General features: G+C 50.9%; 190 protein-coding genes, 2 tRNA genes, 8 pseudogenes and 1 riboswitch (2 of these 201 cut by a window edge). Of the genes and pseudogenes, 57 read left to right on the top strand and 143 right to left on the bottom strand.

The genetic code is table 11. The annotated features are described in order from the left end of the window. The 3 genes in view from EHV15_RS20325 to EHV15_RS20315 are tightly spaced (at most 26 nt apart) and all read right to left on the bottom strand, a layout consistent with a single transcriptional unit that may run on beyond the window. On the bottom strand, window positions 1–608 hold the start of the coding sequence (locus EHV15_RS20325) for a cellobiose phosphorylase (protein WP_128632804.1). It extends 2,620 nt beyond the left edge of the window; only the first 608 of its 3,228 coding nucleotides appear in the window; the start codon lies at window positions 606–608; its stop codon lies off the left edge, out of view. Between the two features lie 26 nt (window positions 609–634). Beyond that, window positions 635–874, bottom strand: coding sequence for a glycoside hydrolase family 30 beta sandwich domain-containing protein (locus tag EHV15_RS37915; protein WP_281281651.1), 240 nt, complete (start codon window positions 872–874; stop codon window positions 635–637). After that, window positions 826–1,869, bottom strand: a complete 1,044-nt coding sequence (locus EHV15_RS20315; RefSeq protein ID WP_281281650.1) for a LacI family DNA-binding transcriptional regulator — start codon at window positions 1,867–1,869, stop codon at window positions 826–828. The genes EHV15_RS37915 and EHV15_RS20315 overlap by 49 nt, the downstream gene beginning before the upstream one ends. Window positions 1,870–1,984: 115 nt before the next feature. Here EHV15_RS20315 and EHV15_RS20310 point away from each other — a divergent pair, with 115 nt between their 5' ends. Then, on the top strand, window positions 1,985–2,446 hold the full coding sequence (locus EHV15_RS20310; protein WP_128632801.1) for a hypothetical protein: 462 nt from the start codon (window positions 1,985–1,987) through the stop codon (window positions 2,444–2,446). 28 nt (window positions 2,447–2,474) lie between these two features. Here the strand turns inward: EHV15_RS20310 and EHV15_RS20305 are convergent, their stop codons facing one another. The 5 genes from EHV15_RS20305 to EHV15_RS20285 all read right to left on the bottom strand — a co-directional run bounded on the left by EHV15_RS20305 (window position 2,475) and on the right by EHV15_RS20285 (window position 10,077). Continuing rightward, window positions 2,475–5,606 carry a X2-like carbohydrate binding domain-containing protein gene (locus EHV15_RS20305; protein WP_128632800.1) on the bottom strand — a complete coding sequence of 1,044 codons (3,132 nt, stop codon included), beginning with the start codon at window positions 5,604–5,606 and terminating at the stop codon, window positions 2,475–2,477. Between the two features lie 302 nt (window positions 5,607–5,908). Continuing rightward, entirely contained in the window at window positions 5,909–6,895 is a 987-nt protein-coding gene (locus EHV15_RS20300) for a DUF5643 domain-containing protein (protein WP_128632799.1), read from the bottom strand. Between the two features lie 162 nt (window positions 6,896–7,057). Beyond that, window positions 7,058–8,053, bottom strand: coding sequence for a DUF4179 domain-containing protein (locus EHV15_RS20295; RefSeq protein ID WP_128632798.1), 996 nt, complete (start codon window positions 8,051–8,053; stop codon window positions 7,058–7,060). Between the two features lie 253 nt (window positions 8,054–8,306). Next, window positions 8,307–9,533, bottom strand: coding sequence for a DUF4179 domain-containing protein (locus tag EHV15_RS20290; protein ID WP_128632797.1), 1,227 nt, complete (start codon window positions 9,531–9,533; stop codon window positions 8,307–8,309). After that, window positions 9,520–10,077, bottom strand: coding sequence for a sigma-70 family RNA polymerase sigma factor (locus EHV15_RS20285; protein ID WP_371860998.1), 558 nt, complete (start codon window positions 10,075–10,077; stop codon window positions 9,520–9,522). Before EHV15_RS20285 ends, EHV15_RS20290 begins: the two co-directional genes overlap by 14 nt. 198 nt (window positions 10,078–10,275) lie before the next feature. Between EHV15_RS20285 and hcp the strand changes: the two genes are divergently transcribed. Then, a complete protein-coding gene (gene hcp / locus EHV15_RS20280) occupies window positions 10,276–11,961 on the top strand; it encodes a hydroxylamine reductase (RefSeq protein ID WP_246061702.1) in 1,686 nt (561 codons plus the stop codon). A gap of 420 nt (window positions 11,962–12,381) precedes the next feature. Here the strand turns inward: hcp and EHV15_RS20275 are convergent, their stop codons facing one another. Then, window positions 12,382–13,908, bottom strand: a complete 1,527-nt coding sequence (locus EHV15_RS20275; RefSeq protein WP_128632796.1) for an ABC-F family ATP-binding cassette domain-containing protein — start codon at window positions 13,906–13,908, stop codon at window positions 12,382–12,384. 442 nt (window positions 13,909–14,350) lie between these two features. Then, window positions 14,351–15,223 (bottom strand): AraC family transcriptional regulator, encoded by an 873-nt coding sequence (locus tag EHV15_RS20270; protein ID WP_246061701.1) that lies wholly within the window; start codon window positions 15,221–15,223, stop codon window positions 14,351–14,353. 210 nt (window positions 15,224–15,433) lie between these two features. Between EHV15_RS20270 and melA the strand changes: the two genes are divergently transcribed. Then, the gene (gene melA / locus EHV15_RS20265) at window positions 15,434–16,732 is read left to right on the top strand and encodes an alpha-glucosidase/alpha-galactosidase (RefSeq protein ID WP_128632795.1); all 1,299 of its coding nucleotides are present in this window, start codon (window positions 15,434–15,436) and stop codon (window positions 16,730–16,732) included. Window positions 16,733–16,902: 170 nt separating this feature from the next. Then, window positions 16,903–17,283 (top strand): ArsR/SmtB family transcription factor, encoded by a 381-nt coding sequence (locus tag EHV15_RS20260; protein WP_128632794.1) that lies wholly within the window; start codon window positions 16,903–16,905, stop codon window positions 17,281–17,283. A gap of 72 nt (window positions 17,284–17,355) precedes the next feature. On the opposite strand, the gene EHV15_RS20255 is transcribed toward EHV15_RS20260, so the two are convergent. Next, the gene (locus EHV15_RS20255; RefSeq protein ID WP_128632793.1) at window positions 17,356–19,566 is read right to left on the bottom strand and encodes a heavy metal translocating P-type ATPase; all 2,211 of its coding nucleotides are present in this window, start codon (window positions 19,564–19,566) and stop codon (window positions 17,356–17,358) included. A 184-nt stretch (window positions 19,567–19,750) separates the two neighbouring features. Here EHV15_RS20255 and EHV15_RS20250 point away from each other — a divergent pair, with 184 nt between their 5' ends. The 5 genes from EHV15_RS20250 (at window position 19,751) to EHV15_RS20240 (ending at window position 22,412) form a co-directional block, all read left to right on the top strand. Further along, window positions 19,751–19,927 carry a helix-turn-helix domain-containing protein gene (locus tag EHV15_RS20250; RefSeq protein ID WP_246061700.1) on the top strand — a complete coding sequence of 59 codons (177 nt, stop codon included), beginning with the start codon at window positions 19,751–19,753 and terminating at the stop codon, window positions 19,925–19,927. Between the two features lie 574 nt (window positions 19,928–20,501). Then, window positions 20,502–20,657, top strand: coding sequence for a hypothetical protein (locus tag EHV15_RS37450; RefSeq protein WP_246061699.1), 156 nt, complete (start codon window positions 20,502–20,504; stop codon window positions 20,655–20,657). Further along, entirely contained in the window at window positions 20,654–20,983 is a 330-nt protein-coding gene (locus EHV15_RS37445) for a M20/M25/M40 family metallo-hydrolase (protein ID WP_246061698.1), read from the top strand. The genes EHV15_RS37450 and EHV15_RS37445 overlap by 4 nt, the downstream gene beginning before the upstream one ends. Before the next feature lie 9 nt (window positions 20,984–20,992). Then, the gene (locus EHV15_RS37440) at window positions 20,993–21,739 is read left to right on the top strand and encodes a peptidase dimerization domain-containing protein (RefSeq protein WP_246061697.1); all 747 of its coding nucleotides are present in this window, start codon (window positions 20,993–20,995) and stop codon (window positions 21,737–21,739) included. A 214-nt stretch (window positions 21,740–21,953) separates the two neighbouring features. After that, on the top strand, window positions 21,954–22,412 hold the full coding sequence (locus EHV15_RS20240; RefSeq protein ID WP_128632792.1) for a hypothetical protein: 459 nt from the start codon (window positions 21,954–21,956) through the stop codon (window positions 22,410–22,412). 90 nt (window positions 22,413–22,502) lie between these two features. Here the strand turns inward: EHV15_RS20240 and EHV15_RS20235 are convergent, their stop codons facing one another. Continuing rightward, the gene (locus EHV15_RS20235) at window positions 22,503–24,320 is read right to left on the bottom strand and encodes a S8 family serine peptidase (RefSeq protein WP_128632791.1); all 1,818 of its coding nucleotides are present in this window, start codon (window positions 24,318–24,320) and stop codon (window positions 22,503–22,505) included. 428 nt (window positions 24,321–24,748) lie between these two features. Between EHV15_RS20235 and EHV15_RS20230 the strand changes: the two genes are divergently transcribed. Further along, window positions 24,749–25,309 carry an RNA polymerase sigma factor gene (locus EHV15_RS20230; RefSeq protein ID WP_128632790.1) on the top strand — a complete coding sequence of 187 codons (561 nt, stop codon included), beginning with the start codon at window positions 24,749–24,751 and terminating at the stop codon, window positions 25,307–25,309. Window positions 25,310–25,859: 550 nt separating this feature from the next. On the opposite strand, the gene EHV15_RS20225 is transcribed toward EHV15_RS20230, so the two are convergent. Beyond that, window positions 25,860–26,189 carry a cupin domain-containing protein gene (locus tag EHV15_RS20225; RefSeq protein ID WP_246061696.1) on the bottom strand — a complete coding sequence of 110 codons (330 nt, stop codon included), beginning with the start codon at window positions 26,187–26,189 and terminating at the stop codon, window positions 25,860–25,862. A gap of 38 nt (window positions 26,190–26,227) precedes the next feature. Next, entirely contained in the window at window positions 26,228–26,554 is a 327-nt protein-coding gene (locus EHV15_RS20220) for a cupin domain-containing protein (protein ID WP_128632788.1), read from the bottom strand. Window positions 26,555–26,723: 169 nt separating this feature from the next. Between EHV15_RS20220 and EHV15_RS20215 the strand changes: the two genes are divergently transcribed. The 3 genes from EHV15_RS20215 to rd are packed head-to-tail and all read left to right on the top strand — an operon-like array spanning window position 26,724 to window position 29,364. Then, the gene (locus tag EHV15_RS20215) at window positions 26,724–27,959 is read left to right on the top strand and encodes an FprA family A-type flavoprotein (RefSeq protein ID WP_128632787.1); all 1,236 of its coding nucleotides are present in this window, start codon (window positions 26,724–26,726) and stop codon (window positions 27,957–27,959) included. Window positions 27,960–27,983: 24 nt separating this feature from the next. After that, on the top strand, window positions 27,984–29,171 hold the full coding sequence (locus EHV15_RS20210) for an NAD(P)/FAD-dependent oxidoreductase (protein ID WP_128632786.1): 1,188 nt from the start codon (window positions 27,984–27,986) through the stop codon (window positions 29,169–29,171). Between the two features lie 28 nt (window positions 29,172–29,199). Then, window positions 29,200–29,364, top strand: coding sequence for a rubredoxin (rd, locus tag EHV15_RS20205; protein WP_128632785.1), 165 nt, complete (start codon window positions 29,200–29,202; stop codon window positions 29,362–29,364). 63 nt (window positions 29,365–29,427) lie between these two features. Here the strand turns inward: rd and EHV15_RS20200 are convergent, their stop codons facing one another. The 33 genes and pseudogenes from EHV15_RS20200 to EHV15_RS20040 form a co-directional block, all read right to left on the bottom strand. Beyond that, window positions 29,428–30,138, bottom strand: coding sequence for a Crp/Fnr family transcriptional regulator (locus tag EHV15_RS20200; RefSeq protein ID WP_128632784.1), 711 nt, complete (start codon window positions 30,136–30,138; stop codon window positions 29,428–29,430). 131 nt (window positions 30,139–30,269) lie between these two features. Next, a complete protein-coding gene (locus EHV15_RS20195; RefSeq protein WP_128632783.1) occupies window positions 30,270–31,472 on the bottom strand; it encodes an MFS transporter in 1,203 nt (400 codons plus the stop codon). A gap of 61 nt (window positions 31,473–31,533) precedes the next feature. After that, window positions 31,534–32,766, bottom strand: coding sequence for a M24 family metallopeptidase (locus EHV15_RS20190; RefSeq protein WP_128632782.1), 1,233 nt, complete (start codon window positions 32,764–32,766; stop codon window positions 31,534–31,536). Window positions 32,767–32,806: 40 nt separating this feature from the next. Further along, entirely contained in the window at window positions 32,807–33,628 is an 822-nt protein-coding gene (locus EHV15_RS20185) for an ABC transporter permease (RefSeq protein WP_128632781.1), read from the bottom strand. Beyond that, entirely contained in the window at window positions 33,618–34,535 is a 918-nt protein-coding gene (locus EHV15_RS20180) for an ABC transporter permease (RefSeq protein ID WP_128632780.1), read from the bottom strand. The genes EHV15_RS20185 and EHV15_RS20180 overlap by 11 nt, the downstream gene beginning before the upstream one ends. Continuing rightward, window positions 34,532–35,647 carry an ABC transporter ATP-binding protein gene (locus EHV15_RS20175; RefSeq protein WP_128632779.1) on the bottom strand — a complete coding sequence of 372 codons (1,116 nt, stop codon included), beginning with the start codon at window positions 35,645–35,647 and terminating at the stop codon, window positions 34,532–34,534. Before EHV15_RS20175 ends, EHV15_RS20180 begins: the two co-directional genes overlap by 4 nt. A 30-nt stretch (window positions 35,648–35,677) precedes the next feature. Then, on the bottom strand, window positions 35,678–36,859 hold the full coding sequence (locus tag EHV15_RS20170; RefSeq protein WP_128632778.1) for an ABC transporter substrate-binding protein: 1,182 nt from the start codon (window positions 36,857–36,859) through the stop codon (window positions 35,678–35,680). A gap of 41 nt (window positions 36,860–36,900) precedes the next feature. Next, the gene (locus EHV15_RS20165; RefSeq protein ID WP_128632777.1) at window positions 36,901–38,874 is read right to left on the bottom strand and encodes a hydantoinase B/oxoprolinase family protein; all 1,974 of its coding nucleotides are present in this window, start codon (window positions 38,872–38,874) and stop codon (window positions 36,901–36,903) included. Next, window positions 38,871–40,925 carry a hydantoinase/oxoprolinase family protein gene (locus EHV15_RS20160; RefSeq protein ID WP_128632776.1) on the bottom strand — a complete coding sequence of 685 codons (2,055 nt, stop codon included), beginning with the start codon at window positions 40,923–40,925 and terminating at the stop codon, window positions 38,871–38,873. Before EHV15_RS20160 ends, EHV15_RS20165 begins: the two co-directional genes overlap by 4 nt. Window positions 40,926–41,018: 93 nt before the next feature. Next, window positions 41,019–41,750 (bottom strand): FadR/GntR family transcriptional regulator, encoded by a 732-nt coding sequence (locus EHV15_RS20155; RefSeq protein WP_128632775.1) that lies wholly within the window; start codon window positions 41,748–41,750, stop codon window positions 41,019–41,021. Between the two features lie 888 nt (window positions 41,751–42,638). Beyond that, entirely contained in the window at window positions 42,639–44,789 is a 2,151-nt protein-coding gene (locus EHV15_RS20150) for a 3-keto-alpha-glucoside-1,2-lyase-like domain-containing protein (protein ID WP_246061695.1), read from the bottom strand. A 258-nt stretch (window positions 44,790–45,047) separates the two neighbouring features. Next, the gene (locus EHV15_RS20145) at window positions 45,048–46,139 is read right to left on the bottom strand and encodes a GerAB/ArcD/ProY family transporter (RefSeq protein ID WP_128632774.1); all 1,092 of its coding nucleotides are present in this window, start codon (window positions 46,137–46,139) and stop codon (window positions 45,048–45,050) included. A gap of 52 nt (window positions 46,140–46,191) precedes the next feature. Further along, window positions 46,192–46,413, bottom strand: coding sequence for a hypothetical protein (locus EHV15_RS20140; RefSeq protein WP_128632773.1), 222 nt, complete (start codon window positions 46,411–46,413; stop codon window positions 46,192–46,194). After that, a pseudogene (locus EHV15_RS20135) lies at window positions 46,410–47,614 on the bottom strand (Ger(x)C family spore germination protein). Before EHV15_RS20135 ends, EHV15_RS20140 begins: the two are co-directional and overlap by 4 nt. A gap of 41 nt (window positions 47,615–47,655) precedes the next feature. Further along, window positions 47,656–49,242 (bottom strand): spore germination protein, encoded by a 1,587-nt coding sequence (locus EHV15_RS20130; RefSeq protein ID WP_128632772.1) that lies wholly within the window; start codon window positions 49,240–49,242, stop codon window positions 47,656–47,658. A 355-nt stretch (window positions 49,243–49,597) separates the two neighbouring features. Next, window positions 49,598–51,043 (bottom strand): DHA2 family efflux MFS transporter permease subunit, encoded by a 1,446-nt coding sequence (locus tag EHV15_RS20125; protein ID WP_128632771.1) that lies wholly within the window; start codon window positions 51,041–51,043, stop codon window positions 49,598–49,600. Window positions 51,044–51,045: 2 nt separating this feature from the next. Continuing rightward, window positions 51,046–51,270: an MbtH family protein gene (locus EHV15_RS20120; protein WP_128632770.1), complete on the bottom strand. Its 225-nt coding sequence runs from the start codon at window positions 51,268–51,270 to the stop codon at window positions 51,046–51,048. Next, window positions 51,263–58,471, bottom strand: a complete 7,209-nt coding sequence (locus EHV15_RS20115; protein ID WP_128632769.1) for an amino acid adenylation domain-containing protein — start codon at window positions 58,469–58,471, stop codon at window positions 51,263–51,265. Before EHV15_RS20115 ends, EHV15_RS20120 begins: the two co-directional genes overlap by 8 nt. Before the next feature lie 15 nt (window positions 58,472–58,486). After that, window positions 58,487–59,467 (bottom strand): isochorismatase, encoded by a 981-nt coding sequence (locus EHV15_RS20110; RefSeq protein WP_128632768.1) that lies wholly within the window; start codon window positions 59,465–59,467, stop codon window positions 58,487–58,489. 27 nt (window positions 59,468–59,494) lie between these two features. Further along, window positions 59,495–61,129, bottom strand: coding sequence for a (2,3-dihydroxybenzoyl)adenylate synthase (locus tag EHV15_RS20105; RefSeq protein ID WP_178075907.1), 1,635 nt, complete (start codon window positions 61,127–61,129; stop codon window positions 59,495–59,497). 2 nt (window positions 61,130–61,131) lie between these two features. Continuing rightward, window positions 61,132–62,376, bottom strand: coding sequence for an isochorismate synthase DhbC (gene dhbC, locus EHV15_RS20100; RefSeq protein WP_128632767.1), 1,245 nt, complete (start codon window positions 62,374–62,376; stop codon window positions 61,132–61,134). Window positions 62,377–62,401: 25 nt separating this feature from the next. Next, window positions 62,402–63,190 carry a 2,3-dihydro-2,3-dihydroxybenzoate dehydrogenase gene (locus EHV15_RS20095; protein ID WP_128632766.1) on the bottom strand — a complete coding sequence of 263 codons (789 nt, stop codon included), beginning with the start codon at window positions 63,188–63,190 and terminating at the stop codon, window positions 62,402–62,404. A 14-nt stretch (window positions 63,191–63,204) separates the two neighbouring features. Continuing rightward, window positions 63,205–64,053: an alpha/beta hydrolase gene (locus EHV15_RS20090; protein ID WP_128632765.1), complete on the bottom strand. Its 849-nt coding sequence runs from the start codon at window positions 64,051–64,053 to the stop codon at window positions 63,205–63,207. Between the two features lie 16 nt (window positions 64,054–64,069). Continuing rightward, window positions 64,070–65,095, bottom strand: coding sequence for an ABC transporter substrate-binding protein (locus tag EHV15_RS20085; RefSeq protein ID WP_128632764.1), 1,026 nt, complete (start codon window positions 65,093–65,095; stop codon window positions 64,070–64,072). A 46-nt stretch (window positions 65,096–65,141) separates the two neighbouring features. Then, window positions 65,142–66,359, bottom strand: coding sequence for an ABC transporter substrate-binding protein (locus tag EHV15_RS20080; protein WP_128632763.1), 1,218 nt, complete (start codon window positions 66,357–66,359; stop codon window positions 65,142–65,144). 113 nt (window positions 66,360–66,472) lie between these two features. Beyond that, the gene (locus EHV15_RS20075) at window positions 66,473–66,688 is read right to left on the bottom strand and encodes a hypothetical protein (RefSeq protein WP_128632762.1); all 216 of its coding nucleotides are present in this window, start codon (window positions 66,686–66,688) and stop codon (window positions 66,473–66,475) included. Window positions 66,689–66,714: 26 nt separating this feature from the next. Then, window positions 66,715–68,430 (bottom strand): phosphoenolpyruvate--protein phosphotransferase, encoded by a 1,716-nt coding sequence (ptsP, locus tag EHV15_RS20070; RefSeq protein WP_128632761.1) that lies wholly within the window; start codon window positions 68,428–68,430, stop codon window positions 66,715–66,717. Next, entirely contained in the window at window positions 68,415–68,696 is a 282-nt protein-coding gene (locus tag EHV15_RS20065; protein ID WP_128632760.1) for a phosphocarrier protein HPr, read from the bottom strand. The genes ptsP and EHV15_RS20065 overlap by 16 nt, the downstream gene beginning before the upstream one ends. 41 nt (window positions 68,697–68,737) lie before the next feature. After that, window positions 68,738–69,361 (bottom strand): YczE/YyaS/YitT family protein, encoded by a 624-nt coding sequence (locus tag EHV15_RS38530; RefSeq protein WP_128632759.1) that lies wholly within the window; start codon window positions 69,359–69,361, stop codon window positions 68,738–68,740. Window positions 69,362–69,374: 13 nt separating this feature from the next. Continuing rightward, a complete protein-coding gene (locus tag EHV15_RS20055) occupies window positions 69,375–70,814 on the bottom strand; it encodes a glycoside hydrolase family 1 protein (protein ID WP_128632758.1) in 1,440 nt (479 codons plus the stop codon). Window positions 70,815–70,832: 18 nt separating this feature from the next. After that, a complete protein-coding gene (locus tag EHV15_RS20050; protein ID WP_128632757.1) occupies window positions 70,833–71,180 on the bottom strand; it encodes a PTS lactose/cellobiose transporter subunit IIA in 348 nt (115 codons plus the stop codon). Window positions 71,181–71,241: 61 nt separating this feature from the next. Then, window positions 71,242–72,471, bottom strand: a complete 1,230-nt coding sequence (locus tag EHV15_RS20045; protein WP_128632756.1) for a PTS sugar transporter subunit IIC — start codon at window positions 72,469–72,471, stop codon at window positions 71,242–71,244. A gap of 16 nt (window positions 72,472–72,487) precedes the next feature. Next, window positions 72,488–72,814, bottom strand: coding sequence for a PTS sugar transporter subunit IIB (locus tag EHV15_RS20040; protein ID WP_128632755.1), 327 nt, complete (start codon window positions 72,812–72,814; stop codon window positions 72,488–72,490). A gap of 141 nt (window positions 72,815–72,955) precedes the next feature. On the opposite strand from EHV15_RS20040, the gene EHV15_RS20035 reads away from it, so the two are divergent. The 4 genes from EHV15_RS20035 (at window position 72,956) to EHV15_RS20020 (ending at window position 76,290) form a co-directional block, all read left to right on the top strand. Continuing rightward, on the top strand, window positions 72,956–74,860 hold the full coding sequence (locus EHV15_RS20035) for a BglG family transcription antiterminator (protein ID WP_128632754.1): 1,905 nt from the start codon (window positions 72,956–72,958) through the stop codon (window positions 74,858–74,860). 74 nt (window positions 74,861–74,934) lie between these two features. Then, window positions 74,935–75,519 (top strand): TetR/AcrR family transcriptional regulator, encoded by a 585-nt coding sequence (locus tag EHV15_RS20030; protein WP_128632753.1) that lies wholly within the window; start codon window positions 74,935–74,937, stop codon window positions 75,517–75,519. A gap of 107 nt (window positions 75,520–75,626) precedes the next feature. Continuing rightward, a complete protein-coding gene (locus EHV15_RS20025; RefSeq protein WP_128632752.1) occupies window positions 75,627–75,974 on the top strand; it encodes a DMT family transporter in 348 nt (115 codons plus the stop codon). 1 nt (window position 75,975) lies between these two features. Then, the gene (locus tag EHV15_RS20020; protein ID WP_128632751.1) at window positions 75,976–76,290 is read left to right on the top strand and encodes a DMT family transporter; all 315 of its coding nucleotides are present in this window, start codon (window positions 75,976–75,978) and stop codon (window positions 76,288–76,290) included. 141 nt (window positions 76,291–76,431) lie between these two features. Here EHV15_RS20020 and metE read toward each other — a convergent pair whose 3' ends face one another. The 5 genes and pseudogenes from metE to EHV15_RS19995 all read right to left on the bottom strand — a co-directional run bounded on the left by metE (window position 76,432) and on the right by EHV15_RS19995 (window position 82,695). Further along, a complete protein-coding gene (gene metE / locus EHV15_RS20015) occupies window positions 76,432–78,720 on the bottom strand; it encodes a 5-methyltetrahydropteroyltriglutamate--homocysteine S-methyltransferase (RefSeq protein ID WP_281281649.1) in 2,289 nt (762 codons plus the stop codon). A 114-nt stretch (window positions 78,721–78,834) separates the two neighbouring features. After that, entirely contained in the window at window positions 78,835–79,746 is a 912-nt protein-coding gene (locus EHV15_RS20010; RefSeq protein WP_128635439.1) for a LysR family transcriptional regulator, read from the bottom strand. A 336-nt stretch (window positions 79,747–80,082) separates the two neighbouring features. Next, window positions 80,083–81,191 (bottom strand): annotated as a pseudogene (locus EHV15_RS20005) (metal ABC transporter solute-binding protein, Zn/Mn family). After that, complete coding sequence (locus EHV15_RS20000) at window positions 81,172–82,044, bottom strand: metal ABC transporter permease (protein WP_128632749.1); 873 nt, start codon at window positions 82,042–82,044, stop codon at window positions 81,172–81,174. Before EHV15_RS20000 ends, EHV15_RS20005 begins: the two are co-directional and overlap by 20 nt. Then, window positions 81,990–82,695, bottom strand: a pseudogene (locus EHV15_RS19995) (metal ABC transporter ATP-binding protein). Before EHV15_RS19995 ends, EHV15_RS20000 begins: the two are co-directional and overlap by 55 nt. 169 nt (window positions 82,696–82,864) lie before the next feature. On the opposite strand from EHV15_RS19995, the gene EHV15_RS19990 reads away from it, so the two are divergent. The 3 genes from EHV15_RS19990 to EHV15_RS19980 all read left to right on the top strand — a co-directional run bounded on the left by EHV15_RS19990 (window position 82,865) and on the right by EHV15_RS19980 (window position 85,843). Beyond that, window positions 82,865–83,674 (top strand): lipase family protein, encoded by an 810-nt coding sequence (locus tag EHV15_RS19990; protein WP_128632748.1) that lies wholly within the window; start codon window positions 82,865–82,867, stop codon window positions 83,672–83,674. Between the two features lie 338 nt (window positions 83,675–84,012). After that, on the top strand, window positions 84,013–85,218 hold the full coding sequence (locus tag EHV15_RS19985) for an MFS transporter (protein ID WP_128632747.1): 1,206 nt from the start codon (window positions 84,013–84,015) through the stop codon (window positions 85,216–85,218). After that, window positions 85,211–85,843, top strand: a complete 633-nt coding sequence (locus EHV15_RS19980; RefSeq protein WP_128632746.1) for a TetR/AcrR family transcriptional regulator — start codon at window positions 85,211–85,213, stop codon at window positions 85,841–85,843. The genes EHV15_RS19985 and EHV15_RS19980 overlap by 8 nt, the downstream gene beginning before the upstream one ends. 68 nt (window positions 85,844–85,911) lie before the next feature. On the opposite strand, the gene EHV15_RS19975 is transcribed toward EHV15_RS19980, so the two are convergent. Continuing rightward, a complete protein-coding gene (locus EHV15_RS19975) occupies window positions 85,912–86,382 on the bottom strand; it encodes a tautomerase family protein (RefSeq protein WP_128632745.1) in 471 nt (156 codons plus the stop codon). A 141-nt stretch (window positions 86,383–86,523) separates the two neighbouring features. Between EHV15_RS19975 and EHV15_RS19970 the strand changes: the two genes are divergently transcribed. Further along, window positions 86,524–87,168: a PadR family transcriptional regulator gene (locus tag EHV15_RS19970; protein WP_246061690.1), complete on the top strand. Its 645-nt coding sequence runs from the start codon at window positions 86,524–86,526 to the stop codon at window positions 87,166–87,168. A gap of 120 nt (window positions 87,169–87,288) precedes the next feature. Continuing rightward, the gene (locus tag EHV15_RS19965) at window positions 87,289–87,849 is read left to right on the top strand and encodes a GNAT family N-acetyltransferase (RefSeq protein ID WP_128632744.1); all 561 of its coding nucleotides are present in this window, start codon (window positions 87,289–87,291) and stop codon (window positions 87,847–87,849) included. 285 nt (window positions 87,850–88,134) lie between these two features. On the opposite strand, the gene EHV15_RS19960 is transcribed toward EHV15_RS19965, so the two are convergent. From EHV15_RS19960 to EHV15_RS19910, 12 genes are all read right to left on the bottom strand, one after another. Further along, window positions 88,135–89,196 carry an NAD(P)/FAD-dependent oxidoreductase gene (locus EHV15_RS19960; protein ID WP_128632743.1) on the bottom strand — a complete coding sequence of 354 codons (1,062 nt, stop codon included), beginning with the start codon at window positions 89,194–89,196 and terminating at the stop codon, window positions 88,135–88,137. An 18-nt stretch (window positions 89,197–89,214) separates the two neighbouring features. Further along, complete coding sequence (locus EHV15_RS19955) at window positions 89,215–90,930, bottom strand: ABC transporter ATP-binding protein (protein ID WP_128632742.1); 1,716 nt, start codon at window positions 90,928–90,930, stop codon at window positions 89,215–89,217. Between the two features lie 46 nt (window positions 90,931–90,976). Further along, entirely contained in the window at window positions 90,977–92,017 is a 1,041-nt protein-coding gene (locus tag EHV15_RS19950) for an ABC transporter substrate-binding protein (protein WP_128632741.1), read from the bottom strand. Window positions 92,018–92,033: 16 nt separating this feature from the next. Beyond that, window positions 92,034–92,795 (bottom strand): ABC transporter ATP-binding protein, encoded by a 762-nt coding sequence (locus tag EHV15_RS19945; RefSeq protein WP_128632740.1) that lies wholly within the window; start codon window positions 92,793–92,795, stop codon window positions 92,034–92,036. Window positions 92,796–92,799: 4 nt separating this feature from the next. Further along, entirely contained in the window at window positions 92,800–93,879 is a 1,080-nt protein-coding gene (locus EHV15_RS19940) for a FecCD family ABC transporter permease (protein WP_128632739.1), read from the bottom strand. Window positions 93,880–94,083: 204 nt separating this feature from the next. Continuing rightward, window positions 94,084–94,323 carry a hypothetical protein gene (locus EHV15_RS19935; RefSeq protein ID WP_178075906.1) on the bottom strand — a complete coding sequence of 80 codons (240 nt, stop codon included), beginning with the start codon at window positions 94,321–94,323 and terminating at the stop codon, window positions 94,084–94,086. A 78-nt stretch (window positions 94,324–94,401) separates the two neighbouring features. Beyond that, the gene (locus EHV15_RS19930) at window positions 94,402–94,782 is read right to left on the bottom strand and encodes a response regulator (RefSeq protein WP_128632737.1); all 381 of its coding nucleotides are present in this window, start codon (window positions 94,780–94,782) and stop codon (window positions 94,402–94,404) included. Between the two features lie 105 nt (window positions 94,783–94,887). Beyond that, complete coding sequence (locus EHV15_RS19925) at window positions 94,888–95,508, bottom strand: sugar O-acetyltransferase (RefSeq protein WP_128632736.1); 621 nt, start codon at window positions 95,506–95,508, stop codon at window positions 94,888–94,890. Continuing rightward, window positions 95,508–96,323: a Cof-type HAD-IIB family hydrolase gene (locus tag EHV15_RS19920; protein ID WP_128632735.1), complete on the bottom strand. Its 816-nt coding sequence runs from the start codon at window positions 96,321–96,323 to the stop codon at window positions 95,508–95,510. The genes EHV15_RS19925 and EHV15_RS19920 overlap by 1 nt, the downstream gene beginning before the upstream one ends. 13 nt (window positions 96,324–96,336) lie before the next feature. Then, a complete protein-coding gene (locus EHV15_RS36595; RefSeq protein WP_178075905.1) occupies window positions 96,337–96,513 on the bottom strand; it encodes a hypothetical protein in 177 nt (58 codons plus the stop codon). Between the two features lie 448 nt (window positions 96,514–96,961). Beyond that, the gene (locus EHV15_RS19915; RefSeq protein ID WP_128632734.1) at window positions 96,962–97,969 is read right to left on the bottom strand and encodes an ROK family protein; all 1,008 of its coding nucleotides are present in this window, start codon (window positions 97,967–97,969) and stop codon (window positions 96,962–96,964) included. Between the two features lie 61 nt (window positions 97,970–98,030). Next, window positions 98,031–98,927, bottom strand: a complete 897-nt coding sequence (locus EHV15_RS19910; RefSeq protein ID WP_128632733.1) for an SDR family NAD(P)-dependent oxidoreductase — start codon at window positions 98,925–98,927, stop codon at window positions 98,031–98,033. 152 nt (window positions 98,928–99,079) lie between these two features. On the opposite strand from EHV15_RS19910, the gene EHV15_RS19905 reads away from it, so the two are divergent. Together EHV15_RS19905 and EHV15_RS19900 are read left to right on the top strand one after the other, a co-directional pair. Beyond that, a complete protein-coding gene (locus EHV15_RS19905; protein ID WP_128632732.1) occupies window positions 99,080–99,556 on the top strand; it encodes a MarR family winged helix-turn-helix transcriptional regulator in 477 nt (158 codons plus the stop codon). 70 nt (window positions 99,557–99,626) lie between these two features. After that, the gene (locus EHV15_RS19900; RefSeq protein WP_128632731.1) at window positions 99,627–100,559 is read left to right on the top strand and encodes a VOC family protein; all 933 of its coding nucleotides are present in this window, start codon (window positions 99,627–99,629) and stop codon (window positions 100,557–100,559) included. An 81-nt stretch (window positions 100,560–100,640) separates the two neighbouring features. Here the strand turns inward: EHV15_RS19900 and EHV15_RS19895 are convergent, their stop codons facing one another. The 3 genes from EHV15_RS19895 to EHV15_RS19885 form a co-directional block, all read right to left on the bottom strand. After that, window positions 100,641–101,840, bottom strand: coding sequence for a macrolide family glycosyltransferase (locus EHV15_RS19895; protein WP_128632730.1), 1,200 nt, complete (start codon window positions 101,838–101,840; stop codon window positions 100,641–100,643). A gap of 24 nt (window positions 101,841–101,864) precedes the next feature. Beyond that, the gene (locus tag EHV15_RS19890) at window positions 101,865–103,133 is read right to left on the bottom strand and encodes a hypothetical protein (protein WP_128632729.1); all 1,269 of its coding nucleotides are present in this window, start codon (window positions 103,131–103,133) and stop codon (window positions 101,865–101,867) included. 518 nt (window positions 103,134–103,651) lie between these two features. Further along, the gene (locus EHV15_RS19885) at window positions 103,652–104,533 is read right to left on the bottom strand and encodes a helix-turn-helix transcriptional regulator (protein ID WP_128632728.1); all 882 of its coding nucleotides are present in this window, start codon (window positions 104,531–104,533) and stop codon (window positions 103,652–103,654) included. A gap of 147 nt (window positions 104,534–104,680) precedes the next feature. Beyond that, window positions 104,681–104,781: riboswitch (guanidine-I (ykkC/yxkD leader) on the top strand. Between the two features lie 302 nt (window positions 104,782–105,083). Between EHV15_RS19885 and EHV15_RS19880 the strand changes: the two genes are divergently transcribed. From EHV15_RS19880 to EHV15_RS19860, 4 genes are all read left to right on the top strand, one after another. Next, complete coding sequence (locus EHV15_RS19880; protein ID WP_128632727.1) at window positions 105,084–105,425, top strand: DMT family transporter; 342 nt, start codon at window positions 105,084–105,086, stop codon at window positions 105,423–105,425. After that, a complete protein-coding gene (locus tag EHV15_RS19875; protein ID WP_128632726.1) occupies window positions 105,422–105,736 on the top strand; it encodes a DMT family transporter in 315 nt (104 codons plus the stop codon). The genes EHV15_RS19880 and EHV15_RS19875 overlap by 4 nt, the downstream gene beginning before the upstream one ends. 166 nt (window positions 105,737–105,902) lie before the next feature. Beyond that, a complete protein-coding gene (paiA, locus tag EHV15_RS19865) occupies window positions 105,903–106,421 on the top strand; it encodes a spermidine/spermine N(1)-acetyltransferase (RefSeq protein ID WP_128632725.1) in 519 nt (172 codons plus the stop codon). A 105-nt stretch (window positions 106,422–106,526) separates the two neighbouring features. Then, a complete protein-coding gene (locus EHV15_RS19860; protein ID WP_342774021.1) occupies window positions 106,527–107,039 on the top strand; it encodes an MFS transporter in 513 nt (170 codons plus the stop codon). A 771-nt stretch (window positions 107,040–107,810) separates the two neighbouring features. On the opposite strand, the gene pgmB is transcribed toward EHV15_RS19860, so the two are convergent. Genes pgmB through EHV15_RS19825 form a run of 7 tightly spaced genes read right to left on the bottom strand, consistent with a single transcriptional unit; the run spans window position 107,811 to window position 115,872 of the window. Beyond that, entirely contained in the window at window positions 107,811–108,482 is a 672-nt protein-coding gene (gene pgmB, locus EHV15_RS19855) for a beta-phosphoglucomutase (RefSeq protein ID WP_128632723.1), read from the bottom strand. A 7-nt stretch (window positions 108,483–108,489) separates the two neighbouring features. Then, entirely contained in the window at window positions 108,490–109,368 is an 879-nt protein-coding gene (locus tag EHV15_RS19850; protein ID WP_128632722.1) for an alpha/beta hydrolase, read from the bottom strand. Between the two features lie 15 nt (window positions 109,369–109,383). Further along, on the bottom strand, window positions 109,384–111,087 hold the full coding sequence (locus tag EHV15_RS19845; protein WP_128632721.1) for a glycoside hydrolase family 3 protein: 1,704 nt from the start codon (window positions 111,085–111,087) through the stop codon (window positions 109,384–109,386). 33 nt (window positions 111,088–111,120) lie between these two features. After that, window positions 111,121–112,113, bottom strand: a complete 993-nt coding sequence (locus tag EHV15_RS19840) for an ABC transporter permease (protein WP_128632720.1) — start codon at window positions 112,111–112,113, stop codon at window positions 111,121–111,123. A gap of 52 nt (window positions 112,114–112,165) precedes the next feature. Next, entirely contained in the window at window positions 112,166–113,299 is a 1,134-nt protein-coding gene (locus EHV15_RS19835; protein WP_128632719.1) for a sugar ABC transporter substrate-binding protein, read from the bottom strand. A 32-nt stretch (window positions 113,300–113,331) separates the two neighbouring features. Then, the gene (locus EHV15_RS19830; protein ID WP_128632718.1) at window positions 113,332–114,285 is read right to left on the bottom strand and encodes an ABC transporter permease; all 954 of its coding nucleotides are present in this window, start codon (window positions 114,283–114,285) and stop codon (window positions 113,332–113,334) included. A gap of 21 nt (window positions 114,286–114,306) precedes the next feature. After that, window positions 114,307–115,872 (bottom strand): sugar ABC transporter ATP-binding protein, encoded by a 1,566-nt coding sequence (locus tag EHV15_RS19825; RefSeq protein ID WP_128632717.1) that lies wholly within the window; start codon window positions 115,870–115,872, stop codon window positions 114,307–114,309. A 442-nt stretch (window positions 115,873–116,314) separates the two neighbouring features. Between EHV15_RS19825 and EHV15_RS19820 the strand changes: the two genes are divergently transcribed. Beyond that, complete coding sequence (locus EHV15_RS19820) at window positions 116,315–118,834, top strand: GH39 family glycosyl hydrolase (protein WP_128632716.1); 2,520 nt, start codon at window positions 116,315–116,317, stop codon at window positions 118,832–118,834. A 39-nt stretch (window positions 118,835–118,873) separates the two neighbouring features. Further along, complete coding sequence (locus tag EHV15_RS19815) at window positions 118,874–120,973, top strand: methyl-accepting chemotaxis protein (protein ID WP_128632715.1); 2,100 nt, start codon at window positions 118,874–118,876, stop codon at window positions 120,971–120,973. Between the two features lie 349 nt (window positions 120,974–121,322). Here EHV15_RS19815 and EHV15_RS19810 read toward each other — a convergent pair whose 3' ends face one another. From EHV15_RS19810 to bglX, 3 genes are read right to left on the bottom strand one after another with little or no spacing between them, the layout of a single operon-like run. Then, complete coding sequence (locus EHV15_RS19810; RefSeq protein ID WP_128632714.1) at window positions 121,323–122,288, bottom strand: LacI family DNA-binding transcriptional regulator; 966 nt, start codon at window positions 122,286–122,288, stop codon at window positions 121,323–121,325. 18 nt (window positions 122,289–122,306) lie between these two features. Continuing rightward, on the bottom strand, window positions 122,307–125,663 hold the full coding sequence (locus EHV15_RS19805) for a GH36-type glycosyl hydrolase domain-containing protein (protein WP_128632713.1): 3,357 nt from the start codon (window positions 125,661–125,663) through the stop codon (window positions 122,307–122,309). Window positions 125,664–125,694: 31 nt separating this feature from the next. Beyond that, window positions 125,695–127,860, bottom strand: a complete 2,166-nt coding sequence (bglX, locus tag EHV15_RS19800; protein WP_128632712.1) for a beta-glucosidase BglX — start codon at window positions 127,858–127,860, stop codon at window positions 125,695–125,697. 487 nt (window positions 127,861–128,347) lie between these two features. Here bglX and EHV15_RS19795 point away from each other — a divergent pair, with 487 nt between their 5' ends. Genes EHV15_RS19795 through EHV15_RS19785 form a run of 3 tightly spaced genes read left to right on the top strand, consistent with a single transcriptional unit; the run spans window position 128,348 to window position 131,381 of the window. Continuing rightward, on the top strand, window positions 128,348–129,598 hold the full coding sequence (locus EHV15_RS19795; protein WP_128632711.1) for a sugar ABC transporter substrate-binding protein: 1,251 nt from the start codon (window positions 128,348–128,350) through the stop codon (window positions 129,596–129,598). A 40-nt stretch (window positions 129,599–129,638) separates the two neighbouring features. Beyond that, entirely contained in the window at window positions 129,639–130,526 is an 888-nt protein-coding gene (locus tag EHV15_RS19790) for a carbohydrate ABC transporter permease (protein WP_128632710.1), read from the top strand. A 24-nt stretch (window positions 130,527–130,550) separates the two neighbouring features. Beyond that, entirely contained in the window at window positions 130,551–131,381 is an 831-nt protein-coding gene (locus EHV15_RS19785; RefSeq protein ID WP_128632709.1) for a carbohydrate ABC transporter permease, read from the top strand. A gap of 84 nt (window positions 131,382–131,465) precedes the next feature. Here EHV15_RS19785 and EHV15_RS19780 read toward each other — a convergent pair whose 3' ends face one another. From EHV15_RS19780 to EHV15_RS19765, 4 genes are all read right to left on the bottom strand, one after another. Next, window positions 131,466–132,332, bottom strand: coding sequence for a DegV family protein (locus tag EHV15_RS19780; protein WP_128632708.1), 867 nt, complete (start codon window positions 132,330–132,332; stop codon window positions 131,466–131,468). Window positions 132,333–132,541: 209 nt separating this feature from the next. Then, a tRNA-Leu gene (locus EHV15_RS19775) sits at window positions 132,542–132,626 on the bottom strand. Window positions 132,627–132,701: 75 nt separating this feature from the next. Further along, on the bottom strand, window positions 132,702–133,748 hold the full coding sequence (locus tag EHV15_RS19770) for a sensor histidine kinase (RefSeq protein ID WP_246061688.1): 1,047 nt from the start codon (window positions 133,746–133,748) through the stop codon (window positions 132,702–132,704). After that, entirely contained in the window at window positions 133,745–134,461 is a 717-nt protein-coding gene (locus EHV15_RS19765) for a response regulator transcription factor (protein ID WP_128632707.1), read from the bottom strand. The genes EHV15_RS19770 and EHV15_RS19765 overlap by 4 nt, the downstream gene beginning before the upstream one ends. Window positions 134,462–134,634: 173 nt before the next feature. Between EHV15_RS19765 and EHV15_RS19760 the strand changes: the two genes are divergently transcribed. Beyond that, window positions 134,635–136,539: a serine hydrolase domain-containing protein gene (locus EHV15_RS19760; protein ID WP_128632706.1), complete on the top strand. Its 1,905-nt coding sequence runs from the start codon at window positions 134,635–134,637 to the stop codon at window positions 136,537–136,539. A 55-nt stretch (window positions 136,540–136,594) separates the two neighbouring features. On the opposite strand, the gene EHV15_RS19755 is transcribed toward EHV15_RS19760, so the two are convergent. Next, on the bottom strand, window positions 136,595–137,194 hold the full coding sequence (locus EHV15_RS19755) for a TetR/AcrR family transcriptional regulator (protein WP_342774020.1): 600 nt from the start codon (window positions 137,192–137,194) through the stop codon (window positions 136,595–136,597). A 90-nt stretch (window positions 137,195–137,284) separates the two neighbouring features. Between EHV15_RS19755 and EHV15_RS19750 the strand changes: the two genes are divergently transcribed. The 3 genes from EHV15_RS19750 (at window position 137,285) to EHV15_RS19740 (ending at window position 140,961) form a co-directional block, all read left to right on the top strand. Further along, window positions 137,285–138,298, top strand: coding sequence for an alpha/beta fold hydrolase (locus EHV15_RS19750; protein WP_128632705.1), 1,014 nt, complete (start codon window positions 137,285–137,287; stop codon window positions 138,296–138,298). 248 nt (window positions 138,299–138,546) lie between these two features. Then, entirely contained in the window at window positions 138,547–139,971 is a 1,425-nt protein-coding gene (locus EHV15_RS19745; RefSeq protein WP_128632704.1) for a hypothetical protein, read from the top strand. A gap of 90 nt (window positions 139,972–140,061) precedes the next feature. Continuing rightward, window positions 140,062–140,961 (top strand): hypothetical protein, encoded by a 900-nt coding sequence (locus EHV15_RS19740; protein WP_128632703.1) that lies wholly within the window; start codon window positions 140,062–140,064, stop codon window positions 140,959–140,961. A 590-nt stretch (window positions 140,962–141,551) separates the two neighbouring features. On the opposite strand, the pseudogene EHV15_RS19735 reads toward EHV15_RS19740, so the two are convergent. The 5 genes and pseudogenes from EHV15_RS19735 to EHV15_RS19715 form a co-directional block, all read right to left on the bottom strand. Then, window positions 141,552–142,175: pseudogene (locus EHV15_RS19735) on the bottom strand (transposase); the annotation flags it as partial. A 528-nt stretch (window positions 142,176–142,703) separates the two neighbouring features. Continuing rightward, window positions 142,704–144,506, bottom strand: coding sequence for a beta-glucuronidase (gene uidA / locus EHV15_RS19730; RefSeq protein WP_128632701.1), 1,803 nt, complete (start codon window positions 144,504–144,506; stop codon window positions 142,704–142,706). Between the two features lie 12 nt (window positions 144,507–144,518). Continuing rightward, window positions 144,519–145,871, bottom strand: a complete 1,353-nt coding sequence (locus EHV15_RS19725) for an ABC transporter substrate-binding protein (protein ID WP_128632700.1) — start codon at window positions 145,869–145,871, stop codon at window positions 144,519–144,521. 57 nt (window positions 145,872–145,928) lie between these two features. Continuing rightward, the gene (locus EHV15_RS19720; RefSeq protein WP_128632699.1) at window positions 145,929–146,759 is read right to left on the bottom strand and encodes a carbohydrate ABC transporter permease; all 831 of its coding nucleotides are present in this window, start codon (window positions 146,757–146,759) and stop codon (window positions 145,929–145,931) included. A 13-nt stretch (window positions 146,760–146,772) separates the two neighbouring features. Further along, window positions 146,773–147,666, bottom strand: a complete 894-nt coding sequence (locus EHV15_RS19715; RefSeq protein ID WP_128632698.1) for a carbohydrate ABC transporter permease — start codon at window positions 147,664–147,666, stop codon at window positions 146,773–146,775. A gap of 190 nt (window positions 147,667–147,856) precedes the next feature. Here EHV15_RS19715 and EHV15_RS19710 point away from each other — a divergent pair, with 190 nt between their 5' ends. Then, entirely contained in the window at window positions 147,857–149,653 is a 1,797-nt protein-coding gene (locus EHV15_RS19710) for a sensor histidine kinase (protein ID WP_128632697.1), read from the top strand. Beyond that, window positions 149,646–151,250 carry a response regulator transcription factor gene (locus EHV15_RS19705; RefSeq protein ID WP_128632696.1) on the top strand — a complete coding sequence of 535 codons (1,605 nt, stop codon included), beginning with the start codon at window positions 149,646–149,648 and terminating at the stop codon, window positions 151,248–151,250. The genes EHV15_RS19710 and EHV15_RS19705 overlap by 8 nt, the downstream gene beginning before the upstream one ends. Before the next feature lie 270 nt (window positions 151,251–151,520). On the opposite strand, the gene EHV15_RS36590 is transcribed toward EHV15_RS19705, so the two are convergent. The 19 genes from EHV15_RS36590 to EHV15_RS19605 form a co-directional block, all read right to left on the bottom strand. Next, a complete protein-coding gene (locus EHV15_RS36590; RefSeq protein ID WP_178075904.1) occupies window positions 151,521–151,670 on the bottom strand; it encodes a hypothetical protein in 150 nt (49 codons plus the stop codon). Between the two features lie 112 nt (window positions 151,671–151,782). Next, the gene (locus EHV15_RS19695) at window positions 151,783–152,811 is read right to left on the bottom strand and encodes a LacI family DNA-binding transcriptional regulator (protein WP_128632695.1); all 1,029 of its coding nucleotides are present in this window, start codon (window positions 152,809–152,811) and stop codon (window positions 151,783–151,785) included. A 191-nt stretch (window positions 152,812–153,002) separates the two neighbouring features. Next, on the bottom strand, window positions 153,003–153,875 hold the full coding sequence (citG, locus tag EHV15_RS19690) for a triphosphoribosyl-dephospho-CoA synthase CitG (RefSeq protein WP_246061687.1): 873 nt from the start codon (window positions 153,873–153,875) through the stop codon (window positions 153,003–153,005). Next, on the bottom strand, window positions 153,850–154,485 hold the full coding sequence (gene citX / locus EHV15_RS19685; RefSeq protein WP_128632694.1) for a citrate lyase holo-[acyl-carrier protein] synthase: 636 nt from the start codon (window positions 154,483–154,485) through the stop codon (window positions 153,850–153,852). Before citX ends, citG begins: the two co-directional genes overlap by 26 nt. Continuing rightward, the gene (gene citC / locus EHV15_RS19680) at window positions 154,482–155,543 is read right to left on the bottom strand and encodes a [citrate (pro-3S)-lyase] ligase (protein WP_128632693.1); all 1,062 of its coding nucleotides are present in this window, start codon (window positions 155,541–155,543) and stop codon (window positions 154,482–154,484) included. Before citC ends, citX begins: the two co-directional genes overlap by 4 nt. 92 nt (window positions 155,544–155,635) lie before the next feature. Continuing rightward, window positions 155,636–156,808 carry an NAD(P)-dependent malic enzyme gene (locus tag EHV15_RS19675; RefSeq protein WP_128632692.1) on the bottom strand — a complete coding sequence of 391 codons (1,173 nt, stop codon included), beginning with the start codon at window positions 156,806–156,808 and terminating at the stop codon, window positions 155,636–155,638. 65 nt (window positions 156,809–156,873) lie between these two features. Then, window positions 156,874–158,424 (bottom strand): citrate lyase subunit alpha, encoded by a 1,551-nt coding sequence (gene citF / locus EHV15_RS19670; protein WP_128632691.1) that lies wholly within the window; start codon window positions 158,422–158,424, stop codon window positions 156,874–156,876. A 19-nt stretch (window positions 158,425–158,443) separates the two neighbouring features. Next, entirely contained in the window at window positions 158,444–159,316 is an 873-nt protein-coding gene (gene citE, locus EHV15_RS19665; RefSeq protein ID WP_128632690.1) for a citrate (pro-3S)-lyase subunit beta, read from the bottom strand. Further along, window positions 159,317–159,610: a citrate lyase acyl carrier protein gene (gene citD, locus EHV15_RS19660; RefSeq protein ID WP_128632689.1), complete on the bottom strand. Its 294-nt coding sequence runs from the start codon at window positions 159,608–159,610 to the stop codon at window positions 159,317–159,319. 42 nt (window positions 159,611–159,652) lie between these two features. Next, window positions 159,653–161,899, bottom strand: coding sequence for an ATP-binding protein (locus EHV15_RS19655; protein ID WP_128632688.1), 2,247 nt, complete (start codon window positions 161,897–161,899; stop codon window positions 159,653–159,655). A 44-nt stretch (window positions 161,900–161,943) separates the two neighbouring features. After that, window positions 161,944–163,275 (bottom strand): 2-hydroxycarboxylate transporter family protein, encoded by a 1,332-nt coding sequence (locus EHV15_RS19650; RefSeq protein ID WP_128632687.1) that lies wholly within the window; start codon window positions 163,273–163,275, stop codon window positions 161,944–161,946. Window positions 163,276–163,500: 225 nt separating this feature from the next. Then, window positions 163,501–164,196: a response regulator transcription factor gene (locus EHV15_RS19645; RefSeq protein WP_128632686.1), complete on the bottom strand. Its 696-nt coding sequence runs from the start codon at window positions 164,194–164,196 to the stop codon at window positions 163,501–163,503. A gap of 667 nt (window positions 164,197–164,863) precedes the next feature. Next, on the bottom strand, window positions 164,864–165,775 hold the full coding sequence (locus EHV15_RS19635; protein WP_281281724.1) for a Gfo/Idh/MocA family protein: 912 nt from the start codon (window positions 165,773–165,775) through the stop codon (window positions 164,864–164,866). 925 nt (window positions 165,776–166,700) lie between these two features. Then, the gene (locus EHV15_RS19630; RefSeq protein WP_128632685.1) at window positions 166,701–167,966 is read right to left on the bottom strand and encodes a HipA domain-containing protein; all 1,266 of its coding nucleotides are present in this window, start codon (window positions 167,964–167,966) and stop codon (window positions 166,701–166,703) included. 145 nt (window positions 167,967–168,111) lie between these two features. Then, a complete protein-coding gene (locus EHV15_RS19625) occupies window positions 168,112–172,896 on the bottom strand; it encodes a polysaccharide lyase family 8 super-sandwich domain-containing protein (protein WP_178075903.1) in 4,785 nt (1,594 codons plus the stop codon). A 234-nt stretch (window positions 172,897–173,130) separates the two neighbouring features. Further along, window positions 173,131–174,177: a glycoside hydrolase family 130 protein gene (locus EHV15_RS19620; protein WP_128632683.1), complete on the bottom strand. Its 1,047-nt coding sequence runs from the start codon at window positions 174,175–174,177 to the stop codon at window positions 173,131–173,133. A 32-nt stretch (window positions 174,178–174,209) separates the two neighbouring features. Continuing rightward, window positions 174,210–175,742 (bottom strand): ABC transporter substrate-binding protein, encoded by a 1,533-nt coding sequence (locus EHV15_RS19615; protein WP_128632682.1) that lies wholly within the window; start codon window positions 175,740–175,742, stop codon window positions 174,210–174,212. Between the two features lie 82 nt (window positions 175,743–175,824). Continuing rightward, on the bottom strand, window positions 175,825–176,709 hold the full coding sequence (locus EHV15_RS19610) for a carbohydrate ABC transporter permease (RefSeq protein ID WP_128632681.1): 885 nt from the start codon (window positions 176,707–176,709) through the stop codon (window positions 175,825–175,827). 9 nt (window positions 176,710–176,718) lie between these two features. Then, the gene (locus EHV15_RS19605; RefSeq protein WP_128632680.1) at window positions 176,719–177,657 is read right to left on the bottom strand and encodes an ABC transporter permease; all 939 of its coding nucleotides are present in this window, start codon (window positions 177,655–177,657) and stop codon (window positions 176,719–176,721) included. 444 nt (window positions 177,658–178,101) lie between these two features. Between EHV15_RS19605 and EHV15_RS19600 the strand changes: the two genes are divergently transcribed. Then, a complete protein-coding gene (locus EHV15_RS19600; protein WP_178075902.1) occupies window positions 178,102–180,420 on the top strand; it encodes a helix-turn-helix transcriptional regulator in 2,319 nt (772 codons plus the stop codon). A gap of 96 nt (window positions 180,421–180,516) precedes the next feature. Here the strand turns inward: EHV15_RS19600 and EHV15_RS19595 are convergent, their stop codons facing one another. Then, window positions 180,517–181,839: a 6-phospho-beta-glucosidase gene (locus EHV15_RS19595; RefSeq protein ID WP_128632678.1), complete on the bottom strand. Its 1,323-nt coding sequence runs from the start codon at window positions 181,837–181,839 to the stop codon at window positions 180,517–180,519. A 162-nt stretch (window positions 181,840–182,001) separates the two neighbouring features. On the opposite strand from EHV15_RS19595, the gene EHV15_RS19590 reads away from it, so the two are divergent. Continuing rightward, window positions 182,002–182,967 (top strand): LacI family DNA-binding transcriptional regulator, encoded by a 966-nt coding sequence (locus tag EHV15_RS19590; protein ID WP_128632677.1) that lies wholly within the window; start codon window positions 182,002–182,004, stop codon window positions 182,965–182,967. 2 nt (window positions 182,968–182,969) lie between these two features. Here EHV15_RS19590 and EHV15_RS19585 read toward each other — a convergent pair whose 3' ends face one another. The 5 genes from EHV15_RS19585 to EHV15_RS19565 are packed head-to-tail and all read right to left on the bottom strand — an operon-like array spanning window position 182,970 to window position 187,902. Next, a complete protein-coding gene (locus tag EHV15_RS19585; RefSeq protein ID WP_178075901.1) occupies window positions 182,970–183,758 on the bottom strand; it encodes an ABC transporter ATP-binding protein in 789 nt (262 codons plus the stop codon). Beyond that, window positions 183,751–184,554, bottom strand: a complete 804-nt coding sequence (locus tag EHV15_RS19580) for an ABC transporter ATP-binding protein (protein ID WP_178075900.1) — start codon at window positions 184,552–184,554, stop codon at window positions 183,751–183,753. The genes EHV15_RS19585 and EHV15_RS19580 overlap by 8 nt, the downstream gene beginning before the upstream one ends. After that, entirely contained in the window at window positions 184,554–185,357 is an 804-nt protein-coding gene (locus tag EHV15_RS19575) for an ABC transporter permease (RefSeq protein ID WP_128632674.1), read from the bottom strand. The genes EHV15_RS19580 and EHV15_RS19575 overlap by 1 nt, the downstream gene beginning before the upstream one ends. After that, window positions 185,354–186,301, bottom strand: coding sequence for an ABC transporter permease (locus EHV15_RS19570; RefSeq protein ID WP_128632673.1), 948 nt, complete (start codon window positions 186,299–186,301; stop codon window positions 185,354–185,356). Before EHV15_RS19570 ends, EHV15_RS19575 begins: the two co-directional genes overlap by 4 nt. After that, window positions 186,301–187,902 (bottom strand): ABC transporter substrate-binding protein, encoded by a 1,602-nt coding sequence (locus EHV15_RS19565; protein WP_128632672.1) that lies wholly within the window; start codon window positions 187,900–187,902, stop codon window positions 186,301–186,303. The genes EHV15_RS19570 and EHV15_RS19565 overlap by 1 nt, the downstream gene beginning before the upstream one ends. Before the next feature lie 149 nt (window positions 187,903–188,051). On the opposite strand from EHV15_RS19565, the gene EHV15_RS19560 reads away from it, so the two are divergent. Further along, window positions 188,052–188,807 (top strand): class I SAM-dependent methyltransferase, encoded by a 756-nt coding sequence (locus EHV15_RS19560; RefSeq protein ID WP_128632671.1) that lies wholly within the window; start codon window positions 188,052–188,054, stop codon window positions 188,805–188,807. A 56-nt stretch (window positions 188,808–188,863) separates the two neighbouring features. Here EHV15_RS19560 and EHV15_RS19555 read toward each other — a convergent pair. From EHV15_RS19555 to EHV15_RS19545, 4 genes and pseudogenes are all read right to left on the bottom strand, one after another. Then, window positions 188,864–189,046 (bottom strand): annotated as a pseudogene (locus EHV15_RS19555) (beta-xylosidase family glycoside hydrolase); the annotation flags it as partial. A 412-nt stretch (window positions 189,047–189,458) separates the two neighbouring features. Continuing rightward, complete coding sequence (locus EHV15_RS19550) at window positions 189,459–190,418, bottom strand: glycosylhydrolase-like jelly roll fold domain-containing protein (RefSeq protein ID WP_246061685.1); 960 nt, start codon at window positions 190,416–190,418, stop codon at window positions 189,459–189,461. Next, complete coding sequence (locus EHV15_RS37425) at window positions 190,415–190,852, bottom strand: hypothetical protein (protein WP_246061684.1); 438 nt, start codon at window positions 190,850–190,852, stop codon at window positions 190,415–190,417. Before EHV15_RS37425 ends, EHV15_RS19550 begins: the two co-directional genes overlap by 4 nt. Window positions 190,853–190,928: 76 nt before the next feature. Further along, complete coding sequence (locus EHV15_RS19545) at window positions 190,929–191,390, bottom strand: sensor histidine kinase (RefSeq protein ID WP_342774019.1); 462 nt, start codon at window positions 191,388–191,390, stop codon at window positions 190,929–190,931. A gap of 427 nt (window positions 191,391–191,817) precedes the next feature. On the opposite strand from EHV15_RS19545, the gene EHV15_RS19540 reads away from it, so the two are divergent. Further along, window positions 191,818–193,038: a multidrug effflux MFS transporter gene (locus EHV15_RS19540; RefSeq protein ID WP_246061950.1), complete on the top strand. Its 1,221-nt coding sequence runs from the start codon at window positions 191,818–191,820 to the stop codon at window positions 193,036–193,038. A gap of 184 nt (window positions 193,039–193,222) precedes the next feature. Here the strand turns inward: EHV15_RS19540 and EHV15_RS19535 are convergent, their stop codons facing one another. After that, window positions 193,223–193,861 carry a bifunctional 2-keto-4-hydroxyglutarate aldolase/2-keto-3-deoxy-6-phosphogluconate aldolase gene (locus EHV15_RS19535; protein ID WP_128632669.1) on the bottom strand — a complete coding sequence of 213 codons (639 nt, stop codon included), beginning with the start codon at window positions 193,859–193,861 and terminating at the stop codon, window positions 193,223–193,225. A gap of 267 nt (window positions 193,862–194,128) precedes the next feature. Between EHV15_RS19535 and EHV15_RS19530 the strand changes: the two genes are divergently transcribed. After that, complete coding sequence (locus tag EHV15_RS19530; RefSeq protein ID WP_128632668.1) at window positions 194,129–195,088, top strand: sugar kinase; 960 nt, start codon at window positions 194,129–194,131, stop codon at window positions 195,086–195,088. A gap of 70 nt (window positions 195,089–195,158) precedes the next feature. On the opposite strand, the gene EHV15_RS19525 is transcribed toward EHV15_RS19530, so the two are convergent. The 3 genes from EHV15_RS19525 to uxuA all read right to left on the bottom strand — a co-directional run bounded on the left by EHV15_RS19525 (window position 195,159) and on the right by uxuA (window position 199,059). Continuing rightward, window positions 195,159–196,181 (bottom strand): LacI family DNA-binding transcriptional regulator, encoded by a 1,023-nt coding sequence (locus EHV15_RS19525; RefSeq protein ID WP_128635433.1) that lies wholly within the window; start codon window positions 196,179–196,181, stop codon window positions 195,159–195,161. Window positions 196,182–196,366: 185 nt separating this feature from the next. Continuing rightward, window positions 196,367–197,983 carry a mannitol dehydrogenase family protein gene (locus EHV15_RS19520; protein WP_128632667.1) on the bottom strand — a complete coding sequence of 539 codons (1,617 nt, stop codon included), beginning with the start codon at window positions 197,981–197,983 and terminating at the stop codon, window positions 196,367–196,369. Beyond that, window positions 197,983–199,059, bottom strand: coding sequence for a mannonate dehydratase (gene uxuA / locus EHV15_RS19515; protein ID WP_128632666.1), 1,077 nt, complete (start codon window positions 199,057–199,059; stop codon window positions 197,983–197,985). Before uxuA ends, EHV15_RS19520 begins: the two co-directional genes overlap by 1 nt. A 157-nt stretch (window positions 199,060–199,216) precedes the next feature. On the opposite strand from uxuA, the gene EHV15_RS19510 reads away from it, so the two are divergent. Together EHV15_RS19510 and EHV15_RS19505 are read left to right on the top strand one after the other, a co-directional pair. Then, window positions 199,217–199,870, top strand: a complete 654-nt coding sequence (locus tag EHV15_RS19510; protein ID WP_128632665.1) for a GntR family transcriptional regulator — start codon at window positions 199,217–199,219, stop codon at window positions 199,868–199,870. Between the two features lie 265 nt (window positions 199,871–200,135). After that, entirely contained in the window at window positions 200,136–200,483 is a 348-nt protein-coding gene (locus EHV15_RS19505; RefSeq protein ID WP_128632664.1) for a winged helix-turn-helix transcriptional regulator, read from the top strand. A gap of 25 nt (window positions 200,484–200,508) precedes the next feature. On the opposite strand, the gene EHV15_RS19500 is transcribed toward EHV15_RS19505, so the two are convergent. The 5 genes from EHV15_RS19500 to EHV15_RS19480 form a co-directional block, all read right to left on the bottom strand. Continuing rightward, window positions 200,509–201,285, bottom strand: coding sequence for an NAD-dependent epimerase/dehydratase family protein (locus EHV15_RS19500; RefSeq protein ID WP_128632663.1), 777 nt, complete (start codon window positions 201,283–201,285; stop codon window positions 200,509–200,511). A gap of 829 nt (window positions 201,286–202,114) precedes the next feature. Next, window positions 202,115–203,398, bottom strand: a complete 1,284-nt coding sequence (locus tag EHV15_RS19495; RefSeq protein ID WP_128632662.1) for an MFS transporter — start codon at window positions 203,396–203,398, stop codon at window positions 202,115–202,117. 403 nt (window positions 203,399–203,801) lie between these two features. Then, complete coding sequence (locus EHV15_RS19490) at window positions 203,802–204,299, bottom strand: PTS sugar transporter subunit IIA (RefSeq protein ID WP_128632661.1); 498 nt, start codon at window positions 204,297–204,299, stop codon at window positions 203,802–203,804. A gap of 5 nt (window positions 204,300–204,304) precedes the next feature. Next, the gene (locus EHV15_RS19485) at window positions 204,305–205,849 is read right to left on the bottom strand and encodes a sulfatase family protein (protein WP_246061682.1); all 1,545 of its coding nucleotides are present in this window, start codon (window positions 205,847–205,849) and stop codon (window positions 204,305–204,307) included. Continuing rightward, window positions 205,836–207,287, bottom strand: coding sequence for a PTS transporter subunit EIIC (locus EHV15_RS19480; protein WP_128632659.1), 1,452 nt, complete (start codon window positions 207,285–207,287; stop codon window positions 205,836–205,838). Before EHV15_RS19480 ends, EHV15_RS19485 begins: the two co-directional genes overlap by 14 nt. A gap of 180 nt (window positions 207,288–207,467) precedes the next feature. Here EHV15_RS19480 and EHV15_RS19475 point away from each other — a divergent pair, with 180 nt between their 5' ends. Beyond that, complete coding sequence (locus EHV15_RS19475) at window positions 207,468–208,235, top strand: MurR/RpiR family transcriptional regulator (protein ID WP_128632658.1); 768 nt, start codon at window positions 207,468–207,470, stop codon at window positions 208,233–208,235. Window positions 208,236–208,287: 52 nt separating this feature from the next. On the opposite strand, the gene EHV15_RS19470 is transcribed toward EHV15_RS19475, so the two are convergent. The 9 genes from EHV15_RS19470 to EHV15_RS19430 form a co-directional block, all read right to left on the bottom strand. After that, window positions 208,288–208,668 carry a hypothetical protein gene (locus tag EHV15_RS19470; RefSeq protein ID WP_128632657.1) on the bottom strand — a complete coding sequence of 127 codons (381 nt, stop codon included), beginning with the start codon at window positions 208,666–208,668 and terminating at the stop codon, window positions 208,288–208,290. Between the two features lie 24 nt (window positions 208,669–208,692). Then, window positions 208,693–209,742 (bottom strand): HAMP domain-containing sensor histidine kinase, encoded by a 1,050-nt coding sequence (locus EHV15_RS19465; protein WP_218571243.1) that lies wholly within the window; start codon window positions 209,740–209,742, stop codon window positions 208,693–208,695. A gap of 23 nt (window positions 209,743–209,765) precedes the next feature. Continuing rightward, window positions 209,766–210,437: a response regulator transcription factor gene (locus tag EHV15_RS19460; RefSeq protein ID WP_128632655.1), complete on the bottom strand. Its 672-nt coding sequence runs from the start codon at window positions 210,435–210,437 to the stop codon at window positions 209,766–209,768. A 209-nt stretch (window positions 210,438–210,646) separates the two neighbouring features. Continuing rightward, complete coding sequence (locus EHV15_RS19455) at window positions 210,647–211,273, bottom strand: hypothetical protein (RefSeq protein ID WP_128632654.1); 627 nt, start codon at window positions 211,271–211,273, stop codon at window positions 210,647–210,649. Between the two features lie 18 nt (window positions 211,274–211,291). Continuing rightward, entirely contained in the window at window positions 211,292–212,326 is a 1,035-nt protein-coding gene (locus EHV15_RS19450; RefSeq protein WP_178075899.1) for an amidohydrolase family protein, read from the bottom strand. 60 nt (window positions 212,327–212,386) lie between these two features. Further along, window positions 212,387–212,797, bottom strand: a complete 411-nt coding sequence (locus EHV15_RS19445; RefSeq protein WP_128632652.1) for a hypothetical protein — start codon at window positions 212,795–212,797, stop codon at window positions 212,387–212,389. A gap of 208 nt (window positions 212,798–213,005) precedes the next feature. Continuing rightward, complete coding sequence (locus EHV15_RS19440) at window positions 213,006–213,713, bottom strand: B3/B4 domain-containing protein (protein ID WP_128632651.1); 708 nt, start codon at window positions 213,711–213,713, stop codon at window positions 213,006–213,008. A 13-nt stretch (window positions 213,714–213,726) separates the two neighbouring features. After that, window positions 213,727–213,879: a DUF554 family protein gene (locus EHV15_RS19435; protein WP_128632650.1), complete on the bottom strand. Its 153-nt coding sequence runs from the start codon at window positions 213,877–213,879 to the stop codon at window positions 213,727–213,729. 50 nt (window positions 213,880–213,929) lie between these two features. After that, window positions 213,930–214,748 (bottom strand): MerR family transcriptional regulator, encoded by an 819-nt coding sequence (locus EHV15_RS19430; RefSeq protein WP_128632649.1) that lies wholly within the window; start codon window positions 214,746–214,748, stop codon window positions 213,930–213,932. A 231-nt stretch (window positions 214,749–214,979) separates the two neighbouring features. On the opposite strand from EHV15_RS19430, the gene EHV15_RS37420 reads away from it, so the two are divergent. After that, window positions 214,980–215,066, top strand: a complete 87-nt coding sequence (locus tag EHV15_RS37420; protein ID WP_425464481.1) for an AraC family transcriptional regulator — start codon at window positions 214,980–214,982, stop codon at window positions 215,064–215,066. 113 nt (window positions 215,067–215,179) lie between these two features. Next, a pseudogene (locus EHV15_RS37415) lies at window positions 215,180–215,466 on the top strand (hypothetical protein); the annotation flags it as partial. Window positions 215,467–216,044: 578 nt separating this feature from the next. On the opposite strand, the gene EHV15_RS19420 reads toward EHV15_RS37415, so the two are convergent. Continuing rightward, entirely contained in the window at window positions 216,045–216,902 is an 858-nt protein-coding gene (locus EHV15_RS19420; RefSeq protein WP_128632648.1) for a helix-turn-helix domain-containing protein, read from the bottom strand. Between the two features lie 133 nt (window positions 216,903–217,035). Here EHV15_RS19420 and EHV15_RS19415 point away from each other — a divergent pair, with 133 nt between their 5' ends. Continuing rightward, on the top strand, window positions 217,036–219,354 hold the full coding sequence (locus EHV15_RS19415; RefSeq protein ID WP_128632647.1) for a beta-galactosidase: 2,319 nt from the start codon (window positions 217,036–217,038) through the stop codon (window positions 219,352–219,354). 79 nt (window positions 219,355–219,433) lie between these two features. Here EHV15_RS19415 and EHV15_RS38365 read toward each other — a convergent pair whose 3' ends face one another. The 4 genes and pseudogenes from EHV15_RS38365 to EHV15_RS19395 form a co-directional block, all read right to left on the bottom strand. Beyond that, window positions 219,434–219,595: an AraC family transcriptional regulator gene (locus EHV15_RS38365; RefSeq protein ID WP_128632646.1), complete on the bottom strand. Its 162-nt coding sequence runs from the start codon at window positions 219,593–219,595 to the stop codon at window positions 219,434–219,436. 6 nt (window positions 219,596–219,601) lie between these two features. Further along, window positions 219,602–220,855, bottom strand: coding sequence for a glycoside hydrolase family 43 protein (locus EHV15_RS19405; RefSeq protein WP_246061681.1), 1,254 nt, complete (start codon window positions 220,853–220,855; stop codon window positions 219,602–219,604). A gap of 52 nt (window positions 220,856–220,907) precedes the next feature. Next, window positions 220,908–221,291 (bottom strand): annotated as a pseudogene (locus EHV15_RS19400) (ABC transporter permease family protein); the annotation flags it as partial. A gap of 81 nt (window positions 221,292–221,372) precedes the next feature. Then, entirely contained in the window at window positions 221,373–222,173 is an 801-nt protein-coding gene (locus EHV15_RS19395; protein ID WP_128635431.1) for an ABC transporter permease, read from the bottom strand. A 293-nt stretch (window positions 222,174–222,466) separates the two neighbouring features. On the opposite strand from EHV15_RS19395, the gene EHV15_RS19390 reads away from it, so the two are divergent. Further along, the gene (locus tag EHV15_RS19390; RefSeq protein WP_178075897.1) at window positions 222,467–224,149 is read left to right on the top strand and encodes a cellulase family glycosylhydrolase; all 1,683 of its coding nucleotides are present in this window, start codon (window positions 222,467–222,469) and stop codon (window positions 224,147–224,149) included. 48 nt (window positions 224,150–224,197) lie between these two features. Here the strand turns inward: EHV15_RS19390 and EHV15_RS19385 are convergent, their stop codons facing one another. Beyond that, window positions 224,198–226,324, bottom strand: coding sequence for a glycoside hydrolase family 3 protein (locus EHV15_RS19385; protein ID WP_128632644.1), 2,127 nt, complete (start codon window positions 226,322–226,324; stop codon window positions 224,198–224,200). A 47-nt stretch (window positions 226,325–226,371) separates the two neighbouring features. Here EHV15_RS19385 and EHV15_RS36585 point away from each other — a divergent pair, with 47 nt between their 5' ends. From EHV15_RS36585 to EHV15_RS19365, 5 genes and pseudogenes are all read left to right on the top strand, one after another. Continuing rightward, a complete protein-coding gene (locus tag EHV15_RS36585; protein ID WP_178075896.1) occupies window positions 226,372–226,929 on the top strand; it encodes a type 2 periplasmic-binding domain-containing protein in 558 nt (185 codons plus the stop codon). 186 nt (window positions 226,930–227,115) lie between these two features. Beyond that, window positions 227,116–227,568, top strand: a complete 453-nt coding sequence (locus tag EHV15_RS36580) for a type 2 periplasmic-binding domain-containing protein (protein ID WP_178075895.1) — start codon at window positions 227,116–227,118, stop codon at window positions 227,566–227,568. Window positions 227,569–227,639: 71 nt separating this feature from the next. After that, complete coding sequence (locus EHV15_RS19375; protein ID WP_218571242.1) at window positions 227,640–227,822, top strand: hypothetical protein; 183 nt, start codon at window positions 227,640–227,642, stop codon at window positions 227,820–227,822. Continuing rightward, window positions 227,798–227,908 (top strand): annotated as a pseudogene (locus EHV15_RS37410) (sugar ABC transporter permease); the annotation flags it as partial. The gene EHV15_RS19375 and the pseudogene EHV15_RS37410, both read left to right, overlap by 25 nt. Window positions 227,909–227,924: 16 nt before the next feature. Further along, window positions 227,925–228,806 carry a carbohydrate ABC transporter permease gene (locus EHV15_RS19365; protein WP_128632643.1) on the top strand — a complete coding sequence of 294 codons (882 nt, stop codon included), beginning with the start codon at window positions 227,925–227,927 and terminating at the stop codon, window positions 228,804–228,806. Window positions 228,807–228,937: 131 nt separating this feature from the next. On the opposite strand, the gene EHV15_RS19360 is transcribed toward EHV15_RS19365, so the two are convergent. After that, window positions 228,938–229,022, bottom strand: a tRNA-Leu gene (locus EHV15_RS19360). Between the two features lie 182 nt (window positions 229,023–229,204). Between EHV15_RS19360 and EHV15_RS19355 the strand changes: the two genes are divergently transcribed. Next, window positions 229,205–229,672 (top strand): YhjD family protein, encoded by a 468-nt coding sequence (locus EHV15_RS19355; protein WP_246061680.1) that lies wholly within the window; start codon window positions 229,205–229,207, stop codon window positions 229,670–229,672. A 199-nt stretch (window positions 229,673–229,871) separates the two neighbouring features. Here the strand turns inward: EHV15_RS19355 and arcC are convergent, their stop codons facing one another. After that, window positions 229,872–230,686, bottom strand: partial view of a carbamate kinase gene (gene arcC / locus EHV15_RS19350; RefSeq protein WP_128632642.1) — the 3' portion only. 127 nt of this gene lie beyond the right edge of the window; the window shows 815 of its 942 coding nt (coding positions 128–942); the start codon falls outside the window, past its right edge; it ends in the stop codon at window positions 229,872–229,874.

The raw sequence follows: 230,686 nt of genomic DNA, 5'->3' as shown, positions 1-230,686 counted from the left end.
CGGACGCGGTAATAAGGGATGCCCCGGTCCAGGTTGCCGACCTCCATCCAGCTGCGCAGCAGATTGCCGACCTCCTTGTAGCCCGCGTTCTCCACGCCGTACGGCAGCACCTCCGGCATCCCGTCCAGCAGCTCCAGCTTCAGCGGCGAGCCGGATATATTCGTAATTTCCACCTTGCGCGCCAGTGCGGCGTAATCGTCATTCGGAATGTGAAAATAAGTTGCTTTTACCTTGAGCCCCTGCGCTTCATGCGCTTCTTCGATTACAAGCTCGTTGGGCAGGATCCGCATGCTCCGTTTGGCCGCCGTATCGGGGAACGCGCTTTGAAACGGCTCGTAAACTCCCTTTTTTCCCGCGATTTTCACAAAGGTCCGGAACCCCTTCATCGCTACTGACTGATACGTAATGCTCGCCGGGGAAAACTCCATGATCGGGCTGTTTTTGTCCCGGATGCCGAAGCTGCACACCCCCTGACCGCGGTTAACGTAAAACGTCCACATCGGAATCCCCTTCAGACCGGCCAGGCCGGGCAGAAAGCTGGAAAACGGCTTGGCCTGATCAAACTGTTCAATCACAAACGCATTTTGCTCAAAAGAATAATTAGACATGCAGATATCCCTCCGTGTTGACCGATTTAACCTTTAATAATGTAAGTGGCGATCGAGTGCGCCGGCAAAGTTTCCGTAACGTTTTCCCCGCCCAGCTCCAGGACGAAGGACTGCGCCGCTTCGCTTTCGTTCTGCACAACTACGGCCATACCGTCATCCGGATTGCGAAAAGGAACGAAACCGGTTTCGATTTTTTCGAAAAAAAATGGAGCTGGCTTTAAAGCGCACGGCAGGAATCGCGAACGACCAGCCCCACCGGAACACAATCGCTTTGGATACCGGCCCCGCCTTCTATCGTATAGATTAACATGTCGGCGGCCCTGCTGCCAAGCAAATATGTATTTTGCCTTACCGTGGTCAAAGCGGGCGTTAAGTATTTCGCCATTTGGATATCGTCGAAGCCAACGATGGAAATATGCTCCGGTACGCTAAGCCCATGCGCCTTGATCGCGATCATGGCGCCTACGGCCAAATTGTCGCCGGCAGCAAACACCGCGGTCGGCAGTTCCTCGGCCTGAAGCAGTTCCTCCATCGCTTTTTTGCCGCTTTCGACCGTAAAATCGTAGCTTCCTTGCACGACATACCCGGGATGAACCGGCAGCCCCAGCCGTTCCATCGCCTGCAGATAGCCCGCCAGCCGCTGCTCCCCGGCAAACGTCGGCCCGCCGCCGATATGCGCGATCTTCCGGTGTCCCAGTGAATGCAAGTATTCCACCGCCAGCCGGGTTCCCTCCGCGTTATCGGAGCAGATCGTGCTTTTTTGGGCGGTTTCCTGATCCAGCAGAAGGCACGGAAGGCTCGAATCCAGCAGCTCCTGGTAATAGGGATCAGCCGCGTCCGGCAAAATCACGACAACCCCGTCGATGCCGCGAATCTTGCAATGCTCCAGGTACCCGTTTTTTTTGCCGCCGATGTCCTTGGAAATAAACATCAAATCGTAGCCCCTTGAAGTCGCCACTTGCTTAAAGCTCTCGATCACCCCGCCAAAATACGGATGCAGAATCCCCGCACCGGAAGGCTCGATAAACAGCATGCCGATCGTCCATGAGCGTTTGGTCGTGAGGGAGCGCGCATGCGCATTCGGCACATAACCAAGCTGCTCGGCCGTATCCAGAATTTTGCGGCGTGTCTTCTCGCTAACATCGGAATACCCATTAAACACCTTCGATACGGTCGTAGGCGACAACCCGGTTTTCCGGGCAATATCATATATCGTGATCATGGCTTCGCCCCTCCTTGTCGAAATGCTTGCAAGACTCATGGAAATTGTAGCCGTCCTGTCCCCGGAAAGTCAACCTTGGATCATGTCGTAACTTTATGAAAGAAGCCGATCATAATAGTCCCGAGTAACGACAAAACCGCAGCTTCTCACGCCGATGAACAACCGGTTCGCAAAAATAACGGTAATTTATGGCGCTATTATTGTAGTTTTACCCCTCGCCCAAAAAATAGCGGAACTTTTAGTACCTATTTGGGAACCATACTTGGAAAAAGCGTCTCTTTCCCCTCATATGCCAACAATAGCGGTAAAAAATTCCTTTATTTTGGCGGTACCCCTTATTTTTGGAGAAAATAACGCCCTTTTTTCCGTTATTCCACGGCTTTGGGAAGCCTTGACCATCTGTGGGCTCCACAACTTAACCGGGTCAACTCCTCTTCTCAAAAAACAGGCCGGCAAGTGGGCGTTTTTTTCCCATGCCGGCCTGCCTCTATATGACTGCAACCATTGGTTGTGGAGTAAAAAGCGGATCGGCTGCTGCCCATACTCCATTTTTCAGGCATCAACTTCTTGCCTCATACTCCACTTTTCACGTTTCACTCAATATGCTTCATACTGATTATCCCTTGCATTTTACCTCTTGCCGCTTAAGGCTCAAGCCCCCATTGCAGGGCCCCGCCAACGTATCCGGTAATTTTGAGCGTTTCCGCATAAGACGTGGAATCAGGGTTGAAGGAATAGTCGTCGCTTTGGTTGTAATTGCTCCAATCTTCCTTGGAGATGCGAATATGCAGGTCGATGGTCTGGCCTGGAGCCAGCGTGCCGGATGCCTCGGCAAAACCGATCTCCGCATAATTGTCAGCCCCGATGGCGGGTTCCGGCAATTTGACGAAGTTTCCGGTCACATTACTGCTGCCAACTTGAGTCCAGTCGCAGAACAAGTTTTGCCCCTTTTCTCCGTCAACCGTGTAATAATAACGCAAAGTAACGTCTTTCAGCGCGAGCTCCTCCGTCCCAGTGTTGGTTAGCCTGATGCGCGGATTCAGCGTGTTGGCCGTAGACTGCAGCGTTCCGTTGACCGCTTCAATCCGCAGGCTGCCGTTAGGTGCCTTGGTCGAATCCACGATCGCAATGTTCAGCAGGGCATCGGCCCCGGCGCTGAAGCGGAAGGTCAGCTTCAATGCGCCTGTCGGCTGCGCAGCCAAAAATTCTTGAAGAATCGTCACCTTCGAATCGGTGACGGTGTAGTCTTCGCCTTCCTTCAACTGAGTCGTCCCGTTATAAATGCCGGAAAACGTCTTCTCGTTGAGCGTCAGGGCCACAGAGATATCGGCCTGGTTGCCTTGCTTAAGATCGAAAGTGGCCGAGGTTGGCGAAATCGTAGCATTTTGCCCCGGTTCTTCCGGTTCTTCCGGTTCTTCCGGCTCCTGCGGTTCTTCTGGTTCCTCCGGTTCCTGCGGCGTCACCGTCGAATCGCCATAGACGATACCGTAGCCATTGGTTCCGACATAAACGCGCCCGAAAATGCGCGGATCGCCGGTAATGGCCGAATTGGTGGTGCCGTACTGGTGCTGGTCGTCGTTGATGCGCACCCAGCTATCGCCGCCGTCATCGGACCGGAAAAAGCCGCGTTCACCGCCGATTTTCCCGCTTGTGTACAACGCCATTACATTCCGTCCCGGGGCAGCCTTGCCAAACCCGATAACGCTCGCCTCCTCCACGCTCGTCAGCTTTGTGAAGGTAGCGCCGGCATCGCTGGAATGCCAGAGACCCGAGTTGCCGTCGAACGCTCTGCCGCCGGCCACCCAAACATCCCCTTCCCGGCCAGGCATCGCTTTCAGATCGAGATCGCCGGATGCAGGAAGTCCTGTGGCACTTGTTTTCGCAAAGGTGGCTCCGCCGTCACGGCTGACGTATAAGCTTCCGCCGGACAAAGCGTAAAACAGACTGGAATTGGCGCGGTCGGAGGCGACGAGCGCTCCGGCAGGCACGCCGCTGCTGGCGGTCCAGGAATTGCCGCCCTTCGAATAGTGTACGCCGACATCGGAGGTGCTCCAGACGAGGCTCTCGCCGCGAGCGGCCAGGGCTATCGTGCCTCCGCCGGAAGTACCGGACGGCTCACCGCCGGTGTACCAGTTCCCGCCGCCATCGCGGGAGAAGCCGATCGCTTTATCGTTCGGTTTTTCCGCCCGGTTCACCGTAGCAACGCGGACGATGAAGCCCGGGTCAAGTTCGGCGTAATCCATATCTACGGTCCCGTTCGGATTCGTAAACATTTTCGCCGGAGCTTGGGTAAGGTCGTCATGCCGGAACCCGGTCACGTCAAGCATTCCGCTGAGCAGATGAGCGCCCGATGGCGGACTGATCAGATCGGTCACCGAGGTTTCTTCAATCCCCACGGCCTTCACTTCCAGGTCGATTTTGCCGCCTTTATCCCATTCCGTTAAATTGTCGGTCCCGTAAATGGTCGCCCCGGTTCCGTACATCATGCGGTCGGAATTAAACGGATCGATCTCCAGATCGCCGATCATCCAGCCGAGTTTCGGTGAAACTTCCTCCGGAGCCGGAATGTTCTCAAAATCAAGCCACGGAGCGGCGGAAATATCGTGGGTATAACGGAAGGTACGGCTCGGATAACCGTTCCAGTCCCAAATGCGGGTCCAGTTTGCCCCGCCGTCGGTGCTGCGGAAAATAATCGCGTCCGGCCACCAGGAATTGAGCGTAGCTACCATGACGGTACCAGGGTTCTGCGCATCGACGGCGAGACCGCCGTATCCATAATAGTTATCGTCGCTGCTGCTCGGCACCGGGCTGATATTGGTCCATTCGCCGGTGGACGTATTCAGCTTCCATACCTCGCCCTTGGTGCCGTCGTATGGTCCGGCGCCGTTGCTATAGGTAATATACAAGAAGCCTTCAGACGACAGGACGCCGTGATGCGGCAAATACCCGCTCGGCTGCCCCGGAACCGCCTCCCAGGTCTCGCCTCCGTCCGTGGAGCGGTACACGCTTTCATTCTTATCCGCCACCCCGACGTAAATCGTCTGCGTCGCTTGTTCGCGCGAACCTGTTGCAGGATCAAAGGTGATCCAGGCCAACCCGGTGATATCGCTTTGATATTCGTAGTCGGGATTTTCCACATAAGTGCCGGGATTCGGGAACTGGCTTACTTTGCTCCAGGTCTCCCCGTAGTCGGTGCTCTTCCATAAACCGTTTCCGCTGCGGGCGCCAAAATACAGAACGTTGTTCTGGTTCGGATCAATGACTAGCCGCTCTCCCAACGTCCGGCCCGGCATATTGCCGCCGACCTTAAACGGCAGCTCCGTCTCTTCCCACGTTTCGCCGCGGTCGGTGGAGCGCAGGATCCGTCCGTTATCGGGATCCCAACTGTTCGTATACGAGCCGACCGCCAAATAGAGCCGGTCCGGATCGACCGGGTCTGTAGCGAGCGCGTCGACGCCGCTCTTGCTCCAATCATCCATGCCAACCCAGCCTAGGAGCTGCTTCCAAGTCCCGGTGCCTTCATCCCAGCGATAGGCGCCCCCGATGTCCGTACGGGCATAGATAAGGTTGGGTTCGCTGGCATTGAATATGATGCCTGGTATAAAGCCGCCTCCGCCTCCGGTCACAACGTTTTTCCACACGTATGCTTCGCTGGCTGCAGGCTCATCAGCTGCCGCCTGCGCCGGGGACGTAAATCCCGAATAAGAGGTTCCGGCGATCATAAACGCAACCGCCAGCACGGACAGTTTTTTAAACCGTTTTTTGCTCTTTCCCATAAAATATCCCTCCCAAGTGAGTTATTTTGCTATCTCCCGTAGTCTCGTTAATATTCGGTAGGCAGCAAGCACGCAATCTTTGTTTTTTCGGCATCCCTCCTTTGGCGATTACCGTCGGGTTTTGTCATACCCGATCTGATAGAGTCTAGTATTGTTTAAATCTTCCAGTTATAGATTACCTTATTATGACATATAATTCAATGTAATATATTACTTTAAAAATATTACTATTTTTAAGTATAACTAAAAAAGGTTTGCTCGGGCCATAATACTCGGCGCACAGAGCAAACCAATAAAGACGATTATTTTACTTTTACGGTCATTTCCAGCTCTTTGATATAGTTCTTAATCAGTTCGCCGTTGCTGTCCGTTTTAAATATGCCGGGAGATGACGGATCGTTCGGATCATCGGGTACGAAACCGGGCTCGAAAGCTTTGATTGTAATCGACTTGGCGTCTTTCCCCGAAGCACTGAACACAAAGTCATTATACGTATCGCCATTTTTGTTATTCTCGTCACTTCCATGACCTGAAATCATCGCCATCTCGTTCCCTTGATCATCCACAGCTTCATACATGATATGCGAAGACTTGTTTTTGTCCAACCCTTTCTCAATCAACTGAACTCGGGTAGAGGTCGATGTCACATTAAGTTTACTTAAGGTAACGCTATAATCCCCACGTTTTTTCGTTAGATTCGGTTTCAAGGCCTTTCCCTTGGTTTTTTGCAACGTCATAGTAAGCGTATACGGTTTGTCCACACCCTCCAAAGTCACTTTGGCGGTAAGCTTGAACTTATTTGGAAACGCTTTGAGATTGCCGCCAAGCCAGGATGGATCGACCATTGAAATTTTCATCGTGTCCGGTGTAGCGCCCGGTCCCCGTACGATGCTTGGTCTTTGGGACATAGACTTTCCACCTCCATACTCGTAGGCGGATTTACCGTCTATAAAGAGCTTGAGGTCTTTAATTGCGCCCTTCTCATAAATAATATCCTGGATCTTTTCATCGTATTTTCCATTTATTTCGCCGGTAAGCCCTTCACCACTCCGCTTCAGGGTAATGCCAACATAGTTGCCGTCATAGATCGCTTGGGAAACCTCCAGCGTAATGCCTTGCTGGGTCACGCTTGGAGTTTTGGCCTTGGCCGCACTCAGCGTCCCGCTGCTTTTCGCTGCTAAAGCCGCTGCCGCCGTCGGCCCGGCCGCTTCCGCAGCCCCCCAGGCCGTACCGAGCAACAGCGCGCCGACCAGCGCCGCGGAAGACATCACCTTATATGCTTTTTTCATTCGAAAAACCCCTCCATGAAATTTGATTTTCGAGAATCTTCTCTTCATTGAGCACTCTATTGGATTAGATGAATAAGTACATCAAAACGTTATATTTTGAGCGTGAAAATTTTAAAGCCCGCAGCAATTCGCTGCGGGCCCACCCACTGCCGAATATGACTTTTACTTAATATTAACTGTCATTTCCAGCTCTTTGATATAGTTCTTAATCGTTTCGCCGTTGCTGTCCGTTTTATAGATGCCGGGAGATGATGGATCGCCTGGATTATCGGGTACGAAATCGGGCTCGAAAGCTCTGATCGTAATCGACTTAGCTTCTTTCGCCGGAGGACTGAACACATAGTCAGTATACATATCGCCATTTTTGTTATTCTCGTCGGTTCCGAAACCGGACTTTAGGTCCAGCAGGTTACCTTGATCATCTACAACTTCATACAAGATGTGCGAATGCTCGCCTTTTTTCAACCCTTTCTCGATCAACTGAAATCGAGTGGAGGTCGATGTCACATTAAGTTTGCTTAGAGTGGCGCTATAATCGCCGCGTTTTTTTGTCAGATTCGGCTTCAGGGCTTGCAGATTGTCCGCGTTTTTTTGCAGTGAAAAATCAAATGTATACGGCTTATCCACGCCTTCCAGGGTAACCTTCGCGGTTAACTTGAACTTGTCCGGGAAAGCCGGGGAAGCCATGCCATCGCTGCCAAGCCATGACGGATCGACCAGTTGAATTTCCGCTGTGTCCGGTGCGGAAGCCGGTCCCCAGCCGAGAGCTGGTCTTTTGCCAAGGCCTCCCCCGCCGAACTCATAGATGGATTTGCCGTCGATAAACATTTCAATGTTTTTAATCGCGCCCTTGGGCCGTTCGTATTCCTTGGTCGCTTCATTAAACTTCCCATCGGTGATGCCGCCGGTATACCCTTTGCCGCTCCGCTGCAGCGTAAGGCTGACGTAGTTGCCGTCATACAGCGCTTTGCTGACGGTCAGCGTAATGCCGTTCTGGGTTACGCTGTCGGCTTTGGCCGTAGAAGCTTGCGCCGCGCTGCTCACTGTCGGAGCTTTGGCCTCCGCCGAACCGGCTACTGCCGCAGTTCCCCAAGCCGTTCCGCCGAGCAGCATTCCCATTAAAGCTGCGGTAGTCATCACTTTATATGTTTTTTTCATTGAAAGCCCTCCATAAAAATTGATTTTCGAGAATTCCCTTTTTATGTCCTGGACAAATTTCTTTTCTTGAGCGCTCTGTAGATTAGATGGATTAGTAAAACAAAACGTTATATTTTGAGCGTAAAAAATGTAAAAGCCTGCAACGATTTGCTGCAGGCCCGCCATTACCGATTTTGCTTTTACTTGACCGCAACGGTCAGTTCGAACTCTTTGATATAGTTCTTAATCATTTTGCCCTTGCCTTTTCCCCGGGTTAATTCTGATTTCCATACAGTTTTTCCAAACCCGCCCGGTTTACCGGAACGGTAATCTCCAGTTCCTTCACGTAGTTCCTAACCACTTCTCCGTTGCTGTCGACTTTATATTGTCCCGATTCCCCCGGCTTGGTCGACGGGTCGGCATATTCAGGCTGAAACGGTTTAAGCGTAATCGTATCCGGAACCTCCTCCAGCCGGTCAAACAGCATTTCATTCCGCATGTGCATCTGTCCATTATCGTAGAAGATTCCTACGCCACCTAGCAATTCCAAATTCCTGCCTTGATCGTCACACAGGTCGAACAGTAAATTATTCCTAAGCGGTCTACTTGCTTTATCGTCTACATTGATGTCGAAAACCACCTTCGTCGTAATCGGCGTATATTGGATTTGCTGAAGCGTAAGCGTAATCCCGTTCCACTCTCTCGTTTCTCCAAAGGTTTCAACGAGACGATCCGTGTTTTTGCGAACGGGCAGTTCGAAAACGAACGGCTCCTCAACGCCTTCCAGCCAAAATTTGGCCGTCAGCACAAAACGATCGGGAAGAATCTGTGACGAATCGCCCGTTTCCGAAATGGCCGACAACTCGTACAGCGCCGCATTGGGATCGGCTGTCGGAGACCCTTTCGAAGAAAATTTATAACTTTTAGAATTATAAGTTGGTTGGCCATCGATCAGCATCTCCCAATCGCGTACAGCCCCTCTTGGGTAAATCGCATCCCTCTCCCGGCCTTCACCTACGAACTTATGGTCCAGAATTCCCCCGGTAAACCCTTCCCCTTCGCGCTTGACCGCCAAAGTTAGGCGAATGCCATCATAAACAACCTGGGGGATACGAAGGGTAATTCCATCATGGGTGACGCTTGCGTCCGTTTCCTCGGCCAGTCCGTGCTCCTCTGCCGTCTGCAGCCCCAGATCGCCGGCCAATTTGAAGATGCCGCCAAGGATAGGGACATTTTTGAGCGATTCGGCCAGCGCCGGCGACACCATGGCACTGCCCAGCCCGATCGTCAAAACGGCGATTGCTGCGGCGGCGGCCACTCCCACTTTAAAGGTCCTAGAGAATCGGGATTTCCGGCCGCTTCGGGTCTGCATCGGAAGATCGGCCAAGGAAGCGTAAACCTCATCCTGGCGGCGGCGAATGATATCGGGAACCTCCCTGACCTCAGTCAACCGTTCCTTGCCGATGTCGCGAAGCGTTTTTTCAAGATCACGCTTTTTCATAAGCCAACTCCTCCCTTCCCATTCGCTTAACCTTGTCGGCCAATATTCCTCTGGCCCTATGCAGGCGCCCCCGGACAGCTCCCTCCGAAATTTCCAGCACGCTCGCGACCTCTTTGATCGGCAAATCCTGATAATAAAAAAGATGGATAACGATTCTTAAAGTTTCGTCCAGGTTTTCCACCGCCTCGCGGAGATCCTGCTTGCGGTTCTCTTCATACTCCCCGGTAAACCGCGCCGCTCCCGCCGGTTCCGGCAGCTCCGCCATCACGACGGTTCTACTGCGCATGCGCAGCAATTGATTGCATTCATTGATTAAAATCCGAATTACCCAGGTTTTAAAATATTTCGGCTGCCGCAATGTCGACAATGATTTATACGCTTTAAGCGTTGTTTCCTGAAATGCGTCCGCACAATCTTCGTCACGTCTCACAATGGACTTCGCCAAGCCGTACAGTTCGGGTTCCAGCCTCCGGAAGAGCCGGATAAACGCCTCACGATCCCCCCGCTGCGCGCGCTTGACTTCCAGTACCATATCTTGTTGCACGAATTTCAACTCCTTTTGAGGGCCCTCTGCAAGATTAGATGGGTCAGCCTCTGAAAATGTTATATCTACTTCAAAAAAAGTTCAACGTTCGTTTAGACCCTAGCCCCAATTAGAGTGATTACAATCACCCGGCCGCGGCCGATCCGGCGGTATTCTTCTGTATATCCGTTAAATTCTCCCAAAGGAGGTTATTTTGAAATGAACCAAACAGCTTCGAATCCGGACATTTCGCAGCCGTCCATGTTTTGTTTTCAATGCCAGGAGTCGGCCGGCGGGACCGGCTGCACGATCAAGGGCGTCTGCGGCAAACCGCATGACGTGGCCAACCTGCAGGATTTGCTCATCTATGTGCTGAAAGGCATTTCCTTTTTCTCCGTGGGGACCGAGCTCCCCGAAGCTTTAGACCGGCGTGCATCGGTCTTTATTATGGATTCACTGTTCGCCACGATTACGAACGCCAACTTTGACCGCAACGTGTTCGTCGCCAAAATCCGCGAAGCGCTTGCTCTGCGCGACGAAGTAAGACGCCACTGGGAGGAACAGCGTATAGGCGCTGCGGCGGAGCTTCCCGACGCGGCGGTTTGGCAGGCGGACGACGAAGCGTCGTTTGACGCCAAAGCTACGTTTGTCGGCGTGCTCGCTACCGCTGATCCGGACATCCGCTCCTTGCGCGAGCTACTCACCTACGGTCTCAAAGGGATGGCCGCCTATACGTATCACGCCCTTCAGTTGGACCATTCCAACCCGCAAATCGACTTGTTTATGCGCCGGGCGCTGGCCGCTACTTTGGACGATTCCTTAACGGCGGATGACCTCGTAGGTTTGGTGATGGAGGCGGGCAAATATGGCGTGGAGGCGATGTCCCTGCTTGATGAGGCCAATACCGGCACCTACGGCCACCCCGAAGTGACCAAAGTCAATATCGGCGTGCGGAACCGGCCGGGTATTCTGATCAGCGGCCACGATTTGAAAGACCTGGAGGAACTGCTGCAGCAAACCGAAGGCACCGGCGTGGACGTGTACACCCACAGCGAAATGCTGCCGGCCCATTACTATCCGGCCTTTAAGAAATACGATCATTTTGTCGGCAACTACGGCAATGCTTGGTGGCTGCAAACGACGGAATTCGCCGCGTTCAATGGGCCGATTCTGATGACCACCAACTGTATTGTACCGCCGAAGGCAAGCTACAAGGACCGCATGTATACGACCGGCAATACCGGCTTCTCCGGCGTGCGGCATATCCCGGAAGGTCCGGACGGCCAGCCGAAGGATTTTTCGGAAATCATCGCGCACGCCAAACGCTGTGAAGCTCCGACCGAACTGGAAAGCGGCGAAATTGTCGGTGGTTTTGCCCACCATACCGTGACCAGCATCGCCGACCAAGTGGTGGAAGCCGTCAAAACCGGCGCGATCAAAAGATTTTTCGTGATGGCCGGCTGCGACGGACGGATGAAATCGCGTACTTATTACACGGACTTTGCCCGGGAACTTCCCCGCGATACGGTCATCCTGACCGCAGGCTGCGCCAAATATAAATACAACAAGCTCGATTTGGGCGATATCGGCGGCATTCCGCGCGTACTGGACGCCGGGCAATGCAACGACTCCTATTCACTGGCCGTCATCGCGCTGAAATTAAAGGAAATTTTCGGCTTGGAAGATATCAACGACCTGCCGATTTCCTACAATATCGCCTGGTATGAACAGAAGGCGGTCATCGTGCTGCTGGCCCTGCTGTACCTTGGGGTCAAAAACATTCACCTGGGGCCAACGCTGCCCGCGTTCCTGTCGCCAAACGTCGCCAAAGTATTGATCGAAAAGTTCGGCATCGGCGGCATCACGACCGTGGAAGAAGACATGAAGATGTTCCTTGGGGCGTAAGGTATTACGAGAAAGACCTGACCGGCGGTCAGGTCTTTTGTTTATACAACTTGGGGTGCCAACTCCCGCGAAATGCAAAAGTGCAGGCGATTTTCGTCGAAATCCCTCGAAACAGGTGGCTCAAATGCATAAGTGCAGTTCATTTCCGGTCAAAAGATACTTTTTTATCGAATAGCCCCAAATCAGATGTACTTTTGCATTTCAGCCGCTCCAAAACGGCATATGCAGAAAAATCAAATGTACTTTTGCAGTTGATCCCACGTGGCCGTCGGGTCAGGACGCATAATCCAGAAAAAACGCGAGCCCTGGAGCTTATGCCCCCCGCTGCTCGCGTTTTTGGGCTGAACTTTCTGATGGCGGCATCCGCACATACCTCGTCCTTACCCTGACTGTTTTACGGTTCCATCGCTTTAATGCGTTTCATCCCAAACTAATGACCTTGTCCGCCCACCCCCGATAAAACCGCTCCTCATGAGACACGAGGATGACGCTACCTTGAAATTGCCGCAAAGCATCCTGCAAAGCCGCTTTCGTTTCCGCATCCAGATGGTTCGTCGGTTCGTCCAGGATTAGAAAATTGCAAGGCGAAAGCATCAGACCGCACAATTTGACTTTGGATTGCTCGCCTCCGCTCAAAGCGCGGATTTCCTGGGTAACCAGATCGTCCTTCACACCGCACAACGCCAGATAACGGCGGATTTCTTTCGTCCCAAGGCCCGGGAACCGTTCCGAAATGATTTGCAGCGGGGTAAGCCCGGCGTTGTCCCATTTCAAATCTTGTTCGAAATATCCGACTTTGGCCTGTTCCGAAAAGCGGAATCGCCCGGAGACCGCGGCAATCCGCCCGACCAACGTATTCAGCAGCGTCGATTTTCCGATCCCGTTGAAGCCGGTAATCACGAGCTTTTGTCCCCCCATTACGGAAAAATGGATTTTCGGCAAAAGCGGAGCGCCATACCCGACTTCAAGATCGCTGACTTTAAGCGAGGTTTGCGCGGACAGCGGCAGCTCGCGGAAACGGATCGACGGCTTATGGGTAAACGCGGGCGGAGCCAGCTTTTCCATCCGTTCGAGCTGCTTCCTGCGCCCTTGGGCGATTTTGGAATTGACGCCGGCGATATTCCGGCGGATATACTCTTCCGTCCTTTCGATCTTTTTCTGCTGGGCGTGATACCGGCGCACGTAATCCTGCCGCAGATGCTCCTTTTGCCGCAGGAAGTCGGAGTATTTGCCGTAATATTTTTTGATCGTCCCGAACTCGATGTCGCCGATGCAAGTGGTCACCTTCTCCAAAAACTCGTAGTCATGGGACACGACGATAAAGGCTTCGGCAAAATCCGCCAGATAACCTGCCAGCCACGCAACATGCTCCTTATCCAGAAAATTGGTCGGTTCATCCAGCAGCAAGACGTCCGGCTCTTCAATCAAAAGTTTGGCCAATATCACCTTCGCCCGCTGCCCTCCGCTTAACTCCCCGATTTGGCGCTGCATGCCGATGGCATCGATGCCTAGTCCCGAAGCGACCTTTAGAATCTGGCTGTCGATCAAGTAAAAATCCCGGGCTTCCAGCTTCTCCTGATATTCCGCAGCCTGGAGCAGCATGGCGGGATCGCCGGTCGCCGCGCTTTCCTCGTATAACCGGTTCATGCGGCGCTCCATTTCGAACAAATCGGCATACGCCGTCTTCAGATATTCGGCAATCGTATCGTTTCCATCGATTTCGGCATACTGATCCAAATGTCCGATCCCAATCTGGGATTGCCACTTGACGCTGCCATGATCCGGAATGATTTCGCCTAACAAGACGCGGATCAGCGTGCTTTTTCCGGCCCCGTTTTGGCCGACGATTCCCATGTGTTCACCTTTATATAATTCAAAAGAAGCATTGTCGTACAACTTTTTATCTCCAAAGCTATGCGATAGTTTTTCAACTTGAAGTAAGCTCATTTCGGTTCCTCTTTTCTTTTAGCAAAAATAAAAAAAGCAGAGAGCGGCGTTTGTGGACGCCGGCCCTCTGCTTGATGTTTAAGGCGCAAGTCAGTCGAACGGTATTAACGTACGGCGAACTCGCTGCCAAATGCAAAAGGCCATCGACAAGCGTTGTCGACGGCCCTTACTCTCGGCCAATGGTCACACTTAAAAAAGCATAGTAAATCTACGCTTTTAAAAAAAGACCATTCAGCCGATGAATATAGGAAGCTTTACGCTCCCTGATTAAGCTCCGTACAACGCTTCATCGTGTTCATTTGTACGGAGCGGCTTGTTCTGACGAGTTTGACTAACTTGATATACATTCCAGACCCCCACCTTATAGAGGTTGCTCAAAAAAGTTACTTATGAAATATTATCATATGCCGGTTACGGGGGTCAATTCGGACAATTCAGTGTGTTACATCTTCCGGTATTCGCTTGGCGGCAGGCCGGTCGCTTTTTTGAACTGGCGTGAAAAATAAAGGGCGTCGTTAAAGCCGACCGAGGCGGCAATCTGGTCCACGGTGAGCGGGCCCGTCAATAGTTCCTTCGCCTTCTCGATCCGTACTTTCATTAAATACTGTTTAGGCGAAAGCCCTGTTCGCGCCTTAAAAGCATGAAACAGATGGGCCCGGTGGTAGCCGAGCTTGCGGGACAGCTCGCCAATGCTGATCTGCTGATGGTATTGCAGCGAAATCCAGCGGACCGCCTGCTCCACCTGCCGGTCGATCATCGCGGGCTCCATCGTTTCGGGAGCATGCAGCGTCTCCCGGTTCGCGAGTCCGAACTGATGGAACAACAGCGCCAGCCATCCCGATGCCTCCAGGCTCTCCAGCCTCGGGTCATCCGCGTGCCGGAACGCTGACCGAATCCGGGTATAGAGACGATGTAATGCCGCGATGTCCCCGGAATGGCAAACAGGGTAACCTGGCGTAATGCCGACGTCGGCCAGTTGCCTGGAGACGCCTGCTCCTTTTAGAGCGACCCATGCATAATGCCAAGGGTTTTGCGTATCCGCCTCATATGAAAACAATACGCCCGGAAAGATGACAAAAGTATCGCCGGGACAGCAGCGGCGGCATTGATCTTTCCAACAGAACTCCCCTTCCCCCTCCAGAACGCTGTGGATGAGATAATAGTCATGCACGGACGGCCCGATTTTATGAGCGGGAATAGGGCGGCCTTCCCCGCTGAACAGCAAGGTGACGTCTTTTTCCCGGAAATCGGGATTGATGTTGTCTTCAAACATGTAATGGTCGGGAATCATCACAAACCTCCGGTTCGTCAACATTTTCGGATTCCTTACCAGTCTACCGCATTCAAAATCCTAAATACAACATTCATCCATATCTATCTTCGATTCCTCCATACTTTTCCCCTTCCGCCTAAGCTATATTGAAGACATGAATATAAGCCGGAACAACGTGGAAATTCAAGGGGTATCAAGCGATACCAACGGTCATCTTCCGCTCGGCTGTACACTCAAAAGGAGGATTTTTTTATGTCGAAAATTACATTTATCGGGGCCGGAAGCACGGTTTTTGCCAAAAATGTGCTGGGCGACTGCATGCAAACGCCCGCTCTGCAGGGATTTGAACTGGCGTTGTACGATATCGACCTTGAGCGGCTGCGGGATTCGGAGAACATGCTGAACAATCTGAAGCGCAGCAGCGGCAGCACCTGCACCGTCAAGGCCTACAGTGACCGCAAGGAAGCCTTGCGGGGCGCAAAATACGTGATTAACGCCATCCAGGTCGGCGGCTATGATCCTTGCACCATTACGGATTTCGAAATTCCCAAAAAATACGGGCTGCGCCAGACGATCGCCGACACGGTCGGGATCGGCGGCATCTTCCGCAACCTCAGGACGATCCCGGTCATGCTGGAATTTGCCGCCGATATCCGTGAAGTCTGCCCTGACGCCCTGTTTTTGAATTACACGAATCCGATGGCCGTGCTGACGAACGTGATGAACACGTACGGCCAAGTGCGTACCGTCGGGCTTTGCCACAGCGTGCAGGCCTGCATCCCCGACTTGTTCAAGAGCCTGGAAATGGACACAACCGGAGTGCAAGCGAAGATCGCCGGGATCAACCATATGGCCTGGCTGCTGGAGGTTACCCAAGGCGGCGTGGATTTGTATCCGGAAATCAAACGGCGGGCGGCGGAGAAACAAAAACAGCCTCACAAGGACATGGTGCGCTTTGAGATGATGTTGAAATTCGGGTTTTACATCACGGAATCGTCGGAGTATAACGCCGAATATCATCCATATTTCATCAAACGCAATTATCCCGAGCTGATCGACCGCTTCCAAATCCCCCTTGACGAATACCCGCGGCGCTGTGTGAGCCAGATCGCAAATTGGGAAAAGATGCGGGAAGAGCTCGTCAACAACAAGGAATTGAAACATGATCGTTCACATGAATACGCCTCCTATATCATGGAAGCGATTGAAACCGATGTGCCGTTCAAAATTGGCGGCAACGTGATGAATACCGGGCTGATTCCCAACCTTCCGAAGGAAGCTTGCGTCGAAGTGCCTTGCCTGGTGGACGCCAGCGGCGTCACTCCGACTTATGTCGGCGATCTTCCGCCGCAGTGTGCGGCTTTGAACCGGACGAACATCAACACCCAACTGTTAACGATCGAAGCGGCCATCACCGGCAAAAAAGAGCATATTTACCACGCGGCGATGCTGGATCCCCATACTTCGGCGGAGTTGTCCATGGACGATATCATCGCGCTGTGCGACGACTTGATCGAAGCGCACGGCGACTGGCTGCCGGCTTACCGCTAAACGCCAAAGCGCGCGGGAGAAAAAAATCTCCCGCGCGCTTTTTTTTTGCAATACTCGGCATCTTGCTCGAAGACGGACTTCTATGTTACTGTGATGACAGCAATCTTTTAATAGTAATGATTTCGTTTAAGTATAATATATGTAAACGCCTAGACGAAGGGTGATAGTTAATGACACGTTCAATAAATACGGCAAATACGGCAGAAGAATGCGATACGAGCTGCTCGGGATCCACGATGGATTTGGCTGCGGCCAAAGCGGAGCTCATCGATGACCAAGCGGCGGTTCAGTTTGCCGACTGGTTTAAAGCTTTCAGCGATCCGACACGCGTCAAAATCATCAGCGCCCTGCTAAAAAGAGAACTGTGCGTGCATGATTTGACGGTTCTGCTCGAAATGGGGCAATCGGCCGTTTCCCACCAGCTGCGGTACCTGCGCAACCTGAGAATCGTCAAACGGCGCAAGGTCGGCAAGACGGTCTATTATTCGCTTGACGACGCTCACATTGAGCAGATTTTTCTCCAAACCCTCCAGCACACCAACCACGCATAATGCGAAAAAACGAGATCAGCCCGTACCAGCCCCGGGCGAGCAGCACGCTCCGGCCCGGTACGGGATCATCCCTTAACTCAAATTGGGCTTGATCTTCATGACGCGCATCGCGTTCAAAACGGCAAGCAGGGTGACGCCCACATCCGAGAACACCGCTTCCCACATCGTCGCAATCCCGAACGCGCCCAGGAGCAGGAAAACCGCTTTGACGAGCAGCGCAAAAAGGATGTTCTGCCATACGATGCGCCGGGTTCTTTTCGCAATATGAATCGCCGAAGCCAGCTTGGAAGGCTCGTCGGTCATGATGACGATATCAGCCGCTTCGATGGCCGCGTCGGACCCGAGACCGCCCATGGCCACGCCGACATCCGCTCTGGCCAACACCGGCGTGTCGTTGATGCCGTCGCCGACGAACACGATTTTTTCTTTGCTCGATTTCTCGCGGTCTATTTTTTCCAGCTCTTCCACCTTATGCTGCGGCAGCAGTTCGGCCCGCACCTCGTCGACGCCCAGCTTTTTGCCGATCGCTTCGCCCACCGCCTTGATGTCGCCCGTCAGCATCACAATCTTCTTCACGCCGAGATTTTTCAGGGAACGAATCGCCTGCGCCGAATCCTCCTTAACCTCGTCGGCAATGACCAAGTAACCGGCATATTGTTTGTTGATCGCGACAAACACGATGGTGCCCAGCTCGGCAGGCGCGGCGAAATCGATATTTTCCCGCTTCATCAGCTTCGCGTTCCCGGCCAGCACCTCCCTGCCTTCGAACACGACCTGGATGCCGTAGCCCGATATTTCGTTGTAACCCGAAAGCAGCTCTTCATTTAGTTCCCGTCCGTAAGCTTCCCTGATCGACTGGGCGATCGGATGGGTGGAGTGCATCTCGGCAAAAGCGGCCTGACGCAGCAGCTCCTGTTCGGTCCATCCGTTTTGCGGATAAATGCCGTTCACTTTAAACGCGCCTTTGGTCAGCGTTCCCGTTTTATCGAACACCACATATTTGACGTCATTCAGCGCTTCCAGGTAATTGCTGCCCTTGACCAGCACGCCGTTTTTGGAAGAAGCGCCGATACCGCCGAAAAAGCCGAGCGGAATCGAAACCACTAGAGCGCAAGGACAGGAAATAACCAAAAAGATAAGCGCCCGGTATACCCAATCCGAGAAGGTCGCGCCGCTAATGATCAGCGGAGGCAGGACGGCCAGCAAAGCGGCAACAATAACGACAAACGGCGTATAGTAACGGGCAAACTTCGTAATGAAGTTTTCCGTTGGCGCCTTTTTGCTGCTTGCGTTCTCTACCAGATCCAAAATCTTGGCCACGGTCGACTCGCCGAACACCTTCGTGACCTCGATCGTCAGAACCCCGTTTTTGTTGATGAACCCGCTCAGCACATCATCGCCGGCAGCCACCTCGCGCGGTACGGACTCGCCGGTCAGCGCCGAGGTATCCATAGCCGAGTTCCCTTCCGCGACTTTGCCGTCAAGAGGCACCTTTTCGCCGGGACGAACGACGATCAGATCTCCGATCCGGACTTCCTCCGGACTCACGCGTTTGATTTCGTCGCCCGCTTTCAAATGGGCAAAATCCGGTCTGATATCCATCAGCGCGCTGATCGATTTCCGCGACCGGTTGACGGCAATGCTCTGGAACAGTTCGCCAACCTGGTAGAAGAGCATAACGGCCACGCCTTCGGGGTACTCCCCGATCACAAAAGCGCCGACGGTCGCGATCGACATGAGGAAGTTTTCATCGAACACCCGGCCTCTTACGATATTTTTCAGCGCCTTGTAGACGACATCCCCGCCCACAATTAAATAGGAGGCAAGATATAGAATCAGCTCAAGCTCCCGGCCCAAGGGTACCGTTAGCGCCACCACTCCGGCGGCAAGACCTGCAATCAGGCGGGCGACCATGATTTTGAGGCTTTGCGCCCCGTGGTCATGGGAATGTCCGTGCCCATCCTCCGCCGCTTCGGCGCCGTGATCGTGAGCATGATCATGGGCGTGATCATGGTTATGGGCTCGTTTAACTCCCGCCGCTCCATGCTCCAATACTTTGACGTCGGGCTCCAGCGTGCGGATTTTTTTCTTTGCCTGCTCCAAGATCTCTTCGCTGCGGTCCACCGCCATTTCCATGGTTAACGTTTTGTTGACAAAATTCACCGAACAAGCCGAAACCCCGTCAATGTTCTGAACGCCGCTTTCGATTTTCATAGCGCAGTTTGCGCAATCCAAGCCTTCCAAAACAAATTTACGTTTAACTATACCGGCAGTCGTCTCCATCCGATTGCTCACTCCTCAATAAAAAACGATATATGAGTAAATGTTCATATATAGTATATTCTTGTTGATGACCCGGTGTCAACGAAAACCAACACATTATTTGGAATCATTTTTTCCACGGTTCCGCCGATCCTATATAATATGATAGTACTTGTAATGACGTGGATAAAAAGGACCCGGTTACGTGGATGACAAAGACGCCGCGATACTTCAATACGTTGCCCTGGAGCAAAGCCTGACCAAAGCCGCGGAACGGCTGTATATGACGCAGCCGGCATTGACTTACCGGATTCAGCAGATGGAACGCGAATTTGGCGTGCCGCTGAGCTGGCGATCGCTGAACGGTTTATCGATTTTATGAAGAGGGAACATCCTTCCGGAGATGCCGAGTAAAACGATCCGTTTATAACGTGGTCAGGCTACGGCCCAAGGAACTCCAGCGAAAAACATAAGGGCAAAAAAGGGCGTTATTCCGGCGCTATCCGTCCATTTGAGAGAAATAGAGGCAATTGATGTCGCTATTTTCCCCGGTCGCAAGGAAATCCCCTCGTTCTGGATCATTCATAGGAAAATAAGGACAAAAAATACCGCTAATGGATACGAACATGCCTGACTCCGGATAATAAGAACATAAAATTCCGCTATTTTGAAGGCCGTCGGTTGGTTGTTCCGGCAGCCGGCTGTCAAGCGCCAATTTCTACGTTAAGCCCATTATTTCTCCTCATATTTTCTCCCGAGTTCTCCAACGTTATTTATTTACCTGGGAGTCCCGCCGGCGGCGCGAGGCTTTATTTGCCCTTACACATCCATAAATATTTTTTGGGCTTAGCACAAAAATATCTTAATTGTACATCTACCTGCTGGAGCATAAATATACGATTTTATGTTTGCGGTCAGCCGCAGGGCACTTAGAATAAAGAACAGGTGGGATAAGCATGAACATGCAACTTGGGAAAGAACATAAACAACAAATTATCCAGGCGGTTGACGAGCGCGATGCACTACTGCGGGAAATTTCGCTGCGGATTCACACCAATCCGGAGCTTAGCTTTCATGAGCACAAAGCCCAAGCTGGCTTACCGAGCCGTTGATCGAAGCCGGGTTTCAGGTGGAAAAAGGCATCTCCGGGCTGCCGACCTCCTTCCGGGCAACCTGGGAAGGCGCGACGGGCGAGCCGATGATCGCGCTGTTGGCCGAATACGATGCGCTGCCGGGCATCGGCCACGCCTGCGGCCATAACCTGATCGGCACGGCGACGATCGGCGCCGCGCTGGCCCTGAAGGACGCCTACCCACAGCTGCCCGGCAAAATCGTCGTGCTCGGCACCCCGGCCGAAGAGGAATGCGGCGGCAAAATCATCATGTGCCAAAACGGCGTGTTCGACGAGGTGGACGCGGCCATGATGGTCCATTCGTAGAACAAAACGATGGTGCTGCGCGGCGCTCTCGCCTGCGTGGATGCGACTTTTACTTTCCACGGGAAGCAGGCGCTCGCCTCCTCCGCGCCCGAAAAAGGCATCAGCGCGCTTGATGCGCTCGTCAACGCGTATGTGGCGATCAATTCGCTGCGGCAATTTATGAAAGAAGATGTGCGGATTCACGGCATTATTACCAAAGGCCGGGACGCGCCAAACGTCGTACCGGAGCTTGCGGAAATGGTGTTTATCCTGAGAGCGTCAACGGTTAAGGAGCTCGAAGAGGTAAGGACCAAGATGTATCTGGCCGTCCGGGCCGCCGCCGAAGGGGTTGGCGCCACCGTCGATATCGCCGAGGGGCTGATCTATGCCGAGCGCAACAACAAGGCTTTGGCGAAATTGTTCGCCCAAAACCTGGAGGCCCTTGGCATCGAGGTCAATGATCCGCCGCAAAAAGGCGGCGTCGGATCGTCGGACATCGGCAACGTCAGCCAAATCACCGCCGCGATCCATCCTTATATCCGGCTTGGCGACGCGACTACGCATACCCCGGAGTTCGCCGCGCTTGCCGGTTTCGAGGAAGGAATGATCGAGCTGAGTCGGGCCGCAAAATCACTGGCCCTGACGGCTTATGATTTATGTTATGACCAAGAAGCGATACGACAAGTAAGAAACGAATTCGAAACATGGAAAGCGCAAAGAAACGGAGGACAAGGCTCATGGACAGCACGATTAAACAAACGTCCGCAACTGGTTTAAACTGCCTCATACGTATGTCATTTTGAATTTTCTGGTGCTGGTCGCCGCCTTGCTGACGTATATCATCCCGGCCGGCGAAAAGATGTTCGTTGGCCTTTTCTTTTTGGTTATTCCATAAATTGCAACATTTACCTGTTAGAGAACGTCTGGATATAAAAGCATTTCTTATTGATTTAGGTAAGCTCAAATAACTTAAGGAGGTATAGTTAAAAAGATGAGAAAGTTGAATTACATCAATTTTTGCTTATTGATGGTTTTTTTTACATTTCCTTTGAACGTTCATGCAGAAGCAGTGAAAGGAGATGACTCGTTGAAAAATGCAGAAGTAATTCTGAATTTTTCTCAATCCAAGAATCAGAATTTGATGCCCTGCTCCTCTAAAGAATCCAAAATACTCTCCCCTTTGCAAGCAGAGATTGATCAGTTAAAATTAAATAGTCAGACCCAGAAGAAATTTGAAGTTAGCATCATGCTGAAATACGATTCCAAAATTTCAAAAGAGACTTTTATAAAGCAAACGGATGTTTTTCCTAATGATTCAATTACTGATATGAACGGATTTGGAGTTTACAGTTTTTTTGCCGAATTAACTATTGAACAGATCAATGAGCTCGCTAAGCTCGATGAAATATCCTCAATTTCTACAACTAATGATGTAGTTTCAGTTTTTTAAAAAGTAAGAGGCCGTCTCAGTGTATTTAATTAAAACTACTGAGATGGCCTCTTTTATAATTCATTTGTAACAATCCTATGGTTAAAAAAACTAGGAAGAAATTTGACCTGACCAGTCAATTGCATAAGTTGCCTTATCGTAAGCTAGTATCCCTACTTTGTAGGTCCCCTTTTCCGTTGGTTTAAAACTGATTGTTTCTTGGGGAAGGCTACCCGTACTACTTTTCATTGCTAAGTCTAATCTTAACTGCCCATTTTGAACAGGCTCAATACCGGGTTCCCAAATATATAAGTCAAGGTCTGCACCGTTTTCATCATCAATAATAAGTGTACTGGCAAAATATGCATCGGTACTATTGACTTTTATGCTATACATATCCATAGTCGAAGCATCAATGCCAGATTGTGCTCTAATATGATCACGATAATCATCATAAGAACCTGATGAGGAACCTTTTGCAGCTTTGATAGTATCATGACCAAGTATTAATCCATTTCCATATACTTTATCATATCCCGACATACCAAAACCTTCGGTAGAAAAATCATAGGAAAGATCTCCATTACTAGCATGAAGCATTAAAGCAGCAAGTCCAGCAATCATAGGGGATGCCATTGATGTGCCGCTATAAGCAATATATTCATTAGTAGAATTGGCCTTTGCCGCCCTGATTAAGGTTCCCGGTGCAGTCAATGACGGGCCCTGTGATCCGGTGCCACGATTAGAAGTAAAATTAAGATACCAACCTCCTTCATATGGATCGGCCATATTCCCAACTGAAACGACATTCGAGCATTTCGCTATATGATTTAATGAACCATAATCTGCCCCACTCGGTGTATTGCCTGCTGCAACAACAGTTAAAATACCTTTAGCGATCGCACTGTTTACTCTATTGCAAATATTTGTATTTACATTACCTGCACTACCTAAACTGATGTTGATAACATCAATCCCATAATTTGATTTATTTGCTATTATCCAATCAAGAGCATTTAATACATTTTGCGTTGAACAATTTGTATCGGTTACACAAACCTTAACACCTACTAAAGCAGCCCCTGGGGCTACCCCTGTTTGAATTCCCGGATCTCCTGCACCAATTCCAGCTGCAATACTTGCAACATGTGTTCCGTGTCCTAAATCATCATACGGGGTCGTTCTCCCGTTTACAAAATCCATCCATCCGAGAATCTTCCCACCATTTAAATCGACATGATCACCATCAATTCCAGTATCAATGATTGCAATAACCGAATCATTTTTTGAATACGAGGCTTTTCCGTCACGATTTCCCGTTACTCCATAATCGGATCTTGCTTTTTTAATCCCCGTCATTTCAGTAGATCCATTTAGATATACTCCCTCTTGATCTTCAACTGGTTCTCCGTAAACTGAAACAACATCATCAGGTGTAGAGACCGATGAAACCTCATCAAGTTGGATTACTGTTTCAATTTGTTCAGGAGTTAATGCTGCAAAAAAACTGAAGACTCCAAAACCATCGGGGTTAGTAATCGCGCCCTCGAATAATTCTTCATGATTTTTTATAAATTCGTCTTTCGTAATACTTGCGTCGTACTTCAGCATGATGCTTACTTCAATTTTATCTTGCGCACTGCTTAACTTATGTTGGTTAATTTTTTGTTGAAGAGCTTCTAGGACTTTAGAAGCTCCACTCAACTTCTCCTGACCAACGCTACTTAAATCTATGGATAGATGCTGTATAGAATTATTATCTTCAACTTGACGATCAATTATTTTAATTTTTGAATTAGCCATTGGCTTAACCACACTATTACCATTATCAACAGAAGCCCAAATGTCCTCTTGTGCACTAGCTGTTACAGGTAGAGCAATTAAAAGTATTGCCAAGAGATTTATACTAAAAAATTTTACGATCTTCATAAGATCAACTCCATTCTTCGAACATTAAAAAATAATTATTAATGCTCAACCAAAGAGACGTCATACGAACACATAACTAAAAATTCCTGGTAGATATACAATACGACTCCTATACTGGTAACTGTTCAACACCATCTGTTGAATTCTACTATATCTTCCCCTCCCCTCGCTTAATTGTCATATAAACTCTTCTAACCTGACTCTTCCTGATGTAACGTTCGAAGTCTAGTTGTTTAGCCTTGCTGTCTTACTTATATAACGCCCAAAACCAGAAATATCTGACGTTTTTTTGAAAATTTATTATAAAACAAAACTTTTATTATCATATTGTATAAAATATAACTATAATACAAAATTTGTTATATTGTTCCTCTTCCATGTTTTGAAAAGCATAGGACAAATCAAAATAGCCTTGGGAGGGAAATCATATGGAAGAATGGTATTTTTTAATACGAAGACCTTTTCACGATCTGGATACTACAGTTCAAAAGTTAGTGTACGATTCATATTACCAGTTTGTTTATCGAGACATAAACTTGATACTTCACGACCACGCTTTGGTTGAGGATGTAATTCAGAACGCATTTATTAAATTAATATCAAAAGGTCCGACACTCTGTTCAGATAACAACCTTCCTGCTTGGATCAAGTTGGTTACTCGCAATACTGCCTTGGATTATTTAAAAAAAATCAAAAAAGAACGCATTCTTATAAGGAAATCATTAATAAAAATAAGAAATGATGAGTTTTCAGAAATTAGCGTTACTAGTGAGGTTGAAAGCAAGTGGCGAAATGAAATGCTTCATGAAGCTATAACTGAACTGAAAATCAGCTACCAAATTTTAATTTATTTGTATTATTTGGAATATAAATCCTATAAGGAGATATGCCAAGAATTGCACATTACTGAGGGAGCTCTGGCTAAGCGAATGGCAAGAGCTCGTAAAAAGTTGCTCCAGATATTTTTAGATAAATGCGGAAAGCAATAATAAACTCAAAAAAGTTTTATCGTAATGCGCCTCAGTTTTTCACTGATCAACACCATGCAGGGTACCGTGGAAAGGTATCATCAATCATTTGGTGAACATGTAATAAATGAGTTGGAGCAGATTGTCGATAAAGCTCTGTGGTTGGATTCTCCAAACCAATCGCTTGAGAATATCTATATTGGGCCAGCATACATATTCCCTGACGTGAGAAGCAGTTCTATCCAAGCCATAAGAATTACGCACGCTAATATCGAACTTTAATCCCCCAATTCTTTAGTTGATGTATGGAGCTTGCTGCTCATTATTTGTTTTGCACAAGGTGTTATCGTCGTATTTGGAATAGGGTCGCATCCTAATCATATTAAGAAGTAAAGAAGCCAGCGATAACCTTCAAGATTCCTCGCTGGCTTATAGATTTTGTTACATCATTAAAATAATGGTTCCCGCCGTTTTTCCCCAACCTTCACGATCTGGCCGATTCCGCTCCCCATCAGCACACCAGCGAAGAACCGCATCTGCGGTCGGCTCGCCCGAGTCGATCCGTCCCTTGTCACTTTACAACAATCAGCAGCATTTTAAAGGCTGCCTCCACCGCCTTCAAGCCATGGGGAATGTTTGCCGGCATTATAATAGTTTCACCCGCTTTAACGGTGTGCACTTCATCGCCGATCGTAATCTCGGCTATGCCTTCGATAACATTCACCATCGCATCCCCGGAAGAAGAGTGCTTTTTGATCTCTTCTCCTTGATCAAGCGCAAATAAGGTCATTCCAAGGTCCGGGCGCTGCACTAGCGTTTTGCTGGAACTCTGGTGTTGTTCAACCGTTATTTCATCCGCCAATTTTAATACTTTTGACTGCGGTAATTTATTAATGTTCATGTTCATTCCTCCAAATAAATAAAATAATGTTGTTCCTTTTAACCAATTTGCACAAATTTACATCTGCCCATCGCTTGGAGGGCGTGTTTTTTTTGCGCCGAAATCACGACGGAATCCCCTTCGTTTAATACCAGCTTCTTCCCGTCAACCGCAACTTCAAGCTGACCCTCAAAAATATATAACAATTTGGGCACTTCGGAAGATTCGGAGCTTATGCTTTCACCATTGTCAAAGGCAAAAAGCACCGCGTCCACGCCAAGATATGAAAAAAAACGGCTGTTAATTTGCTGGCTGCGGTATTGCACCAGTTCCTTTACGGCAAACGTTTTTTCCGGCTCAAGGTTCATAACTGTCTCCTTTCCCATCGTAATTTACCTCATTCTAAATCCGATCACCCGCAAAAAGAAGGATTCAAATCAAATTTTCAAGGTGGTTCAAGTATTTTTTTGGTTTGATTTCAATCCTCTGTTCATGAAGCCGCTAGGCATACAATCGAGTTGTTCTTAAAATTTATTCCACAGGAGGTTTTCAAACATGAAACCCGGATTCGAAATAAGCAAGGACGTATATTGGATCGGAAAAATAGACAACCGCGAGGTTCCCTTCCATCGGCTGCTTCTGACCAAAGGCACCACCTACAATTCCTATTTGCTGAAAACCGGCAAACCCACGGTGATTGACACCGTCGATATGGAATTCGGCAGAGAGTTCGCCGACCATGTCACCGAATTGATCAACCCGCTGGATATCCAATACATTGTCATCAACCATACCGAACCCGATCATTCGGGCGGACTTGCGGCGCTGGCCGCCAGGGCAACCAATGCCACGATTGTGTGTACGGAAGTAGCCGTTCCGGAAATCCAGCAAATGTACAAGCTGCAGCACCGGCAATATCTGGCGGTCAAGGACGGCGATACGCTGGATATCGGCGGCAAAACGCTTCTATTTAAAGAAACTCCTTATTTGCACACCGAGGAAACGATGATCACTTACTGTGTGGAAGATAAAATCTTGTTTCCTTGCGACATTTTCAGTACCCATGTGGCCGTGAACAGCCTGTTTGCGGATGAAGCCGGGTTTGATGTCACCGAGGATTTCACCGGGTATTACCGGGCCATCATCCATCCGCACAGAAGATATGTGCGAACCTTAATCGAAGCCGTCAAAGACTTGGACATCCAAATGATCGCCCCGTCGCATGGATTTATTCTCCGCAGCGATATCGGCAAATATATCCGTTTGTATGCCGAACTCAGCACGGAAACCAAGCAAGACAAAAAGGTGGCCATCGTTTATGCAACGCTTAAAAACAACACCAAAAAAATGGCCCAAATCCTAAAAGACAGCTTCGAGGAAAACCGTATCGGCGTTGAGCTATGGGACGTGGATAAAGCGGATGAAGCCGATGTGCTGAACAGCATCGCCGCTGCCGATGCCGTTTTTATCGGCAGCTCCACCAAATATGCGGATATGACCGGCAAGCTGGAAAGCCTGCTCAAGAAACTTCCGGACATGAATCTGGAAGGCAAGCTTGGCGCGGCTTTCGGTTCGTACGGATGGAGCGGCGAAGCGATCGAAGTCGTGCAGGATTACTTGAATGCCACAAATATGCAGGTGCAAAGCACCTCCAACGTGATCAAAACGACCGGCATGACCCACGTTGAATTCCCGGTGCGCATCCGGTTCACCCCTAATGACGAAGACAAAGTCAGAAAAATCAAAAACGCCGCCGAGTTCGTCGCGGATCTGCTGCTTAGCGTGATCTAGGGTCCGGCAAAAGGAGAGAAAACCATGTCTGAACATCGTCATTACGTTATTGTTGGCGGCGGCGTGGCCGCCATCAGCGCGGCCAAAGCGATCCGCGAACGGCAGGAAGCGGCGGAAATTTCCATTTTCGGCGACGAATCCGGCCTTCCTTATAATCGAGTGAAATTGTCCAAAGGATTATTCACCGATTTGCACAGCGACAATGTGTTGATTAAGAAGGAAAAATGGTACCACGAGCATAAAATTGCTTATCATGCCGGGACACCAGTTGTTTCCATTGATCCGGACTCCAGGACGGTCATGACCGGAGACGGCCAAGCAGTGCAGTACGACAAGCTGCTGCTCTGCACGGGAGCCGTGAACCGCAAGCTGAATCTTGAAGGCGCGTCTTTGCCTCATGTGCACAATATCCGCAGCAGAAACGACGCGGACAAGCTGAAACAAGCTTTGCAGGGCGGAGACCGAATCTGCGTCATCGGCGGCGGCATTCAAGGGGTGGAAACCGCCTGGTCCCTGAACCGGGCCGGATATTCCGTCACGATAGTCGAAGCGTCGCCGCGGCTGATGGCCCGCCAACTGGATGAACGGGCTGCGGCCATTCTAACAGAAAAAATCGCCGAACAGGGAACTGAGATAAGGTTGGGACAAGGCGTCCGCAGAATTGCCGGCATTAGCGGCGTCGAAGGCGTGGAGCTTGAAGACGGTTCATTTTTGCCCTGCGAGCATGTCGTATATTCGATCGGGGTGATTCCCAATGCTGAGTTAGCCCGCCAAAGCGGACTTGAAGTCGGAGCGGGGATTGTCGTTAACGAGCACATGCAAACCAGCGCCGAACACATTTATGCCGCCGGCGATGTTGCCGAATTTCACGGCAAGGCGGAAGGCCTGTGGAACAGCGCCATGGAACAAGGAAAAATCGCCGGAGCCAACATGGCAAGCGATGTTGCCGTTTACCGCCGGCCGGTGCCGATGACCGTATCCGCCGCCTTTGATACTCCCTTGTTCTCCATCGGCCTGACGGATGAACAGCAATGCGACAACAGCCTAAGCGGTCCGGCTTCAGGGCCTTACAAACGGATTTTTATCAAAAACGGGGTGATTTGCGGAGCGGTTGTCTTTGACAATGTCAGCGCTGCTCTGCCTTACAAAGCGGCCATTGAGCAATCCCTTGAGATCACGGAAACAGAGCTTGTCCATCGTTTAATCCATTAAAAATTCAAACCAGAGGAGATGTCGAAAAATGAAAAAATATATATGCCAGCCTTGCGGTTATATTTACGATCCGGCCGTTGGAGATCCCGATGAAGGTATTTCGCCGGGGACTGCTTTTGAGGACCTTCCCGAAGATTGGGTATGCCCGGTATGCGGCGAAGACAAAAGCCAGTTTCTGCCTATTGAAGATTAGCCGTTAACCCTAACAATGCCCCGCTTCTCCGCAAAACGACGGGGGGAGAACGGGGCGTTGTCCTTAATCAACATAGTCATTCAGTTTTTGGATATCGCAAATCGTAAGCTCCCGTGTTCCGTTGAGTTCAATAATTCCCGCCTGCTCGAATTTGCTGAACTTGCGGCTGATGGTTTCTCTTGTAACGCCCACATAGTTGGCCATCTCTTCACGCGATAGCGGAAGTCTGATCTTAATGCGCTCTTGATCCTGATCCGCTTTGCCGTATTTGCGGCCAAGCTCCAAAATCATATAGGCGATGCGGATTTCGGGATCGTTTGTCGCCAAGCTTTGCGCCAGGTTCTCTGTAGCCGCCAAGCGCTTGGTAATGCTCTGCAGCAGCTTTAACGAAATATCCGGATTTTCCTGAATGATAAGTTCCATATCCCTTTTGGTCAACAGGCAAACATCGGTGTCCTCCAGCGCATAAGCGCTAAAGTTGCTGGTCTCGCCGCTATTGAAGATACTCAATTCGCCGAAAAACTCACCCGTTGAAAGAACTCGCAAAATTTGCTCTTTGCCTTGCGCCGTAATTTTCAACAGCTTCACATAACCCTCGCGGACAATAAACAATGTTTCCGAAGGTTGTTCTTCCAAAATCAACGCTTGTCCCTTTCGATATTTCCGATGTTTGATCATCGTGCTGATCTTGGCCAGATCCTCTTCGGACAACGAAGCAAATATAGGAACTTTGCGGGTGCACAGCGCCTCGCTGCAATGGTGGCAGCTTTCCATCGTACTTTCCCCTTTTTTTCCAACGTCAAGCTCTTAGGACATTAAATTTTTACTTAAAAATAGCATAAACAGGCTGTCCAGCTTGTGATTGGAGTCACGAACCATTGCTTTCACTTTTTGAATCCGCTTTCTCAAATCATATGATCGGTTTGCTCCGCACCCCGTTGACGCAGTACGAAGCTCAACAAAAGACCGGCGAGCAGAAAACAGGCCAGCATGGCGATGAGGCCATTCCAGCCGTAACTGGAATAGAAAAGCCCTCCGATGGTGCCGCTTACGCCGGAACCTACATAATAAAAGAACAAATACAGCGATGAAGCCTGGGATTTGTGCTCGGTGGCGATAATGCCGATCCAGCTGCTGGCAATGGAATGTCCTCCAAAGAAACCAAAGGTAAACACTGAGATGCCGGCGATGATCATGCCCAAACTTCCCGCGAGCGTCAGCAGGGCGCCGGCCAGCATCATGCCCAGCGCCAGACCCATCACGGCATACCGGCCGTATTGGTCGGCCAGCTTGCCCATCCATGTGGAGCTGATCGTTCCCATCACATAAACGATGAAAATCCACCCCACCAGCGTCTGGCTCAATTCGTACGGCGGAGCCGTCAGCCGGTAGCCGATATAATTGAACAAGGTGACAAAGCTGCCCATCAGGACAAAACCGAGCCCGTACAAACAAAGCAGGCGCACATCCTTGCATTGGCCAAGCAGTGTGGACAAAATGTCCCCAAAGGCAAACGTCTGGCGTTTAAAATGGCGGGAAGCGGGCAGCCAACGCCAAAAGAGCAGCACCGCCGCCAGACTAAACAAAGCGATTGCCCCTACCGCCACCCGCCAGTCAAAAGCATCCGTCAGCATGCCGGTGATCACGCGGCCGCCCATACCGCCCACCGAATTGCCGCTGATGTACAGCCCCATGGCATAGCCAAGGCTGGCCGGATCGATCTCCTCGCTCAGGTAGGTCATGGCGATCGCCGGCAGGCCGGCAAGTACGATGCCCTGCACGACGCGAAGCGCGAGCAGGGCACCAAATCCCGGACTGAAGGCAATGAGCAGGGCGACGAGCGCCGCCCCAAACAGCGAGCAGCCCATGACCACCTTGCGGCCCAGACTGTCCGAAACCGCCCCGACAAACAGCATCGTGACCGCCATCGTCAGCGTTGAAATCGACAGCGACAAGCTGGCAACCGCCGGCGAAACGCCAAACTCCCGGGAAAATTCGGGCATCAGCGGCTGCAGGCAATACAAAATCGCAAAGGTGCAGAACCCCCCGGCGAACATCGCCAGGGCGGTGTTCCGAAATGACCGCGTGCCTTTCAGGATATATTCCATGGAGTGATCAAGACCTCTTTTCAAAGTTACACTCTCACCGCTACTTACAACTACTGTGCAACTACTGCACAAAAAGTTTGCGGTCCAGATGCGTCAAAAATTCATATCCATCCTTCGTAACTACGACGGTATCCTCGATTTGGAAGCCTCCGGCGCCAAGCTCGTAATACGGCACCTCCACGCAGAACACCATCCCTTCCTGCAGCTCCCGGTGGTCTCCCGGGGCAAGCACGATGTCGTCATAAAGCTCCAGGCCGATGGCGTGGCCCACATGCTGGCGGCGATAATGCGGAATCCCGCCGCGCCGCACCGTTTCGACGGCGGCCGCAAACACCGCCGAAGCCTTGACTCCCGGGCGCACCAGCTCCAGCGCCCGCTCCCAGCCGCCGCGGACAGCCGCGAAATGCCGCTGCTGCCACTCGAACGGCTGTCCCAGCACCACGGTGCGTCCGGTATCCGCCCAGTAGCTGTCGAGTTGACAGCACAGGTCGAACCGCACCTGTTCACCCGGCCCAACCCGGTGGAAATAGTGCTCGATCAGCGGCAAGGCGCTGCGCGGTCCCGCCCCGACCGCGATCATCGCCGGCGTTCCGCCGGCGCGGATGATCCGGTCCCGGTAATGGGCTGCCAGCTCTTCCTCGTGAACCCCGTCCGCGATCAGATGGATCAGTTCCTCCTCGATCCGTTCATTGAGCTCGGCGGACCGCCGCAAACGGGCGACCTCTGCCGGCGTTTTCACTTGGCGGACCTCCCGGAACAAGCCGTAAGCCGGGCGGACATGGCCCGCCGGCAGCGATTCGCCGAGTTTGGCGTAGAGCGCCGGATTGATGCGCATTTCATCCACCCCAAGCGGCCCTTGCGGGATATCCAGATCTTTCAGCGCCGCGGCGAGCGCTTCAAGCGGACCCGGGTAAACCGCCGTCCGCCCCAATAGGTCATAAAACAAATCGATGTCAGGCGTCGAGGGCTGTCCTACGGGCGACCCTTCGACAAAAAAGTCGCTGAACAAATACAGCTCCGCGTCCGGTACGCCCATCTGCGCGATCACGCCCAGCCGGTTTGTCGGTAAAACAAGGCGCGGACGCGCCCCCGGATCCCTCGGCAATACGGCGTAAATCTGCATCGACCAGTTGGTCGTCCGCAGCGCCGCCCCGATCACGTAAGCGATGTTCTCCGGCGTGGTGGCGATCAGCGCCTGCAGCCCTTCCCGCTCCATCACGCTTGCGGCGCGCTCCCGGTTGGCGATCCCGCCCCGGGCGGCCTCCGGCCGTACTCGCACTTCCTCTGCACTCATTGATGGTTCCTCCTTCGCTTTCCATAGTTTGCATTTGCAGCTATTCATCCTTTTTTCCCAGCACCTGCTGTACCTGCGGCGCCGAGCGCAGCAAAAATCCAAAGCCCAGGAACAGCACCAGCGCCAATAGCAGCATCAGCGTCGATACAACCGCGATCGTCGGGTCCTGCCATTTTTCCATGTACAGGAACAGCTCGATCGGCAGCGTATTGTTCTGTGGGCGCAGGATCAACAAAGCCGTCTCCACCTGATCAAACGTAAAGATAAAGGACAGCGCTCCACTCAGCAGCAAACCCATGCGCATCTGGGGCAACGTGACCGTGAAGAAGGTCCGGACCGGACCCGCGCCCAAATCGGCCGCCGCCTCTTCGTACTCTTTTTTCAAATTGGCCAGCGTGCTTCCGATAATGGACAGCACAAACGGCAAAATCGTGACCGCCTCCCCAAGGATCAGGGCAAACAGGCCGCCGGCGATCTTCAGCCGGGAGAACAAAATCAGATAGGCGACGCCCAGCGCGATCTTGGGCACGACCATCGGGGACATAAAAATCGCGCGCAGCAGATTACGTCCGGGAAAACGGTACCGCTGAATCGCCAGCGCGGCCAGCGTGCCCGCCGTAAGCGCCAGCAGCGTAGCGCAGCCGGAGGCGATCACACTGTTGCGGAAAGCCCGCAGAAACTGCGGCTGCGAAGCCAGGTTTTCATACCATCTGAGCGACAGCCCCTGCGGCGGAAACACGCTGTAAGAGGCCGGGTTCAGGGAGGTGATCACGACGATGATGAGCGGTGCAATCAAAAAGAGGCAAACCGCCAGCGCGATGACCGTCAGCGTTACCCCGATCCATTTGGGTCTAAGCCGCATGCCGTTTCCCTCCTTTGGACCGCTGAAAAGCAAGCAGATCCGCAAGCCGGTTCAGCACCCAGACCGCCAGGGTGGAGGCCAGAATCAGAAACAGGCTGGCCACGGCGGCCATCGGCCAGTTGGTGTCCAGGGTCCGCTGATAAATAAACGTCGGCAGCGTCATCACTCTGCCCCCGCCGATCAAGGCGGGCGTTGTAAACGCGGTCAAACATAAAGTGAACACGATCTGAATGCCGGATACGATGCCCCGTACCGACAGCGGCAAAGTAATCGTCAGGAACGCCCGTACGCTTCCGGCCCCGAGGTCGTGGGCCGCCGCCTTCAATTGGCTGTCCTGCTGCACCAGCACGCTCAAAATCGGAATCACCATAAAGGGCAAAAAAATATGCACGAGCGCGATGATCACCCCGGTCTCGTTGAACGTCATTTCAAAGCCGTTCTCCGTGAGCCCGAGCTTGATAAACAGCCAGTTCAGCAGGCCTTGTCTGGACAGCAGCACCATCCAGGCGTAGGATTTGACGACCGCGCTGACGAGCAGCGGCATAAACGTAATCAGCAGCAGGGTTTGCCGCCATGCCGGCTTGCGGATGCCGGCCAGATAATAAGCCAGCGGATACGCGAGCAGCAGCGTAATTCCGGTCACCTTCAGCGCCAGCGAAAAGGTGTCCCCGATCAGTTTCCAATAATACGGATCGCCGAGAAACGCGGTGTAGGCGTCCCATTGGAAGGCCGAAACCAGACGTCCTCCCGCAAACGAATCGAAGCTGTAGCGGCCGAAAATAAGCAGGGAGCCGATATAAATGATGCCCATGAGCAATAGGGACGGCAGCAGGAGCAGCAGCGCCGTGCCCCAGGACCTGTCCGGCGGCGACCAGCGCCGATGCCGGCGATTTGCCGCGGCCTTCACGCTTCTCCCTCCCCGTCCCCGGGCAGCAGGATCGCGTCCTTCGGCTCCCACCCGATCAGGACGGATTCGCCGGGCTCATAGCGCCGGTTCCCCGGATAATGCGGCACGCTCGCGGTCAGCCGGTGCTCGCCGTCAAGCCGCAGCTCGTATTGCAGAAACGTGCCGCCGTAACGCACGTCCTCCACGATCGCGTTCAGCGTGTTGCCGAGCTGCGCCGCGTCCTCCCCAACCCGGACGTATTCGTAGCGGATGGAGATATAACCCTGCCCGCCTGCGGCTATCGCGGTGCCGCCGGGGCCGACATGGACGCGGGAGAGCGCGCCGGCCGCCCGGACGGAAGCCGCGTCACCGCCTAGCGAAACAAGCGTGGCCGGCAGCAGATTCGTGTCGCCGATGAATTTGGCGACAAAGCTGTCCGCCGGGCGCTCGTAAATATCGTCGGGCGTGCCGTACTGCAGCAGCCTGCCGCCGCGCATCACGCCGATCCGGTCCGAGACGTTCAGCGCTTCTTTTTGATCATGGGTCACAAAAATAAACGTTGTCCCGGATTCCCGCTGAATCCGCTTCAGCTCGCGCTGCATGTCCAGTCTGAGCTGGGCGTCGAGCGCGGACAACGGCTCGTCCAGCAGCAGCACCTTCGGCTCGTTGACGAGCGCCCGGGCGATCGCCACCCGCTGCGCCTGGCCGCCGGAAAGCTGGGCGACGGAGCGGCCGCCGTAGCCAGGCAGCTGAACCAGCTCCAGCGCCCGTTCGACTTTGGCGCGAATATCGGCCTTGGCGCGCCCCTTCATACGCAAGCCGTAGGCGATATTTTTGTACACATCCATATGCGGGAACAATGCGAGCTGTTGAAAAATCATGTTGGTGTCTCTGCCGTACGCGGGAATTTTCGTCACATCCCGGCCGGCGAGCAGGATCGCGCCTTCGTCGGGCCGATCGAGCCCCCCGAGCATGCGCAGCAGCGTTGTTTTTCCGCAGCCGCTGGGGCCAAGCAGGGAGACAAACTCTCCCTGCTTCACTTCAAAAGAGACGGATTTCACCGCATACTGCCCGCCGAATTTTCTGACGACGTTTTGCGCTTCAATCGCCGTTTGTTTCTCTGTCTCGGGCATCCCAAGCCGCCCCCTCCCTTGCCGTTTTGGTTAATTCAGCTTCGTTTTGACCAGACGGTCCCAAAAATCCTTCCACACCGAGGCGTCTTTCGCCATCGTCGCCCAGTCCGGGTTCAGACCTTTGTTTTGCTCCTCGACGGAGAAGGAAGGATCATCCTTGTATTTGTCGGGGATGGCTGCGGCGGTGCTCGTCACCGGCGTTCCCGTGACTTCCGCGTAGCGGGTCAGGTTTTCCGGAGCCAGCAATTCGTTGATAATCTCATTGGCCACCCGGGTCTGCTCCGGAGTCGAGCCCTTGACCACCTGCAGGGAATAAGGGAATGAAATAAAGCCTTCCTTCGGAATGGCGACGCCCAGCGGCAGCCCTTCATCATCAATCCAGGTTTGCGCGGTTTGCGAACTGAACGGAGCGATCAGCGCTTCGCCGGACACCAGCATATTTTTCAACTGGTCGTTGGAGGTTACCAGAGAGCGGACCTGATCCGTATGCTCCGCCCAGAACTTAAACGCCGCTTCCGGATTTTCATAGGAGGCGCCAAGCTCCTGGCCTTTCAGCTCGATGACAGGCGCAATGTAGGCGTAAAACATATAATCCCAAAGCGCTACCTTGTCCTTGAATTCACTGTTTTCCCACAGATCGCTCCAACTGGCCGGCGCTGTTTTCACCAGGTCCTTGTTATACACAAGCGCAAAATTGCTCACGCCCCATACGATCCCCCGGTTGTCCGCAGTGTGGTACTGTTCGGGAATATCCTGCATATGCGTCACAATCGCCGGGTCCAGCGGCTCCCACATATCATCGCTGATGCCCTTGGCGGAAGCGTCGGCGTTGAAATAACCGAAATTCACTACCGGATTGTTGGGGTCGGCGTTTTTGGCCGCCAGCATTTTCGGATACATCACGGAGTTGGAGGATTCCACAAATTCAACCTCCACGTTGGGATGCTCCTTGATGTAGTTGGCGACAATCTCCTTCGGAACGACATCCTGATTGGCGCCGGCCCAAATGAACATGCTCAGCTTGATTTTTTCCCCGGAACCGCCGTTGCCGGATGGAGCGGCCGGCGAATTTGCCGCGTTGCCATTGCCGTTGCTGTTACTGCCTTCGGCGGCGCCGCCATTTCCCCCGCCATTGCCGCAAGCCGCAAGGAACACCAGGGAAAAGACCAGCAGGATGGATAAAGATACGATCGATTTCGCTTTATGCTTCATAGCAATCAAACCTCCTGATTTAAGTATGAATTGGCCTTACATTATCCCAACAGCAAATTACGGTGAATTTCGCTCATGATGTCCCCGGCATCGCTTGGCCGCACCTGCTCCCCGGCCGCGATTCTCCGGTCCACTTCCGTCATCGTCCGGCGCTTGAGATAATCGCGCAGGGCAAGCGGATAAGCCGCCAGGGCCGTGCCGACGGCAAGCTGCAGCTCATCGCTCCAGACCGCCTCGAAGCTTTCCCGCGCTTCCCCGTAGTGGAAGGAAGCCGTTAGCTGAGGCGCCTCCGCTCGCGTGAGCCGGGTCGCCTCGGCATCCACTTTGCCGCCGTACAGGACAACGCCGTATTGCTCCCGCGCGGCCGCCTCGGATATCAAACCGCTGCGCACATCGTTTTGCACGGCTGCGGGGTCCCGCTCGTACGGACTGCCGTATCCGCCGCCGCCCTGCGACAGAAACGTCACCGTGTCGCCCGGTTGCAAGAGCAGCTCATCGATGCGTCCGAGATCCTCTTCCGCAGCTTGCCCCGCGTTTTTCAGCGCCACCCCGTGCGCGCCGGCCCGGCCGCCGAGTCTCCCCCAGGGTTGAAAGCGGATTCGCTCCATGTTCCGCGCCGTCAGCACCGTATCGGGACTCAGCACCTTGAGCCGGAGATCGATTCCGCTGCCGCCCCGGTATTTGCCGGCTCCGGCGGAGTCGGCCCGCAGACCGTAACGCTCGATCAGCACGGGCATGTCCGCCTCCACCGTCTCGACCGGAATATTGCGCAGATGGCCGACGGCAAAATCCATGCCATCGATCCCGTCCTTCATCGGTCTCGCTCCGGAGCCGCCGCAGATCGGCTGAATGACGCCCACCTTTCTCCCGCCGGAGACAGGATCGGTCATCGCCAGCATCACGATCGCGGCTTGTCCCGCGCCGGCTGCCGGCAGCTTGTTTTCCTGGGCCCGGCTGAGCGCTCCGGTCAGCACATCCATCAGCCTGATGAAGGTGGATGCCCTCGCGCCGACCGCGGCCGGAAACTCCGGATTCAGAATGCTGGCCGGCGGCGCCTCGTTGCCGATCATCCGCACCATCCCCGAGTTCCAGGGAATCGACGGGTCCAGTGTGCGGAAGTAGCGGGTTAACGCGGGAACCAGGTAATAATGCCCCTGCTTGTTCAGAGTCGGGATATTAAACGAAGCTCTCACCTGGGTATCGGTCCCCCGAAAATCAAGGAAAATCTCGTCCCCCCTGACGATCAGACCGCACCGCAGCCGCACCGGGTATTCCCCGGGCCCGCCCTCGATGTAGTCCCAGAACTCGTACGTCCCGTCCGGGATGTCCGCGATGATCTGCCGCACCCGCGTCTCCGCGTAGGCCAGCAGATCCTCGATCCCCCGCTCGATCTGCTCCGGTCCGTACCGCGCGATCAATTCCGTGAGTCTCCGCTCCCCGCGGTTCAGCGCGGCCATCAGCGCCCGCAGGTCCCCCCAGTTCTGATCGGGGATGCGGCAATTGCGGAGGAACAGGTTCAGCACCTGCTCATTCAGCACGCCGGCTTCATACAGCTTGACCGGAGCGATCCGGATGCCCTCCTGATGAATATCGTAAGAGCTTGGCGAGACGCTGCCCGGCACCTTGCCGCCGACATCCGAGGAATGGATAAAGCAAAGCCCAAAGGCGATAATCCGTCCGTCATGAAAAAAAGGCTTCAACAGATAGACATCCGGCAAATGCGTCGCCATGGCGCCGGTGGTGTAGGGATCGTTGCAGATCACGATGTCCCCTTCCCGCCACGGCTCGCCCGCGGCGAGCACCTCCGCGGCCGGAATTCCCAGCGACAGGCTGTATCCGGTCTCCAGCGGGGAGCCGAAGGTTTCGCCCTTTGGCGAAAGCAGATAGGTGCCGAAATCGCCCGTCTCTTTGACAAACGCCGTAAACCCGGTGCGGAGAACGACATTGGCCATTTCCTCCACGATCGCCTGCACCCGGTTTTTGAAAATTTCCAGAAACACACGGTCGGTACTCATGCTTCCGCCTCCCCGATAATATTGCCCAGCTTGTCCCGGCTGACCCGATAGCCCGGCGGAACAAACACCGTCGTATCGTACTCTTCGATGATGACCGGACCGGATAGCGCCGACTCCGACGGCAGCTCGGACCGCTTCAGCACGCTGGCCGTCCATGACTGGCCGTCAAAGAACAACTGGCGCCGCTCCGGAGCGCCGGATGCGGAACGCTCCGCCGCCCGTTCCGGCGGGCGGATCGCTCCCGCCTTGCGGGTAACCCCGACCACCGACGCCCGGAGATTGACGAACGTGACGGGCGCGCCGGGCTGGCTGATGCCAAAAATGTCATGGTACCGCTGATGAAATCGCCGGATCGCTTCGGCCTCCGCCTCCGCTCCTTCCACGGGAAGCGATACTTCAATATCGAAGGCTTGCCCTTCATAGCGCATATCGGCGCTGCATTGCACATAGCTCGTGTCCAGCGCGATCCCCCGGCTGCTCTCCTCGTTCAGCCAGCATTGCCCTTGCTCCTTCAAAGCTTGAAACGTCTCGCCGATCTCGCCGGGCTGCAGCTGCTGCTCCGTCTTATAGACCGTGCGGACAAAATCGTTGCGCAGGTCGGCGACCACGCAACCGGTCGCGCACAGTGTTCCGGGGGAAGGCGGAACGAGCACCCGCCGGATGCCCACCTCGCGGGCCAGCAAAAACGCGTGGGTCGGACCGGCTCCCCCGTAGGCCAGGAGCGTAAAATCCCGGGGATCAACCCCTTTGCGGGCCATTAGCGGCGTAAACTGGGCGTACATATTGGCGGTGGCCACATCGATGATCGCTTGGGCGGCCGCGCGGGAATCGAGGCCGATCCGCTCTCCGAGCCGGGTCAGAACCGCGGCGGCGAGCCGTTCATCCAGCGCCATGCCGCCGCCGAGAAACCGCTCGGGGTGGATGATGCCGAGATGCACGTAAGCGTCGGTTGTCGTCGCCTCCTGTCCGCCCCGTCCGTAGCAGGCCGGGCCGGGATCGGCGCCCGCGCTGCGCGGCCCCGCCTTCAGCACGCCCGCCGAATCCACCCAGGCGACCGAGCCGCCGCCGGCGCCAATCGCCGTCACATCAACCGCCGGAATGATGACCGGAAAATCTCCGACCTGGTTCTCGCTGGAGTAGGCCGGCTCTCCATCGATTAGCGCCACGTCGACACTTGTGCCCCCCATGTCGAAAGTGATCACCTTGTCGATGCCGGCCAGACGGGCGACATGCGTGGCGCCGATGACGCCGGACGCCGGACCGGAGAGCAGTGTTTTGACCGGCTCCTGCGCCGCGCGCCGGGCGGTCATAATCCCGCCGTTGGACATCGTGGACAACACCTGCGCCCGCAGCCCCTGCTCCGCGGCCCCGGCCTCCAGCCGCTGGAAATATTCGCTCATACGCGAACCCACATAAGCGTTCATAACGGTCGCCAGCGTTCGCTCGTATTCCCGCTGCTGCGGCCAAACCTCGCTGCTCGCCGAGACGAACACGCCGGGAAATTCACGGCGGATCAGCTCGGCCGCCTGGCGCTCATGCTCCGGATTATGATACGCATGCAGGAACGAGACGGCGATTGCGGTAACCCCTTCGTCCAGCAATTCCGCCACTGCGCTGCGCAGCTCATCCGGACGCAGCGGACGATAGATCCGTCCATCCGCCAGGCAACGTTCATCGATCTCCTTGACGAGATGACGGGGAATCAGCGGCAAGGCCTTGTCCCCGTATAAATCCGTCGTGTTCTCCAAACGCAGCCGGCGAATTTCAAGCACATCGCGAAAGCCGCTGGTTACAAGGAGACCCGTCTTCGCCCCATTGCGTTCGATCAAGGTGTTGACTCCCAGCGTTGTACCGTGGACAAACAGCTCAATCGCCCCGATATCGATGCCGGTTTCCTTTAACTGCCGCAGCGTATGAAAGATCGCCTGCTCCGGAGCGGAGGGTACGGATGGCGTCTTGAGCACCGCCGCTACTTCGCCCGCATGGCCGGTCAGCATCACATCGGTGAAGGTTCCGCCAATGTCGATGCCAAGACGGTATTTTTGAGTCATGTTGACCGCCCCTTTGTAATTTTTGGTGAGAGTTCAAAAAATAAGGTAACTACCTCTTTTATCGTTTTTTTGTTGCCTTGGCTTTACTCCGTTTTAGGAGCGGGTCCCGCCAAAGTAAGTGCGGACATCCTCGATCATCTGATTGATGTGGTTCACCATGGCGGATGCCGCCTCATAGGGGGAATGACTTACGATACAGCCGATAATTCTGCGATGATCGACAACCAGTTCACTGCCGACCTCTTTACGGATGATAGCCGTTGCCGGCAGATTGGCTCCTTCGCCCCAAACGAGCTGCAAAGCATGAAGCAGGATCGGGTTGCCGGCGATCCTGGCGATGCGCTCATGAAATTCCCGGTCCTCCGCGATCGGAATTCGGCCCTCGGACAGAGCGGTCTCCTGCAGCGCGATCGATTCCCATAAAAGAACGATGTCCTGTTCGCTGGCGTTAGTGGCCGCGAGCCATGCGGTCTCCCGCTCCAAAGCGCGTCTTGCCACCAATATATTGAGCAGCGATTGCTCGTCGGATATTTTCAAAGCGTCAAGCAGCCTGGAGCTGTCGCGCAGTTGAGTAAGCTGCCGGCTCAGCTCCGCTAGCCGCTCCTTGCCTGCGGCCGTAAGCAAACGGCCCTTCCGGCCGACGCTTTCGGTGTACCCCAGCGTATCGAATTCCATCAGCTTCCGGCCGATCGACGCCTGGCTGAGTCCGAACTTCTTGTCCAGTACAAGCACCAGCGTCGTGGCGCCAACCGGGGTTTCCTGCTTGTCCAAATAAGAGAGCAGCTCATACTCCAGTTTCATCTGGTCGTATTCTTTGGCAATCATACGTTCCTCCTGCTAGAAGACGTTAATAATCAGTGATGATTAACAAAAAATTTAAATAAATAATCGGCTCGGATTCCGATCTGGATTTTATCTACAGTTATGGAATCTTCAACGATTTAAAGTGATTATATAGCCGTTTTTGAATCTTGTCAATTAATCTCATGGGATAAGTAAGGATTTAAATATTCAATATTTTTCCATTCTCTTTTTCGTAGTGGGGCGGCGCTGAACATATCTGGCTTTACATTAGGCTACTCTTAGAAACTCCGGCGAAAAACATAAGGACAAAAAAGGGCGTTATTCCGGCGATATTCATCCATGTGAAAGAAATAGGGGAAATTTATGTCGCTATTTTCTTGAGTAGTAAGGAAATGCTAACATTCCGGGGCATTCGTGGGAAAATAAGTACAAAAAATGCCGCTAATGGGGATGAACAGGCCTGACCCCGGATAATAAGTACATCAAGTTCCGCTATTTTGAAGGCCAAAGGTTGATCGTTCCGGCAGCCGGGTGTCAAGAACCGATTTACTACATCTGTCAATTCAATCATAACAGAAATACTCCGACCACAACCGTAAAGGGGATGACCGGAGCCATTTTAATGAACAAACTAATCTTATTTGTGCAGAGTTTACTTAGTGCTGGTGAAACAAGGTTTAGAGTAAAGTATGTCCGTTACTGAAAATAACTTTGGAATTCGGGATAATGGATATACTTGAGGCCGCCAAAGCTGCTAACCGCGCCGGTATATGTCGTAGCAATCCCTTGGTTGATGGAATATTTATTTTTGTATCAATTTATTATGATTGAACCATAACAAGAGACCTTTGATCCAACAAAACAGCGCCGCATACCTTTGTAATTAGGCCGCGGCGCTTTGCTTTTTCATTAATACATTCTTATATTATCAAAGCTGACATTGTTGTTATATCCGGCTCGCACTCCCAATGAGCCGTTATTGTAAGTATGATCCGTTTTGTCGATCAGCGGCGTATTGTTCACGTACACTTGCATACGCGGACCGGTTACGACTACTTTCAACGTATACCATGTACCAGGGTTAATTTGGAAAGAAGCACTGCCAAGGTTTGTGTAATTGTTGTTGAATTTCCCCAGCCATACGGAACCATCCGTTTTGATTCCCGCACCATACCCTTTAAAGCTATCCGTCCCGACTGCCGAATTGCTTGTATTCCAAATCAGGCTGCCTTCTCCGCTATTATTGATTCGTATATCGCCTTCGATCGTATAATTCGCACCGGTCGTACGCTGGTTGAGCACGGATTTGGCAAATTCGGCCGGAGAAGCTACTGTATACACCCCATCCTTGAACGACCACGTACCTCCATAACGTGTCCACCCGGTATCCGAATGGCTGTCGAAGTTATTCGAATACGTGTGCGGTGTTACCGTCACGTTATCGAATTTCGCGCTGTTTCCGAAGCCTCCGCGTACGCCTACCGTACCTCTGCTGTACGTTGTATCGGTGTAGTCCAGTTTCAGCACATTATCCAGGAACACTTGAATTCTGCCGAAATTTTTGACGACCTTCAATTTATAGGCAACTCCCGTGGATATGGAAACAGGCGCACTGGCCAGCTCGGTATAATTGTTGTTGAATTTACCTAGCCATAACGTTCCATTCGTGTCGATCCCCGCGCTGTATCCCCTAAAACTGTCCGTGCCATTGGCAGGACTCGTGACATCAAAGATTAAACTGGCTTGACCGGCGTTGTTCAGGGTAATCTCTGCCTCGGCCGAGTAATTAACCAAAGAAACATAAGGATTAATCACCGATTTCGCCGCATTTACCGAGCTCACGTTATACGCCCCGTTAGAGACGGTCCAGGTACCTTCGAATTTCGTCCAGCCCGTATCGTTCCCGTCGGAGAACTGATCCGAAAAACTTGTCGGGAGCGTGAGGAATTTAATTTTGACGTTGTGTCCGCCCTCCGTACGGAGCGCGGAGGTCATGGCGGCAATCTCATTCGTTCCGGTTTGATACAGACTTGCCCAGATGTAATCCGGAAAACCGCCCGGCCATAACGCCTGGTCATTGGTATACCAAGTCGCCCCATAATCGTTGCTGAACGACAGCTTGCTGTTATTGCTGGTAACGGCCAATCGCCCATCTCTCAGCGAGAGAACATATGGAGCGCCGTTCTGATCCGGAATCGGATTCCCCAAGCCGCTGGACCAAGTGACCCCGTCATCGGATATTTTATAATAAATATTGCAGCTTGCCGTTCCGCAAACCTCGAAGGTTAAGATATACTTTCCGTTGTTCATTTTTGTCCAGACCGGCATGCCCGGCCTGGATGCGGAATTCCCCGGATCCCAGGCGGCGAATATTTCATTGCCCCAGGAACCCCCGTTATCCGTCGATACTTTCAGCGAGATGACTTGACTATACGCCGGTGAGCTGCCCGCATATTTCTCGCTGGAATAATAGACGGCCAAACGCCCATCCGCCAGAAACCCGAAATGCGGCTCGTAGACTCCTCTTCCCCCAAGCGTTCCGGGCGCTCCGGCATTGCTGTCGATATTGCTTAAATAAGTCCACGTCACACCGCCATCCGTACTTTTGTATACGGGGAGATAAAAGGATTCCCCCCACCGCACGGACCGGGCTGCCAGGAGAATGTCCCCGCCAGGCAATTGAATCATTTGACCGTTATCGAGGTCACTGCCCGGATCGCTAATCGTACTCAAAACGCTCCAGTTCCGGGCATTATCGGTACTCCTCGCCACTTGAAGCCTAGTTCCGCCGTTCGTATCACGGGTGTACCCATTATTGTCATAGATCGTATAAACGGCAAGCCATTGACCATTTGACAGTTTAAGCATTCGCCCGTATTCCGAACCGAAGGTGCCGGGGCGAATCCCTCTTGCATCCGTCCCTGCATCCGTGAAGACGGGGGCGTTGTTTACCGTAATTTCACTCTGAACGGCCGCCGGTCCGCCTTCTGCAAAAACCTGCGGTGCGATTAGAAGCATAATCAACCATGCAATGCCTATACTCGTCAATCTTCTCAGCATACCATCTCCTCCCTGCAATTTGAACTGAACCCGCATTCCTTGAAAGCGCTATCTATACGAAGCGCAGTTGTATCCCCCCTGAATGATCCTATGGTAAAGAAACACGTATTATGATTTAATACATAATTCATGTAAATTTCAATGTATATTATTCCTTATTTTCCATTTTGAGTGCTGTAAATTATTTTGTCCAACCTCTAGTAAGCCCCGATTTCTGTTTTAAACCAAAAAAATAAAGCTTAATATTCTTTATCAACTTCATTCCTCTGTCGTTTTCCGCTTGCGCAAGACGGCGACGGCCAGCAAAATCAGGGGGATCACCAGGTATGTCGTTAAGATATGGAAGGGAACCGCCGTCCTTACCATCAATCCGAACACCGGGAAATTGGGCACGTCCCAAATGCCGATGGCCAAACTGAGCAGGGCGAGCGGAAACACGATCGGCCGGTAGTCCGAAAGCTCAAAACATTGTGCCAGGGAAAGCGAGGCCGCGTAGAGAAAGACGCCGACTTGCAGGAAATTTCCGATGACCCACATCGCCAGCAGCAAGGATTCCAAATTTTCCAGGAAAGAGCCAACCTCGATATAGCGGAAGGCGACGAGCAGCGGGTAGACTTTATTTTGCAGACCCGGTCCCAGCAGAAATAAGGTGATCAGGTTGGAATAAGTCAAAAACAAAATGATCACGGCCGCCGAAATGTATCCCCATCTTCTCCCCTTCTCCGGATCGGTCAGACTGGGCAGAAAAAAAGTCATCAAGAACATTTCATTGAGCCAGCCCATCATCGAAAAGGACCCTTTTAGGACCGGGGCCACCCCATGGCTTAAAATCGGAAATATCGTTTTGGCATCCAGATCGGGGATCAGCAGCAATAAAAAAAGAACAGGGAGAATAAACAGCGGCAAAAAAATGACGGTGCTCCGGGCCAGCATCTCCACCCCGCCGCGCACGGCGATCGCGCTCAGCAAAATCAGGGACCCCATCACGATCAGGAGCGGAGTTTTAAACAAAAAATTGCCCGTGACAAATTCCGCGTATTGCCGGGTAACTCCCCCGGACGCATGCAAATTGTAGGTGATATAGACGAGGCCGATGATTTTTCCGGGGATTTTGCCGAGAATCTGCCCGCTGTACTGGACGATCGTTTGCCCCGGAAAAAGCTCATGCAAGCGGGTTGCGGTATATACGGCGATCAGACCTACCAGGGCGGCCGGTACACAGGTAAGCCAAAGATCGTTTTGGGCGTACTGGCCCGTTATGGTCGGCAAAACCAAAAACCCGGAAGCCAGCACGGCCGGATACATCAGGAGCCCCATTTGAAAAGCCGATATTTTTCCCTTTTCCAACATGATCGTTCACCTCTCCTCGGGTCAATCCTGCGCTAACTGTAATAAAGATCGTTCACGGCTCCACCAGTCCGCGGAACGGCTTGAAAATAAACATAAGCGCCGTAGTGGGCCCAGGCGTATTGGGCAGATCAAGCATGGACAGGACCCACACCAGGAGCAGCAGCGACACGAATACGACCTTATCCCTTACCGGTTTTTCTTTTAGTTTCCGCCATTCTAGACGGGCAATCAGCAGCGCGGAGATCGTGACGGCGCAGAAAAAAAGCCATCTCATTTCTTTTTCACCTCTTCCCTCGGCAGCCCTTCCGGAGAGCTAATGAGCCCCGGCTTTGTAATGTTTGCTTTAACCTTCGGTATTACTTGAACTTTGAAAAATTGCATATCCCAGTGGTCCTGAACTTTTTCCCATTGTTTGGGATATTTGCGGTGGAATGCTTTCCCGAACTCAAAAATGTCCGCTTTATACCGGAGCTGAACCTCGTTGAATGCCGACATGATTCGTTCTTGTACATCCTCCTCGAATCCCTTGCTCATCTCTTTAAGCAATTTCGGGTTCATAGGGTCCATCGAAGTGCCGTTTTGGATGATGTCTCCATGCGTGTTCACCCGGACGATCATCTTCCATTTGTCGCCTTCAATTTTGGGAATCAGCTTGATGGTTGCCTTCACCGGTTTTAACGACACCAGTCCTTCCGCTCCCTTCGCCTCAAACACCAACGTATATTCTCCAATTTCATTTCTAAGCCACATGACGCCCCGGGTGACTTTTTCGGAAATTACCCCCACCATTTTGTCATCCTTGAACACGGCGCCTCCAAGCAAGTAAGGAATCGTTTGAAACGGCTCGGCGGATTTGGTTTTCGGCAAGATATGAATCATCGGCAGCACGGCCGCCCGCGAATCCCCGGATATCATTAGGCTCAATTGATGCATCGTGACGCGCATTCCGATCCCCAGATCGGTCAGCCGCCGCAGCACCTCGGCCGAAGAACTTTCGATCGGCGGAAACAACTCGAGCGTATTTCTCGCCTCTCCTTTGCTGACGAACATATAGGCCCGCTCCCGCGACGAAGGAAAACGGATCAAAAAATCGAGATGTTCCCGGATTCCCGCTTTGGCCACGGATTCACCGAAAATAAACACTTTGCACTGCCCCAGAACATCCTTCTGGGGATTTCCCGCTGCAGCTTGGATAAAGCATCGCTGATATCCCGGCCCATTTCCGAGCGGACGGACGTCCGTTTTGCCGCGCCGGCCCCCGCGGCGCCGCCTCCCATCGTCCCCCCTCCCGCCTGATTCTGCGGCAGGATAAACTGTACGGTCGCCCGAACCTGATTATTCTCCGCCTGGTCGAAAGCGAGCGCGGTAATCAGCGCCAGATCGTTTAGCTCCGTACGGTCCCAGCAGCCTCCCAAACAAAGCAGCAGCGGAAGAAAAGCCGCTGTCTTTATCCATGTTGTGCTCCATGTTCTCATCCATCCGAATCTCCTTTGTCAGACGCATGTTTCCGCTACTCTCATTCATCACCGCGAACGGGGCCGGGCTTTTGACCGGAGGACTGCCGGTGTTTGTCATAATTTCCCGTAAAGCGCGGGCGGGTATTCATCTTCCAATGGGGCGCCCTAACCAGAACATCCTTCCATTCATTCATCTGGGGAGCGGATATTTCGGACAGATAGGGGACGCCGAAGGAACGCAAGCTGAGCATGTGCAGCATAATCGCGATAACTCCCATCACAACGCCGACAAGCCCCAAACTTCCGGCCAGAAAAATCAAGGGAAACCGCAGCATCCGTACGGAAATTCCGGCGATATAACGCGGTACCATAAATGAAGAAATCCCCGTAATCGCAACCACGATTACCATCGGCGCGGACACGAGCCCTGCTTGGACCGCCGCCTGGCCGATGACCAGTGCTCCGACGATGCTGACGGCGGCGCCAACCTGCTTGGGAAGCCGTACCCCCGCTTCGCGCAGCGCTTCAAAGGTGACCTCCATCAGCAAAGCTTCGATCAACGCCGGAAAAGGCACCTGTTCCCGGGAACTGGCCATACTGATCAGAAGGGAACCGGGGACCATCTCTTGGTGAAAGGTAAGCACCGCCACATATACTGATGGAAGTACGAGCGAGATGACGATAAAAATATAACGCAGCCAACGGATGACTGTAGAGATCAAATAGCGCTGATAATAGTCTTCCTGCGATTGAATCAACGAGAAAAACGTGGCCGGGGCGACCAGGGCAAACGGCGTTCCATCTGTTAAGATCGCCACCTTCCCTTCCAGCAAGCCGCTGCAAACCACATCGGGACGCTCCGTGCTGAGCAACTGAGGAAATGGAGAGTACGGCTGATCTTCAATCATCTCCTCTATATAGCCGCTTTCCAGAATCCCGTCGATTTCTATGCGCTGCAGCCGGGTTCGCGCTTCTTTGATCAACGTTTCATCGGCAAGTCCTTCAATATAAGCCAGGATGATATTGGTTTGGGTGTATTCGCCGATTTTCGTCTCTTCCATTTTCAACAGAGGGGTCTTGATAATGCGCCGCAATTGGGAGGTATTGGTGCGCAAGGTTTCCGTAAAACCTTGGCGCGGCCCGCGAATCCCCACTTCCGCCGAAGGCTCTTCAATCGAACGCTTATCCCATTTCGCCAACCCTATGCCAATGCCGGCATCCTGGTTGTCACTTAGCAGGATCGCGTTTCCGCTCGCAAGAAGTTCAACGGCTTTCTCGAACGTCGTAAATTCTTTCGCTTGCGAAGCCGATATTTTCCGCTCGATAAGCTGCCTTAAATCCTTGTTTTCATCGGCTTCCTCCTGCATGAGCGGGGCAATGACAAACTGCTCGATCCCTTCGGAATCGGCTAACCCATCTATGTATATAACCAGAGCCTGGGTCTTGCCGCCGATCAGAAAGGAACGGTAAATGACGTCCGCACAATTGTCATAAAGCAAGCGAATCCGGTCTTCGTTTTGCCGGAGACCCGGATAAAGCCGCTGCGGCTGTGGATTCCGGCTGCTTTCTTGGGGGTCGGGACGACTCCGGTCCCGGTTTATTTTCGTCCGTTTGATCAAGCCTTTGAGCATGCGGCGTCCTCTCATGAGACGAATTCCTTTCGTAGGATATGGTTTATTTAGATAAATTCACCAATTGGATTTAAAATTATTCCCATCACATTGGACAAATTGTACGATATTTTCGAATCGACCGAACATCAGGTCTTGGCTCACCTTGGCGGATACACGATCGCGGATGTGCTGAAACGGATAGAAAAACGGGCTTACAGCTAGCCGTTTTTTTCACCATAAACCTGGTTCCCGAGGAGACAACAAAAGATAATTCCTATTAATCTTCAGTGCCGTCTATATATAAAAAAATACCGCAGCGAATTCTATGGATTCGATGCGGTATTCCTTTAAAAGTATAACAGATGTTATTACTTTTATTTACCGCCCTTCACGCTTGAACGGATTTTTCCCCGTCCGGCTTCGCCGGGGCTTGCTTCGCAACGGTGGCAGAGGCATCGCTGTCGCAAAGCCGCAGCGCAAAGCAAAGGCCCATGAGCAAGAAGCCTGCGGCCCCGAGCAGAGCGGCACGGTACGCCATGATGTTAGGCTCTATATCTCCGGCGGCATTGATCGTGCGGGTTCCCGCCACGGCAAGAATACCGGACAGAACCGCCAAGCCTATAGCCGGCCCCAGTCTGTTCTGCACGGTGAACCAGGTCGAGGCCCGGCCCATCAATGCAGGCGGAATGTTGGCAAATGCCGCAATCTGAACGGCTCCGACCGTATGGCCCAAAAAGACGCCGACACCGAACAGCAGACTCCGAATCAGCCATGGATGGGTATGAGGGCCGACCGTGCTCAGCATGACGAAGAGAATCGCCGTGCCCAATAACCCCATAACCATGACGCGCTTCGGGCCAAGCCTCGGATAGGTCCAGGGCACAAGTTGAGAGGCAAGCATAAGGCCAAGCGCCTCCGGGAAGGTCGTCAACCCGGTATCGAGCGCCGAAGCATGCAGCGCATTCTGGTACATTAACGGGAACACGTACAGCATCCCCAGTAAGCCTGATGCGGAGAACATAGCGACGAGGCCTGCCGTGCGGAACAGGCGGTCGCCCAACAGCCGCAGATCCAGGAGCGGCTGCTTCACCCGCAGTTCGACGGCGACAAGAGCGGTTATCAGGATGAGACCCATCCCTCCCGTTACCCAGCTTGCGGGAGAATCCCAGCCCCGCACAGGACCTTGGCTAAGCGCATACATCAGTAGAGCCAGACCCGGCGCCGACAAGAGGAGGCCCCAAACATCGAGGCGACCCGCCTTTTGCTCCTGATGCTCCTTCAAAAAGACGATTCCGAACAGCAAAGCGGGAATCCCTATCGGCAAATGCACATAAAATATCCAGCGCCACGAAAGATGCTCGATCAGCAGCCCGCTAATAATCGGCCCTACGGCAGGAGCAACCGCGATCGGAAGAACGAGGGCCCGGGAGACCTTGGCCCGCTCCTGCGGGGGGAACATGCGAAACAGCATCGCCATTCCTATCGGAGTAAGCAGGCCGCCGCCGATGCCTTGCACGACCCGAAAAACGGTCAAAGCCGCCAAACTGTCAGCGAAGCCGCATAGTGCCGAGGCTCCCGTGAACAAAGCGAGCGCGAGCAAAAAGGCGCGTTTGGTCCCCCATTTGTCGCCTAACCAGCCCGCCGCCGGCAGGACGACAGCGAGGCTTACCAGGTAGCCGACATTAAGTACTCCCGATGCGGCCGGAGGCACTTGCAGTTCCAGGCTGATCGTCTGCAGCGCAACGTTTAGAACGGTAGCGTCCATGGCCACCGTGAACATGGCCGCGACATATACGACAATTACGGCCGTTTTCGGGTTCAACCCTTCCTTCATCACTATGCTCCATGAACAAGATCCGAAGAAGACTCGGATAAGCTGCGGGGCCGCAAATCTGCCCAATGCAGGTTAATATAGTCAAGGCACCCCTGGCGCGTCTCCGGGCCCAGGACAGTACTCCATCCATCCGGCACCGCGGCAAAGGCAGGCCACAGCGAATACTGCTCCTCCTCATTCATCAGCACCAGATAAGCGCTGTCCGCTTGCTCAAAAGGATTACTCATGGATTAGCTCCCTCCCATCTTGTCCGGCAGCCGCGCCGTTCGCCGCATTCAGCTTGGTCAAAAGAGTCGCGCCGATCTCGGCAAGCGGTCCCGGCTGACACAGATCCTTATGCCGGCAGGCGATATCATGCCGATCGATCCGTCCGCCTATAAAGGGAATCCACATCTCCGGTTCAATCGGATCGAACCAATCCGGTATGATCGTCGAGCGGAAGAACAGAAGATCCCCCTCGAATCGCCGCGGAGTATAGGCTCCCAGAAGGCGGACCGAGTTTTCATAAGTTTTTTTCAAATTCAGAATGGTTGCCTCGTCAAGCGTAGCCAAAGCGCTGCTGTCGCTGCGAAGAATCTCGATCGCGTTAGCGACAGTAAGCGGAACATCGCCAATGCTGTCCTTGTCATAGCCGCCCAAAGCAAGCAGCGCAGTCAACGCCTCCTCTTCATCCGGTTCTCCCCGAATCGGGAGGTAGTGGCTCGGATAAGCGTCAAGCATAGCCAAAAACGAGACTTTTTCCCCTTCTTCTTGGAGCTTCACAGCCATCGCATGCGCCACATTTCCGCCAAGTGACCAGCCCAAAAGGCGATAAGGACCGTGTGGCTGAATCGTGCGAATGGCTTCTATATAATCCGAGGTCATCTCCTCAAGCGTCTTCGGCAACTCTTCCGCTTGCGCGATGCCGCGGGCTTGCAGCCCGTAGATCGGATAGTCCATGCCGAGATGCTTCATCAGGCCCGCATAACACCAACTCAGCCCGCCCGCAGGATGCACGCAGAATAGCGGCAGTTGCGCGCCATAGGTTCGGAGCGGCAGCAGAACCTGGAGGGCGCTGTCCCCCCCGTCCATATCGAGCCGCTCCGCAAGCCCGGCCACTGTTGGCGTTTCGAAGAGGCTGCCAATGCCAATCTCCCGGCCCAGCGCCTCACGGATGCGGCTGATGAGGCGAACCACCAGCAGCGAATGGCCGCCAAGCTCGAAGAAGCTGTCGTCGATCCCTACGCGCCGCACCCCGAGCACTTCGGCGAACAGATCGCACAGCACCTCCTCCTGCGGTGTTCTCGGATTGCGGCCGTCCAGCTCCAGGGAGAGCTCAGGCGCCGGCAGCGCCTTCCGATCCAGCTTGCCGTTCGGGGTGAGCGGCAGTGCGCCTAGGCCGATAATCGCGGATGGAACCATGTAGTCGGGCAGTATGGAAGCTGCATAGCGGCGCAATTCGGACGGCTCCGTGTTTGCGCCCGCAGCGAACACCACATAAGAGACCAGCCGCTTGTCTCCCGGCCGATCCTCGCGCACCACAACCGCCGCTTGGGCGACCTCGGGATGACGGGCCAGCACGGCTTCAATCTCGCCCGGTTCGATGCGGAAGCCCCGAATCTTCACCTGATGATCAGCGCGGCCCAAATAATCCAGCGTTCCATCAACTAGCCATTTCGCCACGTCCCCGGTGCGGTACATTCTGCTGCCCGGCGGGCCGAACGGATCGGCGACGAACCGCTCTGCCGTCAATCCCGGACGGCCCCAGTAACCGCGGGCCAGGCCAGCTCCGGCCACATACATTTCCCCGGCCGTTCCGGGCGGAGCCGGCTGCAGCGCCTCGTCCAGCACATACACTCGCAGATCCGGTATCGGCCCGCCGATTACGCTGTTGGCTCCCGAGGCGCCACTATACCGATCCAGCTCATTGTAGCTGACATGCACGGTCGTCTCCGTAATGCCGTACATGTTAATCAGTCTCGGAGCGTGATCCGGATGGCGGCGGTACCAGTCCTCCAGACGGCCCGTCTCCAACGCTTCGCCCCCGAAAATGACATAACGCAGCGAAAGCGTCTGCCCCAGCTCGGGTTGTTCCCGATCGGCCTGCATCAATTGATAGAAGGCAGACGGCGTCTGATTCAGGACGGTCACGCCCTCTTGCGCGAGCAAGCGCAGGAACTCGCCCGGCGATCGGCTTACCGCATGAGGCACTACGACGAGACGCCCACCGTGCAGCAGCGCACCCCAGATCTCCCACACGGAAAAATCAAACGCGTACGAATGAAACAGGGTCCATACATCCTCTGCTCCAAAGCGGAACCAGTGCCGGGTAGACGCGAACAAGCGCACGACATTTTGATGCGGGATAACCACCCCTTTGGGCTTGCCCGTAGACCCTGACGTATAGATGATATAGGCCGGACTGTGCGGAGACAGTCGCGCACTGCGTTCCTGAGCGCTTGGATTGGCAGAGGATTGCTGCCGCAGCCGCTCCTGAACAGTGGCCTCATCCAAGGCGATCCGCGGAACACCTCCGGTCTCTGGCAGCCTGGAGGACACTTGGGCGATCGTCACCATATAGACAGGCGCCCCGTCCTCCAGCATATAAGCGATCCGATCGGCAGGATAATCCGGATCGAGCGGAAGGTAGGCGGCGCCCGCCTTCAGCACGGCCAATACGCCGACAACCATCTCGATAGACCGCGGCAAGGCCAACGCCACGATTTGCTCGGGGCCTACCCCCTCTGCCATAAGTAAATGCGCGAGCTGGTTTGCCCGCAGGTTCAATTCCTCATAGCTCAAGGCGTTACCTTCATGAACGACGGCTGCCGCCTCCGGCGAACGGAGGGCCTGCGCCTCGAACAGCTCCGGAATGGTAGCCGGCGGCGGCACTGCGGCTTCCGAAGCGCTCCATTCCGTCAGGATGCGGCGCCGCTCTTCCGGCATCAAAATATCAAGCCGCCCCATCGGCTTGTCCGGTGCAGCAGCAGCCGACTCCAGCACACGCACATAGCGGGCCGCCAACGTATCGGCTGTGCCGCGCTTAAACAAATCCGCGCTGTATTCGACCATTCCGACCAACCCGGCCGGTTCGCCCTTCGCATCGCGGCATTCCTGAAGCTCCACGGTCAGGTCGAACTTCGCCGTGCCTGCGCTTTCCAATTGAACGCCGGCTTCTACACCCGGCAAATCGAGCGCGGGAGCCGGTGTATTTTGCAGCACCAGCATGATCTGAAAGAGCGGATGCCGGGAACGGGAGCGAACCGGGTTCACCGCTTCGACGAGACGCTCGAACGGCAAATCCTGATTCGCGTACGCGTCCAGATTCACTTGGCGGACCCTGGCAAGCAATTCGCGGAAGCTGGGGGCCCCTGACGTGTTGGTCCGAAGCACCAGCGTGTTGATGAACAAACCGACAAGACCGTCAAGCGCATCGTCGTTCCGCCCGGTTATCGGGCTGCCGATCGGTATATCATTGCCCGCGCCAAGCCGCGTCAGAAGCACGGCCAGCGCGGCCTGCAATACCATGAACAGGCTCGCCTTGCCGTCGCGGGCGAGCTCCAAGAGCCGGCCGTGAAGCTCCTCATTGATACGGAACCGGACGGAGCCGCCTTGATAGCTGGCCGCTGCCGGACGCGGATAATCGGCCGGCAGCTCCAACTGCTCCGGCAACCCTGCAAGCGTCCGTGTCCAGAACTCAAGCTGGCGGGCCATCAGGCTGCCGGGATCGCCGCCGCTTCCCAGCAAGCGCTCCTGCCAGATCGCGTAGTCCGCATATTGAACCGGCAGCGGCGGCCAGGCGGGATGCTCGCCCCGGCAGCGCGCCGCATAGGCGGCGGACAGATCGCGCGTCAGCGGTGACAGCGACCATCCGTCCCCGGCGATATGATGCAGGAGCAGCAGCAGGACGTATTCATTCGGCCCAAGCTCGAACAATTCTGCCCGAAGGGAAGGCTCTTCCGCTAGCCGGAAGCGGTAGCGAACGGCTTCCTTAAGCCGTTCAGGCAGCTCCGCTTCGCTGGTCTTGGTCAAAATCAGTCTAGGGCGCGCCTCGCCGGCATCCAGAATCAACTGGCGAGAGGCGCCGGACGACGCATCGGGGAACACGGTGCGCAGCGTCTCATGCCGGCCCGCCACATCGGCAAGGGCGTCCTCCAGCGCCCGGATGTCCAGTTCACCGGACAGGCGGGCGACAAGAGGGATATTATAAGTCGGGGACGGTCCTTCCAGACAATACAGGAACCATAACCGCCGTTGGGCGAAGGACAACGGAATATCGTCGGGCCGCCCACCCGGCCGGATAGCCGGCCGGGCTTCCCGCGAATCATCCAGCCGCTGGACAAGCCCCGCCACCGTAGGCTCTTCAAAGAGGCTGCCAATACTCAATTCGGCGCCCAACGACTCGCGTATGCGGAGGATGACTCGTCCGGCAAGCAAGGAATGGCCGCCCAGCGCGAAAAAGTCATCATCGATACCGACGCGGGGCTGTCCGAGCACTTCGGCGAACAGGGCGCAGAGCATCTCCTCCTGCGGGGTCCGGGGTTCTCGCCCTACAGCCGCTTGTCCGGAATCGGGCACAGGCAGAGCCTTGCGGTCAATCTTCTTGTTCGGTGTTAAAGGCATGGCATCCAGCGTGGCGATCGCGGCAGGTACCATATAGTCAGGCAGTTGGCCGGCAGCATAGCGGCGCAGTGCGTCCGGATCGACTCCGGAAGGCGAAGCCGGAACGACATAAGCAACCAAGCGCCGCTCCCCCGGCCGATCCTCCCGGACAATCACCGCGGCTTGCGCGACATCGGCATGCCGGGTGAGCAGAGCCTCAATCTCGCCCGTCTCGATGCGGAAACCGCGCAGCTTAATCTGATGATCGGCCCGCCCCAAATAATCGATGGAGCCGTCAGCCAGCCATCGCACGAGATCGCCCGTGCGATACATCCGGGTGCCCGGAGGCCCGAACGGATCGGCCACGAACCGCTCCGCCGTCAGATCCGGCCGCCCCAGATAGCCGCGCGCCAGCCCTGCGCCCGCAATGTACAGCTCCCCCGCCACCCCCGGAGGAACTGGCTGCAGCGCCGCATCGAGCACGTAGAGCCGGGTATTCCAAATCGGCCCCCCAATGGACGGCTTCCCCGTACGCTCCGGTCCCAACAAGGCAGCGGTCGAATAAATAGTCGTCTCCGTCGGGCCGTATTGATTGTTCACCTGACAATCCAAATCCTGCAGGGCGAGCTTGAGCCCGACCGGCAAGGCCTCGCCCCCGGTTATCACCGTCAGCCCGTCGAAGCTGCCGGGCTGGCTGGCGGCAAGCGCCTGCCATAACGTCGGGGTCGCCTGCATCATGGTCGCCCCGCTGCCTTTGATTTTCCGGGCCAGCGCATGCGGGTCCAGAAGCGTCTCCTTCGAGGCGATATCGACGGCGGCTCCCGTCGTGAGCGGCAACAGCACCTCCATGACGGCGATATCGAAGGAGATCGTCGTCACGGACAGCAGCTTATCCCGGCCATCCGGCGCAAACCGCTCACGCATGCACAGCAGCAGGTTGGCCAGCCCTTCAAATGTAAGCAAGACGCCCTTCGGTCTGCCCGTCGATCCGGAGGTGTAAATGACATAAGACGGGTGAAGCGGCGACAAACGGCATAACCGGTCGGCGTCGCTCGGGTTGCGCTCCACTTGCCGCTCGAGGCGCTTCATGGCCGCAGGCTCATCAAGCAAGATTTTCGGAATCGCGCCGGAACCGGGCAGCCTGGAGTCCACCTCCCGAACCGTGATCAGGCACATCGGAGCGGCATCATTCAGCATATAGGCAATCCGGGCGGACGGATAATCCGGATCGATCGGCAAATAAGCCGCTCCCGCCTTATGTACCGCCAGGATGGCGATGACTATCTCAATCGATCGCGGGAGCGCCAGAGCCACGATCCGCTCCGGGCCGGCACCATGCGCAATGAGCAGATGCGCCAGCTGGTTGGCGCGCGCGTTCAATTCCGCATAACGGAGTACCGTGTCCTCGAAGACCACAGCCACTGCATCGGGCGTGCTCGCCGCCTGCTCCTCGAACAACGCCGGGACGCTCCATTGCATCAGCGCGTGGGCGGTGTCATTCCATTCGTCCAACACCTGAAGGCGTTCTTCAGGCAGCAGCAGCTCCAAACGGCCAAGCGGTTGGCGGGGATCGGACGCAGCCAGCTTGTCCAGCACATGCAGGAAGCGGCGCCGATGCGCGCTCAGTTCGCCGGCATCGTAAACGGCAGGGTTGGCATCGAAGTCAATACGCGGTCCGCTGCCGCCGGAGCCGCAGTAAACATGAATCGTCAGATCATCGACAGGCCCGGCCGCCAGATTGCGTATCTTGCCGCGACATCCGGCAAAATTCAGCTCCTCGATAAACGGCATAATATTCATGAGAGGTCCGAACAGCCTCCGGTTGTCTCCCACTAATTTCAGGTCGCGCCGCAGATCCTGGTGCCTGTAGTCCTGATGCTTTCCTATCTCGCGCATATTCCCGAAGATCTGCCGCACCAGCTCGCTCACGCTCATGTCCGGCCGGACGGCGACGCGCAGCGGCAACAGGTTCATCACCATGCCGGGAACGCGCATCGCCGCGGAGCCGAGACGGCACATCATCGGCACGCCGAGAATGACGTCGTCCGTGCCGGTTAGCCGATGCACATAGATCGCGGCGGCGGCCATCACAACATCGGGCCAGCTTGCCCCCATTCCGCCCGCGGCCGTCCGCCAAGCGTCCATGATGCTTGACGGCAGCTCCGCGGACTCGCGCAAAAAGCTTCTCGACGTGAACTGAGCCCGATCGCCAAGGCTAACCGCTTCCGGATGATCGGCGAAGCGGGCCTGCCAAAATTGCCGATCCCGCTCCAGCCGTTCCGATGCGCGGTAAGCCGCATCTTCCTCCAGGACGGAGCGCCATGAACCGAACGCCCCCTCGCCTAGCGGCAGATCACGAGCGAGCGCCGTATAAATTTGCGCTACCCTTCGCGTCAACAGCGAAAAGCCGTAACCATCGATCACAATATGATGAATACGTTGGTACCAATAGAATCGATCGGGCGCCAGCTTCAATAACGCTTCGGTAAACAGCGGACCACGGCGCAGATCGACCGGCCGGGCCAGATCCTGCTTCATCCATGCTTTCGCCGCTGCATGCGGATCCTCCTCGCCGCACACATCGACCCTATGCATCGTCCAAGCGGATGACGGGGCGATCGTCTGCCAAGGACCGTCCCGATCCTCGCCAAAGCGTGCGTGCAGCGCTTCCGCCTCCATTACGGCCTGGCGTACCGCGGTCTCGAAGCGATCCGGGTCGACAGGTCCGAGGATATCGATGTACTCTCCGGCATTGAATATCGGATTGTCCGGATCAAGCTGCTGCGCGAACCAAATGCCCGACTGCGCACCCGACAAAGGCCAGCGGCCCTGATCAAGATCATGCATGAGCATCTCCACCTCCTATACGAAAAAATAATCGCCGTTCGGCAAAGAGCAGCTCATCCGGGAAGATATAAGCTGCCACCAGTCGGCCAATGTAGGGCGTTCGGCCAACTCCGCGAAGCTTACTTCGGCTCCGCCGCGGTGCCACCGCTCCATCAAGCTCATAATCCGGATCGAATCGAGTCCCCAGGTGGTAATCAGGTTGTCATGATCCGCAATTTTGGACGGATGCTCCTGCAGCAGTCCTGCCACTTCAGCGCGCAGCGCTTGCCGCGTCAATGGCAGGGGCCATCCTTCAGGCAGCGCTTGCAGGCTCGAATCAGACACCGATACGGATTCAGATTCAGACGCCGAATCCCCCTGCCGGGCCAGTTCCTCAATGAGACGCCGGGTCGTTATCGTGACTGCGCAGCGTTCAGCCGCGTAAGCGAGAGCCGACCGATGCTTCTCTGCCGAGAAATCCGCGACAGCGTCGGCGACGAAGAAAGGCTGCACATCTTGCATGAATGCTTCGCATGCGGTCATGAGGCAGCCGATATGCGCATAAATGCCGCACACGATTAGTTGATCCCGGCCGCGCTGGCGCAATAAATCGAGCAGCTCTGTTTTTTGAAACGCGCTGTATCGCCATTTCGTTATCACGATATCATGCTCGCCGGGAGCCAGCGCTTCCACGATTTTTTTCTGATAAGGCCCGTCATTCATGCCCGGCCCCCAGAAATCACACAGCAATCCGCGCCGTTCAGGGCTCTGTCCGCCGGGCTGCGCCGAGTACACGACAGGGATGCCTAGAGCGGAGCATTGCGTGCGAAGCTTCCGGATGTTCGCCAATAATTCCGGGACAGGCGATTCGTCCGCATTGAAGGCGTCAACGAAGTATTGTTGCATATCATGAATCAGAAGAACGGCCCGCTTCGGATCGCGCGTCCAGGCCACCTTGTTCGCCGGCAGGTCCGACTCCGCAGGCATCGGATAAGGCAATATGGAAGGAAGAGCCATAATAACATCCCCTCTCTCTTTTCATCGTTATTTGGACGGATCGGCGAGTTCGTTCCGCTTATTGACAATGAGCTCGCGCAGCGTCTTTTTGCTTACCTTGCCAACCCCTGTTTTGGGAAAAGAATCCGTAAACTCCACCCGATCGGGGATTTTGTAAGCCGCCAGCCCCCGCTCCCTGAGGAAGGCTTTCAGTTCAGCAGCCGTCAGCGGTGAGGATGGATAAGGAATAACGAATGCGCATGTGCGCTCCCCAAGGAACTCGTCCGGCATCGCCACCACCGCCGCATCGTGCACGCCGGGATGGGCCAGAAGATGATTCTCTACCTCTTCTGCCGCCACCTTGTCTCCGCCGCGATTAATTTGGTCCTTGGCGCGGCCTTCAATGACCAGATAACCGGACGGGGTCAATCGGGCCAGGTCGCCCGTACGGTAAAATCCGTCGGCTGTGAACGCTTTGGCGTTATGCTTCTCGGCTTTGTAATAGCCGCGGATGGTATAAGGTCCGCGCGTCAGCAGATGACCCGTCCCGCCCGGCTCGACTTCGCGGTCATCGTCATCGACCAGCCGGATTTCATCATATGGCGACATCGGCCGGCCTTGCGTGTTCACGACGATGTCTTCCGGATCATCCAGCCTCGTATAATTCACCAGCCCTTCCGCCATTCCATAGACCTGCTGCAGTGTGCAGCCCATAACGTTCCGTACCCGCTTGGCCGCCTCCGCGCTGAGCTTGGCTCCGCCTGCCTGCAGCACTCGAAGAGGTGATAGGTCGCAGCGGCGGGATGCCGCCGCATCAAGCCAGATCAAGACCAGCGGCGGTACGACGGCCGTGATCGTGACGCCTTCCTGCGCGATAAGGGGGAAGGCGATGTCTGGACTCGCTCCGCGCGCCAGCACGACCTTGCCGCCGGCATAGAGCGTTCCCAGCGTGCCCGGCGAGCTGAGCGGATAGTTGTGAGCGACGGGCAGCACCGCCAAATAGACGCTGTGCTCATTCAGGGCGCAGATCTCGGCGCTCATCCGGAGACTGTAGATATAATCATCATGCGTACGGGGAATCAGTTTAGGAAGCCCGGTCGTCCCGCCGGAAAGCTGGAAAAAAGCAATGTCCTCGGGCCGTGGTCCATCGATGTCGTCCACAAGCTCGGCATACAGATCGTCCAGTGCCACGTACTTTCCCGCATCCCCGGCCACAATCACCTGGCGCAAGCCTGGAGCCGCTTCCCGCACCTGGTCGGCAAGCTCCCGGTAATCAAAGCCCATGTCGATATCAGGGATAATATATGCCGCCGCTTCGGCGAATTCGCATAAATAAACGATCTCGCTCTTGCGGTGGGCCGGCAAGGAAAAGACGGGCAGCGCGCCCAACCGGAACAGGGCAAAAATAACTTCAAAAAATTGCGGAATATTGGGGAGTTGAACGATAACCCGATCCCGCGGCCGCAAACCCAAGTTGCGGAATCCGGCGGCAAGGCGGTCTGCGCTGGCGTCAAGCTCCGCATAGCTTATCCGCCGATCGCCGCTGACGATGGCAACGCGATCCCCGTGAGCCGCGGCGTGCTGCCGCAGCATTTCGCCGAACGTCTCTCCGCGCCAGCATCCCAGCTGGCGGTAGCGTTCGGCCCATTCTTCCGGCCATGCGTGACATCCCTCCATCAGCATGCTCATCCCTCCTTCACCCTTGAACATTGTTCTTGATCCAACCCCATGGCAAGCAGCAGCGTACGGAACTTGGCCGAAGTCTCCGCAAGCTCCGAAGCCGCGTTCGAGCCGGCGACGATTCCCGCTCCGGCAAACAGGCGCAGTGTACGTCCTTCCGCCTCCGCGCAGCGGATCGTGACCGCCCACTCCCCGTCTCCATTCGCGTCGCACCAACCGACCGCCCCCGTGTAGTACGCACGATCGAAGGGCTCGATGTCCGCAATCACGGCGCGGGCCAGCTCCGTGGGCGTTCCGCAAATGGCAGGCGTTGGATGAAGCGCCATGGCCAACTCCAGCGAGGAGACCGCAGGATTGGCAAGCTCCCCGGTGATGTTGGTCGAGAGATGCCACATCGTTTTCGTCCGCGCGAGCGACGGCCCGGCGGGAACATGCAATTCCCGGCAATAGGGACGCAGCGCAGCGACCACCGCATCAATCACAACTTTATGCTCATGCCTGTCCTTGTCGGAGGCCAGCAGCGCGGTCGCCCTGCGCTTGTCCTCGTTCGGATCATCGCTGCGGGCCGCGGAGCCTGCCAACGGATTGGCCGTAACTTGTAAACCCTTCTTCGTGATGAGCAGCTCCGGACTGGCCCCTATCAGCGTGCGGGGACCCCTGCGCGCTTCCGCCGCTTTGCCATCTTCCGCCGCCAAATCGGCCGCAAAAGTATAGCCATGGGCATTGTGACAAGCCAAATTGTGCAGGATTTGCTGGACATCGACAGCTTCCGGCGCCGTCATCAGCAAAGTTCTGGACAGCACCACCTTCTGAAGTTCGCCTTCACTCAGGCGGGCCAGCGCTTCGTTCACACCATCCATATATGCTTCCGGCTCCGGAATCGGCTGTACCTCCCATACGGATGCCACGGGCCGTTCCTTCAGCATGCCGGCATCGAAACGCAAAGGGCCTGCCCATTGCACATCGTCCGGCACGATAAGCTGCGCGGGTCTTGCAGGAGCGTAGGGAATCGCGCCGACGACAAGCGGCATCGCATGCCCCTTCTGTCTGGCAACGGCCAGAAGCTCCGCCGCGCGCTCGGGCAGGCGACGGCAGTCGTCCAGCCCCTCCTGATCGGACACCCGTCCCCATTCTCCCCGCGTCAACAAGGTTCGTTCCAGCGAAGAAAAATAGAAGGACGTTCCCGTCCGGTATTGCTCCAACAGCTTTACGGCAGACGCCGCAAGAGCCGCATCATCATATTTCGGCATTTCAACCGTCTCCCTCCTATCTATCTCAGCACCCCAAAGTCGCACCGCCGTCGACGTACAATTCATGCATCGTAATATGCCGCGCCCGGTCGGATACGAGAAAACTCACCGCATCGGCAATGTCGGAGGGCATGGCCAGCTTGTGCAGCGGAATACCCAAGCGGAACGACTCCGGCGAGCCGGCAATAACTGCCTCCGCACCGTCCTCGCCGCTCCAAAGCACCCGCTGCATGGCCGTATCCGTGGATCCGGGTGCTACGATGTTGCAGCGAATATTATTCCTGGCATACTCCAGCCCAAGACATTTGGTAAACATGGCTGCGGCTGCCTTCGAAGCCGCATAGGCCGACATATGCATCCGCGGCACCCCGGCCGCGTTCGACCCCACGGTAACGATGGAGCCGGAACCGCGGAGCGCCATCCGTCCGACGGCGGCCCGAGACACATAAAATACACCGTTGACATTGACCCTGAAGGTTTCCTGCCAATCCTCATCGCTAAGCGATTCGATGCGCCCTGCCCGCAGCACACCGGCCACATTGACGACGATCTCAATCGGCCCCAGTTCCTGTTCGATTCGCTCCACCGCTTCTTCCACGGCCGCCCGGTCACCCACGTCCGCCGGGTATGGCGCGGCACGGAGATTCCCGGTGCCGTTCAACTCGGCGGCAAGCTTCTCGACGCCCGCGGCATTCCGATCTATGGCCGCGACGATCGCCCCGAGTCCGGCAAGCGCGCGAGCCACCGCTTCCCCGATGCCTTGGGCAGCGCCTGTAACCAATGCGACTTTCCCCTTAATTCCTTCATATTCCACCTTTAATCAACTCCTCATTGCTGCTCCGGATTCAGGGCAAACCGCAAGGCCCGGCTGATCAGAATCGGCAGCACCGAGACATGCCCTTCATCTTCAAATTCTTTGTATACGGCGCTCACTCCCAAATCGGAGAGAGAAGATAGACGTTCTGCAAGCTCCCTGGCGCTCTCGCAATTGCGGGAGACATGGCTTTTCTCCAATTCCCCGACTCCGAGCAACAGCCGGGCGTTGACCGGCTCCTCCCGTATACGGGCCGTGAATGTCCGCTCCTGTTCAAGCAAAAATTCCTTGCTCCAATGGATGGACGGACTGCCTGCAATATAGTGCCGGAACGCGTCCGGCTTCGTAAACAACGCGTACAGCACGAACAAACCACCGAGAGAGTGTCCGAAAATAGTCTGCCGGTTCAGGTCAATCCGGAACTCGCTGGCGATCTGCGGCTTCAGTTCCTCCTCGATGAATTGCAGGAACGCCGCTGCCCCGCCTTGTTCGGGCAGCTCTGCTCCGTCGGATCCGTGCGTGTACACCGTACTGCGAACTGGCGTGTAATCGTAATAGCGGTCCGGCGGATAGGGAGCCTCCGTCTCATAGCCAATTCCTACAATGATCGCCGGAGCCACTCCCGTCTTGTCGGGACAGTGGCCCTGCAGGCGCACCGCCTCGACCATCGTTCCGAATACCGCGTTGCCATCCAGTAAATAGATGACCGGATATCCCGAAGGAGGGGGCTCCCCCTCCGGCTGCGCCACGATAATCCGGTAGGTGCGATTCTCGGCCCGCGAACGCAGTGACCATTGCTCCGAGCGAGGAATGCCGACTTGGCTGCGCGAAAAATGATCAAGCGTAATGATGTTCCGTTTCATGTCATCCTCCTTTCGCTCATTGCGTCAGCAGCCGAACCGTGTCGTCTACAATTTTTTCGTAAGCGATAAGCCCGCTGCCAAGCCAATATTCATTGCTTACTTCGTACACATGACCCTGCTTGACGGCAGTCATGCTCTTCCAGATTGGACTTTCCATCATTTCTTTCATGCGCTCCGTCCCTTGGCCATAGGCATTAATGACAAAAATATAGTCCGCGTCCAATTCGGGAAGAATCTCCATGGATATGCTGGCGCTATTCTCATTCCCTACGAGATCGGATATGCCAAGCCCCAGATCGCGGTGGACGACATAACCGCACAAGTATTGCCCGCCCATCAGGCTGACGCCTTTGTGGGCAAAGCGAATAATCGCCACCTTCTTCTCTCCGACCGCTTCTTTCAGCTTTTCCTGGGCTTCCTTCACTTTTTGGCGGTAAGCCTGCAGCGCTTTATTGGCCTCGTCGGTTTTGCCGAGCAGCTCTCCAATGGTAGTGAGGGAGTTCTCGATATTTCCGGAAGCATTTGTGAATACATAGGTTGGCGCAATTTTGGAGTAGATTTCATAGTTCCCATTCTGGGCATAGGTCTGCGTATGTAAGATAATCAGATCGGGATTGTAAGACAGTAACGCCTCCGGCGATGGCTGCCCTTCCGAGAAATCAAGCTTCGGCACGCCTTTCAATTCCTCTTGCAGGTAATCATGTCCCCGTTTCCCGTTGGACCACTGCGCTACCGGCTTGACGCCCAGCCTGAGCAAGGAGTCTTCCAAGTTGGGAGCGAAAATGTTCTTGGGCTCCGCAGGAATGGTGATTTCATGGCCAAGCTCGTCCGTGATCGTCCGCTCGCCGGAAGACTTCGCACTGTTTTCATCCGCTGCGGCAGACCCTTCCGCGACGTTTGCGGAGCTTGGTTGGCCGATCGGCTCGGCTTCGCCCTCTTTCATAGAACAGGCCGTCAGCACACTTCCCAAAAGCACGCAGCACAGCAACGCCGACATGCGAGCCATAAAGCCGGACTTGGCGTGAACTAGAAATTTTGACATGGTATCCCCCCTAAGTGATAATGATTCTCATTCACCTAAGTATAGATCAGGGGCCGAAGGATTCTCCATAGCCGTTATCCAGAAAAGCATTTGGACAATTTCCGGTAAACAGCAGCAAGATTTCATCTAGCATTCGCGTGATGGCGACTGCCGAGTATTCGCACCACGGATCGGAGGCAATGGGATAGACATACCGGTTCTTTACCGCTGTCAGCTTCCGCCATTCGGGTGAATGCTGCAGCGCCAGCCAGAAAGCACGGGACGACGCTTCAGGGCATACCAGGACGAGAATTCGGTCGGGGGCTAGCTTAGCCAATTGCTCCAATGTCAACGGCGGACTGCTGGACGCACAGCGCAGGGCCACGGATTCCAGCTTGAGGTCGTGATAAAGCAGCTCTTCCAGTCCGCGGTTCCCATATATATGGATGCTGTGCCCATAAATACGCAGGACTAATAACTGGTCCTGTCCCAACACTTCGCCAATTTTCGTCCGGGCGGACTGAACCCGCTGTTCGTATCGGCGTATCCATTGCGCCGCCTTGTCTTCTCTATTCAAAAAACGGCCAATCTTCTGCAGTTGATCCCGCCAACCGTCTTGCGCCGATACAATGAGAGAGGGAGCGATTTCCTTTACTTTCGTCTTCTCCATGGAAGTAAGATGTTCAGTGCCAATGATCGCATCGGGACGAGCCTGCACCAGTTTGTTCAGATTCACTTCGAACGAACGAGGAGAATATGGAGCGGTAAGATTTAATTGGAAGGGAATCTTCGTTCGCAAGGTGTGGTAATAATGAGGCGTCCACTTCGAGTCGAGCGGCGCCGCCACCGGCATGACATCCAGCGCAATCAGTTGCCCGATCACCGAAGAGGAACAGGCGGCGATGTGCTGCTTCGCGTTCTTGGCGAAGTCGGACGGAGAAACGCCAACTTCTTTCTTGAATTTGCGGCTAAAATAGAATTCATCCTTATACCCAACTTTCAAGGCAATATCCCGCAGACGCTCTCCGGATTCCGCCAAGTATCGCTTCGCGTGGTTTATACGCACAGCCGTTAAGTAATCCATAGCGCTTAGGCCATAGGTTTTCTTGAAGAGGTCGACAAAATATTTGGGGCTGATATTGGCCATCCGTGCCAGTTGCCCAATCGATAGAGATTCGTCATAATGCTGATCCATAAATTCTTTGATCTCATTCAAGTTGGTTTTCCGGCTCCGGTCCGGCGTCCGCAAGTTTCTGCATCTCGGCAGCTCTTTTTTTGAAACCACGGGGAACCTCCTTTTGCTAACGTATGATGAGCATGAAGCAACGAGCGAAAGTTGCATCTCTTAATTGATAATGATTATCATTATCATAAAATAAATTACCATAAGTGCCCATATTAGTCAATCAATTTAGGAGAGAAACTAAGTGAGTCGATACGATCGGCCAAATTGCTCGGATTTATGGGGCCGAACGAATCGGTTTCCTCCCGGCGATTCTGATTTATTCGGGGCTTGTCGTTATCGCCGCCATTGCGCTGGCCGAAATCGTTCAGCTCCGCTGTAACATAAAAAAGGGCGGTCCTGCCGAAATATCCGGCAAGATCGCCTTTCAAGTTTTAACCCAAAGCTGCAATCGTTATCAATTAAAGGTCCTTTTTACAAACTCAATCACTTCTTCTGACGTTTTCATGGATAGAACGGCCCCTTTCACGCTTATTGCATGTTCACTTGACAGCTCTTTGATTTGCGCGCGTGCCGGAAGAATGGATGTTGCGCTCATGGAGAACTCATCAAGTCCCAGACTAAGCAATAAAGGAATGGCAATCGGATCGCCGGCCATTTCTCCGCACATCCCCGCCCATTTTCCTTCTTTGTGCGCCGCATCAATGACCATTGAAATCAGACGTAAAATCGCGGGATTGTAGGGTTGATACAGGTAAGCTACGCGTTCATTCATGCGATCGGCGGCCAGAGTATATTGGATCAAATCATTGGTGCCGATGCTGAAGAAGTCGACTTCTTTGGCAAATTGATCCGCCATTACAGCGGTGGACGGTATTTCCACCATCATGCCGATTTCAATTTGATCCGATACTCTTACACCGCTTGCAAGAAGCTTTTCTTTTTCTTCCAAAAGAATGGATTTGGCTTCCCTGAACTCAGAAACGGTTGCAATCATAGGAAACATGATTTTCAAATTTCCATAGCTGCTTGCACGTAATAAGGCACGTAATTGGGTACGGAAAATAGCCTGTTCTTCCAAGCATAAACGAATCGCTCTAAAGCCTAAAAACGGGTTCATTTCTTTGGGCAGATTTAAGTAAGGCAGCTCTTTATCGCCGCCGATGTCCAAAGTACGGACCACCACCGGCTTCCCGTTCATTTTTTCCAGAACGGTTTTATAAGCGGTAAACTGCTCTTCCTCTGTTGGAAGCCGGTCTTTTCCCATATAAAGGAACTCCGTGCGGTAAAGCCCGACCGATTCCCCTCCGTTTTCCAGCACGCTTTTCACGTCAGCCGGCGTACCGATGTTCGCGGCCAGCTCGACGTGCACGCCGTCTTTCGTTACCGTCGGCTCATGAACCAGTTTGGCCCACTCTGCTTTTTGCGTTTCGTATTGTACCTTTTTCGCTTCATATTGGGCAATCGTTTCCGGTGACGGGTCGATGATGACCTCGCCCTCCAACCCGTCGACAATTACTACGGCGCCGTATTCAATGCTGGATGTGGCTTGTTTTGTGCCAACGACGGCCGGGATTTCCAGCGTGCGGGCCATGATTGCCGAATGGGAAGTGCGGCCGCCGATATCCGTTGCAAACCCTTTTACATAACGGCGATTTAACTGCGCGGTATCGGAAGGTGTCAAATCCTCGGCGATGATGACGACTTCTTCGGAAATCAAGCTGGGATCGGGAATTTGCACGCCTAATAAATGCGCGGTCACCCGATTCGTTACATCGCGGATGTCTTTGGCGCGTTCCCGCATATATTCGTTATCCATCGATTCCAGCATGGAAACAAATCTGTCGGCTGATTCTTTTAAGGCAAATTCCGCGTTCACGCCTTCCGTGCTTATCCGATCGAAAACCGGATTTATTAGTTCCGGGTCGTTTAATACTAATAAATGAGCGGCGAGAATTTCCGCTTTATCAGCACCCAACTCACGGTTTACGTATTCTTTAATTTTTTCAAGCTCCGCCTTAGACTGGCTGATGGCCTGCTCCAATCGGCGTTTTTCGGCGTCCCTGTCTCCGATGTTCTTTTTTACGATTTTAAGCTCCGGCTCCTCCAGGCGGTAGGCTTTGGCGATCGCTATACCGGCTGAAGCGCCGATTCCTTTCAGATGACTTCGCATGATTCGCCAAGCCCTTCGTTTTTCAAAGCTTCTTCAATCCCTTGGATCGCCTGATCCGCATCGGAACCAGCCGCAGCAATTTGAATTTGCGCTCCGTGCGGAATACCCAAAGACATCACGCCCACAATCGATTTCAGGTTCACGGATCGGCCGTTATATTCGATGTTAACCTCCGCATTATACTGGCTTGCGGCTTGAACCAAGGTTGAAGCCGGACGTGTGTGTATTCCTAGCTCGTCAATGACTGTAAATATTTTTGTTACCATAGTTTCTATCTCCTCTCCTCCATCTATATAGGTTGACTTCATCAGTTCAACTTATATAGCCCTCCAAATTTATATAGCATCTTTTCGAGCAATACGGTTCCCGGCCCGGTTATAGCAAACGCTATAACCGTTCCGATCCCCACGATCCCGCCGAACAAGAAGCCGGTGCTTAAAAAGATCGCGTCCACACCGATTCTGCCGAGGTCATACCTGATTCCGAATTTGGATTCGGTATATCGCAAAATCGCGTCTAAGGCGTACATGCCGTTACCGAAATTCATCAACAGCACATAAGTCATGGAGAAACAAAAGTTAGCCAGGATAACGATGACGATTTTAATGAATAGCGATAAATCCGCCAGCTCCAGATCGGCAATAAACGGATGAATCCAATTAATCAAGGGCCCGACCAAAAAGGAGTACAAGACGGAAGAAAAACCGATTGATTTTCGATTTAGCAATAAACCCACGGCAAGAAAAACAATACTTAAGCAAGAGCTTGCGAGACCGACACTAATTCCGAGACTTATATGCAATCCATCCAACAAAACCGTTAAAGTGTCGGACCCGATATTACACTCGATAAATAAATTTACGGCTAGAGCGCTTAACGCCGTGGCAACGACCACAATCACCAATCGCCCGCCAAATTTCACAAGAGCCATATTTACGCAACCTTTAGTCCAAGTCTTCTCCATTTGAAGCGATCACTTTTTGCATCCAGTAAAAGCTGTCTTTCCGGAGGCGCTTTTTGCTGCCCTTGCCGTAATCATCCTGATCCACGTAAATGAATCCGTAGCGTTTGCTCATTTCCGAAGAGGAACAACTCACGATATCAATCGGTCCCCATGCGTAGTAGCCTCTTAGATCCACTCCATCCTTAATGGCTTCTTTCATTTGCTCGATATGAGCCCGGTAATAGTCCACCCGATAAGGATCATGGATGGTATCGTCTTCTTCCAATTGGTCATGGTAGCCGATCCCGTTCTCCGTGATATAAATAGGGCACTGATAGCGGTCATAGAACAGGTTGAGAAAAGTGCGCAGACCGATCGGATCAATCGTCCATCCCCAAGGGTTGGCCGGAAGTTCGGTATTGCGGTAAGGGCCTGTTTTGTTCTTCATGCTCTCTTCATCGACAATACGAGTGTAGTAATAGGAGAAGGACATAAAGTCGGCCGTATGCTTCAATGCTTCTTCGTCGCCCTCCGCAAATTCGACGGTAATCCCGTTGTCATGGAAATAGCGGAACGCGTAACCGGGATAATATCCGCGCAGCAGCACGTCGGAGAAGAAGTACTCCATTTGATTATTGCGAACGGTGGCGAAGACGTCTTCCGGTTTGCAAGTCGCCGGATAGGCCGGTCCCCCGCAGAGCATCATTCCGATTTGCAGATTCGGATCGAGGCTTTTGGCATATTTCGTGACCAGACCGCAAGCCACAAATTCATGATGTACGCCTTGATATTTGGCGGAGGTTAAATCATCCACTACATCTTCCGCAATGCCCAGATGGTTAAAGGATTCGTGAACGATTAAATTGATTTGATTAACAATAATCCAGTATTTTACCTTTTTGTGGTAACGATCCAAAATGACTTGGCTAAAGCGGACGAAGAAATCGATCATCTCCCTGGAGTACCACCCTTTATAGTTCAGGGTCAAATGCAGCGGCATTTCGTAATGGGACAAGGTGATCATCGGCTCCATGCCGTTCGCGATAATTTCATCGATCAGATTATCGTAAAATTTCAACCCTTCTTCATTTGGCTCCGCCTCGTCTCCGTTCGGGAAAATTCTGGTCCAGTTGATTGAGGTGCGGAAGGTTTTAAGTCCGAGTTCACTGAGCAATTTCAAGTCTTCTTTATAAGTGTGATAGAAATCGATTCCCCAACGTTTCGGAAAAACGCGATCCTCGCTTTGCATCGCTTCCTTAACATAGTCCGTAGTCAGTTCCAAATTGTATTTTTTCTCTAAAGGAACCTTATCCGTAAATTCATTAATATCCGCTACACTTAATCCTTTTCCATTAATATCGTAAGCACCTTCCGCTTGATTGGCGGCGATGGCTCCGCCCCATAAAAAATCGGCCGGAAATCCTGATGGAATGTTCTTCATTTTGCTTACTTCCCCTCTTTATTTATTGGTCATTTCTAATTGGGCCAGCCTCTGATTAAAGCTCTCGAAAATGTCGATTAGACGCTTGGACATATTAATTTCACTATAAATCGTCATGAGCGTGTCTTGCGCATGGGCAAATAAAACCGAATACTCGCCTTGTTCGCCTTCCGTTTCTTTTTGGATGCAGTTCGTTTGCACGCGATGGGCAATCACAATTTCGTCGTTGGCTAATTTCATCTTCTCCTTAGCTCCGGCGAAGTCGTTTTTTTCAATATCTTTTAACGCTTCCGTACAATGCTTTCTTGCTTCCCCGGCGTGCAAAATGATTTGCATCGCCTCTTGAGCTACTTGTTCCGAAGTCATAATAAAAATCTCCTTTGCAGAGGTTGTTCAAAGAGTCATCTTTTGAACTCACATTAATAGTTTAATTGGTTTGCGGCATTTCTTTTTCAAGTTCTTGTTTTTCGTAGGTTTTGAAAAACGGGTACCAAATCAGCGTAGCTACCCCGACGCAGATGAGCATCAAAATCATGCCTGTGATCGTCCCTGTCGTAATCCACGTGGCGATCGGAAAAGGAACGTACCACAGATCGAAAATCACTTTCGGGATGGTGCCGAAAGGAATAACTTTGGTTCCGATCCAAACGAGCGCCGGCAAGATGATCCCTATGATCCACATCGGCAGCATCAACAAGGGATTCCATACGATCGAACCGAATACCAAAGGCTCGTTGATATTAAAGACGGCGGGGATAAAGCTTGCCCGGCCCAGCGCTTTGAGCTTGGTGCTTTTCGAGAACGCGTGCATAATAACCAGGGGTAACGTACAGCCCACGCCGCCTACAAACAAGTAGGCCGAAAAAATCGTTTCGGACGTGACGAGATTATGCGCTCCCAGGGTCGCGTTTGCGGTAATGGCCGCCAGAAAAATCGGTTTGGTGACCGGGGTTAACACCCAACTGGAGATCCCCATGGAATAAAGGAAGCAGTAAATGAAAATAATCAGTATGAATCCCCAAGGCGTCTCAACCACACCCGCCAACGGCATAAAAATATTTAAAATGATATTGTAGATATCAACATGAACGATATCGACCAATACCCAAGCCGCAACCAAAGTGATCCCGATGGGGAGCATGGAGTCGAACCAGGCTTTGACAAAGTCCGGGATGACGGACTCTTCTTTGAAAAAAGAGAACTTTCCGAACAGGCTCATGATATATCCGGTAAAAAGGGCGGCGATGATGGCAACGAACATGCCGCCGGTTCCCAAAGAGCTATGGGAAAAACCAACCGTACCGTCTTTGACGACCTGAGGAGTGATGATGATCAAGAAAACAATCAGACTGGTGCATCCGGCGATAAAGCGCTGCTTTCTTAACTTCTTCTTCTCCATCAAATTAAACGGAATCAGGAAAGAAACCAGCAGCGAAAGCATGCCCATCGTCCATCCGAACGGAACCCAAAAATTCGGGTAGTTTTTGATTTGATAGACATCTCCGGGGATGGTGAGCAGGCAAAAGACCGATCCCAGAAGAATGAATGGCAACAGCTGCATGACGGAATCCTTGAGCGTGACGATCCACACATTGTTATTGACTTTATTCATCTTCGGAGCAAAGTCGTTTTTCAGCCATTCCATTAATTTATTCATTGTTCTTATCCCCTTATTAGCCGTTTAGCTCATTCAATAAATCATCCAAAGCCGCTTCCCCGTCCAGTGTGGAATAATAAGAAGGCTTCATTAAGAGCACTTTGACATCGGTATCTTGGGTAAGCTCGTTGATGTCATCCATGATATAAGCCAAGTGGGGGCCGACCAATAATGCGTCGATTTCCTGAATATAATTTTCAATTTCCGCTTCCCCTCTGGCTTTGATGTCCATATTCAAGTTTCTTTTTTTTGCGGCCTTGCGTAGATTGGCGGCCATAAAACCGGAGCTAGCTCCCGACCCGCAGATTAATAACACGTTTAGCGCTTCGCCTGCTTTTGCCATGGTAATCCTCCTCGCTTTTCTATATAATCGTGATGTGACAGCGCTGTCATTGCTACAACCAAACTATAGTACAAATCCAAAACCGGTCTCAAATAAAAAACTGCACTTCTACGGTGCAACTTTTTAAAGTGAGGAAACGCCATGAAAACACAGTATGTCGATTTAATTCAATATTTAAGCTCCTGCAACCAGTGGGTTTCGTCGCAAAGTTTAGCGGATAAGTACGGCGTGTCCAAACGCACCATCAAATCTTATATCAGCGAAATCAATGCTATTCACCACGGGTTAATCCTATCGTCGAATAAAGGTTATAAAGTCGAAACGGATCAGGTAAACTCTTTTCTAGACAACGAACAAAAAGCGATCCCGCAAACGCAATCCGAACGAATCGCTTATATTCTTAAAAAACTGGTGCACACAGGTCAGCCTATTTCCATTTATGATTTAAGCGACGCCCTGTTTATCAGCGAGTCCACGCTAAGGCTGGATTTAAAGCTAATTAAGGAGAAGCTGGCCAAAAACAACCTGGAATTGAATTTGGTTAAAGATCATCTAAGCTTGCGCGGCAAAGAAAAGGACAAGCGCAAACTCATGAGCAGCATTTTGTACGAAGAGGCCGACGGAAGCTTTATCGACATCGATAAAATCAAAAGGTTTTACCATGAATTAAATGTGGATTACATCCGGGAAGTCGTTGTCGAAACCTTTTCTTCCCATCACTTTTTCACCAATGATTTCTATTTGACCAATGTGGTCATCCATATCACCATCGCCTTGGACCGAATGAAACGTGATTTCCAGTTCTTAAACAATACCGTGAAATATATTGCCGACAAAACCGCGTACATCATTGCCAAGGAAATCGCCCTTAAATTGGAATCTTATTTTCACGTCCAATATTCAGAAGAGGAAATCGCCGATTTGGCGCTCTTGATTTCGTGCAACGGAACAAACGTCAACTTTACGCAAATTGAAGTCAGCGACCTGGAACGGATTGCCGGGAAAGACTGTATTGAGTTGGTCAGCGAAATCGCCTCCGACTTGGATAAGTATTACTATATCAGTATTGCCGATGCCGATTTTATTACTCGTTTTACGCTGCATGTTAAAAACCTGTTGATGCGCTTAAAAAACAACCATTCAACGAAAAATCCGCTAACCAACACGATCAAGAGGGAATGCCCGCTTATTTACGATTGCGCCGTGCACGCTTCCCATGTGATTAAAGAAAAAACGGGCTATCGGATCAGCGACGATGAAATCGCCTATTTGGCTTTTCATCTGGGGTATGCCATTGAATTGCAGCGGCAGACGAACGTAAAAATTTCGTGCACGGTGCTGTTTCCGCTCTACTACAACATGAACGTACAAATGATTAATAAATTACAGCAGTATTTTGGCGACGATATATCGATTCATTCGATTGTCACGGATGAAAGCGATTTGAACTATGCATCCAGCGATTTTATTATTTCTTCCGCCCAATTGCACAAAATTCCGGAAGTCCCGTATGTCGTGATTACTCCGTTTTTTATCGAAAGCGACCGGGAAAAAGTGTCGGACAAAATCTTTGAGTTAAAAGAGCAAAAAAAGAAAAATCAATTTAAGTACCATCTAAAATCTTTTTTGGACGAAAGGCATTTCTGCAGCTCCACGGCTAGGTCCGGGAAAGAGGAAGTTTTACGGTTTATCTGTCAAACGATGAACCGAGACGGCTATACGGACGAGGATTTTTTCGCCAAAATCATGGAACGGGAAGCGATGTCCTCTACCGCATTCGGACAAGTGGCCCTTCCGCATGCGATCAAAATGGAATCCCGCAAAACGGGGATGTTCATTTATTTGAACCCGAATGGGATCAAGTGGGATCACTCCACCGTGAAAATCGTTTTATTAATCACCGTCAGCGGGGAGGATCGAAAAATATTCCGCGACGTATTCGATGCGCTCGCCACCATATTGACGGACGACAAAAATGTGAATCTGTTGTCATCCCTGGATCACTTCGATGATTTTATCAATCAACTGATCGCCTGCTGGGAGTAAGGTTTTGACAATGTTTCCGTACCTCCGTATAATGAATGAAAGTCATTCATAATCAAGAGGAGGGAGATGAATATTTGGCAAACCTCACTGACGGGAAATACAATCTTATTTTAAACGCGGCCATGGAAGTCATCACGGAAAAAGGATATGACAAAACGGTGATTTCCGATATCGTAAAAAAAGCGGGCGTCGCCCAGGGAACGTTTTATTTATATTTCCCATCCAAAAAGGCGCTAATTCCCGCGATCGCCGATCATCTTCTAACCATTACTTTTGGTAACATCAAAGAAAAAGCGCAGGATCAAGAAAGCTTCCGGGACGTTTTGCAGGTTATCATCAACGAAACCTTCAGCATCACCGATTCGTACAAAGAAATTCTTATCCTGTGTTACTCCGGTCTAGCGATCGATCATTCCATGGAGAAATGGGAAGCCATCTATTCTCCTTATTATGATTGGCTTGAGGATAAATTATTGAAAGCTATGAACAATAAGGAGATTATCGGTGATCTTCATGCCAAATGGACAGCCAGACTTATCATCAATCTAATTGAAAACGCGGCTGAACGATATTATATCGGCCATGAGCAAGAAGAATCCCTGGACGTATATAAGAAGCGGGTATTTCATTTCATCGAAAGATCGTTGCGGAGAACATAAAGAAGAGCACCGGAAAATCTGAATTTATTTTTTTACAGTAATATGACTGACGTTCATTCATTAATCGTGTGGTGACTTATTTGAATTTTCGGAAAGGAAAATGTTCTATGAACAAGGGTTGGATTTTCGTCATATTAACTTCTCTATTCGAATTATTTTGGGTCTTTGGATTTAATGTTGCCGATACTTGGTGGCACTGGGTTATCATCCTTGCCGTTATTCTCATTGATATGCAGTTTCTTGCAAAAGCCTGCGAGTCGTTGCCGACCGGCACCGTTTACGCCGTTTTTGCAGCGGCAGGTACAGTGGGCACAGCCCTAATGGACATCCTTATTTTTGATGCGGAATTCAGCATTGCAAAAGGCCTGTTTATGGGGATTCTGGTTATCGGGGTTATCGCATTGAAACTATTCGACAATAAGCCGGCATCCGGATCGGCAAAAGGAGTTCGTTAATATGGGTTGGCTATTCGTGTTGATTGCTGCTCTATTGGAGCTGGTTGGGGTCATTGGTTTAAAAAAATTCAGCTTAAGGAAATCCATTTTGAATTTGCTGATGTTCTTTGGGGGATTTGGAGGTTCTTTTGCCTTTCTTTACGCTTCCTTTAACTATCTTCAAGTCAGCATCGCCTATGCGGTCTGGATTGGAATAGGAACTTCGGCGGCAGTTCTCGTAAACATGATCTTTTTTGGTGAATCCAAAAGCATTGGGCGCATTATAAGTCTCATGATCATTGTCGTTGGTGTTGTTGGACTAAAAGCAGTTTCATAACCCGTTAACTTCATTTACGGAGCTGTAAGCAAAATGTGAATCTGCCTGCTCGGGAATCATCGAAATCCAAAAAAGCATGCGGTCCCCCCTCGGGGAGCGCATGCTTTTGGATTTTTGGGCAAATCCGCCGCCGGCCGGAACCTACGCCTTGATGGCGTATTTTTCGCGCGCCTGCTTGGTGGCTTCGACCATATTGCGCAGAGAGGCGACGGTTTCCTCGTATTTACGGGTTTTCAGACCGCAATCCGGATTGATCCAGAATTGGGCCGGATCGAGAACGCGCAGGGCCCGCTCGATCATCAAGCCCATTTCGGCGGCCGAAGGCACGCGCGGGCTGTGAATATCGTATACTCCGAGGCCGATCTCTTTGTCGTAAGTGTTCTTCTCAAAGCTTTCGATGAGCTCCCCGTGGCTGCGGGAGGTTTCGATCGAGATGACATCGGCGTCCAGCGCGTTGATCGAATCGATGATATCATGAAACTCGCTGTAGCACATATGCGTATGGATCAGCGTCTCGTTTTTGACCGTGGAGGTCGACAGCCGGAACGCCCGCACCGCCCAGTTCAAATAAGCCGGCCATTGTGCCTGTTTCAGCGGCAAGCCTTCGCGCAGCGCCGGTTCGTCGACCTGGATCATCCCGATGCCCGCGGCTTCCAGCGCCTCCACTTCTTCCCGCAGCGCAAGCGCGATCTGATAAGCCACGTCTTCGCGGGATTTATCGTCGCGCACAAACGACCAGTTCAAAATCGTCACCGGACCGGTCAACATTCCCTTCACCGGCTTATCCGTTAGGGACTGGGCGTACACCGTTTCGGCCACGGTCATCGGCCCTGTCCATTCCACATCGCCATAGATGACCGGAGGTTTTACGCAGCGCGAGCCGTAGGATTGCACCCATCCGTTCGCCGTAAAGGCGAAGCCGGCCAATTTCTCCCCGAAAAATTCCACCATATCGTTCCGTTCAAACTCGCCGTGCACGAACACGTCCAGTCCAAGCTCGGCCTGCAGCTCGATCCAAATTCCGATCTGCTCTTTGATAAACGCCTCGTAACGCTCGCCCGTCCATTCGCCCTTGCGCCATTTTTGCCGGGCGCTGCGGACTTCCGGCGTCTGCGGGAAGCTGCCGATCGTCGTCGTCGGCAGCAGCGGCAGGTTCCAGCGTTTCCGCTGGAGCTTGCTCCGCACTTCATAGCTGTCCGGGCGGGAAGTCGGCTGCGCGGCCAAGTCGGCCATCCGCTGCTGGACCGGCCGGCTGTTGCGGGACGGCGACTGCTGCAGCGCGCGGCGCGCATGGTTTACGCCTTCCGCTGCGGAGCGGACGGCTTCGTAGCCGAGCCGGCCGGCCTTGGCCAGCAGCGCGATCTCCTCCAGCTTCTCGTCGGCAAAAGCGAGCGCCCCGCGCAAAACAGGCTCCAGCGTCCGCTCGTTTTCGGCGCTGATCGGGACGTGCAGCAAGCTGCAGGAAGGCTGGATCACAAGTTGGTCCGCCGGCACCGCTTCGGCCAGCGTCTGCAGCGTCTCCAGCTTGTTGTCCAGGTCCGCCCGCCAGATGGCGCGGCCGTCGATCAGGCCCGCGCCCAGCAGCTTGCCTGCGGGAAAACCAAACTCGCGGATCGCCTGCAAATTACGCCCTTTGTCATGTACGAAATCCAAACCGATACCTTGAACGGGAAGCGCCGTGACGGCTTGGTAGTGATCAACCGCTTCGAAGTATGTTTGCAGGAACAGCTTGATGCCCGGGGCTTCTTGCGCCAGCTTGTCATAAATACGTGTGATGTGCTGAATTTCTTCTTCGGCCAGCGAGGTGGCAAGAATCGGCTCGTCGATCTGCACCCATTCGGCGCCTTCCGCCGCCAGTTCCTTCAAGATCTGCCCATACAGCGGAAGCAGCTTGTCAATCCAGCTGTCAAGCTGATCCGCGGCGTATCCCTTGGACAGCTTCAAGAACGTATACGGCCCGACGATAACCGGTCTGCCTTCGATCCCCAGCTCCGCTTTGGCCTCACGGTAGGCTTCAAGCGGGCGGTTGCGGGTCAGCTTGGGCTCGAGGTTTTCCTCCAGCTCCGGCACGATATAGTGGTAGTTCGTATTGAACCACTTCGTCATTTCACAGGCCGCGGCTTCCCGGCTGCCTCGGGCCATGGCGTAATAAACGGACAAGTCCGGCGCTCCTCCTTCGTAACCAAATCTTTGCGGAATCAGCCCGAACATAACGGCCGTGTCCAGCACATGGTCATAGTAAGTGAAGTCGCCGACCGGAATCACTTCGATTCCTTTTTCCTGCTGCAGCTTCAAATTGCTAAGCCGTATGTTTTTGAGTTCTTCGTGAAGTTCTTTTTCCTCCAGCTTGCCGGACCAGTAGGCTTCCAAAGCCTTTTTCCACTCCCGGTTCCGTCCGATGCGGGGATAACCCAAATTAGCGCTTTTCATATGCATCTCACTCCTCGTTTCATCCTTCTCAAAATGATTAGGAATAAGATAGCATACTTTAAAGTTTATAGAGTAAATCTAATTACCTATTGCCCGTTATAGCCAAAAGCTATATCAACGGCCTTCGTTTGCCACCGTTTGCTCCAGCGCCTCGATATAGGCCGTGCCCAGCTTGGTCAGCTTGGCGTTGCGATGGCAAATCCACCCCACATTGATCGTTTCGTCGCTGGCGAGCGGAACCGGAATAATCTCATTTCCGTTCAGGTCCGAGCTAAGCACGCCGGTGGAGATCGTATACCCGTTTAAGCCGATCAGCAAATTAAACAGCGTGGCCCGGTCGTTCACCTTGATGCTTTTCCGATGGGAGAGCGTGCTCAAAATTTCCTCGGCAAAATGAAACGAATTGAACTCCCCCTGCTCGAAATATAAATACGGGTAGTCCTGAAGCTGATCCAGCGTGACCACGGCATGCTGGGCCAAAGGATTGCGGATGCTGACAAAGATATGCGCCTTCGCCTTAAACAGGCTGTTAAAAATCAAATTCCCGTCCTTCAGCAGCCGGTTGATCACCTTCGAATTGAATTCATTGATATATAAAATGCCGATTTCGCTGCGCTGGCTTTTGACGTCCTGGATGATTTCGTGGGTTTTGGTCTCCCGCAAGGCCAATTCGTATTCGTCCTGCCCGTACTCCTGAACCAGCTTCACAAACGCGTTAACCGCGAACGCGTAATGCTGGGTGGAAACCGAGAAATGCTGGGGCGACGGCTTGGCGTTCAGGTAGCGGTTTTCCAAAAGTTCCGCCTGCTCCATCACCTGTCTCGCGTACGCGAGGAACTCGGCGCCTTCTTTGGAGAGCGTAATGCCTTTGTTCGTCCGCTCGAAAATCGTCATTTGGATGTTCTCCTCGAGCTCCCGGATGGCGTTGGAAAGGCTGGGCTGGGAAATAAACAATCTTCTCGCCGCCTCGTTCATCGAACCGCGGTTGGCCACCTCGACAACGTATCGAAGCTGCTGTAAAGTTATTTTCATTGATCTATTCACCCTTCGGCTTCATGGATTCTTGCAGGTTTCTCCTAACGTAACACCGAACCCGTTTTTGGGCAAGCACCCGGGGAATTTATTTACCGAGCAAATTCCCGCCTCTCATTGGATAAAATCCAATAGATTGGCGGAATCGAACGTGATTTGTAGCTCCAATTGGAAAAAATCCAATAGATTAAGCTCAGGTCGGGCGTTTTACTCCCTGCCGAGCCTAATCTATTGGATATTTCCAATGATACTGCTGTAATTACCATTAAATTTCCAATTCTATTGGAGTATATCCAATCAGAACGTTATGTCGGGCCGTATATACTATTTCTATTCGTTCAGCGCATTCCTCAGGGCTTGCAGATTTTGACGCATCACGCCAATGTAATCTAGCCCCTTAGCCGAGTCCTCTTCGGTCAAACCTTCGATCGGATTCAACACCGCCGATTTTGCCCCGATTTCGGAAGCGATCGTATCGGCCACCTTGGAGGACACCAGGGTTTCAAAAAAGATCGTCTTCACGTTGTGCTCTTTCGCAAACTGGACGATTTCGGCCATCTGGGAAGCCGACGGCTCCTGTTCCGGCGACAGGCCGGCGATCGGCACCTGAGTCAGCCCGTATTGTTTGGCCAGATAACCGAAGGCGGCATGCTGGGTAATAAAGTCCTTGCGCTTGCTGTCCCTGAGCGTTTCGGCAAATTCCTTGTCGAGCGCCTCCAGCTCGGCTACATAAGCATCGGCATTGGCTTTAAACTGGTTCGCGTATTGCGGAGCCGCTTCGGACAATCCTTTTTCAATGTTGCGTACCTCTTGAATCCCAGCGCCGGCGACAGCCATACGTGCGGGTCCAGGCCGCCATGATCATGGTGGTGCCCGCTTTCATCGTGACTATGTACGTCTGTTTCATGAGCATGTTCCCCCTCCTCATGCACATGCTCGCCGTCTTCATGCACATGGTCACCTTCCTCATGCGCATGTTCGCCGTCTTCATGCACTTGGTCACCTTCCTCATGCGCATGTTCGCCATCTTCATGGGCTTCATCGCCATGTTCATGCTCATGCCCTTCCGCGCCTTCCACGATTTCAAGCCCTTGACTGGCTTCAATCGCCTTTAGCCCTTTCCCCGTGGCGCTGTCCAGCACCTGGTCCACCCAGCCTTCCATACCGGCCCCATTGTACACGAGTACGTCAGCCTCGGTAATCGCGGCCATGTCCTGGGGCGTCGGCTCCCAATCATGCGGCTCCATGCCCGCGGGAACGAGGTTTTCCACGTTGGCCAGATCCCCCGCTACTTGGCGCGTAAATTCGTACATCGGATAAAAACTCGTTTTAATTTCCAATTTTCCCGTGGCCGGTGTATTGGCGTTTGATCCGCAACCGGCCGCAACCAGCATCATGGATAACGATAAAGCAACAAAACTACAATTCCAAAATTTCATTTTTTATAAACTCCTTCTTTTTAATTTGTTGTTTGGCAACCCGCCGGCCGCGAACCCGCACCAGCTTTTGCATCAGGATCGTAACAAGCAGGAAAACGAGCAGAATCAAGGCGATTGTTCCCCCGGGCGGGGTATTGATGTAATACGAAACGCTTAAGCCGGAAAAAACGCCGATCAACCCGGTACCGACGGAGATGGCGATCGCCGCCGCAAAACCGGACGCAACGCGCAAAGCCAGCGAGGCCGGCAGCACGATTAACGCCGACACCAGCAGCACGCCCACGACAGGCATAGCAGCGGCCACGGTCATCCCGGTCAACACCGCAAAGGAGAAGGACAGCAGCTTGACCCGGACGCCGGAAATCGCGGCGGTCTCCTCATCAAACGTCAGATGATAAAGCGGGCGGCGCAATACGATAAAATAAAACAAACCGGCCAAAGCGACGACGGCGATCAGGATTAATTGAGTATCGCTGACCGCAACGATGGAACCAAACAGATAAGAGCTGAAGCTTTGGCTCAAGTTCTGCTTTACGCTCATAAGCACTACGGCAAGCGCCAGCCCCGAATTCATAATGATCGCTACCGGCAGTTCGCTGTATGTACGGTAGGAACGGCGAAGCTGCTCGATGACGACTCCTCCGGCAATGGCCACCGCAAAACCGCTGAGCGCGGGATTCAGATGCAGCACCGAGCCTAAAGCCACCCCGGCCAGGGATACATGGGACAGCGTATCCGCCATCAACGCCTGGCGGCGAAGCATAAGGTAAACCCCGAGCAGCGGAGCGATGATGCCGATCAAGCCTCCTGCCCAAAAGGCGCGCTGCATGAATTCGTAACCGAACATCGCCATCCCTCATCCTCCTCCCGCACCAACCTAATCAATGTGTCGAGATACGGCGCCGTTTCCTCAAGCCCGTGGGTGACCATAATCACCGTCCGGCCTTGGTTCGTTACGTCCTCCCTTAACAGCTCGTAAAGCGCGGTCCGGCTCGCCGCATCCATGCCCGTAGCGGGCTCATCCAATATGAGCACCTGAGGCTCCTGGGCCAGCGCCCGGGCAATGCAGACACGTTGTTTTTGACCTCCCGACAACGCCGATTTTACGATCGCGGAACTCCCACATGCCTACCTGCTTCAAGCTTCGCTCCACAACCTGCCGCTGCTCCTCTTTGAACCGGCCGAACAACCCCAAGCGGGAATAACAACCTGAACGGACCAGCTCAATAACTTTGCTGGGGAATCCTGCATTAAAAGAAGACACTTGCTACGGCACATAGCCGACAACCACCTTTGAGCCGTCTTCCTGAAACCGGTTGAACCTCACTGAACCGCTCCAAGGCTTGAGCAGTCCCAGCATCAGCTTCAGCAAAGTCGACTTGGCTGTTCCGTTGGCCCCGGCGATCCCGATAAATTGTCCGGTATGGATGTCGAGAGACAAGTTTTCGATGACAGGCTCGTTCCCATACCCAAAAACAACCTCGCGCATGGACGATAAAATCATGCCAACCTCTCCCCTTAATCGTAATCATTACGCATTAACGTCAAACGTAATATCGTAATCATTACGATTTGTAAACCCCCTTTGCGGATCTGCTTCTTCATTAGTTGTGGCGGAATAGGCACTTTTCCCTGGATTTTCAAATATATTGAGGAAAAAGGGGGGATTAAAGATGGAATTGGATGCGGCTCAAGTTCAGCGGGCGATATTTCTGGCCGCGGTCTGCAGTCAGACCTATGCGCAATTTTCGAACGAAGACGGATCGTTTGCCCTCCCGCCCGGTTATTCGCTGTTTGATACGATCGAAGCCAAATCCTTCATCGGCGTTTGGGAACGATTCGGATTTATTCTCCATTCCCCGGAGGAAATCGTGATCGCTTTTCGCGGCACCAGTTCGACGACCAACTGGATCGCCGACGCCATCGCCTCGCAAAAAAGCTGCGGATATATCAAAGAAGCCGCCCTCACTCACCGCGGCTTCACCGGCATTTACGCTTCGGCCCGGAAGCAGATCTTGTCCGCCCTGCGCCGCTTGCCGCAAGAAAAACCCCTTTACGTTGCCGGCCATAGTCTAGGCGGGGCCCTTGCCACCTTATGCGCCGTCGATATTGCGGCAAACGCCGCGTGTACTCCGGTTCTGTTTACGTTCGGTTCGCCCCGCGTCGGCGATCCCGATTTTGCCAAAGCTTTCGCCAAATACGTCCCCAACAGCTACCGGATCGCCAACCTGTTCGATGTCGTAACCCATGCGCCGCCTTATATCTACAAACTGCCGAAACGGGAAAAAACATACTATTACCGCCACGTCCCTACTACCTGTCCGCTGAATTTCCAAAACGGTTCCGTACCCGCCAATCACGTCATCGATAGTTATTTTGCCGAACTGGCCAAGCTGGATGCGGATTACGCCGAGCAGTTGTCCGCGGCAAGCCCGGGGTTCTGCCCGGTATCCTCACGGCTGCCGTCAAATTCCTTGGCTTAAGCAGCCCTGAGAATCTCCTCCGAAAAACATAAGGGCATAAAATGGCGCTATTCCGGCGATATCCGTCCGTTTGGGAGCAATAGGGGAATTTTATGTCGCTATTTTCTCGGATCGTAGGGGGATGACCGCGTTATGGGCCATTCAATAGGAAATAAGTACAAAAAAATCCTCTAATGGGGATCAACTAGCCTGGCTCCGGATAATAAGTACATAAAGTGCCGCTATTTGAAGGCTAACGATTGGTCGTTCCTGCAGCCGGATGTCAAGGACCATCTCGAGGTACGCCATGGTTTACATAATGCAATTGATTACAACGTGTAAACCAAGGAGAGACTATAATGAGCCGCCAATTATCCAAATCGGGTAAGTTTCCGCTCTACATTCTGATGCTGAATTTGTTTATCGCCCTGTTGGGTCAAGGCATGGTCATCCCCATCCTGCCTGACTATCTCAAACAATTTCATGCGGCAGGGACGGCGGCCGGTTACCTTGTGGCCGCTTTTGGAGCGGCGCAGTTTCTTTTCTCGCCGATCGGCGGGCAACTGTCCGATAAATGGGGCCGCAAAAAATTGATCATGTCCGGCCTTTTCCTAACCGTTCTGTCCCATCTGATGTTCGCCGCTTCAACTTCTCTGCAGCTGCTGTATGTCGCCCGGTTTATCGGAGGCATAGGTCTCGGTTTGATGGTTCCTTCCAACATGGCTTATGTCGCGGATATCACAACACCCGAAACGCGGGCGAAAGGGATGGGTTACTTGGGCGCCGCCATGAATCTGGGCATGGTGCTGGGCCCCGGACTAGGCGGCATCATTGCTGAATTCGGCATACGGGTCCCCTATTATTTTGCGGCCGGGCTGGGTCTTATAGCGACGCTGCTGACGATCTTCTTGCCGGAGACTTTGACGCGTGAACAAAGGCAATCGCACAGCAAACAGGCCACTCGTGATCCGATCGTCCGGCAAATTTTGAATTCGTTTCGAACGCCCTATTTCCGCTATCTTCTGCTTATCCTGGTCATGACGTTTGGCTTGGTGAACTATGAAACGGTCTACGCCCTTTTTGTGGAACAGAAGTATGGCTTAAACGCCGGCAAAATCTCCATCATCATTACGGTAGGCGCCGTTATAGGCATTATTGTGCAGGTCTGGCTGCTGGATTGGATCATCAAGCGGCTGGGGGAGATGAAGCTTATTCGGTTATCTTTGATCATGACAGGCATAGCCCTCCTGCTGATGCTGATCAAGATCAATTTAGGATATCTTTTGGCCGTGTCCGCCCTGTTCTTTGCCTTTAATGCTTTCTTAAGACCGACGGTCAGTTCGCTGATCGCCAATGCGGCCGGGGATCGGCAGGGCTACGCTTCCGGACTGAGCACCACTTATACGAGCATAGGAAATATCCTCGGCCCGATGATCGCCGGAGGGCTGTTTGACAAACATATCGATTTGCCCTATATTTTGGGTGCAATCGTTCTGCTGGCTACCCTGTTCTTAACGGGGGACAGCCAAAAATCGGAGAAAGAGCGGATCGCTGTCCATGACTGAGAACTGGCACCAAAACCTGAAAAACAAAAACCGGGAAGAGCTGATCGCGGCCGGCAAGGAGCTTTTTATGAAGCAAAGCTTCCTCAATGTTAACATTAAAGACGTGTGCGGCAGGGCCGGGGTCAGCCGAGTCACCTTCTATAAACATTTTCAATCCATGGACGAACTGATCTTTGAAGTGCAGATGAAACTGCTGGAGAGCATGACCGCATTTGTGGAAAGAACAGCAGCGCACGCAACAAATGGCAAAGAACAGCTTCGCTTCATGCTGGACGCCTGGATTGATTTTGCCGGGCAGCATCCCGAATATATCAAGTTTATCCTGCTGTTCGACCTGCACTATGAAGCTTATGAATCAAACCAGGAGCTTAAGGAACGTTACGAACGCTTTATTCATGAGAGGAAGGAACAGCACTTTCTCAGTGAGGCTCTTGAAGCCGGAAAAAAAGACGGATCGCTAAACCCCAATCTTGAGGCTTTGGCAACCGCTCAGTTCATCTTCACCTCCATGATGGGACTCCTGCAAAAACTGAGTCTGGCTCCCATGAGTCAATGGGGCCTTATTCCCAAGCGGTTTGCGGAAATGCTGATCCAACATGTAAGTGCCGCCCCCGCCTCCGAGTAGAGAGGCCACCCAAACTGGTGGCCCGCCCCCCGCAGAATCCGACTAAATCGCCGTTCTCCATTAAGCGTTTATCCAAGCTTCTGCCGAATTGCCTTTATTTTTTCCTCTGTAAAAACTCCCGAGTCCAACAAATCCAAAATCGACAGGACCCCTCCGCGCGAGCCCCAGCTTCCTTCTTCAATGACCTGAAAGGATACCCACCATGTTGGGGGAGGTTCCGGCACTTCAAGTACTTTGCCTAAACAGTCAAGTATATTCTCAAGGACCTCTTTTCGAACTTCATTAGGCCAATCGCCATCCATCACCAATATATTGACTGTAATAATATCCCGCTCGGGCCCATCCGCCAACAATTTACCTCCAATCGCCATATGTTCCGCAGAGTACTCCGCAAAGCGGACTTGAAACCCGTCGCGTGCCGGGGGACAAAATTGACCTACCTCCGGAATAAGCACAGCATCGGTTAAGCTTTCCGCCAAAAGACGGCGTTGCTCCAATGTAATACGGCCTTCCGGATAATGGACTGCAATCATTGTCATCGTTTTCTACACTCCTTTTTCTAATATGAGGTTGAGCAACCAGCTCGTAAATAAACACTAAACCCACAACAAATCCCTGTCAATACAAATTATTAAAATAATATATATTATAAAAATATATAGGATGTGTCCAGAACCGAAATGCTTTATAATGAAAACAATCTGATTTTTCAAAAGCGCTGGGGTAATAAGCTAGGAGGTAATGAAATGGCGCCATCGTCCGGAAAAATGAACACCATGTTCGCCGTTCTAGGTATACTTACGCTCGGTCCGCATACGGGTTACGATATTAAGCAGCATATGGAGAAGAGCACCCGTTACTTTTGGAATGAAAATTATGGGCAGATTTATCCTGTGCTTGCCGAACTCCTGGAACGCCAGGATGTCACCGTGCATGTGAAACGCCAAAGAGGTAAGCCGGATAAAAAAGTGTACAGTATTACGGAGCAAGGGAAACAGACGTTAGCCGATTGGCTGTCCGAACCTATGGAACATATGGTGATGCTCAAAAAAAACGAGCTGCTGCTAAGGGTGTTCTTTGGCAGCAATGCCCGGCCTGAAACAATCATTCAACATATAAAGGACCACAAAAAAAAGTTGGAAGAAGCGCTGCAGATGTTTCTGGGGCTTGAAGAGTGGCTTAAAAAACAAGAGTCGGACGACCCCAATATCAAATACTGGCTGATTACAAATAATTATGGAAAAAACCAGTTCAGCAGCCTGATTCGCTGGTGTGACGAGAGTATTCGAGAATTGGAAAACTCATCATTAGAATCCAAGCTTTAAAAGCCACTCATAGGCCTTAACCGGAGCCGCCTTTTTTTGTAAATTATATCGCCAAAATGTGATGTCCAAGTTAAAATAAGGTAATTCGAAAATAAGGCTTAAAACCAGGGAGGTATGGGAATGGTGCAGGATCATTTAATCCGGATCGAAGGAAAGGCCATTGAACTGCGTTACGTACGCGTCACGGATCTGGACGCCTATTTCGACTTTTTGCAAGATGCCGAGATGCTGCGGCTGACGGGAAGCCGGGGAGATTATACCCGGGAAAGCACGGAAATGTGGCTGCAAAAGATCAGCCAGGCGAATGAGGACCGGCTCGACTTGATTATCGTGACGAAGGATTCGGGCGAATTGATCGGCGAAGTCGTCTTAAACGAGATCGATCCCGTTAACCGGAGCGCAAACATTCGGATCGGGATCAAAGGAACCGAGCATCGCGGCAAGGGGTACGGAACGGAAGCGATGATGCATATGCTGCGTTACGGCTTCGAGGTTTTTCGGCTGCACCGGATTCATTTGGGGGTCTACTCGTTTAATCCGCGTGCGATTCATGTGTATGAGAAAATCGGCTTCCGCCGGGAAGGAGTGCTGCGCGACGAACTGTATATGAACGGCAAATTCCATGATTTAATCCTGATGTCGATGCTTGAAGACGAATATCGCGCTTTACATGGAGCTTAACGAGTTTCAGCTTCGGTACTGGCTGGCCCGGGGTTCTGTCCAATCTGAAACGTCGCTTGAAACCGGAACCCCGCGCTGTAACTGACGCGAACAAATAAATACCATAACGATGAAATATACAATGGTTATGTAAAATGACGATTAGACGCAAGTAAATTTTGTCCCCTTTCTTAAAAAATCTTGTTCAATAGCACATTAAAAAAAGGCTGCCAACCGGCAGCCCTTGAAAGAGGGTACGTTTGAAATAAGGTGATCCGTTTAATCTTCTTCAACAATTTCGCCCGCTCATGCGTCTTCCTCGGCGACGCCAAGCGCCATATTTTTCTCTTTGAAAATGGCATTATGGGAAGAAACGTATGCCGCCGCTGGCGCATCCGGCTCCAAGTACAGCTTGGCGCCGTTCACCGCCAACGCCGCGTCGGTGAAAGCGCCGGCGATCAAATGCAGCTTACTGGCGTAATGCGCCACATCGCCGGCTACAAATACCCCCGGGAGGTTGGTCGCGAGTTTTTCGTCCGCGCGGATGTCCCATTGCCCCATCTCCAGCCCCCAGTTGACGATGTTGCCGAAATCGCCGCGCAATCCGTGATTTACGATCACGGCATCCACTTCAAGCCATTCCGCCTCTTCCGACAAACAGCCATCCGAATCGACGCTAACGATCGATACCGCCTCAATCGCTTTGCCGTCGGCGCTTCCGCGAAGCTGTTTCAGGGCATATGGAGTGAGGACGCGAACCGAAGATTCCAGCATGCGCTTCACGTTACGTTCATGTCCTCCAAAACGTTCACGCCGATGTACGACGGTGACGCTTGCGGCTAACGGTTCCAATTCGTTCGCCCAATCCACCGCGGAATCGCCGCCGCCGGAAATGAGCACCCGTTTGTTACGGAATATCTCCAGTTCCTGCACTGTGTAATGAAGATTGCCGACCTCGTAGCGCTCGGCCCCTTCGATGTCCAGCTTGGCGAGTTTCAGAACCCCCCGCCCCAAAGCGAGGATCACCGTTTTAGTCCAGTGGCGCTCGCCCGTTACCGACGTGAGCAGTATCGTGCCGTCGGCCCGCCGCTCCAGCCCGCTGATTTGCTGTCCCAATACGATCGTAGGATCAAACGTCATCGCCTGCCCGATCATTTGCTGCGTCAACCGCTCGCAGCGAACCGGCGTTACGCCGCCGACATCCCAAATCATCTTCTCCGGATAGATCAGCGTACGTCCGCCGAGTTCCTCTTTCGCCTCGATCAGTTTCGTTTTCATATCGCGCATTCCGCTGTAGAAAGCCGCGTACAATCCGGCCGGTCCGCCTCCGATAATCGTCACGTCATATAGTTCCATATCCTCAGTCATCTATTTCCCTCCTGCCTTTTAAGCGCCAAATTGCGCCCTGTGCAAGCGGCTGTAAACCCCGCCCGCAGCCACCAGCTCCTGGTGACGGCCTTGCTCGGCGATCCCTTGATCGGTCACGACCACGATGCGGTCCGCTTCTTTGATCGTCGCCAGCCGATGGGCGATGACCAGTGTCGTCCGTCCATGCGACAGCTCCGCCAGCGACTGCTGAATCGCCAGCTCCGTCTCCGTGTCGAGCGCCGAAGTCGCCTCGTCGAGGATCAGGATCGGCGGATTTTTCAGAAACATACGGGCGATCGCAAGACGCTGCTTCTGGCCGCCGGACAGCTTCACGCCCCGCTCGCCGATAACGGTATCCATGCCCAGTTCCTGGGCGCGGATAAATTCATCCAACTTCGCCCGCCGCGCCGCTTCCCATACCTCTTCTTCGCTCGCACCAAGCTTGCCGTACAGGATATTTTCCCGAATCGTCCCGGCAAACAGGAATACATCCTGCTGCACGATACCGATCTGACTGCGCAGCGAATCCTGCGTCACCTTGCGGATATCCACACCGTCGATGCGAATCGAACCGCTCTCCACTTCATAGAAACGCGGCAGAAGGCTGCACAGCGTCGTTTTGCCCGCGCCGGACGGACCGACGAAAGCGATCGTTTCGCCTTTGCGGATGACCAAATCCACCTGATTAAGCACCTTTTTCTCCCCATCGTATCCAAAAGTGACGTTTTGATAGCGAATTTCCCGCTCGAACGGTTTCATCATCACCGCATCCGGCGCATCTTCCACATCCGGTTCCGTATCCAACAGTTCCGTATAACGTTTGAAACCGGCGAAGCCTTGCGGATAACTTTCCACGATCGCGTTGATCTTTTCGATCGGCCGGAAGAAGACGTTGGTCAGCAGCAGGAAGCCGATGAACTCACCGTATGAAATCCGGCCGCGAATAACAAACCAGGTGCCGCATACCATAACAAACACCGTGACGAGGCGCATCATCACGTAGCTGATCGAACCGTTTCTGGCGATCAGTTTGTAGGAGGCGAGCTTCGTCAGGCGGAAGCGCCCGTTGCTGACAGCAAACTGCGCTTCCTCGTGCGCTTCGTTGGAGAAAGCCTTTACGACCCGAATACCTCCCACGCTGTCCTCGATACGGGCGTTAAAATCGCCGATATCCTGGAACAGCTGGTGAATGGCCTTCGTCATCTTTTGATTGAAATAGACGACCACCCACAAAATGGCCGGGACGATAACGAAGGTCAGCAGCGCCAGTTGCCAATTGATCGCCAGCATCAGCCCGAAGGAGCCGGCTAGCGTCATCACGGCAATGAATAAATCCTCCGGCCCATGGTGCGCCATTTCGCCGATCATGTTCATATCGTTCGTCAGCCGGCCGATCAGGTGGCCGGTTTTCGTATTGTCGAAAAAGCGAAACGACAGCTTTTGAATATGCGCAAACAGCTTGTGGCGCATGTCTGTCTCAATGTTGATGCCAAGCATGTGACCCCAATAGTTGACGATGTACGTCAGCACCGCGCTCAGCACGTATAAAACGACGAGGCCGAGCGAAGCCCAAACGACCAGATTCCACTTGCCGCCGGGCAGCAAGTCGTCGACAAACACGTTAACGGCGATCGGAAAAGCGAGCTCCAGCAAGCCGGCAATAATGGCGCAGCCGAAGTCGAGCAGAAACAATCGCCGGTAAGGCCGATAATAGGCGAAAAATCGTCGGATCAATGGAATCGGCAACTCCTTCCTGGTTCTTACTCCCCTTCAATCTTTTCTATTTAAACAAGTCCGGGTACATCTCTTTGGCCAATATTTCCATCCCATCGATCGTATTGTAGCTGTATCCGAACATATAGTTATAATCCACCGCGTAAATTTGCTTGTTTTTGATCGCTTTCATGCTGGATAATTTGGGATTGGCGTAAAGTGCTTCTTTGAGCTTGTCCGCACTAACGCCGCCGGTTGTGGCCCAATCCGGAATGATTAACACGTCCGGGTTAGCCTCAATCAGCGTTTCTACACTAACCTCTCCGGTTTCTTCCTTGAAAATATTGTCCAGTTTAATCATCTGGAAGGCATCGTTAAAGAAGGTCTCATCATGAGCCGCGTAAACGTTCACCTCTTTGGGATCGCTTATATGCAAGTAAGCGAACGTTTTTTCCTCCGTAATGCTTGATAGTTTCGAGGCGATGGCTGCTTGTCTGTCCTTTAACTCCTGAATAAAGCTCTTGGCTTGATCCTGCACGCTAAAGATCTCGCCTAAATTCTCTAGATCTTTATAGATCGAGTCATACGTTCCCCCGGCGACCGAAGATTCCAGGACGTACGTTTTAATGCCCATGTCGTTAAGCACGTCTACGGTTCCCACTCCCCAGTCGGCATTATCGAACAAACCGCCGCGGCCGATTACCAGGTCGGGATTCGTTCCCAACGTCACCTCTTTGCCGACGTAATCGTCGCTTAAAATATTCAATTTGGCGTATTCCGCTTCCACCGCTTTATCCGGTGCTCCGAAATTTGCCCCTACCCCGGCGATTCTATCGGCCAATCCCAAATGCAGCAGCAATTCTGCCGCCGGCCTGGTATTAGCCATAACACGTTCAGGCGCTTTATCGAACACTTGTTCTTTCTTTTCCCAAGTCGTTCCGCCTTCCGCCTTCGTAAAGTTTTGAATCGTTACAGGATAATGGCTTTGCGCCTCGGTTTGCGCTTCGGTTTGCGCTTCGTCCGGGCCGCTTGTCGCCGCCTTCCCTCCGCAAGCGCTTAATGTCAGCATCACGGCTAAAGCGATGCCTGTTAACACATGCTTTTTCACTGGTCATTCTCCCCCTTTATATTCCAAAAGCGAACCCCAACCCGTTCGTAACGGGATTAATATAAGTCTGGCATTTAACTTGATATAACGACTCGATGGTTTCCGGCGTCAGCACCTGCTCCGGTGTACCGTGCGCATACACCTCGCCATTTTTGATCGCATACAGATAATCGCAATAATACGCGGCCATCTCCAAATCGTGAAGAGCCGCCAGCACGCCGATGTTCAAACCTTTCACGCATGATAAAATTTCCAGCTGATAGCGGATATCCAGGTGGTTCGTCGGTTCATCCAAAATCATGAACTTGGGCTGCTGCGCGATGGTTCGCGCCAAAATCACCCGCTGTTTTTCCCCGCCGGACAGCGATAAAAAACTGCGGTCTTTATAATCCAGCAAATTCGTTCGCGCCAGCGCTTCCTCCACGATCGCATAATCTTCCCGTTTATCCGACTCCAGCAATTTTTTATGCGGCGTCCGGCCCAACATCACCATTTGCCCCACGGTTAAATCAAAATTCATTTCATTAAATTGGCCGACCACGCCGAGGCGCTGGGAAACTTTTTTTTCGGAGGTTTTCAGCACGTCCATGTCATCCAAAAAAACGGTGCCTTTTTGGGGCACTAAACTTTTGTATATGCTTTTTAACAGCGTCGATTTTCCGCAGCCATTAGGCCCGATCAGGCCGACGAATTGCTGGTTCTTCACCAGAAGCGAAACATTTTTGACGATTTCCTTTTTGCCGATTCGGACTTCCATTCCTTTCGCGGTCAATTCCATTTTGTCACCCTCCGAAATTGTAGCCTTTTTTTACGATCATGTAGATGAATAACGGCGAACCGATCACCGAAGTAATGATCCCGATGGGTAATTCGACATTGTGTATGAGCGTTCTGGATAAGATGTCCGACCATATCAAAAACAGCCCCCCGAGCAAAAGCGTTCCCGGCATCAACCGCTTGTGGTCCGCGCCGAACAGGCCCCTGGAAATATGCGGGACAATCAGCCCCACGAAACCGATCATTCCGGCATAAGCAACCATGGTTCCCGTGATAAGAGCGGCGGTGATCATATAAAATTTACGGTAGGCGCTTAAATTGATGCCGAGGGTAATGGCGGATTCGTCGCCAACCAGCATCGTATTGAGCACCCGGTGTTGAAACAGAAACAAGGCGCATCCCAACAAAACGACAACCGCCATGATCGGTGCTTTTTCCCAACTGGACGAGGCCAAGCTCCCCATGGACCAAAAAGTGACCGTCTTAATGCCTTCGGCATTGTTGGCAAAATAGATGATCAAACTTGAAAAGGAGCTGCACAACGCGCCGATGACGACCCCCGACAAAACGAGCTTCACCGAGGTCGCTTTGCCGCCAATGCTGGACAAAACAAGCACCGCGACCGAAGTGATCATAGCGCCGACGAAGGCTCCAAAAGCAACGCCGAACTGGGACAACAGGGCACCGCTGCCAAACCCGACCAGAATAGCGAATGTCGCCCCTAGCGACGCCCCCGACGAAATGCCGAGAATATAAGGATCGGCGAGCGGATTTTGCACGACAGCCTGCATCACGGCTCCGCACAAAGAAAGCCCCATGCCAATGAGCAAGGCAAAAATGACGCGGGGCATTCGAACCTGCAAAATGATATTCAAGTAAGATTCGCTTTCGACTTGATCCAATGACCTCCATTGGCCGTTTGTCAATGTATGTACCATGATCTCCATAGCTTGCCGGAACGGAATATGAACCTGACCGATGGATACGGAAAAAACGGCGGATATGAGGATCAAGCATATTAAGAAAAATATAAAAACATAGTAGATGCTGCCTAACTTTTGTTTCTGAACGTCTACGCTGTTCAAAAATTCACCTCCTCAGCCATTGCGCTAGTAATATATGATAATGAGAATCATTATCATATATTACGTTATAATTTGCCAAATTTCAATCGCTATTGAGAAAATCGCAAAAATAAACAGCAGTAACTGAGAATCACCTCTCAATTACTGCTGTTGTAATAGTACATTAGTTATGCTGATTTTCCGGTTTTGGTTTTTCCTCAGTTATCAACTTTCTTCTTTCAGTTTTACCACCTGCTCTTCAGACAACCCCGTCACTTTGGCAACCAGTGATATCTCCATTCCCTCACGAAGCATATTGAGGGCAGTTTTCTCAATCCCTTTCTCGATGCCTTGCTCTATGCCTTGCTCAATCCCTTTCTCCATACCTTCCTCCATACCTTCCTCCATACCTTCCTTCAAACCTTCCTCGTACCCCAAACGACTCCACGCGGGCATCAGTTTCATAATAGACTCACCTACCTCCGGGTATTGTTCTTTCAACTCTTCCAGCAACCGCTTGTCTTGCTCGGGATCGGCATTGAATTAGTCTGGTCTAATTAGGGTATCTAGTATTTCTCGTAGTTCTGATTTACCGAATGGTTTTAATAAACAGTCCGTAACTCTGAGCCTCATTGCTTTTCTCAAATGACTAAGGCGGTAATTATCTTTAGCTGTCATCGCAACCCATTTAGTGTCCGGAAACCTGTAAGCATAATTCTCAATGAATGTAAGTCCATCCATTCTTGGCAAAGTGATATCTATAAATACTATATCCATATGATCCCATTCCATCATAATAAGAGCCTCCTCGGTTGAAGCGGCCTCAAACACATTATGCTCTGAAAAGGTATTTGCAACTATGCGCTTGATGCCTTTCCTCATAACGGCCTCAACATCAATAATTAGAATATTCATTGTCATCATCTTACCTTTCACCCCCTATTAAAAAAAACGACAGCCAAGACGGTGTAATCGTTACAGTCTCAGACTATCGTTTTTCATGAAGTGGATTATTCCGAATTTTGCGGTCTATCCATTTGGAAGATAGTCCTCAACATCAAATTCTCTATCTTTAAAATAATATTTCCGATCCTCTTCCGTGATTTCCCGGACCACTTTGCATGGACTTCCTACCGCAATCACATTATCCGGAATATCTTTCGTCACCACACTGCCTGCACCGATCACGACATTGTTTCCAATGGTAACGCCGGGGTTGACGACAACATTGCCGCCGATCCATACATTGTCCCCGATGGTGATGGAGATTCCATATTCATAGCCTGAATTTCTGGAGTCCGGATGAACCGGATGTCCGGCAGTGTACAGCGATACATTGGGAGCAAACATCACATTATCGCCAATGACCACCTTGCCCACATCGAGAATAATACAATTGAAATTGGCAAAAAAATTGTTGCCCACCTCGGTATTTTTTCCATAATCACAATGAAAAGGCGGTTCAATATGCACGTTTGCGCCTGCTTTTCCAAGAATACTCCGGATCATTTCATCCATTTTTGCCTCTTCGTCCGGGCGCAATAAATTATAGGCATGAACCTTTACCTTGTTCTTTATCCTTTCTTCAGGCAATCCATCCAACCAAGCTTTATAAGGCAGTCCGGCAAGCATTCTTTCTTTTTGGTTCATCACTTATTCAATCCTTTCGTTATATCCATTAGCTTCTGTATCGTCAATAACACGCCATTTTCTTCATTGGATTTTGTAATAAAGCTGGCCGCTTTTTTGGTATTCTCGCAAGCATTGCCGACCGCAAAGCTGTACTTCGCAATGCTCATCAATTCCACATCATTTTCACCGTCTCCAAAGGACATTGTTTCCTCGAACGTCACTCCAAGCATTTCCTGAAGTTTTTTGACCGTTTCCCCCTTATGGGTGTGGAGTGCGGTAATGTCCAGCCATTTGGGTTCAGAATCGACGATGTAGATTTGCCCCAACAGCGTATTTTCCACATGTTTTCTTAACGCAGAGCTCCGGCCTTCGGGATCGTAAACCGTAATTTTAATAAAATGACCGTCAATTTGCTTAAACGAGTCAAGTTTAACCACTTTTTCATAAGAGCCTTTAACCACGCTGAACAATTCGTCTTTTATCGTGGATTGCACATAAGCCGCTTCGCCGGTACAGGCAATAATCGTCATTTTCGGATCAAAACTTTGAATCTCTTCAATGGATTTGAGGGCTAGATCATAATCAATCGTAAACTCCTTGACAACCTCCCCATCCTTTTTGATTCTTGTTGCGCTATCTCCCAGGATCCAGATGCCTTTGCCATGCTCTCCAAACAATTTTTCCACTCTCTCGCATTGCTTCCCGGTGCAGGCTGCGAAAGCAATACCTTTTTTTTGCATTTCAGCATATACCCGTTTAAATAAGTCAATATCAAATAACCCCTTATTATTTAAAAAGGTTCCATCCAGATCGGTCACGACAAGTTTAATCATGTCAGTCCTCCTTTTAGTTCACGTACTTATCTTCATCCTCATACCCATTACCATTAATATTGCGACTAAACTTCTCATGTAAACGTCGGGCGTAAATTGGTGTCCGGGGAGATTCAGCCACACCTCTAACCGCAAAATACACGCCAATCAGTATGCACACACCTAAAACGGCTTGAACGATGATTGACATCGTGCGCTCTACCCCTCTGAAAAGTTAATACACTCCCTTTATAATGTTATTTTATAAAGTATTCGCACCAATCACGTGATAACTTGTCTAATACAATAAAAGCATAAACGTTGTAACGCGTTACATGTCAAGGTTTAATTCTATTCAAATAGATCCTCAATGGAACGAATCGGCTTCACTTCAATGGGCTGTTTTGACATCGCTAGACAGACATAGGTTCCAGCCCATATGACAGCGCATAATATAATGTATGATAGCATCCTAATTCCTCGCTTTCTCTTGTTTGCTTTTGAGTGATTATTATCGCAGTATTTTCTAATTAAACAACCCTTAATTAAATTACTTTATAAAGTTCATTCATTAATATGCATCAGCAGTTCTCTTTTGTCAAGGCGTGGAATTGAGCAAAAAAAAGAGAACCCCATGATTCGAATCAAGGGGTTCCAAGTTAATTAAAATGGCTAAGGACCGGCTCCAATTCTTTGAGTGTCAGCCAGCGCATGCCTGCCTCAAAATCCTGTTGAAATGTCTCCTGCAGAATCACTTCCGGATATGACGGCATGGGTTTCCTATTCCGATAAGCTTCCCATGCGGGGTTCCAGAGATCTGCTCCCACCCTGTCCTGATATAGCACAATTTTGTCCGGAGCAAGGACGGCGTTGACGCTTTGAATGATTTGACATACCGAGCCAACAAACGTTTCCTTGTCCATCTTCTCATGGTACCAATCCAAATCCATAGGAAGAAACTTGATCTCTCCGGCCATGCCTTTTTTTCCTTTGAACACTTTTCCATCGAGATAAATACCCATGCCTGGAGGGTACCTCGCGGGGAAATAAATTCCCAGCACACATTGCGTATCATCCATATCGCGCTTCGCACAATACCCGCTGATCGCGGCGTTAACATCATTCTCCACCATAACGGGCAGTCCAAATTGCGTTTCAATTTCTTCAATCATGCGAACACCCATCAGTGCCTGATGAGCGCTTACCGTAATCTCGCCATTGACGGCCTGTCCGGGAATGCCTATGCCAATCACTTTGATGGAAGGATATAACGTAAGGAAGTGTTCAATCATGTCATAGAGCTGTTGCCGGTCAAAAACAGGCATTAAATACTCTTCTTTTTGCAAAATATGATCTTCCAGATTCACAACCGCCACGGAAATAAGCTCCTGTCCTTGTTTCTCCTTCATGTAAATGACGAGCGCGAGACTAAAATCATAATTGTAACGATAGGTTAGCGCCGGTCTTCCTCCGTTGGATGGAACGGTTTCGTCTTCAAATATTTCTCCAAGGTCATGCAGTTCCTTCACAAGGGAATTCACCGTAACTACGCTCAGCTTGGTAAGTGAGGCCAACTGCGGTTTGGTTGCCGTTTCCACACGTTTCATCACCTGGCGCACATTGTTTAAATTGATTTCTTTTATTAAATTAGTGTTTGCTTTTTTCATCAGCATCCCTCTTTAATTATCACGTTTCCAATCCACAACCTGTTCGCACATATAGACAATTTTACACGGATATCCCCCGGTTTTCATCTTTTTCTATCCATCGTCCTAACAATTCCTCGGTGGCACTCCACAACCTGCTTTGCATTTTCGGATCCCCGCCGGGATATACCGGAACAATAGACTGTCCACTGCCCACGTTAAAATATCCCCCAGTTACTCCCTGATATTGCGGTGCTGTAACTAATTGGAGGATAATGCCCGCTCCTCTTTGCGGATTTCCAATCCTTAAAAATCGTAATACGGATGCAAGTACCGAAGAGAACCCTAACTCACGCCCAAGGCCTGTCACATTAAACCCGGGATTAAGAGCATTCACGGTAACCCCGGTTCCCTCCAGCCGCCGTGCCAGTTCACCCGTAAACATAATATTGAGAAGCTTTGTTTTTCCATAAATGCGGGAGGAGCCCGCCCTTGAAAATTTCGCTGTATCCGTTAAATCCTCAGGCAGTTTAAGTTCGCCATGGTTGCGAGAGGCTTCTGAAGCAACATTTACAATTCTGGCCTGCTGCGAATCCAACAATGATGGAAGTAAGATATCCGTCAACAGCCAGGGCGCAAGATAGTTCACCGCGATCATTTCCGGAAGTCCCTCTGCTGTTATTCGCTGTTCGAAGCCATGCAAGCCTGCATTGTTTACCAATACATCCAGCTTCGGATAAACAGCTTTAATCTCGTTTCCAATACGCCAGACATTTTTCATGAGGGAAAGATCACCGAAGAAAAAGTCTACTTTAACATTAGGCGCAGCATGCTCCAATTTATTTCTCGTTATCTCAGCCCGCTCCTCACTTCTGGCGGTTAATACAAGATGCGCCCCCTGTTTAGCCAATTCCATTGCCGCCAGCTGTCCAATACCGCTCGTCGCTCCCGTCATTACAATTATCGGGGATGTCTGCATATATAATCCTCCTGATTCCTATGCTTATTTGTGATTCAACCTTTTCTTTCAGCTTGATGTATGCCAGGGCCTCCAATATAATTGACATATATCAATCATATAGATTTATTTGACATATATCAAGTAATTAAATTGAATGGGAGAAACCACCGATGAAGAATAGAAATTTGAACGCTGACAGAATGCAGCTGGAATTCAATCTTGGTGAACAGCTCAATGCCCTACTCAGTGCGTCGCACGCCATCAATGTGAAAACAGCGGAGATTTTCGATCCTGCCTTACAGCCTGCTGCCTTTGTGCTGGTGCGCTGGCTGCTGTCGTATGGACCGGCAAGCGCAACCCAGTTAGCGGAATCCACAGCTATGGATCGAAGCTCCGTGAGCCGCCTTGTCGCTCAATTGAAAAAATCAGGGTATGTGAAAAGTGAAGAGGACTCTAACGACCGCCGTGGAGTGCTGCTGTCTCTGACAGAGGCGGGGCGTGAAAAAGCCATCCTGGCTTTAAAAGAAAAAGAGGTGGAGTTTTATAAACGGATTGAGAACTGGGATAATGACAAGCTTGAATCGTTTGTTCATATGTTGAGAAGCTTTAACGGACTCGAGAATCACCAACAGGACAGCAATCGATAAGAAACGTAAACTCAATTTTTCGGGTAAAATAAAAACGATTGTCCACCCTATAATTTAGGAGGAAAATGTGATGAGTGATGCCAAGAACAGCTCGCCGACCAATCCCATCATCCCGCACCTGTGGTTCGACAAAGAGGCCAAGGAAGCCGCGGAGTTCTATTGCACCGTCTTCCCGGATTCTAAAATCACGAGCGCGGCGACTTTGCGCGATACGCCCTCGGGCGATTCCGATCTCGTTTCGTTTACCGTCTGGGGACACCCGTTTATGGCTATCTCTGCGGGGCCGTACTTTAAGATCAATCCATCCATCTCGTTTATCGTAAATTTCGACCCATCTCGGGAGGGGAACGCAAGAGAGCTGCTCGACGAGGCGTGGAGCAAGCTGTCCAAAGACGGCACCGCGCTTATGCCGCTGGATAAGTACCCGTTCAGCGAACGGTACGGCTGGATTCAGGACAAGTACGGCGTCTCGTGGCAGCTCATGCTGACGAATCCGGACGGGGAGCCGCGGCCGGCGATCATTCCCTCCATGATGTTCGTGGGTGAAAATTACAACAAGGCGGAAGATGCGCGCGAGTTCTATCTTTCGGTCTTCCGCAATGCCAAGCCTGGCAGCCTGTTTCGGTATGGCCCCGGCCATGAGCCGGACCGGGAGGAAGCGGTGATGTTTACCGATTTTATGCTGGAGAACACCTGGTTTGCGGCCATGGACAGCGCGTATGAACACCATTTCAACTTCAATGAGGCGGTTTCCCTGTTGGTTAATTGTGAAACGCAGGAGGATATCGACTACTACTGGGAAAAACTTTCCGCCGTCCCCGAAGCCGAGCAATGCGGCTGGCTCAAAGACAAATATGGCGTCTCATGGCAAATTTCCCCCGCCGCGATGGACGAAATGATGACCAAGGGTACGCCGGAGCAAATTGATCGCGTCACGCAGGCGTTCTTGAAAATGAAAAAGTTTAACCTTGCGGAACTGCAAAAAGCATTTCAAGGGGAATGACTTTGAAAAAGATCTCACCCGCAAAAACGGGAGGATGCCATGGCCCGCGGCCGGCATTCCTCCCGTTTTGCAACTCGATGATTAGTTTATGCCCAAGCTTCGTTTATACGCAAAAATCTCATCAACGGCTTGCTGATATCCGCCCGCGGCCCGGAACGAATCGCCGAGTTCAACGCATGCCTTGCGAAATGACGGATCGCCCAGCACCCGTTCCGCCGCCTCTCTAAGTTCTCCCGCGGTTAAGCCTGCTTGATTTAACTGGGCGCCCGCGCCCAGTTCAGCAATACGCCGGGCTATTACAGGCTGGTCGGCGCTTTGGGGCAGCACGATCAGCGGCACGCCATAATACAGGCCCTCGCTGGTGCTGTTCATCCCGCCGTGGGTGATAAACAATTTGGCGCGCTGAAGCACTTCGAGCTGCGGTACGTAGCCCGCCACGATAAAATTCGCAGGAATGTCCCCCAATTCCTCCATCCGGGTTCGGCTGCCAATGGATAAAATGACGGTGTACTTTGTTTCGGCGAACGCCGCAAAACATAGCTTGTAAAAATCCGCCGCTTGGTTGAACACCGTGCCGAGCGATATGTAAATCAGGTGTTCCGTGTCCACATGGGAGAAATCAAATGGATCATTGGAGCGCGGTACGACAGACGGCCCAACAAACTTGTACGTCTCGTCGAAGCTTTCTCCATCGGGTTGGAAGCGTTTCGACGTGTAGACGATGGTCAATGGCGCCGGATTGCAAAAAACTTCGTAGGCGGAGCCTGCTTGCACATGGTATTTCGCTTGCACACCGCTGACCAGCTGCTGAAACTCCTGCTTGGCCTGTTCATTCACATCAGCCGGAAAATGGCGCGACAGGTGATCCTGCATATTGTCAAAGCCGCCTTGCCCCATGGCAAAACTCGAGCATGAGTTGACGGCCGGCAAGCCGAGGATTTGCGCAAGCAAACGCCCGCAGCCGAACATCGAGTCATGGATGATGTAATCAAAACGCTCTCCCTTGGTTTGCTCCAGGACGCTGGGAATGACGATATCGGCAGTGCGTAATAGTCCGCCTACCCGCGCCCAAGGAGTTCTTCCGCCCGCAAGGAACGCCTCCAGAAATTTCCCGACGTCGAAGGTGATCGCTTTTGCGCCCGTCCGCTCGACGCGATCGCGAAATTGCTCGGCAACAAAGTACACCACCTCTTCGCCGCGGCGGACAAGTTCCTGCACCACACCGAGGGTTGGATTGATATGTCCCTCGGAGCCTCCGTTGATAAATAAAACACGTGCCATAGCCATCACCTTTCTATCGTTCTTCTATTCATATTGTCCGTCGGATAGCTTCAACTCATCCAATGGAACAAGCGATGCAGCGGCGAACAGCAATTGCTCCTTGCTGACCGACTTGGCCGTACTGATGGAAATATGCGTCGATCCGCGCGTGATGTACCAAGTCCCGCCTGCTTCGCTGTCCGGAAGCCCGATCCATTCCGCCGTAAAATCGGGAAAATACCATTTCTCTCCGGACGCACCGTTTCCTTCTTCCCTCTGCCGTAAATCCGTGCTCGACTGCCAGACGGCAAAATGAGGGTATGTCAGCTTCAATACCCCAGCTTTCTCTTGCTCCGCTGTCATTCCGTAGTCCGTAGCAACGCCTTTGCGCGGTACGTAAGGATCAAAAACGCCGGCGCCGTCGGCTTGCTCCCGGATGTGTTGTACTTCTTCGCTCGTATATGGAATGGTAACGAAACGGTCGGAGTAGTATTCGTCGCTTGCGTACTGACTGAATTCTTGCAGTCCGTCCTTTTTCAGCCAATACAGCTTGACGAGGGATTGATCCTTCCCGAACGCGGCCAAAACCGCCCCCTCCTCGGTGATGGAAACAGCTTCCGCCCGCAACGCTTCGTTAAGGTTGCTCCGCTCGATATGCCCGTCTTGCCACCGGTAAACCGAGGTATGCGGAATCGTCCCCGAGCTCACGATCACCTCAGGCAAGCCGTCGTGGTCCACATCCATTTCCGAGGCATAACCTTCATCGATCACCATAAGCTGCACCGGTTCCCCGTCTTGCAACTTAATGTAATGGGTCATGGAAGCGGCCGCGCCGACGGCGCCCTGGATTTTGACGACTTTTTTACCGAATAACATGATGTTGCCGACGGTCACAGCGTCGTCCTGATCGTAATGATATCCGGCTGCTTTCCCCAAATCGTACACGAGATGATCTTGGACTAAGGCTGTGTAGAGAAAATCGGTATCATTCTTGCGGGTATAGATTACGATCTTGTTTTCCCGGGAGCCGTCCCCCCTGCGCAAAGCCTTTTCTTTCACGATACGCTCCGTCTGCTTCAACCCGTCTTCCAACACCCGGACTTTCTCGGAACCATCATATTTTTTCCACGATAGCGGCAGCAAACCGCCTTCAGCGGCGTCTTCGAAGGTTGCCGAAGCGCTGGCCATATTAGATATTTGCGGTGATGCCGGGCTGTCCTGTGCCCCGGAAGCTTGCCCGGGATCCGCAACGTTCCCGAATGCTGCGCTCAACAACAAGAAGATGACGCCGATTACCAAGATTTTATCTTTCACTAAAGATCACTCCAAACGACTATTTTACTCTTTTAGACGCTCGCATATGGTAAAAAGTTGGTATTACTCCTCGATTTCTTTGAGTGAAGGGTTATAGTCTTATTATACACATTAAGGAAAAGGGGCACCCATGGACTGGATACCATAGTCGTAAGTCAACAAACGAATTAGATTTCGATCCACATCCTGCAGTTGGGCGTCGATCTAACAAATTTCTCATTTCCACACTACCGTTTTGCCGACAATTCACTGTGCATCTCACGACATAAGGTTAATTCCAAAATTTTTCTTATATAACATAAAACGACTCATAATGCCTAAGCAACTACGAGCCGTTTTGTTAAGCTGATCCATCTAAAATCCGTTTTATATACTAAGGATAGCAACTGTCTCTAAAAGGATTCTAAATGAAGTTCAAAAAAAGTATAAAAATTAACAACCAACGATCCAAAAAAGTTCCATGAACAAGAGTCTCTATTTGACAGCATAAGTGTCCATCAAATACCAGCAATCAGAAATTACACTTCTTCAAATAATGGATTTAAAAGATGGTCTGAAAAAACTTCTTCAGGAACGAATTCCGTTGTTGGCGTATTCGCCCCAACTTCTTGAAGGCTTACGTTATCAAGCCATACTTGCCCTTTTCCGGACAACAACATACCAATATTAATTATGGCTCCATTTTTAGGTATATCCAATACACAAGAATAATGATTCCATTCGGTTGTTCCTTTAATTGACCTGCTTTGCATATTATCCAACTTTAAAGTATCTCCCAAGGCGTCGTCTATCCTAAACCATAATCCGCACCAGCCCTCCACATCTTGAGTTTTTACAAAGCCGGAAAAACGCATCCGCTTACCGATGAAATTTTTAGCACTAATTTGCTGCATGATGGTACCAAATTCACCGTTGGAAAATTCGTCTGCAAGGGAGCGAATTGTTGCCGATTTTGAGCCCATATGGTATATATTAGGGTCAAGGCTGACCAGGTATTTCTCGGGGGCGGTTCCTGTGATAATCCAGTCTTTTATTTCATTTTGTTTATTCATACTTATTCCTCCTATAATTAAATCTTTGATGGCTGACCTATATCTTCCTGGGGGTAATTGATAGATACTTTTGAAAGCTCTTGTAAAAGATTCCTGAGATTCGAAGTGATATGTTAGGGCTATATCTAGTATGGAAACATCCGTATTTAATAGGGCGGACGCGGCGCTGGCAAGCCTTCGTTTTCTAATATAATCATATAAAGGTATCCCGACTTCTTTTTGAAAAGCTCTATGAAAATAGAATTTCGAAAATCCTGCAACTTCGGAAACTTTATCTAAAGTCAGTTCCTCGCATAAATTCATTTCAATATAGCCCAAAACCGTCTGAATTTCTTTGCTGCGTGTCATTTATTTCACCTCCCGGCAATTATCATAGCATGAGATCTAAATATAATTTTTGATGCTTCTTGCCCTTTTCTTATACGTTAGCGGGGGAAATCGCAAATTGACTTACGTTACATCGTGTGTTAGCATGGTTCTAGCCAATAACCGAATACAAAAGTTTTCTAGGGTTCCGCAGCCGCAAGACTGGTCTGGTCCGAGAGAAAACGCACAGCCAAGCGGCTGTGACACGGAGGGATAAAAGCCTGGGAGATAAACGCATGATGCGGTTTATTTCCCAGGCTATTTTTTTGTGGCTAAATTTAGGTTCAACCTAATCATCAGTGCTTGACAGTCAAGCCGGAAACAGACCGTGGCCTGGAGCGAGACTCGCTATCCGGAGGCTTTGCACGATTATCCCGTTTGATCATGTGACTTGGCTTTCTGAACCAAAGGGATAATCGTGCAAAGTGGTTTGGAGAGACAACACCTCCCATCTCCGTCATCATTTATTTTGTTAAGCACTTATTTTGGTCTTGAGCCCAAATTAAAAAAAGAGTTTAAGGAGGAACGGGTTATGAACAAAACGTGGATTTCCGTCATTGTTGCGGCTATATTCGAGGTTGCTTGGGTTATTGGGATGAAGCACGCAGATAACTTTTGGGAATGGGGTGGCACACTGATCGCTATTTACATCAGCTTTTATTTGATGATTAAGGCGGCGCGTTCATTACCGGTTGGAACGGTATACGCTGTATTTGTTGGGCTGGGGACGACAGGAACTGTGGTAGCCGAAATCCTATTGTTTAATGCAGACTTAAGTGTTGCGAAAATAGTTTTGATCGGACTGCTGCTCATTGGCGTGATTGGACTGAAAGTGCTTAGTAAGGACAAGAAAGAGGAGGCAAGCGGAATATGAATTGGGTGTATTTGATTCTGGCGGGCCTTTTTGAAATGACCGGGGTACTGCTTATAAACAAGTTTAATCAATCCCGCAATTGGCAATCATTGAGTCTTTTGATTATTGGTTTCGGGCTTAGTTTTTTATTTTTGTCATTGGCCATGAAAACACTCCCGATGGGAACAGCTTACGCCGTATGGACTGGAATCGGCGCTTCTGGCGGAGCGATCCTCGGAATGATCTTCTATAATGAGCCACGCAGCTTAATGCGCATTTTGTGCATAGGGTTGGTCCTTGGCTCTGCTGTGGGACTGAAACTGGTCAGTTAAAATTTGGGCTCAGCTTAAGGAGTTAATGATGAAGGACATCCTACGTGAAATTGGAATCATCGCCAGGGCATTGAATTCTATCAGCAATATCGAAAGCGACTGGGAATATGTAAAAAAGGGAAACAAGAGAAACTATTAATTTTTATATAAGGAGCTAACCATTAAAATGACCGTAAAAATAAAAAAGTGCAGCCGTGAAGATTTACAAGTACTCCAAGAAATAAGCATAGAGACCTTCAACGATACATTTAAAGAGCAGAATTCGCCTGAGAATATGCAAGCCTATATGGAAAGAGCATTTAACGCTGAACAGTTGGAAAAGGAATTGGCCAATAGCTCTTCGGAATTCTTTTTCATCTGTTTTCATGAAGAACCTGCCGGATATTTAAAGGTAAATATGAATGATGCCCAATCCGAAAAAATGAGCGATGAGTCCCTCGAAATTGAGCGGATTTATATAAGAAATAAATTTCAAAGAAAAGGGCTGGGAAAATATCTAATCAACCAAGCGATGGGAATCGCCATAAGCCACAACAAAAAGATGATCTGGCTGGGAGTTTGGGAAAAGAATGAGAACGCCATTGACTTCTATAAAAAAATGGGTTTTATTCAAACCGGAGCCCACTCCTTTTATATGGGGGATGAAGAACAAATTGATTTAATAATGAGCAGAACACTGGAATAACCTCAGGCACATGGGAGCCCTCAGTGGAGAACGGTTGAATTATGTTGAACACTTTCCTCGCTCAAGAACGTCAAAATTGTCAGCGGCCAACTCATCTCGTTTCTGTTGTTGATGGGACATTTGACCTTGTACGCTTACTTGGCACCTTACGTGCAATCGCTCTTTCCGGTTAGTCCCGGAATCCTGAGTCTCGTCTACTTCCTGTTCGGTATCGCGGCCGTAGCTGGCGGCGGTTTGGGCGGCTGGATTTCCGACCGTTGGGGCACAAAGCGGTCGCTTATCGTCATTACAGCATGCTTCGCCTGCTCCATGTTCATGCTTCCCTTGGCGGCAAAAATCTCATTTTATCAGTTTCTGGCTGCCGTTATGGTCTGGAGTGCGCTCAGTTGGGCCATCTCTCCGGCTCAGCAAATGTACCTGATCCAGAACGCGCCAGAGGAGGCTGATATTCAGCTTAGTATAAGCTCGTCCATCATGCACCTTGGTATCGCGTGCGGATCGTTGATTGGCGGCGCCGTCATCGAAACGAGTTCGGTGGCCAACAATTACTGGGTCGGCGGTCTTCTGGCTCTGGCCGCACTCGGCTGCGCAGTCTTTTCGCTTACCCGCAGCGCGTAGCGCCCGTCAACTGCGGCGGAGCAAGCGAAGCCAAACGTAACCCCACTATATATGGTAACATTAATGGGTACCAGCACATGTTAAAGCAAGTTAAAAGTTGGGAGGAAGGCTTCAAGAAATGTCTAAACAATACCTTCGCGTTCTCAAAGAATGTGTCATCGAGACAGGAAAAAATAGTTTGCGGCATTTAGAAGGACATATTGATGCTGATTCAAAGCATCGCATAATGAATTAGTTACATTTGTGGACCGCCAAAATGAGCAACTGGCAGTACAACGAATCATGGAAGACTTTCCTCATCACAAAATTATGGCTATCAGGCAGTAGTATTCTTTCGGCCGGTAAGGACCTTCATCAGGAGATATTAAATATTTCTAAGACAATTTTGTACGCGTAACGTTTATATAAGTCCATTCCCTCTCGGTACTTCATCGTTGCTTAAGGTTTCTTCTAAATAGCGGTCATTGGGGGCGCTATTTTCGCGATTTTCCCACTCACCCGCAAAATAGAGGAACTTTTGGGCGTTATTTTCTCGCCAAGCCGTGAAAAAGGACCTGCTTGTCCTCATTCTTCAAAAATAGCGGTAAAAAGTTCCTCTATTTCTGTAATCTTGGCTTCCCGACAGAAATAAGGACCTTTTTTACCGCTATTTCTCCGATCTCCGGCGAACTCGTGCGATCTTCAGGGATCACCGGGCGATTTCCTTTAATGCAGCCGCCCGCTCCTCTTCACCTTCCTACTCTTTCAACCGGAAACAAAGCAGGCCATCGTTCATACCGCATCCCTGCGGTAAGCTTCCATGATCCCGTCAAGCGTAAGCCGCGAGGTATCGGATACCAAATACTTCGCTTGGCGCAAGGATTCCGGCGATCCGATGCCGACCGAAAACATGCCGGCGCCATTGATCGCTTCGATGCCGGCTTCGGAGTCCTCCACGCCAACACAGGCTTCGCAAGGAATACCGAAGTGCTCGGCGGCGTTGACAAAGGTTTCGGGGTGCGGTTTGCCGAAGCGGATTTGGCCGGCGTCGACGATATAGTCGAACGCCGCGGTAAGCCCAAGCCTCTCCAGAACAACCTTCGCGTTCCGGCTTGCCGACCCCAGGGCCAGCAGCATATTCGCGTTTCGGATATCCTTCAGCAGCCCTTCAATTCCCGGCAACACATCGCTGGGACGAATCGTTTCGATCAGATGCCCGTAAACTGCATTTTTTTGGGCCGCCCACTGTTCCTTTTCGCCGGCAGTCAGGCTTAAAGGCCGCGGGGCGGCCGCGAGAATCCGCTCCAGCGATTCCATGCGGCTTACGCCTTTTAACCGCTCGTTCAGTTCGCGGTCCACCTCGATGCCAAGCTCCTCGCCGATTTGCTTCCAGGCCAGGTAATGATATTCCGCCGTATCCGTGATGACGCCGTCCAGATCAAAAATGAACGCTTTCGGCTGCATGGTGTCCTTAACGTCCCCTTCCTTGCTCGAGCCATTTGGCGCTGAGTTCCACCCACGCCCCGAGGCTTAATGCTTTTACCTGCTCCTCCGGTTTCACGGAAGCATCGCCCAGCGACATGCCGTGCGGCCCTTTTTCGAACATGTGGAGCTCGCAGGGCACCTGATGCTCAAACAGCTTGCCGGCCAGCCCCAGGAGGTCGGTCGGGAGAATGACGCTGTCTTCGTAAGTCCCCCAAATAAACGTGCGGGGTGTATCCTCGTTTACGTACTGCAGAAGATTAAGCGATCGTTCTTCCTCTTCCGTCAAATTTTCTTTGCCCAGCAAGATTTCCCTTATGCTCGGACCGCGAAAATCCGGCATCAGCCCCTTTTCCATCAGTTCTATGACAAAGGCCGGAGTTTCCGTCGAACGAGGCTCCAGAGTTACGGCCGGATAACCGAGGACCAATTGGTTCGGTTTGATCTGTTCCGAGGTAAGCCCGATCTCTCCGGTAATCAACGTTTCCTTGTAATATACCCCAAGGCTTAAGGCCAAATTGCCTCCGGCGGAAAAACCGGCGACAGTGATGTCGCCCGCATCCACCAGCCACTCATCGGCCCGCTCCCGAATGATCGCCATCGCTTGGGCCAGTTCGCGCAGCGCCGTCGGAAACGGATTATCGATCTTGACGGAATAATTCAGCACGAACGCATGGTAGCCCATTCTGGCAAACGCCAGCGCCACGGGCTCGCCTTCATTTTGCGAAATCATGGCGTAACCGCCCCCCGGACAGATCAAAATAGCGGGACGGATCAAATTTTTCCGGTCGTATTCCCCGTCTTCCTGTACGTAGGTCGTCAAGGTTGCCGAAGAGTGTTCGAATAGCTTTATCGTTTCATGAATCACATGAGTTCCGCCTTTCTATAATCGTGTATCCCATTTGCCGCAGAATGGGTCCGCGGGGCTTATGCCTTTGAATTCCGATTGCCCCGTCAGCTTCCTCACCAGCATAGGCAAGGTGAAATCGTTGACCCCGTACGTGTTGATGTAGGTTTTGACCCGCGGTACATCCAGCAAATGATACGGATTTTCCGTCGAAATAAAAATGGTCGGAATGGACTGCATGTAAATGGGCACGTTCACCCCCATCGGATTGATCCATTCGATCCGTACGGTGGTCTGATTCGATTTGGTCGCCAGGTTGCAAAGATAGATGATCAGGTCGTATCGATCCTTCATCTCCGTAAACGAACCCTGCAGCCCTTCGTAAATGCCGCTCGGCTCAAAACGGGTCACCTCAAAACCTTCGGCTTCCAGGAGCGGAATAAACGAAGCCGCCAGCCCGCTCGTTTTCTGGTAACCTAGCGCGTTCGCCTCGCTTTCGATATCGTAAATTAGCACCCGTTTGTAACGGTCGCTGCTAATGGGAAGCACGCCTTGTTCTTCCTTTACGAGCGTAATGGACCGGTCGGCTACCTGTTCGGCGATGTTCAAGTGCCGTTCGTTTTTCAACACCGTTTCCGCCACATCCGGGGAAGGAATGTTATTCGTCTTGTGCAGGGATAAAGATGCCTTAAGCCCAAGGATGCGCAAAACGGCCTCGTCCAGTCTTTTTTCCGAAAGCAGCCCCTGTTCAAGGCCTAGCTTCATGAATGCGACGTCCTCATCCAGGTTTTTCGTAAACAGGAACATGTCGCAGCCGTTTTCGATCGATTTGGGAACCAATTCATTTCTCGGCATCGGTATATTCATGCCCGCCATCGTAGTCGCATCGGTCAGAATCAAACCGTTGAAGCCAAGCCGCTCTCGAAGCAAACCGTTTAAAAGCTCTGTGGCCAGCGAAGCCGGCAGAATCTCTTCATCCTTGAGGGACGGGTCCAGCTTCTTCGAATATTCAGGCAGCGCGATATGCCCGACCATCACCGTTTTGGCTCCTTCGTCGATCAGATGGCGGTGCACGTCCCCAAAGGTACGGTCCCACTCGTCCGGCGAAAACGTGTTGACGGAGGTAACCAGATGCTGATCCCTTTCGTCCACGCCGTCCCCGGGAAAATGCTTGACGGAGGCGGCCATGCCCTGTTCCTGCGCCCCTCGCACATAAGCCGCGCCCATGCGCTTCACCCGCTCCGGATCGCTGCCGAAGGTTCGCGTATTGGTGATCGGATTGCGAAAGTTGTAATCGATGTCGACGACGGGCGCAAACGCATAGTTGGCCCCAACGCTTTTCCCTTCAAGCGCGCATACCCGCCCCAATTGATAAGCGAGCTCCGGATCGTCCGTAGCGGCGATCGCCATATTCGAACCGATTTTCGTCCCGTCTTTCGTAATTCCTTGGCCGCCGGCTTCCAGATTGGCGGCGATGAGCAGCGGGATTCGGGCGGACGACTGCAAGGCGGAAACCGTGGCCATCACACTCTCTTTATCCATCGAACGGCACATCAGTCCCCCCACGCCGAGTTCCCGGGCCAGCCTTGTTAAGAACGGCTCGTCCTGCTTATAGCCGACCATAAAAAACAATTGGCCTATTTTTTCGTCCGTCGTTAGATTGTCAAAGGTAGATCTTACCCACTCCAAATCCTCATCCTGCAAATAAAACGGTTTTTCCCGCAACAGATTGATATCCATTGGTTTCTTTCTCTCCTCTCCGCATGCTTGTTTCTAGGCCTGCGCCTTGTTTCCCGCTCTCGCCCGGTTTAGAAAGCTCCGGATCCGCTCCTGATTGGAGGTATAGCCCATGAATCCGACGATAAACACCCCGACGATCACGGTTTGCAGGGAACTGTCGATCCCCAGCACGACCATACCGTAGGATAAAGCGTTCATGCCGAGCGCTCCCGCAAAAATACCCAAAGGCAGGTTCGTAAACTGCGCCAGATACAGTCCGAACAGAACAGGACCCATGGAGGAGAACATCAAAGCGGTGGAACTTAAATTGCCCGCCGGAGATACCAACACGTTGGAAGCGTTGATGACGGCGGCAACTCCCAGCAGCGCGCCAACTACCAGATAGGTCAGCAAGATGTTCTTTTTCTCCTTGACGCCCATATTGACCGCCAGCCGCGGGTTAGCCGCCAGCGACCTTGTATCGTAGCCGAATTTAGTGTGGCTCAGCAAATAGTAAAACAGCACCATAATCAGCGCGAGCACGATATAGATCCAGGGGGATCTTGTGAATACGGTCAGGCCAGCATGCATATATAGCTGCGTTCCCGAACCGCCGTACACGACGCCGGATAAAGCCTCGTACATCATAACCACGCCAAGCGAAACGATAATGGTCGGTACCCGAATCCATAAATACAAAAGGCCTTCAATCAGACTGAGGAGAATCGCAACGGCGACGGTAACCGCCAGCAGTATGACCGGCCCCAACCCCAGATCAATCGTCAAATTGCTGCCGATAATGCCGGCAAGGATGATGATGATTCCGGGGGCGAAATCCCATCTTCCCCCGGATAGAGGCAACGCGATGGCATAAGCCGTAATCGTCGTCAGTACGCTGCCCCGGATGATCCGGTCAAAAGCGCCGGAAGAGACATACCCGGTCTTGCTCATCAAAAGCGTCACAATAAGGATGATGAGATAAACCGCGATCGGAAACAGGAACGTTTTCAGCAGGTTTACTGCCTGTTTCAACATCAAGACTTGCATATTTTCACTCCATTACGGCTCGCCCTTCAGTTTTTCTCAAGGCAAGCATGGTTTAATTTCTGGCCGCCTTGATTTCGGCAAGCGTCCGGTTCGTCAGTTTTTGCAGCGATTCCCAAGTCGCGCCATCATTGTAGGACAGCATAACTTCTTTCAGTTCCTCGGCCGTAACCGCACCTTTCGATTTATCCTCCGGAATGACAAAGTTTTTGAAATCCTGAACTTCCGCCGGCGTGGTGAAGGTAACGTAATTGACGTAGCCGTTCGGTTTCCGGTCGGGGTACGTTTTCCCGTTCAAGCGGTCGTAAATTTGCGCAAACGAGTTGGCGAGAATTTCGCCGTAATTATTCGTTCCGGCCATCACGATTTTGCCGTTTTCAAGCCCTGCTTCCGTCGAGTCGTTATAACCGAGCGCCAGCAGGCGGAGATCGGGTTTCGTGCTGTTGAGAATCGCCGGATAGACAAAATCCATGCCGGAGCCAAGTCCAAAAATAGCGTCCACCTCAGGGTGATCGGAAATAATCTTGGTTACGGCATCCGCCGCGTTTTCCGGAGCAAACGAGTGGAATTCAGCCTTATAAACCGTGACCTCGCCCTTAGTGTCAAGCTCCTTCATTTTGTCCGTAAAACCCTTGATAATGGCCGGAGCATCCTCAAAAGCGAATTCCGGGAACGACGTAACCCCGATATGTCTTACCCCGGAAGCATAGGCCTGTTCGGCATACTTGGCGCCCAGTTCCTCCGGGTTTTCGCCGAATTGCTTGATGCCGCCCACAAAATAATCGCTTGAGACATTTTCGTCGGTCTCGCCAAGGGCAACCGCATAATATACGCCGGCTTCTTCAGCCAGGCTGACGCTTTGCTCCAGGGCGGTGTCATAACCGCTGATCACGGCGTCGACGCCGGACGCCAGCAGGTTTTCCAACCCGGTGATATGATCCTCTTCACTGGAACCAACCGTGGCGAAATTAAATTTGACGTTAAAATTCTTTTCCAGATAAGAACAGTAGGCTTTGATTTGCTGGCCTTGAATATCCGTGTAGTTGTAAAGCATGACCCCGATGGTGAAACCGCCTTTTGCATTGCCGCCCGCATTGCCCGCTCCGCCGCCATTCCCGCCGCAACCCGCCAGAACTCCGACAAGCAAAATGAACGCGGTCAAAGAAAATAGCCACTTTTTGCTTTTCATTCGTTTTACCCCTTTTCTCTGCTTTATTTGTTTTACCTTGGCATGACCTCGCCGCCGGGCCTGCGAAGCAGCAGAAACACGACGATCAGGAAAATCATCCCTTTAATCAAGGACACCACTTCGGGCGCAACGCCCACCATAACCAAGCCGTTGTTCAGCACCACGAACGTAATGCTGCCGACAAACGCGGAGCTCATTCTGGAGCGGCTGCCTCCATTAAGCGCCATCCCCCCGAGGATAAGCGCAACGATTACGTCCATTTCCAGGCCCATCCCCGTGTTCTCGCTGATGGCGGCCGATCGGGACAAGGAAAGGATCGATGCGCATCCGACCAAAATGCCGGCCAGAAGATAGGCCGCCACTTTCATCCTTTTCACCCGTACGCCGCTCTGTGAAGCCGCCAGCGGATTGTCGCCGATGGCCTTGTTTTGTTTGCCGATCTTGGTCAAATGAAACAGCACGAAGCCGGCCGTTCCCACCAGAACGATGATCGCGACGATCAGCGGCATATTCCGCCCCAATTCTCTAAGCGCTCCGGCATCGTCCAGGGCGATTTTGGAAGCCGAGGTCGATACCCGGTAGGTCACGATGCCCCTGGCCACAAACATCACCGCAAGCGAGGAAATCACGGCCATAAGGTTAAATTGATTGGCTATCAGTACATTGACCAAATAACAGGCCACGGATACCGCGATCGCCACAAGAATTCCAACCGCCAAAGGCGCTCCCGCGTTCATCGTGTAAATGGCGGCCATCGAGCTTAATGCGAGTACCGCCCCCACCGAAATATCCATCCCGCCATGCGAAAAAACAAACGCCATGCCGACCGAAATCGTGAACAGCACGACGAGTTGTTTGAGAATTGTCCGGATATTGAAGTCGGACAATAGCGCTCCGTCCGTCATGAACGTAAACAACAGCAGTACGAGCACTAGGCCGGCATATTGGATCAGCGCATTTTGATGCCTTTTAATAAATAATTTCATGATTCGTTCTCACCGCCTTGCCTATATCATGTAATCGATCAGCATGGATTCGTTTAGATTTTCGTCACGCCGGAATTCTTTGTTGATTTTCCCGTTCTTCATGACCAAAATCCGGTCGCTCATTCCGATCAATTCCGGAAGCTCCTCCGAGATGATCAGAATGGCGTATCCTTGCTGTTTCAGCGAATAGAGCAACTGGTACATCGTCGTCTTCACGCCGACGTCGACGCCGCGTGTCGGGCTGTCGAGTATAAGAATTTTGGAGTCGTTTCCGATCCATTTGCCAAAGGAGACCTTTTGCTTGTTGCCCCCCGACAATTCCCCTACACGTTGATTCATCCCGCTTGCCTTGATGTTCAGCTCCTCCATTTGCCGCCGGGCGAATTTCTTTTCCGCTCCGGGCAGAATGAGGCCGAACTTGGCCAGCTTCCCCAGCGCGGAAAGCACAAGGTTCTCCTTAATCGAAGCTTCCATGATCAAGGTTTCCCGGTCGCGGTCCTTGGATACGTAACCAACACAGTTAGCGATCGCGGTTTGCACGTTTTTCACCTTGTGCGGAAATAACGGGCCGCCATTCTCCGCGTTTACCCGATTTTTACCGCCCGAGGCGCGTCCCGGCGTTTTTTCACCGTAGACAATCACTTCTCCGCGATCCGGCTTTAATTCGCCGTAAATGATCTTGCCCACTTCGTGCATCCCGCTGCCCGACAAGCCGCCGATGCCTAAAATCTCACCCTGGTAAAGCTCGAAACGAATATCACGCAGCAAAGAGGCATGAACGCCGTTTACGCGGATCATCACCTGCTCCCCGCGCGAAGCGCGGATATCGCTTCTATAATAGTCCCCTTCAATGACCCTGCCGACCATCGATTGCTTGATATGATTTTCTTCGAACTCGGAGCGGTCGATCGTCGTAATCAAATCGCCGTCCCGCATCACGGTCAGCGCGTCGCAAACGTCCATAAGCTCAGGAAGATCATGGGAGATGAACAGGACCGCTTTGTTTTGGTCGCGCAGCTTGCGCATCAGCCGGTGAATCAGCAGCCTCCCGTCATGCGACAATGCGGTGGTCGTCTCGTCCACAATGAACAATTCCGGCTCGTAATACAAAGCTCTGGCGATTTCGATCAGCTTGCGCTGCTCAAAATTCAGCGTCAGGGCGGGCAGCGATACGTCCACCTCGCCGAAATCGACAAGAGCGAGCGCTTTTTTCGCTTCCTGATGCATTTGCTTGCGATCGATGATACCGTTCCGGGCAAACCGGCCTTCGTCCCCCAGAAAAATATTTTCAGCAATGGATAACTGACCGATGGTTCCGGTCTCTTGCACGATCATGGCGATTTTCTTGGCTCGGGCGTCAAGCGGATCTTTGGGAGCATACGGATCACCTTCGACAAGCATGTCCCCTTCCGTTTTCGGAAGCAAACCGCTGATCATGGCGGATATCGTCGACTTCCCGGAGCCGTTTTCTCCGATCAGCCCCCGGATTTCGCCGCGGTAAATCTTCATGCTGATATTGTTCACGGCCGTCACTTCATTGAATCTCTTCACGATGCTTCTGGTTTCCAAAAATACGGGTTTGTCCATGTCAACCTTCCTTCAATCCTTGATATCGCTTTCTTCCCGCTGACCCAGTGTAACATGATTAAGAATCGGCTATAACTGTTTCTTTTATCTTCATTAGGGCAAATATTTAACCAATAATTATCGCCAACGGCTTGAAAAAGGGGCGAGAAATTAAAAAATCCACCTTGCAGCAGCCTGATAAAACAAAAAAACGCTCTTCACCAAGAACGTTCTTTAGCCATTATCCTACGTCCGTCCGCAGGTTCGGAAATAAATCATTTTAACATAACGAAGGTTAAAAAATAACTATGATAATTATCCTGATTAGAGCAAATTTTTAACCCAAATCGTCATTTTCCAACATTTCACTCTTTAGTATTGTGGACTACATTAATATTTAGTACACTCTGAAATTAGAATCGAATTAAAAAACCACCCATCAAGGATCAAGGAGTGCTTAATCTTGGAGTTTCGTCATGAAATCATCAACTTTCCCAAGAAGCTTCCCATCAAATTTTTCCTGCACCGGATCGGCAGCGTCAGCCGTCACTGGCATCAGTCGTTAGAGCTTATCGTGGTCATGAAAGGCGAAGCGGACATTAACGTGAGCAACGTTTCCTACCGGCTTGGCGCGGGAGACCTCATTCTCATCAATTCCAACGAAGTGCATGAACTGCACTCCGAAAACGCTACGATGGTCGCCCTGCAAATCAAACTCGAACTGCTGAAGGAAGTAGTCGTCGACATCAAAAAAATGTACTTTGACTGCAACACCGTCAAAACGAACGATCCCGGGACGTTCAGAAACATCAAGCGAATCGTCGCCCAAATCCTGCAGCATAACATCAACGCCTCCGAATTCGTTGATTTGAAGAACGCATCCCTTGTGTACGAGCTAATCTATGAACTTTGCACCCATTTCAGCAGTGAAGAACCGGAAACAGCCGCCCGGCAGCCGAAGGAAGGATTGGACCGGCTGCGGCGGATACTGGATTATGTCAACAGCCATTACAGCGACCCGATTTCCCTGCAGGAAGTCGCGAAGCAGGAGTTTTTGTCCGTACCGTACCTGTCGAAATATTTCAAGAAAAAATTACGCCTGTCCTTTAGCGAATATTTAAAAGATCTGCGGCTGCATTATGCCGTTAACGATCTGCTGAACGAGTCTTTGACGATCGATAAAATCGCCGCCAAAAACGGGTTTCCCAACGTGCGTTCCTTCGTGACGGCTTTCGGCGAGAAATACGGGGAGCTCCCCAGCATTTGGCGCAAGAAGCACGCGGAGGAGGTTTCCGGGAGCATCGAGGCGACCAAGGAAAAATCGGTGAACTACTACCAGGACGAGCCGCACTCCTATCATGAGGAAATTTCCCGTTTTATCGAAAACAATCTGGGGCAACCTTCCTTGGCTCCGCCGGAAAAGATACTTCAGCGCTTCTCAACGGCGCATCGGATCGACGTGACCAGACAAATCGGGAAGCTGAACCATCATTTCAAAAATTTCATCGGGGTCGGCCGCGTTAAAGAAGTTTTGTATGCCGATGTTCAGGAAGCCCTGCGCATCGCGCAGCGGGAGATCGGCTTTAAATACATCAAAATGCACGGCCTGCTGGACGATGACCTGATGGTATACGGCGAGGATGGCGAAGGAAGGCCCATGTACAATTTCGGGCTGATCGATAAGGCTTTTGATTTTCTGCTATCGGTCGGTCTGAAGCCGCTCGTGCAGTTTTCGTTTATGCCGGCGAAGCTGGCCAGCGACTTGTCCAAAACCGTATTCTACGCCAATATGAACACCAGCCCTCCCAAGGACATGGATAAATGGAACCGGCTGGTCGAGGCGTTGACGCTGCATCTGATCGGACGATACGGCATTGAAGAAGTCCGCAGCTGGCTGTTTTGCGTATGGAACGAGCCAAGCTCGTCCAACCTGCTGTTCGGCTTCAAGCAGGACGAAACGTTTTTTTCGCTGTACAAAAACACGTACGAAACCGTAAAGAACATCGATCCTTCCCTTTCATTCGGGGGACCTGCCGCTTTCTCGACGTACAACAAAAGCGAGGATTGGCTGTTTTCGTTTCTGGCGTTCAGCAAAGACAATAACTGCCTGCCCGAATTTATCACGATTCACTATTACGATATCGATCTCGTTGCCCAGAACGATCAGCTCAGCATGGACAAGCAGCTTAATCTTAGTCCGGTCACGGATTCTTTCAAGCAATTCATCGACCGGCTGCAGCTCCGTCTCCGGGAAGCGGAATTGGCGGCTTTGCCGGTATACTTGACCGAATGGAATTCGACGGTTTCCCATAAAGACCTGATGAGCGACACCTGCTTCAAATCATCGTACGTCATCAAGAACATTGCGGAAAATTACGACCGCCTCGATTCGTTCGGGTACTGGCTCCTGACCGATTTGCATGAAGAAAACCGGCTTCCAAGCCAAGTTTTTCATGGCGGCCTGGGATTGTTTACTTATAACAATATCAAGAAACCCGCCTATCACGCCTTTTGCTTTTTGAACAAGCTGGGAGATTTCCTGATCGACCGGGGGGACGGCTACTTCATTACCAAACAAGAAAACCGTTACCAGATTTTGCTGTACAACTACCATCACTACGATGACATTTACGCAAACGGCATTTCGATCAGCATTTCGCACAAGGAACGCTATTCGCATTTTCCCGGCAAAGCCAAACGCGAATTCCGGCTAGAGCTGGCTCCTCTTGCCGGCAGCTTTGAAATCAGGCATTCCATCGTGAACCGCGACTACGGCAGCGCCTATGACAACGCGCTCAATCTGGGCCAAACCGCAGAGCTTTCCCTGGGCGATATCGAATACCTAAAGCGGATTTCGATTCCGAAGATCGAAAAGGAACTCAGCGCCTCATCCGAAGTGTTGACCATTCATGCGGTTTTGGAACCCTTTGAAATCCGGTTGATCGAAGTGTCGGAAAGACTTGTGAGTACGTTGGAAACGTAAGCCTGAGCTGCTAAATCCATAAACACTGGAGGGACTATCGTGATTAAATGGTTTATGAATCAAAAAGTCATCGTTAAATTCATCGCCCTATCTTCCATTATTCTAATCGCCGCTTTTTTCGTGCTGATCCGCTGGAATTTGGATGTGTTGAAGAAAGTGAGCATGGACCGGGGCATGCTGGAAGCCCAAAACACAGGACAAAATTATGCCGACGAGAACGCGAAAATCGTTCAGAACACGGTGGCTTCGCTTGCTTCCATGCGCTCTATCTTTATGGATGAGGTGTCCCAAGGAGATACAGACCGTCAGCGGATGATCCGCCGTCTCGGAAATCTGCTCAAAGAAAACGATTCCGTCAGCTCCATATTTACGGTCTGGGAACCCGACACCTACGGGCGGGACGCCGATTTTACCGGAGATTCGCTTTTCGCCGTCAATGGAGGGCGGATGGCAACCATGGTGATCCGCTTCAATGATGGTCAAATTATGCCGGTTCCGTTTGGCGATCTGGATACTTTTACCGCGTACGATCAGGCGAAATCAACCAAGCAAGCCGTCGTCATGGAACCTTATAACGCCCCGACCGAGAATGGGGAATCGGAGCTGGTGACCTTGATCGCACTGCCTGTTCTGGATCAAAACGAACGCTTTCTCGGGATCGTCGGCGGCGCCTTCCTGCTCGATACCTTCCAGCAAGCCGCGGAAAAAGAACATCCGCTTGGCGGACACGTCTCCTTGCTTTCGGGCGGCGGTTTATACATAGCGAACGGCGAAAATCCCGAAGAAATCGGCAAATCCTTTATTTCTGCGGATGACAACAAACGGCTGTTCGAAGAAGTGCGGAAGGGCAAGCTCACGCATGAAAGCGCAGGCTCGGATGGAGCCGCCGTCATCCGCGCGTTTAAACCTATCCCGATTATCGACGATCAGGTTTGGTACGTGCAAACGGCGATTCCAAAAGCCGAAATTTTAACAACGTATACGAATAACCGCAACGAATCGATCGTCATCGGATGTCTGTCCCTGCTGCTTCTCGGCCTCGGCATTTGGTTCTTGGCGCGTCTGATGGTGACCAACAATATCAACCGGATGGTGAAGGCACTGCGGTTTATGGCGGACGGCGATTTAACCCAAACGGTGCCCGTTCAATCCAGGGACGAATTTGGAGAAATGGCGGGGCATCTGAATGAAGCTACAGCCCATCTGCGGAAAATGCTGAACCAAACATCTGAAATCGCCCTTACCGTCAGCGCCACTTCCGAAGAGCTCACCGGGGGCGCAGAGCAAACTTCGCTGGCGGCGCAATCGATCTCCGCATCCACGGAAAGCGTGGCGGATGGCATGAACGAGCAGAACGAGGAGGCGGCCAAGGCGGCCGGGATGATGCGGGAGATGACCGAAAGCGTCCGGAGAGTCCAGGCTTCGGCCGAAGCGGTGTCGGAATCGGCCGAAGATGTCACCGGCCAAACCGAGCAAGGGGACCGGGTCGTCCAACGCGCGGCCATGGAAATGAACGCGATTTCCATTTCCATGGCTGAGTCGAACGAGGCGATGAAGCGGCTTAGCCAGCGTTCCGAAGAGATCGGAAAGCTGATCGGGCTGATCTCGGGCATTTCGAGCCAGACCAACATTCTGTCATTGAACGCCTCAGTCGAGGCGGCCCGCGCCGGTGAACATGGCAAAGGATTTGCCGTCGTTGCTGCGGAAATCCGCAAACTGGCGGAGCAAACGAAGCTTGCCGTGGGCCAGGTGCAAGCCGGCATCGCCGAAATTACCGCGGATACCGACCATGCCGCAGCGCTGATCGGCAACACCGCGCTTGAGGTTGAAAAGGGCTTGTTAAGCGTCACCGAAAGCGGACAGCTATTCGCATCGATTATGGAGGAAATGAAACAGGTTGGGGTCCGGGCGCAGGAAGTTTCGGCCGAGGTTCAGGAAATGTCGGCAGGAACCGCGCGCGTCGCGGAAGCGGTCCGCCTCGTAGCGGACATTACAATGAAGTCGACGGACGAAACCGCACAGGTAGCGGCGGCGTCCGAACAGCAGCTGGCCACGATGCAGGAGATCTCGTCGGCGGCCGTGCATTTAAGCCGTCTCGTTCAAGAGCTCACGGATCGGATGGCACATTTTAAAATATGAACGTTGCGAATAGAATCGCCCGCTCATTTAAAAAGAACAACCCGCCTTCTTGTAAAGGCGGGTTGCGCTTTTTTTATTTGTGGACCAAGGTTTATTATGCCATCCGAATTCCTCAAGGCCCTCTTTGGCTTTCCGGGCTTCCAGCTTGCCGCGGATCTTTTATTGAATGGAGAATACTTCTTTTTTCAATAATTCCTCCGAACCCGTATTTGCCGTACATTTTGAATTTTTTTAAAGTTTTGATATTTTTCCGCACAGCATCAGATTAAACTAAAAAACGCCAAGCGGTCCGTCTAGAGCAGGCTCTCCTTTGAAACCGCTTGGCGCTTATATGCGTTGACGTGCCGGCTTATGCTTTTCCCGCCGAATCCCCTTTGACCAGCGTTACGTATACCCGCTCATGCTCGACCGGTTCCCCGGCCAGCACCTTCAGCAACTGCTCGGAGGCCAGCGCACCCCACTTGCGTTTGGAGTAATCGATCGTGGCCAGCCGGGGCACCGTGTATTCGGACAATTCGATGTTATCGAAGCCGATCACGTGAATATCCCTGCCGATCACATAGTCGGTATGCTTCACCGCATTATAGAGTCCGATCGCCATCTCATCGTTCAAGCAAAAGACGGCTACAGGAGATGTATATTCCCGCAGGATCCGCTCTGCGGCTTGTTCCCCGTCGGATTTGTTGAAATTCCCTTCGATTTCCATCAACTCCACCCCGTCGAAACGGGCCGCCGTCTGCCTAGCCGCCTTCAACCGCTGCTTCGAGTCGTACGAGCCCTTCGGGCCCGTCACGACGTAGAGCTTGCGGTGCCCCTGCTCGATCAGGTGTTCGACGGCCAAAGCGGCGCCCGCCTTGTTGTCGAGCAATACTTGATTGATGTTCGGGTGATTCAGCTCGCGGTCGAGCACCACGATTTTATGCCCGAGATCGGCGTATTTGAGCAACTCCTCGCTGGAAAACGTCTCATCCAAAATGATCGCCCCGTCGACCATCCGCTCCGGAAGCAGACGATGGGATTGCTTGCCGCTGCACACGACCATGTCGTATTCCTTCCGGTTCAGCACCTCTTTGACGCCCTGCAGCAAGTCGCCGTAAAACGCGCCGTTAAAGTCGGTCAAATATACGCCGATAATTTTGGACTCCCGGGTTTTTAAGGAGCGTGCGGCAGCATTGGGTACATAATTCAGTTGGTCGGCGATGGCGAGGATTTTCGCGCTCGTCTCGTCCGTAACTTTCGGGCTGCCGTTTAACGCGAGGGATACCGTGGAGATGGAGACTCCGGCTTGTTTGGCAATGTCCTTAATGCTAACCACAAAATTTTCTCTCCTCAATTACATAAAGATTTCAACGACGTTATGTTCATTCGACCCCGCCGCCGCAAAATCCTGTCGGCTAAGGCGAACGCCGCCGCTGCGGTAATATCCGGGATTCTCCCGGACCGGCACGTCCCGGCCGTTGATCCGCACCCGGCGCCCCTGGCCGTCCATGCGGTAAACGAAGCGGGTCGGGACATCCATCCAGACGAAGTCGAACCGCAGTCCGTCCAGATGCGGCGGCAGCACGGGATCGATCACAAGATCCTCTTCATGGCGGCGAATGCCTAAACAGTTGGAAATCAGCTGATTCATGTAGATCCCCGGGCCGCTGGAGTAAATCCGCCAGCCGCCTTTCACCGGCACGGTGCCGCGCCGCAGCTCGTCAAACCGCTCGTCCGCTTCGTAACGGGTGGCGAATTTGCCGTCCGAGCTGCTGAAGTAGGCGTTGCTTTGCCGCAGTTCGGCGTTCGGCACGACGTCCTTCAGGCCGACCGGGTTGATCATGTGCAGCCCTTTCCAGGCCTCCTCGGCTTTCCCCAGCTTGGCCATCGCTTCGATGAAGCGGATGTGGGCATGTACGTACTGCAGCCCAATCTCCCGGCCGAAGTTGGACGCCTGTTCCGCCCGTTTGAAATGCTTGCTGACCCCGCCCCGGTATTTCGCCGGACGGTCCATCAGGCGCACCCCGTCCTGATAATACAGTTTTTCTTTGATCAGGGCGTAATGGGCTTCCGCCTGCTCGGCGGTCAGCAGCTCGGCGATCATACTGCGCGTCATCGGCAGCAATCGGTAACGGATGCCCGTTTTCGTATCCGCCGGATGCAGCATCAGTTCGGCTTGCCCCGGCTCTTCCATATACACGAACCCCGGAATTACTTCGTGGTCCAGCATGTATTTGTTAAAATCGCGTTTGATGCCCGCCGCCAGGTCCGCGAGCTCGCCGGCCCAAGCCTGCTCCTCATCCGGGAGCGCATCCGCCAGCTGGCGGAACGTTTGGTATGTCAGCGCCACCGTCCAACTGCTGATCATGTACCGCTTGAGCTGGGCGTTGGCTGGCTGAAGCGTATCGTCCCAGTCGCCGTCCCCGTAGGACGACAAAAACGTGTCGTGCAGGAAGCGGCTGCGGATGTAGCCGATTTCCTTTTTCGCATGTTCGCGGATCGCCGCTGTTTCCGCAGACGGTTCAAAACTTCCTTTTACCGTGTACGGCACCTCTTCATCGAGAAGCCCGTAATCCCCGGTAGCCGCCAAATAATCGCCCAGCACCTTCAGCGGCCATACGATGATGTCGCCGTGGCTTTCCTCCTGCTGGATCCGGGAATAACGATCGAACATGAACCACTGCGGCCAATTGCCGTCCTCTTCGTATTGGTGCGCATACACCGTTTTGATAATGTCCTTGACCACCCCGTATTTTTGCGTGGCCAAAAAATATTCCGCCGGTCCCTGACAAACGTCGCGCGTTCCCCAGGCCGCCCCGCCGTATTGCTCCAGCCCGTGGGGCACGGAGAAGTGCACCAGCATGTTGTGCGTGTACCACCAGGCGAGGGCGTTCAGCTTATTCAGTTCATCCGCGGCTTCGCCTTCCGCCGTCAAACGGAACCCGTTCATGACCCGTCCCAAAAAATCGCGGTAACGCGCGCTCTCCTCCCGCCCGGTGCGGCTGGACAACGGCGGTTCGCCGCCGCTCAGCAATCCTTGCACGGTCAGCGTCCATTCCGCGCTCGGCCCCGTTTCCAGCACCACCAGCGAGGAGCTGCCCGGCGCCGCGCCGGGAGCCAGCTTGCTTTCATCAAATACTTGGAAGTCGGTGCCCGCAATGTGCATCCGGTAGGTCAAATCCGGATAAACCGAGGAAGAGAGCGCTGCGCCGTCGGCCCGGAACGTCAGCGTTCCTTCCCCTTGCTCCATCCGGTACGGCAGCAAGAATTCATGATCGTTCATGACGATCTGGTTCGTCACCAGGTACCGGTACGCCCGCCCCTTGGCGGAAGCGACATGCAGCGTCAATTCCGGCGCGTCCGCCGCCGTGCAGTTCGTCACGACGATCGTGTCGTCCGGCGTTTTATACGTCCAGCGCGCATAGTTGAAGCCCATCTCGAACATCGAAGGCATCGTCAGCAGCCGGTAAACCCCGTCCATTTCCACGTAAATCCGCTGCCCCGACGCCTTGGACACGTTCAGCGCGTTCCGGACGTTTGAAACGAGCTTGTGAAACGATGTATTGCCGACTACGATTTGCGAATTAAAAACCCCGTACATATAAGAAGTCGTCGTGATGACTTCCGCGTTCACCCGGTCATTGCCGCCGGACATCAGGATAATGCCGTGCGGGCGCTCCACCCGGAGTTCTTTTTCCTTCAGTACGACATGCTCATGCGTATCCGTGAAAAAAGACAGCAGCTTCCCATCCTCGCGCTCCTCGTGATGACGGTGCGGGAACGCTGTTTCGAGTTCGGCTTCATTCATAGATTCGGTACGCAGCGGCTCGCCGATCGTCGCAGCCCGTGATACCGTCACCGCCGCAGCCGCGGTATCCGCCGCCGGAACCGAAACCGCGCCAGCTTCAATCTTACTCCAAGCATCTTCTACCAGTTCCTCGTACTCCAGCGCCTCTATCGCCGCGGGGTGGTCATCCTGAATCAATCCGTAAAACACGAACCGCGCCTCACCGGACAAGATTTCCCGCTCCGACTGCAAGGCCGTATACGCAAATTCGTATTGATAGATGCCGCCAGCCAGGTCCGCCCGCTCCAGCGCTTCTGGCCGGTCGGTTTCTTTGTAAGTCAGCCCGAAAAACTGAAATCCGTCGGTCGAATACCCGCTCGCCCCCGTCAGCGAACCTTGCTGCAAATACGGGAATTTTCCGCGTTGCGGCTGGTTTTGCCGGGAACAGACAACCGTTCCCCGGCGCGCGTGCCGGAAGACGGCGTGGTCGATGTATTGCGATAAGTACGCTTCATTGCTGCGGACGGCCCCTTGTTCGGCGATACTGACATCCTGGCCGTACACGACGTCGATCTCGCACGAGGTCTGCCCCTCCAGCCGGACATCCCAAAACCAAAGACCCCGCGGGTCCAGGGACAAAACGACCTCATAGCGGATACCCTCGGCCTCGCCGTCCCAAACAGCCGCCGCCGCGCCGGTTTTCACCCGGCCGTTCGAGCGAACGCCAAGCAGGGGAATCGCTTGAATGCCTTCCGGACGGTGCAGCCGCAAATAAAGATTGTTCAGCGAGCCTTCCACCGGCCCGGACAACAGCTGATTGATCATCGTTTCCCGGTATTTCATTTCGTACATATCGCCGCTATTCCATAACGTAAAGGCCAAATCCCCCGCTTGAAGGACCTTTTTCGCCTCAGTTGCTGCCATAAGTATCCACTCCCTCATTTATTTCTATAAGCTATAGTCGCAGGCTGAACCGCATACCCGCAGCGTCTCTGCTGTTGGGACCGATGTAAACGAGAAAGTCGCCCGCATCGCTGGCAAAAGTCAAATCGGCATGATGGTAACGCAGCTGCGGCTCCGTCAGCTCAAATGCCACTTCCCGGGTTTCCCCCGGCTGCAGCAGGATTTTGCGGAAATCCTTCAGCTCTTTGACCGGACGCACCACATCTCCCGCCAAATCGCGAACGTACAGCTGTACCGTTTCTTCTGCGGCCGCAACGCCGGTATTGGCCACCTTCACCTTAACCGTCAGCGGCCGGTCCGGCGTCATTTCAGGCGACGACAGCCCGGGTTCGCCGTAAGCGAACGAGGTATAGCTCAGGCCGTATCCGAACGGATACAATGGTTCGTTGGGCATGTCCAAATACTGCGACACGTAACGCACCTGGGCGTCGGGCGCATCCTTCGGGCGGCCCGTGTTGAAGTGGTTATAGTAAACCGGGATTTGTCCCGCCGCATAGGGAAAAGACATCGTCAGCCGGCCCGAAGGCTGCGCGTCGCCGAACAGCAGATCGGCGATCGCGTGGCCGCCTTCGCTGCCGGGGAACCAGGCCTCGAGCACGGCGCCGGCGCGGTCCGCCACGCCGTGCAGGTCGAGCGGCCGGCCGTTGAACAGCACGGCCGCCATCGGCTTGCCCAGCTCGGCGAGACGTTCGATCAACGCCAGCTGCGCCTGCGGCAGCCGGATATCCCCCCGGCAGCCCGCTTCGCCGCTCATTTCGGAGCTTTCGCCCAGCGCCAGCACGATCACGTCGGCGCCTTCCGCCGCCCGGAGCGCAGCCTCGAGCTGCCGGTCGCTCGCCTCCTCGAAGCCGCAGCCTTCGGCGACGGCGATTCGGCCCATGCCGGTTTTCGCGGCGATGCCGTCAACCAAACGCACCGCGGCTTCGGTTGACCCTTGCCAGGACCACGGGCCGAGGATGTCCCCGCTTTGGGCGAACGGCCCGATCAGCGCGATGGACTGATCGCGCCGCAGCGGCAGCACCCCTTCGTTTTTCAGCAAAACGCAGGATTTCGCCGCCAGCTCGCGGGAAACGGCCCGATGCTCGCCGCAGAACACGATTTCCGCTTCCCGTGCCGGGTCGGCCCCGCGATACGGATTGTCGAACAACCCCAGCTTTTGCTTCAGCCGCAAAATCCGCAACACGGCTTCGTCGATCAGCTTTTCATCGATGACGCCGCTTTCCGCCAGCTCCGCCAGATGCTTCATATAGCAGGTCGTCATCATTTCGATGTCGATGCCCGCTTCGATGGAGCGCAAGGCGGCTTCCTTCTCGTCGGCGGCGGCGCCGTGCGGAATCAATTCCTTGACGGCGCCCCAATCCGAGATAATTACGCCGCCGAACCCCCACTCCTCGCGAAGCAGCCGGCGCAGCAGGCGTTTGTTGCCGGTCGAAGGGATGCCATCCACCGTGTTGAACGAGGCCATGACCATTTCGCAGCCTTCATCCAACGCGGCTTTGTAAGCCGGCAAATAGTATTCGCGGAGCTGCCGTTCCGACAGGTCGACCGTATTGTAGTCCCTGCCTCCCTCCGCCGCGCCGTATGCGGCGAAATGCTTAACGCAAGCGGCAACGCGGCTCGTGTCGTTTTGCAAGTCCTTGCCTTGGAAACCCCGGACAAAAGCCCGCGCAAATTCGCCGTTCAAAAACGGATCCTCCCCCGCCGATTCCATGACCCTCCCCCAGCGCGGATCGCGGACCAGATCGGCCATCGGAGCGAACGTGACGTGAACGCCCGAAACCGCCGCTTCCAAGGCGGCGATCTCGGCGCTCCGCTCCGCCAGCTTCAAGTCCCAAGAACAACCGATGGCCAGCGGAACGGGAAAAATCGTTTTGTAGCCATGGATGATATCGGCCATGATCAGCAGCGGAATGCCTAAACGGTTTTTACGCAAATGAGCCTGTTGGATATTGATGGCTTCCTGCGCCCCCGACAATCCGAGCACCGATCCCGTATTTCGCACGTTCTCCTCGGAGACGCCCAGGACCTCCATCGGGCCGGTGATTTCACCTTCCGTTTCCGCCCCTTCAAAAAACGACACCGCCAATTGCAGCAGTTGGCCGATTTTTTCCGCAAGCGTCATTTGCTCCACATAAGCCTCCAGTGGTTGCGGCTTCATTTTATCCCCCACCCTTGTCAATCATTAATTGGTATTGCTATATCGTTATTATTTCGAATCGAAACGTTTCAACAATCGGAATAAATGGATTATATATCGAATCCTTAAATACGTCAATTTTATTTGAATACGATTTCAAGAAATATAAAAACGTTCTAATAAGGTCGATTGAACACTTTCGAAAAATTTCGTTGCCAAAAAAAAATCTATTGAATACGATTACATTCTGTTTTATAATGAATCGAAACGTTTCAACAGGTTTTCTTTCAAGCGGGAAGAAACCTCTTTTTACCGAAATCGAAACGTTTCAATGAAAAGCTTGTGCTGCTTACGTCAGGCACTATTTGTTTATTCCAAGGGGACGATTTTCACTCGAAAGGCAAGGAGGTGCTTTCTCCGTCAAGAGGTCTGCAAGGTTTTATTGTATAGATTCACTTCAAAAAGCCCTATATTACTTACAGCAATCATTTAAGAAAGGACGATTCTTATGTGGAAAAAAACAGCAACGACTCTTTTGGCAAGCTCGCTGGTTCTCGCCGGCATTCTTACCGGATGCGGTTCAAACAATAACGCGGCTTCCGGCGGCAACAAGCAGGTGGAAATCAACGTGTGGGCGATGGGCGATGAAGCCAAATCGCTGCCGCAAATCGCCGGCGATTTCATGAAGGAAAACCCGGACATCAAGGTTAACGTTCAGGCGCTGCCATGGGCCAATGCGCACGACAAACTGCTGACTGCCGTCGCTTCGAAGAAAGGACCGGACGTCATTCAGATGGGGACGACCTGGATTCCGGAGTTTGCGGGCGCCGGAGCGCTGCTTGACCTGACTTCCCTGGTGGATCAATATCCCGAGTTCAAAGAAGACCAATTTTTTGCGGGTGCCGTGAACACAACGAAATACGACGGCAAGGTCGTAGGGGTTCCGTGGTATACCGAAACCCGCGTGTTGTTCTACCGCACCGACCTGCTTAAAGAAGCGGGTTACGATCAAGCCCCGAGAACCTGGGAAGAACTGCGCGCCGCCGCCAAAAAGCTGGCTGAACGCGGCCAAGGCAAATACGGCATCAGCATCGACATGAAAGAGCAATCGCTGGCGTTTATGTTCGCCCGTCAAAACGGCTCCAGGCTGCTGGACGACCAAAACAAACCGCTGTTCAACCAGCCGGAGTTCGTGGAGGCCGTCGAGTATTTAAATGGATTTTTCAAAGACGGTTCGGCCCCGGTCGACCTGGGTTTGGACGCGGTGCAAGGACTTAGCGGCGAAGGCATCGTCCCGATGTTCATCAGCGGCCCTTGGATGATCAACTTGATCAAGACGGGGGCCCCGGACCTGGAAGGAAAATGGGCGGTCGCTCCGTTGCCGGCCAAGGAAAACAACATCTCGGCGTTGGGCGGCTCCGACTTGTCGGTATTCCAATATACCAAACATCAGGACGAGGCACTGAAGTTCATTCAGTACATGAGCAAACCGGAGACGCAAATCAAGTGGATGCAGTTGACCAAATCGCTCCCGACCAATGTGAAAGCGTGGGAAGACCCATCGTTGAAAGACGATCCGAACTACCAGGCCCTTCAAGCGCAGTTGGAGCATTCCGAACCGATGCCGCTGCTCACAAGCTGGGAACAAATTGCCCAAACGTATTTGAAGAGCTTTGAACGGATCGTTCGCGGCGGCGCCGGCGTGCAAAGCGAAATGGACGCTTTCAACGCCGAAGCGGAGAAAATCCTCAGCAAATAACAGCAGATCCGAAGCGCATATACAAAGGAAGTGATCCTAAATGAAAGGCCTGTCGCAAAAAAACGCGCCTTATCTGTTCGTCGCGCCGACTCTGATCCTGCTGGCGCTCTTCTCGCTGCTTCCGATCGCCATAGCGCTGGTCATCAGCTTTACCGATATGGATATGGCCGGACTTGCCGATTATTCGAGCATCAGCTTCATCGGCTTCGATAATTACAAAGAGGTCCTGCTGGACCCTTCTTTTCAAAAAGCGATTTTTAATACCTTATTCTACGTCATTATCGGCGTTCCGCTCGTCATCGTCATTTCCCTTACGGTCGCCCTGTTGATCAACTTTGGCAAAGCCCGCATTTTTAAAGCATTCCGGGTGATTTTCTATATGCCGTCGGTCACCAACGTCGTGGCGGTCGCCGTCGTCTGGAGCTATCTGTACAACCCGTCGCTGGGGCTGCTCAACTATATTTTGACCTCGCTCGGTCTGGGGCCCGTGCCTTGGCTGCAGGATCCGGTCATGGCGAAAATCTCGTTGATCATCCTGGCCGTCTGGCGGGCGATCGGCCTCAATATGATCATTTTCATTGCCGCGATCAAGGGCATCTCGAAGACGTATTACGAAGCGGCGCAAATCGACGGAGCCAGCGCCTGGCGGCAAACCTGGTCGATCACGATCCCTCTGCTGCGCTTTGCCATCTTCTTCGTGTCGATGACGACGATGATCGGCTGGCTGCAGTTCTTCGAAGAGCCGTTCGTCATGACCAATGGCGGCCCGCTCGACGGGACGTTGTCCGTGGCTTTGTTCATTTACAATAACGGTTTCCAGTTCAGCAAATTCGGATATGCCGCGGCAGGCTCCTTTATTTTGTTTTTCGCGATTATCTTGGTTACGTTGGTCCAATTCAAACTTCAAAACAAGGAAGCGGATGTCTAATGCCATCCCGGGAGGTGTATACGTATGCAAACCAGAACCTCGGGCGATAGAACGCTGCAATGGCTGGTTGGAATCCTTTTGGGCGCGCTCGGCCTGCTGATGCTGCTGCCGTTCGTTTGGATGATCTTGTCCTCGTTCAAACCGGAAAGCGAAGTTGCGCAAATTCCGCCGACGCTGTGGCCTCGGCAGTTTACACTGGACAATTTCCGCGAACTGTTTGAAAATATGCAATTCGGCGTTTATTTGCGCAATACGTTGATCATCGTCGTTTTCTCCTTTGTCGGTCTGTTCCTGAACGCGTTGGCCGGCTTCGCTTTTGCCAAATACAAGTTCAAGGGCAGGGATGGGCTCTTCTATCTCGTGCTGGCCACCATGATGATTCCCGGTCAGGTCACGATGATTCCCGTTTATTTGATCCTGAACATGATGAACCTGACCAATACAATGGTCGGGATCGTGCTTCCGGGCCTGGTCGGCGCCTTCGGCATTTTCCTGTTCCGCCAGTTTATGTCGACGATTCCCGACGAACTGCTGGAAGCGACGCGATTGGACGGCGCCGGAGAGTTCCGAATCTTCCTGCAAATCGCCCTGCCGATCTCCAAATCGATCCTGGCGGTGCAGGGTATCTTGACCTTTATCGGCGGCTGGAATAGCTTCCTCTGGCCGCTCATCATCGCCAATGACGAGAAGCTGTACACGCTGTCGGTCGGTTTGCAGCTGCTAAAAGGCCAATACGGCGGAGATTACGCGCTGCAAATGGCGGGTTCGGCGTTTATGGTCGTGCCGATCATTATCATTTTCATCATTTTCCAGAAACACATCATCGAAAACTATTCGATATCAGGGATGAAATAACCCGCATTGGCATGAGAAAAACCGCCGGAGAGATCCTCTGGCGGTTTTTTTGATGTACAGACCTATTATTAATTCCAAACCACGCTAAACGGAACCATTCAGCAAATAGCTGACCGCGATCGTATTCGGACCGGTATGCGAACCTATCGCACATCCCCCCTCAATGACGGCCACTTCCTTGAAATGAATATGGTCGAGCAAATGGGAGCGAACCCTTTCTGCCATTTTCTCCGCCAGCGTCTGACCGACGATCACCAGGTTCGGACAGATCCGGTTTTTTTGGCTGACGATTTTTTGCAAAATCGGCTCCAGCGCCTTCTCCATTTTACCACGGTATTTTTGAACGGAACGAATCTCGCCCTTAACGATGTTTAAGACTGGACGCACTTTCAGCACATTGCCGATAAGATGTTGTAAACTGGTAACGCGGCCTCCCTTATGCAGATAATCCAGCCTATCCACCAGGATTTCGATCTTGACCTTCTCTCTCACATTCTCTATATCCGCGATTACTTCATCGAGGGGCTGCCCGGCTTCAAGCGCACGTGCGGCACGAATAACCAACAGGGCATAACTGGCCGATAAGTGCATGGAATCCACGATGTGTACCCGTCCGGCCGGGAATTCTCCAGCAGCCATATGTGCGTTTTGATTGGTGGAAGATACCTTGGAAGACATGCTAATATATAAAATATTTTTTCCGGCACTGATCTCCGGCTCGAAGGTCCGGTAAAAATCCGCCGGAGACGGAGCAGAAGTTTTGGGAATGGTTCCTTCTTCCTCAACGCAACGGTATAATTCAGCCGTTGTTATCTCCAGAGTATCTTTATAGGTTTGGCCTCCCAGCGTCACATAAAGCGGAACGATCCCGATATCGTATTGATTGATCCAATGATTCGGAAGATCCGAAGTACTGTCGGCTATTAATTTTATAGCATGCTTTGCGCTCATTACGTTCTCCCCTTTCGATACTCGGTCCATACCACCCTCGACCCATGTATGCTCATTATACTCTCGGACGGATAATGATAAATCGTCCAAAAGGGTAGGCTCATTCCGTACTTTCGGGCAATAATCCCCCATATCCCCCCTTCATAATATACAAAAAGCTCCTGAACCGTCATAAGGACAATCCAGGAGCTTATTCATTAATAAAGCGATGCGGTCGAGAGGACTCGAACCTCCACGGGGGGTTAGCCCACACGGACCTGAACCGTGCGCGTCTGCCAATTCCGCCACGACCGCGTATTTCGTCGATGCATTGTTTTGCAGCAACGAAATTTATAATATCACGCTTCTCTATAAGAGTCAATCAAAAAATTAAATTCGCAGCATCAGTTCGAAAGTGGTTAAGCCTGGGGTGTTGTACAGATGGAGTTCGCCGCCGTGCAGCTCGGCGATTTGTCTGGCGATGGCGAGTCCCAGTCCGGAACTGCCTTCTTCCCGCCGAGCGGCGTCCCCGCGGACAAAGGGATCAAAGATGGTTTTTTTCAACTCATCAGAGATACCGACACCATTATCCGCAACAGCAAGGGAGAGGCACCGCTCCGATTCCGTGAGTTGAACGGTGACCTGTGTGCCTGGAGGATTATGCTGCAAGGCGTTGGACAGCAGATTGGATACAGCCCTTCGTATCAGATTCGGGTCACATTTCGCCATCACTTCCTCCGCCGGAATTTCCACCTCCAACTGAAAGCTTTTAGCTTCTAACGGCTCATAAAAATCAGCGGCGATCTCGCGCAGCAATTCGGCGACATCCACCAGTTCCATGGCCATAGGATAACCAGGCCGATCCAGCTTAGCCAGATTAAAAATCTGATCGATCAGCGCCGTGACATGAGTCGCTTTGTTGGAGATCAGCTGCAGAAAGCGTTTCTTTTCCCCCTCATTCTCGAGTATTCCCAGCTCCAGAGCCTTGGCATAGCCCTGAATCGTCGTAATGGGGGTCTTCAGATCATGGGACAGATCGGCCAGCATCCGCCGCTTGCTCTCCTGAAGCCGCCGATTCTCCGCTTCCGACCGCTCCAGCGATTCCGCCATATCATTAAAGCGCTGCTGAATGACGGAAAACTCATATCCTGCGGCAATGTTCAACCGTTCGCTGTACTTCCCCTCCTCCATCCTTCGAATGGCAGAGGCAATCTGTTCCAGCGGTCCGGTGATCCGCTTGGCCGTCCACAAGCTGTATAAGAGACTGCTTGCGGTGAACACTCCCAGGAACAGAAGCAGCTGCAGCAAATTCACTTCGATAGTCCGGTTATCCATATCCAGAACAAAAGCAAGGAAGGTCAGAATGACGGCTCCCAACGAAACAGCAAACAGAACATAGGTCTTGAACATAGCATAAAAAAGCTTGCCCTGGTTCACCGCAAATCCCCCTTTTTGGCGAATTTGTACCCCAGTCCGCGGATGGTTTGAATATAGAACGGCTGCTTTGGCGAGTCCTCGATCTTGTCTCTCAGCCTGGAGATATGGACCATGACCGTATTGGCATCCTCATAATAATGATCCGACCATACTTGTTCAAACAGCTGTTTTTTGGTAAAAACACGTCCTGGAGATTGCATCAATGTGGAGAGAAGCTTGTATTCAATCGCCGTCAAAGGAATCTCCCGTCCGTTTTTGTGCAAGGTGCAATCCCGATGGCTGAGCCTCAATTCCCCATTGACCGTGTCCTCCGGTTGGACTAACTCCGGCGGAGCAGATGCATTAAAATCGTAGCTCCTGCGCAGCATGGCCTGAATTCGGGCCACCACCTCCAGCGGATTAAACGGCTTAGAAATAAAGTCATCCGCGCCCATTTGCAAGCCCATGATTTTATCGTCATCCTGATTTTTGGCGGACAACAAAATGACGGGCAGCTTATATTCCGTACGCAGCAGCTGCAATAACCGCACCCCATCCATTTCCGGCATCATGATATCCAGCACGGCAAGATCGATTTTTTCCCGCTGTATACATTCCCACGCCTCCACCCCATTATAGGCTTCCACAATGCGGATGCCTTCCTTCACAAGAAACAACCGCAGCAATTCCACGATCTCCCGGTTATCATCCACAAGCAACACCGTTCTTTGCACAAACCGGCCTCCTGTCCCAGCTTTTTAGCGTATACCCCAGTTTACCACGCCTTTTCCCCGTTTCACGTCCATTTAAGATGAATTTAAGATTGGCGACAAGTTGATGAAAGCTAGATCCGTTATCCTATTGCATATTGAATTCTATCAATATCAAATTAGGAGGTGTAGCGGGGATGAAACGCCATTGTGCATTAATTGCCCTGCTGGTTCTTGTCATGGATGCATGGGGAGCTTCATTCCCCGGAGTGGCGGCTGCGGATGAACGGCTCTCTGCGGCCCGGTTGGAGCAAACCCTGGACGCCGTTATAAACGAGGCCATGGCCAAAGATCATATCCCCGGGGTCGCCATCGTGGTTACGATGGAGGAGCGGATTATTTACAAGAAAGGATACGGCTATGCGGACATCAAGCGGAAAATTCCGGTTGATCCGGACCAAACCGTGATGCCGGTTGGCTCACTGACCAAGTCCTTAACAGCCACGGCGATCATGCAATTGAAGGAACAGAATAAACTGTCATTGGAAGAGGATGTAAACTCGTACCTCACTTCAGTCAAGATCCCTTTATACCGGCAGCAGCCCATTACATTGCAGCATTTGCTGACCCACACCGCCGGGCTGGATGAAGCCTTGTACGGGACCACCGCCGTTTCCCCGGCCAAGACGATTCCTTTGGGTGAGTTCCTGGAACGGTACTTCGGTCAACAGCCGCCTGTTCGCCCGCCCGGTAAGGAATATGCATACAGTAACGCCGGACTCGGACTTGCCGCCTATGTCTTGGAGGAGGTCACCGGCAGTACGTTAAATGATTATCTGTCCCGCAACTTGTTCGAACCCTTGGATATGCCAAGCGCCGCCCTGAATGCGGCGGAATCACCCGATATGGCTCGTTCATATTTGTATCGGAACGGCGAATACAAGCAGCTTCCCTATTCCTGCGTAAATCTGCCCGGGGCGGGCGGCCTGAGTGTCGTACCCACGGAATGGGCGCACTACATGATCGCCCATTTGAACGAAGGCAAATACCAAAACAAACGCATGCTCAGCCCCGGCTCCGTCGCAGAAATGCACGCACGCCACTTCACGGAGCATCCGGATCTGGAGGGAGTGGGCTATGGATTTTTTCGCACCCGGCTGAAAAACGGGCTGTTGACCCTGTCGCATACAGGCGATGTTGACGGATTTTCCGCAAAAATGGAATTGATTCCGGCCCATAAAATCGGCATTCTTGTGATCAGCAATGCAAGCTCGCCAGGCATCCCCCTGCGCGATAAGGTAACGAGCGCCGTTACCGGCCTGTTGCCTGAAACGGGCAACCCAGCGGCGCAGCCCGGTGTTACTTCCGCAGACCATTTGCGGCAATACGAGCGAACGTATACGATGAATCTTGGCCCGCAGCACGGTTCGGGAAAATGGTTCAGATGGCTTGGGGCCAAAGATTATCAAGTCCAAAGCTCCGGCAAGGCGCTGGTCATTAAGGGGGTATTTCCCGAAGGCTCCGGGGAAATCGAGAGCAGAACCTACATTCCTCTAAGCCGTGGCTTGTTCCAGGATCAAAGCAGCGGGGATACCCTTTCGTTCCATCAGGAAAACGGCAGCTGGAAATTAGCCTTTACACAAGGGGTGACCATTGCTGAGAAACCTGCATGGTGGCGGCATCCATCTACCGCCTTTGCCGTCTATGCCGCTGTAGGCCTGTTCTGGATTTTCCTGTTCATCACCGGCAGTTTTCGTTGCTTGCTGCGATTCATCCTGCGAAAGAAACAAGCCCTTCCCGGACCCGTGGCGTGGATAGCAACCCTGTTCACCGTGTATCTGATCGGGCAATTGCTATATGGCAATTCGGAGGTTTTCACCCAAGGTTACCCGGTATGGTATGCCTGGGGATTCTCTTCTCTTCCTTTGCTTGCACTGGCCGGGGCAATCGTCCTGGGCGTCCGCACCTTCAGTGCTCAAAAATCCAGCACGGGACAAAAGCGGCGGCTTCAAACCTTCTTCTCTGCAGCAACGTGTTTGATATGCCTGTTTTACACGATCTTTTTGTTCTATTGGAACATGCTCTCGATCCATTACTCGTAAAAAATAACAACCGCAGATTCATATTGGCGTCACCAGCACAATGTGAACCTGCGGTTCATCCGGAACATAAAGCCGCCAGATATGATTCCAGGAGGCTTTCCAGCCTTTCCGCCGGCAGCCGGTCCGGCTGCATGATTTTATGCACGGCTAATCCGTCGATGAGCGCATACAATTTCTCTGTCTCCAGTTCGATATCCAAGTTGGGCCGGGCCAACCGGTTTCGTATGATCTCTTCCAGCACGAAACGGGAGGCTTTATACAACCCATCCTGAATATTCGCGCTTAACCTCCTCAATTCGGGATAAACCAAGGACTTCGCATGAAAAGCAAACCATACCTCCATTTCCAGCGTTCTCTCCTCATCGACAGGCAAAAACTGCATCAGCAATCTTTTTAAGTCCGTCAGCAGAGGCCCTTTTAGCTCAAAAGCCTCCAATCTTTTCTCAACCCGTTCGACGAAAATATTCATGCAAAAGGCAAACAGTTCAACCTGCGATGAAAAATAATGGCGCATTGACCCGACCGACAGCCCCGCCTCTTCGGCGATTTTGCGCACGGTAGCCTGTTCCAGGCCGGATTGCCGGATCACTCTTAACGCGGCTTCTGCGACTAAACGTCTTTGCGTTTCATGGTTCACGATTTTTGGCATAGTCATATTATACCCTCTTCCCCTTTTTAGTACAACGTGCTAAAATCCTTTTTAGTACATTGTACTAAATAAACAGAATGAGAGAGGAACCTTTACATGGGCAAAAGTGAAAAAAAGAAAACATCGGCATGGAGAAAATTGATATACGGTTTTGGGGCTACATTAGCCGTTGGGATCACTCTGATCAGCGTTGCTTTTATTTATGAAGCCATCGCTTCGAAACAAGCCGCGAAAGCCTATCCTCCTCCCGGCCAAATGGTCGATGTGGGCGGATATGATCTTCATTTGGTGAAATCGGGCAGCGGGTCCCCTACGATTGTGCTCGAGGCGGGAAGCGGAGAAACAAGCTTGTCCTGGCGGGATATCCCGGACAAGCTCGCTCCATATGCGACGGTCGTCACCTACGACCGGGCGGGGTACGCATGGAGCGAGAAGGCCGCGCATGAACGCACCGGGGACCAGATCGTCCGCGAGCTTTACAGCGCATTGAAGCAGGAAAATATCCCAGGGCCTTACCTCATGGTTGGACACTCTTTGGGCGGGATGTATGCCCGCCTGTTTGCCCAAACCTATCCGGACGAGGTCATGGGCTTGGTCCTTATCGACGCCAGACCCGAAGATGATGCCCGGGATACCCAAGCGATTCTGGAAGCGGAGAATTTTGCCGGAAACCCGCCGGCGGCCACCCTTAAGCTGCTCAAGCAGTCGGGCATCCTGCGTCTGTTTCAAGACGCTTTGCTGGAAGGCTTGGTGGCGGAGGAAGACCGGGGGCAATTTATCAATGTGATTGCGACCCCAAGCTATTTTGAAGCAAAGGAAGAAGAAGCGGAACTCGCCTACACCACCGAAGATGCCATTCGGGGACAACGTTTAGGCGCTTTGCCGGTGCGGGTGATTGCCCGCGGTCTCCCGCAGGATTATGCCCAAGTGGGCATTTCGGAAACCGCCGGCCGGAAGCTTGAGGCGATCTGGCAGGCCGGACAGCGAAAAATGCTGGATATCTCGACGGACAGCCGTTTAATCGTCGCGGAAAAAAGCGGCCATATGGTCATTCATGACCAGCCGGAGCTGGTCGTGAATACAATTCTCGATGTATTGCCTGGGCGGTAAAACCTGATTCTCACATTATCCTAAATTTTGCTATTAATTTCCTTGATTTTCTAGTAAAAAAAGCGCTTTAATAGATAGTAGCACCTGTGAAAACAGTAGATTAAACAACCGCGAACTTCATCGGCTACGGGCAGGCAGTTCAATGGATGAAGCACAAACGGACAGGTTAGGAGGCCCTGATGCAGAAAGCCGTCAGTTGCTTTAGATTTTGAACTCCTCCACATTTCCTTATTACGAAAGGAGTTATAATGATGAAGGCTAAGATGTCTATGGTCATGATTTTCAGCCTCGTGTTGTTGCTTGCATTCAATCTCACTGCATTTGCCGCCGAACCCGAAACCGAGACCGTGAATCCGCCTGATGTTATTGACCATCTCGTTAAGGCCGAACCAGGGGTTGACGTCAGCGAAGCCAATCAGCATAAAATAACGGGTGATTTGAATAGCATTGAAAGTTCCCAACGCATAGAATCACATCCCGCCCGTACACTTGCTAAAACAAACGCCGTTTCCGCCACAACGGCCACTTATGCCACTTACTCGGGGGTATTGGCCCGGGAAGGAGAGTCTGCATACTTATACCCCATTTATGTACAAGCCGGCGAGATATTGCAGGCCCAGCTCGACCTTCCCCGCTCGGAGCAGCTGGACTATGATCTGTATTTATATGAACTCGATATGTCTACGAATACCCCGGTAGCTCTAATCGACTACTCCATTTACGGCACCTACTTTAACAATTATAGTTACGGGAGATCCACCATTTCGGAAAATGTCGGAGTAAACAACAGTTCCTCTTCGGAAAAAGCTTATTTGCTTGAAGTCCACGCCAAAAAGGGCGGCAGCATCAATGATCCGTTTTATCTAACCGTTGCTATAAGTAGGGCGTATGACAGCTTCGAAACGGACGAAAATGCTTTTCATGCTTATGGTATCACGGTAAGTACAGGCGGCTCTTATCTTTCCAGCCGTTCGCTTAACTCCATCATCGATAATGACTGGTATGTGCTGACCGTGCCAAGCAGCCGAAATTATGATGCCATGAATATTGCTTTAGACAGCGCTTCTGCCGCGAAAGGTTATAAAGCGGAGGTCTATGCGGTGCAGAGCGACAACCGGCTGCAATTAATCACGCCAACCAACAATAACGTGCCGCTTGGTACAGGCTCATATTATCTCCGCGTTTATACCACGGGGACATACTCTGAAACTACCAATTATACTTTGGCCCTGACGCCCGTATTGCGAGCCGAAAAAATCCAAATTACCGGATTCAGCTCGGATGGCGGACCAAATGATTATCCATCTTACTATTACGGAAAAAAATATCGGATTACCGGACGAACATTTGTCGTAAACGGCAAGGTTACTACTGCGGATAATGTTCCGGTGGCCAACACGAGCGTCATAGTCCTTTGGGAGAATCCGTATTGGTCCGAATCCAGCGGCAACCGGACAAGAATCGGCTACGCGAATACCAATAGTGCCGGAGATTTTTCCGTAACCCTGAGTTTACCGCCCTCAACGGGAAGTATCAGCAATTATTTGCCCGGTCCGATCAGCTTCACCCATTATTACGATATATGCGGAGTAATAGCAGCGGTAGCCGACAATGTCGACGTTAATGCTCAGCAAGAAGTGTATCATTTTGCGTACAGCATCTACGGAGGATAAATGAGATTAAGTTAAAAATATGGGAGAATATGCCGATATATATGTATATCGGCATATATTTTTTTATGGGGTTGTACGAGGAGGAATAACATGAAAATCGAAAGTAATGTTATCTCATCGCTTCCAAGAATCGACATTCAAAATCGGGATAACAACCAAGTGAAAATGGTGACAGGACCCGCCCTTCCGGGGCACGACAGCGTGGAAATCAGCGAAGCGGCCAGGGACTTGGCCGCCGGGACTGGCGGCCGGGAATTGCCAGTAGGCGCGATTAAGCACCTTTCGGTAAGGAAGTTTTTTACTGCCGAAATAGATGCTTCCTTAGATCAATTGCTTAAGGGAAAATCGCCTGAAGTGGAAGAAGCCGTAAATTACTTAATTAGCTCCAACTTTGTTCCGGGTAGCTCCGTCTCGGATGAAAGCGAACGGGCCGCGCTGCTTGAGAGCGGGCTGTCTCAGGCGAAATTTATTGCGGACAATTACATGACAAAGGGCGAAGCGGCTGAGTTTCTTGCCACCATGAATAAGATCGCGGCGTATGCCAAAACCAGAACGGTCGATCCTGAGACAGGTGACGCAAGCTATATCGATATCCCTCACAAACCTGAAGGCGCGCCCGATGATTATGTCGATATCGACTCTTTGATGAAAAAATATGATCCGGAATCCGCTGATAAATTAGTCGAGATTGTCACAGATATGTCGAATGGCGGCAGCGGCGAAGGCTTTATGGAAATTATGCTGGAGTTTAAGCAGAAGCTCGCTAAGAATCCGCAATGGTCGAGGAATTACCGCACTGAAATCAACGATCTGAATTCGGTTTTGAACAACACGAAAATCGACAACCGGTTTGCAGGCGCCGACACCTCAAATATGGCCGCGTTCTTGGAAGATATGAACAGCAAGTTCCAGAATACATCCTTTGAAAATAAAAACTTTTTAACAAGGAATATAGAGTATTTCGCACTTGTTCTCGGAAAGAAGATATAAATACGGAGCCGGCCCGCAAATGCTGTATAAGCCATTTGCGGGCCGGTTTTCATATGCTCGTCCGCGGGCGAAATCATACTCTTATTTACTATATGCCTTTAGTTTAGCAGCCTCGCTAACAGCAGCATCGATGTCTTTATGGATATCTCTACCTGCAAAAGACCCGCCCTGACCGGGCCATAGAAAAAATTCCATCGTCCCTTCGATACTTTCTGTAAAATTAACAAGATCTTCGAGAATTTGTCGATATATTCTTGGATTGTCTATTATCCCTGTTCTACGGATTTGCGGACCGCCAATTGACCCTACCCAGCATTGATCCTCACCATCAGTATTTATAACTCAACCTTTCACAGAGCAAAAGGAAGTGGGGTGGACGGCAGATCAACACTCGCTGTCGGAAGCCTTTGCACGGTTATCCCGTTTAATCAGGTAGCAGAGAGAAAGACAAGCTCGGGAGAAGAAAATATTTGGTGGAGAAGCAGATCGGTTCGAGATAATTTAGACGAGCTTAGGAGAAGAAATCAGGTTTAGAGGAGGTGAAACAGACTGGACAGGAGATCAAGGACCCATTAAGTCAACTGTAACGCCGATGTACGGACATCCACATGCCCGTTGATGAACGCGGTTAGATCGTGACGGTTTGCCCTTTTTTCGTTTCCCCGTTTATGCGGTACTAGGCGGATTTTGACCTGCTCCGGCTCGCCCGACTCCGTGACCGTGCAGCCAGCTACGACCGCCGAGGCATACGGATGCGAAAACTGACACCGGGACGGATTACGCCCATATACATCGCTGTTCACCTTCACATCTCCGCAGAGCAACTCTCGGGCATCGAACTCTCCCACGGCATGGCGTATTTTGTGCAGCATCAACCAGGCGGTTTTGTAGGTGACCCGGATCACCTTGCTCAGCCGCAGCGCCGAAATGCCGCCCTCAAGCAGGAACAACTCCAGCGCCTTGAACCACTTGAGCAGGGGCAGATGCGTTCCTTCAAAAATCGTACCGACCAAAGGCGAGGTTTGATGCTTGCACTTTCCGCACTCGAACAAGGGGATATGCCGGGAAGTCAGACGGCTGCACCGAGTGTGAGCGCAGCGCGGGCAGACGAAACCGCTTGGCCACTTCATCGCGATCAGCGCCTCCATGCAGGTCTGCTCGCTGTTATAACGGCTGGTGAATGGTTGAAGTTCCGTTCCCGTACTGACCTCCATGTTCGCTCGCCCCCGAATCAAGAATTTACGAACACGCGCTCGTTTTATCCCATTATACCAAACATATGTTCCCTTTTCAACCCTAACATCTCACCTGAACCGTCTCATTTTTTCCTTTTTTCCTCCATCTCTTTTTCTTCTCTCTTTTTTTGGAACCTTTACTCTAGCCCCCACTCCCTGCTCACTGAACGAGAGGGATAATCGTGCAAAGGCTGCAGGTAGGGACACCAAGACACCAGACACCAAGACACGCCTCCTTTAGACAACCCCTCACCTGGCGTCGACTTGTGACACTGCTCGAAACGGCTACGGTGCAAAAGGCAGATGCGCTGACCTCGGCGGAAGTTGCTTGCCCAATTTAGAGGTCATGCCACCGGCACGTTTTACAAGGGATCTCCTATGCTCACGATGGGCGAGTCGAACGGTTATTAAATGCGAAAAAAGAGGAAGAAATTATTCTTGGGAATTCAAATCGTTATGAACTGAAATAATGTCGATATAAAGATATTGATAAACGCCCTTATAAAATTAAGGTTTATAATCAAAATCGGGAATGGAATGCCATCTCTTTCTCAATTCGTGTGCAGCGGATTTCGGTTTGCGGTCGCGGGTAAAGACCCCTTTCTTGTTGCCCTGAACCCGAATAATATTCTGACTGGTATGGAAGTCGGCGAAATTCCAGACATGTTCTCCCGCGAAATTGCCGCACTCGTCGAAAACCTCATGATTTGCCCGCAAAAACTCGACCTGGAATTCTTCGGTGAACATGACGGGATCGACATCGTGGAACCCGGCGATCGTATCCGCGCCGTACTCCGTCATGATGATCGGTTTATCCGGGCAGCGCCTGTGCCAACCAGCGAATTCCTGGCGGAGCTTGGCTTTGGCCAGCTCCCACTCCCCGCCTTCCACATACCAGCCGTAATAGCGGTTTAAGCACAGGACATCCGCCAAATCCGATACTTTGCAGTGCTCGGGGCTTCCTTCCTGCAAAGTCACGACGGTGACGGGCCGCTGCTGGGGGTCGCATTCCTTCGCCAGCCGGAACAGCGGTTCAAAATATTCGTACGCCCCGCCCTCCGCCGTCGCCGGTTCGTTGGCGATCGACCACATAACGACGCATGCGTGGTTTTTATCCCGCGCGATCAATTCGCGAATCGCCTGCCGGTGCGCCTCGTGGGTTTTGATTTCTTTCCATGTATCCCGTTTCGGTCCGCCCGATTGAATCGCCATAAAGTTCAAATGCAAGCCGACAGCCGCCACCTCATCGATGACGACGAGCCCTTCCCGGTCGGCCAAGCGCATAAGCTCCTCCGAATACGGATAGTGGGACGTACGGAACGAATTGGCGCCGATCCATTTCATCAAGCGAAAATCCATCACATTGGCCGCTTCGTTGAACCCTCTGCCGTGAATCGGGGAGTCCTCGTGCTTGCCGAATCCTTTAAAATAAAACGGTTTTCCGTTGATGAGGAATTTGCCTTCTTTCACCTCCACGGTCCGGATTCCGAAGGGCTGCTCGTATTCGTCGATCGTCTCGCCGTTTTGCCGCAGCTCGATTTTCAGCGTGTACAAGTAAGCGTGGAGCGGCTCCCAGAGCTTCGCTTCCGCGACAATTAGGCTGCCGTGCGCCCCTTCCCCCGTCGCGACAACGGCTCCGTCCTCATCCAGGATACTGACCTTTGTTTCGGCCGTCCCGCCACCGATGTCCGCCTTATAATGCACCGCGGCGGAACCGTCAGGCCGCAAGTCGGATACGATTTCAACATCCCGAACGTAAACCCAAGGCGTCGTATAGATTTTGACCGGCCGGTGAAGCCCCGCGTAATTAAAGAAATCGAAATTCGGACGATTGCGGACGATTTTGTTGAGACCTTCCACCTCTTGCTCCGTATAGTTGCCGACGGGCAGCGTCGATTCATCCAGCACATTATGGACCGCAACGGTAAGCCGGTTTTTCCCCGCGATTAAAAGTTCGTTGATTTCCGCCTCGAACGGCGTAAACCCGCCGGCGTGCCGGGCTGCCAAGCGGCCGTTGACGTACACCTTCGCTTCATGCGTGGCCGAACCGAAACGGAGAACGATCCGCTCGGAGGAAAGCGTGCTCGGAACGGCGAATTCCCGCTCGTACCAAACCCAGCCGACATGATGGCGAATCTCGGCGCTAACGCCCGCATCGTTGTATGAAGAAGGAACCGCCATCGGAATCGTATCGGAGAGCGGCTGTTCATGCCATTTCTCGGCTAATCCACGGCCGGGATCGAGTTTAAAATTCCATATTCCGTTTAAATCGATGACCGTCCGTGAAGCGGTCACAATAGGGTAAAGCATCGGAATCCCTCCTTATTTGGAATCGATGATTTTCTGAATGCGTTCCTGAGCGTTTTTAACGGTTGTATCAAGGTCCTGGGCCGATAACATCATCGCGTCGAATTCTTCCACGAACACTTTTTCCAGCTCCGCATGGAACGGCACCGCGACCGCCGCCGTCGTTTGCTTGGTATTTTCAAGAACGTAGAGCAGGGAATCCTTGTCGATCATTTCCGGGGTTTTTGTACCGGCAATAATATGATCGACGACTTCGTTCATATTCGCTTTTTTCCAGGAAGGAAAATACTTCCCTTGCAGCGTTATTCCTTCCGTCGTGAACCAGCGGATGAACGTGTACGCTTCCTCCTTGTGCTTCGATTTGCTGTAGATCCCCAGCACATCGCCGCTGACATTGCCCGAAATCGGATCTTCCTTGTTCACCTTTGGAAGGGGAGCGAACACCGTTTTGAACGTGGCCGGCACTTGCTCCGTCCCCCCGGCTTCGGGAACCAGGAACGAGCCCATCGTAATCATACTGGTTTCTTGATTAAAATATTGCGGACGATAGTTCAATTTCTGGCTGACGACTTCGGCATACGGCGTCACGACGCCCTCCTTCTCCCCTTGCAGCCGGAGCTCCAACGACTTGCGAACGTTCGGCGTATCCACGTTCGCTTTTGTTCCGTCGTCCGTGGTCAAGTTCGCTCCGGCAGCTTGATTCATATTTTGAATAAAGTACGCCTGCGTGGCCCAACTATGGAAATAGGTGCCGTATCTTGTTTTGCCGCCATCGGTTTTTGTCATCGCCTTGGCATACTGCATATACTCATCCCACGTCCAATCTTTCGGCAGCTCAAGCCCCGCCTCTTTGAGGTGGTTTTCATTGATGAAAACCATCGGCAGAACGGACTTGCCCGGCAAGCCGTACGTTTTTCCCGCGATTCTGGTATCTACCGTATACTCGTCGGCAAGAACGGCGCCTTCCTTCTCCAAATAGCCGTCGATCGGTTCCAGCATGCCGAGCTCCATGCGCTGGCTGAGGTAGTTCATGTTGCTGAACATCATCACGTCCAGATCTTCCCCGGAGGCGGCCGCCAGATCGAGTTTCTTGTAATATTCGTTGGAATTGTTGTCTTCCGCGGAAACGAACTCCACTTTGATATTCGGATATTTCTTTTCAAATTCCGCGATGGCCACATCCCAATTGTCGGTCTTCTTCGGATACCAGGTATGCAGTTTGATGGTTACCGTACCATTGTCCGGCGTGCCACCGTTCGAACCGGCCCCCTGATCCGGGTCAGCTCCCGAACCGGAAGCACATCCCGAAACGATAAGCGCAAGGATTGCCGACGCAGCGATAAAACGAGTCCATTTTCTTTTCAACATGCGAATTCCCCCTTGGTTAGTTAAAATGAAAGTTCAAAAAGTCAACCTCTTAAATGTTTATCCTTTGACACTTCCCGAGGCCACCCCTTCAATGACTTGTTTCTGGCCTGCGATGAAGATGATCAACAATGGCAAGATTGCGGATACGGCGCCCGCCATCATAAGCGAATAAAATTCGCCGTTAAAATCGGCAAATTTGCGGATGCCAAGCTGCAGCGTGAACAACGAATCGGTGCGCAGGAAGATAAGCGGATTCTGATAGTCGTTCCATGTCCAAATGAAACGGAGAATCATGTAGGTCGCAAGCGCGGGTTTGACCAGCGGCAGCCCGATCCGGAAAAAGATTCTCCAGTGATTCGCTCCGTCGATTCTTGCGGATTCGATAATTTCGTTGTGGACCCCCATGAAAAACTGCCGCAACAAAAACGTGCCCAGCACCCCCGAGGCGCCCAACAGCACGAGGCCAAGGTGATTGTCGAACAACCCGAGCCAGCGAAACATGATAAATTGCGGTACGAGAATGGCTTGATGCGGAATCATGTACGTGGCCAGCACCAGCATAAACACCACGTCCCGTCCTTTGAAATTAACCTTGGAGAATCCGTAGGCCGCCATGGCGGAGATGATCAAAGACAATGCGGTCGTCAGCAAGGCCACTTTGATGCTGTTCAGATAATAAAGCCCGAACGGGATGGTTCCCAGCCATACCTGGCTGTAGTTTTCAATGATTTTCCACGTGCTTGGGATCCATTGTATCGGGTATGTCATCACCTCAAGCTCCGGCTTGAACGATGCCGATAACATCCACAGGAACGGCAGAATGAAGAAGATCCCCGCGATGCCCATAAGCGCCGTGATGATGACCCGGTTTAGACGTATGGATTTCATGTTTAACGGCCCCCTAATAATTTACCCACTTCTTCTGTCCGACCCATTGGATCAAGGTGATGAACAGAATCAGAATTAAAAGAACGATACCCATGGCGGACGCATATCCGGATTCCAGATTGACGAATGCCGCTTCATACAGGTAGAACACGATGACAGAGGTCGAGCCGGCCGGCCCGCCGTTCGTCAACACCATAATCAGGTCAAACACCTTAAACGATCCCACCACCCCCGTAATCAACAGGAAAAAGGTCGTCGGCGACAGCATAGGCAGCGTAATGCTTAAAAATTGGCGGATCGGCGAAGCGCCGTCCACGTCGGCCGCCTCATAGAGATCCTTCGGGATCCCTTGCAGTCCGGCCAGATAAATGATCATGTTAAACCCTAGCGAAGTCCAAATCATGATGATCATGACGGCCAGCAGCGCGTAATTCGGATCCGCCAGCCACATCGGCGGGTGATCGATGCCGATCGACCGTAAAAAACCGTTAATCGGACCGCTGTTCGGATGGAACAGCACTCTCCAAAGCAAAGCGATCGCCACAATACTGGAAATAAACGGCATAAAATAGATGACTTTGAAAAAGCTTTTAAAGTACGTTCCTTTGTTGATCAGCGCCGCCAGCACCATCGCGATGAACATGGACACCGGAACGACCGCAATCAGCACGATGTTGTTGCGCAGGGAGCGGTGAAACGCTTCGTCCCGAAACAGATCGATGTAGTTGTCCCATCCGACGAACTTCAGCCCGTCCATGCCCGCGATGAAATTCCAGTCCGAAAAACTGATCACGCCCGAAAGCAGAATCGGGATAACGACCAGCGTCATCGTCAGAGCCAGCATCGGTAAAATAAACAAATATCCGGTAACGGTTTCATAAAACGCTCGCTTTCGAATCACCCTCATCACCTCATTGTCGTTCTCTGTTTCTCCCTCATTATAGGGGCGGCGTACCCGGCGCACATGAAACGATTTTTTCTAAACGAAAAAGATTTTGCGATATTTTTTCCCGCTTAGAAAAAAATGTTGAATGAAACCGTCCGAGGAATGCTTTAATATTTCCTTATAACGCAAACGCCGAGGTGATGGACAAACAATGGGGATCCGACTGAGCTTCAAGCATGTGTCCCTGCGGAAAAAACTGATTCTTACTTCAATCGCTTGCCTTGTGCTGCCGGCGATTGGCATGCTTTACACGACCAGCGTGTATTCCAAAGTCATCATCCGCGAGCATACGCTGGGAAAAGCGAGGCAATCGCTCATGATTGCGCAGTCTCAAGTGGAAGCGATACTGGAAGAAATGGTTTCCATATCGAACTTCGTCCAATTCGATCCGGAAATTAAAACATTATTGGAAGAGGCGAAAGAAAGCCCGGTTGCCGCGAGGCAGCTGACGACCCGGTTGGAGCAAATCGCCGGCGAGAAGCGGGACCTGCGCCTGACCTTGCTGACGAGGGACGGCCGGGCGTATTCCGATTACTCGTTCTACGACTTTGAGCCGCAGCTTTTTTTCCGGGAGGACTGGTTTTCGCGGGCGGAGCACCTGACGGCTTTCGAGACATTATTTTTAGGCGGACTCGATAACTATCTGCCTCCGCTGTACCCTGAACAGAAGTATGTGTATATGACCGCTCGGGCCTTGACCGAGACCGTAAATAAACCGCCGTTTGCCTATCTCATGGTCAGCCGTACGGAAAACACCGTCCGGGAGCTTTTTGCCGGTATGGAGGAGGACGTGTTTCTGCTGGACGAAAACAACCGCATCATATCGAATCGTAATCCCGATTTGATCGGAGACCGGTTCGAGAACGTACTGCCGCGAGAGGTGCCTGCTTCCCCGGAGATTATTCAAATCGATGGGGAAAATCAACTGTTTCTTTCGCTCCCGCTGCGTTTTTCGGGCTGGAAGCTCGTGAGCGTAGCTCCTTACGAGCAGCTTACGGGAAAATTGAACGGGATGTATCAAACGATGTTAATTCTGCAAGCCATGTTCGCCATCGGCTTTTTGCTCGCCTTAACCTATTTGTTGCGGCGCTTCACCAAGCCGGTGCTGGCGCTCGGGGAAACGGCGAAGAAAGTAGAGTCCGGGGATTTAAGCGTACGTTCCAACATTCGCGGACCTGATGAAATCGGCCGGCTCGGCCGTTCGTTCGACTTTATGCTCGATCGCATCCAGCAAATCCTGACCCAGGTGGAGATGGAGCAGGAATTGAAGCGGCAAGCGGAAATGGCGATGCTGCAGGCGCAAGTTCATCCGCATTTTCTATTTAACGTCCTGAACTCGATCCGCTTGAAATTGTTGATGAAAGGCGATGAAGAAACCGCCCTCGTCGTCGGTTCGCTGTCCTCGTTGCTGCGTGCAAGCCTTTCCAAGCAGGATGAATTTGCCCTTCTCTACGCCGAAATCGAAACAGCCAAGCAATATACAGACTTGATGAAGTTTACCACGCGCTTTCCGATCGAGACCCGTTGGCAAATAGAGGCGGACCCGTTTACCGTTACCGTTCCACGCTTTATCTTGCAGCCGATTATCGAGAACGCTTACAAACACGGCTTTTCCCGGAGCGGCGGGTTGATTTCGATCGAGGCGACGCAAACCGCCGGTTCCTCCTTAAAAATAACGGTTGAAGATAACGGCCTGGGCATGACTCCAGAGACGCTCGAAGAATTAAAGAAGCGGCTGAACTACCAAAAGCGGGATCTGATCGAGCAAATGGCCGTGGGCGAACGGATTTCGTCCGCCGGAATCGGACTGTTTAATGTTTACAGCCGTTTGAGACTGTTATACGGGGAGCGGTTTGAAATGGACATTCAAAGCGAATACGGGCGGCGCACGAGCGTGGAACTGCTGTTGCCGATCGAAAATACGGGGGAGGATGACCATCATGTTTAAAGTTCTCGTCGCCGACGATCATTACACGGTATTGGATTATTTAAGCGCCGGCATTCCTTGGCCGAAGCTGGATCTGGAATTGGCCGCCGTTTGTTCCGACGGCGGCGAAGCCTGGGAGGCTTGCCAACTCCATCGTCCGGACATTCTCGTAACGGATATCGGAATGCCCGTGATGGACGGACTGGAATTAATCGAAAAAGCGCGCGCGCTCAACCCCCGGCTGAAGGCGGTCATCTTGTCTTGCCACGAAGATTTTCACTACGCGCAGGCGGCCGTGAAGCTTAACGTAAGCGATTATATTTTGAAGGAAAGCCTTCAGATCGATCAGGTCGCTTCCGTACTGAGCCGGTTGACGAACCAATTGACCGAGGAAAAACGGTTGGAAAACGACCGGAACCAACTCCAAAACGTAGTTCAGCAGAATTTATCCGCGATACGTTCCCGGTTCATCCGCAAGTTTCTTGAACAACCGGTCTGGAACGAAGCGGAATGGGCAAACGAATTTCAAAATTTCGGAATCCGGATCCGTGACGGCGTTCCTTATCTTCCGGTTGCCGCCTCAGTGGAACGGGCCGCTGAATTGGAAATCCGCTTTGGCGGAGCCGTCAACATGCAGTTCGTCATCGATAACGCCTTGCAGGAGTTAGTACGTTTGGGCGAAAGCTTTATATTTGCTCTGAACGAACAGCAATACTTGTTTTTGTTCCCCTTTCCGCATACGTTAAAACGAAATCTTTATGAGGACGTTCGGGAAGAACTGCTTCGCGTTCAACAACAAATGCATCAACATTTGCGCGTCGGAATTTCGTTTATTCGCGGTGAAGTCAGCCGCGATTTGCTCCAAATGAAAAAAGAAATTCAGCAGTTGTTTGACGCCAAAACGTTCCGTTTCTATGCGGGCGAGCGTATCTATGCGAAAGTGCTGCCTGTGGAGACAACGAAAGAGGATCTCTTCCTGCATTATTCCAAAGCCCTGCAAGAGCTGAAAGATTGCATTTTTTCCGGGGACAAGGCCCGGATTTCGCTTGCCGTCAAAGAGTGGAAACAGGTTATCGAAAACGGGGTATACCCGGTCGAAGCCGTTAAAAGCTGGGTGCTGAAAATGACCATGGAGCTCCAACTCAAGTACACCGTCATGCAAAATTTCGTCACGAGCTTCGACACCGAAATGCTGCAGCGGAAGATCGCTTCGATCGAAACGCTGGACCATCTGCTAGAATGGCTACAGGCTTTTCTTGAAAAAAAATCCGTCGAAATAGAGGCGCTGCGGGAACAAACCGTACGCCGGGAAATTGCGGAAGCTCAGCGATACGTCCAAATCCACACAGGCGAGAAGATTGCAATGGAGGAAATGGCTCATCGCTTAAATCTAAACCCGTCTCATTTCAGCCGGATTTTCAAGCAGGAAACCGGGGAAACCTTCGTCGAATTCGTCACCCGCACAAAAATGGAAAGAGCGCAGGAGTTGTTGAACCAGTCCGATTTAAACGTTGCGGAAATTTCCGAGCAGCTTGGATATGAGCATACGAGCTATTTTATCAAACTTTTCCGGAATTTCGCCGGCATGTCCCCAAACGAGTTCCGGAAGTCGATTTAGCTAGTTCAGACAATGCAGCAGACAAAATTGGCTATACTCTGACGAATAATTGCAAATCATACAACTAACTTTATATCTATCTGCCCAATCATTCGTTTTAAGTGTATTTTATGCAATTATATCCCCGGTTCTCCCCCTTTTCTTCAAAAGATAGCGGAGTAATTGTATGTTTTACAATTAACCGAGCGCTGTGGCAGCATTTCCGGAAAGTAATTGTATGTTTTGCAACTATTCCATTCAACGATAGACCCGGAGCAGTAGATCGCGGCTTTACCCCATTACATCAACGCTTACCCAAGCCCCGCCGGCATTCGCCGACTTCTCTTCCGCTTCGACCAGCGCCACCGAGTCGGCGGCGCTTTCTGGCGTGCAAATGACGAGCGGTTGATCGTGGATAATCGCTTCGATGAAATGCTTCATTTCCCGATAATAGCCGTCATCGGCGGACAGCTTTGCCTTAAAGCCCGGCTGGTCATTGGGATTTACGGTTACGGAGCTGCCGTCGAATACGATGTTCCCCCTACGGCCAGCTTCATTCGCTGTTGCCGCCCGAGGACCGGCGAAGCATCATGGTGTAAGGTACGATCAGTTTCACCGGAACGGTATACCGGTTGTTCAGGTAATCCAGCAGCATTTTAACGGCAAACATGCCCATTTCCAGTTTGGGTACGTGGATGGTGGATAAGGGAGGCGAGGTAAACTCGGATATTTCGATATTGTCCACACCAAAAAAAGCGATATCCTCGGGAATTTTCAGCCCCTGCTCGGTCGCGGCCCGCATTGCGGCAATCGCCATCATATCGCTGGCGGCAAAAATAGCCGTCGGCCGATCGTTATTTTTCTCGAAGGCTTGCTTCGTCAGCTCATAGCTCAAAGAAACATCCCATTTTACATCGATCACCCAATCTTCCTGGATGGGCAATCCGGCTTCCTGCATCGCGCTTTGGTAACCGAGAAAGCGTTTCTCGCTCCGGAAATCATCATCAAGCTCCGCGCCGCCGATATACGCGATCCGCCGGTGGCCTTGGGCAATAAGGTACTGTACGGCTTCCTTCGCCGCGGCCGACCGGTCGTAGCTGACCACAGGGATATCCTTGTCCGCCAAATCAATCCCCACGATGATGCCGACGTTCGCTTTAAGCCACTGATACGCCTCCTGCTCGATCCTTTCCACAATCAGCAGGCCGTCAAGGCAGCGTTCCTTCACTAAAGTTTGCAGCTGCTGGAGATCGCCTTGCTTTTCCAGACTGTGCACAAACTCCAGACGCATTCCGGAAGCGGCCAGTTCTTTCTCGATCCCTTCCAAAATAATCGAAAAATAAGGATTGTTATATTTGTTCTGCGGCATCGCTACAACGCAACCGACCCGGAAACCGTGTTTGGGTTGGTTCTTTTTTGCCTTGGCGGCGCGCTGCGAATGATAGCCCATTTGCTCTGCCGTTTCCCGGATTTTTCGCCGCGTTTCCTCACTCACCGAGTGGTTGGCATCATTTTTCATTACCCTTGAAACCGTTGAGATCGACACTCCCACCTGTTCGGCTATATCTTTTAATCTCGCCATTTTTGCTGTTCCTCTCTACAATCCCGCTTCAAGTAATAAGGACATTTTATTTATGCAACTCGCAAAGAAAATTGCGCAAATTTGCGGCAAACTCATTTTATAGTTCATGTCATAATATGTCAAGTTCTTCCTGATTACTTGAGATTAGGCGGAGACGGCGGGGACGGACGGTACTGATTGGAATCATCCAATTAAATGCAAATCCGATCCAGCATGACGGTAACGGCCAACAAATCTGCCGACCCGCCAGGGCTGATATTTCTTTCGATGAACTCCTTATCCATAAGAAGAACCATTGATTTGCCCGCTTCCGTCAGCACCCCTCCGGCTTCCAAAACCCGGCGGGCATACTGCCGGACATAATCCAGCGTATCCAAATCATGTCTGGCCGCAACATTCGTATCCTCATTAACGGCCATTAAGTGAAGCAGGGTCTGCACGCAGATCTCGTTCATATGGTACGCGTTCGCTGCCTTTAACTGCCGGAAAACCGGGAATGATCCGTTTCTGACCGTGGGAAATCCCCTTTCCACTTCTCCGCGTATCCCCTTTAAGCCGTATTTACGGTACAGCTTCTCGCCGTTGGTGAGTCCTGCGGATTTGTTCATGAACGCCAGTTCTCTGCAGCTTAACCCTTCTGTCATACTGGCGATCAATCCGCAGAGTTCATCCGCATCCAGCAGTTCGGTTTCAAGCACCGCCATGAGGTGTGCCGCAGCCGCGCATAAGATCCCGAGCGAAAATACAAGACCTTTATGGGTATTCACGCCTCCCGTGGCCTGAAACATCGCCTTTTCGGCTGCAATTCCGACGGGGCGCAAGCTGCGGAACAGTTCCTTAGGATGATCTCCCTGAAATTCCGCGCCCAATAGCGCACATTTGACGAAATAGCCGGATAATGCGGCCGAACTCTCCATAAAGGTGAAAAAGTCCATATCCCGGTGAGCGCCGCAATTAAACCGGTCAACCAGGCCTGGTTTCGGGCTGGAGGAAACTTCAAGCAACAGCGACAGCACCGCCGTCTTTCCCAGCTTCCCGCTAATTTCCGTCTTCTGCATTTTCATCGATAGACATACTCCCCTTCCGTTTCCCCACTTCCTTAATGGTTTTCCCGCAGCGAATATCGACCCGCGAACCGCATTCTGCCTGAAAATAGGCATCAGCGATAGAACGAATGGCGTATAAAAGTTTATTTACGGAATGGGCCTTGCTTCTTCCGCAAATGTGCGCATCCTGCATGCACAATAGACATTTTCGGCGTGGATAACCCAAATCGCTTCTCGAAAGGGGTTGACCAGCTCTTCCCAGAACGTCAATATCAAGCAATCTGCCGAGAGGGTGAATCGTCTCTATTTGAACGGCAAACTGCTTCAGGATCCGTTCATCCGCATTGACAATAATATATCCTTCGGGACCTGTGATCAGGTCGTCTATCTGTTTAAAGACCGGCTTCATATCGGTCCCGGCAAGCCGCTCAAGCAACGCATCGTAACCTTCCCGAAAAATCCGCCGGCTCATTAAAGTCGATTTCCTGGAACCGGGAATATTGACCGTCATGGAAATCAGCGGCAGCGAATGGGTCAGGAGGAGTTGTCTCTGTTTAGCCGCTCTGCGGTCCCGCGCTTTCATCATCTCTTCCAGCGTTACTTCAAACTCATCATCTGCATCTGTCATCGCAATCCTCCCCGTATGCAACGGATGACCTCACCGGCCTCGGGTGACTGCAGGAACCGGTAAGTGGTTTCCGGAACAAGCTCTTTCACCGCGTTCATATCATCCTTTCGGATCAGCTCCCGCACCCGTGACGCGCTTATCGCTTCTTGGCCGCTGCAAATCCGGGGTATTTCCTCCACATCGATCCCCCATGCAGGAAGCAGCTTTTTCATGGTCCTGTTATAGGTTCGGGTTACCTTACAGGAGGGTTCCTTTCCGACAAACCGCTTGGTGATATGCAGATGGGGCGCGATATGCCGGGAGAACAGGGTCAGATCCAGCTCGGCATGGACCTCGGCCGCATCCTCATCTTTCTTGAGGAAGTAAGACGGGAAGGTCGCGTCGGATATGATATAGTCCCGACCTTGGTGAAGCACCACGTTGGATAAATGCTTGACACCCTCCCCGATCAGCCTGTATCTGATCTCTTGCGGAAACACAGACCGGTCTTCCCATACCACGAATACGTGAAGCTTTTGTACCCTCGCGGCGGCGTATTCGATCAAATACCGGTGCCCCAGCGTAAAAGGATTGCCGTTGACAATCACCGCGCCTACAGTATCGCCCCCTTCCCCAACAACCTCCTCCCCGTCCCCGGACTTCCTCCCGATTTCATCCAGATACCGGCTTAAGCCATCCTTCCGGTTCTCCAATAGAACAGCGGAAGGCGTCTCCACAACGATGTGAAAGCCGAGTTCAGAAAAGATCATCTTGTTTTTGGGTTTCGAAAAGATAAAGAGACGGGTTCTGCCTCTTCTGTACTGCTCACGGATCAAGTGGTTCATAACACGGGCGGACAATCCCCTGCCTGCATACGCTTCGTCTACAGCGATGCATTTCAGCACTCTTCCCGAAAAGGCCCCCGTTGCGACAATACGTCCCTCCTCTTCAATCGCCACGGAGTGCTGGATGTCTTTATCCAGTGTAAGACCCCGGGACTTCAAAAAAGCAATCAGTCTGTCCTTATCCCTGTCGGATTCCAGCTTAAGAACCTGCTCCTCCATTTCCAACATCCACATGCTGCCTCTCCCCAAACATGATAGGCGCGTCCCGCCTCCTTCAGATCGGAACGGATACGCGCCCGGATTCATTTTTGAGCTTGCTTCTTGAATTATTTCCTTGCGGCTCCCGCCGCCCGGGCGATTCGGATCACCGCTTCGCTGACGGCACGGCTCACGCTCTTGTCGAAGGCGTCCGGAACGATGTAATGTTCATTCCGTTCCTCATCCTTCACCAGTTCCGCAATGCTTTGAGCCGCGGCAAGCTTCATCTCGTCCGTGATATCTCGGGCTCTTGCGTCCAAAACGCCTCTAAAAATACCCGGGAATACCAGGAGATTATTGATTTGATTGGGAAAATCGGATCTGCCTGTCGCCACGATTCTTGCTCCGCCTTGATAAGCATCCTCCGGCATAATTTCCGGCACCGGATTGGCAAGGGCGAAGACGATGCTGTCCGGATTCATCGTTTGCACCATTTCCTTCGTCAGCACCCCTTCAACCGACACCCCGATGAATACATCCTTGCCTTTAATAATTTCTTCAAGATTTCCGGCCTCGAAATCTCTGTTCGTGACTTTCGCGATGCTTTCCTGGGCCTTGTTCATGGAGCCGGCGTTTTCCGAAATTGCGCCGTTGATATCGCACAACACAATATGCTTCGCCCCCGCCGAAAGCAGCAATTTCGCGATAGCAATACCCGACGCGCCCGCCCCGTTGATCACGATGCGTATGCTGTCCAAAGCTTTATCAACAATCTTCATGGCGTTGTACAGACCCGCGAGCACCGCAACGGCCGTCCCGTGCTGGTCGTCATGGTATACGGGAATATTCAGCGTTTCCTTCAGCCTATCCTCGATGTAGAAGCATTCTGGCGCTTTAATATCCTCCAGATGAATACCTCCGAAACCGGGTGCGATGACTTGAACGGTTCTTACAATTTCATCGGGATCAAGGCTGTCGATACAGATCGGGAACGCGTCCACGTTGGCAAACTCCTTAAGCAGCAGCGCTTTGCCTTCTATAACGGGCAATCCCCCTTCGGGGCCGATATTGCCAAGCCCCAAAACGGCCGTCCCGTTCGTTAGAATGGCGACGGTGCTGCCTTTAATCGTGTATTCATAGGCCTTTTCTTTGTCTTTGGCTATTTCTTTGCAGGGTTCCGCTACCCCCGGCGTATACGCCAACGCCAAATCGTGCTTGTTATTAAGCGGCATTTTCGTTGCAATTTGCAGCTTGCCGTTTCTCGCCCTGTGGGCCTGCAATGCCTCTTCCCTTATGCCCATTTGTCCCAACCTCCAGCATGAACATGTAATTGATAGATCCAAATCCGTTCGGCTCTTATCGTTCCCTACTTGACCTGACGGATAACATCAATGACCGACCCGTCTCTGTATTTGACTACGCCTACGACCTTATCCTCCCATTTGATCGGCTCAGGATAGCCAACGACCCGGGTTGCCTTTTCCTTTAGCTCTTCGATAGACACAACCGGGAGTTTGGCCGACTGCAGATTATTCAGCAAATCTTGCCGCAGCGGATTGACCGCAATGCCTTGGTCTGTTACCAGAACATCCACCGTATGCCCCGGCGTTATGATCGTATTGACCTTGTCCAGAATCGATGGCATGCGGCCACGGAGGAGCGGCGCGACAATAATGGATACGGCTGCTCCCGCCGCTGTATCGCAGTGGCCCCCGGATGCTCCCCGAATCATTCCGTCGGAGCCTGTGATAACATTCACATTAAACTCCAAATCAATCTCAAGGGCGCTTAATACAACCACATCCAACTGGTGGGCCGCACATCCCGCGTTATCAGGGCTCGCATAATATTCGGCGTCGATTTGGTGGTGGAACCTGTTGTTCTTTAAAGATTCCACCGCCCTCAGGTCAAAGCTCTGGACATCCAGCAGCCTGTGGATCAACCCTTCTTCATGGAGATCGACGATTTGCTGGGTAATTCCGCCGAGAGCGAAGCTGGCCTTGACGTTAGCGGCGAGCATCTTTTCCCGCAAGAACCGCGTAGTAGCCAAAGATGCTCCTCCGGATCCGGTTTGCATCGAGAAGCCGTCGTAAAAATAGCCGGAAGCGCCGATCACGTCGGCGGCATGCCTTGCGATCAGCAGTTCCTTCGGATTGCTGGTGTACCGGGTTGCGCCCGATACAATTCCCTTGGGATCGCCGATACAATCCACCACAACCACATAATCCACCTGAGACTCGGGTATACCAAAGGGCACATTCGGGTAACTAACAAGATTGTCAGTAATGAGAACGACATTATTCGCATGCTGGGCGTCTACTTTGGCATAACCGAGCGAACCGCAAGCGGAGGCCGCATCGTTTCCTCGGGAATAGCCGTTGGCGTTTCCGTAAGGATCGCAGGAAGGCACACCCAGGAAGGCGACGTCAATCGGACATTCTCCCGATGCGATAGCACGCGCCCGCCCTCCATGGGAGTTGATCATAACGGGAATGTCAAACATCCCGCGGGAATAAGCATGGGCAAGCTCGCCTCTCAGTCCGCTTGTTTCAATTCTGCGGACAACACCGCTTTGGATATGCTTTACCAGAGGGGCATGGATGTCGGTGAGGGAACTGGCCGCAATCGTAAGATCGCGAATTCTCATTTTGGCGATAACATCCATAACCATATTGACGATATAATCCCCGTTCCGAAAATGATGGTGGAAGGATATTGTCATCCCATCCTTTAAGCCGGTCGCTTCAATGACCTGTTCGATCGAGCCCATGACTTTGTCCCTGGACGGGTTATGCTGGCGGTCCTTCAATCTTTCCGTATTCTTATACTGGCCGTTGGCCGCTTTCTTATGATAGGGGACAAGCGGTCCGATCCCGTCAATAAACGATGGAATTTCTCTTCCCGCCTCGTTAAACATACCATTCACCTTTTTTCGCTTATATTTTAACGGCAGCCGCAAGATCCAGCACCCTGCGGGCCCGTTCCACGACCGGTTTGTCAATCATCTTCCCGTTCAGGCTGATGACACCGGAACCGTTGGCTTCCGCTTCTTCTATAGCTTCAATAACATGCTGCGCTTTCTCTATTTCATCTTCCGTTGGCGCATAGATCCGATGGACAATTTCGATCTGGCGCGGATTGATGATCGATTTCCCGTCAAAACCAAGCTGCTTGATCAGCTTCACTTCGCCCGCGAATCCTTCATCATCCTTCACATTGGAAAATACGGTATCGACCGCGGCTATCCCAGCTGCCCTGGCGGCGAATAAGACGAAACTGCGGGCCGTAAGCAGTTCGATTCCCTCCAGGGAACGGGTTGTCTTCAAATCCGTCACGAAATCTTCCGCGCCGATCGCTATCCCGATCAAACGGCTGCTCGCCGTTGCAATCCGCTCGGCGTTCAAGGCGCCCTTGGCGCTTTCGATGGCCGCAAACAGTTTGATGGTGCCGCGGGGCAAACCGATCTTTGTCTCAATTTCGGATATCAGTTCATCCGCTTCGACCACATCTGCGGGCGTTTCGGTTTTGGGCAGCCGGATTGCATCCGGCTTGGCTCTTACGATGGCTTCGAAATCATCTCTCCCGTAGGGGGTATTAAGCGGGTTGACTCTTACCAGGATCTCGGTGCCGCCGAAATCCAATGTCTTCAAGGCATGATAGACGATAAGACGTGCGGCGTCCTTCTCATTCAGCGAAACCGAATCCTCCAGGTCGATCATAATGGAATCAGCGCCGTAAATATGAGCATCCCTGATCATTCCAGGGTTATTGCCGGGTACATAAAGCATCGTTCTTCTAAGTCTGCCCATTTATTTCTCCCCCCATGGACGGAGGTCCTCATCAACCGCACGGCCTACCGCCGTCTTGACTCTTGCTTGAATGGTGCAATCCAGAGCGCCTTTGTCATTGGCCCGCACCAACACGTCCTTGACTCCCAATCCTTCCAGCGTTTCCCGGATTACTTTACGAATTTGACCGCCAAACTGGTTTTCAACCGTGCTGACAAGCTCGATCTCGATCCCTCTGCCTTCATTATCTTCAACGGCAATGGATATGTCGCTTGATTCCAGCGTGCCTGCAATGGCCGCCTGTTTGATCTTCACATGAAACACCTCTTTTGATGATGTGCCGGTTGTAATGCCGGTTTACCAGGACTGGAAGATGTCACTGATCACCCTTGCCAATCCCGAGCCCGTAACCGGTTTGCACATATAATCGTCTATGATCAGACGTTCTTTGTACCGGGTAACCTTGTCTTCGACTAATCCCGTCACCAGGATGATCTTGATGCGGGGATGCAGCGCCTTCATCCGTTCCGCAAGCTCCAGACCTTTCATGCAAGGCATGGCCTGGTCGGTAATGACAATGTCAAACCGGGATGGGTTCTGCTCGAAAATTTTCAGCCCTTCTATACTGTCTTGCTCCGGGATCACCTTATAGCCCATCGACTCCAGGCTTCTTCTCATGGCCTTCAATACTTTCCTGTCGTCATCGATCAACAGAATGCTTTTAGGCTCCACAGTAACGGGCGGCAGATCCGATTGCCGGCCGGAAATCTGCGACCGTGACTCAGGGAGGTACACCGTAAAGGAGCTTCCTTTTCCTACTTCACTATCCACGGTAATAAAGCCGTTGTGATTCTTGATGATACCGTAAACGATGAACAGTCCCAGCCCCGTGCCTTCGCCTGCAACCTTTGTCGTAAAGAACGGGCCGAAGATTCGAGACATGGTGTCCTTGCTCATCCCGTGCCCCGTATCGGAAACCGAAAATTTCACATAGTCGGCAGACGTATCAATTGCTTCGTTCTGAATTTTCCCAAGTTCCTGTACGGGCACATTCTCCAGCGTGACATTCAATACTCCGCCGTTATATTTCATGGCATGACAGGCATTGTTGCACAGATTCATAATTACCTGCTGAACCTGTACTTTATTGGCCAGAATCGCCGATGAGCCGCCCTTCTTTTCGAAAATCACCTTGATATTCGGGGAAATAATCGGCTTCACCAGGTTTAGGGTTTCAGCAATAAGCTCTTCTAAATTTACGGCTGCATGCTTGCCTTTGCCGCTGTCGGAACGGCTGAAGACGAGAATCTGCTCAATGATGCTCCTCCCCTTCTCGGAAGCTTCGTAGATCTCGTTCACATACTCATGAATCTCATCCTTGGGGTCAAGCTTGTGCAAAATGATTTCCGAATACCCCTGAATCGGAGTCAACAGGTTGTTGAAATTATGGGCAATCCCCCCGGTGAGCATGCCGAGTTCCTGAAGCTTCTGGGAATGCAGCAGCTGCATATCTTTCTTCCTTAATTCCTCGTTGGTGGAATTCAGCTTCCGCAAATATTTGGTTTCCACTTCCAGTGCGGCTTTTTTTCGCTGAGTCTTCATAATAATGAAGAAAGCACAGGAAAGGATCAGCAGAATCATGGCAAAAATCTCGAGGAGCCTAATCCTGCTTTGAGCGATCGGGCCTTTAACCTCTTCATAATCCATAACGGCGGTAACGACCCAAAAGAACTCATTAAAACGGACCCTGGAAAAAGATTCGAATTTCTTTGTTTTTTTGAAATCTTTGTCCATCCACCAGTATGAATTGTATTCCGCGGACCCTTCCTCCCGGCTCAACTGCATATCTATCAGCCTGTCGAGATCCTTGTAATCCAGGTTTGGATAGATCCTCTTCAAGGTCTCAACGGACTTCCCGATATTGTCCTGTTTCGGGTTCATAAGATAAATCCCCTGAGCGTTCTTTACATGAATATAACCTTTCATCCCAACCTTGACGGGTTTGACGAGCTGTTCATATAATGCGTTCAGATCCACGCTGCTGATCAGCATGCCTTCATATTCATTGTCCAGAAATACCGGGTGAATAATAGGCAAGACGTACGATCCCGGCTGTTCAAGCTTCGCATCCCCAATCAAAGGTCTCTTTTCCTTCATGACCCGCTGTATATCCTCTTTGACCAGGTCATAAATTTTTTGGGCTTCGGCATCATTCATTTGGGGATAGGTGTTCACTATGCTTCCCGTTTTGTTGATCACACTAATGCTGTTAACCCTTTCTTTCTTAGCCTTGTAATAGGCTTCTATCGCTTGCTCTACAGGCCCGGAGTCACCGTCCGCCAAACCGGAAGCGACGCTGCGGTTTCCCGCCACAATTCCGAGATTGCGGATTTGTTCCTCAAAGGAAGCCTCCAGATTTTTGCTTGTCAATTTGGCTATGGTCAACAGTTGTTCCTCTTGCTGGCGGATCACCGTCCGTTCGCTGTCCATATAAACCGAATAAGCCATCCGGACGAGGATAAGAACGATGAACGGAAGCGCAAATAATACTAAGTTATACAGCACACTTTTTCGTTTCAGCAGCTTTCTCATGTTGAAATGCATGCAGGCTCATTCCCTCCGGGCTGTTCCATAAACGGTAAAATTGCTCAGAGCGTCAGCCAGCGAAGCAGGAAGATAGCTGCTGTTACGGTAGCCGCACCGCCCAGACGGGTGCACACTTGTGCGAAGGGCATCAGCTGCAGCCGGTCGCAAGCGGTCAGAATCGCCACATCGCCCGTTCCTCCCTGGCTGCAGCGGGTTCCGGTAATAATCGCCGCTTCAACCGGGTACATATTCATCCACTTTCCTACAAAATAGCCGGTTGCAACCATGGTGATGACGGTTACGGCAATTGTAATCAAATAAGCGGGACTCAATACGGAAATTAGGCTTTCCCATGGTGTTTTAGCTACGCCCATACCAAGCAGCAGCGGGTAAGTTACAGCGACGACGAAAAAACGCTGCATCATTTGGGCCCCGTCTTGAAGCTGCTTAGGCAGAAGATTGAAGTACTTCACAATAACAGCCGCGAATAGCATAACGATTACGCCAGGCAGTCCAACCGCTTCAGCCGCCAAGGTCCCAAGCATGAAAAAACCGATGGCCATTACGGCGCCTGTTGCCATTTGGTTCAGGTTGATCGGTTTTTTGTCCTTGTCTTCCGCATACTTTAATACATCGCTGTCTCCTGACTTAAGCAATGTGCCGTTCCCTGACAGCTCCGGTTTCTTCTGGCCCAATTTGTTCAGCAACCCCGATAAAATAATCGCGCATAAGCTGCCCAACATCACTGCCGGTAGAACGGCTGCGAAATTTTCTTCCTGTGTCGTGCCTAGAATTTGGCTATAGCCAATGGACAGCGGAATCGCACCTTCCCCAACACCGCCGGCCATAATCGGAACAAGGACATAGAAGAATGTCTTGTAGGCGCCGAGCCCAAGGCCAATGCCTGCAATCATGCCTGCCCCCATAGCAAGAAGAGTACCGGCAATGACCGGCACGAACAGCTTTACGATCGCATTCACCATTAAATCCCGATTCATCCCAAGAATGCTGCCGCAGATGACGATGGCAATGTACAGGTACAGGAAGTTGGTTTGTTCCATGAAAACGGTAACGGTATCAATTGCAGCTTGCGGCATCAGTCCGGCATACACCATATAGGACGGTACGAATGTCGCCAAAATGGGAGCGCCTCCGAGATCCTTAAGGATCGGAATTCGCTTGCCGATTTCGCCTAGAATAAAACCATAAAGCATCATAATGGATGCAGCCCCGAGCATATCTTGCGGAAAATGGCCGCCGTGAATCAGAAAATAAACCACCAGCATAAACGGAATATACACACCTACCGGTATAACTCCGCCAATCCGATAGCTTAACATCTTTTTCCAAACCGGTTGCTGCTGCAGAGGCAGTTCTAACGGATTATTGATCATATTCTTCCTCCTCTTAGATAGGGGATTTTTTCACAATCATAAACAAACGCTTTCATCTCCAGTTGTGATCCAAATTTGATGTTGTCTCGAGACACATCCTCATCATAAAGAGCAAAACTTAAAGTATTCTGACTGAATCTTAAAATATTTTAAGAATCCCACCATGCAAAAAAAACGGCCGGATCGGGAAATATCCCAATCCAACCGCTTGTATTTCGAGCCTGCTTAATCCACGGTGAAACGGTATCCAATACCCCATACGGTCTGTATATGCTTGGGCTTCTCGGGGTTATCCTCGATTTTCATTCGCAAATGCCGGATGTAGACCATGATCGTATTATCGTCGATCACCGTTTCCTTCCAAACGTTTTGGTACAGCTGCTCCTTGCTGAATACTTGATTGGGATTCTCCATGAAAAATTTCATCAGCAGAGCTTCCTTGGAAGAAAGCGGCACTTCTGCACCGTTTTTATAAAATGTATAGGATTTCAGATTAAACAGGAACGGACCTTGAGTCAGCTTCGTATACGCGTCCTTTAATTCGATCAGCTCGCGGTAACGCTTAATATGGTTTTTGACCTGTGCGCAAAACACCGACGGACTGAAGGGTTTCGTAATATAAGCGTCGGCTCCCAGACCAAAACCGATAATCTGATCTGTGTCTTCCTTTTTGCCGCTAAGAAAGATGATGGGCGTATAGATGCCCATGGCCCGGGTTTTCCCAAACACGTCATATCCGTTGTAATCATCCATCACGATATCCAATATGATCAGATCAACAGTCTGATTCCGGATTATACTGAGCGCTTCGCTTCCGTTTTCCGCTTGAATCACCTGCATGTTATCGCTTTCAAGTACATTTTTGACAAGCTTTCGAATATAATCTTCATCGTCGGCGATGAGCACCTTGGCTTTACTCATTCCCTAGCTGCACTCCTTTGTCAAAAATCATGCGTCTCCCCTGTTAAGGAAACATCCGCCCCCTATTATAACATTAACTTGTGAATGAATGCACAAGACAATAGCAAAAATGGGACAATGGGCTGGTATGAGGAGTGAGCTCCCTGGAATTTAAGAAAAACGCCTGACGGCGTCCTTTAATGGCTCTGACTCCTACTTTGGAGCGATTGCGATCGGAGGCTCTTCCTAAACTTTGGACGCTACTCTAACGGACACCAGCGACCTTATCCGCCCATTTCCCGGATATTTCCCAGCCTAACGGACACAGACGACCCTATTTCGCTCTAAACCCGTTCATCCAGGCCGATTTGAGGTATATAAGGTCTTCTGTGTCCGTTACATTTTGCAAACCTCCGTTTTTCCTCAAATAACGGCTCTGGTGTCCCTTAGCCCCCTGATTCCTCTTCTCCTCCCTCGGAATTTTATACTTTCTGATATTACGAAAAAAGCCCGCTCATGGAACGGGCTTATAGCTACCTCACTTGATCTGCGCCGCCAAATCCTGAAGCGCGGCCTGCAGATCGCCCTCGCCCGCCAGCGGAAGCTTTAGCGCCTGCTCGCCGTAGGTCCAAACGAGATCGGTTTTCTTCTCCGTAAATGGCGAAATAATGCCGAACTTCTGGGCTCATCACGACACCCCGTGATTGGTTAATTCCTTCAGATAAACGTACCGCTCCTCGGTAATCGATTTCTCCGCGGCCAAAGCGATCAGCAGAGCATTCCTTCTCACCTCGGCGCTGGCAAAAGGCTGCCTGTTGCTGCGAATGCATTCCAGAAAATCGATGCGCTGAGCTTGCCCGCCGGTGTGTCCGCCCATAATGGAGTCCGAAATGACATCGATATCGAGATGGTCTCGGGTGGAATTTTCCCCGCCGGCGATATCGATCGTTTTGTCGTTTTTCACCACCATCTGCGCGCCATTGCTGCCGATCAGACCGATTTCCAGCCTGTCTCCCAGCAAATTCATCGGCTTCAAGTAGAGGCATAAGCCGAGATTGGCTTTGCTTCCGTTATCGTAGTCGATCGTAATAAAGGCGTGGTCCACGACCGTGGGATTGTCGATATTTTTGGCCGGATAGTGGCTGTATGAATTGGTGATCAGGTTCGGCTGCCCCTGCTTGATCATGTGCTGTCCGCCGGAGGCAAACACCCGCACCGGGTTGGCCCCAATCATCCAGTTGAAAATATCAAAGTGGTGGCAATCCTTCTCCACGATCGATCCGCCCGATTTCGTCTTATCATAAAACCAGTCCGCCGGCGGAAAAGAATCACGGAATTCCTTGCACCACATCATTTTCACCTCGCCGAGCCGTCCCTTCCCCACTTCATGCGCCAATCTGCGGTAGACATTCGAATAGCGGTAGACCAAACCGATCTGCAGGATGCGCTGATGCTTCTCCGCCGCCGCGATGATTGCATCGCAATCTTCCAGCGTGTGTGCGACCGGCTTTTCCAGAAAAACATGCTTGCCCGCTTCCAGGAAAGCCATCGCGATCGGGCGGTGCATATAGTTCGGCACGCTGATGACGACGGCATCCAGATCTTCCTTGTTAAGTTAGCGAACGTCATCCTGAATAAAATATTGTCCTAAGAAGGAACACTGCTTAGCTCCCGTTGTCCTACGCACTATCCATCCTGTAATGCAAGAAAAAAACTTATCTCGCATTACGCAAATTTCACGAAGCATTACGCAAATATTTGCGGCAAATTGGATATTATTAACATGAATTATTGCACGTTTTTTTCGTTTGTCAACGATTTTTTCGCCGTTTTATTTGCGTTTTTTGCACATGGGGCATTGCCCCATATGCTTGGCTGGTATATCCCAAGTACGCAAAAAACATGCCTCCCCGACGAAGAGCGCATGCTTATGGAAAAAATCCGATATTTTGATATTACCTGGCCGCCAAAAGCATGATGATTCCCGAGGATCCAAGAGAGGACACCATCTACTTCCCCGCCAATGACAGGTCGATAGAGTCCGTTAACACTTCTAAACGCCACTAGCGTTGCATTAACTTTTGCTCAAGTTTTCCCGTAAAAGCTACCCGGCGGAAATCTAACGGTTGTAACAGCGGCTATTCTCCGAAAAAAGACCTTTTCTAAATTCTAACGGTTGTGAGCGCCTTTATTTGCCTGAATCTAAGCAAAAATAGCCGGATTTAAGTGAAATAAGCACCATGACAACCGTTACAATTTAAAATCAACGTTCTTGGAACAAATAGCGCTTGTGGCAACCGTTAGAATTTGTGGCTAGAATTAGTTCCTCCTTATTGTGATATATAGATTACTTATTAATCGTAATTATTACGCATTAATACAACTTATACTATCGCAAAAAATTACGATTTGTAACCCCCGTTATCTCTACTATTGCAAAAAGCTCGTGAATCCCTTCAGAAGGAAATTCACGAGCTTATTCATCTTAATATGGCGCGGTCGAGAGGACTCGCATTTTCAACCTCTCACTGTTCCGGCTCCCCATCGTCAGCGGATGGCGTGCCGCTGTATGCAATATTCTCCAGGACATCCGCGCTTCGATCATCCACCCAAAGCTGCGGCGCGCGGGAATGGACAATTTTGGCCAGCATGTCGATCCGTTTTTGCAAGGCGCTGCAAAGAGCGTCTCGCCTTGCTGCGTCGATAAACAGCGAATCCTTCAAGATATCCCGAAATTCTTCCGCCAACCCATGCAACGCGGACAAGTCGAGCCAGTCAAAGGACGTGACCAGCTTGATTTGCTCGTTATGGTCATTTTTAAAGGGCTTGCACGTTAGTTTTGTGGTTGGCGAAATGAGCGAAAGCGGCTTGGAAAACCAAAGGGAGGATCCACTGTCGTAAATCGGAGCGGCCCCGATCCACTCCAGCGTTTCCGCATTCCGAATCACGCCGAAATTGTTTTGATGCCTGTCCTCATTGGCAATAAGATAGTCCACGACAATCATTTGATCCAGCGCATCTGCGATGCCGGGAACACCTAGCGCTTCGCAACAATCCACGTAATGCCGGTACACCGAAACATGATTGGGCTTTTGCCGGGTCTGCATCACATACCATGCCGTCACAAGCTCAGTCTGCGGAGTGATGAAATCCTCGCATACGCTGTATGGATAACTCTCCTGCTCCAGCAGTGTGTAGGAAACGTGAGGGATGCCCAGGCGCTCCATCAATCGGCTTGCCAGCACTTCATTGTAGGGTTCCTGCTGAATCGCACCGCTGCCGCCTTTGATAAGGCAACGCTTCCCGTCCGATAAGGTCCATTTCTTTTTGAGCCAGCCGTCCGACGTGTTGTCCGGAGATATCAAACTTAAGCTTTCTCCCGATACGCCTTTGCCAAGCAACACATTGCCTACATCTTCGGAAAAAGCAATGTCGAAAAAATTAACCCGTGACCAGTCGGCATCTGAACCCAGTGGGCAAATCCAATACTGGTCGGACAAACTGAGGCCCAAACCTTTGTCCAACAATTTTTGGGTGGTGGTCAGCTTCAATTGGGCCAACGCTTCCTGGATCCCGTCCCGGCTGGCTGGAATAGCGCGCCCCCGCCACCATTCATTGAGCGCAGCGCGGTCGATGCGTCCCTTTTTGACCGGTATTCCGATGGGAACATGCTGTGCGTCATAAACCTCGCCGATCGCCGAAATGGCACTCGTCGCTTCGTCAAGCTCGATTTCCGCAACCGGGACGTTTTTGTGTTTCAGCACATATTTTTTGTTCCAAGCATCCGCCATATTTTCAACTCCTCTTACCATGTACCTCTATCATATCTCAAATCCGAGGAACTGCAAGGCTGCCGGAAAAGCTATTAATCGGTACGTACAGGCACAGCATGAGGAACATATCTGTTCCTACGCTGTGCCTGCTGTTATCTATGTTTTATTGTTCTGTACCAAGCTCCAATATCCGCACCAATAGGGTCACCGCTTCCGCCCGGGTCGCAGTACCGTTCGGAACGAACTTTTTGTCGCCGCGGCCATTCACGATGCCCAGCTTACGAACCGCCTCAATCGCGCCTTTGGCCCACTTCGGGATGTCCTTATCGTCCGCGAAGCCGGTCGTTGCGCCTGCTTCATCAGACTGTTTAAGCGCCCTGGCGATCATCGACGCCATTTCCGCGCGGGTAATACGCGCATTCGGCCGGATGCTGCCGTCCGCGTACCCGCTCACAATACCTGCTTCAACCGCATTCGCGATCGCTTGCTTCGCCCATCCGCCGATTTTGGCCTCGTCCGTAAACGCAGCCGCTGAACCTGCTCCTTCCAGCTTAAGCGCATTGGCCAGCATGACCGTAAATTCGGCGCGGGTAATGGCGGCATTCGGCTTGAACGTTCCATCCGGATAGCCGCTGACAAGCTTCATGCCCGCCGCGCTCAGGATGGCGTTCTGCGCCCAATGTCCCGCGATGTCTGTGAACGATGGCGCCGGCTCGTTCGGTTCGCCGCTTTCGTCCTTCTTCTCGCCTACAGCCATGACCGCAAACTTGGTGAAGTGATCCACCTCGGCCGTAATTCGATCGCCTTTCACGACGCCGCCTATTTCAATCCATACTTTCTTTGCTTCGTCATAGTAGAAGATAGCGACTCTTTGATTGTCTCCTATGAGAGACGGATCGAACTTCATCGAGATGACGATCGGCTTCTTGAAGTTTCCTGCCATATTTTTCGTCAATTCAAAGACGTTGCTGACCAGCGTTTCCTTATCGAATACGAGGTTTGCCGTACTGAGCAGCTTCTCGATCTCGATGCGCAGCTCCTGCTCCGCCGCTCCTGCGCCTATCGTAAGGATAACTTCGTTATCGAGACTGACCTCGCCGGTCCTGCCGCTCGGAATAAGGATGGTGCCGTTGGTCGATTTGATAACGGAAGTATCATTGCCATTGCCTGTGCCGCTGCCGCTCCCCGGCGTCTCCGGTTGCGGATCCTTCGGCGTTTCCGGTTGCGGAGCCTTCGGTGTCGCCGTTACGGCATTGGAGAACTTGCTCTCGCCCCCCGCTCCCACGGCTTTCACTGAGAACGCGTATCGCGTGCCGTTCGTCAGACCGGTTACGGTGTATGCGGTGTCCGTGACGTTCGCCTGCACTTGCACCCAATCGGCCGGATCAACCGGAGCCGCAGACCCTGCATACTTGTAAACTACATAGCTATCCGCTCCAGCCACGGCATCCCAACTCAGCGAAACTTTCCTGTCGTCCGCCAAGGCGGCAAGATGAACCGGCGCTGCCGGAACCTGCGACAATGTCGAATTCGGCACCGCCGTCACGGCCATGGAGAAATCACTCTCGCCTCTCGGATCTACGGCTTTTACCGTGAACGCATAACTCGTTCCGTTCGTCAATCCGGTTACCGTATACGTGGCTTCCGTTACGCTGGCTTGAGCCAGCTGCCAGTTGCCCGGATCGGGTGGCGCCGCCATGCCTTCATATTGGTACACGGAATAGGTGACGCTTTCCGCCGAAGCATCCCATTTTAAGGTTACGGATCGGTCGCCGGGCGCCGCCGTCAAATTCCCAGGCGGAGCCGGAACAGATGCTTCATCCGACGATGGGATCACTTCGTTCGACGGCGCGGACGAGGCCGATTCCCATTTGGCGTTCCTTGCTATCACCGTAAAGGTATACGCCGTACCGTTCGTCAGACCGGTGACGGTGATTGGGCTGTCCGAACCTTCCGCCGTCGCAACAGCTTCTCCGTTTGCCCACGCGGTTACCTTATAGCCTGTAATTTCGCTTCCGCCGGAATGGATCGGCGCGGCAAAGCTTACCTCAGCGGACCCGTCATGACCGACGGCATGCACATCGGAAGGTGCGTCCGGGGCGGTAGCAAGAGCCGAATATACTTTAAACTCCCAGAGTGAGTAGCCGTATGTGGTCCCTCTTTTCGTGCCGTACATCTGGACGTATCTTGCATTCACGGGTTCGAAGGAGATTCTATCGATTCCGCCGTCTCCGGTTGTGGTGCTGTAAACGGTAGTCCAATTCGTATTGTCGTCGGAAACCTGAATTTGGTACGCCTTTCCATACGCGTCTTCCCAATGTAAAGCGACCTCCTGGATGGACCTGCTAGAGCCAAGATCGACATAGATCCACTGCGGATCGGAATAGTTAGATCCCCAACGGGTACTAAGTGAGCCATCGACTGCATAACCGGGCCCCACATTCGCGGCTTTGGACGAGCTTGCCACTACCGGCTTGCCTTCTGCAAGATTGGGCGGTACTGCTTCATACACGTTAAATTCATGAAGTGAGTAGCCATTTCCGGTACCCTGCTGAACTCCTTGCATACGAACGTACCTGGCACTGACCGGACTGAAAGAAATGTCTTCGATTCCGCCTTCACCCGTCGTCGTTGAGTAAACATCCGTCCAGGTGACAGCATCGTTCGATACTTGAATTTTATAACTTTTTCCGTACGCTTTCTCCCAATTTAGCCTAACTTTATGAATCAAAAATTGATTTTGTAAATCAACATAAATCCATTCATTATCCGAATCGTTTGAACTCCAATACGAAGTTCTGTAAAGATCCGTGGCATTCGAGGCATATCGATTGTCTTTGCTGGATGAAGCGGTCGCGCCTTTACTGTAAGCGAGATCGAATTCGCTGTCGTCGATGGAGGCTCCCTCATCCAAAGTCATGCTTCGGCCTGTGAACGTATCCTTGCCGAGCGTATAGCTTGTCGTGGATGTTTCCCCGTTTCGATCCAGCGTCACGTTCACGGTAATCCCCGGTGTTTCGGGATTAGCGACTGAAATACGGACAGGTGCTGCGGATTCGTCAACGATAACCATGGCGGGTTGATCTACGGTGACCGTCAAACCGTCTCTCACCGTCACCGTTCCGGGTTGATAAAACAGCAACTCCGCAATTCCCAAAGAGTTATGCCGGACAGCCTGGACGGACGGTGTATTCGAAAGAATACTTATCGGGTTGTCGCTCGCGTAACTGCTGACCTCTTCGGAGGTTGTGTTCGGCAATACAATGTATTGGTAGGAAGCGTTTGTGGGTTTCACGCCATGATCGAGCCAAATCGAAAAAATCGGCTTGGTCATCGTCTCCGTTGAACTTCCCGAAATGACGTCGCTCCATTTTCCGGTTTTCGTCTCCCGTTTTACTTGAAAATCCGTCGGATTTGGGAAAATATAGCCGATATGATCGTTATAGGCCCAGCTTCCGCCCGTTTGCATCGTTCCGTCTGCTATCGGATTGCCATCTACGAGAACTTCGCCTATCGCCTGACTTTGGTTCAATGTCGTGTGGATCGGCGCGGTATTCGTCGAAGCGATTCCTGCACCAAGCGCCACCATTTCATCATCGAAAAAGAAGTAGCCTTTCTTTCCGCTTGTATTCAGCTTGTTAAAATCAAATGCGGTGGCCCCATAACGCTCGTTTGTCACTCCGCCTACAAACGTTTTGGGATTGTTGAAATTCCCGTCTTTCGTGAGTGCGTACGGGGCCGTCGTACCGGGAACATGGGCCCAGTCCATCAACGGGTAAACGGGTCTGTATTCGTCGCCGGTTCTCTGAATGGCAGTGGCTCCTTGCGGCGTCCAGTACAACAGGTTATATCCACTGGGATTAATCGTTCTCCATTCGCCGCCTTTAACCGTGCTGGAGGCCATCTTGACCGTAATTCCGTAGTCAGTTCGCATATGGGAGGAGACAAGCGTCTGCCATTGCGTCATATTGCTCAATTCCAGTCCGTTGCTCGTGTTCGTGCCGATCATGCGAATATTGTCAAGGAAACTTGCAAACTCCGTAGCCCGCTTCGGATTGGCCGTCTGCATCCATTGCATCGGATCTTCATAGAAGGTCAAAGCCGCGCTCACGTAATCCGGCCAATCAGGTCCATTCATCCCCATGCCCAGATCGGCAACATCGCCTTTCACGAGATACCTGGTGCCGTCCAACAAGTATGACGATAACGAATCAATCGCCGCCTCGCTGTACGAGAACACGGTGCCCGAAGTAATGTAGGCCCAGAATGACATATCTCTGGCAAAGCTTCTTCCATAGCCCGTCGTATAATTCGTTTTGCCATGCATGAAAAAAGACATGTCCGACTGGATTCCCGTCACCGTCGTCGTCACATTCGACAGTACGTTAAACGCATTCACGGCGTTCCGGACGATCTGGGCATCCTCCAGCAGTAAGCCGCGGTACATATAATTTTGATTGTACCAGGACGAATTAGCTCCATCGACAGTGTGTGGGCTGCTGTCTAACGTGTCAATAATATTGGAGACTTGCGTTGCCGTTAAATAGCCTTCACATAGAAGCGCAATTTTTTCCAGCCTTAATTGTTTGCCGATTCCGGTTTCCCACCAGTTGGTTGAAGTCGGCTTTACCGTGAACCAATAATCCAGCGCCTTTTGAATACCGCCTAATAGCGTTTCACTATGATAGTTTGGATCATTCGGGTCAGCAAACGCCTGCGCCATCGACTGCATCCGGTCTAAGGCAAGGTAGGGCGACCAACCTCTCCCATTGGCGGCGGAAGTTGTACTCGTGTAATCGACATCGCCCCAGCTTCCATCAGGGTTTTGATTGGATAAATAAGTACCTGCCTGTGACTTGAAGGTCCATTCGACCCGACCGTTCGTTCCATCATTTATAATATCTTTGGAGATGTAAAAATCAACCATACGCTTTTTCATCATTTTCATATCAGCGATCTCTTGAGAAGCATTCGTTTCCTCGGGAGTGCTCGCCGAAACGGGCGAGTATAAAAATATCGATGATATCATTAAACAAACAGTAGTAAGACATATCCACTTCTTTACAAACCTTTGCCTTTGGTTAGCCATTCTCATGCTCCTCCTTTGTTAAGCTCAAAATGTTATTGATAACGCTTTCACATCAATGGATTGAAGAAGGCAGCAAACACTGCCTTCAACCCTTCAAAAAAACGTACTATATATATCCTCCAAGGGGATGTCCACTACAGCCATCACTTCGTCCGCGGCACCGTAATACATGCGGATCGTTTGATCTAGTAAAATGGCTCCGCACGAAAACACGACCCCGCCGAAAAATCCATTCACCTCATATGCAGCTTCCGGCTCCAAAACGGGTACACGAGATCTTGCTATCACCTTGGCCGGATCATTCAAGTCGAGCAGCACTGCGCCCATACAATAGCGATGCTTGCTGTCCGCGCCGTGGTACAACGCAAGCCAGCCGCGATCGGTTCGAATCGGAACCGCGCCGCCGCCCATACGAGCTGAATCCCAGCCTTGTTCGCTAAGCCCCATCAAGAAGCGATGGTTCCCCCAATGCTCGAGATCGGGCGATTCTGCGATCCATATCTCGGGAAAGCCAAACGATTTCGGCACCGGACGATGCAAAGCGTAGTATTTGCCGTTAATTTTGTCCGGGAATATCATGACGTCCTTATTTTCGGGAGCGAGCATAAGCCCGTGACGCTTGAATGTTCGAAAATCCCGGGTCTCCGCAAGGCCAACGCCAACGCCGCGAGCGGAGGCGGAGCTGTAAGTGATATAATACATGTCCCCGATTTGGGTCACACGCGGATCTTCAATCCCCCACGCTTCCAGAGCGTGTTCCGGAAACAAGGCCGGCTGTGGCTCGATGTCGAAATGAACGCCATCCTTACTTCGCGCCACCCGCAGATGGGATAAGGAGGTGAGCATGACCGTTCGTCCGTCCCTTGCTACGAAGCGCGAGTCGGAGAAATCATAGCTCGGATCGGCCTTGTCGTAGCGCTCTATAAGTACATCGGTGCCCGCTTCGTTAAGCCGGGGGACGAGCACTTCGTCCTCCCGGTCCGATATCGGCGCTTCCGAAACGCGCAGCAACAGAATAATTTCATCCCGTACTTGTGCAACGCCTGCATTAAACGCTCCAAGCACTTGAAAGTTGGGGCGGGAGGGTGCAACGTCCCGGGTCCGTATAACAGGATTTTGCGCGCAGCGTTTTACGTTCATGTGAGATACCTCTTTCCGTCTTTCAATGATTGTTATTTACCGGATGTAACGGCATCGATTTGCGCTTGAATTTCATCGATGACTTTTTGTCCGCCGAGGCTCGCCATTTTTTCCTCCAGCGTCGCCTTGCCTTCCTCCGCAGACAGCACACCTTGACTAAGCGGCAGGAAAAACGAATCGTGAAGCGGCGTAATTTTGGCATATTCCGTCTTCACCTTTTCAGCGTTAAAGCTGAAGCCTGCCGTCGGACTAAGCGTGAAATTAGCCGGGTCGGCGGAGAAGTCGAACCACTTTTTGTCATCCGGCATCATCGTATCCGGCGTGCGGTTCAGCGTTGGCCGCCAGGTCAGCACAAAGCCCGGGAACGAATAGTTGGACAGCACCTTATAGCTCGTATCGCCGACAGGCTCCCAGTCCTTCCCTTGAATGCCGTATTCCATCAAATCGTGGTTTTCCTTAATGGACAACCAATTAACTACGTCCAGAGCCAAGTCGCTGTGCTTGGATGAAGCCGGAATGCAAAGGAAATTCCATTGCTGGAAAGCAGTAAACGGCTTGGCCTTATCCCCATTCGGAACGAAAACCTCAAGCTTGTCGCTGCCGTCCTTCAGCATATCCGAATATTTCAATCCCTCCACACCGTCAGCCGCATAATAGGTGGCCGCATATTTGCCTTGTTTGAACAGTGTTTCCGCATTTTGCTCCTGCGCAATATTTTTGGAAATTATGCCGTCCTTGTAGTATTTGGTGACGCGTTCATAACCATCGGCAATCATCGGGCTTGCCCATTGACCGACAACTTTCTTGTCCTTGGTTGAATAGGCGAACATGCTGACGCCGATTTCCAGCACTTCATCGAGTGCGAGATTAGCGGATTTGCTCAGGATAAACGGAAGTTTATCGGCTTTGATGCCGTTAATGACGAAGGGTCTGACATCCTTCTCGTTTTCCTTGACCATATACAAAAATTTCTCCAGATCTTCGAGCGTTTTCAACTCGGGAAGTCCGTATTTCTCGCGCAAATCTTTGCGGATAAGCAGGCCGTATACCGGGCCTTGGGTGGTGCCGAGCGGAATGCCCATAATTTTGCCGTCGAATTTGTTATAATTCCACATTTCATCGGGAATGGACGCTTTAAGCTCCGGACGCTCGGCCACCATGGCATCCAGTTCCAGCAAAGAATTGCTGGCGATCATCTGATTCATGGACAACCATGGGGCATCCAAATACATATCGAAGTCTTCCCCGGCAGACATCTTCACAGATACCGCATTCCCGTAATCGGACCACGGTAAGAAATTGATATTCAAGGCCGCTCCGACGTTATCCGCTTTCAATTTGTCGTTGACCGCCTGCAGCACATCGTCAAAGCCCGCCGGCTTATCCCCCGGGAAATAAGCTTTCAGGGTCACCGTTTCCTTCGGTGCGGATGTAGTGCTTTCCGTATTCGTTGGAGCATTCCCTTCATTGCCGCCAGTCCCCGCTTTGCCTCCGCAGCCCGCCAGCATCAATGACAAAGCCAATACTGTGGCCGTCGCCGCGCCAAACCATTTTTTCAATCTCATTTCGTTAACCTCCCTTTATTTAATGAAGAAAAAAGTATCTATGATTAACCGGGCTGATCCGGTTAATGCCGGAAATCCTCGATTACCCTTTGACAGCTCCTACCGTTAGACCTTTGACAAAATACTTCTGAAGCATGGGATACAGCAAGACAATCGGCCCGATCGTCAGCACGGTTGTCGCCATCCGCACGCCATAGGTTGGTGGCGTCACGGCAATGGCTGCGGCGGCGGGAATGAGATTTCTGGCAGCCTCCATATTGGATACCATCCGGCGCAGAATCAATTGCAGTGGGAACAGCTTCTCATTATCCACGAACATCAATCCCATAAACCAGTCATTCCAGTAGTTCAGGGCATAAAAGAGACCGACGGAAGCCAGAATCGGCTTCGAGATCGGTATCATAATTTGAAAGAAAATTCTCATCTCATTCGCTCCGTCAATTCTTGCGGCTTCCTCCAATTCCTCGGGAATTGTACGGAAGAAACTGACCAGCAAAAAGACGAGGAACGGCTGGCATAATAATGTTAAGATTAGCACCCAAACGGTATTCTGCAAATGCAGCCACTGACTGACCACAATATAAAACGGAATGATGCCTCCGGAAAAAAGCATAGGCAAATAGCAAAAAATCAGAAAAGGCGTTTGCAGGACATTCCGCTTGTTGGCCAGAGAATAACCGAGCATTGCGGAAATGCACAGCGCGCTTAATGCGCCTACGGCGGTGATAAAAATCGTGACCGCATAGCCGCTCAGCAGCACATCCGATTGCAAAACCGCTTTATAAGCGTCCAGCGATAATTTTTGCGGAAATAAAGTATACCCGTGCGCAATCAGTTCCCCCTCGTCCGTAAACGATCCGATAATCATCAGCAGAAAAGGAAACAGACAAAATAAGGTGAACAATAAAATGAACGTATAGGCAAATACCGTAAAAGTCCGATCCGCAGCACTCTGTTTCTGTCTCATCGTTACCTCCTAGAATAAAGCGGATTCTTTAGACACCCTTCGGGTTACCCAGTTGGCGGCAATGACGAAGATCAGTCCCATAACCGACTGGAACAGGCCAACCGCCGAAGACATTCCGAAGTCATGCAGCTGTCTCATGGAGCGGAATACGAAGGTGTCGATGACGTCGGTAGTCGGATACAGCAAGGAATTGTCTCCAATGATGGCATAGATCATGGCAAAGTCCCCGTTGAAAATCTTGCCTACGGCCAGCAAAGTCATGATCATAACAGTAGGAACAAGCAGCGGCAGCGTAATGCGCAACACAATCTGCAGCTTAGATGCCCCGTCAATCCGGGCAGCCTCGTACAAATCCTCCGATATGCCGGTAATCGCGGCCAGAAAAATAATCGAAAGATAACCGGCTCCTTGCCACACGCGGATAACCGTCAGAATGAACGGCCACAGCTTCGACTCAAACATCCAGTTGACCGGTTCCAAGCCGAAATTTTGCAGCCAAGTATTGATCATCGGCTCTTCCCCGCCGAACAAGGATTGGACAATCATTCCTACCACAATCCAGGACATAAAATAAGGAAGAAAAATGAAAGACTGCGAAATTCGTTTGAAATACTTATTGCGAATTTCATTGAACATTAGCGCGATTAATACAGCTGCCGCCGTAGTAAACAAAATGAACAGCATGTTCAGCACCAGCGTGTTGCGCAGTATGACCCAGAAGTCATCCGAAGTAAAAAAATAGTTGAAGTTTTTAAAACCGACCCATTCGCTTCCCGTAATTCCTTTGGCAAAATTATAGTCTTTGAAGGCAATCATAATCCCGTATATGGGAAAATAACTGAACACGAGAAAGAACAGCAGCCCCGGCACGGCCATAGCATAGAGAAAAGGATTACGAACAATATGCTTCAGCACGGGCCGTTTCCTTGCATTAAGTTGATATTGCATAGGTTTTACTTCCCCCTTTCATCGAAACAGGCAATCGCATCTGCGTCCCGTTGTTTAAAGTGCGAGTTCAAAAAGTCGGGTTTTCAGGACCGAGAAGGTTGAATGAAGCTAGGGACTGAGTAGCGGAGCGTAGACAGATCTACGTGAGCAACGGAAGGCCCGGCTGAATTCAAGATTCGACGCCCGATCCACTTCCTGATCTGCTTCGTCATGGAAAGATGACTTTTTGAACAACCTCTTATACCCTTACCTTACCGAGCCCTCACTGCAACGGCAATTCCGGCAAGCTCCAATTTTTCCTGCAAGCGCAGATTTACGAACTTCCCAAAAACAACACTACCCTCGAAAATAACCGATTCTGCAGACAGGAATGCTCGTTATGCTATAATTAATAATCTAAAAATGATAAGAATCGGAAGTTATAATAACGGGGGATTCAGAGCAATGAAGTTCAGACTTCCACTTTTCACATCGCTGAAGCGGCATCCTACTTATATGAAACTTATTTTTTATTTTGTCAGTGCAAACGTTCTGGTTCTGGCTGTATCTTTTGCGCTGCTCTATTGGCAGTCTTCCCAGACGCTTCTGGAAGAGATCGGCGATCATTCCGAATCCTTGCTATTGAACGGTGCCCGGAACACTGCGCGTCTGATGGAATGGTCTTTGGAATTCAGCTTCTCCTCCAGCGATGACAGTACCCTCAAGGTGAATGCCCTTTCGGATCAATACAGCGATTTTGAAACTTATGAGGTATGGAGACGGCTTATCGAAATCAAGAACGCCAATCCGTCTATCGATTCGGTATACCTAATCAACGATTACACAAATACTGTAGTAGATTCCAGACTTGGATTGAGTGATGCGGAAGCTTTTTACGACCAGGACATTATTAAGCGTTTGCAGGATCCGGCTACAACGGATCACAGCGTTCTCATTCCGAGAACCTTGTCCATTCCGCTTGTCGGGATTAAGGCCAAAGAGGTGATTAGCATCGTAAGATTTTACGAAAAAGGCAGTTCCATCTCGGCTTTCGTTCTGAATATAGATACTGTTAATTTAATGACCTTGCTTCAGAACAATTCGAATTATGCGAACAGGTCGGTCACTGTTCTGAATGATCGGGATGAGACGGTTTTTAGCAGCATTCCTTTGAATCAGGAACAAATTGCGGAGCTCAGGAGCCAAGGGAATAAGGGCGAAAGCGGATGGAAGCTGTTTCAGCCCCGCAATCAGGAAGAGCAACTGATGGTTTACGCAGGCTCCTCCATCAAAGGCATTCAGGATTGGACCTTTATCGAAACTATACCGAAGTCTGTCATTTTGGGAAAAATCACTGTTCTTCGCAACACAAGCCTGATCTTGTTCCTCATTCTGTTCGTAGCATCATTGACCGTGATCGTTCTGATTTCCAAACGGGTGTACTCGCCTATTCAAGAACTGATTAGCAGAGTGATGCGCCAGCATCAAGCGGAAAAGCCCGGCGAAGGATATAGCGCAAATGAACTTGACTACTTATCCAATGTGTTTACAGCCCAACGCAATCGGATTTATGAACTGACCGAACACTGGCGGCATACTAAAATTCTGGGTAGGGAGCGGTTTTTACGGGATTTTCTGGGGGGGATCTACCATACGGCAGAGGAAATATGTTCTCAATTTCAAGAATGGGGAATTGCTCTGCCGGAAGATCAGCTGTCGGTGGCCATCTTCCGAATCGACCACTTCTCGGAATTTACGGAGGCCTACCCGGAAAAGGACCGGCGTCTACTCCGATTTGCAATGTCCAATATTATCCAAGAGTCGCTGCAATTTTCCAAGCACAAGCTGCAAACGGTGGACATGGGGAACGATCACGTGGCGGTTGTCTTATCGGCTCCATTGTCCGAAGAATATGCGAAGAAGCTGCAAGTATCTAAGCAGTTAATGGAGCAGTATTTGTCCATCGGTACGACCGTTGCTTGGGGTAGGACGTTGCCCAGCCTGACCGACATGCATGAGGTATATATGGAGACGTATGAACTAACGCACGAACGGTTCCGATTCGGGCACGGAGCGCTCATCATTAAGGCGTGGCTGGCCGACGCACCAGGAGAACTGTATCATTTGCCTGTGGACAAAGAGCGGCAGATTGCTCAGGCTCTTCCCAAGGGTAACGCGGATACGGTTCTGGAAATCATACGCTCAGCCGTGGTCAAGCTGCGGGAACTGCCCTATTTTGAATGTAAAATGTCGTTGATTACCTTGTTTATGGACATACGCCGGCTCATGCAGGAGCACTCCAGTCAGCCGCTGCCCCATTCATGGGGGCTGACTTCCATCGAGAATCAGATCATACAGCAGGAGACGATGGAAAACGTAGTGCCATGGATGGAAGCGCTTATAACCAAGACGCTTGAAGACATTGAGGCTGCCCGCAGTCTGTCCAAAAACGCGGCCCTGATCAAGCAGGCGGACCAGTTCATTGAAGAACAATTAACCGATTCGAACTTGTCCGCAAAAATGCTGGCCGACCATTTGGGTCTGTCCGTGAACTATTTCCGCAGTTTGTATAAAGCGGAGACAAACCAGTCGATAACGGAGAAGATATCGGAGAAGCGCCTAAATTACATTTGTCAGGAGTTGCTTGCCTCCGACTCGCCGATTGAGCCGATCATCCAAAAATACGGATTTTCGTCGCTTAACACGTTTTATTCCATCTTCAAAAAGGTGTATGGAATGACGCCAGCCCAATATCGGAGGATGCATAAAAACACCACATCCTAATAAGAATCCTTTTAATTACCTTTAAACAAATGGATGGTCCGTACAGGCCCATCCATTTGTTCTTCCTAATGCACTGCTATGAACGTTACCAAATCATCATTTTTTAAACTGCGGCAGATGCTCTTTATGCGCTTCCAACAATTCATCCAAAACCACTTTAGCCATGTCGCCGCTTGTCACCAGAGGATTTAATGTAAAGGCCTGCAAGGCTGTTGCGTAATCTCCTGTGACGGCTGCTTCAATCGTCAGCTCTTCCATCGCCTTCATTAACTGCAATAGCCCTCTTTGAGCGGACGGGAATGCGCCAAAATGTACAGGCTCCGCACCGTGTGCCGTAATAATGCTCGTAATTTCAATGGCACTGTCATAAGGCAGATCGTTAATCGCCCCGCAGTTGCGCGTGTTGACTACCATGCGCGTGCCTTTGTTGTTATAGATGGCATTAATCACTTCACAAGCCGCGTCGCTGTAGTATGCTCCCCCTCGTTGCTCCAGTTCTTTGGGCTTGTAATTCAGGTTGGGATCTTTATAAAGTTCAAACAAACTTTCTTCCAGACGTTTCACTATCTGCCCGCGGGTCCCTTCTTTATTGGCCTCTTCCTGTTCTTCTTTCAACATGCTATCCGTCATGTAATAATAACGATGATAAGGACAAGGCAGCATTTCCAATTGAACAATTTGTTCATACAAGAAGCGCATATTTTTTATATTTTCCACGATTTTTTCCGGTTTGGCATCGGGACCGTAAAGTTTATCGATCACCTCAGCGGTAAGCTCTTTGCCGTTTCGGTCATAGACTTTGTGCCAGTGCAGGTGATTAATGCCGGCAAATTTGAAGAACAATTCTTCTTCGCTTTTTTCCAGTACAGCGGCTTCGTTCTTAGTCGCCATAATGGGAACGTTGCACAAACCAATCACCTTCTCCCACCGGCCGTATCGCAGCACGGCTTCTGTTACCATTCCCGCCGGGTTCGTGAAGTTGATCAACCAGGCATCCGGGCACAGTTCTTTCATATCCTTGACGATCTCCAAGATGACCGGAATGGTGCGGAACGCTTTAAACATGCCGCCTGCTCCGTTGGTTTCCTGACCGATCATGCCATGACGAAGCGGAATCGTTTCGTCTTTAATGCGAGCATCCAAAAGGCCTACCCGGAATTGGGTTGTGACAAAATCGGCATCCGCCAGCGCTTCTCTCCGATTGAGCGTCAAGTGAATTTCACAGTCGATTCCCGCCGCCTTTACCATCCTTTTTGCCATAGCCCCGACAATTTCAAGCTTCTCTTTTCCCGCTTCAATATCGACAAGCCACAGTTCCCTGAGCGGAAGTTCATGGTGCCGTTTAATAAACCCTTCGATCAATTCGGGGGTGTAGCTTGACCCGCCGCCGATCGTAACGATTTTTAATTCTTTTTTCATTGAAATACCCTCCTTCGTTCTTCGTTTCTTTTGACAATTCGATTGTAGATTATGTAATGCATTACAGGTCAAACCCTATTTTTAGGGATTTTTAAAAGGCATCCGGTTCTACTTTGTAAGTAATCAAAACAATGCTATGCTTAATGTGGAGGTGGGCCACAGGTGGCAAATATCCAAGAGATCGCACGGCTTGCAGGCGTTTCTACGGCAACGGTTTCACGCGTAATTAATCGGCACCCCTATGTAAACGATTTAACGAGAGAAAGAGTCTTAAAAATCATTGAACAGTTAGATTATGTACCCAATTCCAATGCGAAATCTTTAAAAAAAGGCATGACCCGGATCATTGGGGTTATCGCCGTTTCATACAGTACACTGTTAATGTCGCTCATACGCTCATTTCATACGATTGCCCAAAAATACGGATTTAACATCATGCTTTTCATGACTAACGGAGACTGCGATAAGGAACTTGAAGCTCTTGAAATGTTGCGCAGCAAGCAGTTGGACGCCCTGCTTTGCCTGCTCCGCACGAATGAGTGGGATATCATCGAATCCTACACGAAATACGGACCGATTGTAACTTGGCAACGTCTCACCAGTGACACTATACCGTCCGTTTTTATGGATCAATATCAAGGCTACATGCTTGGCCTCGAATATCTGTACGCAAAAGGCTACCGTAAAATTTTAAACGTATACTCGTCAAAAGGGCTGAATACCCTGGAGCGCATCAGAGCGTATAGGGATTTTATTCAAAAACATGGACTGAATGATAGCGGCTTCCCGCAATTTCACAATAAAATGACCATTCACGATGGAGAAGAAGTAGCGCGGTGGTGGATAAAGCAAATGGACAAGCCGGAGGCGATTTCCTGCTCGACCGATGAGGTAGCGGCAGGGATTTTAACGGAGCTGCGGCGCGCCGGATTTTCGGTACCAGATGATGTGGGCATTATGGGATTCGATAATACAGACATCGCCCACCTGCTGGATCTGACAACCATCCATTATCCCGTAGATAAACAAGCAGAGAATGCATTTAATATTATTAAGGGGATGCTGGAGCAATCCGTCCTTAAACTGCATTCTCTGGAGTTTAACGTGGTTGAGCGAAGATCTACATAGGTTTAAGAAGAGGGCCCGGACTCCTTCCATATCATCCATTTGGTTTCAAGCATTTCTGTTGATTTAAGTAACGCAATGGTATAGGCGTCCCGCGCGCTTTCATTATGGAGGTCGGAAGTGTGAAATTGCTCGATCTTTTTCCCGTCTTTCATCACTAAAATATCATTGCACAGTCCGGGCACAAGCGAGAGGTCATGGGTAATGAACAGAAGAGACAACCCTTGTTCCCGCTGAATGGACTTAAGCAGTTCGATGATCCGCTGCTGCAATACGATATCAAGGTTCGAGACGATTTCATCACAGATCAATAGTTTGGGATGAATGATCAGCGCTTTGGCCAGGCAGGCTCTTTGGTACTGTCCCCCGCTTAATTTGCCCGGGCGGTATCTAAGCAGTTCCTCCCGAAGCCCCACCTTGCCCAAGTACTCCAGGATTCTGTTTTTACGTTCCGCTCTATTCAAGGTTGTAAAGTTCTTTAACGGTTCTTCCAGACACTGAAACAAGCTCAGCGCTGGGTTTAAGGTTGAGGCTGTATTTTGAAAAACAATCTGAATATCGCGATACCATGCTTTATACGCTTTGATTCCTTTGCGGGGCAAGTGTTGCCCGTTAAAAATAATTTGTCCCGAAGTCGGCTGCTTTAAGGCCATAATCAACTGGGCCAGCGTGGATTTGCCGCTGCCGCTCTCGCCTACGATGGCTAGGGACCCCCCATCTTCAATCGCAAAATTAATGTCATTCAGAATTTGCCTTCCATTCATTTCTTTGAATAACTGCCCCACTTCAAGCATTCGGGCCGGCACCTCCTTTGCTAAGGAGTCTTTGCGATCGGTACCTGCATAATTGTTTTGTATATTCATGCTCGGGTTGTCCTAATATTCGTTTGGCGCTTCCCTGCTCGATGATTTCTCCGTCACGCATCACACCGATCGTATCCGCAAGATAACTTGCCAGAAGTACATCATGCGTAATAAACAACATACTCATGTTCAGCTCCAATATCAGATGATGCAATAAGGAGATGACTTCAGCCTGGGTGGTGACATCAAGCGCGCTCGTCGGCTCATCGGCGATGACTTCAGGCTTTAACAGTAGCGCCATCGCAATCATGACACGCTGATTCATTCCGCCGCTCAGCTCATGAGGATAACTTTTCATCACATGGGCCGTATCTTTCAAAAGCACTTGAGACAACATCTTTTCCGCTTGTTGCTCAGCCTCATGCCTCGATACCGGTAAATGGCTAAGCATAAGATCACCTAATTGTCTGCCAATCGGGAGCGCTGGATGCAACGCTTGTTCAGGGTGCTGAAAAATGACGCCCACCTGTCTCCCCCTGATTTTGCGCCAGTCCTTTTGGGATAAAGATTTCAGGTTTTGGCCGCGCAACAGGATATCGCCTGACATTTGCAGACCGGCAGGCAGCATTCCTAAAATGGCTTTGCTGGTTAACGTCTTGCCGCTTCCGCTTTCCCCCAATAAACAGTAAGTTTCCCCAGGCTTCAAACAAAAACTGCTGTTATGAACCAGCGATTGACCATTTGCGTTTCTAATATTCAGATGTTTTATTTCTACTGCGGCATCCATTATCTCCCCCTCCTGAGCCTTTCGCCAACAATCTGGAATGAACAGGCGGTCAGAAAAATCATCATGCCCGGGAAAAACCCCATCCATGGCGCAACTTGCAAATAATTTTTCCCATCCAACAACATTACCCCCCATTCGGGTGAAGGCGGCTGCGCGCCAATTCCCAAGAAGGATAAACCGGATAAAGTCAAAATCACCTTGCTTACATCCAGAATCAGCATGGTTCCAAGCTGCGGGGCGATATTCGGGATCATGTGCCGGATTATCGTTCTCATGCCAAACGATCCGCTTACCCTGCTGGCCATAATATATGGCTCCTTTTTCACATCATGGATCAGACCGCGAATTAATCTTACGTATTTGGCCCACCAGGAAAGAATCACCGCCAAATACACATTCTCCATGCCAAAACCGAGAAAGCCAACCACTACAATAGTAAGCAGGACATTCGGCAAGGCCGTAAAAATATCCGTCACGCTCATCATCAACAGATCAAGTTTATTCCCCCAAAAAGCGCTCAGCGCGCCAACGAACAGTCCAATCAACATAACGACGCTGAGAACTATGAAAACGGGGAACACGGAGTCGCTGATCCCGTGAATCACGCGGCTTAACAAATCTCTTCCCAGATAATCCGTCCCAAACGGATGCGAGAGGCTTGGGGGAAGGAGCTTTTCTTGATGATTGGTTTGGAACGGGTCATACGGTGAAATCCACGATGCGCTCAGCCCGGCAATCATAAGAACCACAATAAACAACAAAGCTGCTGCTGGAAGTTTATTCGCCCGAACGAGGTTCATCATAGTTCCCACCTCTGTTTATCAAGATGAACACGCGGATCGGCCAAAAAATAAAGGACATCGGTCACAAAATGAAACACAAATATAAAAGCGGCCACCAGCAGCGCGCTCCCCTGAATGACGGGAAAATCACGGCGGTAAATGGCCTCGAGCATATATTTGCTAAACCCCGGAAAACTAAAAATCGTTTCCGTGATGATCGAGGCTCCAAAAAAGCTTGGCAAGCTAGTCGTGATTAACGTCATTATCGGGATGAACATGGCGCGGAATAAATAAGCCGGATAAAAAATAGCGGGCCGCAAACCTCTGGCTTTTGCCGCTTCAATATAAGAGAATTTGCTGTATTGAACGGTGTATGAGCGTACCATCCGAATGAAGTAAACGCTTTGGACCAGGGAAATCGTCGTTACCGGAAGCACATAATGCTGTGCGGAAGAGCTTCCGACAACCGGAAGAATCGGCCAGATCACACCGAAAGCATACATCAGCAGAATAGCAAGCCAGTATAAGGGGATCGACAGCCCTAAAATCGTTACCGAATAAACCACGCGATCCGGAATCGAGCCTGCATTTAACCCTAACCAAATGCCTGCCGGTATTGAAACAGACACCGTAAGCAAAAAGGAGCCGGCAATCAGTCTGAACGTCGGTTCTAAACGGTTCATGATTTCGTGTAATACCGGTTCGCCGGACATAAAAGAATTTCCCAATTCTCCTTGGAATATCTGAACAACCCAAGCCATGTATTGCTGAATAAACGATTGATCAAGCCCCCATTGCGCCTGCAAATGAGCCACCAACGATTGCTCCGGCACCGCTCCAATGTTTAGCAGCATCATCGACGCCGGATCCCCCGGCGCCAGACGCATTAGTGTGAAGACGAACAATGAAAACAGGGCAAACGTGAGCACTAACATCAACAGACGATGGGTAATGGACCGCAGCATTATTGTGCTTCTTTCCTTAAGTGATGCCACTTCAAAGGATCGTCTTCTATAGCATTAAAAGTAAAGCCGGCAAGTTCGCGCGTATGAACAAAGGTCTGCTTGGCGTAGTAAATCGGCACCGACATCGCTTCCTCGTGCATACGAAGAAACACTTGGTCAAAAAGCGCCTGCTGCTTCTCCGCCGAGACGGTGGAAGCAATCTGATCCAGCAGGTTCGACAGTTGATGGTCTTGATAAGCAACGCCCGGCGTAGATGGCGAACTGTAGAATAAAGAAGACAGGAATCGATACGGCAATTGCGCATCCGTATAAGTCCGATACATAAGCAGGTCATAATCCTTGCTGCTCCATAACGTATCGTAGTAAGCGGCCCGTTCCTGATTCACGATGCTCACTTGGATGCCTATCTGCTTCATGTTGTCTTGAAAAATTTCCGCCATCTCTTTCCACTCCGGATATTCTTCCGTTTGAATCACCAATCGCAGCTGCAGGACTTGTCCATCTTTCTCATAAGCCTGCTTTTTCTCATTCCATTCATAGCCCGAGGCCGCGATCAGTTGTTTTGCCTTCTCCGGGTTATAAGGGTAGAACGGCTGGTTATCGTCCGTGACAAAGGCGACTTTCTCTTGAAACAACCCTTTGACCGGACCACCGCTTCCATCTGCAAATTTACTCGCATCATTTCCGTAATTGATCGCCTGGCGTATATTTTTATCCGACAGAGCCGCATTGTTTTGATTGATCACCAAAAAATAGGACATGGTACTGGTGCCCGTCTCTACCGCATATTTGTCGTTATTTTGAAAAATACGGAGACTTTCCGCCGGAATATTGCCCACTTCCCCGCCCGCAAGATCTACCTCTCCGGATTGCAGCGCGAGCACCCTGGCCTGCGGATCCGTAATGACTCGAAAAACAAGCGAATACGCCGACGGTTGCTCCAACCAATAATGTTCGTTTGCAACCAGAACCGTCTCGACTCCTTGCCGATAGCTGCCTATTTTCCAGGGACCCGTGCCGATCGCTTGGTGAAATTCTCCATTCACATCTCCCGCAGGAGTTACCGCGTTTGGACTCATGATCCGAAAAGGCCTGGCCTGGCTAAGCTCATACAAGACTTGAGTCGCGGTTTCTTTAAACGTAAGTACGACGGTGTTGTCATTAGGGGTTTCTATTTTTGTCAGCAAACGGGAGATTTCATTCGTAGCGTTCTCTTCTCTGCCGACCGCCCGCTCCAAAGAAAACTTAACAGCCGCAGAATTCAATGGACTGCCGTCCGAGAATTTCACTTGTTGCCTTAGCTGAAAAGTATAGGTCTTTCCGTCAGCGGAGATTTCCCATGATTCGGCCAAGCCGGGAACAATTTTGCCTCCTCCTTCATATCCCACCAGCGCATCATATATAGCGGCATGCACATGCCGTGCTCCATTGTAGGTCGCGGCATCCAGTTTATCTCCTTCCGTATCCTGGGTTACCGCTACAACAATTTGTTTGTTTGCTTCATGGCCGGCATCGGAAACCGGGCTTTTGGCTTGTGAGCACCCAACAAGCAACAACAACGTCAAAACGGCGGCAACACTGAAACCATATCTGCTAAACATCCCTATTCCTCCTACTTCTTCTTCTTCGATGTTGGTGATTAAACTGCTGCAATGATCATGACCACTTGCATACGGAGTAATCTTTGTATATTATTAATCGTAATAGTTACGATTTGCAACATATTTTTTAAATAAAGGAGACCAGGTTGATGAGTGAGCATAAACTTACAGAGCAATATCGTGATTATTGGGACAAAGGAGCAGCGGTGTATGATGAAATCGTAGATACCGAATTTGCATCGGATACATATGATCAATGGAAAGCGATCCTGAGTAATCTTTTATCCGGAAAACGGAATTTAAAGATCCTGGATGTTGGAACGGGGCCCGGATTTTTTGCGGTTTTGCTTAGCCGTATGGGGCACTTGGTTACCGCCATTGATTCCTCGCCTGAAATGGTGGCTAGAGCTAGGCAAAATGAGCAAAAATACAACTGCAATATCCAAATTATTGAGACGGATATCATAGATTACAAGACTGAAGAAACCTTTGATATCATCATTTCCAGGAATGTCACTTGGTTCCTATACAACCCTGTTGCGGCTTATCAAAATTGGCATGGGATGCTTAACGACGGGGGCCAAGTTATTATTTTCGATGCAAATTGGAATTTGTTTTTGAGTAATCCTCAAGAAGCAGAGCTTTTCAGCAAAGCCAAGGAGGAGGCGATCGAGTTGGGTTACTTGCCGTACCGCGAAGAGAAAGACATCGAGGAAGGAGATCAACTGGCGCTTACCTTGCCGTTGACTTATGTAAGAAGACCGGGATGGGACAGCGAAATGCTTAAGTTTATTGGCTTTACCAAAATCCAAATCCATGAAGGGTTCGATGCTGGGTTCTATAGCGCTGGAGAAAAAATCCTAAACCGCCACCGGCCTATGTTCGCCATCGTTGCCGAAAAATAGACGCCTTGCGGCGTCTATTTGCGGCTCTGACTCTAATCCGGGCCTGCCGGCTTCCATATCCCAAGTACCCTTCCCATCCCTTCCAAATGCGTTATTCTTAGGTAAACGTAATCATCCGTATCATAATATAAAATTAAGCCAGCCATTTGCTGAAAGTGTTCCGGGTTGAACTCGATCTCCGTTTCAGCCTCGCAGCAAAAGGCTTGCTGACGGCTTGTCATAAATAAGTTCGACCGGCTTGCCTATCGGTTTCATGCTTTCAGGATTTGGACCGGATCTTTTGTCCTGAAAAAAGGGCTCAAAACCGAGAGCAGCGCTTGACGAAAATTATGACTTTGGCTCTATTGATTCCAAGATGCCGGACTGAGGTGGCTGTCTATAGCGTTCGTGTCTTGGTGTCCCTGCATGTTGCCTTGCACGATTATCCCTTTCGTTCAGAGGCAAGGGGGGCTTGTGTACAGGATAAAGAAAAAATGAGGCGGTTCAGGTGATCTTCTTCTCCCGAATATAGCTCCTTCTCCTGAATTTATCTTCTTCTCTGCTTCCTGATCAAATGGGATAATCGTGCAAAGCGTCCGGACAGCGGATGTTGATCTGCCGACCAACCCACCAGCCTTCCCTGTCCTCAACGCCCATCTGCACTTTTGCGTATCATTCTTTAGCACGCCAAACCCGAACGGGCCCGATCAGTCCGCTTGGTTCCTGCTGCGCAAAGGACGACAAGAAGTCGCGCTGTTCTTTCACCAACGTATTCGTAACTTCAATGATCAGCTTGTTATTGCCCTTCTTAAGCAGACCGTTGATCTCCAGGCGGTAAGGCAGACAGATGCGGACACCTGCGTACTCGCCGTTTAACCATACTTCTGCCGTCTCATAAACCTCGCCTAAATCCAGCAAAGCCCCGTTCGCGGATTCGTCCCACTCAAATTCCGTTTCATAACAGAAGGTGCCCGTAAATCGCGGCAAACCATCAGGCCCGCTCATATTCGGTAGAGCCGTTACCTTTCCCCATTCCTGGAAACGAGGATATGCTTCAGCTTTAGCAAGGGATATCGTCCATTCTCCTGCAAGCTCAATACCCGAACCCGTTGCATCCTGCGGCAAGGCGGCGGTATATCCATCAAGGTCAGCCCCATGGAGCAGCACGATCGATTCATATGGAGAAAGAACTAGCTGTACCACTTTCGCACCGGTCCCCCCATCAGAATCCAAACGGGTGAGCCGATTCAGAAAAGCGTCATAGGCATATACAGCGCCTTGGACAGGCAAAACCAGCTTCGTGCGAATCGTTTGCTGCGGGTGTTCGTTAAAGAACATAAACACATCCAAATCGTCATGGCTGTAGTGATAATTCCGCAAAAACGGCTCATATTGGCTAACTCTAATATCAAAATGTCCATCTGTAATAAGGTCTTGCGCCAGTTTATCCAATAAAACGATCTGCACATTCCGCTGACCGGCAAGCTCGGACAGTTCGGCGGATACATCCTCCCCCTCGCTCGATCTTAGCGGCAACCCGTCAACAAAGCGAACGGCCAGCCCCTGTTCCGCAAACTCGGCCAAACGCCGAACCGTCGCCGCCGGAAGCGCTTCTGCATAAGGTACGATCAAGCACTCATAATCCTCGCGATGGACATGCAGCTTGCCGACTTCACGCTGGCCGCTTCCAAAAGAACATCGATGGGCAAAACGTCGCAGTCGATCTGATGCTGCATCAATTTTTTCACCGGCTTTTGAAAATACATCGCTTTCCCGGACCATTCGGCTTCGGCGTGATACACGACGGCCGCGGTCGCCACATGCCTTCCTTCTGAAATCAAATGACTGATCCGATTAATATACCGGTTTAAATGCTTGTAGTAACGGTACTGCGGATTTTTCCCGCTCGCGTACATATGCGGCGGGCAGTCCGGATCCGGAAAAGCTTTTTGGGTAAAAGCATGCGGGACAAAATGGTTGACGCCGCGAACCAGCATATGGTCGGTGAGCCATTTCATCAGCTTTAACCCTTCCGTCCAGCCATACGCCCCATACAGCTCGCACATCGTCCGGCCTTGTTTTTTCGGATCGATATGTCCGAGCGACACGCCAAGCTTAGCGAGGCCATAGTGGTAATACCGGTCACCATAAGTTGTACAGCATATGAGGGTTGATCTGGTTCTGGAGGGCGATGAATTTGGCTTTGCGATGCTTGATCTCCCCGATATACACATCCTCAATCAAGGTGCGGATCGTTACGATCATCTTGTTATAGCTATTAACCAGGCTGCCGATCTCGTCATTGGCCTGCTTTTTCTCGATGGGCAGGTATTGGCCTAGTTCCGCTTGCTTCATGCTCTTACGGAGCGCCTTGATCGGCCTCGTGATCGTATAGCTTAATCCAAACGACATGAGCGTGATGATCAAACAGCTTGCCAGGATCACGATCACGGTCACCCCTTGGATCTGATTGATCTTGGCCAGAAGCTTTTCGCGGGGGATCTCCGTCCTGACCAACAAATTACCGAGTTCGGTATTTCCCGTCAAAATAATCCTGTTCTTTCCGCCTTTATCCTTGGTATAAGCCCCGCCGCTGAATTCCAATACCTGCTGCCAGGACAGCCGGCCGCTGGCGGCGTCGGATTACGCTTACAACGATAAGCGGAATAACGCAAATGAGCAGGTATCCTAACATTAATTTGTTTTGGAACCTCATGTTTTTTATCCTCAAAACCGCCTTGCGGATCCAATGGTTATGCTCCATATCCGAGTCCTTCCTTGAATTAGTGTCTCATATTGCCGAAAACCCACTCTCCACCATTTTACCATATGAATTGTATCCGCTTTCAAAATTTGATTATATCCCTTGTTAAAATTAAATAAAGAGGACAGTTTTAAGTTCGTGCCCGGTCATTTTTGGGATATATGATGCGGAATATATTGGAGTTTCCATTAAGCTATGGTACGATTTATTCATCAAAATTATTTTATAAATGACTATACAAAAAACATGATTTCCAGGGAGTTAAGCATGAATTCTTCTAAACCATATCATCAGACCGCTACATCTATTCCGCACTTGCGCAGATTGCAAACGGCAATTATTTTAGGAAGTTTGTCAGCATTTGGCCCTTTATCATTGGACATGTATCTTCCAGCCTTGCCCAGCCTTGCAAACGACCTCCATACCAATGCCTCCATGGCACAGATGAGTCTTACTGCCTGTTTGTTAGGCTTGGCCATTGGCCAGTTGATTGCTGGACCCGTTAGTGATGCTTACGGAAGACGCAAACCTTTGATATTCTCAATGATTTTATATAGTATTAGTTCAGTATTATGCGTATTAGCGCCTACAATTTCAGTCCTTATTCTTTTTCGGCTTATTCAAGGGTTAGCTGGCGCGGCTGGAATTGTGATATCAAGGGCTATAGTACGTGATATGTATTCCGGTTCGGAATTAACCAAATTTTTCTCGCTATTAATGTTGGTTAATGGAGCTGCACCTATTTTGGCTCCGATTTTTGGCGGGCAATTGTTAAATTTCTTTTCCTGGAGAGGTGTTTTTGTCTCACTTAGCATTATCGGTGTGATTTTATTGCTGTCAGTGCTGTTAAGCCTTCCTGAAACATTGCCGCGCTTGAAACGTCAGAGTGGTGAGCTTAAACAAGTACTCTCAACATTTAGCCGGCTAATTAAAGATCGCCACTTTCTTGGTTATTGCCTTGCCCAAGGTTTAGTAGCCGCCGGGATGTTTGCTTATATTTCCGCTTCATCCTTTGTACTGCAAAATTTATTTCATGTATCCGAACAAATTTACAGCTTAATATTCGCTATGAACGGTTTAGGGATTATTATTGCCAGTCAACTTACAGGAAAAGCAGCCGGGAAAATAAAGGAGACAACGCTATTCAAATTCGGTATATACCTTGCTGCAGTCTCCTCGTTAGTATTATTGATAACTATCTTATTGGGGGCCAATTTAATTTTGTTCTTAATGCCACTCTTTTTTGTTGTGGCCTGTGTGGGAATCGTCGGTACCTCCGGATTTACACTAGCGATGCAGAGTCAAAGTAAGGCGGCTGGGAGTGCTTCCGCATTATTGGGATTGCTGCCTTATATATTGGGGGCGTTAGTTGCTCCGTTAGTTGGATTAGCCGGTGAGCAAAATGCCGTTCCCATGGGAATAGTCATTTTTTGCGCCAATCTTGGTGCATTGCTGTGTTATCTGCTTATGGTACAAAAAAACAGCTAACTGTTTTTTTGTATATGTCATGCTGGTTCAAAATAACGCTGAATCGCATGGCCGGCATCCTTACATAGGTTGCCGGCCATGATTTTTTATTTAAGTTTATAAGCTATCATCTTTAAGGAAAAAGATGGCCCCTGATCCATACGGGAGCCATCTCTTTACAGTCTAGCGGTGTTCCCGCCTCGTTCTATTTACTTAGTGCCCGGTACTTGGATACATAGGCTTCCGCCAATTCCATGATTTGGTCGTAGCGGCCTTGCTTCGCCGGAGCCGTAAGGTTGCTGCCGATCCCGACGGCGATACAGCCAGCCTTAAGCCACTGTTCCATATTTTCCAGATCAACGCCGCCTGTTGGCATAATGCTGACATGCGGCATCGGGCCTTTAACGGCCTTGACGAAGTCGGGACCGAAAGCGCTGCCCGGGAACAATTTCAGGACGTCAACCCCCAGCTTCAACGCCTCCTTGATTTCGCCCAGCGTCAGAAAGCCCGGCATATAAGGAATTCCGTAGAGGTTGCAAAGCTGCGCCGTTTCCTTGTCAAACGACGGACTGACCACAAATTCCGCACCCGCTAGAATGGCAATCCGCGCCGTAACCGGATCAAGCACGGTACCGGCGCCGATGACCGCCTGCTTTCCATACTCGGATACCAACCGGCGGATGGCTTCTTCCGCGCCCGGCGTCGTGAACGTCACTTCTATATTGGTTAAGCCGCCTTCAATACAGGCTGCAGACATTTTACAGGCATCTTCCGCATTTTCTGCCCGGATTACCGCTACTACACCGCATTTCTGTAAATTTCCCAACACCTTTAACTTTTTCATAGAACTCTTCTCCTTTGCACATAATAAAATTTACTAAATTATTTTATCAAAATGAAATTATAATTTACTAATTTCTGCTTCAACTTGATACTAAACACAATTATTGGCTCCGTCAATGCTTTTTTATAGTTCCCGTAAAAATCAGTAAAAACGGCTGATTAATGATCAATCACATTTGCATCCCCATGGTAAATGTAAAGACCGGCATTGTACAAAACCGGTTTATATGATATTTTGAGGGTAATTAGTCTTTAGGGGGAATCTTACATGTCAAAAGCTTTGGCCGCCGTCACTTTCGGCGAACCGATGGTCATGTTCCGCGCCGATGAGGTCGGCGAACTTCACGAAGCTGCTTCTTTCTCCAAAGCACTGGCTGGAGCCGAAAGCAATGTGGCGACCGGTCTCTGCCGTCTCGGTCACCCAACCGGCTATGTCACGAAGCTTGGAGAGGATAGCCTCGGGCGATTTATTCTGGATACCCAGAACCGAGAGGGCATCGACACCTCCAGGGTAAAGCTAACTCATGAGAAACCGACCGGCCTGCTTCTAAAATCCAGAGTACTAAACGGTGATCCGAAGGTGGAATATTACCGTAAAGGGTCCGCAGCTTCCACGCTTGGTATCGCCGACTTTGACCCGGCTTACTTTGCCTCAGCCGGTCATCTGCACGTTACGGGTATTTCGGCCGCGCTCTCACCATCCATGCTGGAATTCTCGCGCCATGCCATGGACTACATGAAAAATCAAAACCGGACAATATCCTTTGATCCCAATCTGCGGCCGGTATTATGGAACGACCAGGAGACGATGATTCGGACGATCAACGAGCTGGCCTGCCGTTCCGACTGGTTTTTTCCCGGCATCGGCGAAGGGCGCCTGTTAACCGGGTTGGAGGAGCCTGAGGATATTGCCGATTTCTATCTCAAACAGGGCGTCTCGCTGGTCGTCATCAAAATGGGGCCAGGCGGGGCTTTCTACAAGAGTTCACAAGGCCACGGCTTTGTGCCGGGCTTTAAAGTGGAGCGGGTTGTCGATACAGTCGGCGCGGGCGACGGATTCGCCGCCGGCGTGATTAGCGGACTATTGGAGAAGCTGGAAGTCCAGTCGGCTGTCTCCAGGGGGAATGCGATCGGCGCGCTGGCGGTTATGTCACCGGGCGACTCGGACGGCCTGCCAAGCCGTGCTGAATTGGAGGCATTTATGGCATCCGCTGTAACTGTCAGCTAAATCACTATATTAAAAGGACTTTGACCTCCAATGCTGAGGAAGTCAAAGTCCTTTTAAGTTCTTGCCGGCTTTACCGAATCTCCATTTTTTTCACCGACTCCCCACGTCGAAGCGCGGGTGGAAAACGGTACGTAATAGGTATCGGTCTGTCCCGATCCTCGATGCCGGAAAGAATGACTTTAGCGGCTTGAACCCCCATCTCATGGGTGGGCTGACAAATCGTTGTGATAGCTGGATTGTAGATGCGGGCAAAGCCGGCATCGTCTATGCCAATGACCGACAGCCGCTCGGGAATGGAAACCCCCAGCCGGTTGGAGGCCTTCAATAGCTCGGCCAGCACAATATCATTGCCGGCGATCAGCGACGTCGGCGGCTCCGGAAGCGCCATTAGTTCCGAGAGCCGGGCTCCGATCTCCTGCGCCGGGGCACTCACAAGATATTCTTCTCGCAGCGGCAAGCCCGCCTCCTCCATTGCCTTGCGGAATCCGCCAAGCCGCTCTTTGCGCGGAGTAATCCCCTGCTCCCCAAGCGGCAGCGTCATCATGCCAATCCGGGTATGCCCGTTATGAACCAGCTCTTCTACTCCCATCTTGGCGGCGATTTCGTTATCAAGCAGCAGGCTTTGGGTACTGACGCCGTCAACTAGCCGGTCAATGAAAACGAACGGCATCTCCAGTTCGTCAAGACGGCTGTAGGCAGAGGACTGATGCCCCGTGGGGAACACAATCAAACCGTCAACCTGTCTGGCAATCAGTGTTTCAATATAGAGCTGCTCCTTCTCCGGATTTTCGTCAGCATTGCAGATCAAAACCTGAATCCCCTGGTTCTGCAGCTCACTTTCGATGGCTCTAACGCACTGGATAGACAAAGTATAGTCAAGATCTGCCACAATGACCCCGACGAGATGAGTGCGATTCTGCTTCAAGCTGCGAGCAAGGCCGTTCGGCCGATAATCCAATTCCTCAATGACTTCGGCGATCCGCTGCCGCGTCGCTTCGCTCATATACTTATACCGCTGGTTCAAGTACTGGGATATTGTACTTTTGGAAACGCCGGCCCTACGGGCGACATCGTCGATAGTCAGCTTTTTCATCATCAAAGCTCCGCTCTTTCCAAATAAGTTTTGTGCAAAAACAGTCCATATCCTCCATAATAACACAGATTGCGGTCCGGATAGCCCTAAAGTAAAAAAAGCCCTTCTTTCACAGCACGATGCAGGACATGCCTTGTTTGTCCCTACCTCAGTCTGTTTCCGGAAAGGCTTCCAAATATACGAACTTATTTCAAATATTTATCCAGCGTTTTACGTACGGCCCCAGGAGCTTCCAACATTTCATAGAACATGTTTTCAATTTTCTCCCCAAGTCCGGTCGAGTACAAAGGAACGCCAAAAATCTTCTCATCCTCAAGAATGGCGTGGACTCCCGAGGTTTTATCGCCTAGTTTCACCCCTCCCAAATGCCCCTGCAGCGTTTCCAAAAGCGGGTCCGGACTTAAAGCGAACGGCTTGCCTTCATCGTCCACACCCAACAAGTAACGGCACCAGACGGCGATCGCTAACGGGATGGCCGTAAGTTTAGCCGGATCAAGGTCCTCACGGCAAATGTAGGATTTGATCGTTTCACCGAAACGGATGCCCACTTTCTGCGAGGTATCGGTCGCGATCCGCTGCGGGGTGTCGGGAATAAACGGATTCGAGAAACGTTCCTGCAGCACTTCGTCCAGAAACTGTTTGGGACTCAGGATGCCGGGGTCGACCACGACCGGCAGCCCTTCGGTGTAACCTATGGTTTCCACGAACCTGCGTAGCGTACTGTCCTTCATCTCATCCGCAATTAACGTAAACCCTAGAAGACAGCCGGATACGGCGAGTGCGGTATGGAGGGGATTCAAGCAGGTTGTGACCTTCATCGTTTCCACTTTGTTGACGGTATCCCTGTCCGTGAAAATAATCCCGGCTTCCTCAAGCGGTGGGCGGCCGTTTGCAAACTTGTCCTCGATCACCAGATATTCACTGATCTCCGCATTGACGAAAGGCGCGGTATACGTGTTCTTGGAGGTGACGATCACATCCATATCGCCGATCCCCTGCTCCAAAAGCGCCGCCTGCACCGTTTCCGAGGGACGTGGCGTGATTTTATCGATCATCGACAGCGGGAACGTAATTTTGTGCTCATCTTCAAGATAGCCGATGAATCCGCCTTCAACCAAGCCTCTCTTCGCCCACTCTTTGGCCATCGTCAAGACGGCTTGCTTTAACTTGTCTCCGTTATGGGAGCAATTGTCCATGCTGACAAATGTCATCGGATACCGGCCTTTCAAATAACGGCGGTAAACCAGCGAGGCGACGAGGCTCATGGCATGAACTTGCCGCCCTGGACCTGGACCGTTTTCAATATCCTTCTCCACGATGCCGAGGTACCGGCCGTCCGGTCCTGTCAGGGAATAGCCCTTTTCCGTAATGGTGAAACTGGCCATTTGCAGACTCGGCTGCTCAAAGATTTCGATCAGGCGGCTGTAATCCGCTGCCCGATTTTTGTCCGCGGCAAGGGCTTCGACAATGCTGCCGACCACTTTCTTCTGAAACTCGCCGCGCGCGTTCATCAGCACCAGCAGCGTCAGATTGTCGTAAGGCTTGTAGACCTTGTCGATCATCTCAAAATCAAACGATTCCGCGGCGATAATTCCGGTATCCGCTTGGCCGCTGTCCAGCAGCTTTTGATGGGCATTCGCCACAAATCCCCGGAAGATGTTGCCTGCGCCAAAATGGACCCACTGCGGATTGACTTGCGTATTCTTCGCTACCGTCTCCAGCTCGAACTTCGGCAGCCCAACGCCCGCCGCTTCCCAGGCGGATTGACCAGCCTTCAGACTTTCCCGGCTAAGACGCAGCATTATTTTGCCTCCCTAGCCTTTTCCAGGCTGTCCCAAACGCCCAGCAAATACATCACGCCCAGCGCCCGGTCATACAGGCCATAGCCCGGACGGCAGTTCTTCTCTTCTCCCCACAAATGCCGCCCGTGATCGGGACGTACATAACCGGTGTATCCGTTTTCGTGATAGGCTTTCACAACTTCCGCGACATCTACGCTGCCATCACGCCCGCGATGGGACACCTCGATAAAATCTCCGTTATCAAACACTTTCACATTACGGATATGGGCAAAATGAATCCGGTCATGGAACTCGCGGATCATCGCCGGCAGATCGTTTTCCGGATTCGTTCCCAGCGAACCCGTGCAGAAGGTGAGGCCGTTATACGGGCTGTCCACGGCGTCCAGCATGCGGCGGATCGTGTCCCGGCTGCGGATAATGCGCGGCAGGCCAAAGATCGGCCAAGCCGGATCATCGGGATGAATCGCCATTTTGATATCCACTTCTTCACATACCGGAATAATGCGCTCCAAAAAGTACTTCAGGTTCTCAAACAGCTTTTCTTCCGTCACATCCGCATAGGCGGCGAACAACTCATCCAGCTTCGCCAGCCTTTCCGGCTCCCAGCCCGGCATCGTGAATTCTCCGGCCCCTTTCAGAATCCGGTCCACCATCTCTCGCGGATTATCCGTAATGGCAGCCTTTTCATAAAAGAGCGCGTTCGAGCCATCCGGGAGCTCCTTATACAGTTCCGTACGCGTCCAGTCAAAAACCGGCATGAAATTATAGCAGATCACCTTAACGCCAACCTTGGCCAACTTGCGGATGGTGTCGATATAGATGTCAATATATTTGTCGCGTGTCGGCAAGCCGATTTTGATATCATCATGAACGTTGACGCTCTCCACAACTGCGGTGCTGAAGCCTTTGCTTGTGATCTGATCCGCCACTTCCTGAATCCGCTCCATTTCCCATACTTCCCCGGCCACCTTGTCATGCAAAGACCAGACGATGCCCATCACCCCGGGAATTTGCCGAATATGGTCAAGCGTAATATTGTCGTTCCCTTCCCCATACCAGCGCCATGTCATATTCATTCCAACGATCTCCTCCTTCTTGTATACAAGATTGAATTGATCATAAAATACAAGATTGAGAAGCGTCTGTAAGATTTATCACCCGGCCCGAATTTCATTTGTGTTAACATGATGTATACTAGATAACACAAAAACCAAAGCTGGAGCAGGAGTCAACATGTCCATTAAAGATGAGATCATGAAGTCACTAAAAACCGAAATCCTTACCCTAGAGCTAAAACCCGGCGCCATTCTAAGCGAGACCGCCCTGTCCGAACGTTTCCGAATCTCCAGGACCCCGCTTCGCGATGTGCTGAAACAGCTCAGTCTGGAATCCTATATCGATATCTATCCTAAAAAAGGCAACCTTGTTTCCTTTATTGATTTGGAGTCGGTCGAACAGATTATTTATTTGCGAAGCGTGCTCGAAAAAGAAATCATCAAAGATTTGTCTTCCCACCTCCCGCTCAAAGGGGTTCATGAGCTCAGGGAGATCCTGGACAAGCAGCAGGCCGTCATCGATGGAGACGAAGATAGCGAACGGTTTCTGGGCCTGGATGATGCCTTTCACCAAGCCCTGTTTCGGCTGGCCGGGCGGGAGTTCCTGTGGAATTTGATTCAGCAGTCCAATGTCCATTACGCCAGATACCGCAGACTGCATATGTTGAGGAAGGAAAAGCTGGTGGAAATCCATACAGAGCATCAAACCATTCTCGAATTTATGATGCATAAGGAACTGGATAAGCTTGACGAACTGATCGATCATCATCTGAGGGAGGATATCAATTCACGGTACTTGCAGGAGAATTTTTCGGAGTATATTAAGGCTTAAACCTTTTTCATATCAAAAGCGGGGATTTAAATCGGGGTGAGCAACGATAACCATGATGTTCATGACCATCATCCTTTCGTGTAAGGTTTGGTGGAATGCTCCCCCATTATTGTCGAGAAAATCATATTTGAAAAGTACGCAGTTTTATCGTACTCAGTACGGTAAACCATACTGAGTACGGAAAAGGATAGTACTTTAACATTTCCATCGATTCTGTTAAAGTATCCTGTAGTAACGGAAATCTTCACCGGAGAGGGGCGTACAAATGCAAACCAAAATACGAGACGCAAATACGACCCAAGGCATTCTGGCTACGCTCGATGTGATCGGCGGCAAGTGGAAGCCCCTGATTCTGTTCATTCTTCTGAATGAAGGAACCCAGCGGTTCGGAGAATTGAGACGTCTGCTGCCCGGCGTTACACAAGGAATGCTCACGAATCAGCTTAGAGAGCTGGAACGCGATGGGCTTATCGACCGCCGCATTTATCAAGAAATTCCGCCTAAGGTCGAATATTCAATCTCCGAGCACGGGCAAACGCTGGCGGCAGTGCTTGGCGATATGTGCGGCTGGGGCTTCAAGCATTTGGAATATATAGGAAGTTTGAAGAAATAACGGAGCGAGGCGGCGGAGCGGCGGGCTACTGTTGCTGCCCCCCCTGATAGGCCGTTTCATCCTGACGCACCTTGCGTCCCGCTGCCTTGGCTAGCTCAAGCAGTTTTGTTGCGTCATCCTGGGGTTTGTATCCGATCAGTTCCTCCAGGTAATCTATGTCGTAATAGTTATCGCTATTGGCGGAAGTGCCGTACAGATTCAAATACTTCAGCTTGTCATCAGCTTCAATGCAGCAAACGATCAGTCGAAGCATGTCACGCTCGGATATCCAGATATGCCCCGCACGTTCGGAATGAGGACGGTCGTCCCCCGGAAAGTTGCCAATACGAATATTGAACGAAGAGATCTTGCCTTGGTCCGAATAAAGCCGGCCCAGAAGTTCGATATAACATTTGCTTAGCCCGTAAAAGCTATCCGGACGGTACGGATCATCGGGATTTACCTTCTCGTCCGTCTTATAAAAACCGGTCGCATGATTGGAACTGGCGAATACAATCCGGCGCACGCCATTTTGTACCGCCGCCTCAAATAACTTGTATGCCCCGCTCACATTTCCCGCCAGCACCTTGCCGAGAAAATCCCCGTTGTCCTTGATCCAGGCAAAATGGAGCACCGTGTCAACTCCTTGCGTCAGCTCTGCCAGCCGCGCTTCATCCGCGATATCCATTTGTACAATGCCTTGCTCATCGTCCGCCCGTATATCCGCTCCGACAATGTCGTACCGATTATCTTTTTGCAGCCCCTTGTAGATTACATTCCCTATAGTGCCCGCCGCTCCCGTTAATAGCAGTTTGCGTTTCATTCATTCCTAACCCCTTTCCCGCCTCATATCGAATCTTGGCGTCACGCGATTGCTGTGCTGTTAGTTATTTACCCGTTGGGAGAAGGAAATATGCAAATCGTCGTGTCTTGGTGTCCCTGCATGCTGCTTTGCACGATTATCCCTTTCGTTAAGGGGGCAAGGGTGGAGCTAGGGTAAGGGATTAATAAGGAAAAAATGAGGCGGTTCAGGTGAGATTTCCGGTTTGAAAAAGGAACGTATGTTTGGTATAATAAAATAAATAGAACGAACGTTCGTGAATTCTTGATTCGGGGGCGAGCGGATATGGAAGTCAATGCGGGAACGGAACTTCAACCATTCAGCAGCCGTTATAACAGCGAGCAGGACTGCATGGAGGCGCTGATTCCTGCTTGAGGGCGGAATCTCGGCGATGTGGCGATTCCGGCGATCCCTTACCGCCAGCTGATCGCGCGCCAACCGAATCAGCCCCTTGCGGCTGCGGCCTGATAGAAGTGCTTGATTGGTGCTGGCATTGATGCAAACGGATTCAGGTTGTATCAAGATCACGGTCTTTTCATTTTTCCCGGTGTCTAGCCCCATCCCTCCCGTCAGGTCTGCTTCACTTCTCCCAAACCTCCTTCCCACAAACCTGTCTAATGATCTCGAACATGGCTACTTCTTACAAACATATCTTCTTCTCTGAATTTATTTTCTTCTCTGCTTCCCTGATCAAACGGGATAATCGTGCAAAGCGCCCGGACAGCAGATGTTGATCTGCCGACCAACCCACCGGCCTCCCCTGCACTTATCACCAATACGAACAGAAAATTAATGGCTTTAAGCCTCAGCTTCAAATCCCTGAATCTTTGACAGTTGGATGATCCACTTGCGCACTTTCCTGAAAATCCCTCCGATAGAACAACCCGATCAAGACAGCAATTGTCGTCATAGCCGCAGCCAGCAGATATACCTGTACCATTCCAAAGCGGTCTGCATACCAACCCAGGAACAACAAAGATAAGCCAAAGCCAAGATTCGTAAGCACGTCAATCCCTGCCATCACTTTTGGGAGTTGTGCCACTGGAGCACTTGTTTGCAGCAAGGTACGGCGAATAATTCCGGCCATTTGCACCGGTAATCCTGAGACGGCAAAAAGAACAAGCGCAGCGACCGGGATCGTATTGAGAGCAAACACTACCGTAATCAGCACATACACGAACAATGCTCCCAGCATGTACAAATAACTGTTCTTTTGCAACCGTTTGACCAAACCAACAACAACCAGCCCGCCCAGAATCATACCGGAGAAAAAGGAGGCATTCATAAACCCCCACCAGCTTGCATCCTTATGCAGCACCTGAGTTACATACGCTAAAATAAATACACCAAGCCAGGAGGTTCCCCCAATGGTGTCTATACTGTCCACGATCATCAGAGAACGAATGCGGCGGTTATGCCAAATAATCCGCCACCCTTCCCCAAGTTCTTTCCAATGAGAGCCCTTGGATTCGGCTGCTGCCGGCTGAGTAGCGGGTATTGGAGATTCGGAGCTTGATCCCTGAGAATCCAGCGGATCACGAATGAACGAAGTGACCGTTGCAGCCAACAAATAACAACAGGATGCGATCAATAGCGTATTCAGTGAACCGAGCCAGGCTACAACAATCCCGCTGAGCGCCCATCCTGCACATTTAACTACTTGATCACTGACGGCTACCAAGCTGTTTGCGCGCATGAGTCCCTCACCGATAGCCAAGCGCGGGACAAGCGCATTTCGTGCCGGGTTGGTCCAGCCGTCCAGAAATGACATGCCAAACACCATCACAAAAATGAACAGAAACGACCCTTGCCCGGGCACAGTCCACAAGTAAAGAAGCAGCAGTGTAAAAATGACAAACTGCCCAAGTTGGGAGAACAGCAAAATCCGTGTGAGCCTGAATCGACTGAGAATTATAGGTGCAACCAGCCCGCTAACCACTTGGGCAGACAAACGGAACAACGGAATCAATGTGGTCTGCATTAGAGAATTGCTTGAGCTGAACACCAATACCGTAATACTCAACATGTAGATAATATCTGCAACATTGGAGATCGTCTGAGACCCCCACAGATAATAAAAAGACCGCTTGATCAAAAAAATTCCCCTTTTCTTTTGCATAGCCTTGCTGATTTTTCAATTCCTTTATATGTCAAGTTTAATATATTCTATACAAACCCTTAATTTCCCTTCTTTTATTTATAAAGGAAATTTATTGACCACTATAAGATTTCGTCAGCCCCATGTCATAAGCAATAAACTAAGTCCGGCATCCAGCCGACGAGCCAAAGGGTAGCGATTTGGGAGAACAATATTCTAAGGCAGAAAAAACCACCGGAATCCAGTTGGAACCTTGGAATCCGGTGGTTTTTGGCTGATCTGTAAATTAATCGAAGCAAAAGTCCAGTACTTATCACCAATGCGAATAGAAAACAAATTGAAAAGTTAGGAATAATGTTAGAGCATACAAAAAAGACTCATTCCTCTTCATCGGGCAGTGTTATAAAACAATGCGCAACAAATCAATGTCCGGCCGTGTATCATCGTTACTATTCTGTAAGATGTCAACTCGCTTAACCAACTCTTGGCCAACCGGTACAATGACCGGTGTAACGACAGGATAACCGGCCTGTTGAATAAGCTCGATATCAAACTCAAGCAGCAACTGGCCTTTTTTTATTTTTTCGCCGGTACCAACATGAGCTGTAAATCCTTCCCCTTTAAGCGAAACTGTGTTCATGCCAACATGGATGAGAATTTGTATTCCGGATTCATGTTCTAAAACCAGAGCGTGCTTGCTCTTCTCCATAATATGGGCCACAGTTCCATCAAAAGGGGCGATGACCTTCCCTTCATAGGGGTTAATGGCTATTCCTTCCCCCATTGCCTTGCTTGAAAATGCCTCGTCTTCCACTTCTTCAATTGAAACCACTTTTCCGATTAATGGAGCAGCAACCAACACCTCTTGGGGGGTGTTTTTCTTTTTACGTCCAAACATAAGCTTTATCCCTTCCTATTCTTGATTAGGCCTAGCCGTTCGAATTCTTCCGGCGGTGCCTCGATTTCCTTCATCTTTCCAACTAGTTTTTGGAGCATGACTTTTTCAATTTCTGGATCAGTTAACGGGTTTTCTTGCTTTGGATCTTTTTCCATATCAAACAGTAAATTTCCGATTCCGTAAGAATTAATATAGTTTTCAACAGGCAGCTGCAATACGGGCATGCCGTTGGTAAAGCGATTTCCCGGGACTAGTTTCACTTGTGACAACGAATCATCGGTAAAGAAACCCCTCATCCTTGTCATCGCCAGCGTCTGATTAACCAAAGGGCCATTATCCGGTTTAGCCGAGCTGCGCATGTACACGTATCTGCCGTCATATACGCCAACATGTCCGCCGTTGACCCCAAAAAGAATTTCAGCATGATGACCCATTTCCTCTTTGATCATGGAGATCAAAGACCTGCCGTCACGATTGGAATCATCAGAAGCATTAAAGTAATCTAATAGCGTTGCCGGTATGTCTACGGTTTGACACAATCCATCGTAAACTTTCCCGTCAATATGATCTTCTCCGGGTATATGCATAAAGAACGGAAGATGTATGATTTCTTCATACATAGGTGCAATATTTTTGCCTAGCCAGTCATGTTCTCCCAGCAGGAAGCCGTGATCCGTATTGACGATAACCAAGGTATCTTCCCACATGTTGTGATCATCCAAAAAGTCCAGCACCCGGCCCAAATGATAATCACACATGCTCAGCAATGCAGCATATTCTTTTCTCATCCCGTCGATTTGTTCATGATTACTGTCCGAATCGATTTTTTGATACTTTGGCCAAAAGGGGATGTCTTTATCTTCCTTGCAATCATATAGCTGCCGATACTTCTCCGGAACATAAAAAGGCTCATGGGGATCGAAGCATTCAATTTGCAAAAACCAGTTATCCTTATCATGATGGTGGGCAAGAAAATCCAAGCCGGCCTGAATCGTTTGAACGCTGGACATGTCCTCTTCGTTTACTTGTCTGGTTCTGTTGGCGTAATGCTGTACTGCCGAAATTCCCGTTTTATTGAAAGGGTTTTGATTATCCATGGACATTGCTTGACTGCGCGGAACCCAACGGTCGCCTTCCTGCCCTCTAAACCCCTCCCAAGTCGAATAACGGTTATGGTACGTAGCTCCGCCATCCTCGAAATAATGAGAATGATCCGTGACCAGATGACAGTAAACCCCCTTTTCTTGCAGCCTCTCAAAAACCGAGTTATCAAAGCTTTCCAGCGGCCCCCAGCCACGATGAAGGAAGTTATATCTCCCTGTATGCAGCTCTCTTCTTGCCGGCATGCATGGCATGCTTCCGCCATAAAAGTTGGCAAAAGTCACGGTTTTCTCTCTTAAACGTTCAAAGTTAGGCGCTTGTACCCAATCGTTTCCATAGTTAGGCAAAAAACTGCGGGTTAATGTATCAAACATAATCATAAGAGCTCTCATGGTTTCTCCATCCTTTTGAGTTGCTTCTTTATTTTCACGGCGGTTATTTAACGGCATTTACGCTTTTACTGTCATTCCAAAAGAAAAGGGTAAGCAAGCAAGTGACGATGAAGGCAATCGTAATTCCGATGACAGCCCCGAAAAAGCCCATGTCGAAGTTCCCGTGGTTAATGTAATTAGGCAACGCCAAAATCCCCATACCGCCGACCACATAAGCTTTGGAGCCCAGGAATCCCATTACCCCTCCACCGATGGAAGCCCCTGCAAGGGTAAAGATAAAAGGATACTTATTGGGTAACGTTATTCCATAAATGGCAGGTTCCGATATGCCAAAAATCCCCGTCGCAAAACATGGAACGCACAGCGTCTTCAGTTTGGAGTTTTTGGTTTTCAAAAAGACGCCCAGCACCGCACCCAATGTTGCGAATGGCGTTCCCAGCATTAAAGCCAGAAGCGGATCGAAGCCAAATTGGGCTATCGTTATTAAGCTAATAGGTATCAATCCCCAATGCAGGCCGAACATAACAAACACCTGCCATAATCCGCCAATAAACAAACCCGCAAGCGTTGGGTTCAAATCATATGCTCCCTTGGCCAAAAAGCCCAATATAGCTCCTAACCAGGTCGCCGCAGGACCAATAATTAAAAAAGTGAGCGGAACAATAATAATCAGGGTGGCAAAAGGCACCATAAACATTTGAATCACCTTGGGAAGCACCCTTTTTAACCATGTCTCGATTTTGGCGGCAAAGAAAACGGCTATAATTGAAGGAATAACCGATTGCGCATACTTCATTAACAAGATCGGTACTCCGAATACCTCAAAGTATACAGGGGCCTGAAAAATCGTTCCCTCAAAGAGGGTATAGATCGGTTTTCCTTCACTAAGTAAAGCGGTCAGACTTGGATAGACCAGGGAAGCTCCGATGATAATGCCCAAAATGGGTGACAATCCAAACTTGTTTGCGGAAGTATAAGCCAAGATGATCGGAAAGAAATAAAAGAAGGTATCCCCAATCGCCCATAATAAAATATAAGCCCCGGATTGCGCGGACAATACGTTCGTAGCCAATAAGACCGCCGCCAGGCCTTTGGCGATACCTGAAGCTGCTAAAAGACCTAATGCCGGTGTGAATACGCCCGAGATCACATTGATAAAGCGATCAAGTACCTTTGCCTTCTTGGCGGGTTTTTGAGCGGCTGACGCACCTTCACCTTCACCTTCACCTTCAACTGGAGCATCACCGCCTTGTTGTCTTGCCTTCACAACTTCCTTATACACATCGGCTACATGCGGCCCAATGACAACTTGATATTGCCCTCCGCTTTTTACAACCGTTACTACTCCATCTAATTGCTTTAAATCTTCTGTCTGTGCTTGCCCATCGTCGTGTAATTTAAACCTCAAGCGTGTCGCACAGTGTTCCAAACTTGAAATGTTGCCGGACCCGCCTACGTTTTTAATGATTTCCTTAGCCAGTGCTTCATAGCTCATCCTGTTTGCTCCTTCCGTAGCTGCAAGTAGTTCTAATCCGGATTAGTCGAACCATTGCATTTAAGCAAGCGCTTACGATAAACTTAGTATAAAGTCGCTGCAAACGAAAAAAAACACTTTCAAAGAACCTTGGGAAATTGTCCAACATTCAGAAAATGATTGGGAAAGAAAGGATTTACGATGAAGTTTGAAAAAATCTTAGAGAAACATTATGCCAAACTAAATGAATTGGATCACCAAATCGCTGCTTTTATTCTGAGCCACAAAGCGGAGATTTCTAACCTCAGTATTGTGGAACTGGCTGAAAAAAGCTTTACCTCCAAGTCCTCCATCTTCAGATTTGTACAAAAGCTGGGCTTTTCAGGCTACTCGGAATTTAAATATTTGATTCAATGGGACAATCACAATAATCAGACTTCTTCGGTCATTTCGATTGAGCATGTTGGGCATCAACTGGTTAATATCTTGAATAAAACAAAGCAAACCGATTTACCAAAGCTGTATGACAAAATCTATAATAGTCAGCGTATTTATTTGCTGTCTACAGGATTGAGCCAGCAGCTTCAGGCGCAGGTGCTGCAACGCAATTTCTTAAAAATGGGCATCAGCATGAGCCTGATCCCGTTAGACATCGGAACTCATTTAACAAGCGCGGTCATCGAAAAATTGGAACCCGAGGATCTGTTGATTATATTTTCATTTTCCGGAGAGAATCATGCTGTAAAAGAAGTCTTGGCCATACCTTTACTTAAAAAAATTCCGATTATATCCATCACAAATACCAGTCAAAACTGGCTTAGTAATCACTCTTTCTTTAATATTTCAACTTATATTGAAGACTCTGATGAGACTCATTTCACCTCCAGTTTTATACACAATATTATTGATTTTATTACATTTGAGTTTGAGCAATATCTTAAGGAGAAAATGAGTGCGCGTTTAAAATAACCATTCAACTCCTCCTTTCAGTGCCTGCCGTTACGCAGGAGCTATTTACCGCTCACTTCTCATCCATCAGCTCTTGGCTAAGTCTCATAATCTGCGGAGCCAACTTCTCGCGCTGCTTTTTCGTGATGAAGTTGAACAGCGGATAGGCTAGAGCTACGCCCGCGATACCGATGACACCGATCACGATCCCCGGAATCAGCATGGCGTTTATCCAAAGCAACGTGCAGCACAGTCCAACGCCAATGAGCAACACGCCGATCGTGCCGACTATGATCGAAATGATGGTTCCGGGTGTTTCAGAGCTTTTATCCAGCTTGCGTAACTGTTCCATCTTGTTTTCTTCTTTTGGGATATACTTCTGACGGATGCTGTTCACTTCCTCCTGTTGCTTTGCGGAATACATATAGGTAAAAGTTTTGTTTTCGTTTTCCATGTCCAAGGCCTCCCTTTAGGTTTGTTAAATCGCATCCTCGGTTCTCCTCAGCTTAACAAGGAAGGTGCTTCCCTTTCCCGGTTCGCTTTCCACCAAAATTTCGCCGCCGACAATATCAATGACACGTTTCACAAGGGCAAGTCCAAGGCCGTTTCCCTGCATTGCATGGGATTTGTCGCCCTGATAGAACTTCTCGAAAATGTGCTTTCCCACCTCCGGGCTTATCCCGCAGCCTGTATCCGATACCTTGACCACGGCCCAATTTTCTTCCGCCTTCAGACTGACGCTCACTTTACCGTGCGGCTCGGTAAACTTCATGGCATTGGAAAAAAGGTTGTTCCACACCAGCGTCAAAAGTTCCGCATCCGCTTCAACCGCGATGTCTTCCTCAATGTCTATGCCGATCTCCAACGCTTTCTTTTCCCATGTGTTTTCAAACTCCAACAGGCATTCGCGAAGCTGCTCGCCCAGGTTGTATTTTTGGGTTTCTGGAAAAATCTGTTGACTTTCTAGCTTGTTCAGTTTCAAAATGTTGGTGATCAAGTCCGACAGCCGCCGGGAAGCTAATGTGAGCGTTTTGGCATATTCCATCCGCTTCTCTTCCGGCAGAGCAGGGGTTTGCAGCATAGTCGAATAATTTTGGATCACAGCCAGCGGTGTCTTCAGTTCGTGGGAGACATTGGCGATAAAGTCCGTACGCAATGTTTCGATACCGGAGAGTTCTTTAGCCATTTGATTCAAATTTTCGATAATGATATCGAATTCATTTCTGCTATTCGGTCCATGAATGGGATGGATGCGTGTCTTGAAATCGCCCTTAGTTATGCGGCGCGTGGCTTTCAGAATCCGTTTTACGGGACGCTCTACGGTAAATTTCCGGCGGATACCGTCAATCAGGCAAAAGAGTGCACTCAGGAAAACCACATTCGCAAAGGTCTTTGGTGCGCTACGCGAGATTACCGCCTCCGGAAGATCCAATCCCGCAAAAAACAGCAGGAAACAGCAGCTGACCACAAAGGAGATCACCAGGAAAAAAAACAGATAATGCCAAAGAGAAAACAGGCTGCGGGTCACCCGTATGTCTGAATCGTACCCTTTCATTTCAACACCGCCTTGTATCCCAGCCCATGCACGGTAACGATTTCAAAGTCCCTGCATTCAGAAAATTTGTCCCGCAGTTTTGTCATATACACATCCACGGTTCTGGGGCCGGAGGAGGTGTCGGAATCCCAGAACTCGTCCATCAGCTGCGAACGGGTAAATGTTTTCTTCGGATAGGACAGCAACTTATACAGCAGGTTGAACTCGCGGACGGTTAATGGGATTTCCTCGTCCTTCAAATAGGCCGTATGTTCCTCGGTATCCAGGGTTAGGCTCCCGATTTCCAGCCGTTTGCTGGACGCGATCTTCGCTCTGCGCAGCAGGGCGTCAAGACGTAAGACCAGTTCGTCCAGGTCGATGGGTTTTACCATGTAATCGTCGATCCCCGCACGAAATCCCCGTTGTTTGGAAGCAAAATCATCCCGCGCCGTCATGAAGAGGATCGGGATCTCTTGATTCAGGCTCCTGATGCTTTCGGCAAATTCAAAGCCGTCCCTCTCTGGCATCATGATGTCGGAGACGATCAGATCGAACAGATTTCCGTACATGGCGTTATATGCTTCATTGGCGTTCAGGCACCCCAGGGCCTGATACCCATTCTGATTCAAAAAAGAGCAGACAGCGTGATTTAACTCCCTGTCATCTTCCACAACTAATATTTTAAACATAGGCCACGCCCCCCATGAATTTTCTCCTATTATAACAGAGAGATATTAAAGTTATGTTTGCGGTTTCCCTCATGCATTAAGCAACTTCAATAAAATAAAGCCGGTACGCGTGATCAATATACGCACCGGCTTACTTCCGCTACTGGCTGTTGGAAATCAGCTTAAGTTTTGCCATCATCGGCTAGTCTGTTTTATTATCTTATCTATTTTCAATGAGTACCACCACCATCGGTATAAAGATGCAGGTCGGTTACCATTAATTTACCATCTACCTCTCCAAAGGTATTATATTCTGTTACAAGCATACTAAATGTTGTATCAGGTGAAGCCTTTGGTGTTAGGTACATATAATAAACCAGTGTCGCTGTATTTCCATCCACAGTAATATTCATAATTGGTCCCATTTCCATATCGAATTGGTCACGTTGAGATTTCATCGCAACTCTGTAATCGCTGTACTTTTGCTTTTCGCCACCAATAGCTGTAATATCAGCGTTCTCAGCATATAAGCCATCCGCAATCTTTAACCAAGACTCATAGTCTGGTTGCCAATTTCCCCACCAATTAAATAAAGTTAATTTGATTTGATCAGAAAGTTCCTTTGAATCTCCGTATAATTTTTCTGCTTCTTTTTGGGAAGTCAGGCGCAACTCCTTGCTATTGTCCTTGAGTACTTCATTCATTTCGTAAATTACCTCGTGGGACTGTGAAAGAACTTCAGTTCTTGTTGACTCATTTGCACTCTGGCTTGATGCATTTGAACTACATGCTACTAAGCCAAAAACAACAGTTGTTGTCGCTAATAATAAACCGATTTTTTTGAATGTTTTAGTCATTTTTTTCTCCTTAGAAGGTTATTGAACGGGCCAATTCAGCCACTTGCGTGCAGTTCCGCCAAGTATAGCCGCACGCTCCTGGTCGGACAGTTTAAAATTCCCCTTAACTCCGTACAGGATCTCTGACCAGTTTTCTCCCCTCTGATTGACCGAAAAGTCGCTGGCCCACATGATCCGATCCGCGCCAAAGCTTGAAATTGCCTTGCGCAGAAGGGGTTGCAGGTCCTCACCGGGGTAGACCGGGGTGTCGAACATTTCGGAAGTGTGGGACCATTTCAGAGCAATATTGGGAAATTTAGAAAGCGCCAGCACTTTATCAAACAAGGCCAGCTGTTCCTCCGGGGAACGCGCCGGGACGGCACCGCCGAACATCGTACGCATAGCATTGCTGTAAAGCCCGATATGATCAACAATGATGCGCAGGTTTGGGAATTTCTTTGCAGCATCAGCGATGAGCTCGGGATGATCGGGCAGGTAGAGAAACAGCGGAAGACCGGCCTTTTCGGTCGCCGCCAGGATATGATCATACTCGCCGTCGGCAAAGGCTTGCGTATCTTTGAGCGTCATGCCGGGAATAATTCTTATCCCGCGTCCGGATGGCGCATCACGGACCATCCGAATGATAGCTGCGTATTCCGGGTCCGTTCTATCCACTCTGAGAACCCACGAGAAGCGTTCGGGATAGAGTTGGGCAGCCAGCTCGGCCGTTGGGTTGATAGGCCGGATCCCCCCCTCCGATAGATCATGATGGGGTTTATAATCCGTACCTGGCAGCCAAAATTCATCAATCAGCACAGATTGAATCCCCATCGCATCCATCGCAGCCAGCGTTTCCTCGATCCCGCCTGGCCCAATATGGATTTGCGTGTCAACCACATCCAACGCAGGCGCGCTCCGCCGCTCATCCGACTTTTTTTCGGACTCCTTAATTTCAGCTTTAGTATCCGTAGTTTTGGCAGCGGAAATGGAAGCACTGCTCCAGGCGTTGAACGAAAAGACCACCGTTAACAACAGAAGGAGCGGCATCATCCGTCTCTTTTTTGTATCCTCCATAAAAACCTCCATTTTAGAGTTTTGAGCTTTCGCCATGCGATGATAACCGGCATTGCTTCATTACAGGCTGTTGGAAATCAGCTCAAGTCTTGTAACCATCGGCTCGTCATAGCCCGGAATTTCCGCAAATGTATTGAATTCCGTCACCTTGATAGTGATGGTCTTGCCGGCCTCCAGCTTTCCCATGGTCTGATTGGGCGTTAAATACATCTTGTAGGAGATGGCTACGGTTTTGTCCTCCGCCACACAGTTTTCAATGGCCCCCATATCCATGGCGAACATATCGCGCTGATCCTTCATGCTCTTCTGGTAGTCCTTGAAACGCTGCGGTTCGTCGCCGATGGCGATTATCGTGGCGTCGGGTGCATAAAGCCCGTCCGACCACTTAATCCAGTCTTCGTAACCGGGCTTCCATTCCTCCCAGGCGCGATGCAGACGATTTTTGATTTTTTCTTCGAATTTGTTTTCCAAATGAATCATCCTTTCGTTTTGATGTCTGTATTGTATTGTGCAGTTGTTTTTAAGTTGATGACGAAATGTTTAAGATATATTAAAGTTAGTAATATCCTTCATGGCAAATTCCATAATTCAAAAAGCTCCTGAATCTCTACAAGGGGAAACTCAAGAGCTCGTTCTTTGTTCAACATGTAAAGAAATCGTAAAAAAATAATCACAAAGTCTATGAACTGACATTAAATATTCTATTGTCAGAATCAACCCAACCTGTCTGCACCTTGCAATTAAAATATCGTTTCAGCAAAGTTGCAAGTTCATCTTGTGCGGACAAAAGCTGGTCTTTATTTGCATGCTCAAAGCCATCAATAGGGAATATTACGCTATTGGTTCCACTAGTGATCTTACCCAGTTCACTTTGTCGCCAAATCCATCTTCGAGTACGAACAGAATGCCCGGTAGCATATACGATTTCACCAATATCCATCCGCTCGCCTGCGGTTTCGCCAAATGGAATAAAGATATCTCCCACTTGAGAGTGACGCACGTAAAAATCCTCGTTAGAACTGTTAAGATCATGCGCACCAATGGGAACTTTATATTTTAATGAAATGGCATTTCCCAAATCAACAAGAGGATTTATAGATGGAAGCCCCTTCCTTTTGGAGATTCGGGTCAGCAATGCCTCTATTGAGCACATATATTTGTTGGGATTTACCTCCATTGCGCGAAATGCATCCCGATAACAACTGATTTCCTCGCTTTTCTTTACTTCTTTGTTTTCGAAATCACTTTCACAGCACATAATCCTTATTTGCAGCAGTTCTTCGATTTCAGGTAACTTCTGTGTATTATCAATGCCAGATGCTGAAACTACTGCAAAGCAGACATCATTCAGAACTTGAAAAACCTCCGGTTGAACAATAAATTTCACGGAAATTTCCTCCTTATGTGTTAATTACAGTTTTTATCAAGAACCACAGAATTGGCACAAATAAGGATGGCAACATGTTCAGAGCCTTACAATCCTTAATTTTCAAGATGGAAAGACCTGAGCTAAAGATTAGGAAACCACCTACAAGTAAGATAGCACCTAACATTCATTTCCCTCCTTTTTTGAAACACAATAAACCCTCCAATAGTTGGAGGGTCAAGTTGTTTTATATGGAATTTGTATTTCGGTAGTAAATTTTGAAGGATCGTTGGTGAGTCCGTAATCTATCAAAGCAAATTCAAGTGAATCTCCTGCGAGAACATACCCCTTTTGTTCCATATACTGAAATACTTTAATGTAGGCAGGCTCAGCATCCTTGTGTGTGCCGTGAAAGCGCAGGGTGAGATAACTTCCGCCCGGCAGACAACATGTGTCTTCCACATCATCATCCCCTGGCTCAAGAACAACAAAAATGGCAGAAAATTTATCAAAATTCCGTTTCAATAGATTTTCGCATGAAATCGAGACACCAACCTTTCCGAGAAACATAACGGAGTTGAGAGAATTCTTTTGCTCCAATTCACGGATAGGATGTTCCAAATCCTCTGCAACGGAGATTTCTTTCTTCAGCATGACAAGTGTTCTGTCGTCCAGTTTTCGCTCTTCTATTCTGCCATATTCAGTTTGTGAGGCATCTTCAATTTGCAGAATCCTACTGTGAATCTTTTTTTCTATCCGATCCAGTCGTTTCCGTTCTTCATCTACCTGTTTTTTTTGTTCCATGAGAATTTTAAGCATTTTTTTATTGTCGCGATTTTCAAAAAACTCGCGGATTTTGGGAAGTGGCACATTTAAAGAGCGAAGATAACGGATCGTATTCAGGCACTCAAATTGACGTGTAGAATAATACCGGTAACCATTTTCTTCATTGATAAACTCCGGCTTCAGCAAGGATATTTTGTCGTAGTGCCGAAGCAGGCGGACATCTATATTAAACAGTTTGGAAACTTCTCCTATTGAAAATAGTTCATTCATAATGCACCTCTTTTTTATAATGGATAAAGTTACAATACCATGCTAAATGGCAAAATAAAAACAACGGAGTAACTATCGTCGATCGAGCGGGACTCTTCCCAGACTGCAGATGCTGCTTGGCCACCGCGAAATAATCAATCTTTACGTCATCGAACAAATGCTTTTCCGCATCCGCAATGCCCGCAATTACAAACCCATTGACTACTATCTCCGCCTGAAAATTAGACGTGCTTGCTCCAGCTGTATTACTTCTCCAGGCTGTTTCGCAAAATCATCGGACAATCACCTACCGATTATCGGAACAAGCAAAAAGGATAATGGCCCCAACCGAATACGAATTCCGCAATAGTCTGGTATAGAGATGTGATCAAGAGCAATGGAGGCAGTTTGTTTCTAATAAAAATGATTGAGGTTGTTCTTATGAATATTTTAATTATGTGACTGCACTGGTTCGTGATCCGGAGAAAATCCGGACCCATGATAGGAACTTAACGATTATTCCAGGTGATACACAGATGGAACAACAACGCTGTCCGAAAGTATGCCGTTCATCATCGAAGCGATGCATAACGAAGGCGAAATGGGTTGTGCCGATCTTCAAGCAAAGAATTGGTTAGGAACAGCCGGTATTCTACAAAGCAGACTTTTCCCGAATGTCCTGCGATATCAATCCAGTGAATCTAAGCGTAAATCCACCCGTGCTGCGGAAGAACAACATTTTCGCCTTTAAGTATAAGCGGTTCAAGTTTCATAATTGGATTATAGATTTCGATAACAAGCTGAAAAATAGCATCCCGGAAAATTCCTGTACTAGCCGTGCAACTCAGGATCCGTGCCCTGATATCGCTCGTGCTCCCTTTGCACGATTATCCCTTTCTTTCAGGGGACCAGAGTGAGACAAGCTCTTGTCCATTTCTCGGTGATCTTAAAGTTTTGTGAGCGCCTGCGTCTTGAATCCGCGTCGTACAAAACTCGCTTCGGAAGCATCGGATTAGTTTTGTGAGCGCCTGCGTCTTGAATCCGGTTCGAACAAAACTTACTTCGGAAGCATGGGCTGATCAAAGGGGATAATCGTGCTAAGCGTCCAGCAGCGCGTGTTGATCCACGAAAGAATTCAGACCTCCTTTCGAGCTAGTTTCTGTTGCGATATCAGAAACCTTCCATCGAAGTTTATACTTTCTGGCGTTAAAAAAAGGGGACTGCCCTCATCACAAATTCCATAATAGGTATTCCTAATGTAACGCGGGCTGGTTGTTAATCCAATTGATGATTCTCTGTTCTTCATGGACTATATTCCTATGTCTCCGATGTCTGCAGCTCTGAACGCTTTCGTTTGCGGTATTTGGAGGGGGTCTCCCCAAAGACATCGTTAAACTTACGCGTAAAGTGAATTGCGCAATCAAACCCGACATCCGAAGCGATTTCCGCGACCTGCCGCTGTGTGCCGCTAAGTAATTGGGCAGCGCGTTCCAGCCTGAACTTGGTAAGTGTATTCAGTACGGTATCACCTACTTGTTCTTTAAACAGGTGGGATAATCTTGAGACGGACAGGCAGCTTCTCTGAGCTAATTCGGGCAAGCTGATCTTTTGTGCAGGATTTAGTTGCAAATCCTGCAATATCTCGGAAATTCGAGGATCCATGGCAGCGATCTGTTCTTGTTGGCTGTCCATCTGAAGATGAATCAGTGCTTCCTCAAGCGCCAGTTCCGCCAAACGCCGATGGAGTTCTGAGGTTACACCGGGCAATTCGTGGTCTACCATTCGTTGTAATGCTTTCTGGACGGAAGAGCGGGACTCCGCAGTCGACAGATGATGAAACACAAAATTACGCTCCATTTCCGGCAATTTCAGCCAGGTGCTCCACTGCGGATTAGGAATAAAATGCACCCAGATCATTTCCCATTCCGTACCTTTTGTTCGGTATTGATGAGGGTTGCCCGGAAGCAGAATGGCGATATCCCCAGCAACACATTCAGCGGTTCGGTCGGGAAGTTGAATTTCCCCCGATCCAGATACCGTGTATATGAATAGCCAGTCTCTGCTTCCGGAAGGCCGGTGTATCGCATAACCTGCACCTTCACGATAGTGGCCTGCAATCAAAATGCCATATGAACGTTCTCCATGAATAGCATAATCCATCGCTTTTTTAGCCATATTCAATCTACCTCACCACATTTATATCTTCTAGAATAAAAGAGAAATCAATTGTGATTAGAAAATCTGACAGTATAATTCATCGCATGCAACATATCACATGAAAACCAATCTTGCAAGGAGGCCATTTCTCATGACGAACACATCCAAACTTAGTCTGATTGACGCACCGCAAGCAGAAATTACACCGGGGAAACTGGGACACAAAGGCGGATCAAATCCGAAAGGCGAATCCTTCGGCTTTACTAACTTTTATATGACCCGCAACGGAAAGCCGTTTATTCCGGTAGTGGGCGAGTTTCATTTCTCCCGCTTCAGTTATCTCCAGTGGGAGGAAGAACTTCTCAAAATGAAGGCAGGCGGTGTCCATATTGTCGCGACCTATGTCTTCTGGAATTATCACGAGGAAGAAGAGGGAGTATTTGATTGGAGCGGCAGCCGTAATTTGCGTCATTTCGTTGATCTTTGTGCCAAGCTCGACTACCCGCTGATTCTTCGGATCGGACCTTTCTGTCATGGCGAGGTTCGAAACGGCGGAATTCCGGACTGGGTCTTCGCCAAACCGCTTGAGCTGCGTTCAAACGATCCCGCGTATTTGCAGCTTGCCAGAAAGCTGTATCGTGAAATTTCCAAGCAGATCAAAGGAACGATGTATCAAGAGGGCGGACCGGTGATCGCTGTTCAGTTGGAAAATGAATATATGCATAGCAACGCTCCAAATGAAGCCTGGGGATATACACACGGCAAATTCATGACCTCCGGAACGGAAGGCACGGCGCACCTTGCCGAACTTCGCCGGATCGCCGAAGAAGCTGGTATCCATCCGCTGTTCTTTACGGTTACGGCTTGGGGCGGAGCTGCCGTTCCGAAAGAAGACTTTCTCCCGATGCTGGCCGGTTATGCCTATACTTCCTGGCTTCCGGACCAGCCGGCAAGCCGCGAATTTTTATACCGCGATTTGCATGCTGTGCCTATGGAACCCGTGGATTTCGATACCCGCCAATATCCTGTAGCCTATTGTGAAATGGCAGGCGGCATGCAGGTCAGCTATAAAGCCCGGCCGTTTGTTCCGGCAGAAAGCATAGAAGCGATGACCTTGGTCAAGCTTGCCAGCGGCAGCAATATGCTAGGATACTATATGTACCATGGCGGCTCCAATCCGATTGGGAAGAAGACCTATATGAACGAACAATTCCTGCCAAAAATCACCTATGACTACCAAAGTCCGCTCGGTGAATTCGGCCGAATCCGCGATTCCTATGACCGTATCCGCTCCCTGTCTCTGTTCATGGAAACGTTCGGCGATTGTTTGGCTCCAATGGTTACCGTACTGCCTGAAGGTCAACCCGACCTGGATGTCCTCGACACTGAGACATTACGTTGGTGTGTTAGACAGGCGGAGGGACGCGGATTTGTGTTCTTGAACAATTTCCAGGACTGTGTAACGATGCCTGACCGTACCTTCCGAATCGAACTTGAGACCTCCCGTGGACCGGTAGCTTTACCTTATGAAGGTGAAGCCGTATTAGCAAGCGGTACAGGCGCAGTTCTCCCGTTTCATCTCGATTTGCACGGCGTGTCTCTGATCAGTGCTACGGCACAGTTGTTAACAGAAGTAACTACAGACGAAGAACAGGTTGTATTCTTTTATGCTCACACGGGACTATCTCCTGAGTATGTAGTCGACAAATCCTCCATCACCAATCTGGCGACAGACGATGGCACGATCAAGGATCACGGACAAGTGTATGTGGTTACTCCTGATGCCGGTAAAAATGGCGGCGTTATTTTCCAAACCATCGAAGGCAAACAAGTACGTTTCGTTACCCTGACCCGGGAACAGGCACTTCAGACTTATCGGCTCGAATTATGGGGCCAACAAACCATTGTTGTCAGTAACTGCCCGCTGACTGTTCATAACGATCAACTGGTGTGCACATCGAAAGGCAAACATTCTCTGGACGTCTCTTTCTTCCCGGCTCCATTATATGAAGTGCACGCTACCGCAGGACAGTTGGGGACTGCTCAAATGGAAGGAATCTTCAGCAAGTATGCTCTGCAGCTCCCGGAATACAAGCCGGAAATGACGATCGCCAAACCAGCAGAAAAAACGGCTGTCCTGGAAATATCCCCTGAGTGGCCGGCCCATGTGGATGATGTCTGGCTCGAGATCGATTACGACGGTGACGTGGCAGAAGCTTTTCTTGGCGGCACGCTGCTGACGGACAATATCCATTTCGGCCAAACCTGGCATATCGGACTTAAATCTTCCTATAATCAGCTGGAGAAAGACAAATTGCATCTGTCCATCACCCCGCTGCGTAAAGGTACCGTCCATACGTATATCAATCAGGCGCAAATTGAAGTATTTGAAGGCGTTGAGATTGCAGTGTTCCACCGGATTGAGGCTGTTCCGCAATACCGCACGTCACTGATAGCCTTGAAGAAATAGCGTAGTCACTGCAATCAAAAAAAAGCAGAACCGGACCCGATTACACGGTTTCGTTCTGCTTTTTTTATATTAACACAGGTTATCCACGCTGCTGATTGCGGAACTGGTTCGGCGATAAGCCAAATGTCTTTCTGAATAAACGCGAGAAATACAGTGGATCTTCAAACCCGTAGCTCATTGCAATATCTTTTATAGGAACTTTAGAGAAGTAAAGCTCCCTGCTTGCTGCCTGCAGCTTCATTTGTATCTAAACTTGATAATCAAACCAATCAAAATGAGCGGGAGATGCCGATTGCCGGCCATTACCAGTGGCATACATTGCGAGAAATACACCTGTAAACCCGCCCGCCACTTCTGTCGCCAGCAGACCGCATTCCCCCTGTCCTAACCAGAGCGGTTCATTTCCGTTTTCAGAGTATCCAAACCAATAGTTTGTTTGGTCCGCTTTGATCGTTAAAACAACGGAATCCAACGTCCATTGAATCTCCTTCTCCATTTTCCACAAACTCCCCAATCTCCTGCGAAAAATCAACTTGCGTTGGCCGGAGGTCTGTGTCACCGCCATTTCATAATGAAAACGTTCGTTCATATATACCGTGATACCGGCTTCTTCCCCATCCTGTCGAGGCGTAAAAGTTAAGTGTGTTGAAGCACGGCACTCAAAATGCTCCTGCCTTCTGCCAATGAATGTTGGAGAGTCCGTATCATTCAGCGTCACTGGGGAGCCATAAAGCGTTAAACTGCTGTTCTTCTCTGACAGCGACCAATGCTCGGGAATGGGCGAGCGCAGAAATGTCCAGCATGCCGCAAGCGACTCACCATCGAAATCATCTCTCACTTGTGGCACGGGTTTTGCTTGGAGGGTAAGATCACCCGCCGGCATGGTTTCACTGATGGTTCCCTTCTCGCCAATGATCGGCCATCCGTCGTCCGTCCACATGACCGGGGCCAGAAACGTTTCCCGGCCAAGGTGGTGACGCGGCGGGTATCCGAAAGGTCGGATCCCGAGATACACGGCCCACCAATGACCATCCGGAGTCTGAACCAAATCGGCGTGCCCTGTCGCTTGAATGGACTTCAGCAAGCTTCGATGCGACAGGATCGGATTATACGGGCAGCTCTCAAACGGACCTTCGGGTCTTCGACTTCGCGAGATCGTAACCATATGGCCATACTCCGTGCCCCCTTCGGATATCATGAGATAATACCAGTCTCCGATTCGATAAAGATGCGGAGCCTCCGGGTATTGGCCGCCGGTCCCTTTCCAAACCAGGGAAATTTCCGAAAGCCTTTTCCCCGTCTTTATATCAATTCTGCTCTGGTAAGCTCCTTGGCCCAAAGCATCATGGGAGGTTGTATAATAAACCGTACCGTCTTCATCAAAGAACAGATCGGGATCAATGCCCGGCTGGTCTACATATATTGGATCGGACCAAGCCGCGTGCGGATCATCCGTATATACATAAAAATTGCCGCCTCCCGATACATTGGTGGTTGTCATATAAAACGTTCCTTTATGATACCGAATCGTTGGGGCATAAATACCGCCCGAGCGGCAAAACATAAACAGCAAATGTACCCATCAGATTCAAATCCCGAATCAAAAGAAAAGTAGGAATGAGCCCGCCTGAAACATACATGGTCAGAGCAAGGAAAGTGGATATCCATTTTCGTCCTTCAAAATCCTGGCGGCTTAACACAAAGGCCAGCATAGACGAAGCTATAAGCCCTAATAATGTACCGATCAATGTGCGAAGAACCGATATTTTTAAACCTGTCAGCAGTCCGCCAAATGACAAAATTAGCGAATAATTTTCCAGCGTAAATTTATGGGGATAAATCGTGATGCCTCCCCTGACCGTATCGATCGAATCATTGAGCGAAATCGCGAGTACGTTCAAGAACGGATAGAGTGTACAAATCGTAACGAAAGTCATGACTACATAAACAAAGATATCGAAGCTGCGATCCGCAAGTGAACTTTTTAATCGATAACGTTGTGCCAACTCGAATACCTCCTACATGATGCTCTCTTTTGTGACTTTTTTAAAAATGCCATTCGCCACAAAAAGTAAAACCAAACTGACGACGGAGTTGAATACGTTGATTGCGGTACCAAAAGAATATCTCCCCATGCCCAAGCCGTAATTCAAGGCATATAAATCCAGCACTTCAGATTTCTCTCTCACAAGACTATTTCCAAGCAGGAACTGTTTTTCGAAACCAATACTAATTAAGTGGCCAATGGACATAATTAGCAAAATAATAATCGTTGAGCGAATTCCCGGGAGCGTAATATGCCAAATCTGCTTTAATCGGCCAGCCCCGTCAACACGGGCCGCTTCATACAGTTCGGGACCTATGCCCGCGATCGCAGCCAAATAGATGATGGCGTTCCATCCGGTTTCTTTCCAAATATCCGCACTTGTCACGATGTACCAGAACAAATTATCCTTAGCCATAAATGGAATAGGCTCACTAATGAGATGAAGATTCATTAGCATCTGATTAATGAGTCCATTTTCGGTGGACAGCATTTTTGTCACAATCCCGGCCACCACAACCCATGAGACAAAGTGAGGCAAGTATGAAACGGTCTGAACAAATCGTTTGACAAACGAGTTCTTTACTTCGTTCAATAGGATGGCGAATACGATTGGAACTGTAAATCCCGCGATCAGACCCAATAAACTCATAGCTAGCGTATTTTTCAGAGCATTTAAGAATTGATCATCCTGAAATAGCATGCGGAAGTTGTCAAATCCGACCCATTTCTGGTCAAAAAATGATTTTCCTATTTGAAATTTTTGAAACGCCATTGTCCAGCCCCACAGCGGCAAATAACTAAATACAAAAGCCACAGGCCTAAGCTTCAAGCCTTGATTTGAGGGTCTAAAAATAGCACGAAAAGGACAATTGCACCGCACAGAAGATCCAATATGGAATTACAGCCCTTTTCTGCTATTTTATGTCTATATTTTCAAGGTTTAATCATTATACTCAACGGTATAATCTTATTTGTAAGCGGATACAAAAAAGTTGAGGAGGTGGCTTACTTTATGAAGCCTGCCATTTTAAAAAAATTTTTTTGAGAATGCTGCTAGTATGTCTTTTGTCCGTATTGGTACAAAGTTCAGCCCTGGCTGAAGGCTCAGAGGCGAAAAAGGGAGAGGATATCCACTCGTTTCACCGCGTCGACCCGTACACGGCTGTAAAACAGATGGGCGCAGGCTGGAATCTGGGAAATACCTTGGATGCTATACCTACGGAAGGATCTTGGAGTCCTCCTGTTACCGAGGACACTTTCGATCACATTAAAGCAGCAGGTTTTCAAAGTGTAAGGCTGCCTGTAACCTGGACCCATCACATGGGAGAAGCGCCTGATTATACAGTAGACCCTGTCTGGATGGACCGGGTGTCGGAAGTCGTCGACATGGCTCTTGAAAGAGGATTCTATGTCGTGCTAAACGTCCATCATGATTCCTGGGAATGGGCAAATCTCTCGAATCAGGATAACTTGGAGGAGAAGCACCGCAAACTGAAAATTTTGTGGAAACAGATCGCCGAACGTTTTAAAAACCGTAGCGAGAAACTCATCTTTGAAACATTAAATGAACCTCAAGGAAGTACGATCGAGGATGCAAATCAATACAATTTAATGAACAAGAATATTGTGGAAGTCATTCGAAATTCGGGTGGATACAACCAAGAACGGTTGATTCTTCTACCGGGTTTAAATACAAATATAGAAAAAACGATAGACTGGTTCAAAAATCCGGATCCCGCGGATCGCAACCTCATGTTGACCGTGCACAATTATGACCCTTGGAATTTCGTTTCGAGGTATTGGGGAACGACCTACTGGGATAACCGGGAATATTTCGATGTACTGTTTGGCAAACTTGACGCCTTCTCCGATCAAATCGGTCTTCCTGTAATTATTGGAGAGTATGGTACGTTGGCATCAGGGACGGTTGAACACCATTCCAAGTGGGTATATACCGACCGTTTTGTCAGGGCCGCGCATAAATACGGTATGGCTACTATGGTATGGGATATTGGTATAGACCATTTTGACCGGGAAAATAAAGTTTGGGTCGATCCGATCTGCAGAGATATTATCCTTAATGCAAGCAAAGGGATCCGAAACTCCTTTGTTGATAAGGCTTCTATATACCTGAGAGACGGTGTTCCAATCACGGATCAAGTCCTTCAACTTGAATTAAACGGAAATAAGTTGGAAAACGTCTACCATGGAAGTACACAACTGAAAAAAGGAGAAGATTATTCTTTAGAGGGGAGCGTATTAACTCTAAACGGAAAGTATCTCTCGACCCTTGTCCAAGATTTAGGCGTGCAGGCAACACTGAAATTTAAATTCAACGAGGGTGCGGAGCAATCATTGGACATCATTAAATTTAAAGCTCCGGAAATGGCTGTAACCGAAGTCACCATTGAAAAAGGGTCCGTAGCGGATGATTTGAAGATACCGACACTATTTAACGGAACAAGCCTGGCCACTGTTACCGCCTTGGAATTGAATACGATTGACTATCAGACAGGCACCCCTCTTCCTATGCCGGTAAAAGACGAATGGACCAATTTTATGCCAAACAATGCGTTTGATGGCCTGCGCGGGGGATTAAATTTCAACGATGACTTCCGGTCAGACGCGACGAATGTGTATATTTCAAAGAATGTTCTAAATCTAATGAATGATGATGCTGTTTTCTCCTTTAAATTTTGGCCAAGGGATCAGGAAGTCAACGTCGATGTGATCGTCCGTGTAAAATAGGACCGAAGACGTTTAAAAACCCCGCTGGGATCGGCGGGGTTTTCATCTTTAGGCTATCATCCGGAACCAGGCAAACGATATCGTCCCCTGCAGGACGAGAAGATATACATCGCGGCGTCTGGCCGCATCCGTCAGTCCAAACGAGAAGCTGCGCCAGGCCTGCTCACCGCAGGGTGGAATGGCGCATCGGCCGGCCAGCGGCCCATCCGGTCCGTCCAGCCGAACCTCGACGACAGCCTCCTCTGTGCCGGCAGCCCGCAGCTCGATTACGGAAACTCCCTTCCCCAGCTCCGCATCTTTGAAAGCAAGCCAGCCTGTCCCGCCGCTTACGATGGCCGCGCTGCCGCCTTCGGAGCATTCGCCGAGATAGATGCCTGTATAAGCGTCATAGTTGGCGGCCCGTGTCACCCGTTTTAGGTCTCGCGGCGGAATCGTCTCGCCGGCAACTGTTAGGCGGCCTTCCAGGCGCAAGTCAGCGGAAGAAGAGCCGATCAGGAGCGTGTACTCACCGCTTTCGATACAGAATCGCTCGCGCGTCACATCCCAAATACGCAGCGATTCGAGCGGCAGACGGAACGTTAGGTCCGCCGTTTCGCCCGGCAGCAGTTCGATTCTTTGAAAGTCGGCCAGTTGCAGGCGCGGACGTTTAACGCGGGAGTTCTCTGCCCGCACGTAAAGCTGCACGACTTCCTCGCCCGCGCGGCCGCTTGTGTTGGTCACGCGGCAGGCCAGTTCGACGGCAACGTCTTTTCCCGTCTCGACCCGGGTTGCGGACAAGCGTAGATCTTCATACTGAAAGTCGCTGTAAGAAAGTCCGTGGCCGAACGGATAAAGTGGTTCGCCTTCAAAATACTGGTACGTGCGGCCGCCCTGAATGATGTCGTAGTCCATGAAAGGCGGCAGCTGATCGACGGACTTGTACCAGGTCATGTTCACACGGCCCGCCGGATTGACATCCCCGAACAGCACGTCCGCTACGGCATGGCCCAACTCCTGGCCCGCATGGGACGTATATAGAATCGCCGGCGCCTTATCCTGCAAAGCGTTCAAGGCGAACGGGTAACTGCCGACCACAACCACGACGGTGTTCAGGTTGGCTTTGAGCACCTCCAGAGCCAGCCTTTCCTGTACAGCCGCCAACGTAATGTCGGGCCGGTCCATCGTCTCTTTGCCGTTGATCAGCGGATGGTTGCCGACGAACACGATCGCCGCATCCGCGCCGCCAGCCGCTTCGACCGCCGCATCCGCGCCGCTTGCCGCGCATTCGAGCGCAAACGTTTCGGCAGGCGTTTCAATGGCGGATCGGCCAATCTCCGCTGTACCGCCTACATTAATCGCGTTGGCCGTCTCGTCCGCAAGGCCGTCTCCGGCGAGCAGCGCGCCCGTTTGTTCATCGACGGTCACGGGCATCTCGTTCCAGGTCGAGACGGTCGAAAGCGTCGGATCGGAATCCGCCTTTCGAATCTTAAACACTTCCTTCGTAAACCATTCCCAGATCCGCCCGGCCGACGCCTGCACGGTCTTGTCGTCCGTCGTCAGGTAACGGCCATTCCGCTCGGCGAACAGCGTATGGCTCCCCCAGCCCCAGTCCGTCACTTTGAACACGTCCCCATCTTCCGCCGATGCAGCGGATACGGCCAGCATCGCTTGGTTATCTTCGCCGATCCGGACGTAACGCCCGCTGCGAACCGCCTTCAGCCGAACGCGGTCGGAACCGGCGGCATATACCGTTTCCGCTCCGGTTCCAGCGCCCGCAAGGCGCTCCCGAATCCCCTGCAGCGGGGTGACGGCATAGGGCAGCGTGCCGCTGTACCAGTCGCTATATACGACATCGGCGAGCGGACCGATCACCGCAACCTTGCGCAGCTTGTCCGCCTGAAGCGGCAGCACGCCGTCATCGTTCTTGAGCAGCACAACGGCCTTCCGCGCCGCCTCCCGTGCCAGTTCCGCGTGCGCCGGCCGCAAGATCGCCTTCTCGTCCAACGCAGCATACGGATTCCGCTCGTCCGGGTCGAACTCCCCGAGCCGGAAACGGACGCGGAACGTGTTGCGCAGCGCAACGTCGAGATCGTTTTCTGTCAAAAGCCCGTCCGCGAGGGCTAGGCGAATCGCTTCCGTTACGACAGCGGCTTCATCCGTAATGCTGTCGATGCCCCCCTCCCGGATGGAACGCATACCCCGGCGGGGCACAGAAAGCAATCAGAGATAAGAAACTCATCCCATTGAATGATTATTTGGATCATGCTCCCAACTTAAAAAAACTGCTGGACGATCATCCGGAATGGAGAAAAATGGCTTCTACAGACAATGGAGATCTCATTGGCTTTCCGTTCATTCGTGAGGATGTCACCCAGCAAGTGTTTTTGGGACCAGCAATACGCAAAGACTGGCTGGATAAATTAAATTTGTCTGTACCAACGACAATCGATGAATGGTACACCGTTTTGAAAGCGTTTAAAGAGCAAGACCCCAACGAAAATGGTGAAGCGGACGAAATTCCGATTCTAATTCCGGCAGGAGAATTAGCTTTTGCCGGCGCCTTCGGAACACCTAATGATTTCTACCGGGAGAATGATACCGTCAAATACGGGCCAATTGAACCCGGTTTCAAGGAATACTTGGCCACCATGAACCAATGGTATAACGAAGGGCTGCTCGACAAGGACTTCGCGACAACGGATGCCAAAATGACAGATGCCAAAATAACAGGCAATCAGGTCGGTTCGGCGGTGTTGTTTCTCAATGGCGGAATTGGAAAATACATGGACTTGATGGCGTAAAGCCAACCGGATTTCACAATTGTCGGAACCCCCTATCCGACTTTAAATCCTGGCGAAAAGCCGGTATTCGGACATACGGATAATCCCGTGACCGGCATCTTCGCAGCCATAACCGTAAGCAACAAAAACGTGGTCGAAACCGTGAAATTCCTGGATAACTTATACAGTGAAGAAGGGAAACTCATCATGAACTTTGGAAAAGAAGGCGAAACCTACACATTAGTTGACGGCCAGCCCCGGTATAAGGATGCTATCTTGAATAATCCTGACGGACTGCCGATTTCCCAAGCCTTCAGAAAGCATATTATGGGCGCTACATCAGGTCCTTTTGTGCAGGATGTACGTCACACGCAGCAGTATACGACCAAGCCTGAACAAAAAGAGGCCATGACATTGTGGTCAAACACTACACAGGAAAAAAGAATGCCTCCCGTTAGTATCTCTGTGGAAGATAGCAGCCGATACTCCTCAATCATGACCGATGTCAATACATTTAAAGACGAAATGGTTCTGAAATTTATTATGGGCACAGAGCCGCTCGATCATTTCGATAACTATGTAGAAATGTTAAAAGGTTTAGGAATCGAAGAAGCGATCCAAATTCAACAAGCAGCTTTAGAAAGATACAACAACCGATAAGCATTACTAACAATTCGGGAAAATGGCAGGGAACAGCTTGCCATTTTCCGGACATCCGGGAGGGAGAATTCGTGCCTGATTTAGACAGAAACTCTATGCAAGCAGCAGCCAGAATACCTGAGGAAAGCAAAAAGAGTATCATCAAGCGGGATTTGGTTCGTAATCGCTATATTTATTTGATGCTTGTTCCTGTTTTGATTTACTACGCCATTTTTCATTACGGTCCTATGATTTCGGGTATTCCGCTGCCGTAGGCTTGTTCAATTCAGTCATCAGCTTCATTTTGCTTACACTCGCCAATACAATTAGCAAGCGGGTAAGCGAACACAGGCTGTGGTAAAGGAGAAGCGAGAAAAATGACTACTAAACGTTCTCTGGGTGAAACTGTATTTTCATGGTTCAATATCTGCTTTATGGTTTTGCTTTGCTTCCTTACACTCTATCCGTTTATTTATATCCTCTTCGCATCTCTAAGCGATCCTGCGGAAATGGCCCGGTTTCGCGGCATGCTGTTCTATCCGCTGGGGTTTAGTTTCGATGCCTATAAAGCGGTATTGGAAAATCCCATGGTTACAACTGGCTACCGGAATACGCTTTTCTATGTGACAACAGGTACAGTCATCAACTTGATGATGACAACGCTCGGTGCCTATGCTCTTTCCCGTCGTAACGTTTATTTCAAAAACCACATCATGCTCATGATCGTGATCACAATGGTGTTCAGTGGGGGGCTTATTCCGTCTTACCTGCTGATTAATCATCTTGGGATGTTAAACACACCTTGGGCACTTCTCTTGCCAGGAGCAATCAACTCGTTCAACTTAATTATAATGCGAACTGCATTTCAAGGCATTCCGGCAAGTTTGGAGGAATCCGCACGCATCGACGGAGCGAATGACTGGGTTGTTATGACCAGAATTATCATCCCCCTTTCTATGCCCGTGATTGCCGTCATGATCTTATGGTATGCCGTCGGACATTGGAATTCGTATTTTAATGCATTGATTTACTTGCGTGACCGGGAATTATTCCCTCTACAGCTGGTACTCAGGGAGATTCTGATTTCCAACAGCACAGATAGTATGATGACAGGAGCAGCGGCCGGCGATCGTCTGGATATCGGGATAACGATAAAGTACGCGACGATCATTGTGTCTACCTTGCCGATCTTGGTCCTGTATCCGTTTCTGCAAAAATATTTTGTGCACGGCGTTATGATCGGTGCGCTCAAAGAATAATGGCTAGCATGGTTTCAAGGTTGCACAATTTGCTGGAAAACCTATATCTAATTCGTAATACATTCCAAATATGCAAAAAGCTCCTGAATCTCCGTAAAAGGAAACTCAAGAGCTCGTTCATTATTCGTTGATGCGGTCGAGAGGACTCGAACCTCCACGGGGGGTTAGCCCACACGGACCTGAACCGTGCGCGTCTGCCAATTCCGCCACGACCGCGTATTTCGTCGATGCATTGTTTTGCAGCAACGATTTATATATTAACATGTATTTTGAAGTAAATCAACAACCTTTTTTTTGCTTGGACCGGTGCAAAACCTCCCCTTGATTAAAACCGCTCGATTAGGGTATGATAAGAACATAAGTTCGCATATACTCACATATAAAGGCGGTGTTTTCCCATGGCTGTTCCCGGCCTCAAAGAGGATGAGCTCGCGTTAATCAAAAGCGCGCTGCTGCTAGGATTTTTACAGAAAGTATTTCAGCGGGACGCCCGGATCCTCGAGCAAAGCGGGGTGCTGAAAAACCCCGAGGTTTACGCTGATTTCATCCGTGGCGGAGAACGGCGGGTGGCGCTCGTGTTGGCCGAGATTCAAGGCAAATTCCGCGAGCGCAACATCGAAATATACCGGATCAGCCAGGACGAGAACGGCATCCAGGCGGAGTACCGCTGCCGCGGATTCCATGGCAAGATGCGTATTCTGTGGGCCGGCTTGCAGCGCGAGGTGTCCTCGCGGATGCGCGCGTATCTGGGCGGCAGCGGCGGCGCGGCGGGCAAAGGGCGGTCATCCTCCGAAGCCCTCTTCCAGAACGCGGACGATGGCGCCTTCCCGGCAAGCATAGCAAAAAAGGGACCCTCCAAGGTGTGATCCATAGCCTGAAAGGTCCCTTTCCTCCGTTACTGCACAGGCGGCGAGGACAAAGCCTGCTGCACGCGGGTTCCCCCCTGCGACAGCGCGTTTCCGGCCAAAGCCGCGGAAGCCACGGCGACCGTTTCCAAAATTTCCGCATCGGTCGCTCCTTTTGACTTGACTCATGAAATAAAGGATTTTCACATAATTGGGTAATTTACCCCGCTAACACAACTGTGGCCGAACCTCCGGCAAAAAGAGCATTAATATTGTCCAGTGAAGTAATAATCGCTTTACTTTCCGGGCGACTTTCTACAAAAGAAATGGCGGCTTCAACTTTGGGCAACATACTGCCCGGCGCAAATTGATTTTCATCAATCCATTTTTTTAATTGATCGACGGTGACCGCTTCTAATTTCTCCTGGTTGGGTTGATTGTAATTGACATAAACATGATCGACGCCTGTTAAAATGAACAAATAATCGGCCTCGACAAGATTCGCCAGCTTCGCAGAGGCAAAGTCTTTATCGATGACGGCTTCGACTCCCTTATAACCATGTGGTACTTCTTTTACGGGAATCCCCCCTCCGCCGGCCGAGATCGTGACATATCCGTTTTCGATCAGGGTTTTGATGATTGGGTACTCGACGATCGTTAGAGGTTTAGGGGAAGGCACAACTTTTCGATACCCGCGGCCCGCATCTTCCACATAGATTTCGCCCGTTTCAGCGGCTGCTTTTTCCGCTTCTTCCTGAGTGAAAAACGGTCCTATCGGCTTAGTGGGGTTGCTGAATGCCTTATCGTTTTCGTCAACGACGACTTGAGTCACAATCGATGCCACTTGATGGTGAAGTCCGGCTTCAACCATAGCTTCATTCATTGTGTTTTGCAGCCAGTAGCCTATACTCCCTTGAGTCATCGCCACACATGTATCGAGCGGTAAAGCCGGATTTTTATCGGATTTAGCCAGTGCTTGCTGCAACAATAAATTCCCGACTTGAGGCCCATTACCGTGGCTAATAATGAGTTGGT

Source organism: Paenibacillus oralis (genome assembly GCF_003863965.1).
In the GTDB taxonomy this organism is placed as follows: domain Bacteria; phylum Bacillota; class Bacilli; order Paenibacillales; family Paenibacillaceae; genus Fontibacillus; species Fontibacillus oralis.
This window is presented reverse-complemented; position numbering and strand designations above follow the sequence as displayed.

Bases quoted from the DNA above. Each gene is read 5' to 3' on its own strand.
- EHV15_RS20315 (WP_281281650.1), bottom strand. From the start codon at position 1,869: ATGAGTCTTGCAAGCATTTCGACAAGGAGGGGCGAAGCCATGATCACG.
- EHV15_RS20310 (WP_128632801.1), top strand. From the start codon at position 1,985: ATGAACAACCGGTTCGCAAAAATAACGGTAATTTATGGCGCTATTATT.
- EHV15_RS20305 (WP_128632800.1), bottom strand. From the start codon at position 5,606: ATGGGAAAGAGCAAAAAACGGTTTAAAAAACTGTCCGTGCTGGCGGTT.
- EHV15_RS20300 (WP_128632799.1), bottom strand. From the start codon at position 6,895: ATGAAAAAAGCATATAAGGTGATGTCTTCCGCGGCGCTGGTCGGCGCG.
- EHV15_RS20295 (WP_128632798.1), bottom strand. From the start codon at position 8,053: ATGAAAAAAACATATAAAGTGATGACTACCGCAGCTTTAATGGGAATG.
- EHV15_RS20290 (WP_128632797.1), bottom strand. From the start codon at position 9,533: ATGAAAAAGCGTGATCTTGAAAAAACGCTTCGCGACATCGGCAAGGAA.
- hcp (WP_246061702.1), top strand. From the start codon at position 10,276: ATGAACCAAACAGCTTCGAATCCGGACATTTCGCAGCCGTCCATGTTT.
- EHV15_RS20275 (WP_128632796.1), bottom strand. From the start codon at position 13,908: ATGAGCTTACTTCAAGTTGAAAAACTATCGCATAGCTTTGGAGATAAA.
- EHV15_RS20270 (WP_246061701.1), bottom strand. From the start codon at position 15,223: ATGTTGACGAACCGGAGGTTTGTGATGATTCCCGACCATTACATGTTT.
- melA (WP_128632795.1), top strand. From the start codon at position 15,434: ATGTCGAAAATTACATTTATCGGGGCCGGAAGCACGGTTTTTGCCAAA.
- EHV15_RS20260 (WP_128632794.1), top strand. From the start codon at position 16,903: ATGACACGTTCAATAAATACGGCAAATACGGCAGAAGAATGCGATACG.
- EHV15_RS20255 (WP_128632793.1), bottom strand. From the start codon at position 19,566: ATGGAGACGACTGCCGGTATAGTTAAACGTAAATTTGTTTTGGAAGGC.
- EHV15_RS37450 (WP_246061699.1), top strand. From the start codon at position 20,502: ATGAACATGCAACTTGGGAAAGAACATAAACAACAAATTATCCAGGCG.
- EHV15_RS37440 (WP_246061697.1), top strand. From the start codon at position 20,993: ATGGTGCTGCGCGGCGCTCTCGCCTGCGTGGATGCGACTTTTACTTTC.
- EHV15_RS20240 (WP_128632792.1), top strand. From the start codon at position 21,954: ATGAGAAAGTTGAATTACATCAATTTTTGCTTATTGATGGTTTTTTTT.
- EHV15_RS20235 (WP_128632791.1), bottom strand. From the start codon at position 24,320: ATGAAGATCGTAAAATTTTTTAGTATAAATCTCTTGGCAATACTTTTA.
- EHV15_RS20230 (WP_128632790.1), top strand. From the start codon at position 24,749: ATGGAAGAATGGTATTTTTTAATACGAAGACCTTTTCACGATCTGGAT.
- EHV15_RS20225 (WP_246061696.1), bottom strand. From the start codon at position 26,189: ATGAACATTAATAAATTACCGCAGTCAAAAGTATTAAAATTGGCGGAT.
- EHV15_RS20220 (WP_128632788.1), bottom strand. From the start codon at position 26,554: ATGGGAAAGGAGACAGTTATGAACCTTGAGCCGGAAAAAACGTTTGCC.
- EHV15_RS20215 (WP_128632787.1), top strand. From the start codon at position 26,724: ATGAAACCCGGATTCGAAATAAGCAAGGACGTATATTGGATCGGAAAA.
- EHV15_RS20210 (WP_128632786.1), top strand. From the start codon at position 27,984: ATGTCTGAACATCGTCATTACGTTATTGTTGGCGGCGGCGTGGCCGCC.
- rd (WP_128632785.1), top strand. From the start codon at position 29,200: ATGAAAAAATATATATGCCAGCCTTGCGGTTATATTTACGATCCGGCC.
- EHV15_RS20200 (WP_128632784.1), bottom strand. From the start codon at position 30,138: ATGGAAAGCTGCCACCATTGCAGCGAGGCGCTGTGCACCCGCAAAGTT.
- EHV15_RS20195 (WP_128632783.1), bottom strand. From the start codon at position 31,472: ATGGAATATATCCTGAAAGGCACGCGGTCATTTCGGAACACCGCCCTG.
- EHV15_RS20190 (WP_128632782.1), bottom strand. From the start codon at position 32,766: ATGAGTGCAGAGGAAGTGCGAGTACGGCCGGAGGCCGCCCGGGGCGGG.
- EHV15_RS20185 (WP_128632781.1), bottom strand. From the start codon at position 33,628: ATGCGGCTTAGACCCAAATGGATCGGGGTAACGCTGACGGTCATCGCG.
- EHV15_RS20175 (WP_128632779.1), bottom strand. From the start codon at position 35,647: ATGCCCGAGACAGAGAAACAAACGGCGATTGAAGCGCAAAACGTCGTC.
- EHV15_RS20170 (WP_128632778.1), bottom strand. From the start codon at position 36,859: ATGAAGCATAAAGCGAAATCGATCGTATCTTTATCCATCCTGCTGGTC.
- EHV15_RS20165 (WP_128632777.1), bottom strand. From the start codon at position 38,874: ATGAGTACCGACCGTGTGTTTCTGGAAATTTTCAAAAACCGGGTGCAG.
- EHV15_RS20160 (WP_128632776.1), bottom strand. From the start codon at position 40,925: ATGACTCAAAAATACCGTCTTGGCATCGACATTGGCGGAACCTTCACC.
- EHV15_RS20155 (WP_128632775.1), bottom strand. From the start codon at position 41,750: ATGATTGCCAAAGAATACGACCAGATGAAACTGGAGTATGAGCTGCTC.
- EHV15_RS20150 (WP_246061695.1), bottom strand. From the start codon at position 44,789: ATGCTGAGAAGATTGACGAGTATAGGCATTGCATGGTTGATTATGCTT.
- EHV15_RS20145 (WP_128632774.1), bottom strand. From the start codon at position 46,139: ATGTTGGAAAAGGGAAAAATATCGGCTTTTCAAATGGGGCTCCTGATG.
- EHV15_RS20140 (WP_128632773.1), bottom strand. From the start codon at position 46,413: ATGAGATGGCTTTTTTTCTGCGCCGTCACGATCTCCGCGCTGCTGATT.
- EHV15_RS20130 (WP_128632772.1), bottom strand. From the start codon at position 49,242: ATGAGAGGACGCCGCATGCTCAAAGGCTTGATCAAACGGACGAAAATA.
- EHV15_RS20125 (WP_128632771.1), bottom strand. From the start codon at position 51,043: ATGAAGGAAGGGTTGAACCCGAAAACGGCCGTAATTGTCGTATATGTC.
- EHV15_RS20120 (WP_128632770.1), bottom strand. From the start codon at position 51,270: ATGAGTAATCCTTTTGAGCAAGCGGACAGCGCTTATCTGGTGCTGATG.
- EHV15_RS20115 (WP_128632769.1), bottom strand. From the start codon at position 58,471: ATGCATGATCTTGATCAGGGCCGCTGGCCTTTGTCGGGTGCGCAGTCG.
- EHV15_RS20110 (WP_128632768.1), bottom strand. From the start codon at position 59,467: ATGGCTCTTCCTTCCATATTGCCTTATCCGATGCCTGCGGAGTCGGAC.
- EHV15_RS20105 (WP_178075907.1), bottom strand. From the start codon at position 61,129: ATGCTGATGGAGGGATGTCACGCATGGCCGGAAGAATGGGCCGAACGC.
- dhbC (WP_128632767.1), bottom strand. From the start codon at position 62,376: ATGCCGAAATATGATGATGCGGCTCTTGCGGCGTCTGCCGTAAAGCTG.
- EHV15_RS20090 (WP_128632765.1), bottom strand. From the start codon at position 64,053: ATGAAACGGAACATCATTACGCTTGATCATTTTTCGCGCAGCCAAGTC.
- EHV15_RS20085 (WP_128632764.1), bottom strand. From the start codon at position 65,095: ATGTCAAAATTTCTAGTTCACGCCAAGTCCGGCTTTATGGCTCGCATG.
- ptsP (WP_128632761.1), bottom strand. From the start codon at position 68,430: ATGCGAAGTCATCTGAAAGGAATCGGCGCTTCAGCCGGTATAGCGATC.
- EHV15_RS20065 (WP_128632760.1), bottom strand. From the start codon at position 68,696: ATGGTAACAAAAATATTTACAGTCATTGACGAGCTAGGAATACACACA.
- EHV15_RS38530 (WP_128632759.1), bottom strand. From the start codon at position 69,361: ATGGCTCTTGTGAAATTTGGCGGGCGATTGGTGATTGTGGTCGTTGCC.
- EHV15_RS20055 (WP_128632758.1), bottom strand. From the start codon at position 70,814: ATGAAGAACATTCCATCAGGATTTCCGGCCGATTTTTTATGGGGCGGA.
- EHV15_RS20050 (WP_128632757.1), bottom strand. From the start codon at position 71,180: ATGACTTCGGAACAAGTAGCTCAAGAGGCGATGCAAATCATTTTGCAC.
- EHV15_RS20045 (WP_128632756.1), bottom strand. From the start codon at position 72,471: ATGAATAAATTAATGGAATGGCTGAAAAACGACTTTGCTCCGAAGATG.
- EHV15_RS20040 (WP_128632755.1), bottom strand. From the start codon at position 72,814: ATGGCAAAAGCAGGCGAAGCGCTAAACGTGTTATTAATCTGCGGGTCG.
- EHV15_RS20035 (WP_128632754.1), top strand. From the start codon at position 72,956: ATGAAAACACAGTATGTCGATTTAATTCAATATTTAAGCTCCTGCAAC.
- EHV15_RS20025 (WP_128632752.1), top strand. From the start codon at position 75,627: ATGAACAAGGGTTGGATTTTCGTCATATTAACTTCTCTATTCGAATTA.
- EHV15_RS20020 (WP_128632751.1), top strand. From the start codon at position 75,976: ATGGGTTGGCTATTCGTGTTGATTGCTGCTCTATTGGAGCTGGTTGGG.
- metE (WP_281281649.1), bottom strand. From the start codon at position 78,720: ATGAAAAGCGCTAATTTGGGTTATCCCCGCATCGGACGGAACCGGGAG.
- EHV15_RS20000 (WP_128632749.1), bottom strand. From the start codon at position 82,044: ATGGCGATGTTCGGTTACGAATTCATGCAGCGCGCCTTTTGGGCAGGA.
- EHV15_RS19990 (WP_128632748.1), top strand. From the start codon at position 82,865: ATGGAATTGGATGCGGCTCAAGTTCAGCGGGCGATATTTCTGGCCGCG.
- EHV15_RS19985 (WP_128632747.1), top strand. From the start codon at position 84,013: ATGAGCCGCCAATTATCCAAATCGGGTAAGTTTCCGCTCTACATTCTG.
- EHV15_RS19980 (WP_128632746.1), top strand. From the start codon at position 85,211: ATGACTGAGAACTGGCACCAAAACCTGAAAAACAAAAACCGGGAAGAG.
- EHV15_RS19975 (WP_128632745.1), bottom strand. From the start codon at position 86,382: ATGACAATGATTGCAGTCCATTATCCGGAAGGCCGTATTACATTGGAG.
- EHV15_RS19970 (WP_246061690.1), top strand. From the start codon at position 86,524: ATGCTTTATAATGAAAACAATCTGATTTTTCAAAAGCGCTGGGGTAAT.
- EHV15_RS19965 (WP_128632744.1), top strand. From the start codon at position 87,289: ATGGTGCAGGATCATTTAATCCGGATCGAAGGAAAGGCCATTGAACTG.
- EHV15_RS19960 (WP_128632743.1), bottom strand. From the start codon at position 89,196: ATGACTGAGGATATGGAACTATATGACGTGACGATTATCGGAGGCGGA.
- EHV15_RS19945 (WP_128632740.1), bottom strand. From the start codon at position 92,795: ATGGAATTGACCGCGAAAGGAATGGAAGTCCGAATCGGCAAAAAGGAA.
- EHV15_RS19935 (WP_178075906.1), bottom strand. From the start codon at position 94,323: ATGAAACTGATGCCCGCGTGGAGTCGTTTGGGGTACGAGGAAGGTTTG.
- EHV15_RS19930 (WP_128632737.1), bottom strand. From the start codon at position 94,782: ATGATGACAATGAATATTCTAATTATTGATGTTGAGGCCGTTATGAGG.
- EHV15_RS19925 (WP_128632736.1), bottom strand. From the start codon at position 95,508: ATGAACCAAAAAGAAAGAATGCTTGCCGGACTGCCTTATAAAGCTTGG.
- EHV15_RS19920 (WP_128632735.1), bottom strand. From the start codon at position 96,323: ATGATTAAACTTGTCGTGACCGATCTGGATGGAACCTTTTTAAATAAT.
- EHV15_RS36595 (WP_178075905.1), bottom strand. From the start codon at position 96,513: ATGTCAATCATCGTTCAAGCCGTTTTAGGTGTGTGCATACTGATTGGC.
- EHV15_RS19915 (WP_128632734.1), bottom strand. From the start codon at position 97,969: ATGAAAAAAGCAAACACTAATTTAATAAAAGAAATCAATTTAAACAAT.
- EHV15_RS19910 (WP_128632733.1), bottom strand. From the start codon at position 98,927: ATGCAGACATCCCCGATAATTGTAATGACGGGAGCGACGAGCGGTATT.
- EHV15_RS19905 (WP_128632732.1), top strand. From the start codon at position 99,080: ATGAAGAATAGAAATTTGAACGCTGACAGAATGCAGCTGGAATTCAAT.
- EHV15_RS19900 (WP_128632731.1), top strand. From the start codon at position 99,627: ATGAGTGATGCCAAGAACAGCTCGCCGACCAATCCCATCATCCCGCAC.
- EHV15_RS19895 (WP_128632730.1), bottom strand. From the start codon at position 101,840: ATGGCACGTGTTTTATTTATCAACGGAGGCTCCGAGGGACATATCAAT.
- EHV15_RS19885 (WP_128632728.1), bottom strand. From the start codon at position 104,533: ATGACACGCAGCAAAGAAATTCAGACGGTTTTGGGCTATATTGAAATG.
- EHV15_RS19880 (WP_128632727.1), top strand. From the start codon at position 105,084: ATGAACAAAACGTGGATTTCCGTCATTGTTGCGGCTATATTCGAGGTT.
- EHV15_RS19875 (WP_128632726.1), top strand. From the start codon at position 105,422: ATGAATTGGGTGTATTTGATTCTGGCGGGCCTTTTTGAAATGACCGGG.
- paiA (WP_128632725.1), top strand. From the start codon at position 105,903: ATGACCGTAAAAATAAAAAAGTGCAGCCGTGAAGATTTACAAGTACTC.
- pgmB (WP_128632723.1), bottom strand. From the start codon at position 108,482: ATGCAGCCGAAAGCGTTCATTTTTGATCTGGACGGCGTCATCACGGAT.
- EHV15_RS19845 (WP_128632721.1), bottom strand. From the start codon at position 111,087: ATGGATATCAATCTGTTGCGGGAAAAACCGTTTTATTTGCAGGATGAG.
- EHV15_RS19840 (WP_128632720.1), bottom strand. From the start codon at position 112,113: ATGCAAGTCTTGATGTTGAAACAGGCAGTAAACCTGCTGAAAACGTTC.
- EHV15_RS19835 (WP_128632719.1), bottom strand. From the start codon at position 113,299: ATGAAAAGCAAAAAGTGGCTATTTTCTTTGACCGCGTTCATTTTGCTT.
- EHV15_RS19830 (WP_128632718.1), bottom strand. From the start codon at position 114,285: ATGAAATTATTTATTAAAAGGCATCAAAATGCGCTGATCCAATATGCC.
- EHV15_RS19825 (WP_128632717.1), bottom strand. From the start codon at position 115,872: ATGGACAAACCCGTATTTTTGGAAACCAGAAGCATCGTGAAGAGATTC.
- EHV15_RS19805 (WP_128632713.1), bottom strand. From the start codon at position 125,663: ATGGCAGCAACTGAGGCGAAAAAGGTCCTTCAAGCGGGGGATTTGGCC.
- bglX (WP_128632712.1), bottom strand. From the start codon at position 127,860: ATGAAGCCGCAACCACTGGAGGCTTATGTGGAGCAAATGACGCTTGCG.
- EHV15_RS19795 (WP_128632711.1), top strand. From the start codon at position 128,348: ATGTGGAAAAAAACAGCAACGACTCTTTTGGCAAGCTCGCTGGTTCTC.
- EHV15_RS19790 (WP_128632710.1), top strand. From the start codon at position 129,639: ATGAAAGGCCTGTCGCAAAAAAACGCGCCTTATCTGTTCGTCGCGCCG.
- EHV15_RS19785 (WP_128632709.1), top strand. From the start codon at position 130,551: ATGCAAACCAGAACCTCGGGCGATAGAACGCTGCAATGGCTGGTTGGA.
- EHV15_RS19780 (WP_128632708.1), bottom strand. From the start codon at position 132,332: ATGAGCGCAAAGCATGCTATAAAATTAATAGCCGACAGTACTTCGGAT.
- EHV15_RS19760 (WP_128632706.1), top strand. From the start codon at position 134,635: ATGAAACGCCATTGTGCATTAATTGCCCTGCTGGTTCTTGTCATGGAT.
- EHV15_RS19755 (WP_342774020.1), bottom strand. From the start codon at position 137,194: ATGACTATGCCAAAAATCGTGAACCATGAAACGCAAAGACGTTTAGTC.
- EHV15_RS19750 (WP_128632705.1), top strand. From the start codon at position 137,285: ATGGGCAAAAGTGAAAAAAAGAAAACATCGGCATGGAGAAAATTGATA.
- EHV15_RS19745 (WP_128632704.1), top strand. From the start codon at position 138,547: ATGATGAAGGCTAAGATGTCTATGGTCATGATTTTCAGCCTCGTGTTG.
- EHV15_RS19740 (WP_128632703.1), top strand. From the start codon at position 140,062: ATGAAAATCGAAAGTAATGTTATCTCATCGCTTCCAAGAATCGACATT.
- uidA (WP_128632701.1), bottom strand. From the start codon at position 144,506: ATGCTTTACCCTATTGTGACCGCTTCACGGACGGTCATCGATTTAAAC.
- EHV15_RS19725 (WP_128632700.1), bottom strand. From the start codon at position 145,871: ATGTTGAAAAGAAAATGGACTCGTTTTATCGCTGCGTCGGCAATCCTT.
- EHV15_RS19720 (WP_128632699.1), bottom strand. From the start codon at position 146,759: ATGAAATCCATACGTCTAAACCGGGTCATCATCACGGCGCTTATGGGC.
- EHV15_RS19715 (WP_128632698.1), bottom strand. From the start codon at position 147,666: ATGAGGGTGATTCGAAAGCGAGCGTTTTATGAAACCGTTACCGGATAT.
- EHV15_RS19710 (WP_128632697.1), top strand. From the start codon at position 147,857: ATGGGGATCCGACTGAGCTTCAAGCATGTGTCCCTGCGGAAAAAACTG.
- EHV15_RS19705 (WP_128632696.1), top strand. From the start codon at position 149,646: ATGTTTAAAGTTCTCGTCGCCGACGATCATTACACGGTATTGGATTAT.
- EHV15_RS36590 (WP_178075904.1), bottom strand. From the start codon at position 151,670: ATGAAGCATTTCATCGAAGCGATTATCCACGATCAACCGCTCGTCATT.
- EHV15_RS19695 (WP_128632695.1), bottom strand. From the start codon at position 152,811: ATGGCGAGATTAAAAGATATAGCCGAACAGGTGGGAGTGTCGATCTCA.
- citG (WP_246061687.1), bottom strand. From the start codon at position 153,875: ATGAAAATGCAGAAGACGGAAATTAGCGGGAAGCTGGGAAAGACGGCG.
- citX (WP_128632694.1), bottom strand. From the start codon at position 154,485: ATGACAGATGCAGATGATGAGTTTGAAGTAACGCTGGAAGAGATGATG.
- citC (WP_128632693.1), bottom strand. From the start codon at position 155,543: ATGTGGATGTTGGAAATGGAGGAGCAGGTTCTTAAGCTGGAATCCGAC.
- EHV15_RS19675 (WP_128632692.1), bottom strand. From the start codon at position 156,808: ATGGGCATAAGGGAAGAGGCATTGCAGGCCCACAGGGCGAGAAACGGC.
- citF (WP_128632691.1), bottom strand. From the start codon at position 158,424: ATGTTTAACGAGGCGGGAAGAGAAATTCCATCGTTTATTGACGGGATC.
- citE (WP_128632690.1), bottom strand. From the start codon at position 159,316: ATGGGCAGACTTAGAAGAACGATGCTTTATGTACCCGGCAATAACCCT.
- EHV15_RS19655 (WP_128632688.1), bottom strand. From the start codon at position 161,899: ATGCATTTCAACATGAGAAAGCTGCTGAAACGAAAAAGTGTGCTGTAT.
- EHV15_RS19650 (WP_128632687.1), bottom strand. From the start codon at position 163,275: ATGATCAATAATCCGTTAGAACTGCCTCTGCAGCAGCAACCGGTTTGG.
- EHV15_RS19645 (WP_128632686.1), bottom strand. From the start codon at position 164,196: ATGAGTAAAGCCAAGGTGCTCATCGCCGACGATGAAGATTATATTCGA.
- EHV15_RS19630 (WP_128632685.1), bottom strand. From the start codon at position 167,966: ATGGCGGATGCTTGGAACAAAAAATATGTGCTGAAACACAAAAACGTC.
- EHV15_RS19625 (WP_178075903.1), bottom strand. From the start codon at position 172,896: ATGAAAATGATGAAAAAGCGTATGGTTGATTTTTACATCTCCAAAGAT.
- EHV15_RS19620 (WP_128632683.1), bottom strand. From the start codon at position 174,177: ATGAACGTAAAACGCTGCGCGCAAAATCCTGTTATACGGACCCGGGAC.
- EHV15_RS19615 (WP_128632682.1), bottom strand. From the start codon at position 175,742: ATGAGATTGAAAAAATGGTTTGGCGCGGCGACGGCCACAGTATTGGCT.
- EHV15_RS19610 (WP_128632681.1), bottom strand. From the start codon at position 176,709: ATGAGACAGAAACAGAGTGCTGCGGATCGGACTTTTACGGTATTTGCC.
- EHV15_RS19605 (WP_128632680.1), bottom strand. From the start codon at position 177,657: ATGCAATATCAACTTAATGCAAGGAAACGGCCCGTGCTGAAGCATATT.
- EHV15_RS19600 (WP_178075902.1), top strand. From the start codon at position 178,102: ATGAAGTTCAGACTTCCACTTTTCACATCGCTGAAGCGGCATCCTACT.
- EHV15_RS19595 (WP_128632678.1), bottom strand. From the start codon at position 181,839: ATGAAAAAAGAATTAAAAATCGTTACGATCGGCGGCGGGTCAAGCTAC.
- EHV15_RS19585 (WP_178075901.1), bottom strand. From the start codon at position 183,758: ATGCTTGAAGTGGGGCAGTTATTCAAAGAAATGAATGGAAGGCAAATT.
- EHV15_RS19580 (WP_178075900.1), bottom strand. From the start codon at position 184,554: ATGGATGCCGCAGTAGAAATAAAACATCTGAATATTAGAAACGCAAAT.
- EHV15_RS19575 (WP_128632674.1), bottom strand. From the start codon at position 185,357: ATGATGAACCTCGTTCGGGCGAATAAACTTCCAGCAGCAGCTTTGTTG.
- EHV15_RS19570 (WP_128632673.1), bottom strand. From the start codon at position 186,301: ATGCTGCGGTCCATTACCCATCGTCTGTTGATGTTAGTGCTCACGTTT.
- EHV15_RS19565 (WP_128632672.1), bottom strand. From the start codon at position 187,902: ATGTTTAGCAGATATGGTTTCAGTGTTGCCGCCGTTTTGACGTTGTTG.
- EHV15_RS19560 (WP_128632671.1), top strand. From the start codon at position 188,052: ATGAGTGAGCATAAACTTACAGAGCAATATCGTGATTATTGGGACAAA.
- EHV15_RS37425 (WP_246061684.1), bottom strand. From the start codon at position 190,852: ATGTGCGAGCTGTATGGGGCGTATGGCTGGACGGAAGGGTTAAAGCTG.
- EHV15_RS19540 (WP_246061950.1), top strand. From the start codon at position 191,818: ATGAATTCTTCTAAACCATATCATCAGACCGCTACATCTATTCCGCAC.
- EHV15_RS19535 (WP_128632669.1), bottom strand. From the start codon at position 193,861: ATGAAAAAGTTAAAGGTGTTGGGAAATTTACAGAAATGCGGTGTAGTA.
- EHV15_RS19530 (WP_128632668.1), top strand. From the start codon at position 194,129: ATGTCAAAAGCTTTGGCCGCCGTCACTTTCGGCGAACCGATGGTCATG.
- EHV15_RS19525 (WP_128635433.1), bottom strand. From the start codon at position 196,181: ATGAAAAAGCTGACTATCGACGATGTCGCCCGTAGGGCCGGCGTTTCC.
- EHV15_RS19520 (WP_128632667.1), bottom strand. From the start codon at position 197,983: ATGCTGCGTCTTAGCCGGGAAAGTCTGAAGGCTGGTCAATCCGCCTGG.
- uxuA (WP_128632666.1), bottom strand. From the start codon at position 199,059: ATGAATATGACATGGCGCTGGTATGGGGAAGGGAACGACAATATTACG.
- EHV15_RS19510 (WP_128632665.1), top strand. From the start codon at position 199,217: ATGTCCATTAAAGATGAGATCATGAAGTCACTAAAAACCGAAATCCTT.
- EHV15_RS19505 (WP_128632664.1), top strand. From the start codon at position 200,136: ATGCAAACCAAAATACGAGACGCAAATACGACCCAAGGCATTCTGGCT.
- EHV15_RS19500 (WP_128632663.1), bottom strand. From the start codon at position 201,285: ATGAAACGCAAACTGCTATTAACGGGAGCGGCGGGCACTATAGGGAAT.
- EHV15_RS19490 (WP_128632661.1), bottom strand. From the start codon at position 204,299: ATGTTTGGACGTAAAAAGAAAAACACCCCCCAAGAGGTGTTGGTTGCT.
- EHV15_RS19485 (WP_246061682.1), bottom strand. From the start codon at position 205,849: ATGCCGTTAAATAACCGCCGTGAAAATAAAGAAGCAACTCAAAAGGAT.
- EHV15_RS19480 (WP_128632659.1), bottom strand. From the start codon at position 207,287: ATGAGCTATGAAGCACTGGCTAAGGAAATCATTAAAAACGTAGGCGGG.
- EHV15_RS19475 (WP_128632658.1), top strand. From the start codon at position 207,468: ATGAAGTTTGAAAAAATCTTAGAGAAACATTATGCCAAACTAAATGAA.
- EHV15_RS19470 (WP_128632657.1), bottom strand. From the start codon at position 208,668: ATGGAAAACGAAAACAAAACTTTTACCTATATGTATTCCGCAAAGCAA.
- EHV15_RS19460 (WP_128632655.1), bottom strand. From the start codon at position 210,437: ATGTTTAAAATATTAGTTGTGGAAGATGACAGGGAGTTAAATCACGCT.
- EHV15_RS19455 (WP_128632654.1), bottom strand. From the start codon at position 211,273: ATGACTAAAACATTCAAAAAAATCGGTTTATTATTAGCGACAACAACT.
- EHV15_RS19450 (WP_178075899.1), bottom strand. From the start codon at position 212,326: ATGGAGGATACAAAAAAGAGACGGATGATGCCGCTCCTTCTGTTGTTA.
- EHV15_RS19435 (WP_128632650.1), bottom strand. From the start codon at position 213,879: ATGTTAGGTGCTATCTTACTTGTAGGTGGTTTCCTAATCTTTAGCTCA.
- EHV15_RS19430 (WP_128632649.1), bottom strand. From the start codon at position 214,748: ATGAATGAACTATTTTCAATAGGAGAAGTTTCCAAACTGTTTAATATA.
- EHV15_RS19420 (WP_128632648.1), bottom strand. From the start codon at position 216,902: ATGGCTAAAAAAGCGATGGATTATGCTATTCATGGAGAACGTTCATAT.
- EHV15_RS19415 (WP_128632647.1), top strand. From the start codon at position 217,036: ATGACGAACACATCCAAACTTAGTCTGATTGACGCACCGCAAGCAGAA.
- EHV15_RS38365 (WP_128632646.1), bottom strand. From the start codon at position 219,595: ATGAAGCTGCAGGCAGCAAGCAGGGAGCTTTACTTCTCTAAAGTTCCT.
- EHV15_RS19405 (WP_246061681.1), bottom strand. From the start codon at position 220,855: ATGACAACCACCAATGTATCGGGAGGCGGCAATTTTTATGTATATACG.
- EHV15_RS19395 (WP_128635431.1), bottom strand. From the start codon at position 222,173: ATGGCGTTTCAAAAATTTCAAATAGGAAAATCATTTTTTGACCAGAAA.
- EHV15_RS19385 (WP_128632644.1), bottom strand. From the start codon at position 226,324: ATGCGTTCCATCCGGGAGGGGGGCATCGACAGCATTACGGATGAAGCC.
- EHV15_RS36580 (WP_178075895.1), top strand. From the start codon at position 227,116: ATGAACTTTGGAAAAGAAGGCGAAACCTACACATTAGTTGACGGCCAG.
- EHV15_RS19365 (WP_128632643.1), top strand. From the start codon at position 227,925: ATGACTACTAAACGTTCTCTGGGTGAAACTGTATTTTCATGGTTCAAT.
- EHV15_RS19355 (WP_246061680.1), top strand. From the start codon at position 229,205: ATGGCTGTTCCCGGCCTCAAAGAGGATGAGCTCGCGTTAATCAAAAGC.